Here is a 221,383-nt window from a genome sequence, read left to right on the forward strand (position 1 = left end):
GATCTCGCGCGCGCCAACGCCCGCCTGAACGGGATCACGACGATCGAGGTGCGCCTCGGGAGTCTCTTCGACCCCGTCGCCGGCGAACGGTTCGACCGCATCGTGACCAACCCGCCCTTCGTCATCACACCGCGCTCGGACGGCGTTCCGCTCTACGAGTACCGCGACGGCGGCCTGGTGGGAGACGCCCTCGTGGAGGCGGTCGTGCGCGGGTGCGCCGAGCACCTGCTCCCGGGTGGGACCGCCCAGATGCTCGGCAACTGGGAGTACACGCGCGCCTCCGACGGGCTGTCGCGCGTCGGTAGGTGGGTCGAGGGCCTCGGCCTCGACGCGTGGGTCGTGGAGCGCGAGCACCTCGACCCCGCGTTCTACGCCGAGACGTGGATCCGAGACGGCGGCACGCGCCCGGGCACACCGGACTTCGACCGGCTCTCGAACGCGTGGCTCGACGACTTCGCCGAGCGCGGTGTCACCGGGGTGGGCTTCGGGTTCGTGACCCTCCACCGCCCGGTCGACGATCGGATACCGGTCGTGCGTCTCGAGCGCGTCACCGGTTCGCTCGAGACCGCGGGGCTCGGAACCCACGTCGCGCGGGTGGTCGCGGCGGTCGATGGGGTGGCAGCGCTCACCGACGACGAGCTCGCCTCGCTCGCCCTCGTGGTCGCGTCCGACGTGACGATCGAGCACCACTTCGTGCCGGGACAGGACGAACCCACGGCCATCCTGCTCCGCCAGGGTCAGGGGTTCCGCCGGGCGATCTCGGCGGGCACGGCGCTCGCCGCCCTCGTCGGCGCGAGCGATGGGACCCTCTCCGTCGGCGCGATCGTCGCGGCGATCGCGCAGCTGCTCGAGGCCGACGAGGACGCGCTGCTGGCGGAGACGCTGCCCGACGCGCGCCGCCTCATCGCCGACGGACTCCTCCTCCCCGCCTGATCCTCGGCTATGCGCTCTTCCGCGCCTCATCGGCGGTGTCGGGGACTCCTCCTCCCCGCCTGATCCCTGGCAACGCGCTCTTCCCCGCCTCATCGGCGGAGTCGTGGGCGTACTCCTCCCCGCCTGATCTGCGGCACTGTCCCACGTCCGGGTGTGGAAACGGTGGTTCTTGAGAGTTGTCCAGAAGTTCAGCGGGATTTCTCCCCGCCCCCGGGGGGCGCAAGGGTAACGTGAACCACCGAACGGCATCCCCGACAGAACGGAATCCCTGTGGACTCCCGCGTGGCCGAGTATCCTCGACCGGATCATTTCATCCTCCACATCAGTGACACGCACCTGCTCGCCGGCTCGCGTGGCCTCTACGACTCGGTCGACAGCGCCGAGCACCTCCGGAACCTCTTCGCCGAGTTCGAGGCGTCGGGCGGACGACCGGAGGCCATCGTCTTCACGGGAGACCTCGCCGACAAGGGCGAGCCCGAGGCCTACGAGGCCCTCCGCGCGATCGTCGAGCCGGTGGCCGAGCGCCTCGGCTGCGAGGTCATCTGGGTGATGGGCAACCACGACGACCGCGCGTCCTTCCGGTCGCGCCTGTTCGGCGAGGTCCCCACGATGCGTCCCGTCGACCGCGTCTACGACGTGAACGGCCTGCGCATCATCACGCTCGACTCCACCGTCCCCGGCTTCCACCACGGCGAGGTCTCGTCCGAGCAGCTCGACTGGCTCGCAGAGGAGCTCTCCGAGGCCGCGCCGCACGGCACGATCCTCGCGATGCACCACCCGCCCGTACCGAGCGTGCTCGATCTCGCCGCGAGCGTGGAATTGCGCGACCAGTCCGGGCTCGCCGAGGTGCTCGAGGGGACCGATGTGCGATCGATCATCGCCGGCCACCTTCACTACTCCTCCACGGCGACGTTCGCGGGGATCCCCGTCTCGGTGGCCTCGGCCACGTGCTACACCCAAGACCTCAACGTGCCGGTCGGCGGGACGCGACCGCGCGACGGCGCCCGCGCCTTCAACCTCGTGCACGTGTACGAGAACACCGTGCTCCACTCGGTCGTGCCGCTCGGCTCGTTCGTGGCCCTCGACGACGTGGCCCCGGAGGAGAGCGCTCGCCGCCTCGCCGCGTCGAAGATCCGCATCCGCGAAGCGTCGCGCGCCGCGGTCGTGCCGATCGAGGAGCCGTTCACCGTCCCCACGCGCGAGCCGGAGCACGCCGGCGTCTCCTGACGCCCTCACCGCGTGGCGCTCCGTCTCGCCTCGTGTCGTCCCGCTCCATCTCGTCGCGTCTCGTCTCGCTCCGTCTCGTCTCGTCTGACCCGGCCGTGCCAGGTAGCCCTTTTGCGCGCTTTCATGCCACCCGGGTGGCATGAAAGCGCGCAAACGGGCTACCTCACGGTGGGTGGGGGCGCCGGCGCGCTCGAGTCGCGCTAACGTCGAGCGGTGTGCCCCGGAACGGCCGGTGGGCACGTGTTGCGAAGGAGCACCGATGGCGGCGAACGGCACCGAGGGCCACACGACCTCGAACCACACGACCTCGACCCACACGACCTCGGATCAGACGGTCTCGGATCGTCCGATCTCCGGCGAGCAGATCGTGATCGAGGCGCACGGCTACGTCGCGCACGTCGCGAGCATCGGGGCCACCCTCCGCGCGCTCACCCTCGACGACCGCGATCTCGTGGTGCCGTTCGGCGCGGACGAGGTGCGCCCGGCCTTCCGGGGCGCCACGCTCGCGCCGTGGCCGAACCGCGTGACGGACGGACGTTACCGCTTCGACGACGAGGACCTCCTCCTCTCGCTCACCGAGCCGGAGCGGGGACACGCACTGCATGGCCTCGCCGCCTGGTTGGACTTCTCCATCGAGCGCTCCGACGCGTCGAGCGTCGACCTCGCCGCCGTCGTCGAGGCGCAGTCGGGCTACCCGTTCCGCATCCGCGTCGACGTGAGCTACCGCCTCGGCTCCGACGGTCTCGAGACCGTGGTCACCGCGACGAACATCGGCCCGACGCGTGCTCCCGCCGGCCTCGGGCCCCACCCGTACCTCGTGGCGGGCGCGGGACTCGTGGACGACTGGGACCTCGAGCTTCCGGCGGCCCGCGTGCTCACCGTCGAGGGCGAGCGGATGATGCCGGGCCCCGTGGTGGGCGTCGACGAGCTCACCGAGTTCGACTTCCGCTCCGCTCGCCGCATCGGCTCGACGGAGATCGACCACGCCTTCGCCGATCTGACGCGTTCGGATGCCGACGGCGACGCCGTCGTGCGCGTCACGACGGCCGACGGTTCCGGAGTGGGCATGCGGTGGGGAACGGCGTGCCCGTGGGTGCAGGTGCACACCGCCGACAAGCCCGGCCTGCCCGTGCACCGCATCGGTCTGGCCGTGGAACCCATGACGTGCCCGCCCGACGCCTTCAACTCGGGCGTCGACCTCGACGTGCTCGAGCCAGGTGAGGCGCTGACCGCGTCCTGGAACATCTTCGGGATCGCCGCCCGCTGACCCACCCGCCAGCCTGATCGTCCGATCCGGGCGGGGGGCCTAGGGTTCACAGATCATGATCGATTTTCCCGACGAGCTCGACTTCCCCGTCATCGACGGCCACAACGACCTCCCGTGGGAGTGCCGGCGATCGCGAGGGTCGAGCATCGAGGGGATCGACGGCGAAGAGTCGACCCTGCACACGGATCTGCCGAAGCTCCGCACCGGCGGTGTCGTGGGCCAGTTCTGGTCCGTGTACGTCCACATCGACGAACCCGATCCGGTCCGGACGACGCTGCAGCAGATCGATCTCGTGCACCGTCTGGTGGCGCGGTATCCGGACGATCTCCTGCTCGCTCGCAGCGCGGCGGACGTCCGCTCGGCCATCGGCTCGGGCCGCATCGGGTCACTACTCGGGGCCGAGGGCGGACACTCGATCGGGAACGATCTCGCGATCCTGCGGACCTTCGCCCGCCTCGGCGTCCGCTACATGACGCTCACGCACAACGCCGACACCCCCTGGGCGGACTCGGCGCTCGGGCAGCACACGCACGGCGGCCTCAACGACCGCGGCCGGGAGGTGGTGGCGGAGATGGAGCGCATCGGCATGCTCGTCGATCTCTCCCACGTGAGCGCCGCGACGATGTCGGACGTGCTCGACGTCGCCACCGCTCCCGTGATCTTCAGCCACTCGTCCGTCGCGGCCCTCAACGACCACCCGCGGAATGTGCCCGATCACGTGTTGGAGCGTCTCGCCGGCAACGGCGGGGTCGTCATGAACACATTCGTGCCGATGTTCATCTCCGCGGAGTACGCCGAATGGCATGCAGCGGGAGAGACGGGCCCGGAGCCCGTGGTGACCGTCTCCCACATCGCGGACCACGTGGAGCACGCGCGCGACGTGGCCGGGGTGGACCACATCGGTCTCGGCGGCGACTACGACGGAACACCGACCTTTCCCGGTGACGTGCGTGACGTGTCCCAGTACCCCGTACTCGCGCGGGAGTTGCAGAGGCGGGGATGGTCGACGGCGGACCTCCGGGCGCTGGCCGGTGGCAACATCCTCCGCGTGCTCGAGGAGACGGACGACCGCTTCGCCGCGATCTGAGCGGGAAGCCTGCACGGACTCCCTCTCTTCTCTCCCTCTCTTCTCCTCCTCTCCTCTCCTCTCCTCTCCTCTCCTCTCCTCGTTTTTGCGTACGCAATGGCGTTCTGCGGGTGAAGTTTCACCCGCGGAATGGACTTGCGCACGCAAAAGCGTGGGAGGAGGGCGCGACGGGCGGCGGGCCGGGAGCGGTAGCGTCGAGGGTATGACACCGGAACCCTCAACGCGCGTGGCCGCCTACGACTGCGGCACCAACTCGCTCCGTCTGCTCATCGCCGATGTGGTCGACGGCCGGCTCGTCGACGTGGTGCGCGAACTCGACGTCGTGCGTCTCGGGCAGGGCGTTGACCGCACCGGGCGGTTCGACGACGAGGCGCTCGAGCGCACCTTCGCGTCGGCGGAGCGCTTCGCGGCCCTGTGCCGGGAGCACGGAGTGGAGCGTGAGCACGTGCGTTTCGCCGCGACGTCGGCGACCCGCGACGCCTCGAACCGCGACGAGTTCATCCGTCGCATCACCGAGATCGTCGGCGTCGCCCCCGAGGTCATCACGGGTGACGAGGAGGCCGGGCTGTCGTTCGTAGGAGCGGCGAGCACCGCGCCGGAGCGCGACGGTCTCACACTCGTCGTCGACCTCGGCGGCGGATCGACGGAGCTCGTGCTCGGTGCGGACGAGCTCGTCTCCGCGTTCTCGATGGACGTGGGGTCCGTGCGGATGACGGAGCGGCATGTACACTCCGACCCGCCGACGTCCGACGAGGTCGAGGCGGCACGGCGCGACGTGCGCGCGGCCCTCGACGAGGCGCTGCGCACGGTCGACGTGTCGCGCACGGCGACGATCGTGGGTGTCGCCGGCACGATCACGACGGTCACGGCGCACGCGCTCGGACTCGAGCGCTACGACTCCGCGGCCATCGACGGATCGGAGCTGAGTCTCGAGGCGGTGCTGACGGCGTGCGACGAGCTCTCCGTCATGCCGCGCGCCGAGCGCGCCGCCCGCGCGTACATCCACCCGGGTCGGGTCGACGTCGTGCCGGCGGGCGCGATGATCTGGGCCGAGGTGCTCCGCCGCGTCCGCACCGAGGGTGCCGCGATCGGCGGGGGCATCGGCTCGGTCGTCACGAGCGAGCACGACATCCTCGACGGCCTCGCGCTCTCCCTCGCCTGACGCGGGCGCCGAGGGCCGCTAGGCGAGGGTGGAGGCGGAGGCCGTCGCGGCCGCGTCGTCCGCGGCGGTGCCGGCGTAACCCTTCTCCCACGGCGCGACGACCGGGAAGTAGCGCTCGAGGAACTCGGTGACGGCCTTCGTGCGCTTCTCCACCGAGATCTCGGGCTTGCTGCCGTCGTTGAGGCAGAACATGTCCTGATCGCGACGCTTCAGGAGCTTCTTCATCTGACGCAGTGCGCTCTTCAGCGTCGTCTCGACGTACATGACCTTGGCGTTCGTCTGCACGACCGCCGATCCGCGCATGAGCGCGTAGTAGTGGTACAGCGAGTTCGTCACCGAGATGTCCGTCGCCGAGCGGAACTGGCTGTGCGAGGTGCGCTCGAAGTCCTCGGGGAAATCGGCCTCGAGCTCCTCCATCACGCTGCGGCGCAGGGGCGCGGCGCAGTGCTCGAGGTGGCGCGTCGTGACCTTGCCGAAGCGCTCACGCAGGAGGCGTCGGTTGACGCGAGCGGCGTTCTCGAAGCCGCTCCGGGCGGGGTTGGAGTCGCCCAGGCCGATGCGGGTCTTCGCCTCCACGAACTTCGTGATGCCACCGGGCGAGAAGAACAGGTTCGGCTGCACGGGGCGCCCGAAGAACATGTCGTCGTTGGAGTAGAGGAAGTGTTCGGCGATGCCCGGGATCTTGTGCAGCTGGCTCTCCACGGCGTGGGAGTTGTGGGTGGGCAGCGCGTCCATGTCCTCGAAGAACGCCTCGCTCGGCATGATCGTGACGCGCGGGTGATCGGCGAGCCACTCGGGCTTCGGGGAGTCCGTCGCGATGTAGATGTTCCGCACCCAGGGAGCGAACATGTAGACGCTGCGCAGCGCGTACTTGAGCTCGTCGATCTGACGGAATCGCGCCTCGGAGTCGTCGCCGTCGCCCACGACGTAGCTCTTCATGCGCTTCGCGCGCTGGCGCTGGAACTCGATGGACGAACCGTCGACCCACGAGAAGACGAGGTCGATGTCGAACGTGACGTCGCTCGCGAGCTCCGCGAACATGCTCTCGAGGGTCGGCCATGAGCGCCCGTAGACGATGACCTCCTCCTCGACGGCCTCGGAGCGCGGCAGGGTGCGCCGCATGAGCGCGTTCTCGGTGGGCGCGGTGATCGTGTCGTCGCCGAAGCGCCACAGCTCGAGCTGGAAGGCGGTGTCGGGACCGTAACGCAGCCGACCGATCGGTTCGATGCGTGGTCGGTACACCCGGAAGATGGCGTGCGACGAGTCGTCCGTGAGTCGGCCGTCGGCGATGAGGACGGGGCGGCCGTCGGTCTCGAGGGCGTCGTCGTGCTGAGCGGCGGGAACGTAGGGGGCCGAGTAGAACGGCTCCTCGGCGAACGCCTCCGAGAGGGCGCGTTCGATCGCCTTCCGCCTCTTGATGTCGACGGCGAGCACGGGTCGGTCGTTGTCCCCGCGTACGAGGAGGAAGTCGATGCCGGCGGCGTCGAGCACCTCCCGCACGGCGACGAGGTCCTCGACCATGGATTCGTGAGGCGTGAGGTGGCCGGCGACGAGTGCGTACTCGCCCTTGCGGCGCACGATGCCCTCGCGCTCGAAGCGGGGGCGTCGGGTGCCGGTGGACACGAGGACGAGCTCGGGGGTCTCGGCGAAGGACGGGCCGGGAGCGTCGGCGTCGATGCCGCGCAGCGCGTGGAAGCTCGTCGCCGGGGTGCCGTTCTCGTCGGTCGTGTCTCTCGTCATCCGTGTCGCTTCCTGTCGCGTGATCGACGTCCTGAGGGGGACATCGCGAGTCGATGGTGTTCCGCCCGTGGGCCATGGGCCGAGGCGAGGGACCGGTGCGCCGTGCGGTGCGGTCACGGGTCGCCATCGGCGACGTGCAGAGCCCTCCCTGTCAGTATGCGCCCAGACGGCCGGATGGGCCTATTCAGTCCCCGTCCGGGGCCATCCAGAGGACCTCCCAGAGGTGCCCGTCGAGATCGTGGAAGCTGCGCGCGTACATGAAGCCGTGGTCCTCCGGGTCGCGGGCGGATCGTCCTCCGGCCACGAGGGCCTGATCGATGACGCGGTCGACCTCCGCGCGGGACTCGACGCCCACGGCGAGGATCGTCTCGATCGTGTCGCGGGTGTCCGCGATCGTCTTGCCCGTGTAGGACGCGAAGCGCTCGTGCGTGTGCAGCATCACGAACACGGTGTCGGCGACCACGAGGCAGAGGGACGACGCGTCGGTGAACTGCTCGTTGACCCGCCAGCCGACGGCCTCGAAGAAGGCCCGCGAGCGGGACACATCGGCGACGGCCATGTTCACGAAGATGCTCGAAGCCACGGGTCCCCCTCCGATCGGTCGCGCCGCGATGGCGCTCCCCTCAACCTCCTCGACCCGCCGACGGCTGTCAAGACGCATTGCGCACGGAGGCCCACCCGTCCCACTAGAAGAGGGGTGGCGTCCTCTCCCCTATTGGGGTCACCGGAGGGCTCGTCGGGGGCCGGGCGGCGGCCATAGGCTCGGACGGTCCGAGCCCGGCCGAGGCCGTGGAGGGAGTCCCATGACCGAGGTGATCGTCGCCCCGGGCGCTGATGCGCCGGGGCTGGACGCCCTGCGTCGTGCGGAACGGCGACGTCCAGGCCAGGTGTGTATCGACCGCGCGGCCGTGGCTCGTGCGGGATCCGTCCCTCCGTCGCTCGTGCGGCGGGCGTTCGGCGGCTCCCCGGTGGGCGCGCCCGAGCGGGAGGCGTTCGAAGCCGCGATGGGCGAGCGGATCGTGGGCCGGGAGCTCGACTCGCTCCCCGACGGGTGGATCGTGTTGCACTCGATCCCGGCGCCCGGAGCGAGCGGCGACCTCGATCACGTGGTGATCGGTCCCCCCGGGCTCTTCGCCGTCACGACCTGCTTCGTCGGAGGCGACCGGGTGTTCGTCGCTGAGGACTACCTGCTCGCTCGCGGTGAACGCATCCCCTTCGCCCGTCCGGCCGTGTCGGCGGCGCGCCGGACCGCCCAGCTCGCGGGGCGCGCTCTTCCTCCGAGCGTCGCGGTGCGCGGCGTCGTGGCTGTGGCGGGCGCGCGCGGGGTGCGCATCGGTGCCCGCACGCGCTCCGTGGACGTGCGCGATGCGCGCGTGCTCCGCGAGTGGCTGGTGTCGCTTCCGCCCGCGCTCGATGCTGTGGTCGTCGAGGCCGTGGCCACACGGATCGCGGCCTCGATCGACGCGGGGAGCGGGTCCCCGGACCCCGCCGAGGACGGGAGGTCCGCCGCCGCCCTGCTCGTCGCTCGACTCGAACGCGAGTCCACCGCCGCCCGACGACTCCGCTTCCTCTGGCGCACCGCCGGTCTCGCCGCCGTCGCGGGTGGCGTCTGGGTGGCGTTCGCGCACCTGCCCGCGTGGCTCGCCCTCCACCTGGGCTGACGTGTTCGGCGGGCTGTCAGGCCGCCTCGGCTATCCTTTCCCAGACGAACCGCGCCATCGGCGCGGCCCACGAGAGAGGACGCACGCGGATGACCGATTCACCGGCCTCCGCCTCTCCCTACGACGTCCTCGGCGTGAGCCCGTCCGCCTCGGCCGACGAACTCCGCAAGGCCTACCGACGCCGACTCCGCGAGACGCACCCGGACACCGGCGGCGACGCGCTCGAGTTCACGGCCGTGCAGCGGGCGTGGGAGCGCGTGGGGGACGCCGGATCCCGCGCGGCGTACGACCGCGGAGAGAGCTCCCACACCGAGTCCACCGCGGAGGGCACCGGCTGGTCCGCTCCGTCCCACCGCTCCCGCGCCGACAACTCCCGCCCCCGCGCGCGCTCCTACGGACATCCGGGTGGTGCCGCGCGCGAGGCGTACCTGCGGCTCATCCGCGAGTGGGCCGGTCGGGGCGCGGAACCCGAGGATCCGTACGACCCGGCGCTCGTGCGCCGGGCGCCCGTGGAGATCCGTCGGGCGCTCGCCGAGGCCCTCGCCGAGGAGGCCACGGCACGTCAGGTCTCGGCCCTCGGTATGGCCTTCACCGTGTGGCATGACGTGCACGTGGGCGGCGGGGAGCGGAAGATCGACCACGTCGTGCTCGGTCCGACCGGCCTCTATGCGATCTGCTCGGAGGACTTCGGCGTGCCGGTGCGGATCCACCGCGGCGAGCTCGTCCCCATCGATGTCACGACCGACGAGCAGCCCGTGCGTTCGCTCGTCCGCGCGTCGCGCGAGCTCGGCCGATCCGCCCGGGTCAAGATCACCGGGGTCGTCGTCGTGGTCCCCGACGAGGCGCTCGACGAAGGACTCGTCGAGATCGACCGGATGCGCAAGCCCGCCGCGTTCATCGTGACGCGCTCGCGCCTCCCGCAGCTGCTGCGCACGGGCCCGTCGGGCGTCGACCCGATCGGCGGCAACGAGCTCTTCGACGTGCGCACGCGACTGCAGGCGGTCGTGCGCTACGAGGTCTGACCCACCCGGTGCCGCAGCCGCGGGTCGGGTAGTCGGCCGGCGAGGATCTCCCGGTGGAACACGGCCACGACGGCGAGCGGGACATCGAGCTGGCGCGCGATGCCGAGCGGTGAGAGTCCCGCGCGTTCGGCCGCGGCGTAGGCCTCGTCGTCGATGAGCATGCGGGCGCACTCGCGCTCGGCCCTCCGTTCGGCGGCGGCACCGGTTCCACGGTCGCGATACCTCGCGTGCACGTACTCGTGGTGCAGGGTCTCGCGCTCGAGGGGAGCGGAGAGGCCGGCGCGGACGAGGATGCGACGCGAGTCGTCGAGGTAGGCGCCGAGGCGACCGGGCGGCAGGTCCGTGCGGTACTCCACGCGCACCCCGAGCCGCCGGATCAGCTCGTGGATGGCGCGGTCCCGTGGATCGACCGGGACGTGTCCGCCGCCGACGTCCCTGCGGTCGTCATGCGGCTGGTGGTCGTGCTCCGTCGGCCCCGAGATGCCCGGCCGATCGGACCGATCGGACCGGTCGTCGTTCTGCCGTCGTGTGTCGACGCGTGCGCCCATGGTCCCCCGTCCGGTGGCCCGGACGTGCGCCCGGGCTCAGCTGTCGTGCTGCTCGGACTCCTGCTGCGCTTCGAAACCCGGACGATCGAGCGCGGCCATGGGGAGACCGTCCACATCAGTATCGAGGGCACCGCTGACATCGGTGAGGGCGCGGCCGGACTTCCGGATGGAGCGCTCCGCGCGGCCGAGCACGGCGCCCGGCGTGGTGCCGAGGGCGGCGGCGAGCTCGGCGACGTCGTTGAGATTGAGGGGGAGCTCCCCGCGCAGCCGCTTGTAGTAGTAGTTGCGCGAGATCGTGAGCTTCTCGAGGAGGGCCGCGTGGGTCAATCCCCGCTTGGTCCGGAGCACGTCGAATTCACGCGCCACTTCGTACGCGAATGCGGCGGCGACGCCGATTTCCACTCTCCCCATGGGTTCAGAGTACCCGTGCGGCGGCCTCCTCCACAGAAAAGGCCTCGACAACTGGGGATGCGTATCTTTATGGGTACGCTGATGGTATGGCGGACAGTCGAAGCACCTGGTCGGAGAACGTCGCAGCGACGGTGCGCGCGGAACTCGCGCGCCGTCGGATCCGTGCAGCCGCGCTCATGGACGTGCTCCAGCTCGGCCGCACCGCCACCTACGACCGCGTGAACGGCAAGATCCCGTTCGACACGGCAGAGCTCCTCCTCGTCGCATCGTTCCTCGGTCTCACCGCGGAGGAACTCGTCCGCGAGGCCGACCGCTCCTCCCACTGACCTCGCCCCCCGCCACACCCTCCCCCGCCCCGCCCCGCCACAGCCGCCGCCATCCCGCCCCACGAGGTGGAGCGTTTGCGCCGATATGTGGCGCCATACCGCCGCGTATCGGCACGAACGCCCTCCTTCATGGGACTCGACCGTTCTTGGTCGCGGATGGTCGTGACGCGTGACGCGTGACCAGCGGCGGGCGCTGCGGGTACCGCGGGTGGGCGGGGTGCGCAACGGGGAACGGCGTTCAGGCGGGAGACGTAGCGTCGGAGCATGGACACTCCCGATACCCGCAAACTCGTGCTCGTCACCGGCGCGACCGGTTACATCGGCGGGCGCCTTGCCCCGCGTCTGCTCGACGCCGGCTACCGTGTCCGTGTCCTCGCGCGTAACCCCGATCGCTTGCGCGACGTGCCGTGGGCCGGCGACGTGGAGATCGTGCGCGGCGACCTGCTCGACGAGGATTCGCTCGAGGCGGCGTTCGACGGTGTGGACATCGCCTACTACCTCGTTCACTCCATGACCGGGTCGCACGGGAAGAACGCCTTCGAGGACTCCGAGCGACGCTCGGCCGAGAACGTCGCGCGCGTGGCGAAGGCCGCTGGGGTGTCGCGGCTCGTCTACCTCGGCGGCCTCCACCCGGACGACGCGACGCTCTCCCGCCACCTGCAGTCGCGCACCGAGGTGGGCGAGATCCTCCTCGCCTCGGGTGTGCCGACGGCGGTGCTGCAGGCGGGCGTCGTGATCGGATCGGGATCCGCGTCGTTCGAGATGGTGCGCCACCTCACCGAGGTGCTGCCGTACATGCCGGCGCCGCGCTGGGTGCGCAACAAGATCCAGCCGATCGCCGTGCGCGACGTCATGCACTACCTGATCGGCTCGGCGGAACTTCCCGACGACGTGAACCGCACGTTCGACATCGGCGGCCCCGACGTGCTGCGCTACGGCCAGATGATGAACGGCTACGCCGTGGAAGCGGGCCTGCCGCAGCGGCCCATCGCGCCGCTCCCCGTGCTGACCCCCCGGCTCGCCTCGCACTGGGTGAACCTCGTGACGCCGATCCCGCGCAGCCTCGCGATGCCGCTCGTCGAGTCCCTCCAGCACGAATGCGTCGTGCGCGAGCACGACATCGACACGTACATCCCGGAACCCGATGGCGGACTCACAGGCTACCGGCGGGCCGTTCGACTCGCGCTCAACAAGGTGCGCGACGGATCCGTCGAGACGAGTTGGCAGGACGCCTCGGTCGCCGACGCCCCGAGCGACCCTCTGCCGAGCGACCCCGACTGGTCGGGCCACACCGTCTTCACCGACGACCGCACGCGGAAGACCGACGCGTCGCCCGACCGGGTGTGGGCCGTGATCGAGGGGATCGGCGGCGAGAACGGCTGGTACTCGTTCCCGCTGGCGTGGGCGGTGCGCGGCTGGATGGACAAAGCAGTCGGCGGCGTGGGGCTCCGCCGCGGACGCCGCCACCCCACCCGGCTCAACATCGGCGAGGCGCTCGACTGGTGGCGCGTGGAGAAGCTCGACCGCGGCCACTTCCTCCGCCTCCGCGCCGAGATGAAGGTTCCGGGACTCGCCTGGCTCGAGCTGAGCGTGGAGCCGGACGGTGCGGGCACGAGCTACCGCCAGCGTGCGGTGTTCTTCCCCGCTGGCCTCGCGGGCCGGCTCTACTGGTTCGCGATCCTGCCGTTCCACGGCGTCATCTTCGCGGGCATGGCCCGCCGCATCACGGCCGAGGCGGCCCGCACCGACGCCTGACGACCCCGCCGTTGCGCACGCAACGTCTCGTCGCGGGTGGAATTTCACCCGCAGAACCCAGTCGCGTGCGCAAAAACCCGACGATAGGAAAGGACGGGGCGGGCGCGGTCCGCTGGCACTGGGCTGAGCGTGCCTGCGAGCGTGAGCGTCACACGAGCGCGAAGCGGTGCCGTGAGCCGTAGGCTTCCGGCATGCCGGAGGACTGGATCGAGCACCGTCGCGGGATCGACGGCGAACTCCTCGGGTGGATGCGCCCGGATGGCGACGGCTTCGTCGTGATCGACCTCCTCGGCCGCGAGCGATCCGCCGCCCTCGACTGGCTCGACGCGGAGGAGCTGCTCGAGGAACTCGGCATCGGCTACCTCGCCGACCCTTACGAGCTGCGGCTCGAGAGCGGGGCGTGGTTGCGCGTGCGTCTCGCCGAGGTGTCGTCGCGCCGGATCCGGGTGAAGAAGGACGACTGGGGCGACATGTCGGCACCCCAGCTCTTCTACGACCTGCCCTTTCCGCCGCGCGACGCCCTCCGCCCGCTCCAGCGCTAATCGCTCCGCGACCGGCGGCCCACCGGCATCCGCGCACGGCGCCGGGGAGTGTCTGCGTACGCAAAAACCTTCCGCGGGTGAAACTTCACGCGCGCAACGCAGTTGCGTGCGCATCTGCATCTGCATCTGCGGGTGTGGGCTGTGGAGTGCGGCGGGTCGGGCAGGGACGGGGTCTTGAGCGCGACGGGGGATAGCGCCAGACTCGCGGGATGACGTGGACTCTCGGAATGAGGCGGACGGGTGTGATGGAGCGGACGGGCGGGATGAGGCGGATGCGACGAGTGGGGCTCACAGCCGGACTCGGTCTCGTGATGGCGGCGGCGCTCGCCGGGTGCGCAAGCCCCGGCGGGTACGCGGTGATCGACGCCGAGCCCGCGGCCGACAGCCCGGCACTCCCCGAGCTGCCCGACTACGCGCTCGACAACGTCGACGAGTCGACGCTTCGGTACGCGGGCGACGACGACGGAACGCCACTGTGGCTCGGAGTCGGCGCGGAGACGGCGACGATGTGCCTGTTTGCCTACCCGAACGAGACGGAGTGGATCGTCAGTTGCGGCGGTGATGCCGGCCCGCTCGAGATGTCGGGAGCCGGAAGCACCTACCGCCTCCAGCCCGACGGCATGCCGGTGCCCGACGGGTGGACCGCGGTGTCCGAGAACGTGCTCGTCCGCGGCGACTGACGGGACGGAACACGCGTCAGGCGGCCGCGACGGGCGGGATCGCCCTCCCGGAGCGGCCGAATCGGCCCTGGCGCACGTCTGCGAGAATGGACGCATGTCGACGAGTCGCGTGAGCCGGGTCCTCGCCGGGCTCGTCGCCGCGAGCTTCTCGACCTTCGTCGCACTGCTGTCCCACGTCTCCGGCGGCGGGGTCGTGCCCGGCGTGGTCGGCGTCGTGCTCCCGCTCGTGCTCTCGGTGCTCGTCTGCGTGGCGCTCGCCGGCCGGCGCCTCGGCCTCGTGCGACTGTCGCTGTCCGTCGTGATCAGCCAGGTCCTCTTCCACACGCTCTTCGTGCTCGGCGCATCGGGCGGCGTGTCGGCGACCGATCAGGCATCGCACCACGGGAGCGTCGCGCTCACCACCGCGGGGCCGCCCGATCACGCCGCCGGCCACACGAGCCCGGTCATGTGGGTCGCGCACGTCGTGGCCGCGAGCGCGACCATCGCCGCACTTCGTCACGCGGACGTGATCCTCTCGAGGCTCGGGGACATCGCCCGTTTCGTCGCCGACTTCGTCGCGCGGCTCACGCTCGTCCTGATCCCGGCCGCCTCCGGTCCGACGCGTGCCCCGCTCGCCCGCGTGGTCCGTCGGGTCCGGGCAGCGACTCGTTCCGTCGGCACCATCAGTCGGCGCGGGCCTCCCCCTCTGTCGATCGCCTGATCCCCGACGTCCCCGAGCCGGCTCCGCCGCTCGTCGGTGTGATCGCCGTGAGCTCGTGACGCGCTGACGAGGAGTCTTCTCCTTGTTCGTGCTGCAGTGCCGGCCGACCGTATCGATGCGCGCGCTCACGCGCCTCCTCGTCGACGTCTCCATCAGTCCCTCCGCCGCACGTCGTCGCCGGCGCGCGCGGAGGGGATTCCGCAGCGCGATCGGCGCTGCACGGGAGGAGCCACACCTCGTGGCCGACGCAACGAATCCATCCACCGACCCTTCGACCCTCTCCGGATCCACGGCGCCCGACCCGTCGGCGCTGGACCCATCGGCCCCGGACTCGTCACCCCCGGACCCGGCACGCCCCGACCCGTCACCCCCGGCCCCCTGGGTGCCGCGCGTCCGCGCCCCCGAGGCGATCATGCTGGCCTCGGTGCCGCTCGCGGTCGTCGTCATGCTCGTGGCCCTCACCGCCACGGGTGACCTCTTCCCCTCGAGCGGCCTCGGGGACCCGGGCCCCCTCGTCTCGATCGGCCTGCCCGTGGCACGCGTGCTGCACGACGCGTCCGCCGCGCTCACGATCGGCGCGCTCCTCGCGGCCACCTTCCTCCTGCCCGGGCAGGAGATCGTCCCGGGCGTCGCCTCGTTCTCGCAGTGGTGGGCGGTGCGGATCGCGCGCTGGGCCGGCACGGCCTGGCTCGCGTCGGGGCTCGTGGTGTTCGTCTTCACCGCCGCCAACACCATCGGTGCCCCGCTCGACTCGCCGACGTTCGCCCGCACGTTCCTCTTCGTGGCGACGGAGCTGGAGATCGGCCAGACGCTGCTCGTCTCGCTCGCCTGCGTGGTCGTGGTTCTCCACATCCTGTTCCTCACGCGGCGGGTGGCCTGGATCGCCGCCGCGACGGCCATCACCGTGGTCGCGCTGCTCCCACTCGCCCTCTCCGGCCACGCGGCCGGCTCCGACGAGCACGGCAACGCGGTGAACAGCCTCGCCGTGCACCTCGTGGGCGTGACCGCGTGGGCGGGCGGACTCGTGGCGGTGATCCTGCTGCGGCGGAGGGTCGGATCCGAGATCGGACGGGTGGTCGCGCGCTACTCCGTGCTCGCGGGCTGGGCCTTCGGAGCCGTCGCGTTCTCGGGCATCGTCAACGCGTCGTTGCGGCTCTCCGGCCCCGCGGACCTGCTCGCCCCGTACGGGATGCTCATCCTCGTGAAGGCGTCGGCGCTCGTCCTCCTCGGACTGGCGGGGGCGTGGCATCGGCGTCGCGTCATCCCCCGCCTGGACGCGGAACCGGGCCGGAGGGGGCCCTTCATCCGCTTGGCCGTGGCGGAGGTCGTCGTCATGGCGATCGCGATGGGCGCGTCCGTCGCCGTGTCGCGGAGCGAGCCCCCGGTGTCGCAGGAGCCCATCGTCGGCGACGCGCGACGCCGACTGCTCGGCTTCGAGTACCCGCCCGACGTGACGCCGCTGCGCATGTTCACCGAGTGGCACATCGACTGGGTGTGGGCGGCCGCCTCGGTCGTCGGGGCGGTCTTCTACGTGCGGTCCGTGCTCCGACTGCGCGCTCGCGGCGACGCGTGGCCGCTCGGCCGGACCGTGGCCTGGGTGGCCGGTTGCGCCGCGCTGCTGTGGGCGACCTCCGGTGGACCCGCCGTCTACGGCCAGGTGCACTTCAGCACCCACATGATCCAGCACATGACGCTCATGATGGTGGTGCCGCCCCTCCTCGTGCTCGGCGGACCGGTCCTCCTCGCCCTGCGGGTGCTCCCGGTGCGCAGTGACGGTGGGCGGGGCCTGCGCGAATGGATGCTCGCCGTGGTGCACTCCCGGTACCTGCGGGTGCTGTCGTACCCGGCCGTCGCCGGCGTGCTCTTCGCGGGCAGCCTCGTGGCCTTCTACTTCACGGGCTGGTTCGAATGGGCGATGTTCGCGCACGAGGGGCACGTGGTCATGACCGTGCACTTCCTCGCCACGGGCTACCTGTTCTTCTGGGTCCTCATCGGGGTCGACCCCGGGCCGCAGCGGCCCACGTACGTGCTGCGGCTGCTGCTCCTGCTCGCGACGCTCGCTTTCCATGCGTTCTTCGGTCTCGCGATCATGTCGAGCGCCACCGTGCTCGCGCATCCGTGGTGGACCGGCCTCGGCTACGCGGACACCGCCGCTCTGCTCGCCGACCAGAAGGTGGGCGGCGGGGTCGCCTGGAGCACCGGCGAGATCCCCGCGGTGCTCGTGGCGCTCGCGATCGTGGCGCAGTGGGTCCGGAGCGACGAGCGGGCGGCGAAGCGCTACGACCGCCGGGCCGATCGCGATGGCGAGGCCGAGCTCACCGCCTACAACGACCGGCTCTCGCGTCTCGGCGAACGCGATGCCGCCTCCGATGGACCCGGCCCACGCGGCCCCGAGCACTCCTGATCACCTCCCCCTCGATAGGAACCTCCCGATGGCCAGCACGAAGAAGAACGAATCCGCCCGCATGCGCGAGATCCGAGAGAAGGCGAACGAACAGCGCCGCGCCGAACTGAAGGCGGCCGCACGCCGTCGCGCGCTCATCCAGGCGGGCATCATCGCGGTGATCATCGCGGTCGTCGCCGGCGGCGCCTTCGCCGTCTACAACGCGAGCCGGGGATCGAGCGAGCTCACGATCCCCGACGCGACGGCGACCGTCTCGGTCGACGGAGCGGAGACGCCGTTCTCGATCGACGAGTCCCGGATCCGCATCGGTGCCGACGACGCACCTGTGACGGTGGGACTCGTCGAGGACTACTCCTGCCCCCACTTCCAGGAGTACGAAGCAGAGATCGGCTCGACGATCACGGACCTCGTCGCGGACGGCTCGATCGCGTTCGAGATGACCCCCGTGCAGATCGTGACGAACTACGGCGTGCGTGCGGGCAGCGCGGCTGCGTGCGTCGCGGTCGACGAGCCGTCGTCGTGGCTGACGGTGCACGAGGCGCTCTTCGAGCGACACGACGGGAGGTCGGACGGGTGGCGGAACACCGACCTGCGCGAGTTCGTCGAGGGTCTCGGCGTCTCGAACACCGATGCGCTCGACTGCATCGAGGACGGGACGTACGAGAACTGGATCCGACAGAATACGACGGCGGCGTCGGAGGCCGGGATCACGAGCACACCGACCCTCCTGATCGACGGTGAGGCCGTGAGCCGTCTCACCGCCGAGCAGCTCCGTGCCCGGGTGGCGTCGCTCTCCGAGTGATCGTCGGCCCCGCGCGGCCCGGTGTCTGAGGAGATCCTGAGATCTCTACACAGTTTCCGGAGAATCCCTCGCGGCACCCCCCGAATAGGGTACAGATGGGAGAAGGGGGATCGCTCCGCTACCCGATTCGGGCGCGCAGGGGCGTCACGAATCGCAAGGAGGCTCCGATTGATCGCGCTCATCGACGACGAGGCGACCTGGGTGTGCGTGATGAAGGCGGATCGCATTCTGGGTCTGCTCCCGGCGCACCAGATCGCGCACCTCGGGGACGCGTTCCCGTGGGCCGTCACGGACAGCGACGTCGCCGTCGCTCGAACACACCTCATCGGCCCTCGGGTGCGCGCGATCGAGGTGGGGCGGCGGCTCGCCCGCCTGGCCGAGGACGAGGATGCGCGCCTCGCCGTCGATCCTCTCAGCGATACGGCGTGAGACCACGGGCGGGTGAGCATTCGTCGGCGTCGTCGTCACCCCGATAGCGACTCGCGCGGATTGTCCCCTTTTCGAGGGTGACCCCAGTACGGGGGCTACTCGCGTCGTTTACTTTCCCGTTGTATTGGATTTACCCGAATAGAAAGTACTGAATTGATTACCCGAATCGATGAAGTAGAACCGTCGGCGTGCCCGCTCAGCGAGCGTCGATCCGTTTTCTCAATCCATGTGCGTCAGAGCGCCGAACCGTCCGTGGCGGTGGTAGCGCTCCGCTGAACCACCCTCTCGGAAGATCGAACCCGAATCTCGATCCGACCGTTGCACGATGCCCTCCCGACACCCCTGCAGGCCGACCCAGCCTGGCGTGTACCCGAATTCACCGGGGGTGTGGCGGCTTTGAGCCGCCATTACGACCGATGCTGCGATTTTCTCGACGTTCCCGCGTCATGAATCCCAGCGGTCGTGCTCTCTCGCAGTGAACCCGAAAGAAAGCCCGAACAAAATGATCACCCGAATCGACGAAGACACCATCTGGGAGACCGTCCAGAAGGCCGACCGCCTCCTCAACCGCCTCCCCGCCGAGCAGATCGCCTACCTCGGCGACGATTTCCCCTGGGACGTGACCGAGGACGATGTGGCCATCGCCCGTCGCAGCCTCAAGGGTGCGCGCGTGGGAGCCATCCAGCTCGGCTTCGAGATCGCGCAGCTCACTGTGCGTGAGAACACGGCTCGAGAGGACATCGCGCGCGGCGCGTGACCTCTTGCGTGTCGTCCGGCTCGGGGGAGCCGGTCGGCACTCGCGTCTGGCACGGGTGCGTCCGTGCCAGACGCCACCGGCCGAGCGGACCTGTGCAGTCCGCCGTAGCCGGTCTGACGACGACCGTTGTGCGACTCCCATACCCGGGGCGTCGCACGGCGGTCGTCGTCGTTTGCGCGGGCTCAGCCTTGGGGCGCACGTGCGGCTCGAGGGCGCCACCTCGTCGTGGCGCCCTCGCCGAGCTCGTCGGAGGGCCCCTCTACGGAACGCGACCTGTCGTCCACAATGCGGTCCCTCTGATCGGGGCGGCGCGTCGTCGCACCCCCTGGAGTGCACGTGACGGCTGTGCAAGCCTGGACGTATGACGGATGCACACGAGAAGGACGAGCCCACCCAGGCACCGGCCGCCACCCCGGCACCGATCGCGACCGAGGTCGGAGCGGACGTCGATCGCGCACCCATCGCGGACGTCGGCTCGGCGGTGTTCGAGGGCGTCGAGGCGTACCGTCCCGACGAGGTGTTCCACGGCGTCGCGACATACAGCGGCGACGATGCCTACACGGCCACCCCCGCGACCGGCGGCTCCGCCGCTTACGAGGGAGCGAGCGCCTACGGCGTCGCCGGCGCCTACGAGCCCGAGGGGGCCTACGTGCCCGCCGTCACTCCCGTGGCCGCCGAGGACATCGTGCCGGACGGGGCCGCCCCGTCGAAGAGCGGCGAACCCGCGCGCGTCGACCCGATCGGCGTCTATGTGCCCGAAGACGTGCCGGCTGCTGCGCTCCCGCAGAACGAGATCGCCGACGCGGAAGCCGCATCGACCGATGTGTCGGCCGACGCTGCCGACGCGCTCCCCGGATCCGCGGTGGCACCCGAGACGGGTGAGCCCGTCACCCCGGCCGATGCCACGTCGGGCCCGAGCGCCGTCCGCTTCGACGACTGACCGGCCGAGCGTTCACCTCCTCCGGTCCGCGAGCAACGCGGAGACCTGAGCGCCGATCGCTCCCGCTCGGCGGCCGGCCAGTATCACCGGCTCGTCGTCCGTGACGAGGACCACGGGTCCCGGAACCCACGGGTAGACCGAAGGCGACGAGCCGACGTGCCGGATGTCGCTGATGGGGATGGTCACCGAGGCGGCCTCGCCGCTCACGTCGTGGATCTCGATGGTGTCCCGTGTCGTGTCGACCCGCACGAACCGGGGACCAGACGACAGCACGTCTACTCCGCCCGAGCGCATCGGTTCGACGTGGAGGCGCTGCGCCCGGGCGACCGCCACGGCCACCGCGAGTGCCACGACCATGAGGACGGCGAGGGCGACCACGAGCACCACCGGATTGGCGGCGGCCGAGCGGGCGAGGACGAACACGACGGCCGCTACGATGACGGCCGCCGCGAGGGGGCGCGCCCAGCGGGGGAGTTCCGGCTCCGGGGCGCTCTCGGGTCCGCCGAGCGCCCGTCGCCGCAGCAGATACGCCTGACGATCGAGCGCTGTCCGGTTCCACGCGAGCTGTCGTCGCCAGTACTCATGCCCGGACGTGCAGGAGAGGGCGATCCCCGACACCGCCACGATCCCGGAGGCCACGATCGCCATGACACGGCCGGTCACCTCTCCCGGTTCACGGAGGGTGTCGAAGACGGAGATAGAGGCGAGGATCGCCGTCATCAGTCCGATGACCATCGAGACGATCGGACGCCACCCGGAGAGGGCACCGAGCCGACCGAGGCCGACATTCCGGGCCACGACCTCGAGATCGGCGCTGTCTCGGGCGTCCCAGATCGTCGCGAGGCGGGGGCCGAGGTCGCCCGGTGGGAGTGCGCGCGCGGCCTCGGTGCGGTCGCGCATCGACCAGTCGCGCCGTTCGGCCTCGAGGCGCCCCGAGGTCGTGACGTGACGTCGGAGGATCCAGACCCACACCGCCAGGATCGCGCCGAACACAGCGATCCGGACGGGATTCGGACCGCCGTCGTCCCCTGTGAGACCGGCCGCGAGAAGTGCGATACTCGCGATGATCGGCGGCCCGAGCCGTCGCACCGCCCACCGCCGGTTCGTCAGCCCGGCGAGCGTCGCACGCTGCATCGTCAGGAGTTCGGCGCGCGTCGTCGCACGCCGCTCACCGCCGGTGTGCGACTCGCTGCTCATGTTCTCCCCGGGGCCGATTCGGTGCTCGACAGGATAGGGGGCGGTCAGGCGCGTCAGCCAGTCGTCGAGCCCACGCGGCCGAGGAGCGACGCGAGGGTTCGGCGCTCCTCGGCGCTGAGGGAGGAGAGGAGATCCTCTTCGGTGGCGAGGTGGTCGGGGAGCACGCTGTCCACGAGTTCGGCGCCCGCGGACGTGAGCTCGACGAGCTTTCCCCGCCGGTCCTCCGGGTGGGGGAGTCGCCGGATGAGGCCGAGGGCTTCGAGTCGGTTGAGGCGCTGCGCGACGGCGCTCGACGTGACCATCGCGTCCTCCGCGAGCTGCGCCGGCGTGATCCGATAGGGAGCGCCTTGGCGTGTGAGCGTCGCGAGCACGTCGAAGGTGCCGGAGTCGATGCCGTGACGGGTGAAGGTCGCATCGAGCTGCGACTGCACGCGGGCGACGGCCCGGCTGAGTCGGCCGATGACGCCCATCGGCGCCACGTCCAGATCGGGTCGTTCGATCGCCCATTGCGCGAGGATGTGGTCGACGTGATCCATCACCCGATCATATCGCTAAGCACTGAGCTACTATAGCTAAGTGCTTAGCAACAGGACTCTCGTCATCCTCCTCACCGCCCTCGCGCCCGCGCTGTGGGGAACGACCTACATCACGGCGTCGACCGTCTTCGAGCCGGGTCACCCGTTGCTCACGGCCACACTGCGCGCCCTGCCCGCCGGGCTGATCCTGCTCGCGATCGCTCGCCGCCGTCCGCGCGGCGCCTGGTGGTGGAAGTCCGTGGTCCTCGGCACACTCAACATCGCGGTGTTCTTCGGGTGCCTCTTCGTGGCGGCCGATCGCCTCCCGGGTGGTGTGGCCGCCGTGATCGGCGGGGTCCAGCCCCTGCTCGTCGCCGTCCTCGGCGCGCGGTTCCTCGGAGAGCGCATCAACACCCTCATCCTGGGCGCCGGCGTGGCCGGGGTGGTGGGTGTGGGCCTCATCGTGCTGCAGGCGCACGCGGGGCTCGACGCGCTCGGGGTCGGGGCGGCACTCGGCGGCGCCGCATCGATGGGAGTCGGGACCATCCTCGCGAAGCGCTGGGCCGGGTCCCACGCTCCGATCGCGACGACGTCCTGGCAACTCCTCGCCGGTGGGCTCGTCCTCGCCGTGGCCACCGCCGTGATGGAGCCGCTGCCCACCGCGGTACCGGGCATCGCCGCGATCCTCGGCCACGTCTACCTCGCGGTCGTCGGCACCGCCCTCGCCTACGTGCTCTGGTTCCGCGGCATCGCGATCCTGCCCACCCGCATCCCGGCCTTCCTGGGTCTGCTCAGCCCGATCGTCGCCCTCGGTATCGGACTCACCGTGGCGGGTGAGACCCTCTCCCTCACTCAGATACTCGGGCTCGTCCTCGTGCTGGCGTCCGTGGCGGTCGCGGTCGTGACGTCCACACGCGGTTCGACACCGCCCGGGTCCCGCGGTGCGTCGAACACGACCGGGCGCAGACCGGCGGGTGCGGGTGTCGGGGCTCGCTCGTAGGATGAGCGCCATGGTGAGCTTCGCGGACAAGCCCATCCTCGACCTCACGATCGAGCAGTGGGAGAAGTATCTGGCCGCGTCGCCGGATGACGGCGGCGTCCGACTGAAGCTGCGCAAGAAGAACTCACAGGCTCCCGGGATCACCTGGTCGGAGGCGCTCGACGTCGCCCTCTGCTACGGCTGGATCGACGGACAGGCCGGACGCTTCGACGAGGACTACACGCTCCAGGCGTTCACGCCGCGGCGGAAGAACAGCCCGTGGTCGCAGATCAATCGCGAGCACGTCGCGCGCCTCGTCGAGGAGGGGCGGATGCGACCCGGCGGGCTCGCCGAGATCGAGCGGGCGAAGGCCGACGGCCGCTGGGACGCGGCATACCGGCAGAAGGACGCCGTCGCACCGCCCGACCTGCAGGCGGCGCTCGATGCGAACCCCGAGGCCGCCGCGTTCATCGCCGGGCTGTCGGCGGTCGCCCGGTTCCGCATCTACTTCCGGCTCGGCACCATCAAGACGCCAGCGGTGCGTGCGGCGCGGATCGCCGACGTCGTGGAGAAGGCGGCCCGCGGCGAGGACCACTACGGCTGAACGCGGCTGCGCCGCCGTCCGCTACAACGCGTCGGAGCGGAAGGTGAAGCGGCCCGCCAGCAGGGTCGCCGCCACGGGCATACGGCGGAACACGTCGTCGTCGACCTCGAGCGGATCGGCGTCGAGGAGCACGATGTCGGCGACGTCGCCCACCGCCACCTCGGTGCGCCCCCGGGACGAGGCGGTCAGGGCGTCGCGGCGCGAGACCGCCTGCTCGGGGTGCCACGGCTCGCGGCCGTCGTCGCGGGCCCGTGCGGTCGCGGCGGACATCGTGATCCACGGGTCGAGCGGGGCGACGGGGGCGTCCGATCCGAAGGCGAGCGTCGCACCCGCCTCGCGCAGGGAACGCAGGGGGAATGCGCGGTCCGTCTGGCCCGGCCAGTTGAGCTCGGCCGCATCGCGGTCGTCGAGGGCGTGCTCGGGCTGGACGCTCGCGGTCACCCCGAGGGCACCGAAGCGCGCGACCTCCTCGGGGCGCAGGAACTGCGCGTGCTCGACGCGGCCGGCCACCCCGACCCGCTCGTACGCATTCAGGGCGATCCGGTTCGCGGCGTCGCCGATCGCGTGCACGGCCGGGGTGAAGCCGGCGGCCGTCGCGCGCTCGAGCAGCGCGACGAGTTCCTCCTCCGTCACCGTGAGCATGCCGTGCCCGCCGTTCGGGTACGCGTCGACGCAATAGGCGGTGCGGGTGTTGAGCGAGCCGTCGATGAGGACCTTGAGCGGACCGGTGCGCAGGAGGTCGGCGGAGGCGTCCGAGATCGGCTCGCCCGTGCGGAGGCCCTCCGCGATCGCGAGGTCGAGGTGTTCCGCGTACACACCCACGTCCACGCGGAAGGTGCGGAAGCCACCGCCGAAGCGGCGCAGCCACCCGTCGCGGTTCCAGGCCATCTCGAGGTCAACGACGCCCACGACGCCGCGGGCCGCGGCGCCGGCCGCCGCCTCCGCGACCCACGCGTCGATCAGGGTGTCGGGGAGATCGGCGAGCGCTTGCGTGATCTCGAACGCGTCGTCCTCGCGCAGGAGACCGTCCTCCGCGAGGGAGACGCCGAATGTCGTGGCGGCGAGCGAGTTCATCCAGACGCAGTGCAGGTCGTGGCTCACGAGCACGGTTGGTCGGTCGCCCATCGCCTCGTCGATCGCCCGCAGGGAGGGCTCGTCCCCCCAGACGGCGTCGCGGAAACCGACGCCCACGAGGATGTTGCCCGGGGAGGCGGTGTCGGTGGGGAACCCGGCGATGAGGGCGAGTGTGGCCGCCGCCGAGTCCGCCGCGGACAGGTCGACGCGCTTCGCGGTGAGCGCCCAGGTCGTGATGTGGGCGTGCTCGTCCCAGAGCCCGGGGATGAGGAATCGCCCACCGGCGTCGATCTCCTCCACGGAGCCGGGCTCGGCCGGGACGCCGGAGGCGGAAACGGAGCCGGAGGCCGTGATGCTCTCGACGACGCCGTCCCGGATGCGGACATCGAGGAGATCGGTCTCACCGGGGCGACGGACGGAGCGTAGGACGAGGGAGGTCATCGAGGGAAACACTAGCGAAGCGGAAGGCCCGTTGGGCCCGCCGCGGGTCCGTGGCGCGCGCGGCGTGGTGGGGCGTCCGCCGGGGACCAGAGCTTGTCCCCCTTTTAGAGGACACCTGAAAGGGGAGGCGCGCTCAGGTTGTGCCCGATTGTACGGTGAAGGAGCATCCTTTCACCCGAGAGAGGTAACGCAATGGATTCACCCGTATCCACTCTTCTTCTTCCCGTCGGCATCGTGCTGGGCGCCATCGCCCTCGTGACGCTGGTGTCGGCCGTCCTCGAGCGTCGTTACGCCCGCTTGGTCGCCCGATCGCCGCGCGTCGAGCGCCTCGTCGAGCTGTTCGCCGAGCCCGCACCGGCGGAGGCAGCCCAGTCCGAGCTCCTCGTCGCCCTGGGCACGGCACTCGGCACCCCACCGGATGCGCCGTCCGTCGAATCGAGCGCCCGCACGGTGAGCGCCGACGCCGTCCGGCGCATCGTCGATCCGAGCATCCCGTCCGTCCACCAGTCGCACCCGTGGCGCCCGACGGTCGTCCCGGAGTTCTCCGCCCAGGTCCTCGGCTACGACGCCTCGAAGGCGTGGACTCGCGAGGAGAGCGACGGTCTCGTCGCCCTCGTCCACCTGGGGACCGACCTGCGTGCGCTCGCGGCCGAGATGCGTGTCGACGATCGCGTCCTCGTGGCCGAGCTCGCGCGGCGTCTTTACGGGGCGGTCGACCCGGTGGTCGACCCGACCTGCCCACGCACCGGTCGACCGTGGAGAGCATCCGAGTTGTCCGGCGCCGAGTCTGTCGTGCACGGAGCCTGCCTCTCCGAGACCGCCGCCCGCCTCGGCCGAGACCAACTCGACGTGGTCTCCCGTCTCATCCGCGACGGCCGTCGGACGGCCACCGCGACGACGGCATGGTGACGGGCGTGGACGCTTTCAGCGCACTGGGCTTCGACGCGAGCGCCGCCGAGGTGCTCTCCGTCCTCGTCATCCTGGGGGCCGCGTCCCTCGTCGTGGCCATTGCGCTCGTGATCGCCCAGCGGTTCGAACGGCGCTCCGTCGCGGCAGACCGATCCCTCGCGGGTGAGCGGCTCGCCGGACCGGACGAGCGGACCGCCGCCCGGACCGGGACGGACACGTTCGGGCGGGATGATGCCGCAGAGGAGAACGGCGCGCTCGCTCACGGGGCGTTCGTCGTCGCGCTGTCGGGCGCCGGCGTCGATCGGGGGACGACCGGGAGGACGCGACCGGTTCGCCACGGGTCGCTCATCGTGATCGACGACGACCTCATGCCCGCGACCGACGTCGTGCCGTGGCAGCTGTCGTCGTCCGACTGGGCGCAGGCCGACAGCGACGAGATGGTCGAGCTGCTGTCCACCGGTTTCCGCGTGGACGAGCTCGCGGCCGAGTTCGGAGTCGAGAGCTGCTCCGTCCTCGTGGAGCTCGCCCGTCGGGTCTTCGGCGCCCTCGAGCCCGTCCTGGATCCGAGCGCTCGCCGCTTCGGTCAGCCGTGGACCGAGACCGAGCAGCGCACGCTGCTATCGGCCGCATCGGCGGGCCTCGGGATACCCGACATCGCCAGACAGCTGGGGCGCGATCAGCTGTCGACGGTCTCGCGACTGCTCGAGCTCGCGGCCGACGAGCGGGAGAAGCGACGACTGGCCCGGCGCGGCCAGGGTGCCGTGGCGCTCGCCGGCGTGACCCAAGCCGGTCCGGCGCAGCCGCGCGAGGTGGCGATCCACCGCTAGGAGCGGCGTGGGGTGGGGTGTTCGTGCGGTCCGCGGGCGGAGGGGGACCGGCGGACCGCGCGGTCGCGCCGGGCCACCGGGACGGCCGGGGCCGTCCCGACCTCGCGCCTGCCGTCCGGCGATCCGGGTTACCCTGGACGTACGTGCCCGCGCACGCTCGACGCCCCACGGGCGCGCGTCGAGTCGCCGCACGTGCCACCCCACCCCGCTTTCTCGCCGAAGGATCGTCATGTCCAGTTCCACCCCCGGCATTTGTGCCATCTGCCGTCAGACCGTGGATGTCGCCGAGGGCCGTGTCCTCGACCACCGCCGTCAGGGCACGATGTGCCGCGGATCGGGACTCGCTCCGCGCGTGGCCGCTCCGGCGAAGCGCCAGGCGAAGCGGTCCACCTCCTCCACATCGACGCCGCGCGAACCCGCGACGCCTCGCGTGAAGAAGCCCGCGCAGGCGGCGCTCAACCTCAGCGACGCGTCGACGATGCGGTGCCCGGTGTGCCGCGAGCTCGTGGGCACCTCGTCGACCGGCGGTCTCACGCTCCTGGCCGGCCACACCGTGCGCGGAATGCAGTGCGCCGGTGGTGGCCGCCAGGTGGGTCGGCGCACCGTCGGGGCGATGTGTCCGTCGTGCGGCGAGCTGCACGACGCGCAGATCAACGAGTCCGGCGGCCGGATGACGCGTCACGCCGTGGGCGGTTCGGCGTGCGACGGCTCCGGCGCCGCGCTCGGCGAGGACGAGCTCGGTCGAGTGTTCGCAGCGGAGGCCGCCGCGCGCTGACCCGCGCGCGACGGGGTCGTCGGATGGTGGACACGAGCGGGGCGCAGGCGCACGACGCCGAGCCGGTCGCTGTGCCCGCGCGCGGCGACCGACGGCAGCTGCTGCGCTCCGATTGCGCGTCCTGTTTCGGCCTGTGCTGCGTCGCGCTGTCGTTCTCGCGGTCGTCGGACTTCGCGATCGACAAGGACGCGGGCGAGCCGTGCGTGAACCTGCAGGAGGACTTCGGGTGCGGCATCCACGCGCGCCTGCGGTCGAGCGGGTTCCGCGGCTGCACCGTGTTCGAGTGCTTCGGCGCCGGGCAGAAGGTGGCACAGGGCACCTTCGATGGCGTGAGCTGGCGTGACGACCCGGCCACGCGCGCGTCGATGTTCGCCGTGTTCCCGGTGATGCGGGAGGTGCACGAACTGCTCTGGTACCTGAACGAGGCCGTCGCGCTGTCGACGGGCCCGGCTCATGCGGCGCTGGGCGTTGAGGTGCTCGACGTGCTCGAACGGACGGAGCGCATCGCCGACGGAGCGCCCGAGGAGATCCTCGCGGCGGACGTGCACTCCCACCGCGACGCGGTCGTCGAGCTCCTCGGGCGGGTGAGCGCAGCGGTGCGCGCCTCCTCGCCGAGTGGGAAGCGGATCAAGAGGGTCGGCCCGCGGGCGGACCTCATGGGTGCGCGGCTGGCCGGCACCGACCTCCGGGGAGTGAACCTGCGCGGCAGCTACCTGATCGCGGCCGACCTCCACGGCGCGGATCTGCGGTCCGCGGATCTCATCGGGGCGGATCTGCGCGACACCGACGTGCGAGGTGCCGATCTCTCGACCGCCCTCTTCGTGACGCAGCCGCAGCTGACCGCGGCGATGGGTGACGCGGCGACGCTCATCCCCCCGATCCTCGAGCGACCGGCACACTGGGCGGCGTGAGGTTCGTCGCCGCGTCCGCCCCCGCGGACCCGGCCACCGGGGTGAGGCGGTCGAGCACGGCGGCGATCGGGCCCAGGTCGATGACGGCGCTTCCGGCCGCGCGCTCGCCGCGGGCGGGAGCGAGGGCCTGCACGCAGCGCCGGGCCGCCTCCGCATCGTCGAGGTCGATCGCGGCCTCGGCGAGCAGGCACCAGAGCACCTCGAGGAGGAGACCCTTCGGCGGGTCGGGCGCCTCCCGTAGTGCCGAGAGCGCCTCCTGGCGCCGACCCGAGTGCGCCAGCAGCAGGGGCTGCACCCACGGCGCGTAGGATCCGGGGTCGACCGGTGGGAGTGCACGTCCCGAGCGGAGCGCGCGGGTGACGTCGTCGAGGGCCTCGATCCCCTCCTCGAACCCGGGCATCCGCCCGGTGGGCGGGGGGCGCGTCGCGGCGCCCTCGAACGTCCACCGGAACCACCCCGTGAAGACGGATGCCAAGGTGCGCTCGTGCAGCCCCGCGAGCGCGTCGATCGCATCGGCATGGCGGCGAGCCTGCGCGATGTCGTCGAGCGCGCAGCTCGCCTGCAGCTGGATGAAGAGCCCGGTGATCTCCCACGTGATGCCGGCGGACTGCGCACCCGCGTGGGTGATGTCGGAGCCCAGGTCGCTGCGTTCCACCGCCAGTCCGGTGCGCCAGAAGGTCTGCATGGCGAGCGAACTCTGGGCGAGGCACTGAAGGAGGGGGTCCTCGACGATCAACGAGAGGGACTCCGCCTCCTGGGCTTCCTCCCGTCGGTCCGCCGTGCCGCGCGACTCCATCGCGATCGTGGCGAGCAGCCGTGCCCGCACCCGATCGGGTGCGTCGGGTGGCAACCGGTCGAGGGCCCGTTCCGCGGCGGCGACGATCCGGGCCGCGTGCTCCTCGTCGTCGGAGCGCGTCCAGATGCCCGGGGCCTCGAAGGAGCCCGTGACCTGTGCGACGAGCAGAGGGTCGCCGAGCTCCTCCGCCGCGTCGATGGCCGAGAGTCGCTGCACGCGCGCCACGGCGATGTCACCGGACACGGCGATGCTCGTGAGCACGGGGCCCGAGGACTCGAGCTGCGCGCGAGTGCTCGATCGCGCGAGGGCATCGGCCGTGGACCGCAGCGCCGGGTCGGCGTCGAGCGAGGGGTCCTGGATGCTCAAGCGATGGAAGAGCGTCTCGACGGCCGAGCTCGCGTCGATCCCGAATGCGCGCTCGAGCCGCTCCCGGGCCTCCGACAGCACGCGGAAGGCCTGGGTCGTTCGGCCGTCGCGGTGGAGGGCGAGAGCGAGGAGTCGCCAGGCCTCCTCGTTCCACGGCTGCTCGACGAGGAAACCGTCGAGCAGGGGGACCGCCGTGTCGGGACGGCCCCTGGCGATGCGCGCCTCCGCGAGCTGCTCGACCATGCGCGTGCGGAGGGACGCGATGTTCGCGCGAGCCGGGGCGGCCCACGCACGATCGGCGAACTCCTCGAACGCCGATCCGCGCCACTCGAGGAGGGCCTCGGTGAGGAGATCGTCGGCCCGGTCGGGCGGCTGCGCCGACGCCGCCGACGGTGCGTGGCCGACGCTCCACGCGTCGACGGCGCGCTCCGGGACGCGGAACGCGTAACCGTCGACCACGGTTACGAGCTCGGAGGGAGGCGCGCCTGCAGCCCGATCGGGCTCCAGAGCCCGTCGAAGCTCGCCCACGAACGTGCGGACGGCCCCCACCGCTCCGGGTGGCGGGTCGCCGTCCCACAGGTCGTCGATGAGGGCGTTCGTCGACACGACGCGGCCGTGCGCCGCGACGAGGATGCCGAGCAGCTCCCGTAGCCGCGGCTTCGTGATGGGCAGGGCGCGCCCGCCGCGTTCTGCCTCGATGGGGCCGAGGATGCGGATGCGGAGGTCGCTCATGCACACACGCTAACCCCTGCCACCGACGCGCTGATCGAGCGCTGATCGGACCCGTGGAGGGTGGACTCACCTGTGGACGAAAGGACAAGAGATGACCATCACCCTCCCCGGATTCGAGTACCACCGCATCGCCGTGCCGGCCAGTAGCGAGAGCAGCGGGAGCGGCGAGAGTGGCACAGATGCCGCGCCCGTCGAGCTCAATGTCGCCGTGGCGGGATCCGGCCCCGCCGTCGTGCTCCTCCACGGCTTCCCGCAGACGCACCTCATGTGGCGTCACGTCGCGGCCGACCTCGCCGCCGACCACACTGTGATCGTGCCGGATCTCCGCGGCTACGGTGCGAGCGCCAAGCCCGCCGAGGCCGACGAGCACACGTACTCCAAGCGCACGATGGCGGCGGACGTCGTCACGGTGGCTGCAGCCCTCGGCCACGACCGGTTCGCGCTCGCCGGCCACGACCGCGGTGCCCTCGTCGCGATGCGCGCCGCCCTCGATCACCCCACCACCGTCACCCACCTGCTGACGCTCGACGTGCTCCCGACGCTCGACATGTGGGAGATCCTCCGCGGCGTGGACGCGAAGGTGGCGTGGCACCTCTATCTCATGGCACAGCCCGTCGGCGTTCCGGAGCCCATGATCGAGGCGACGGCCGACGCGTTCTTCGCCTCCTTCCTCGACGGCTGGGTGTCGCGGCCGGACGCGATCCCGTCCGAGTACCGGGCGGAGTACCTGCGGGCGTCGCGCGAGGCGGTGTGGTCGATCGTCGCGGACTACCGCGCGTCAGCCGGCATCGACGTGCGACACGACCGGGAGGACCGCGACGCCGGGCGGACACTGACGATGCCGGTGGCCGTGATGCAGCAGGACTGGGGCGCGCAGCTCGGCTACGACGGCGCGGCCCTCTGGGGTGCGTGGGCCCCCGACCTCGACCACCGGATCCTCGACGCCGGCCACTTCATGGCGGAGGAATCGCCCGCGGTCGTCGCGGCCGCGATCCGCGAGTTGCTGGCCCGGTAGGGCGCCGCGACGGCTCGAAACCGTTTGCGAGAGCAGATGGATGGGGCGGAAGCAATGCCCCCGTCGATCCGGGCATCAGGACAGGGCCCGGTCGTAGGCTGCGAACATCAGGCCGTCGACGCCCCGATCGGGCGCCGCGGATCGACCGATCGAAAGGATCTACCGTGACTGACACCACTGACGGCACCGCGAAGGTCGCCGAACTCCTCAAGGACTTCCGCTTCGCCATGTTCACGACCATCGACGAGCAGGGCAAGCTCGTCGCCCACCCCCTCACCGTGCAGGAGCGCGAGTTCGACGGTGACCTCTGGTTCATCATCGGCCGGAACGCCTCCGCGGTGACGCATCTCGACATCAACCCGAGCGCGGGCGTCTCGCTCTCCTCGAACGATTCGTGGGTGTCGCTCTCCGGCACCGGAGCGGTCGTCGAGGACACCGCCAAGCTGAAGGACCTCTGGAACCCTGCCGTCGAGGCGTGGTTCCCGGACGGACCCACCGACCCGAACGTGACGCTGCTGAGGTTCTCCGCCGACAGCGCCGAGTACTGGGACAGCCCCGGCGGAAAGGTCGCCTCGGTCCTGAGCTTCGTGAAGTCGAAGGTCACGGGCGAGGCGCTCGAGGGCGACAACGCCAAGGTCGACCTCTAGGTCACGAGCGCGGTCTCCCGTATCACGCTTCGACAGGCTCAGCGACCGGTTCCCCCGGTTCCTGGGCCTGTCGCGCGAGTGCGATCGGTCCCTGAGCTTGTCGAAGGGTGGTGACCCGAGACTTCCGCGGCATGGTTCGACAGGCCCAACGACCGCTCGCGTCTCCCCCGCGCTCAGGCGCGGCGCTCGTGGCGGCGCGGTTTGAGGCGCGTGGGCGCGTCCGTGGCCGGCGGGAACTCGCACATGAACGTGCCCTCGTAGCCGAAGAGGAAACCGCACACACGATTCCGCACCTCGAGGCGGATGCGGAAGCACTCCGCGGCGTCGTCGTACGACTCCACGAGTTCCGCGTAGCCGCTCGCTATCATGGGAAAGCGGAACGAGGCCGGCCCCTCGTGGAACCGTTGCACGCCCGATCGGAGTCGGAGCGCACCGTCGGGATCGACGCTCAGGTCCAGGTCGACCGCGAGATGCTGGTGGGTGCCGAGGTAGTCCACGATCCGGCCGTCGTGGAGGATCATCGTCGCGTCGAATCGTGCGGGACGGCCCGACGGCCTCGCCCGGTATTCGCGGACGAAGGTGACCGTCTCCCGACCGAACGGATCGCGGTACGGGTAGTTCTCGACGGTGAACGGGACGTTCTCGCCGACCTCCGCGACGAGGATGTTGCGGAGACGGCCGAACTGCAGGAACGGCACCGTCCACCACGGCCCGCGGCGGATGCGCGTGATCGTGCCGGACCCCACACACGCGTAGCCCGCATCGAGTCCGACCCCGAATCGCTTCTGCAGCATCGGGTGCAGGCGTTCGAAGTCGGCACCCATCGCCTGGGCGAACAAGGACGTCGTCGCGGTCACGGTGCCTCCAGGCGCGAGAGTGTCTCGGGGCTGTCGCGCATCGCGTCGCCCCGGGTGGGGTGGGTTCGGATGCAGCGGGACGCACGCGGCCGGTCCGTCCGCCAGACGACGAGGGCCGAGAGAGGCGGCCAGCGTTCCGGTTCCACGCCGGTCTCGGCCCAGATCCGCAATCGGTCGAAGCTCCACGCCGTCATCCATCCGACGGCTTTCCGCAGGACGAGTCGATCGAGCGTGGATCCCCACCCGGGTTCGTAGTCGAAGCCCGTCACGAAGCGCGTCCCGCCGTCGACGGGCGTGTAGCGCCAGTATCCGCGCCCCTCGCCGAGCGGGGAGAGGCGGTCGTCCGTGTCGAAGCGGAGGGCGGAGGTGCGGGTGCCGTCCGCCGCTTCGCGCTCGCCGAGCGACGTCCCGGTGCCGACGATCGTGTGCAGAAGGAGACTCCGCTCGTACCGGAAGCGGTACCCGCCGGACTCCAGACGCTCGGGCAGCGGTTCGATGCGACTGAAGCGCAGGTCCCATCGCGCGTGAAGGATCGGGTCCTGCGTCAACTCCCACACGCGCTCGATCGGCGCGCGGATGGTCGTCTCCACGTACACCGGCGACCGACCCATGGCATCAGCATGCCGTACGCGCCGCGGTCGCACCTCGCCAAACGCCTCATGTGGTGTGTAGCGAACAGTGCGTCACCAGCCGAGGGCGGCGAGCGCACCCGTCGCGGCGACGGCGATGAGGGTCGTCCACAGGACGATCGCGACGACCTGCCAGAGGATGACCCACTCCTTGCGCACGCCCGAGCTCACGAAGAAGGCTGCGGTGAGCATGGTCGGCAGTGCGAGGGGCGCGAGGAGGCTCGCGCCCGGAACGCCGAACTTCACCATCCAGCGGCGGAGCTTCGCTCGCCCCTTCGCTCCACGGCTCGGCTTCTCACCGTGCTCCTCGGCGGGTCCATTGGGGGCGACCGCGGTCTCGGAACGGACGCCCTGGTTGGTGATGACGGGCATCGCGGTGGTCGAGGTCGTCGCGGCGGCGGCGGACGCGTCGAGCGGAGCGGCGACGACGGGTCGATCCGCCACGAGCGGGGTGTGCGTGCTCGCTGGCTGCTCCCCAATGGTCCGCGACCGCCCGGCCCGACGCGAGACGATCGCCCCGCGGATGCGCGAACCGAGGAGGACCACGGCGATGACGCAGAGGATGTTGCCGGCGGCCCCCGCGATCGCGGCGACGACCGGGTGGAGGCCCGCGAGGATGCCGAAGGCCGCCGCGCCCTCTCCCTCGATGTAGGGCACCATTCCCGCGAGGGCGACGATGACCGGCTGCAGGAACTCCGGCACCTGGTCGATCGCGCTCTGCAGCCATTCGTACGGGTTGTCCACGGTCTGTCTCTCCTTCTGATCCGGCGTCCTCGCTCGACGGGAAGCAGGCCCCATCGAGGGTCCGCGCGAGCATCTGAGGAGAAGTACAGCCCCTGTTCTCGCAACAGGGTCAAGGGCGGCTTGAGCATGACGCGACGGCATGGTCTTGGATCGACTCGCGCACGTCGCCTCGACGCCGATGCACACGCTTCCGCTCGCGAACACAGGAGACCCCGATGACAGACATCCGCCTACTGATCGAGGCGGAGCTGCCCGCCGGCGAGCTCGCGTGCGCCCTGTGACCCCGGCCATCGGCGGCTTCCGTGCTGCGTCGGCCTGACCGACTTGACCGTGTTCCTGGAACGCAGCGTGAGGTGGAAGACGTCGAACGCACGCGCGGCGGCCCACGACCTCGAAGCGGAGATCAAGAACGCGCGTCACCTTCCTGGTCCTCACCGACTCGATGGGGTGGCCGCTCCTCATCCCGGGCTGGCAATGACCCTGTCCCCCCTCCCCACATCTCACGAAAGAGGAACGACATGACCGACGACTCGCGCGTCACAACAGGCCCCCTGGCCACGCCTCCTGCGTCAGACCGTCAGGCGCCCGAGCGCGCCCCACGACCGACGCCGCTCTCCGAGCGCTCCGCCGCCCCCGACCTCGCGCGCGGCATGATGCTGCTGCTGATCGCGCTGGCCCATGTGCCCTACTTCCTCTACGTGGCGCCCGTGGGAGCCGTGGGTCTGCACCCCGTCGACGGCGGGCTCGCGGACCGGATCGCCCAAGCGGTCACGCTCATCGTGGTGGACGCCCGGGTGTACACGATGTTCGGATTCCTCTTCGCCTACGGCATCGGTCAGATGTACGCGCGACAGGTGCGCTCGGGCGCCGAGCCCGCCGACGCGCGTCGCCTGTTGCGTCGCCGTCACCTGTGGATGATCGTCTTCGGTGCGGTCCACGGGATCCTGCTCTGGCAGGGCGACATCATCGGCGCCTACGGGGTCATCGGACTCGTCCTGATGCCGCTGTTCTTCCGACGCAGCGACAAGACCCTCGTGGTCTGGATCGTGGTCCTGCTCGCGGTCGGCGCCGCCGTTGCGGCCCTCAATGCCGTCTCGTACGGCCTCGGCCTCGTGCCGGAGGCGATGGCCTCCGACCTCCAGCGGCTCAGCATCGCCGAACCGAACTACCTGCTGGCCGCCCTCGCCCGCATCCCCGCCTGGTTCGCCGTGGTCTTCGGCAGCTTCGTCGGTCTCGCGCTCCCGACCGCGTTCCTCGCGGGAAACCTCGCGTCGCGGCGCCGCATCCTCGACGAGCCCAGCCGCCACCTCCCGCTCCTGCGCAGGCTCGCGTTCTGGGGCATCCTGCTCGGCTGGGGCACCGGAGTGGTCCTCGCGCTGCAGCACACCGGCGTCGTGGAGATCGCGCCCGACGGGACCCTCGTGAACGTGCACCTGTTCGCGGGAACGTTCGCGGGGATCGGGTACGCGGCGCTCTTCGGGCTCATCGCGCACCGCCTGTCGGTGCGATCCGCGATCACGATCGCGCCCGTGCGATGGATCGGCGCGCTCGGTCGCCGCTCCATGAGCGGATACCTCTTCCAGTCGCTCGCCTGGGGGCCGGTGCTCGCCGCGTGGGGTCTCGGCCTCGGCGCCCACCTCTCGAGCTGGTCGGTCGCCCTCTACGCCGTGCTCGTCTGGGCGATCACCGTGGCGCTCGCCGCCGTGATGGAAAGCCGCGGCATCCGCGGACCCGCCGAGACGCTGCTGCGGCGGCTCATGTACGGGGCGCGGAAGCGGACCTGACCGTGGTGGCGTCGGGGGAACGGCGCGGCTGACTCACGGCCGCAGCCACTCGCGGGAGGCGGCGACGAGAGCGGCGACCCCGCGGTCGAGTGTCGGCTGGATCACGGGAGCGAAGTGGGGCGAGTGGTTCGACGGGATGTCGCGATCGATCGTCCCGGCCGCAGCGGCCGCAAGGTAGGTCTCCGCGTCCGCGCCGCCGAGGATCCAGTAGACGAGCGGGGCGTTCGCGGCGGTGGCGAGCAGGCCGACATCCTCGCTCCCGGAGACCGGGCCGGGGTCGATGACTGACGCGTCGCCGAAAACGGACCGGAAGGCGGCCATCGTGCGTTCCGTGGCGGTCGGCTCGTTGACGGTCACGGGGAACGATTCGGCGGGATCGATCGTCGGGTCCGGTGCCCCCGCCAGTCCGCTCGGGTCGCCATGAGTTCGCGGACGGCCCCGACCAGGCACGCGACGTGCACGTCGTGCCCGCACGCGTGCATGATGTCGGATGTGGTGCTCGCGTAGTGGAGACCGGTGTCCTCGACCACAGGCAACGCGTCCATGTCGGCGCGCAGCAGGATCGTCGGTCCATCGCCGTTGCGCAGCACCCCGACGACCCCGGTGATCCCGATGTGCTCGATGACGTCGAAGACCGCGGCACGGAGCTCCGCGGCCGCGATCGTCACGATGCGCTGCGAACGTCGTCCGCAGCGGGAGAGTCTCAGCGGTTCAGCCTGCCTGGTCGGGCCCCCGATCGCCGGTGCGGTCTCGACGGGTTCGGCCGATCGGGCGCACCAGGCGTTCCGATCGATTCGTCGAATTGAGCCATGACGAGGGCTGCGGTGCTCGAGAACCCGGCGGCGACGAGAAGCAGGAGCGAGGGCGTGAAGTCCTCGGGTGACGGCAGCCACCCTCCTCCCAGCCACGGAAGGACCATCGAGGCGACGACCGCTGTGGTCGTCGCCCATTCGTTGACGATGAGGATCGGCGACGACCCCGATCCTCCGGTCATCGAGATCCTCCGGCCGGTATCGACGGTCGCCGCGAGCAGGACCGCCCCGAAGAGGATGAACGCTACGGTGCCCCACACCGGCCCGGCTCCGGCGAGAGCGAGCGGCACGAGGACGGGGACGCCGTAGGCGGCGAACACCCACCGGATCGCCGACCGCCGGTAGCGGTCGGCGGCGACCGTCGCGGAGAGGGCGCGGTGCTGGTCGGAGTCGATGTAGAAGAACACCCCGACGATGAACGTGCCGAGGAGGGTCGACGCGACGCCGGCCACTCCCAGGTGGAACTCCGGAGTGGCGAGCGTCACGTTCCCACTCCCGAAGCGCGTCTCATCGGACGACGGCTCGACCGTGAGTCGGCCACGAGTCAGTCCGTCGTCGCCCGGACGGACTCGACCGCGCGGAGGATGAGGTCGGCCACAACGGCAGGCTGCGAGACGGGCAGTGCGTGCGAGGCGTCGGGGATCTCGATCGCCTCGACCGCCGCAGCGCGCTCGGCCATGAACCGGAGCGCCTCGACGGGGATGTTCCGGTCCCCCGAGGAGAACACGAAGAACGAGGGAATCGATCGCCACGCCGGCTCGGATGCGCGCCCGTTGAGCGCTTCGGTGTTGAGCGGACGTTGGGTGGCGGCGTCGAGGCGGGCCCGCTCCTCGGCGACGTCGGCTGCGAACTGTGCCCGGTAGCGCTCCGGCTGGATGAAGAAGTCGGTCGTTCCATCGCTGAGCTCGACGGCGTGAAGCGTCTCGCCGAGAGTGCTGCCGGGGAACTTCCCCGACAGGTCGCCGATCGTCTCACCCACCTCGGGCGCGAAGGCGGCGACGAAGACGAGCGCCCCGACGTTCTCGAGACCCGTCGCGGCGTTCGAGATGACGGCGCCTCCGTAGGAGTGACCGACGGCGACGACGGGCCCGTCGATGGAGCTGATCAGGCTGCGAACGGAGGATGCGTCGCCGTCGAGGCTGCGCAGCGGGTTGGCGGCGGCGATCACGGGCACGCCAGCGGCCTGCAGGCGTTCGATCACCTCGTTCCAACTGGACGACTCGGCGAACGCGCCGTGGACCAGGACGACGGTGGGAAGGGAGGTGGGCATCGTTTCTCCGAACGGTTGGTGGGTGTTCCGAAGCGCGTGGGCGGTGTCTCTAACGCCCGCGCTCCTCGCTGATGGAGTTGGCGCCGTCGACGGTGATGAGCTGCCCCGAGATGTACGAGGCGCCGTCGTCGGCGAGGAAGGCGATGGTGTGCGCGACCTCGTCCGGGGTGCCGGACCGGCCGACGGGTGTCGCCGCGCCCATCGCCCGCTCGCGATCGGAGGCCGAGGACGTGTCGATCCACCCCGGGGCGACGGCGTTCACCGTGATGCCCGCCGCCGCCATGTCGATCGCGGTCGCTCGGGTGAGCCCGACGACGCCGGCCTTCGCCGCGTGATAGGCGACGTCTCCGGGATAGGCGGCCACGGGACCCGACACCGACGACACGTTGACGATGCGCCCGTAACCGGCCGCTTGCATGAGAGGGGCGACCGCGCGGGTGACGAGGAACATCGTGGTGAGGTTCCGATCGAGGGAGGCGCGCCAATGGTCGAGGGACAACGCGTCGACGGGGCCGGACCCGAACCACTCGGAGACGGACGACATCCCGGCGTTGTTGACGAGGATGTCGACACCGCCGAACGCGTCCGTCGCGGTCGCGACGACGGCGTCGACGCCGGCCTGATGAGTGAGGTCGGCGATCACGCCCTCCGCTCGGATGCCGACGGCGCGCAGTTCCTCGACCCGCTCGACGATGCGGTCGGTCGTGGACGTGATGACCACACGACGTCCCTGGGCGCCGAGCAGACTTGCCGCCGCGAACCCGATGCCCTGCGCGCTTCCCGCGCCGGTGACGATGGCGACGCGCTGTCGTTGCGTGGTCATGGCGAACCCTCTCCTCGGTGATACGTCCGGCACGTCCTAGTGAAGACCCTGTGGTGGGCACAAGGTCAACAGCACGGTCGACGGCTTCCACGTCCCGCTCCGCCTCACGGAAGCAGTCTCGGTCTAGAAGGCTCTCGGCGCGTTCCGATTCACCGGTGCGAGGTAGAAGCGGGACTCCGAGATGAGACCTCCCTCGTCGGTACTCCAAATGGCGGTGCCGACCAGGGCGTCCGGGCCACCGTCGCTGACGGTCCCCCGCATATCCCATTCCGTCCAGATGTCCTCACCGTTCACTGACGATCGGAGGATCGCTGCAGTGATATCGGGCATCCGAGCGATGATCGCCGTCCAGTTGCGGAGCACCGTGTCGCGGCCTGTGAAGGACAGAGATGGGTTCTGCGGAGCGATCGTGACGTAATCCTCGGAAAAACACGCGGCGATAACGGCGGGGTCTCGCGTGGCGATCGCGTCTCGGAGGCGAATGGCGGATTCAGGATGGTTCATGTCGTTCAGATCTCCTCGTTCTGGACGAAGTCTGGCCGTTCGTATGGGGCTGCGACTGTGTCAACAGCTCCGCACCGCACATTCGGCTGGCGAGGGGAACCGAGTGTCGGAAGCACACCCCTTCAGGCTTAGGCGGTGCTGCTGCAACTCTTGTCGCAGAATGGCCGTCTCGTAGATGCACCGCATCCGCATGCACTCATGCGCGTCTCCTCACGGGACATCGCTCCAGATCCGTCAGTGAGTCGGAGGTCGCCCCGGATGATGATCTGTCCAATGGCGGTCTGAGTGATGGTCGTTGGGACGGTCGGAGCCTCCGCTTGCCCGGGGAGAACGTAGTGGAGGGCGCCGGACGGGCAGCGTTCAACCACTTCAGCGACTGTGCTCGCCGCCGCGTTTCCGGGCTGGATCCACGGCCTCTGCGAAACGTCGAATACCGACGGCAGGCCGCGAGTGCACTCGGCGAAGTGGACGCACCGAGCACTGTCGTACTCGACTGTGATGTCCGGGGCCCGGTACTCGCGGGCACCGGGCACAGGAGCAGACGGTTCAGTCACAGCGTCTTCTCCAACTTTCGACGGAAAGCCGGCTGGACGATGTCGAGCCACTCTCGGTGCTCGCGGATGTACGCGGCGAAGAACGGACAGAGCGGGACGACCTCGTATCCCCGAGCTCGAGCATCACCCAGTGCAGTTCGTGCGAGCAGGCCCCCCAGGCCGCGGTGTCCGAACTGCGGGAAGATGACAGTGTGCGTGAATCTGCGCACGTTGCCGCGCTGCTCGTAGACCGCTAACCCCGCCTCATCCTCATCGATGAACACCTCGAATCGCTCCGCGTCGTGGTTTTCCTCGACCGTTATGTTCTGCTCGTCACCCACGGTTAGGCCTCCTGGCGACGGCGCGACTCCATCTGCGTCCACTCGAGGACTGACGTAGCCCCTGCTCGTCGCTCCATGATCTGTCCACCACTCTGTGTTTCCGTTCCTGCGGTCAGCGCCGCGTGCGTTTCGAACTGGATTTCACCTCATCGAACACCGTGTGGCCACCACATGGTCAAGGGCGGTCGATCGTCTTCCGTGCACCTTGTCCGATTCGGCCGGCGCCTCGGGATCCATCTCGTGGGCTCGCTCGTGTCTCACGCATCGCGACGCTTCAGCAGCACTATCGCCGCGGTGAACACCACCACCACCCACATCACGAGCCCGAGTGCTCCCTGCCAGGGTTCGAGCACCCAGAGCCCCTCCGGCCGCTGCAATGGCACACCCGGCGAGGCGAAGTCGGCGTACCCCGGATGGGCGGTAAGGGCGCGGCCGAGGTTGAAGGGCAACAGCGCCACGAAGTTCTGCAACCAGATCTGCGGTGCCGAACTACCACCCACCAGGCCGAGCGCGAGCGGCGCGACGAACACGAGACCCAGTGCCACGGCAATGCCACCGGCGATACTGCGGAGGATCGCCCCGATTCCAAAAGCCATGAGCCCGATCAGCACGAGATAGCAGATGCTCCCGATCATCGCGCGCCAATAATGCGGGTCGTCGAGGCGGACATCTATGCCGTTACCGGCAAGCAGGCCGATAGAGATCGGGATCGTGATCGCCACAGCCAGCGCGACAACCAGGAAGGTGCCGATGGCGAGTACCAGGGACTTTGCGAGGAGGGCGGGAACGCGTTGCGGAACGGTCGTAAAAGTGGACCGAATCATCCCCGTGCTGTATTCGCTGGCAATCACGAGTACACCCAGCACGCTCACGACGAGCACATTGATATCGGTGCCGATGATCACGGCATTCACGCCGGCGGCCTGCATACCGGTCTGAGAGAGCCCGCCGTCGAGCCACGCGAAGCTCGTCGAGGAGGACATCTGGATGCCCACCCCGACGGTGATCACGAACAGGATGGCAAACGTCCACCAGGTCGAGCGGAGGCTGCGCAGTTTGATCCATTCGGATTGGATGATCCCCAGGTGACTGAGATCGTTTCGATTGGTCGTCGAGAGGGACGTTGCCGTGCTCATCGCTTCTCCGAACGGGTCTGAGAGGCCGGGTACTCGACCTCGTCACGGGTCAATTGCATGTAGGCCTCTTCGAGCGACTTCGAGACCGGGGTGAGTTCGTGGATGACGAGGCTCTCGGCGGCGGCGGCGAGCTCGGCGATCCGCGGCGCAGCTATGCCTCGGACCGACAGCTGGCCGGTTTCGACGTGTGCGACGACCCCGCCGTGGTCGACGAGAAGAGCGTTGAGCCGGTCTGCGTCGCTCGCTCGTACGAGCACCGAGTCATCGGAGGCCTTCGCGAGGATCTCGCTCACCGGCGCGTCGGCGAGTACCCGCCCTCGTCCGAGGACGATCAGGTGTTCGGCAGTCTGCGCCATCTCGCTCATCAGGTGTGAAGAGAGAAATACGGTGCGGCCCTCCGCAGCAAGCCCGCGAGCGAGCTGACGAACCCACATGACGCCCTCGGGGTCGAGTCCATTGACCGGCTCGTCGAGTATCAGCGTCGCTGGGTCGCCCAGCAGCGCCGCCGCGAGTCCGAGGCGCTGCCCCATACCGAGTGAAAAACCGTTCACTCGTTTGTCGGCGACGGAATCGAGGCCGGTGAGCCCGATGACCTCATCGACGCGAGCCGGTCGGATCCGGTGCGTCGCCGCCAGGGCCCTCAGATGGTTGCGGGCGCTCCGCCCGGGGTGCACGGCCTTCGCATCGAGGAGCACGCCGACCTCGTGCAGGGGCGCGCGGAACGTGGCGTACGACACCCCGTTGATCGTGACCGTTCCCGATGTCGGACGATCGAGCCCGACGATCATCCGCATGGTGGTCGACTTGCCTGCGCCGTTCGGGCCGAGAAAACCCGTCACCCGTCCGGCGGCTACTGAGAAGTCGATGCCGTCGACGGCCGTCTTCGATCCGTATCGCTTGGTCAGAGAGTGGGCTTCAATCACGGGGGTCCATTCTTCGGCGGTGTCGGGGGTCGTCGTGAAGCTGCCCGATGGGCGGGCTCTGCAAGTGGACACGATGTGGCAGGAACAGTGTCAAGGTGACGGCGACCCCGTCGCGTGATACCCGGGCTCGGCCTCAGGAGGCGCTCGTGGCCTCACGGAGCGACGGGATCAGCTCGTCGCTGCGGGCCGTCACGCGCTCGACGACGTCGCGTTGGGCCGGGTTGTAAACCTCGAGGAACGTGTCGGCGATGATCCGGCGCGTCTCTGTCGGGCTTCTCCTGGGTCGCCGCCCGGAGGCGAGGGACGCGAGGTCATCGATGGATCGCCAGCGACTGGACTCGGCGGCGAACCGCTCGGCGACGCGCTCGCGGCTCCGCTCACTCGCGTCGGCACGCAGCGCGGCGAACTCCTCGGCGGCAATGATCGACCCGCGCGAGATCGTGTCTCGCAGGCTCGCCACCGCCTCATCATCGTCGGCGAGCCGCGTGACGACGTGCAGCACCGCACGATCCGCCGGAGACAACCGCGCGGCGACGGACTCGAATCCCCGCGGCGTATCGATGGGCGCCTGGTCGTGCAGGATGGCCGCGATGTCCTCCCGCGACCGGCGGAGCTTCGCGAGGTCCGCCGCGAGGACGGCGTCGACCGCGCGGAGCTCCTCCTGCGCCTCGGGGCCGGACGACCCCACCTGCTCGATGCTCGCGAGCGGCACGCCGAGTTCCGTCAGCCGTCGGATCCGCACGAGGCACACGAGGTGCCGGGCCGTGTAGCGCTTGTAGCCGTTCGTGTCGCGCTCGGGCAGGTCGAGCAGGCCGACCGAATGATAGTACCGGACGGTGTTGACCGTCACGTTCGCCAGATCGGCGATCTCGCTCGTGCTCCAGGGCATCGTGTTCCTCCGGGTGTGGCCTGGATACCAGGGTCGGACAGGGGCGTGCGGCTCGCGTCGGTATGTTCCACCTATCTCCCCAGCACCGGGTCGGCGGGCACCGAAGTGGCGGTGGTCGGCGGGATGCGTGACAATCGCCTCGGAGCGGCATTCCTTCCGCTCCTCCCATGGGCAGGAGTGTCACTGACAGGGTTCCTTGGCCGACGCGATGAACGCGAGGTGGTCGCGCGCCTGTTGTCCGACGCACGTCGCGGACGCAGCGGGGTCCTCGTCGTGCGCGGCGAGGCGGGCATCGGGAAGACCGCCCTCCTCGAGCAGGCCCGTGACGAGGCGATCGCGGGAGGGTTCCAGGCGATCGAGTGTGCGGGGATCGAGGCGGAGACCCAGTTCGCCTTCGCCGGGCTCCAACGGCTGTGCGCCGATCGCCTCGGCGGCCTGCCGGAGCTGCCGGACGTGCAGCAGGTCGCACTCGGCGTCGCCTTCGGACTGCGCGCCGGTGCACCGCCCGACCGGTTCCTCGTGGGACTCGCCGTCCTCGGTCTGCTGGCGGAGGCCGCCGCGGGACAGCCGCTCATCACGCTCGTCGACGACGCGCAGTGGCTGGATCAGGCGTCCGCCGACGTCCTGGCCTTCGTCGCCCGACGGCTGGAGGCCGAGGGGGTGCTGATCGTCTTCGCGATCCGGAGCGAGGACGGCTCCGACCTCGCGCCGGACGATCCCTTCGTCGGGCTCGTTCCCGAGTTGCGGCTGACGGGCCTCGGCGAGACGGACGCGCGGACCTTGCTCGGCGCCTCCGTCCAGGCCCCGATGGACGGAGACGTCCGCGACCGCATCCTCGCCGAGGCCCGCGGCAATCCGCTGGCCCTCCTCGAACTGCCGTCGAGCGCGGCGCTCGCCGGCGGATTCGGGCTCCCCAACACGCAACTCGTCCCGCGGCGCGTCGAGGAGGGCTTCCGCCGCCGGTCGGGCGACCTGCCGCGGGAGACGCAGTCGATGCTTCTGCTCGCGGCGGCGGATCCGACGGGGGACGTCGCGCTGCTGCAGCGCGCCGCGGCGTTGTTCGGGGTGGCTCCCGAGGCGGTGGAACCGGCAGAGGCGTCGGGGCTGCTCGACGTCGGTTCGCGCGTACGTTTCCGGCATCCGCTCGTCCGATCGGCCGTGTACCGTGCCGCCACCCCGGGCGACCGGCGCCGAGCGCATGGGGTGCTCGCTGACGCGACCGATCCGATCGCGCACGCCGATCGACGCGCCTGGCACCGCGCGCAGGCCGTCCTGGGCACGGACGAAGCGGTCGCATCCGAACTCGAGCGTTCCGCCGGGCGGACGCGAGCGCGCGGCGGACTCGCGGCCGCGGCGGCGTTCCTCGAGCGATCGATGGAACTCACCCCGGACGCCGCGCGAAGGGCGGAGCGTGCCCTCGCCGCCGCCTATGCGAAGCACGACGCGGGAGCGTCCGAGGTGGCCCTGGAACTGCTGTCCGAGGCGTCGGTCGGACCGCTCGACACTCTGCAGCGCGCGCGGCGCGACCTGCTCCGCGCTCGGATCGGACTGCACCTGACCAATGACCCGGATGCCCCGAGGATGCTGCTGGAGGTCGCCGAGACTTTCACCGTGCTCGGGGCTCGGCAAGCCCGCGAGACCTACTTGAGCGCCCTCGATGCCGCGCTGGTCGTGGGCACCGGGGTGATGGAGGTCGCTCGGGCCGCTCGGGCCGCGCCCGCGCTGGTCGGTCCACCGAGCGCCGCCGATCTGCTCCTCGACGGACTGGTCACGGCCTTCACGACCGGCTTCGGCGAGGCCGTTCCGATCCTCCGCCGCGCACTCGCCGCGCTCCGGGAGGAAAGGCCACCGTCCCCCCTCGACGCCGGTGCGAGCGTTGAGGCCCCGACGGCACCGGCGTCGAACGAGGGTCGCCGCTGGCTCTGGCTCCCCAGTGGGGTGGCTGCAGGCGTATTCGACGAGGAGTCGATGTTCGACGTCGCCTCCCGCAACGTACGGATCGCACGTGACACCGGTTCGCTCTCGATCCTGCCCGCCGCCCTCGTGGGCCTCTCCGCCGTGACGGTCCTCCGCGGCGACCTCGCCCGAGCGGCGGAGTTGGCGGACGCGAGCGCCGCCATCACCCGCGCGACGGGCGCGGTGCCGCTCCGATACGGTCGGATCTTCGTCGCCGCGTGGCAGGGGGATGGGGAGGCGATCGACGAACTTCGCCTGGGTGAGGCCGGGGACGGCGCCGGTACGGTCGTCGGTGCCGAACTCTCCCTCGCGCACTACGCGAATGCGGTGCTGCGCAACGGGCTCGGCGAGTATGGGGCTGCGGCGGACGCGGCAGCGCGGGCATGTCTGTCCGACGAGCTGTCCAATACGAGTCTCGCGCTCCCCGAATTCATCGAGGGCGCGACGCGCTCGGATCAGTCGGCGCTCGCGATGTCGGCGCTCGCAGCGCTCCGAGAGCGCGCCGAGGCGAGCGGGACCGAGTGGGGCCTCGGTCTCGCCGCCGGGTCCGGCGCCCTCCTCGCTCACGGAGCGGAGGCCGACGCCCTGTACCGGGAAGCGATCGACCGGCTGAGCCGTGGCCGCATGGTCCTCCATCTGGCCCGCGCCCACCTCGTGTACGGCGAATGGCTGCGCCGGGAGGGGCGTCGCCTGGACGCTCGAAAACAGCTCCGCATCGCCCACGACACGTTGGCGGACAGCGGCGCGGTCGCCTTCGCAGCGCGCGCCGCGCGCGAGCTCCGTGCCACCGGAGAGCAGCCGCGAGCCCGATCGGCCCCGTCGTCCGGCGCTCTCACGGAGCACGAGCTCCAGATCGCCCGCCTCGTGGCGGCTGGAGCGACGTCGAGGGAGGTCGGCGCCCAGCTGTTCCTCAGCACTCGGACCATCGAGGCCCACTTGAGGAACATCTTCCCGAAGCTCGGGATCACGTCGAGGCGCCAACTCCGCGACCACCTGCCGCAGTAGAGCCCCTACTCCAGGCCGAAGCCCGGGGAGCACGGGAGGGGAGGAAACAGGGTCACCGGCCCGGTCACGCTACGTTCCAGTCGGTCAGGGTCGCGGCGGACGCTGGATCACCGAGGCGAGTGAGACGCCTCAGCTCATCGATGCCCTCATTCGCTCCGAAGGCGGGGGAGCCGGGTTCCAGGCGAGCACCGACGGACAGAGGGCCGATGGTCAATGGATCGAAACCCAGTCCGTCGACGAACCGCGACACGACGGCGATGTCCGCGCGCGCGTCGCCCGCAATCGCGATAGCCTTCCGCCCGGCCGCTCCGCGGGCGCGTGCCTCGTTCTCGAGGTCGTGGTAGCCCATGTGGTTGAGCGCCTTGACCACGCGGGCCCCGAGGAGGAACTGCTGGACGGCCTCGCTCGAGGTGATACCCGATTCGAGCACGGTGTCTCGGTCGCCGTCGACCTCATGCCAGTGGTTCATGGCGTCGACGACGAGCTTCCCGACCAGTCGGCTCGCCGGGAGCGACCAGTACTTGCTGAGAGGAATCGCGAGGACCACGAGATCCGCCTGTTCGGCGGCCTCTGTGGGGCGCACCGCCTCGGCGCCGGGCGTGAGCACGTCGGTGGACAGGGCGATCCGTCGAGGGTCGCCCGATCCCGCGATCAGCACGGGGTGCCCCGCGGCGAGTGCGAGCCGCGCGATGGCGGTTCCGGCCTTCCCTGCGCCGAGGATTCCGATGGTGCCGAACTCGATCTCCGCGGCGCCGATCATCGTGATCCACCTCTCCGTGCAGTTCTGGTCTCGCCATGCATCGGCCGCTGACGGGGCCGACGAGCGAAGGGTGTGTAATTGACATGTAAATCATGTCAGAAGTAATTCACGTGTCAACAACAGGAGGAACGGTGGCCGCATCCCGTCGTGACGCGCTCCCCACGAGCGAGCAGTTTGCCGTGTGGCGCGCCTACATTCAGACGGCCGAGATCCTTCGAGCGCGCGTGCAGGCGAGATTGCAGGCCGACTCGAACCTCTCCGACGGCGACTACAAGGTGCTGCTCGCCCTCAGTGAAGCGGACGGCTCGGCGCTCCGCTCCTCCGAACTCGCCGCCATCATCGAATGGGAGCGCAGCCGGATGTCGGGGCACCTCGGGCGGATGGAGAAGCGCGGACTCGTCCGGCGTGAGCGGCACGACGAGGACGCTCGCGGATCGCGTGTCGTCCTCACGGGCGAGGGCGCTCGCGCGTTCCGAGCGAGCATGATCCCCCACCTCGAGGCGGTCAAGGGCATCTTCGTCGATGCGTTCACGGACGTACAGCTCGACGAGATCGACGACACGACGACGGCACTCCGCACGCACCTCGGCCTTCCCCCGATGTCGGGACGATCTCGCGCCTGAGTCCGTTCCGGTCGGCGTGACTTGACCTCGTGGTGGGAACAGGGTCTTGAGTAGTTCCACGATGCGCACCGGCCTCTCCCCGGGCGTTGCGTTCGAGGAGGACGATCGAGATGCCGTGGAGTACGCGAGAGCTCGCCGAGCTCGCCGGCACGACGCTCAACGCCGTGCGTCACTACCACCGGGTCGGGCTCCTCGACGAGCCGGATCGGACGAGCAACGGCTACAAGCAGTACCAGGTCCGACACCTCGTGCGCCTCATCCGGATCAGACGCCTTCGCGACCTGGGTGTACCTCTCGACCGGATCGAGGAGGTGACCGCCCCCGGTAGTGCGGCGACGGAGGCGCTGAGCGCGATCGATGCCGACATCGCGGAGACGATGGAGCGGCTGGGGCGTGCCCGCTCGGAGATCGGCGCGATCGTCCGCGGGTCGAAGCCTCCGGACCCTGCCTCCCTGTTCGCGGACGCCGATCGCGATGCCGAGTGTTGACTCGGTCGCTACGACATGGTGTCCACTGCCGGTACCGACCCGGTCACCGATCCGGGGGCGACACGAGAGGAGCGGCCATGTCCACACCCACGGTTCAGTTCGGAGTCGACACGTTCGCAGACGCGATGACCGATCTGTCGGGTCGCGTGCTGAGCGATGCGGAGACCCTTCGACGTACGGTCGATCATGGTGTTCTCGCCGAGGCAGTGGGCCTCGACTTCTTCAGCGTCGGCGAGCACTACCGGTCGGACATGCTGGACTCCGCTCCGCCCGTGATCCTGGCGGCGATCGCCGGCCGGACCTCCCGGATACTCCTCGGGACGAGCGTGACGGTCTTGTCGACGCAGGACCCCGTTCGCGTCTTCCACCAGTACTCGACGCTCGATGCCATCTCCGACGGTCGGGCGGAGCTCGTCGTGGGCCGTGCGTCGACGATCGACTCCTTCCCCCTCTTCGGTTTCGACCTGACGGACTACGAGCGCCTGTTCGACGAGAACCTCGACCTCTGGGTACGACTGATGCGCGAACAGCCCGTGACGTGGTCCGGCAGCACCCGCGCGGCACTCGGTGCCCAGACCCTGTATCCGCGTGTCGAGGGAGGCTCGCTCCCGACGTGGGTCGGCGTCGGCGGCAGCCCGGACTCGGTCGTCCGTGCGGCACGCTACAACCTCCCGCTCATGATCGCGATCATCGGCGGGAGTCCCTCGCGATTCGCGGGCCATGTCGACTTGTTCTATCGGGCGCTCGCTCAGTTCGGTCATCCGCAACTGCCCGTCGGCCAGCACGCGATCGGACACGTGGCCGAGACCGATGCCGAGGCGGCGGAGGTGTTCTGGCCGGCGTGGAGGACGACGATGACGCGGGCCGCCGGGGAGCGCGGTTCCCGCGCACCGACGCCCGAGTCGTATCGCAACGAGATCGAGACGGGGGCGCTCATGATCGGCTCGCCCGAAACCGTCGCGACGAAGATCGCGGAGTGCGTGCGCACCCTCAATCTGAGCCGCTTCGACCTGAAGTACGCGCTCGCTCCTCTGCCGTGGGAGCACGGCGCGCGTTCGATCGAACTCTACGGGCGCGAGGTCGTCCCGCGGGTCCGTGAGCTGCTCGGCGAGTACTCGCCGATCGAGCGCGTCTCGGCGTTCGTGACGGGCGGCTGACGCGTCGACCTCATCGGATGGTTCTCAGCAATACACCGTACGAGCACGCTCTGAGAGTGTCTGTCTCCGTTACCCGAGCACCGTGTTGGTCGCTCACGAGAGGAGAGCACGTGTCCCGCATCCGGTTCCCGCGCCGCGTGAAACCCGGCGACGGACGTGCCCTCGGGCGCTTCCGGTGGTGGCAGCTGTTCACGGGACGCCACCTGTTCTACCTCGACGTCGATCGCCCGGGCGGCGGACGCAACCACTACGCGCTCGACGTGCGGAACGGCGAGGACGACAAGGTGGCCCACCTCTACCTCGAGTCGCGGCAGGTCGCCAGATCACGACTCCCCGCGAGGATCCCGGTCGAGGGCGGTGTGATCGAGGTGGCCGAGGGCGCCGCGGGACTCAAGCGGGTGCACTACGTGACCGCGACCGGGGAGTCCCTGCTCGTGCCCGACCCGAGGTCGCCCGTCGGTCGACGGATGGACTTCGCGCGGACTCACCCCGTCGCGAGCAGCAGGGTCGGACTCGTCTCCGTCGTGGTCCTCCTCGTGGGCGCCGTCCTCAACGTGCTCCAGCTCCTCGAGCCGATCCTGCAGATCCCGCCCATCCTCGAGGCCGTCGGGCGCTACGAATCCCCCGTCCACCTTCCGATCTGGCTCAACGTGACCCTCGGCCTGCTCGCTGCCGCGGGCGCGACGGAACGCGCCTTGCGGATCCGCTACAACTGGCTGCTCGACGGGCTCGGCATCTAGTGCCGCCCGCCAGCAGCCCTCATCTCCACGACCTCGCTTCGAGAAAGAAGACCGTCATGCAGAACCCGACCGATCGTCGTTCGCTCGTGAAAGCGGCCGGCAACCACCGCACGCCTCCGCCTGCCAACCGATTCATCCAGACGATCCTCACCCCACGAGAGGGCCACAGGAGACCCGTGAACGCTCTCAGGGGCGACCAGCACGACCCGTCGCCCCTGACCGACCCGCGCGGGGCCGGCACTGTCCGCCCCGGTCCCGTCCTCGCTCCTCTCGACGGGAGCCGACCCTTCGGCCGTCTCGCGGCGCTCGTCATGGTCTGGCTCCGGGAACGCCGCCGTCGCGCATCGGAGCGCGACTGACAGACGGGCGGCTCGGACGGGGCAGGATCTCAGACGGTGCGGCGTGCGTCGCCCCGGAACCGGGCGGGTGAGCGGCCGACCACACGGCGGAATGCCGTGCTGAAGGCGCTCTCCGATCGATAGCCGGTCGCCACGGCGAGGTCCGCGATGGACAGGGTGTCGCGAGCGAGGGCGTCGCGGGCGAGGCTCATCCGCCAGCCAGTGACGTACTCGAGCGGAGGAATGCCGACGTGGCGCCGGAACGACTCCGCGAACGCGGACCGCGACAGGTGACTGATGTCCGCCAGCTCCTGGAGCGTCCACGAGTGCGCGACGTCCGCGTGGATCGCACGCAGGGCTTCGCTGATGCCGCCGGCGCCGAGCGCGCCGAGCCAGCCGGAGGGCTGGTCGGTCCGAGCGGCGTGGACGCGCAGCAGGTGCACGAGGAGGATCTGCGCGAGGTGGTTCTCGACGAGTGGGCTCCCCGGCGCGTCGATGCCCACCTCGACGGCCAGAAGGTCGATCAGCTGCGCGAGCCGCGAACCGTCCGGATCCGATGCTCGCACCACCAGGAGGGGCGGTAGGAAGTCGGTGAGGAGAGCCGCATTCGCGTCGTCGAATTCGATATGTCCCACGCAGAGGTAGACATCGTCGTCTCCGGGATCGCGACCGATCCGCACGAGGCCGTCCTCCGCTGTCGCCCAGACCGTCGCGGCTTCGCGGGTCTCCACGTCGGGTGAGCTGGCGAGGGCGTAGGCCGGCGGGTTCCCGAGCATGAAGGTGTCACCCTCCTGCAGGAGCACGGGCTCATGCCCGTCGAGCATCAGCCAGCAGGAGCCGCGGACGAGGCCGCCGATCCTCACATGGGTGAACCTGCCGAATCGCAGCCCCCAGTCGCCCGTGGCGAGGAGGCTCGGGCCGACGATCGTACGAGGGCGCAGGAGGCCGATCGCGTCGGCGACGGGGTCCCGGTATCCGAGCATGTGCGGTCCTTTCTGGACGATCGGTAAACAATGGCGGTCTCCACGTGATGGATCGCAGGGTGAAGGCCGAGCACTATCGACTGTGGCCGGTGTGGCCACGGAAGAGAGGAGACCCACGATGGGTCGGTTGGATGGAAAGACGGCGGTCGTCACGGGCGGCAGCAGCGGGATCGGCCTGGCGTCCGCGAGGCGGCTGGCGGACGAGGGCGCGTTCGTCTTCATCACGGGACGACGAGAAGCCGAACTGATGGCGGCGGTTCGAACGATCGGCCCCGAGCGGGCCGCCACGGTCGTCGGCGACGTCGCCGCGCTCGCGGACCTCGATCGGCTCTACGCCGACGTGCGAGCCCGCGGACGGGGTGTCGACGTACTCGTGGCGAACGCGGCGACCGGGTCGTTCATGTCCCTCGAGCAGACCACCGAGGAACACCTCGACGAGACCTTCGCGGTCAACGTGCGAGGAACGTTCTTCACCGTGCAGAAGGCGCTGCCGCTGCTCAACGACGGTGCAGCGATCGTCCTGATCGGCTCGACCGCGGCCGACCGGGGGATGGACGCGTTCGGCGCCTATGCGGCATCGAAGGCCGCGGTCCGATCCTTCGCCCGGACCTGGTCCGTGGAACTCAAAGGCCGCGGCATCCGGGTGAACGTCGTGTCGCCGGCGTGGATCGAGACGCCGGGTGGCACCGCCGCCTTCGGCGACGAGGAGACCGCTCGAGCCATGGAGGAGCTGGTCGTCGCGACGGTGCCGAAGGGTCGCATGGGGCGTCCCGACGAGGCCGCGGCCGTCGTCGCCTTCCTCGCGTCGGAGGAGAGCAGTTACGTCGTGGGGGCCAACCTCTACGTCGACGGCGGCACGAATCAGATTTGAATCGCTCCCGGCCGACGGGCGCCTCACCGGGGCGCCGTCGGCCGAGTCGCCTCGAGCATGACGACGATCGCGATCATCACGACGGCGGCCACGACGAGGGTGTAGGGCGAGAGGGCCGCAAGCCCGATGGCGACCGCGAGAATCGGTACGGCGATGTTCGCCCATCGCGGAAGGCTGGACCGCAGGGCGAGAAGCCAGATCCCCAGGACGAACAGCGCGACGGGGACGGTCGTGGTCGCGGCGGCGGCGACACCGTCCAGGTCGGTCTGATGGGTGTCGCGGTCGATCGCGACCTCGATGCCCGCGGAGAAGGCGCCGGCCGCGGCGAAGATGATGTAGTGCACGTAGGCGAAGGCGAGCGAGCCGCCCCCTGTCGCGAGCCGTTCATGCTGAGGGCGGGAGAAGTACACCCACCACATGCCCCCCGCGAGTGCGAGGCCCGTCACGGCGATGGTCACGAGCGGGCCGATCTCCTCGCTGTGGTGGAGGGCGTCGATGAGTGCGTTGGCGGACGCGAGGATCGACTCACCCAGCAGGATGATCGTGAAGAGTCCGTAGCGCTCGGTGATGTGATGAGGATGCGAGGGGGTCGCGGTGGCGCGCTCCGCCCAGACGGGGACGGCGAGTTCGGCCGCCACGAGCACGATGAGACCCGGTACCCGGGCCCCGTCGGGAACGGTGAGCCACCAGACGACCCACAACACCTGCACGCTCGCGATGCCCCCGGCATAGCGGAGCGCCGCCCGCCGATGGGAGGGCGAACCGGCGGCGGCGCGGAACCACTGCCCCACCATCACGAGTCGCATCACGACGTAGCCGACGATCGTGAGACCGAACTCGCCATCGATCATCGCCGCTTCCGCGCCCGCCGCGACGAGGAGGGCCCCGCCCATCTGCAGGATCGTCGCCAGGCGATAGAGCCAGTCGTCGGTGTCGAACGACGTCGCGAACCAGGTGAAGTTCATCCAGGCCCACCAGATGGCGAAGAAGACCATGAGATACGGCCCGACGCCGTCGGCGATGTGCCCCTCGGATTCGAAGTGGTGCAGGTTCCGCGACGCGATCGCGATCGAGACGACGAAGACGAGATCGAAGAACAGCTCGAGGGGAGTCGCCGAGCGATGCGGCTCAGCCGGGTCGCGCGGTCGCATCCTCTTCAGTCCGACGCGCGTTCCAGCCGTTCCGGGATCCGATTCACCCGCTCGGCGCGACTCGTCCGCGATCGAGGTCATGCCGGCTCTCCTTCGTGACGCTCGCGGGCACGGGAAGGCCCTCGTGCAGGCGAGTCGTCACTCCGATCTCACACCCTGTGGTGAGGACAGGGTCAAGTGCGGCGAGGAACCACCACGATCAGGACCGGGCGAGCGATGCGAGATCGAGTGCCCGCGGCGGACCGGACAGGGAGGCCTTCGCCTCGGCGCCCAGGGGATCGACGATCTCCAGTTCGTCCGCTTCGAGCCCGTCGAGCGCCAGTGCCGCGAGCTCCGCGGGGTCCGTCATGACGTCGTCGGGAAGGACGAGGCCGGCGCTCCGCAGCGCGTCGGTGAGCGTGTCCGACCCGACGAGGGTCGGTAGGAACGCGGCGACGTGGGTGCCCTGAGGGGCGAGTTCGACGCGCACGCCGTTCGTCAGTCCCCACTCGGCCGACTTCGCGGCGGCGAGGGCGGAATTGCCGTGGACCGACGTCCATGCCGTCGACGACAGCACGTTGAGGATGGCCCCGCCGCCGTTCCGAGCGAGAACGGGGGCGAAGGCTCGGACCATGGCGAGGGTGCCGAAGAAGTGCGAGTCCATGAGCTTCCGGATCACGTCCAGGTCGCCATCGACGAGATTGGCGATCGCCGTCAGCGCCGCGTTGTTGACCAGGAGGTCGACGTCCGTCGCCACGGCGGCCGCCTCGGCGACCGACCGCTTGTCGGTGATGTCGAGCCGAAGGACGGTGGAGCCGGGGACGTCCACGTCGTCGGGCTGTCTGGCCGTCGCGTAGACCGTCGCTCCCCGTCGTACGAGTTCGAGGGCCAGACTGCGTCCCAACCCGCGACTGGTTCCGGTCACGAGTGCTGTCGCACCGTTGAGGTTCATCGATGACGTCCTTTCGGGAGTGTGGCGAGAGAGCCGCACCCACCGCACACCGTGTCGTCGCGACAGGGTCAAATCACTCGATACCTCGGGCGAGTCCCGCGCGCCAGGAGCGTCCCGACGATCGCGCCCACGTGCACGAGGGTCACGTGCCGCGGGGGCGCACCGGATGTCCGCTGAGGATCGAGATCCGGTTGAAGGCGTTGATCGTGGCGGCAATCCATTCGGCGGCGACGAACGTCTCATCGCCCAGAACGGTCCGCGCGCCGAAGAGATCGGCGGCCGACTCCTCTGAAAGAGGGAGCGCGGTCGCCGCTTCCGCGACGGCCAGCACCGCCTGTTCCCGGTCGTCGAACAGGTCGGTCTCCCGCCACGCCGGCAACAGATCGAGCTTCTGCTGGCTGACGCCGGCGTCCCGCGCCTTGCGGGAGTGCAGGTCGAGGCAGAACGCACACCCGTCCAACTGCGAGGCGCGGAGTTTGATCAGCTCGGACTCCTGCGCCGTGAGCCCGTGACGCTCGGCCTCCGCGGCGACGGCCGTCGCGAAGGCGACAGCGGCCTGCCAGGCCTCGGGCATGACCTTGTCCATGAACGGATGCATCGCGACTCCCCTTCTCAGGCGGTGCTCGCCAGCACGCGCTTCGTCAACGATCGCACCGACGCGGCGATTTCGGGCGTCAGGACGTGCAGCAGGTCGCGAGACGGCGTGCCGTCGGGCCCAAGGAGCAGTCCTGATCGGCCGTGGAACGAGGGGTCGACGGCGAGCACCGTGATCCCGGACGGTCCGAGCTCGCGTGCCAGGTCCTGGTTGTACGCCAGATGCGCGAGTTTGGCACGGCCCATCACTGCCATACCGGCGTACTCGCCGGCCTCATCGACGTCGTCGTACCTCGGCGCGCCGTCGATCGTCGCGGTCGTGATGGCGGAGGAGGTCACGTCGAAGCCATGTTCGTGCAGGCGGCGGGCCACGTGAAATCCGAGTCCTCCGGTCCCGCCCGTGACGACGGCGCGACGCGTGGTCGTGCCGTTCTCGGTTCGCTTCGATGTCATCGGTATTCGCTCCTGCCGCGTTGTCGCTCCGATCCCACACCCGGTTCCCGCCACAGGGTCAAGCGCGACGGCCCCGGCCGGTCCCGGAAAGGACGTCGGACTGGCCGGGCGCATCCTCGCGCGGCTGAGAGGGACTTGACCCTGTCCCCGGCACACGGTGTGGGATCGCCTGCGCACCCTGATCGTCGAGCACAGGAGGACGAGGATGACATCGAGCAGCGTCGGGACGGACGCGTTCCCCCTCACCGAGAGGGTCGTCGCGAACGGGGACGTCACGCTTCGCGTGATCGAACAGGGGAGCGGGCCCGCCGTGCTCTTCTGCCACGGGTTCCCGGAGACCGCGGACACGTGGAGGTCGCAGATGCTGGCCGTTGCGCGCGCGGGCTACCGTGCCGTCGCCCTCGACATGCGGGGGCACGGAGCGAGTTCCGCCCCGGTCGATCCCGCCCTTTACACCTCGCTCCACACGGTGGGTGATCTGATCGCGGTCCTCGACACGCTCGACATCGAGGCGGCGGTCATTGTCGGTCACGACTGGGGAGCCGATCACGCGCAGCGCGCCGCCGTGATGCGGCCCGACCGGGTTCGCGCCATCGTCAGTATGAGCATCCCCTTCGCTCCACGTGGTGAGATGAGCCACTGGGACGCGTTGCGCGCCGAGGGTCTCGGCGACCGGTACTACGCACTCGACATGCTCCGGGACGACGCCGATTCGGACTTCCCGCCGACGGCCGACACCGTCGCGAGCATCCTCTACTGGCTCTCGGCGAGCCCGGACCCCGGGGAGGGGTGGGACCCCATCGATGCGCGCCGGTCGATGCTGCGCCCCGCCCCCGATCCGGCGCCCGCCTGGATCGATCCCGAGTACCTCGATCGCCTGGTCGGCGCGATCGGGCGAAGCGGCTTTCGCGGCGGCCTCAACCACTATCGGGCGGTCCAGGCGAGCTTCGATCTCACCGCCGCGTTCCGAAACGTCGTCATCACCCAGCCGTCCCTCTACATCTGGGGTGCCGACGACGGCCTGAGCCGCTTCTTCCATCCCGAGACGCCGACGCTCTCCGAACTGCGTCACGCGCAACCGGGCCTCGTCGACCAGATCCGACTCGAGGGAGTGGGGCATTGGATCCATCAGGAAGCCCCGAGTCGACTGAATGAGGCGATCCTCGGGTTCCTCGAGCATCTCGACTGGTCCGAGGAGCGATGGTGGTGACGCTGCTCCGGGCGATCCGGGCCGGGGACACCCGCGGCGCCGTTCGAGCGATCCGTGAGAGAGCGGACGTGCACCATGCCGGCCCTGACGGTTTCACTCCACTCATGGTTGCGGCGGGCCTCGGCCAGCGCGAGAGCGTCGCGGCGCTCCTCGCCGCCGGCGCGAACGTCCTCGCCGTCGAGCCGAGTATGGGGGCGACAGCGCTCCACAAAGCCGCCCAGTCGGGCGACGGCGAGATCGTCGCGCAACTCCTCGATCACGGCGCCTTCATCGACCAGCAGTCTCCCGTGCTGGGACACACACCGCTCATGGACGCCGTGCAGCATAAGAGCGTCGCCGCCGTCATGGTCCTCATCGAGCGCGGAGCGCGGCTCACCCCGCTGAACCACTTCCAGCAGACGGCGCTCGACCTCGCCGACGGTGACGGGCTCTCGGACATCGCCGGACTCATCCGGTCGGCCGAGCGGCGCATCACCGATCGGCTCCGCGCTCGCGAACTCTCCGCGGCGGTCCTCGCCGGGGCGACGGAGGAGGTGAGGCGGCTCCTGTCGCGCGGCGCCGACCCCGACGAGCGTCTCCCGCTCGCCGGCAGTCCCGACGACGACTACACACCCCTCGGGCTCGCGGCGCGCGACGGCCACGAGCGCATCGTGCGGCTCCTCCTCGACGCGGGTGCCGACGTGCGCACGATCAACGGGCTCATGGGGGCTACCCCCGCGCACGAGGCGGCGTACGGCGGGCATGACGGAGTGATCCGTATCCTGACGGGATCGCCGTCGGCGGCGGCGCTCGAGATCGACGCGCAAGGTGCGTACAACGGGCTCACCGCGCTTCACGATGCGGTCTGGCACGGCCATCGCGATGCGGCGCGCGCGCTCGTCGAGGCCGGTGCTGCGCTTCACCTCCGGACGCACGCCGGTGTCACGCCGCGCGAGCTCGCAGCGCTCTACGGCTACGCCGACATCGCGAGGATGCTCGAGGGTGCCGAGCGCGCGCGCGGCGAGGTGGTCCTCTACCGCACGCTCGACGACGACTGAGTCCGTCGTCGCCCTTCGGGAAGGCGCACGGGCGCCCTCGGTGACCGGCCAGTGCGTGCATTTGACTATGTGCTAGCCACAGGGTGTGAGGTTATGGCATGACAACCGAAACTCGATCCCTGGACTCGGCGCTCCCCGGTACCCTTCCGGACCGCCCCTTCGGCGTCCACTTCCGGATGGCTCGCTGGAAGTCGCTCATCGTTCTCATCGCCATCCCGGTGACGCTTTTCCTCGCGCAGATCATCGTCTTCCAGATACCGATCGCGATCGAGGGTCCCGCCGATCCGAACAAACCCGCGCTCACCCCGCTCACGATCGCCGCATCGGGCATCAGCACCGCCATCACCGCCGTACTCATGACCATGCTGGTCGCCGCCATGGCGAAGGTGTCGTGGCGAGCGGTATTCAGCCACACCCGCAGGTTCGACTGGCGCCGTATCGGCACCTACCTGCTCGGCTCTGCCGTCCTCGTCGGTCTGAGCATCGTCGCGACCCTGCTGATCGCACCGGACTCGCTGGGATGGGGGTCATTCGCCGTCGGAGGGACGACGATTGCCATCATCCTCGTCAACCTCGTCGCCACTCCCCTGCAGTCCGCCGGCGAAGAGATCGCATTCCGCGGAGCGCTGATCCCCGCAGCCGGTTCCTGGTTCCGTAACACCCGCGTCGCTGTCGCGTTCGGCATCCTCCTTTCGGGCGTGCTCTTCGCGCTGATCCATGTGACGCTGGACCCGTGGCTGCTCGCCTACCTGTTCGTCTTCTCAGCGTGCACGGCCGCCATAGGTCTGATCAGCGGCGGGCTGGAAGCCGCGATGGCCTTCCACGTCGCGAACAACGTGCTCGTGGGCATCGTGAACCCCTTGTTCACGGGAGGCGAGTCGACATCACTCGACCGATCCGTGGGTGCCGGCCCCGGCCCCGGGCTCCTCATCCTCATGGTGATGAACGTCGCCGTCGTGGTCATGGTCTGGCTCGTGGAGCGGAGAAAGCGGTCGCGAACGCAGGAGAACGCCCCCGAAACGACGTCGTGAACGATCGCCGCCGTCACGCTGATACTCGGCCCCCTCGAGGACGACCCTCTCCCGAACGCATTCCCGGTGAACACCACGTTCACGTGAAACCGACTCGAAGCGTGTGAAGAGGCGGGCCGAGCCCACTGAGAGCACGACCGATAACACGCACCGGAGAAGGAAATAGATGACGGACGAGAAGGTCGCACGTCGTACGGTCGGTGGGGAGATCATCGAGTGGCTGGACGTTCCTCCACGTGCGGCCGCGTTGCAACTCGAGCCTCACCCGGAGGGCGGCTGGTATCGAGAGACCTGGAGGTCGGCGGACCCCGTGCACACCGAAGCCGGAGATCGCCCCGCCGCGACGCTGATCTACTTCCTCCTGCCGCCGGGCGAGGCTTCCGCCTGGCATGCCGTGACCAGTGACGAGATCTGGTTGTGGCACGGACCGGGCGAGGTAGCGCTGCAACTTGGTGGATCCGGGGCCGAACCCGTGAACACGGACGTGCTCCTCTTGGGCGCCGACGAAGCGGCCGGACAGCGAGCTCAGGGACTCGTGCCGGCCGGCGTCTGGCAACGTACCCTGCCCCGCGCGTCCGAGGCGTTGGTGAGCTGTCTCGTGTCGCCCGGTTTCAGCTTCGACGACTGGTCGCTGAACCACGCCGTGTAGACAGGCGTTCCTGTCGGGGACGGGCCACATGATCGATGTCAGTCATCGTCGAAACAATGAACGCTCGTCTCGATCCGGGTCAGCCGTAGGCGATGAGAATGGCCTTCCAGCCCCTCGGATGCCATATGGTGCGTCGTATCGGAGCTGCATTGCGCACGCTCCTGGCAACGAAGAGAGGAACGTTCATGCCGTGGAGTACGCGGGAGGTCGCCGAACTGGCGGGGACGACCTTGAACACGGTTCGTCACTACCACCAGATCGGACTTCTCGAAGAGCCCGATCGCCACGAGAACGGCTACAAGCAATACGACGAGCGGCACGTCGAAACTCTTCTGCGCATTCGGCGCTTAGCCGCCCTCGGGGTTCCTCTGACGGAGGTCAAGGAGGTTCTCTCGGGCACGAAATCCGCAGAGGCTTCGCTGCGCGCGCTCGACGTCGAACTCCACGTGGAGACGGAACGCCTGGAAAAAGCGCGGGAGGACATTGCAGCGATCCACCGGCACGGCGCACCGGCACACTCTCCTGTCGGCTTCGAGTCCCTGGCCTCCCGACTGTCGGACGCGGACCGGTCGGTGATCCACATCTACACGCAGGTCTACGACGAGGACGCGTTGTCCGACGTCAAGCAGATGGCCGAGGCGCACGACGAAGCGCTGGATGCGGAGATCGACGCTCTGCCCGCGGATGCTGATGTGGCGACGAAGGAGCGTCTCATCGAGCAGCTCGCTCGGACGCAGGCGCAGAATCTCGTCGATTTCCCCTGGCTGGAGGATTCTGCCCCCCGGCTCGCGAAGAGCGGCAGCGTCGATTCGCAGACGTGGGTGGACATGCTGGTGGAGCTGTACAACCCGGCTCAGCTGGAAGTGCTCGGCCGGGCAAGTCTGCTCGCCATCGAGTACGCACGCGACCTGCGGAGGAATGCCACAGCAAAGGACGCATGAGGCAGTATGCCGCTCTCAGTTGCTCGCGTCGGAGGAGGCGCTCAGCGCGATCGACGACGAACTCGAGAGAAGTATCGAACAGATCGAACTCTTCGTCTGCAGATCAGAGCACCCCTTCGCGGCGCGGCCGGTGGAGAGAACTCAGAACAGTGACCGTCCGAGAGCGGAGAAGGGTCACCGTTCGCCGCTCGCGAATCCGGCGGCGCGCAGCTCCGCAAGATAGGCGCTGTCTGCCGGAGCGAGGTAGTGCGCCTCTGAGCGCTCGTCGACGCCGACGACGCGGACCGGAACTCCTCCTGCCCCGATCACGGCGTCCATTGCGACCTGGGTGAGGGCCGAACCTGGATTGCGGAGCAGCCACTCCTGTGCGCTGCGTCCGCATCGTGTGAACCAGTGACCGTCATCGCTCGTTTTCATGGAACCATCCCACACCCTGTCCCCAGCACCGGGTCAAGGAACGCACGGCTCCTTCTCGTCTGTGGCGACCGACCGATCGCTCACCGGACCGTCCCGTTGTTGACCCGGTGGTAGGAACATGGTGTGCACTGAGCCATGCGCGCGGGTAACGACGCGTCCGACGCCCGATCGATCCGAGGAGACATCGTGCACTGTGGACGGGCAAGGCGCGTCGCCCCAGGAGACGAAAGTGTTCTCGAGCCGTTCCGCTGGTGGCATCTGCTCAACGGCCGTCAACTGTTCTACGTCACCGTCGAACTCACCGGCACCCGTCGGAGCGCCTACGCCCTCGATGTGAGGTCTTCCGGAAAGCAATCGGGAGACTTCGGGATGGCCTACGTCTACCTCGACGGGCGGCAGCTCTTGCGAGCTGAACTTCCCGCTGAATTCCCTGTGGAAGGCGGGGTCATCGACGTTGCGTACGGCGCCGCCGGCTTGAAGCGAGCTCACTACGTCACACCGAACGGCATCGCGACGCCCCTGACACCGGAGCCCCGGTCCGCCGTGGGGCGTCGTATGCGTTTCGCGCGCACCCATCCGAGCGCAAGTCGATGGATTGGAGCCGTCTCCATCGTTCTGCTCCTCGCGGGCGTCATCGTGAATGGGCTTCAGCTCATCGAGCCGGTTCTGCAGATCCCGCCCGTCGTCGAACGCATCGGGCGCTTCGAATCCCCGATTCACCTTCCCGTGTGGCTGAACGTGACACTTGGAGTCCTCGCCGGCATCGGAGCGTCCGAGCGAGCCCTCCGTCTTCGCTACAACTGGCTCCTCGACGGCCTCGGCTTCTGAACGTCGATCAAAGACCAGCCAACGGTCGGGATTGAATTCCTCGACCGGTGAAGCCGGCGAGCCGTCGGCGAGCCCGCCACCCCGTGTTTCGAGGTGGCAATCCGCCGTGTCGCACTCCTCTTGACTCGGTGGTAGGAACACGCTCTTGACTTCATGCGCGTCAGGTGTCGACTTGCGCGCATCCCGGCCGGCCGTCCAGCCGACGGGCCCCATCCGGAGGAAAAGAGCTGCAATGGATCATCCCGCCACCCCCGTTGAGTACCACCGGGTTCTCGTCAGCGATAAACGGCGGATCGGACGAGGCATCCTCGCGATCGCCCTCCTCCTGCTCGGCATGCAGGTGTTCATCTTCGCGTTCGCCATCGGCGCGACCCTGATCGACACGGCGATCGGCACGGAGCCCCGCGCCGGATACACCCCCCTTGTGAACGCCGCCGGCGCCTTCGCGGTGGCGCTCCTGATCCCGTGGAGCATGCTGATACAGCGCTGGCTCTACGGCGTCCGCGGCGGGTCGCTGTCGTCGGTGCTGGGGCATCTTCGCTTCGACCTGCTGGGTCGCGCCCTCGTGGTCCTTCTGCCGGTGATCGCCGTCGTCCAGATCGTCTACTACGTGACCCCGTTGCCGCAGACGACGTGGGGCTGGCACGACACACTGCTCCTCGTGTCCACCGCTCTATTCCTCACGCCCTTCCAAGCCGCAGGCGAGGAGTACGGCTTCCGCGGCCTGATCTTCCGAGTCGTTGGCAGTTGGACGCGGAATCCCCGGCTTGGTCTTCTGCTCGCCATCATCGTCTCCAGCGTGCTCTTTGCGAGCGTCCACGTCTCCACCAGCGGCCTGCTGAACCTGTGGTACATCGTCTTCGCGGTCGGCACCGCGTGGATCACCTGGCGTTCGGGCGGACTCGAGATCGCGATCGTGCTGCACGCCCTGTACAACGCCACTCAGTTCGCCATCGACGCTGCACTCCAGATCGACCCCACTGTCGCGACCGACCGCTCGGCCGCAGCGATCGATCTGACCGTACTCATCCCGATTCCCCTCGTCGTCGTCGCCGTCATCGTGGTGGCGATCCGCACACGGAGTACCGGGACGATACGCACGCCGGGCCACCGCTGAGAGTGCTCGGTCGAGTCGTCAGGCTTGCTTGTCGCCTCAGGGGCGCTCGATGACGGGCACCGGACCCATCGCCGTGACTTCGTCGCCTCTCAGGCCCGGGTGGCCCGAGGTCCTCGTGGGCCTCGCCCTCGGGGCGGCTGTCGTGCTCCTCCTCGTCGTCGCTCCGGATACGGTCTCGGCCGATCCCGTCGTCTGGGGGCTCATCCTCGCGGCGGCGGCCGGAGTGGCCGGGCTCATCGGTTTCGGCGGCGCCGTCCTCACCCGGCGCCGGCCCCTGCAGGCGTTCGCCATCCGGCGCACCTCGGGCCGCTGGATCCTCCTCGGAATCGTCTTCGGCATCGTCGCCTTCGTCCTGAAGGGGCTCGTCAACACCGTCGTGAGCGCCGTCGCCGGAGCGCTCGAGGACCCGCAGGGTTCGTACTACGACGCCGCTGGGGGTGGACTGCTGCCCCTCGTCCTGACGTTCCTCTTCCTCGCCGTACTGACGCCGATCGGCGAGGAGTTCCTGTTCCGGGGTGTCATCACGAACGCCCTTCTCCGGTACGGGCCGCTCGTCGGCGTCGTGGGGAGCTCGATCATCTTCGCGCTCTTCCACGGGATCAACCTCGCGCTACCGTCCGCCTTCGTCGTCGGCCTCGTCGCCGCCGAGGTCATGCGACGGAGTGGATCGATCTGGCCGGCCGTCATCGTGCACTCGGTCAACAACCTGGCCCTGCCGATCCTCGCAATCGTCCTGCGGGCCACGGGCGCCGAGTGACGGGCGTCGCCGCATCTCAGCGAGCGTCTTGACCATGTTCCTGGCACATGGTGTTCGCTGAAGAACATGACGCGACACGGGGGACCGAAGGTCCGCTCGGATCGCAGCCGCTCGCTCATCAGCTTCCTGGTGTCATCGCTCGTCGTGGTCGGAACGCTCCCGCTCCTCGCGCTCACGACGGGGGTCGCTCTCGACCCGAACGACGGTCGACAGATCGTCACCCTCCTCTACCTCGTCTACTGGCCGGCCTACACGGTCATCTACGTTGCTTGGAGTGCGCGCACCTATGTGCGGCTCGACTCGGAACCGCTCCGGCGGTCGGCGCTCATCGACGAGCGCGACCATCGCAACGTCTTCACCCGCACGCTGGGAGCCGCCGGCGTCGCAGACACCGCTATGTCTGGTGCCGTCGTGGCGGTGTTCGTGACGATCTTCATCGCGCAGCAACCGGTCATGCGCGAAGAGCCCATCTACGTCGCGTTGACCTTCCTCACCGTCGCCGCATCCTGGACCCAGATGATGTTCTCCTTCGCCCTCAGCTACATGCGGCTCGCGGCCAGGACGAGCGAGACGGAGCATTTCCGGTTCTCGCTCCCCGGCCCGGCGCGCTTCCCCGACTACCTCACGCTCGCCTCGCTGGTCTCGTCCATGGCCGCGACGACGCCGGCCGAGATGCTCTCACCGGCAGCGTGGCGACTCGTGCGCGCGAACGTGCTGGTCGCCTTCGGCTTCAACTCGGTCATCGTCGCGATGATGGTCTCGCTTCTCTTCGGCGGGTTCCTCAGCTAGCCGCCGGCGTCGGTGCCGTCGTTCTCGGCCGCCGTGTTCCAGGCGTAGAACGTGCCGTCGACCTCGACGATCGACCAATTCATGCACTGCCATTCCGAGCGTGGATGGCCCGATGTCGTCCGGTGGCATGGTCTTGCGATCGAGCGGATCTCAGCCCAACCGTCGTACCCGGAGGACGACGGCGGTCACGACGACGAGCACGAGGCCGACCGCGCCGAGCGGGATGCCGACGAGGGACAGTGCGCCCGCGCCGATGTTGGCGTCGAGCGCCGTGGGGTCGCGGATGAGGACGGCCACGGCGAGCATCGTGAAGCCGATCGCGAGGAGGACCGTGCCGAGGGTTCGGAGGGCGCGCATCAGCGGACCGCCTCCGCGTCTGGGCTCGATGACGCGGCGGATGCGGGAGCGCGCGTCTCGTCTGCGCCGATGCGCTCACCGCCGCCGCCCTCCCCGTGTCCCGCCGAGACGATCGACGTCGCACGAGCCAGACCCATCACGGGCGTCGTGACGTACAGGCTCTCGGCGCGGTCGACGAGGAAGGTCTCGTGCCAGACGCCGACGGCGCCGCCGGACCTCCGCGTCGTGCGGGAGAAGATGTTCCAGGCCGCGCGGTGCGACGCCGATGCGTCGGCCGCGTAGGCGTACAGCTCGTCGAGCGACGACCAGTACTGAGTCTGGGACGGCCCGTTCCGATCGACGTGTGTGGCGGCTCCGAGAAGCCCGGAGTCGGGGTCCGCTTGCAGCTCACGGAGCATGCGTGTCATCGCTCGATAGGGCGGGAGCCAGAGGTCGGGACGCCTCCAGCGGTTCACGCGCAGGCCCATGCGGAAGACGACGAGTTCGCCGTCGTACTCATGCGTCATCCGGCCCCGGATCACGTTGTGCATCGCGTGCCTTCCTCTCGGTGGGTGACGTCCTGCTCCATGGAACCCCGTGTCCTGGGAACAGGGTCAAGTGGCAGGTAGGGCCTCTTGACCGTGTGGCGGGAACACGGAGTGTGATCGACCAGGCGCTACCGGAGCGCATACAGCCCCGTCCGAGGAGGACCCATGACGATCCGCAGTGCTCTCATCGCCACGACCGGGGCAGCGGCGCTGCTCGCCGGGCTCGCACTCGCCCCGCCGGCCCCAGAGGCCGCGAGCGGGCACGACCCGGTCCGAGCCGCCCTTGCCGAGACGATGCGGCTCGACGATTGGCCGGCCGCATTCGCCGCCACCACCGACGAGCGCGGCAAGACCCGCACCTACGCCGCGGGGGTTGTCGAGCTCGGCACCTCCACGAAGGTCAGCCGCGACAGCAGCCTCCGGATCGGGAGCAACACGAAGACCTTCACCGCCGCCGTCGTGCTCCAGCTCGTCGCCGAGGGAGAGATCGATCTCGATGCCACGGTCGAGTCGTATCTGCCGGGTGTGCTCGACCACCCCGAGGTGACGGGCGCAGACGTCACCGTCCGTCAGCTGCTCCAGCACACCGCTGGGCTGCCGGATCTGGACGACGACGTCTTCGCGAACATCGTCGAGTGGCAGCACCGCTACATCTCGCCGCGCTCCGCCCTCGACATCGCACTGACGGAGCCGGTGACCGGCGCCCCGGGGGAGGCGTTCTCCTACAGCAACACCCACTACATCCTCGCGGGCCTCATCGTCGAGGCGGTCGCCGGGCGGCCCTTCAGCGAGGTGGTCCACGAGCGCATCCTCGCCCCGCTCGGGCTCGACGACACCTACATGCCCGACCAGGGCGAACAGGTGATCCGCGGAAAGCACCCGCACAGCTACATCCCGGTGGACGGTGAGTCCCTCGACTACACGGACTTCGACCCGTCGTGGGGCTTCACCGCCGGTGCGATGGTCTCGACCACCAGCGACCTCACGGCCTTCTACGCGGCGCTCGCGCAGGGCGACGTCGTTCCCGCAGACCTCCTCGCAGAGATGCAGACGACGATCCCGACCACCGGCCTGTGGGAGGGTGCTCGGTACGGTCTCGGGCTCATCTCCTTCGACCTCAGCTGCGGCGTGACCGCGTGGGGTCACGGCGGCGACGTGCCGGGCACCCAATCGCGGGTAGCGGCCACGGAGGACGGGCGGTCCGCCGCGATCGTCGTCACACGGAATGCGACGACCGCCGAGGGCGAAGCGCGCCTGCGGGCCTTCCTCGACACGGCGATCTGCTCGCAGTAGTCGTCGCCCCGTCCAAACACCGAGAAGAGAAGAACCCCCGACTGAATCCTCTATGAGACGACCGCGCAGATCGTGCCGACCGTCGTCGGGTGTCTCGAGTCACCCGAACAGGCTGTGCTGCTCGGCGAATCCCCAGGCGATCTCGGAGGCATCCGGCCCTGCCTGATCGGTGTATTCGCCTTCGCCCTCGGGGCCGGGCCACGCGTGTGCCATCGCCGGGACGAGGTAGTGCTCGATGAGGGTGCCGCCGTCGGCGGTGGTGTAGACGGTGCGCTCGAACGCGTGGCGGCCATCGTGTGCGGGCGTCGACGTCGTCTCGCTCGTGAGCTCGAGACTGCTGTTGAGGAGCCCATCGTCGATGAGGTCGGCGACCGCGCTCCACTGCTCGACGAGACGGCCGCCGACGAGCTCGGGGACCACCTCGTCCTGGCCGCCCTGGATGACGAGCAGTGGCACGAGACGCTGCCGATCGGCCATCTGAGCCCATGCCTGCCGGGCGGTCTCCACCGGCGGAGTGTCGTCGGGGTTCTCCGGGTCCACCCGGTTGAGTCCGTACTCGCCCCCCGCGACCGACGTCACCGTTGCAAAGACGTCAGGGTATGTGGCACCCAGGATGACGGCGGTGCCGGCCCCCGACGAAGCGCCCGACACGTGCACCCGCGACGCGTCGGCGCCGTAGGTCTCGACGACCTCGCCTGCGATACCGGCGAGGAGCGCCGGCTCGCCGCTACCGCGCTGCTGGTTCTCGGGATCGCCTGAGTTCCAGCAGTTGATGGCGCTCGCGAAGGGACGCTGGCTGGGATAGACGACGATGAACCCTTCGCGGTCGGCGAGAGCGTCGAACTGTGTCGTGCGCTCCATCGAGTTCCAGCCGAAGCCTGTCATGGCGCAGCCGTGCAGGGCCATCATCACGGGCAGCGGGGTGGAGCCGTCGTATTGCGGAGGGACGTGCACCTGGTAGGGAAGCCAGTCGCCGTCCGCGTCGTGGTAGACGTGGGTGCTGTCGTTGTCGCCGCTCGCCATCGGAAGGCCGAGCTGGAACAGTGCGGTGACGCCGGCAGCCGTCAGCAGGAGGAGCGCGAGGGTTCCTGCGGTGAGGAGAGACCAACGCCGCCGGCGATCCAGGGTCTTCACCGGCCGAGGAGCGCGAGTGCGCCCGACGCGGCGATGAGGAGCTGCGTGAGCACTGGCACCTGGTCGACTGCGCTCTGCAGCCCGTCGCAGGGGTCGTCCATGGTTGTCCGTCTCCTCAGATTCCGATGTGCGGAGCAGTCGCTCCACTCGACGAAACCGAGTCAAGGCCGTGTTCTTGGAACATGGTCAAGTGCACGTCGGAGCAGCACCGATCGCTCGGTAGGTGCCGCCCCCGCAGCCGACCGGACCGCCGGAGAATGAAGGAGCAGGCGGTCGGCTCTAGCGATGGGGACCCCGGGCTGCCTGCCGTGCCCTGTTCTCGATCGCTTCCGCGCCGCCCGTGTGAGCTCGCTCATCGTCGTGGCGAAGAACGGCGAGTGGCGACGACGCGTTGCCCCGAGAGTGCCCGTTCTTGACCCTGTTCCGGGAACACGGTCTTGAATTGCCTTGTCTGTAGCGACCGAGACGCGGCCGTAGTGCGAGCGGAAGAGGATGACCGATGCCCTGGAGCACGAGCGAGCTCGCGGAACTCGCGGGGACGACCGTCAACACGGTGCGTCATTATCACCGCTCGGGGTTGCTCGAGGAGCCCGACCGGATGTCGAACGGCTACAAGCAGTACGGAGCACGGCACCTCGTCCGGCTTCTGCAGATCAGGCGACTCCGCGACCTCGGCGTCCCGCTGTCGCAGATCGAGACGGTCGGCTTCGGCGGCGAATCACCGGCCGGAGCGCTCCTCGCGATCGACGCCGACCTCGCCGCGAGTATCGAGCGGCTGCAGCGTGCGCGGGCGGAGATCCGCGCGATCCTCGACGGCTCGACGGGGACGGACGTCCCGCCGGGATTCGAGGACGTCGCCAAGCGGCTTTCCGCTCGTGAGCGATCGCTCATGCTCGTCTACGAGCAGCTCTATGACGACGAGGCCATGGGGGATCTGCGCACGATGGTCGAGAACGAGTCCGATGATGGCAGTGCGGAGTTCGAGGCGCTCGAAGCGGACGCGGACGACGAGACCCGGCAGCGCATCGCCGAACTGTTCGCGCCGGTGATCGCTCAGCACATCACCGACTACCCCTGGCTCCTGGAACCGAACGGTCATATGTCGAAGCCTCAACGTGTGACGGGCGAGACATTCGTGGAAACCATGATCGAGCTGTACAACGAGGCTCAACTGGACGTCCTCGGGAGAGCGAGCGTGATGGCCCGCGAACAGGTGGATGCGACGAGCGCCGGGCAGACCGGTACGCCGAACCACGGTGCTCACGACGAAGGAGAGAACAGATGACGGATCAGCCCGCCCCCCGTGCCGAGGGAGCCGCCGCCCCGGCTCTCGGTGAGCACCTCCTCGTCGAGGACCTGATGCTTCTTCTCTTCCAGCCCGACTCGGGTTCGATCGCGGGGGAGAACATCCTCTTCTACGTGTTGGCCGGAGCGGCGCTCGGCGATCTGACGATCCAGGAGCGCATCGAGGTGCGCAAGGAGGGCGCGCTCACGAACCGTGTCTACGCCCTCGACGCCACGACCGCGCCCGACGAGCTGCTCGCACCCGGGCTCGCGTACATCTCGCCGAAGCCGCGCGACGTGCAGACGGTACTCGCGGCGATCGGTCCGGACCTCCGCGCTCCTGTACTCGACCGTCTCGTCGAGCGTGGCGACATCACGCGCGAGCAGGGCAAGACGCTCGGTATCTTCCCGTCGACGAAGCTCACCCTCGGCAGCGACCGTCGTGCCGGTCTGATCGAGCGCGTGCGCGCGGTCCTCACGGACGGTGAGACACCCGATGTCCGGACCGCCGCGAGCATCGCGCTCCTCTCCGCGAGCGGGACGCTTCCGCAGTTCCACAACGAGATCCCGTGGAGCGGTGACGTCTACACGCGTGCCAAGGCGATCGAGCGCGGCGACTGGGGTGCGGCCGCCGCATCGGAGGCCGTCACCCGCACGATGACGGCGATCCTCACCAACGCGCTCATCGCGGCCTTCGTCCTCCCCCGCGCGTAGCGGCAGCCCGCACCGTCAGAAAAGGAAAACGATCATCACTGACACCATGAAGGCCGTCGTCCTGAGCCGTTTCGGCGGCGCCGACGCGTTCGAACTGCGCGACGTCCCCGTGCCGACGGTCGGGCCCACGCAGGTGCGGGTGCGCGTCCACGCGACCGCCATCAACCCGCTCGACGTCCAGATCCGCCGCGGGGACTACTCGGACGACGTACCGCTCCCGGCGATCACCGGGCACGACATCTCCGGCGTGATCGAGGAGATCGGGAACGATGTGACCGAGTTCCGCGTCGGAGAAGAGGTCTACTACACGCCGAAGATCTTCGGCGGCGCCGGTTCGTATGCCGAGCAGCACGTCGCCGACGTCGAGCTCGTCGGCCGGAAGCCGGAGAACCTCACCCACCTCGAGGCGGCGAGCCTGACGCTCGTCGGCGGGACGGTCTGGGAGTCCCTCGTCACGCGGGCGCAGCTCACCGTGGGGGAGACGATTCTGATCCACGGCGGCGCCGGCGGTGTCGGCTCGATCGCCATCCAAGTGGCCAAGGCGATGGGCGCGCGGGTGATCACCACGGCGAAAGCGGCGGACCACGAGTTCGTGCGCACGCTCGGAGCGGATGAGGCGATCGACTTCGCGTCGGCCGACTACGTGGACGCCGTCTCCGAGCTGACGGGTGGTGAGGGAGTCGACGTCGTCCTCGACACCATCGGCGGCGACACGCTGACCCGGAGCCCTCTGACGCTCGCCGACGGCGGGCGCGTCGTCACCATCGTCGACATCTCGGAGCCTCAGAACCTCATCGAGGCATGGGGTAAGAACGCCGCCTACCATTTCGTCTTCACCCGACAGAACAGCGGCAAGCTCGACGCGCTCACCGCGCTGATCGAGCGAGGGCTCGTGAAGCCCGTGATCGGTGCGACGCTGCCGCTGGCACGCGTGGGCGAGGCTCACGAGATCCTCGAGAACCGGCGGGCGTACGGATTGCGCGGCAAGGTCGTGATCGACGTCGTCGGCGACACCGTCGACGTGCCCGGGCGCCACTCGTAGCCGGATTCCCTACGCTTCACGAACCGAACGACGGAGGACCGAGACATGACCGCGTACATCGTGTTCCAGCGCGAGAGCACCATCGATCAGCAGGCGCTCGACCGCTACATGGAACGCGCCGACGGAACGCTCGCGACTCACGATGTGCAGGCCCTCGTCGACTACGGCCGACACGAGGTCCTCGAGGGGCCGCCGGTCGAGGGCGTCGTCATCCTCGCCTTCCCCGACGCGGCAGCCGCGAAGGACTGGTATCTCGGCGAGGAGTACCAGGAGGTGGTCAAGAACCGCTTCCAGGGCGCGATCTACCGCGCTGTGCTCGTCGACGGTGTGGACGCCGGCACCCTTCACTGAGCGTCGCCCCTCGCACCCCGCTCCCCGCCCCCTCACCCCCCCCGCCCCCTCGAAGTAGTGCGTTTGCGCGGATTTGAGGCAGTATGCCGCCTCATATCCGCGCAAACGCTATACCTGGCGGGGGTCGGTGGTCAGCGGGAGGGGTCGGCGGCGGTCGGCGCGGCCGTCCAGGCGTCGCGGACGAGGCGTTCGAGCACGGAGAGATCGAGTGCAGCGAGGCGTTTCACGTAGACGCAGCCGACTCCCGTGGTGTGCGGGCCGAGGTCGGCAAGGATCGGATTCTCGGGGCCGTAGCCGTCGTGGATCCCGTAGATGGTGAGGGCCGCCTTGCGCGGGGAGAAGCCCACGACGAACCACTCGTTCGTGCCCGTCGTGTTCGTATACGGGCGCGAACCGAAACCCACCATCGAGGCGCCCCACATCACCGCGGGTTCGCCTGTGACGCGTTCCATCAGCTCGCGGACCACATGCCCCTCGGCGCGGCGCCGCTCGTCGGGCACGGCGTCGAGGAAAGCCACGACGTCCTCGCCGGTGGGCTGCGTCGCGATCGCCATGCCCGCCAGGCTAGTCCGGCCAGGTGCCCGCGGCCTAGGAGGCCGTGGAGACGAGGTTCGGCGTGAGGGCCTGGAGGCCCATCTCCGCGATCGCGAGCACCTCGGCGGTCGTGCCGCCGTCGCGGGCGCGGGCGGCCATGCCGGTGTGCACGGCCATCACGTAGGCCGCGAGCTGCTCCGCGTCGGTGCCGGGCAGGACGTCGCCCTCGGTGATGCCCTGGGTGATCCGCTCCGCGAACCGCTGGCGCAGCGCCTCGCGCTGAGGGGCCATCCGGGGTTCGAGCGTGAGGAAGCAGCCCGCAGGAGTGCCCGCATCGGTGTGCGCCTCGCCCGAGCTGTAGAGCATCTGCCGGATCGCTTCGAACGCGGTCGGCTCGGCGAGGGCGGCCTCTAGACCGACGGTCATCGCGTCGACGTAGCAGGCGGCGGCCGCGTGGAAGAGCTGATCCTTGTCGCCGAATGCGGCGTACAGGCTCGGCGGGGTGATGCCCATCGCCTCGGTGAGCTTCGCGACCGTCGTGGCCTCGTACCCGTCGCGCCAGAACTGTTCCATCGCGACGAGGATCGCGGTGTTCCGGTCGAAGGATCTGGGTCTGCCTGCCATGGTCCGTCCATTCTATAACGATCACTAGGAAATGTGTTACGGTCACATTTCATTACCTAGTGATCGCTACAGAAAGGCATCCATCATGCAGATCAAGGACTCGGTCGTTCTCGTCACCGGCGCGAATCGCGGCATCGGAGCGGAGTTCGTCCGCCAGCTCAAGGAGCGCGGCGCGGCGAAGATCTACGCGACCGCTCGCGACGCCGCCTCCATCACCGCGGACGGCGTCGAGGCCGTGGCGCTCGACGTGACGGACGAAGGCCAGGTGCGCGCGATCGCCGAGCGGGCGACCGACGTGACGATCCTCATCAACAACGCCGGAGTGTCGTTGGGTGCCGACCTCATCGGTGGTGACATGGACACCATCCGCCGCGAGCTCGAGACGAACGCCTTCGGACCGCTCAACACCACCCGTGCCTTCGCTCCCGTGCTCGCCGCGAACGGCGGCGGCGCGATCCTCAACGTGCTCTCCGCCATCGCGTGGTTCGCGGCTCCGGGTGCGACGTCGTACGGGATGTCGAAGGCTGCCGCATTCAGCCTCACCGAGGGAACGCGCGCGCTACTCGCCCGGCAGGGGACGCAGGTCGCCGGCCTCCTTATGGCGCTCATCGACACCGACATGGCGGCTGGCATGGACGCGCCGAAGACCGCACCGGAAACCCTCGTCGCCACAGCGCTCGACGGACTCGAGGCGGGCGCGATCGAGATCCTCGGAGACGCCATGACGGTGCAGCTAAAGGCGCACATGCACCTCGACCCTGCCGAGCGGTACGCGATGTTCGCCGGCTGAGCGGCGGGAGCCCTAGTGGCCGTCGGCCGCGAGGCAGCCTCCGTCCATGATGAGGCCGCCCGCCTGCACCGTGACCGCGCCGTCCAAAGAGACGGATCCCGTGACGCAGCCGCCGGAGGCGAGGGCGCCGAACGCGATGCCCGTGCCGTGGTCGGACGTCTGGATGGATGACTCGTCCAGCCCGACGCTCGCGAGGGCGGCGATCACATCCTCCACCGAGGCGGGCGGGGCGAGGGCCTCGAGGGCGGCGCGAGCGGGCTCGACGTAGGAATCGAGATCCGCTTGCGTCGCCGGGTCGACCGGCATCTGCTCGCGGTAGCGCTCGTTCTCCGCCATCGCGGCGTCCGGGTCGTAGACGGCGCAGTCGCGCTCTGCGTCGGGCACGTCGTCGAGACGCGGGCACGCGGCCGTCGGCGTGGGCGACGGGGTCGAGGCCGCTCCCGATTCCCCGCCGGCTGCACAGCCGCTCAGCGCGATCGTCGCGGCCACGGTGAGCGTGAGGACGAAACGACAGCGCCGGATCATCGTTCCGCCAGCGCCTCGCGCAGCATCCACTCCGCCTCGTCGGCATCGATCTGGTCGCGTTCGAAGAGCACGCAGATCGCGTCGACCACCGTGGCGCGGGAGCCGCGCGCGATGCCCGAATCGCGACCCATGAGGGCGGAGCGGAGGCGGTCGGGGGCGAGCTCGGCGACGGCCGCGTCGAGAGCGTCCATCCGATCCTCGACGTCGTCGGAGAAGTCGCCGCGCGGATCGGCGGGCGCACGCGGGTCGCTCGCACGCTGCTCGCGGCGCCGGGCCGCGTGCTCGGCCGCCCGTGGGGCCCGAAGTGCGAGGGCGACGACGAGCAGTCCGGCCACGGCCTGCACCACGAGCGACGCTGTCGTGACGGGTCCGTGCGTGAGGGAATCGCCCGCAACGGCGATACGGCCGAGCGTGACGGCGGGCGCGGCGAGCATCGCGAACGCGATCACGAGGAGCAGCCCGCGCCACTCGGGGAGCTTCCGGGTCCGCCCGGCCTGGACCGCTGCGACCCGGCCCGCGGCGAGCACCGCCCCGGCGGCACCGATCGCGACGAGGACGTCGAACGTGGTGCCGGGGTTCATCGGCTGGAGGGCGAAGGCGAGAGGGACGGCGGGAGTCGCGGTCCAGAGCCGGTCGATCACCTGCTCGAGCCACGGCCGGTCGTCGACCGGTGCCAGCTCGTCGAGCCGCTCCCGCTCCCTCCGCTGTTCGTCACGCCACGCCCGCATCGCGTCGAGCGCGGTCCGCGTGGCCGGCTCCGACACCTCGTACTCGATCGCCGCGAGGAGATCTGCGGGTGTCTCGTCGTCGCGTTTCGTCGTCCGCGCGAGGGCGGTGATCGCAGAGGCCGCCGGCTCCGGCGCGGCGGTGAGCCCGCCGAGCGGTGCAGCCTCGGGCACCGCCGCGAGAACGTGCGGCCAGGTGCGGGTGGGGGCGGCGGATCGGGGACTCACATCGTGAGCATAGGGGCGCGGCGAGGAACCGCGCGCGACCCCATTGGAGGGGATCGATCGCCGCCAACCGTCGCGCCACTGCACCCCCAACCCGAGGGGAGTGGGCACGTCTGCCCTGGCCCCGGTCCGGTAGCCGTGCTCGAATGGCCTCATGCGCCGTTCCCGTCCCGCCACCCGCCTGTCCGTGATCGCCGCCGCCGCGATGCTCATCCTCGCCGGCTGCGCGTCCGAGCCTTCCGGGTCCGAGTCGAACGCGGAGCCCGCCACCCTCAAGGAGTTGGCCGCCGCGGTGAAGGCCGAGGGCGGTCCGGCCGAGGTCTCCATCGCCGAGGAGTCCGGCGACTCGGGTATGGAGGTGAAGGTGGACCTCACCTACAGCGAGACCGCGGACGCGGACACCGTCGCGGCCCTCGTGGGCGACCTGGGTCCTCGGATCGATGCCGTGCTCGGCGACGAGCGCCCCGAGGTCACCCTCATCGGAATTTCGCTCCAGCGCGACGCCGACGACTACTCCGGATCCGTCACCGTGACCGATGCATTCCCGGCCACGGAGATCGCGCGGGCGGTCAACCTCGCCCAGAGCTCGCCGTGCGGGACCATCAGCACCGAGGTGTCGGTGGAGAAGGAGTCGGAGCTCACGGTCCTGTGCCAGGTGGCCGGTCCGGAGGGCGTCGACGAGGCTTACGGGCCGGCCACGTCGCTGGCGCCCGATGTCGTGGACGAAGCGCACCGGTACATCAGCACGGGGGGCGTGGAGTGGAGCGTGGAGGTGCTGACGGTGGTCGACGGCCGGGGCGCGCTGCTGCAGTCCCTCGTCACCGACGCGCTCGCCAACGGGGTCGGGCTCGTGGAGATCATCGACTCCGGGGACTCGATCGAGATCAACGGCGTGATCGACGAGGCCGCGCCGGCGCCGTGCGACGCGCTCGCCGCCCTGCTGACCGATGCGTCCGTATCGGGCACGATCGACCTCCGCTTGCCGAAGGGCAGCGGTGGCGGCGAGGGCTGCAGCGCCACCGTCTAGGGCGACCGCCGCTCGTTTCGCATGCGAAACGGGCGGATCCGACGGAGCGCATGATCGCGCTTGACCTGGAGCGCCTGTCGACGGATGCCGGGTCCCCGAGACGGAGACGCGCTTCGACAGGCTCAGCGACCGAGCGGTCAGTAACGCGACGGTCGGGGGTGGGATCATCAAGGCATGGCCGGAAAGCGGATCGAGCTCGTTCCGACGGATGCGGACTCGATGCCCGCGCTGCTGCGGTTGTTCGATGATCCGTCCTTCGACGGCTGGGGCGGACCGGCCCCGTTGACTCCCGACGTGATCGCCGCGAAGTACGCGGGCGGCCGCCTCCCCGAGGTTGAGTGCTTCATCGTGGAGGTCGACGCGTCACCCGCTGGTCTCGCGATCCTCCATGCCGACGACGATGGAGCCGGAGGGATGGACCTCATCCTGCTTCCAAGCGGGCGAGGCCACGGAGTCGGGCGCTCAGTGGTGTCGCTCCTCGCCGAGCGGGCCCGAGAGGTGCGCGGGTGGCAACGGCTGACGGTCGATCCCGATCTCGCGAACACGGAGGGCATCGGGTTCTGGAGGAGCGTGGGATTCACACCCGTCCGTGATGAGGCCGCGTCACTGGAACGGCAGCCCTTGGTCCTGATGGACATGGTGCTCGTCGGTCCCTGAGCCTGTCGAAGGATGTCGGGTCTCCGGGAGGGAGACGCGCTTCGACAGGCTCAGCGACCGGGTGGTTCGACCGCGGGGTCGTCAGCGGACGAGGGCGGCGGGGGCGATCCAGACGGTGGACTCGCCCGGGAGGGCGCCGTCCGAGACCGGGCCGAGTGCGACGTGGTCAGCATCCGCGCCCAGGTCGAACGGGGCCGTGCCGAAGTTCGTCACGACGCGCCAGCCGTTCGGGCGGGCGAAGCTCAGCACGTCGTCACGGCCGGTCTCGGTCCACTCGAGCTGTTCGCCCGCCTGCAGCAGGCGACGGAGGCGGAGCGCCTCGCGGTACAGGGACAGCGTGGAGTCGGGATCAGCCGCCTCCACGTCCGCGGCGTACTCCGCGAACCACGCCGGCTGCGGCAGGTGCGCGTCGCCGGTGCCGAAGCCGAACGACGGGCCGGACGCGGTCCACGGGATCGGCACGCGGCAACCGTCGCGGCCGAGGCCGTCGAAGTCCGCACCGCGGAAGAACGAGGGGTCCTGGCGCTGGTCCGCGGGGATCTGCGCGACCTCGTGCAGCCCGAGCTCCTCACCCTGGTAGAGGTAGGTGCTTCCCGGCAGTCCGAGCAGCAGCAGGGTGGCGGCGCGGGCACGGCGGAGGCCCCGCTCCCGGTCCACCCAGTCGGCGGGCCCGCCGGCCTTCACCCACGCGACGCCCTGCTTCTCGGGCGAGCCCTCGAGCGCGGGCAGGCCGTAGCGGGTGGCGTGGCGGGTGACGTCGTGGTTCGACAACACCCACGTGGTCGACGATCCGGACGACGCCGACTGCTCGAGGTTCTCCGTGATGATCGAGCGGAACTGCGTGGCGTCGAAGTCGGCGACGAGCAGGTCGAAGTTGAACGCTTGCCCGAGCCCTTCGGCGGAGGCGTAGCGCGCGCGACGCTCCGGGCTGCTCACCCAGGCCTCGGCCACGGCGGTGCGCGGCGGGTCGTACTCGTTGAAGACCTTCCGCCACTCGGCGTACACCTCGTGGACGTCGTCGCGGTCGCTGAGGGGGTGGGTGCCGTCCTGCGGCATGCCCTCGAGCTCGGCGCGGCTGGGGAGCGGCTCCGAGAGGTCCTTCGTGAGCATGTGCGCCACGTCGATGCGGAACCCGTCCACGCCCCGGTCGGACCAGAATCGCAGCGTGGTGAGGAAGTCCTCCCGCACCTCCGGGTGGTCCCAGTTGAAGTCGGGCTGCTCGGTGGCGAAGCTGTGGAGGTACCACTGGCCGTCCGCCACGCGCTCCCACGCGGGGCCGCCGAACGCGGCGCCCCAGTCGGTGGGCGGCAGCTCGCCGTTGTCGCCGGCACCCTCGCGGAAGATGTAGCGCTCGCGCGCCGCCGAACCGCGCCCGGCCTCGAGCGCCTCCTGGAACCAGACGTGCTGGTCGGAGCTGTGGTTCGGCACGATGTCGACGATCACCTTGATGCCGCGCTCGTGGAGGGCCGCGACCATGCGGTCGAAGTCCTCGAGGGTGCCGAGACGCGGGTCGACGTTGCGGTAGTCGGCCACGTCGTAGCCGCCGTCGGCGAGGGCCGAGGGGTAGAACGGGCTCAGCCACACCGCGTCCACGCCGAGCTCGGCGAGGTAGTCGGCGCGCGAGACGATGCCCGGGATGTCGCCGAGGCCGTCGCCGTTCGCGTCCGCGAAGCTGCGCGGGTAGATCTGGTAGACCGCGGCCTGGCGCCACCAGATGGCGGGGTCGGTGCGGGGGGTCTCCGTGGCAAGTGCGTCGGTCATGGAGGAGGGACCCTTTCTGTCGTGCGGGAGGTCTGGAGCGGGCGGTTGGAGCGGGGGAGAGAAGAGGGAAAGCCTGGCGGGAAGCCCGGCCCCGGTCGTGGCGACGGCCGCCGCGGGAGCCGCGGCGGCCGTCGAATCGCGGTGGTACGGGTCAGCCCTTGAGGGCGCCCTGGGTCACGCCCTCCATCACCCAACGCTGGGCGAAGAGGTAGGCGATGATCGCCGGGGCCATCGCCATCAGGTACGAGGCGAACGCGACGTTGTAGTCGCTCGAGAACTGCGACTGGAACAGGTTCTGCCGCACCGGGAGTGTCTGCATGTCCGCATCGGAGATGATCAGCGACGGCATCATGAAGTCGTTCCACGCGTAGAGGAAGGCGAAGATGCCCACCGTGGCGCTCATGGGGGCGAGCAGCGGGAAGATCAGCTTCCAGAACGTCTGCCACGTCGTCGCTCCGTCGATCCGCGCGCTCTCCTCGAGCTCGATCGGGATCGAGCGCAGGAACGCCGTGAACAGCAGCACGCTGAAGCTCAACTGGAACATCGTCGCGAGCAGGATGACGCCGAGCGGGTTGTCGAGCCCGAACCGTCCGGTGAGCTGGATCTGCGGCAACGCCACCACGGGGAATGGGATGAACATCGCACCGAGCAGGTAGAAGAAGGAGTACCGGAAGAGCCGGTGGTCCCAGTTCCGCACGATCGCATACGAGGCGAACGACGCGAGGATGATCGTGAAGATCACCGTTCCCGCCGTCACGATGAACGACATCGCGAAGCCCACGGGGAAGCGGGTGAGCTCCCACGCCTGCACGAAACCGTCAATGCTGAACGGCGCCGGCAGCGAGAACGCGTTGCCATCCACCGCCTGGCCGCTCGTCTTGAACGCCATCGAGATGGTGACGTAGAGCGGCAGCAGCACCGTGACGGCGCACAGGATGAGGATGACGGTGGTCGACCAGCGGCCCGACTTCCGCCCCTTCATCGGAGGCGTGCCCCCGCCCGTGGTGATGGAACGGGTGGAACCGGTGTCCGCGCCGGAGGTCGCCTTCTTGGCGGTGGTGTCCGGGTTGAGAGGAATCGTAGACATCAGATGTTGCTCCTTCCGCGCGTCACCGAGAGCTGCAAGACGGCGATGATGATCGTGATGATGAAGAACAGCGTCGCCGTCGCCATCTGGTAGGCGTAGTCGCCCGTCTGGAAGCCGCGGATGATGGTCATCGAGATGCTTCGCGTGGAGGTGCCGGGGCCACCGCCGGTGAGACCGACGATGATGTCGTAGGCGTTCAGGTAGTTCTTGAAGCCCAGGATCACGTTGATCACCACGTAGCCCGCGACGAGCGGCAGCGTGATGCCGAACAGTTGCTGCCGACTGTTGGCGCCGTCGATGGAGGCCGCCTCGTAGACGTCACCGGGGATCGAGAGGAGCCCCGCGATGTAGATGAGGAGCGTTCCGGGGATCGACTGCCAGGCCGTGACGATCACGATGCCGAGCCACGCGAGGTCCGGGTTCGCCAGGATGCTCGTCTCGAGGAACGGGATGCCGAGTGCCCCGCCCGCTGCGGGCAACGAGTTCTGGAAGAGGAACTGGAAGACGTACGCGATGATGATGCCCGAGACGACCATGGGGATCACGAAGATCGCCCGCAGGCCCATCTTGAAGCGGATCTTCGACGTGAGTCCCACCGCGAGCATGAACGCGATGACGTTGACCACGATCACCGTGACGAGCGCGAACCCGAAGGTGAAAAGGAAGCTCGAGAGGATCGCCGGGTCGCTGAACGCGGCGACGTAGTTCGTGAAGCCGGTGAACTCCCACTGCCCGATCCCGATGGAGTCGGTGAGGCTGAAGAAGATGCCGATGATGCCCGGGACGGTGATCGCGAGCGTGAACAGCAGCACGGCGGGGAAGAGGAAGAAGTAGTAGATCGGGTCGATCTTCCGTCGGCTGCGCGGCGCCTTGGCGCCCGTTCCGCTGCCGGTGACGATGCTCTTCGTGGCGGTCATCAGTTCCCCTCCTCGCTCGATACGGCCGGTTGGCGGAACGCGATGCGCGCCCAGTCGGCGTCCATGGTGCGCAGCATCGACTCGGCGTTGGTGCCGAGCACGAGGGCCTGCGCGTAGTTCTCCGTGGGGATCGCCCGCGGGTTGAGGATGCCGGGACCCTGGTAGAACGCGCCGGCGTCGTAGTAGGGGATCATTCCCTCGACGCGGGGATCGCTCGGAGCCTCGCCGTCCTTCGTCGGCACGAAGCCGAGCTGGGACTCGTTGTACGCCTGGATGATGTCGGGCTGGAACAGGTACTCCATGAAGTCGAAGGCGCCCTCCTTGTTGGAGGCCTCCTCGGGGATCATGGTGACGAGGTCCATGTTGACGCGCACCTTGAGGTCGGCGGGGTCCTCCGTCATCGGCAGCGGGAAGGTGCCGAGCTCGAGGTCGGGGTTCGTGATCTCGATCTGGCTGAGAGCCCAGGGGCCCTGCATGTACATGGCCGCCTCGCCGTTGGCGAAGGCGACGTTGCCGACGTCGTAGAGGCGGCTGCCCGCACCCGGCTGCGTGTACTCGCTCGCGAGCAGCTGCATCTTCTCGATGGGCTCGAGGAAGTCCTTCTCGAAGGACACCTCCGAGTCGGGGCCGACCTCGGTGCCCTGCTCCGCCATGGTGTCGTAGAAGGACTGCACGTCGATCGCGCCGCCGAGGGTGTAGTCGAACCAGCCCTGGTTGACGGTCCACGCGTCGGCGAAGGTGCCGTAGAACGGGTTGATGTCGTTGGCCTTGAGGGTGTCACCGACCTCGAGCAGCTCGCTCCACGTGGTGGGGACCTCGAGGCCGTTCTCCTCGAAGATCGTCTTGTTGTAGATGACGGAGGCGGCCATCACCGAGTAGGGGAGAGCCGTCGTGCGACCGGGGCAGGTGCCGAACTGGTCGAGGAGCGGCTGGAACTCGTCACGGATCGTCGCAGCCGCGTCCGTCTCGGAGAGATCCTCGAGCACGCAGCGCTGCACGAAGCGGGAGACCTCGTGGTTGTAGTTGGCGAGCATGAGGTCCGGCGGATTGCCGCGGACGAAGCTCGCAGAGATCGGGTCGACTCCCGAGGTGTCCATGACCACGTTGTACTCGTCCTGCGAGGCGTTGTAGTCGGCGACCGTCTGCTCCATGAACGTGATCGCTTCACGCTTGTTGAACGTGAAGTGCACGTCTTGCGTGCCGCTCGCGGAGCATCCGGTGAGGATGGCGGCGGTCAGGGTGAGTCCTACCGCTCCCGCCGCCACGCGCAGAGCCCCCGTCAATCGTCTAGACATCGTTGTCCTTCCGTCGGTGTCCGTCGTTGGAGCACCAATAAATAGTGTGAGTGAATCAACTCTCACGGAACACTCTATATCGGACCCGGTCCGGGTCAAGAGGGTTGTGAGCCGGTCGTGATCGATCGGTTACGCAGGGGGTTCGTTGCGGTGGGTTGTCAGGGTGGGTGGAGGTGGGTGCGGGGTGGGTGCGGGGTGCGTGTCGGGCGGGTGCGGCATGGGTGTTTCGGGTGCGGACCGGTGTCGCACGGGAGCCGCAGGGTGGACACGGCGGGTGCGGCGCGGGGATACTCTTGGCGATCATGAGTGCGACGACGACGTTGACGACGGGCCGAGCGGTGGGCGTGGGCCCGCGCTCCGCGAACGTCGCCGCCGTGCTCGACACCGCGTGGTCCGTCCCCGCCTTCACCGCGACCGACGTGATCGGGGCCACGGGCCTCGCCCGGTCCACGGCGATCGCGCTGTGCGACGAGCTCATCGAGCTGGGGTGGCTCGCGGAGCTCGACGACTCCCGGCTGTCCGGGGCCGAATACCGCAAGGGCAGGCCCGCCCGCCGGTATGCGCTCCGAGAGGACGCCGGCCTGCTCGTGGGCGTCGACGCCGGCGCGCACTCGATCACCGCGGTCGTCACCGACCTGCGGGGGCGGGAGGTCGCGCGGTCGCAGCGCGTGGTGGACCCGGAAGCGGCCGGTGACGAACGGATCGCGGCGATCGACGCGGGGATCAACGAGGCGCTTGCTGGCGCTGGATCAGCGACCGTGCTGTGCCTCGCGATCGGCATCCCGGCGCCCGTGGATACGCAGGGGCTGTCGCCCGAGCGCGACCCGTTCTGGCAGCGCGTGAACCCCCGGATCGCCGAGCGGATCGCCGACCGCGGCTGCCCGGTGATCGTGGACAACGACGCGAACCTCGCGGCACTCGCCGAGGGCAGGATCGGCGCGGGCGTCGGCCTCGAGTCGTACATCACGATCGTGAGCGGGGAGCGCTTCGGCGCCGGTTACGTGATCGACGGTCGCCTCGTTCGCGGTCGCGGCCAGGCGGGCGAGCTCCACCTGCTCGACCTCGTCGACGGCGTCGGTTCTACGCTCGGAGTCGGCGCGGTCCTGCGCGACTGGGCGCGGGAGCATCACGCGGCCGGCACGATCCCCGCCGCCAGCCCGCTCGCGCAGCTGCCCGTCGACAAGCTCGGAGCCCGTGCCGTTTTCGAGGCGGCCGCCGCGGGCGACCCGGTCGCGCTCGACATGCTCGACCGGATGGCGGACCGCCTCGCCCGCATCGGCGCCGTGCTCGGCGGACTGCTCGACGTGGAACGCATCGTCTTCGCCGGCGCCCTCGCCCCGTCGATGCCGCCGCTCCTCGACCTCACGACCGCGGCGCTCGCCGGCTACATGAACGCGGATCCGCCGGAGCTCGTGGCCTCGACCCTCGGCGCCGACATCGTCGCCCAGGGCGCGATCGCGAGCGCGATGGAATATGTGCGCCGCAACGCGCTGTCGATCGATATGTCGACGGGGCCCGCGGCTCCCTGAGCTCGCCCTCGGAGACGCCCGCGCCGTCCCTGAGCTTGTCGAAGGGTCGCAACACCCGTACCCCCGACTCCCGCAAACGAACGCAACCACCCGCGCCCTGAGCCTATCGAAGGGCTCGTTCCCATCCTCCCGCTGAGGCCCTACCGCGCGAGAAGCCCGCCGATCAAACTCGCAATCATCACAAACGCCAACATCGCCGTGAAGATCGCGCCGATCCAGATCCCCCACCACGCGACGGTGCCGGGGCCGCCGGATCGTTTTGCAGTGCGATAGCTCGACACGCTCACGATCAGACCGAGCGGCGGGATCACCACCGACAGCACCAGACCGATGAGCGCGAGACCGATCCCCGGTTCGTCGAGCTTGGCGATATCGTTCTGCAGGTTGCTCTGCCCAATACTCATTTGGGTACCTTTCAGTCTGTTTGAAACCTAGCACGCGGGGTTTTGAGATGGTTGTCCCCTCTTTGACCTACTCCGCATCTACATAGGGACTGCTAGCGTCTCGGGTGGTGGAGCTCTCCGTCGTATTCCGACGCGACGCTCGGAGTATCCGACAGCTCGAAAGGACCCGTCATGATCGCTGATATCGCGGGCCGACCTGAGGGTGCGTATGTGCTCGCGCTCCTCCTTGCCGTTGCGGTCGGTCTCGTGATGTCGCATCGGACGGCGCGAGCGACGGTGTCCGTGGTGCTGGTATCGGCCGTGTTCGTCGTGGGCGCATCCACCCGCGTGTAGGACGCTCCGTTCGCTGCTCCCCTGTACGTCGTCGTTGCAGCCGTAACCAGCATCGTCGTCGCTGCTGTGCAGCTCGCAGACAGTCCATTGCTTGTGGGCGAGCCGTGGTGGCGGAAGTTCCTGCTCGTGATGGTGCACGAAGGTTCGGTCCGACGGGCAGCTCAGGTGCAGTCGAGGGCAGTGCCCGACGTCCCGCGGGGCTGAGCGCGGAGCACCGCCTCATCCTGGGTGCAACGGCTCGTCATCGGAGGTCAGGCACGGGCCCAATGGCGACGTAGCCGCTCACATCACTCGTGGTCGGTGACACCCGGGAGATCGGGCGATGTCGACCGCTCGGTTGCGCCGGCCCGGCTGCGGAGTCGCGCGAGGCTCGGGTGCTCCTCGAGCGCCTCAACCCCATGGGTCATGAGCGTCGTGATGAGAGATGCCGATGGCACGTACTCGCCTCGCAGCATGAGGGGCGATGTGGAGTCGAACTGGCAGACCAGCGTCCACTGCTCCGTCTCCGGGTAGAGGGCCGTGATCGCCGAGTAGTAGAAGCTCAACCACTGGCCACCGACCTGGCATAGCAGCCGCTGGTTCGAGACCACGAGCCGGACGCCCTGGTGCTCGCGCCACTGCTCGCGCGCCATGGCCTCGGCCTGAGATCGCCGAGAGACGTTGCCGATGGCCGACGCACCCACGGCCGCAAGGACGAAAGCGGGGTGACCGAAGGCGAAACCGCTCGACTGCGAGTAGGTGACGTCTCGGCCGTAGTAGCGGGCATACGACGAGGGGACGTCGTAGAAGAAGACCTCGCCCTGGTTCGGCACGAGATCCCAGACGCGGATCGTCGCCGGCGCCTCTCGTCGGGACAGAGCGGCGAGGAGGTGCTCGGCGTCGCTCCACGCCTGACGTTGCAACGATTCGGCCGGAGTGAACTTCCCTTTCGCGTGCCGACGCCGGAGCGCCCATGCGCGGAGCACCTTGATGCCCGCGCGCAGGGAGATGATGAACGCGATGACGGGGCCGATGAAGGTGACGGCGATCATGACGAGGCCGAGGAGAGCCAGGCCCATGTGATCCGTCCCGCTCAGCAGGGTCACGATGTAGGCCCCGCCGAAGTAGATGGCGGGAGCCGCGAGCAGGCTCACCACCCACCGGGCGTGACGTCGGATGAGCGTGCGCGCGGACGAATCGGTCATTACGTCAGTCTGGCGGAGTGTCGGGACTCGGACCTATGGGTGTATGGATGAGCCGGTGAGCCCGTCGACCCTCGGAGCTGGCTCATCGTGCCAGGGGACGGGAGTCGTCTCGCCGGACTCCCAATCGCGGCGCAGGATCGCATAGGCGACGGACGCCACGGGATCCGCGCCGGCGACGGGCCATCCGTCGCGATAGTGCGCCTCTTTCACCCACCCGGCGCGGAGGAAGGTTCGCCGCATCGGGATGTTGTCCTCGCGCGTCTGCCCCTCGAACCGATTCACAACGGGGAAGCGTTCGAACACCTCATGCGTCAGGGACCGCAGGACCAGCTCCCCAAACCCTCGACCCCGGGCGTCGGTCGCAAGCCGGAGGTCGAACAGGGGAGCGTCGTCCTCGAGATCCTGGAGCGTCGCGACCCCGATCTGTTGCCCGTCCACATGCACCCAATAGGACGCGTTGTCGGGACCGTCGAAGGATCCAGCCGCGATTCGCGAACGAACGTCGTCCGCTGTGGGCCGTGCCGACATGTGAAACGGGTACTCGTGCGAGCTGATGAACGTGACCAGGGCGTCGTCGTCGGCCGGGCGCTGGAGGGGGAGGAGGGTGACCTCTTGGGGCATGGGGTTAAGTCTCTCAAGAGCGGAAAGCGGTCGGGGTCGATTGCGGGACTCCGAGACCTAAGAGGACTCGTCCTCCGAAAGCAGCTTTCGATGCTCCGTCTGGATTGCGGGGGTCGGCACCCGGTCCTCTGGTGGCGGTTGGCGCCGCCACCAGAACGGGGGGAAGATTCAATGCTCACGCATAGGAAATACTGAGGATTGCACACGTTTTGTGCACGACCCGAAAATTACATACCTGGAGTAACTCGTGACGTACGCCCCGCCGGCTGGACAGCCTTTTTCCTACCCGACTCAGCCCGCAACGCCTACACCGAAGGCAAAGAACACCATCGGGCTCATTGCTCTCATCGTTGCAATCGTGGCCTTCGTGTTTGCTGTCATCCCGCCCACCTCTTTCATCGCTTGGCTCCCCGCGGTCGTCGCTATCGTGCTGGCGATCATCGGCCTCACGCGTAAAGACCAGAAGAAGGGGACGTCGATTGCGGCGATCGTCATTGCTCCGGTCGCATGGATCATCGCCATCATCGTCGCGTTGACGGCGACCCTCTTCGCGGTCGGAGACGCGATCGATGAGGCCGGCTCTGCCCCTAGCGTGGGGTCATCGGTGGAGGAGCCGACGCAGGGAAGTGACAGTGAGCCCGAGGCGCCATCCGAGGCCGTCATCGGCGACGCGGTTGTGAACGATGATGGCGTGTCATTCACTGTCACGGGCATGACGTGCGGCCTGGCTTCGGCCGGTGAGGCTCCATTCGACGCAGACGCATCGGGCGAGTTCTGTGAAGTGAAGCTGTCTGTTTCGAACGGCTCCTCCGAGCCCATCTCAATCTCAGGCGGTGATGTGAAGGGTTTCATCGGTGAGTCCTCGTACGAGGCTGACACGTTGACGAGCTCGTTCGGTGACGACATCTACCTCGCCGACGTCAACCCAGGACTCTCCACCGAGGGTGTCCTCTACTTCGACGTCCCCGCAGGACAGCAGCTCGAGCTCGTCGAACTCTCGACGCTCTTCGGATTCGGCGACGGTGTCATCGTGCGCGTCAGCTAGGTCTTCAATAAGGAGCGCCCGCAGTCGGATCATCGATCTGACTGCGGGCGCTTCTTGCATCAGGCAACGCTCGTTCTGTTCCCGTGTCTGCGGTCTGCCTATTCGGAATGGATCGAGCCGGGGAACCCGGGGATGAATCGACCCCGCAAGTGCTCCCGCAGTCCCGGATCGCAGACATAGACGAACGTGCCCCGTCAGTAGCACCGAGTAGATGTTGCGGACGTACTGCAGGACAACATTGTCGCTGTAGACAACCCCGAGTCGCTTTTTGTTCTCCTTCTCGTCGACGGCGTCGGTTCCACGTTCGGCGTCGGTGCGGTGCTGCGAAACTGGGTACGCCAGCAGCTCGCGGCCGGCACGATACCGAAAACCAGCCCGCGCAGCACCCCGTCGACCAGCTCGGGGCCCCCGCGGCGTCTTCAAAACGGCCGGACCCGGTCGCGCTCGACGTGCTCGACCGGATGGCGGACCGCCTCGCCGCATCGGCGCCGTGCTCGGCGGACCTCGATGCCGCCGCTCCTCGACCTCACGACCGCGGCGCTCACCACCTACATGAACGCGAACCCGCCGGATCTCGTCGCTCAACTCTCGGTGCCGACGTCGGTGCCCAAGGCGCAATCGCCAGCGCGATGGAATACGTGCGCCGCAACCGGGGCGTGCAGCAACCGACCCAAAGTCAGGAATGATGTCGACATCAAGACCTGGAAACCCTGAGCCATCAGATGGCAACCGATACGGGAGAGCGCCGAGAGTCTGAACGGCGCGATGCTCTCTCTTATTAGTAGTGCTTGAGGATAAATCGCCAGGCAGAGTTCATAGGCTCGCCGGTGCGCGGCAGCTGATATCTCTTGAACAGCGCATTCAACTCGCGCTTCACAGCTTTCATCGAAGACTCTTTGGTCGTCCACCTTTCGTGCACAGCGTGGCGCACGAGCGTGTCGACTTCGGTCGCGATCTGACTGACCATCACGGTCATACCGGCCGGGGTATGTTCCTCGAATATGCGGGTGAGCATCCCGACCTGCGGATTCGGTAGATCGTCGAGCACTCCGTCATCGTCGGCCGCTTCGGCAGCCTTCAGATCGGTTGCGACCTCGAAGAGTTTCGTCAACCAGGCGATTGAGTCATCTGCGTCCGAGATAACCCGCTGCCGGAGCTGGTCTAGGCGTTCGGCGATCGAACTGTAGGTCTCTCTGTTCGCTCCGCCGCCTTCGAGCTTTCTTCGAATCCGCGCGGTGAGGCCGTCAACGATCTCTTGCGCCGAGCGGCCCACGTACTCAGTCGGAACCGGCGGCAACTGACCGGTGTCGGTCATCTTCCGGATCGTCTCCGCGTCGGTAATCACCACGGCCATGTTGCCGTCATCAACGCGCACGTTGCGCATGTGCTCGTGCACCAGCTGTCGGGTCTTCGGGCCCAACCGCTCCCACAAGATGTCGTCCTCGTCACCCTCGCTAGGGATGGCCGCGTAGACCTGCGCGTACCATCGGTAGTCCGGCTCCCAGTCCGAAAGTTGCGCGTCTGGCGCGATTGTCTCCCACAGCCCTTGCGCGTACAAGTATTCAGCGCGGAACTCAGCACGGTCCTCGCTGTTCCGTGGCAGGCGCTCCAGCGCCGATTGCAGCGAGTCCATCGAACCGTCTCGGTGAATTCCTACGAAACGGCGGCGCATCTCGCGCAGCGCCGTGTCCAGGCTCACCAATAGGCCGTGCGTCTCGATCTGCCGCTGCGCGTGCTCGGGATTGGTGGGAGCAATCGCGCGCGCGAACGCTCCGCCGAGACCGACATAGTCCACGATTGTGCCGAAGCGTTTGACGAACCCGCTCCGAGGATTGCGCCAGGGCCTGTTAGTCCGGGTGATCGCCTGGAACAACGTATGCAGCCTCATGGGCTTATCCAGGTACAGCACACCCTCGATGGGCGCGTTAAATCCAGTCCCGAGCTTTGCAGTTACGACGAGGAACTTCAGCCGGTCGGTCCCATCGCGGAATCGATCCAGTAGAGCCTCCTCCTCGCCCTCGGATAGCTTGAAGGGCTCGAAATTGGCCTTGCCTGTCGCGGAGATCACCACAGCGACCTGGTCGTCACGGCCGCTCCCGGCCAGCGCATTCCGCAAGGCTTGGTCGTAGAGGATACACAGTTCCTGGTCGGCGACAATGACCTGCGCTTTCATGCCGTGCGGGTCTATCGAAGCGTAGAAGTGGGCGACTATGTCAGCGGCGATCTTCCGGATCCGCTCGGGATTGTGGAAGATTGCACGAGCGTTGGCGACTCTGCGCGAAAAGACCTCCTTCTGCTGATCGCTGAGCTCTTCCTCCTCCGCAAGAGTGTCGAAAGCGGCGTCTAACTCTTCTTTCGCCACCTCGAACCGCACAGGCCGGGGTACTACCCTCATCGGCACTGTCGTTCCGTCTGCGATGGACCTATCCGAATCGTAGGTGTCCAATGCCCACCCGGGATCGCGCTCGTCGCCGAACAGCCGATAAGAGTTGCGATCCAAGTCAGCGATCGGTGTGCCGGTGAATCCGAACCGATGCGCGTTAGGCAGTGCTGCTCTCATGTCTCTGCCGAGAGACCCCTCCTGCGTCCGATGAGCCTCGTCGACCAGCAAGATCACGTTCGCCCGCTCGGTGAGAATGCCAGCACCGGCGAACTTGTGCACCGTGGTGGCGATGATTCCTCGCTCGCCTGTGCGCAGGGCCGTCTGCAGTGCTGCCGTAGTCTGTGCCTTAACTGGCTCTGGAACCCCCGCCGAGGTGAACTGGGAGAAAGTCTGCGTGACCAACTGTGTCCGGTCGGCGACGGCAACGATTGTCGGGTTGTGCATCCGCTGATCAAAGTAAAGCCGGGTGGCCACCCACGACATCGTGAGCGTCTTCCCTGATCCCTGGGTGTGATAGAGGAGACCCCGAGCTCCCGTTTCACTTGTGGCACGGGAGATGATCTTTTCTACCGATTCGTACTGGAAATACCGCGGCAGCAGCTTGATTGTGCGCACAACGCCGTCATCGGACTGCCGATCGTAAATCGCATAATGCTCGATAAGGTTTAGCGCCACCCGTGGAGCGAGAAGACCCGCGACGCTCATCTCGACGCGCTCCCATCCCTCGATCGTCGCGGATACCGCGCTTGAACCCCACCGCTGCCAGTGATCCAGAGGGGTCCGGACCCCGGCGTAGCGGAAGTCTTTGCCCTCGGTCGCGAACGACAGCAGATTCGACGCGAAGAACGCCGGCTGACTCTCCTCGTAGGCCGCGTAGATATCCTTTGCGCCGTCCTTCCAGCCCTTGATCATGGACACCGGGGTCTTTGTCTCGCCGACCACGATCGGAATGCCGTTGACCCACAGCACCACGTCAAACCGAGCACCCAGGTAGGTGACCTCGTCCGAGACCAGCAGCGTGTTGTTTGCCGGATCTTCAAAGTCGATCAATCGGAAGGGCTCGTCATGGTTGGTGTCAGGCATAAGCACCGTTCCACCACCTCGCAGGAGCTGCGTGAACTCCTCGTTGGCCGCCATGAGACCTTCGGATGAAGCTGACAGAGCCACCTGGCGCACCTTCGCTAGAACAGCATCAGTCCTGCCCACCAGCCCCGGGTTCAAACGTTCGATCGCGCCGCGGAGGTCAGACTCGACGAAGACCTCTTGCGAGGTGCGGGGAAGCTCCTTCCCAGCCACGTATGTCCAGCCGGCACCGCTGAGCAGGTCAAGTAGCGCGGCCTGGACGGTCCCTTTCTCGGTATAGCCGGTCATGTGGCCGCCTCCTCGTTGAGGTTCCGGAACTTGTCATAACTCGCCGGGATCTCGTGCTCCCCGGACAACAGCACTGTAAGTAGGTTGGAGCGCAGAGTTCGGAGCGCGCTGGCCGCGGCGCTGGTAGCGACTCTGTCGAGGTCGATCGCGTCAAGCGTCCGAGCGATCGAGTCTTGCTCTTGGCTCGCGATGTCAGGTACCTGGATTGACATGAGCTCGGCTCGATTGACCTTGGGCATCTTCGTTCGCCCTGACCGAGCTACCGCTTGGTCAGTAAAGTGCCGCGTCAAAAGCAGGTGACGTAGGAAGCTGACGTTGCCGTCCCCGATCGGGAGCATCGGGTAGGCATCCGCGCTGCACAGCCCTCGCCAGTCCGGCACCGCGACCTTCCTCAAGTTCGGCCGAATCTTCGAGTAAACAACAGTTCCTGCTTCGTGGAGGAACTTCCCACTGGTAACGGCGTCTTCCTTGGCTGTCACCACGCCCACGAGATCGCCAGTCCCGGATCGGATGCGCTCGGTTCCGATATGGGGAAGCTCACAGTATTCACCGTCGGTCGGGTTTACTAGCTTTCCAGCGATACTTGCCTTGGTACTCAGCGAGGATAGCGATGGATGGTGACCCCATATCAATAGATCTCGCGCCGATTCGAGGAGGGCGAATGCCGCATCCGCCTCGACCTCTGCCGCTTTGACCGCGTCGTCGATAGCTGTGATCAGGTCAACCATCCGGTGTTGGTCAGAGAGACACGGGAGTGTGAGCGGGATGGATTCGAACGCCGACTTGCTCAGTGTCTTGCGTCGAAGCACCGTGCCGACGCACCGCGACGCCATCTCCTCGTGGAATACAGGCGAGGTTGTCAGAAGGCCCATGTAGAGGGGCAACAACCTTGATCGGTCGAGGGTATATACGGGGAATGTTTGGGGAGTGACGAAGGCGCCCTCGAAGTCGGACATGACTACGGTGCTGGGAGCCTCGAACGCAGTGATCGTGCGGTAGACCAGGTCATCGCGACGAAGTTCCATGAGCTTGTCAAACTTCATTGAGTCTCCGCGCACAGGGTGGCGATCCATCAGCCCCCAGCCGCTCCGCTGCACCCCGACTACGCGATAGAGCTCGTTGGCAAGCACCGGCGTGAAATCAGATCGGCGAATCGCAACGTCGCCCAGCCTGACTTTCTGCCACCCGTCACGCATCGAAGCCGGCCGCCCGAAGTCGCAGGTCCAATGCAGTACGTGCGGCATCCGTAGCCTCCTGCGCCTCACGCAAGGAAGCCAAAGCGGCGTCGACGTCTGCTTCAGCTAGAGTCTCCGTCTGGATATAGCGTCCGATATTCAGGTTGTATCCGTGCCCACGGATCGTGTCACGATGCACAAGTTCGAGGGAGATCTTCCCCTCACCATCGACGTCTTCGCCTCGCTTGTAGGCCGCGTCTATCGCGTTGACATCATCGGCGCCAAGGGTGTTTTGATTCTTCGCGGACCTGAATCGCGCACGAGCATCGACGAATAGGACGTGATCCTTGCGTTTGGTGCTTTTCTTGGCGCGGAAGATCAGCAGGCTGACTGGGATGGTGGTCGAATAGAACAGGTTGTTCGGTAGGCCGATGACGGCTTCCAGCTTGTCTTGTTCGATGACCCACTCTCGGAGTTCGGCCTCGCGGCCGCTGCGGAAGAGAACGCCATGGGGCATAACTACTCCTACACGTCCCGTGCCGGGGTCCATGACCGAGAGCATGTGCTGGATCCAGGCCCAATCACCGTTCTTCGTCGGCGGAACGATGCCGCCGAGGGCGCGCTTATGTGGGTCTTTCGCCCACGTTTCCGCCGGCCAGCTGTCCAACGAAAACGGTGGATTGGCGATCACGACGTCAAATTTCCGGAGTTTGCCCGACTCATCCAGCAGCTTGGGCTCGCGGAACGTGTCGCCACGCTTAATCTCGAAGTCCTCCACGCCGTGCAGATATAGGTTCATCCGCGCGATCCCCGCGGTGGTGAGGTTTTGCTCCTGGCCGTAGAGGTTGAGCGACCGCGGATTACCATCATTCAGTTTCACCGCTTCGACGGTTTCTACGAGCATGCCGGCGGAGCCGCAGGCGGGGTCGCAAACTGAATCGCCGGGTTGCGGGTCGAGAATCTTGACCAACAGGTGCACGACGTGGCGAGGTGTGAAGAACTCGCCGGCCTTCTTCCCTGAAGCCTCGGCAAATTCTCGTAATAGGTACTCATACGCGGACCCGAGCATGTCGCCGGAAACATGGGCGGGGTCGAGAGTGAGCTTGTCAAACACCTGCATGAGCGAGCGCAACGCCTGTTGCGGAATCCGCTCTTGATTCGACCAGTTCACATCCCCGAAGACGCCAGCAAGCTTGCCCGGGTTCGCTTCTTGAACGGCGACAAGAGCCTTGTTCAGCTTCGTGCCTGAATTCTTGGTGACGTCATACGTGTCCTCCCAGTGTGCGCCGGCAGGTATGACGAACGTCTGATACTCCTCATCTTCCTGAGCCTGAGACCAGCCATCGCCAAGATCATCGAGCGCTTCGGCGTGGTAGTAGTCGTGGACGTCGCTGATCCACTTGTAGAACAGCACGGGGAAAACGAACGCCTTGAAATCACCAGGATCTACCGGTCCGCGGAGCGCGTTGGCCGCGCTCCAAAGTGACTGCTCCAACTGACGCTGCGTGAGGTGGTCGGGGTTGACGGACGCGAGCGCCACTTAGTATCTCCTTGCTGCATCGGCGGGGTCGTCCCGACGCACATCCCACCGTAGTAGTCGCTGCCGTCCCCGAGCCTGGTCAGACCCTATTGGCGCGATAATTCTGGGCACGGTGCGCAGCGATCCACATCCCAGCGGTGTCGCCCGAACATGTCCGACTTGACTCCGACCAGCAGCTCGCGAGATGTGACTGAAGTACCCGCCACCTCATCGTGTGGATCACGAATCCTTCGTTCGTAAGCCTTAGGACCGACCCCCTCGGCCCCTCGGCGGCCCGCAGCTGAGAAGCGCGACCTCGCCAGAGGGGCCTCCGGCATTTCGTCCCGCTATCTCCGAGTCTGGACCAACTCCCGCCCGCCCGCCCGCCCGCCTCCTCCGCGCCCGTGCCCCGAACGCATCCAGCGCCCCCAGTACCTCCCCGGCTTGCCAATGACGATTGCGGCGGCCAGCGGTCGCCTGCGTCAGGACGCCCGCGTCGACCAGCTTCCTCACGGAACTGTCCGCGGCAGGTTCGCTCACTCCCAGTTCTCGAGCGACGAGCTTCACCGTGACGACGGGTTGGCGCAGCAGCAGGTTCTTGAGACCGTGCACGGAGGAGTGGCTGCGCGCCCGCACCGCGGAATCCCAGCGTGCCGCGATCTCGGTGATGTCCTTCTCGAGGAGGCGGCCGTTGCGGATCGCCGCGAAGGCCGCCTCTGACATCGCTTCGATGATCGGGCGTACGTCGCCCTGACGGTAGGCGGTCAGCGCCCGGAAGTACCCCTCGGTGTCGCCGAGCAGTCCCGCCGATACGGGTACGGTCACGTTCCTCGTCACGCCGCTGGCGCGCAGCATCGCCTGCACGAGCGCGCGCCCTGTTCTGCCATTGCCATCGGGGAAGGGGTGGATCGTCTCGAATTGCGCGTGCGCGATGGCGAGCTGCGCCATGACGGGCAGATCAGCGCGACGGGCGAAGCTCATCACGTCGTCCATCAACGCGGAGACCCGATCCTGATGAGGAGGGATGAAGGTCACGTTATGAGAGGAGACGGAGCCCCCGCCGATCCACACCTGCTCGTCCCGCCACCGGCCAACAATGTCCGGGTTCGACTTCTCGAGCAGCGCTCGATGCATCGTGAGGATCGCGTTCGCGTCGAGGTGGTCGGCGAGCGAGATGGCAGCCTCCATCGCGGCGACATTGCCCACGACCAAGCGCGCATTCTCGGACGTCTCGTCGCCGATCTGAGCGAGAGCGACCTGCTTCGCACTCGAGGTGAGGTTCTCCACCTCGGAGCTCGATGCGCTCTCTGTGCGGAGCAGGATCGAGGCGAACGGTGCCGCCAGCGTCCCGGCCTCGGTGTCGAACCGCGTGAGTTCTCGGCTGGCATCTTCCGAAGCGGCGATCAGCTCGGCTGGCAGGGAGACGTCCTGCTCGGCGATGAACGGCGGTACGGCCGCCTCGTAGGGCCCGGAGGCCGCCCGGAGACGTCGTCGCGATCCGACCTCGTGTCCCGAGCGCGACCACGAGTGCGCTTCGACGCGTGTGACAGGCCAGGCCGCTGGAGCGACGGTGTCGTCCCTTTCGCTGGTCATGAAGTCATCTTACTCAAGCTTTAGCCTAAAAGCTTGGGTAAGGACATGAATGGAGAGAAAACGACGTGCCCACGTCCGGTCTGCCACCGCCCCCGCCTGCCCCTCGAACTGGGACCTGAGCGCTCCTCACAACATCTGTCACGCTGGGGTTCCCTGCAGCCGACACCGATGTCGGCACCCCGTTCGAAAGCCCCCCCATGAACCCGAACCTCGTTCTTTCGTCGTACCCGAAATCCTCCCGCTCGCCGCGTTTGACCCGCTTGCGGATCGCCCTTCCGCTCGCCGCCCTCGCGATGTCCGTGGGGCTCCTCGCGAGCGGTTGCTCGTCGTCCGCCGACGACGCAGGGAACACGAACGCCAGTGTCCGCACGCTCGTCGACGCCGAGGCCCAGACGCCCACACCCACTCCGACCCCCGAGGTGATGGTCGAACGGGTCGAGGTGACCGAGCCGATCCCGTACACGTCGTCGACGATTGACGACCCGAGCATGGATGCGGGAGTCCAACGGGTGTCCACGGCCGGTGCGAACGGCACCAAGACAATCGTGTTCGAGGTGACCTCTGAGGACGGCGTCGAGATCTCACGCACCGCCGTCGCGGAGAGCGTCACGGTCGCACCGGTCAACGAGGTCATCTCAGTGGGATCCAAGGCAAAGGTCGCCGCACCCCCGCCTGCGCCGGCCGGTGACTGCGACTCCAACTACTCCGGAGCATGTGTGCCGATCGCCTCTGACGTCGACTGCGCCGGAGGCTCGGGCAACGGCCCGGCGTACGTCGATGGCCCCGTCCGCATTGTCGGCTCGGACATCTACGACCTCGACCGCGACGGCGACGGGATCGCCTGCGACTGACGTCGGGATCGGTGCGTGGGCACTGTGTGCGACGGCGGACATTCTCATCGTCGAGGCGTACATCCCGTTTTCGGCGCTTGATTGGCGGAAGCGCTGAGCAGGCTCTGGTTCGCTCGCCATGGTCACGAGAGGGAGGCGGTCCGTTGACTGAGACGACGACGCCTCCCTATCGTCGACATATGGAACACGCCGACACCGCGATGCGACGCGCGGGAACTCGGGGACCGGGGCCGGCAGTTGCCCTGTTCACCCTCGGCATCCTCGTCACCTGCATCCGCTTCCCGCCGGCGGACCTGACGGGCTGGATAGCGCAGACCCTCGGCATCCCGCTCGGCGTCCCATTCCTCTTCACAGCCCTGCTGTTCGGCGGCGCCGCGTGGATCCTGCACACCCCGAACTCACGTCACCGCGTCCTCCGCGTCGTCTCCCTGATCGCCGCCATCGCGTCGGCCATCACCGGCGTCTTCACGATCAGCACGTCCGTCTGACGATCGGGCACAACGCCCGACGGCCGCGACCCCTACCGCTCCGCGTGCGCCCCGCACGACTCCCGAACCACGAGCTCGAACCCCACGGTCTCGTGACGCGACCCCGCGGATTCCCCGCCCCGCACCATGTCGAGGGCGCGGCGGGCGATGTCGTGGATCGGCTGGCGCACGGTGGTGAGGGGAGGGAGGGAGTAGGCGGAGTGCTCGGTGCCGTCGAACCCTGTGACGGCGACCTGCTCGGGTACGGAGAGGCCGAGCCGGTGGCAGGCGAACAGCACGCCGTAGGCCTGCTCGTCCGTGGCGCAGTAGACGGCCCGGGGGTGATCGGGGCGGGCGAGGAGATCGAGCATGACCTGGGCGGCTTGGGCGCGGGCGATTCCGCTGCTCACCTCCGTGATCGCCACCCCGGCCGCGTCCGTTGCGCGGTGCACGCCGTTGCGGTGCTGGCGTGAACCGGCGGCGTCCGCCGGGCCGTTGAGGAGCGCGATCGAGGTGTAGCCGTGTTCCACGAGGTGCGTTGCGGCTGCATAGGCCGCCTCCTCGTAGTCGATCGAGATCGACGACGCAGGCACGGAATCCGGGACGGGGTGCAGGAGGACCACAGGGATGCCGGCCTGCTGCAGCGGCTCGAGGTCGGGGGTGTCGTGGACGGAGACGAGCACGACCGCGTCGACGCGACGGTCGACGAAGGCCGTAATGGTCGAGCGCTCCCGCTCGGGGTCGAGACCGGAGTCGCCGATGAGGAGCAGGTCGCCGTGAGCGGCTGCCGCCTCCTCGAGCGCGCGCGCGAGTTCGCCGAAGAAGCGGTTCGCGATGTCGGGCACCACGAGACCCACGGACGACGTCCGGCCGTGGCTGAGGGCGCGGGCGAGAGCGTTGGGGCGGTAGTCGAGCTCGCGCGCGGCCTGGAGAACGCGTTCGCGGGTGGCCGGCGACACGTTGCGCGGCCCGTTGTTCACCACGTAGCTGACGACCGCGGTCGACGTGCCGGCACGCTGAGCCACATCCCGCGCTGTCGTCATCGACTCTCTCCCTCTATCCGCTTAGATCAACTGACTGTAGCGGACGATTAAACCCCAAGAATAGTTGTTTTCCCGGCGTTCACCGCACTAAAGTGCCGTCTAAGCGGTTCATCTAACCGCGTAGATGACGCCGCTCGGCGGGGGTTCGAAGGAGACGCACCATGAGACGACCGACCACCATCACCGCCGGCGTGATCGCCGCAGCACTCGCCCTCACGGGTTGCGCGGGTTCCGCGGATTCGTCGGGCTCGTCGGGCGACGGCTCCGGCGCCGTGTCCTTCGTGGGCCCCGAAGACCCGGCGGTGTTCGCCCCGGTGATCGACGCGTTCGAGGCGGCGTACCCGGACATCACCGTTGACTACACCCAGGTGCCCTTCGACACCTACGCGACGACGCTGCAGCAGCGGCTCTCGGCGAAGGACGACACCATCGACGTGTTCGCTGTCGACCAGCCGAACCTGGCGCAGATCGCGGCGCAGGGCTTCCTCGAAGACCTGAGCGACCTCGAGGACGAGGCGAAGGCGGCCACGTCCGCTGCGCAGTTCGACATCAACATCTACGACGGCACGATGTACGCGCTGCCGGTGTGGAACTCCACCCAGATGCTCTTCTACAACAAGGACATCCTCGACGCCGCGGGCATCGAGGCCCCCTCCCTGAACCCGGACGAGCGGTGGACGTGGGAGCAGGTCGCCGAGGCGGGCGCCCAGGCGCAGGCCGCGGGAATCGAATCCGGCCTCCTGCTCGAGCAGGCCGAGGCCTACTACCAGCTGCAGCCCCTCATCGAGTCGCTCGGCGGCGGCTCGGGCATCACCGGTGACGACATGCTCACCGCGGACGTGACCACCGACGGCTGGGTCGAGGCCATGGAGTGGTACGGGGGGACCTTCGAGTCCGGACTGTCGCCGCGGGGCGTCGGCGGGTTCCAGACGAGTGCCGTGTTCACCGACCAGAAGACGGCGTTCTTCGTCGGCGGCCCGTGGGACATCGGCGGCTTCGCCGACGCCGACTTCGCGTGGGGGATCGCCCCGCACCCGTCCTTCGACGGTGGCGAAGCCGTCACCCCCACCGGCTCCTGGTCGTGGGGCGTGAACACCGCGTCGACGAACAAGGATGCGGCGCGCACCTTCCTCGAGTTCGTCGCGCTCGACGCCGCGGGAAACCTCGCCTCCACCGAGACGCAGACCATCATCCCCGCCAACACGGAGGCCGCAGCCGAGTACCTGCCGAAGCTCGAAGCGCTCGGCGGCGACAACAGCGCCGGTGCAGCGGACCTCATCACCTACGAGATCGAGAACACCGCCGTCGCCCGTCCCGTCTCGATCGGCTACGTCCAGTTCGAGTCGATCATCAACGCGGCGATCGCGGACATCCGGAACGGTTCGGACGCCATGGAGCGGCTCACGCAGGCTCAGCAGCAGATCGAGGACGCCTGGAGCCAGCTGCGATGACCTCCCTCGCGCGCGGAGCGGGCACGGCGAATCGCCGCGCCCGCTCCCGGGGCGCCCGCTCGTGGATGAGGGGGCCGGCCCCGGTCGCGCTCCTCTTCCTCCTGCCGGCCCTCATCGCGCTCATCGTGCTGCGGCTCGCGCCCGCCGGTGTGGCCCTCGTCGACAGCCTCTACCGCGAGAGCCTGCTCAGCGGCACCACCTTCGTCGGTCTCGGCAACTACCTCGAGCTGTTCGCCAACCCCGACTTCCAGAACTCGATCACCGTGACACTGCTGTTCACCGTGATCGTCAACCCGCTGCAGGTGGCCGCGGCGTTCCTGCTCGCGGTGCTGTTCACGCGGAAGGCGGCGGGCTCGCGGTTCTGGCGCTCGCTCGTCATCCTGCCGATCGCCGTTCCGCCCGCGGTCTCCGCGGTGATCTGGAGCGTCATCTACCGGCCCGACGGCCTGGGCAACGGGATCCTCGCCGTGTTCGGGATCCCGCCGCAGTCGTTCCTCACATCGCCGGAACAGTCGCTCATGTCGATCATCGTGCTGCTGTCGTGGATCGGCGTCGGCTACTGGATGATGTTCCTCATCGCGGGCATCAACGACGTGCCGGGCGAGTACTACGAGGCCGCATCCCTCGATGGCGCGTCCGCGTGGCGGCAGCTCTGGACGATCACGTTCCCGCTGGTGCGGAGGCCGCTGGCCTTCGTGCTCGTCGCGGACACCGTGTCGAACTTCCTCATCTTCGCCCCCGTCCAGATCCTCACCAAGGGCGGACCGAACGGATCGACGAACCTCCTGATGTACGACATCTTCACGCGCGCCTACACGTTCGCGGACGTGAACAAGGCTCAGGCCGAGGTCGTCATCCTCGTGCTGATCACCATCGTCATCGTCGCGCTCCAGTTCCGCCTGCTCCGGACGGAGGACTGATATGACCGTTTCCGCTCCCCGCCGAAGCTCAGTCCAGCGCCGCTCGAGCCAGCGACACTCGGGCCGACGTCGCCCGAGCACCCGCCGCTCCGTGCTCTTCATCGGCACGACCCTGCTCGCGGCCGTCGCGGGGATCGCGTTCTTCGCTCCGCTGTGGTGGTCGTTCGTCAACTCGCTGCGGCCGGGCTCCGAGACGTTCCGCTACCTCAACCCGCTGCAGTGGCAGACGTTCTTCACGCTCACGCCGACGCTCGACAACTACACCGCGCTGCTCGACACTGACCTGTCGCGGGCGATCCTCAACTCGCTCATCGTCAGTGTCGTGACCGTCCTCGCGGGGCTCGCGGTCTGCGCGACGGCGGCGTTCGGGCTCTCCGCGTTCCGGTTCCGCGGCCAGGGCCTGCTCTTCTCCGTGGTCATCCTCACGTTCCTCATCCCGTTCGACGCCATTGCGATCCCGCTCTCCGACATGTTCCGGGACTGGAACCTGCAGAACACCTTCGTCGGGCTGATCCTCCCGGGTATCGGAAACGGGATGGCGATCTTCCTGCTGCGCACCTTCTTCCTCGCCATCCCCGAGGAGCTCGTGGAGGCCGCGCGACTCGACGGGCTCGGCTGGTGGGGCGTGTTCACGCGCATCTACCTGCCGCTCTCGCGTCCAGCCCTCATCGGGGCCGGCCTCATGCTCTTCCTCTTCCAATGGCAGGCGTACGTGTGGCCGCTGCTCATGGGCACCGACCGGGAGCACATCCTCGGACCCGTCGCCCTGTCGAATCTGCAGGGTCAGTTCCAGGTGGACTACGGAGTGCTCTTCGCGGCGTCGATGGTCCTCGTCCTCATCCCCCTCATCATCATCCTCAGCTTCCAGCGCTACTTCATCCAGTCCGTGACCACGTCGGGGATGAAATGATCTCGACCGAAAGAGACACCATGAACACCCCGCACCGCGTCATCCTCGACACCGACATCGGCAGCGACGTCGACGACCTCATGGCCCTGGTGCTCCTCCTCGGCACGCCGTCGGTGGAGCTCGTCGGTGTCACGACGGTCTACGGGGACACCGCTTTGCGGGCCCGACTCGCCCACCGCGTCCTGGGGATGGCGGGGGCTGGAGTGCCCGTGCACGCGGGTGTCCGCGAGCCGTTGTCCGGACGGGAGGTGTGGTGGGCCGGCCATGAGGGCGCCCTCTACCCCGACCTCGAGGCCGAGACCTACGACTCGGACGAGGCCGTGCGCTACCTCGTCGACACCGTGCTCGCCGCCCCCGGCGAGATCGACGTGATCGCGATCGGACCCCTCACGAACATCGCGGCCGCGCTCACCGCGGAACCCCGCTTCGCCGAGTCCGTCCGTCATCTCTGGGTCATGGGCGGAGACTTCGCCGACGGCACGCCGGAACACAACCTCCGGTCGGACGCCGTCGCGGCGCGGATCGTCTTCGACTCCGGCATGCCCATCACGATCACGGGCCTGGAGGTGACCCGCCGCATCGACATCCGGGCGGAGCAGCTCGAGCGGATCGCGCAGGCCGGCGAGCTCGGCGAGCTCATCCGTGCCGAGATCGAGCAGTGGTGGGCGTTCTGGGACGAGACCTGGAACGTGCCTCACGACCCCGTCACGGTGCTCACCCTCGTGGCTCCCGACCTGTTCGAGGTGACGGCCCCCGGTCACGTCGAGATCGGCGACGGGGAACGCGAGGGATGCAGCACCCACTCGCCGGGCGAGGGGCGCACACGCGTCGTCACGACGCTCGACGTCGACGCGGTGGGGGAGCGGATCGTCGCCGGGATCGTCGACGCCACCGATGCCCGGCCCTCCGAGGGCGAGTAGCGTCGGACCTGAGCAACAACGACGAGAAAGAGGACGACACGATGACATCGGATCGACAGATGCAGCCCGGCGAGACCTACACCGCGATCTTCGAGGGCGGGCCGTTCGACGGCCAGACCGAGGATCGCCCGAGCATCGATGGCGGGTATGAGGATGTCGTGGAGCAGATCGCCGCCGTCGACACGAAGGAGATGATCGACGTTTATCGTGCGACGAAGAGCCACGTCGTAGGAGAGAACGTCCAGGTCACCTACAGCTGGGACCAGCAGGCCAGTCAGAACGCGCCGGCCGCCGAGGACCGCGACGGCGGCGTCTGAGGACGACCCGCCCTGCTGACGCAGAGACGACGAGCGACCGGGTGCCACGCGCTCGGTCGCTCGTCGTTGTCCACCGAGAAGCCGCGTGGCGAGCCGGCTACCGCCGCCGCAACCGCACCAACAGCCACCCCATCGCGACGATGCTCAGCAGCGACACCCCGATCACGCTCGTCCACGCGAAGTCGAAGAACACGGGGATCCGGAGGACCTCGGTTTCCGAGCTCGAGTCGGCGACCCCGATCCAGTGTGTGATGAACGCCGCCAGTACCGTGATCACGAACGGCCCGATCGTCGCGATCGCCTTCTCGCCCCGTGTCCAGAGCGTCGATGTCCACACGAGCGCGACGCCGACCAAGTAGCCGAGGAACGGGATCACGAACCCGCCGATGCCGAGCGTGATCGCGGCCGCGACGGCGAACTTCGGCGACTCGGAGAGCGGGATCCTTTCTACGACGGTCACGTAACTGGGCTGGCCGGTGTCGGGATCGGGTCGACCGTCACCGGCTTCCACGGCCGCACGGGCGATGAACGCGGGGTCGCCGAGAGTGGCGATGCGACCGCGGGCGTCCGCGTCGGTAAGGCCGTCGAGCTCCTCGGCGATGCCCGCCCAGATGTCGTTGCGGAGGGGCTCGCGCACGTCGCGGAGCTCCGAGGACAGGCGCGCCAGGTAGGTGTCGGCGGCGGGGGAGAAGTCAGGCATCGGGAGTGGTCCCTTCGAGCGGAGGGTCTAGTGGTGAGTCGGAAGCGGGGTCGGTGGGGAGGTCGGGGTCCTCGCCGCGGATCATCGATCCGACGGTGAGGGAGAACGTGGGCCACTGATCGCGGAAGTTGGCGAGTAGTTCCTCGCCCGAACCGGTGAGGCGGTAGTACTTCCGCACGGGGCCGGTGCCGGTCGCGTCCTCGAACGTCGTGACGAGCCCCCGCTCACGAAGCCGTGCGAGCACCGGGTAGAGCGTGCCGATGCTCGCGATGAGCCCCGACCGCACGAGCGTCTCCGACAGCTGCCACCCGTACATCGGCTCCCGCGACAGCAACCCGAGAATGCAGTACTCCACCACGCCCTTGCGCAGCTGCGAGCTGACGTCGGGAGCGGGAGGTGTCATGTATTGCAATATAGCCGAAAGCGAACAGGGCCGGAAGCGATTCGCGCGCTGGGCCGCTATCGTCCTAGCCATGCGCCGCTCGCTCTTCGCCCCTCTCGCCATCGCGGCCGCCGTCGCGCTCGCCGGCTGCTCCTATGGCTCGCCCGTGCCGGACGCAGACGTGTTCGCGTGCTCCGAGGGGGCGACGAACACGGCGTGCCCCGAGATCGGGACGGTCGACTTCGACGGGATGCTCGCGGAGTGGGAGGCGCACGTCGCGACGCTCGAGCTGCCCGCGGGTGCGGAACTGCAGCCGCCCCGGGAGAGCGATCTCGGCGACGAGGAGCAGGGGTACGAGGAGGGCTTCGGCGAATCCGTCGCCCACCACCAGGTGATGTGTGCGTGGAAGGGCGAGTGGCTGGTGCTCGAGGACAAGCAGTCGCCCGAGGCGGTCGACGCGATCGAGTACCTCCGCGGCCTCGTCGAGACGGACGAGTCCACGAGCGATAGCCTCGCGCCGATGCGCGATCTCGACGCGGCTGCGGGCGGCGATCCGGATGGACTGCAGTCGGACTACGACCTCAACTGCGCGGTGCCCGCGTAGCGATTGGTCCTGCGCTACTCCGTCTCGCCGGTGCGCGTCAGCACCAGCCAGCCCTCGTCGATGTCGTCGGTCGCCACGAACGACAGCTGCACGGGTCCGTCCACCATCAGGCTGAGCTCCGTGTAGAGGGCCTCGTTGCAGCGGAGGATCCCCGTACGGAGAACCTCTCCGGCCTCCGCGTCGTCGGCGCCCTCGGCGGCGTCGGAACCCTCGGCCGTATCGTCGCCCGCACCCGAGTCGTCCGCACCTGAATCGTCGGTGCCCGCATCATCCGGCACCGCGGACCGGATCTGGTACCGCGCACTCTCACCGATGCAGGCACCCTCGAGAAGCAGGGGCTCCCCGGAAACCACGGCATCCTCGATCGTGTTCGGCGACGTCGGAGTGTCATCGGGGATCGAGAAGAGCGCTCGCGCGATCTCGTTGTCTGTCACCTCGGGCACCTGCAGGATCGAGGGGCCGTCGTCGTCGTCCGGGCCGGCGGTCGCCGACGGGGTGGGTGTTCCGGACGACGTCGCGGGCGGGTCGGTCTCCGTCGATGGTCCCGGCTCCGGTGCGCAACCGGTGAGCACCGCGCCCAGCAGGAACACGCCCAGGACGGACGCGGCGGATACGCGGGATGCTCGGTGGAACCTCATGCTCCAACGGTAAGCCGCCGCGCGCCCCGGCGCCACGCGGCACCCCGAATCGTGACCGTCGTCGACGACGTCAGGACCGTGGTCCACGCGCCCGTGCGGCCGCTCGACTCGCCCCATCCACCTCGACCCACACGACCTCGCCGTTCTCGATGCGTGGGTGCGGGGTTCCCGTGAGCGCGACGACACCCGCCCGCAGGAACGCCCCGTGGCTCACGACGATCGAGTCGCCCGGCAGAGCCGCGATCCGGCGGAGCGCGTCCCGTGCCCGCTCGCCGAGGCGGTCGAGCGGCTCGGCGCCCGGGTAGCCACCCTCGGGCCAGCGCTCGTGCGCCTCGGCGACGGGCAGGCCCTCCGCGACGCCGTAGTCGCGCTCGATCAGTTCCGGGTCGGCGGGGGCGAGCGGCAGCCCGGTCATCTCGGCGACGATCTGCGCGCTCTCGACCGCGCGCCGCAGCGGCGAGGTCACGATGCGCTCGAACGACGCAGACGACAGCGACCGAGCGGCGGCGCGGAGCTGCTCCGCGCCCTCCTCATCGATCGGGTTGTCGGTGCGGCCCTGGATGAGGCGCGCCGAGTTCCACGCGGTGCGGCCGTGTCGCACGAGGGCGAGCCGCGTCATACGCGGGCGCCGGCTGCAGGCGCGGCGGACGGGACCGCGGCGCCGGCGGACGGGAACACGAGCGCCCGACGGATCGACACGCCGACCCGCTCGCCGACGACGGGCCGGTGGTCCGCAGTGCGACTGCGGAGAGTGAGTCCGCCCCAGTCGAGGATCACGTCGTTGCCGGACCGCCCGTAGAGAGAGGACACCACCACCGCGGACTCGGCGCCCGGTCCGGCCGAAGCAGCAACACCATCAGCCGCCGGCCCCGGCGCCACGAGATCCACGTCCTCCGGCAGGATCGCCACCTCGACGTCCCCGGTCGCGGCCCCGCTCAGGAGCGCCGCGGGAACGTCGACGGGGAACCCGTCCGCCCGGAATCCGGTCGCCGTGCGGGTGCCGGCGACGACGGTCGCGTCGGAGAGGAACCGCGCCACGGCGGCCGACGCCGGTTCGCTGACGAGCTCTGGCGGCGTCCCGATCTGCTGGATCCGGCCGCCGTCGAGCACGACGACGCGGTCGGCGAGGGCGAGCGCCTCGTCGCGATCGTGCGTCACGTGCAGCACGGTGAGGCCGAGCGATCGCGTGAGCGACTGCAGCTCGAGGCGCAGCCGATCACGGAGCGGCTCGTCGAGCGCCGAGAGCGCCTCGTCGAGAAGGAGCACCGAGGGCTCCGCGACGAGGGCGCGCGCGAGTGCCACGCGCTGCCGCTGCCCGCCCGAGAGCGTCGCCGGATCCCGCTTCGCGTAGCCGCCGAGTCCCACGAGCTCGAGCATGCGCTCGACCCGCTCGGTGCGCTCGGCGCGGCCGACGCGCGCTCGCCGCAGCGGGTACTCCACGTTCCGCGCCACGTTCATGTGCGGCCACACGGCGTGCTGCTGGAAGACCATGCCGAGGTGGCGGCTCTCGGCGGGCACGAAGACGCCGTCGCCCGCCACGACCCGATCGCCCAGCCGCACGGTGCCGGACGTGGGCGAGAGGAACCCCGCGACGGTGCGCAGCAGCGTCGTCTTCCCCGAACCTGACGCGCCCACGAGGGCGACGAACTCACCGTGGCCGACGGTCAGGTCGATGTCCTCGAGCCCCACGGCACCCGACGGGTACTGCAGGTGGAGGGAGGAGAGGGTGACGGAGGCCATGACGATCCTTTCGGCGGAACGGGCGGCGGAACAGGGAGTGGGCGGGTCAGCGCGTCGAGCGGCCGGCGAGACCGAGTCCGACGAGCCCCACGACCGTGACGAGGAGGGAGAGAGTGGAGGCCGCGTTGTACGCGCCGGCCTGCTGCAGGTTGAAGATCGCGACCCCGAGGGTCTGCGATCCGGGCGAGAGCAGGAGCACCGAGAGCGTCAGCTCCCGCACGGCGGTGAGCGCCACGAGCACGGCGCCCGAGAGCGCGGCCGGCAGCGCGAGCCGCCACGAGATGTCGAAGAGCGCGCGCAACCGCGTCGCCCCCGAGATGCGCGCCGCCTCCTCCGCGACGAGCGGGATGGAGCGCAGCGGTGCGGCGACGGACTGCACGACGAGCGCGAGGAACGACGTCACGTAGGCGCACAGGATCAGCCACGGTGTGTTGAAGAGGCCGATGTGCGGCGCGATCACGAGCCATGCCACCGCGATGACGAGGCCGGGGATCGCCTGCGGGAAGAGCGCCACGGCGGAGAGCGCGGCGTTGTCGCGTGCTCGTGTCCGTGTGGTGACGGTGCCGATCGCGAGACCGACGATCCCGCAGATGAGGCCAGCGAGCACCGCGAGCATGAGGGAGTTCGCCGCGCCCTCGGTGACGATCGGGGAGGACAGCACGCGCGAGAAGTTGTCGAGCGAGACGTTCTCCGCGGTCAACGGCACCCCGGGCGCCGGCAGCAGCGACTGGCTCACGAGGGCGAGCAGCGGCAGCACCGTGAGCGCCGACACGACCAGCCAGGTGAGGGTGCCGACGAGGGGCCGAGCGCGACCGAGGCGCAGTCGCGCGGGCGGCGTCGTCGAGGCGTCGAGCTCCCACCGTCGCCGCCCGAGAACGGTGTCGGCGACGAGGCCGAGGATCGCCAGAACGAGGAGCACGACCCCCACGGTCGCCACGACGGAGAGCGGATCGTCGACCGTTCCCGACTGGATGTAGCGGTAGACGAGCGTCGAGAGCGTCACGTACTGCTCGGGGGTGCCGACGATCGACGGGATACCGAAGTCGGCGAGGTTGCCGACGCTCACGAGCACGAACGACGAGAGCATCGCGGGCCGGAGGAGTGGCAGGGTCACCGTGGCGAGCGCGCCCGTGGCGGAGGCTCCGGAGATCCGGGCGGCCTGCTCGAGGTCCGTGGGGATGCGGCGGAGCGCCGCCGTCACGATCAGCATGGCGATCGGATAGCTGTGCACGATGAGCAGGAAGATCACACCGTCCCCGCCGTAGATCGACCAGAGCGGCGAACCGAACGCGTCGCTCCAGGCGCGGTTGACCGGACTCACCGGACCGGCGACACCGATCCAGGCGATCGCGCCCACGAACGGCGGGACGAGCAGCGGGCTGAGCGCGATGAGGCGCAGCGCCCGCCGCCCGCGGAGGTCGGTGCGCTCGAGCAGCAGCGCGAACGCGGTGCCGAGCAGCACGGCACCGAGGCCCGACGCGAGCGCGGAGACGATGCTGTTGATACCCGCCTCGAGCACGTCGCCCTCGAGGAGCAGCCCGAAGCGGTTGTCGCCCGCCGCGAGCACGACGATCGCGACGAGCGGTACGAGCACGAGCGCGGCGATGATGAGCCACAGCACGAGCCGCACCGCGTCGGCGCCGTCCCGTCGCATGCGCGGCGCGCGGGAGTGGGCCCGGTCCGATCGGACCGGGCCCACGGGGAGCGTCTTAGTTGAAGAGCTCATTGAACTTCGCGACAGCCTCGTCCTGGGTGGAGCGGATGGTCTCGAGGTCGGGGGACAGCATCTCGATGTCGTCGAGCTCGGGAGCACCCTCGGGCGAGCCGACGTCGTTGCGTACGGGCAGGTAGGACTGCTCCACCGCGAGGGTCTGTCCCTCGGAGCTCACGAGGAAGTCGACGAACGCCTCGGCGGCGTCCGGCACGTCCGTTGCGGAGAAGATGCCGACGGGCTGCGACACGTACGGCACGCCCTCGCTCGGGTAGGCCACCTCGACGGGGGAGCCGGCCGCGGCGAGTTCGCGGACAAGGTAGTCGACGACGATGCCGACGGGTTGCGTGCCGCTCGCGACGGCCTGCGACACCGGTCCGTTGCTCTCGGCGATGACCGGGTTGTTGGCGGCGAGGTCCGTCATCCACGACTCACCGAGCGCGGGCTCGTCGAGCCACACGGCGGCGTTGTACGCGGCGGCACCGGAGACGTCCGGGTTGGGCATGACGATCTGGTCCGCGTACTGCGCGTCCGTCAGGTCGGCCCACGAGGTGGGCGGGGTGTCCACGAGGCCGGTGTTGTAGGCGATGACGGTGGGGATGATGCGGGTGCCGGTGTAGAAGCCCTCGGGATCGACGACGTCGGGGTTGAGCGCGTCGACGTCGGCCGGGCTGTACTCGAGGAGGAGGTCCTCGGCGGCGTAGTCCTCGAAGGTTCCGGAGTCCGCGGCGAGCAGCACGTCGGCCTGCACGTCTCCGCTCGCGCGCTCGGACTCGATGCGGGCGGTGAGGTCACCGGTGCCGGCGCGGAAGACCTCCACCGTCACCTCCGGGTGCGACTCGTTGAAGAGCTCGACCATCGCGTCGATCTTCTCCTGCGGCTCCGACGTGTAGACGGTGAGCGTGGAGGCCTCGGCCGAGCTCTCGGTCTCGGGCGCGGCGCTCGTGCAGCCGGCGAGGAGCAGGGCGCTGAGGGCGAGCGCCGGGATGGCGGTGTACGTGGCGGTGCGGGACATGGGTTCCTTCTGTTCTGGGGGGGAGGGTGAGGCTAGGAGGAGAGAATCGTGGAGGAGCGCGCCCGGGCGCGTGCGGACGGCGCGGTGAAGAGCGGTTCCGGCGTGGACATGCTCACGGAGGTCGTGCTGACGCCGCCGTCCGTGAGGTGCACGAGCGAGAACATCGCCGAGTCGTGGCCGCTCACGGCGTCGGGTCCCGCGTTCATCACCTGGTGGTAGGCGAGCGACGGGCCGACGGACACCTGCAGGCCGTCGACGACCGCCGCCATGGGGTGGTGAAAGTGGCCGGCGAGAACGATGCGGGTGTCGCTCCCGGCGAGGGCCGCGGTGAGCTCCCGCGGGTTGCGCAGCCCCGACTTCGCGAGCGTGGGCAGGGGAGAGCCGAGGGGTGCGTGGTGGAGAGCGACCACGGTGCCCTGCCCGTATGGCCGGCTGACGGTGTCGCGCAGCCAGTCGAGCTGCTCGGCGTCGATCGATCCGGCGCTCGAGTCGAGCAGCACGATGCGCAGGGGACCGAGCTCGACCACGCGGTAGTGGCTCTCAGCGTGACCCGAGAGCACGCGAGCGGCGTCGCGGTCGTCGTGGTTGCCGAGCACCGTCAGCACCGGAGCGTTCACCGCGTCTTCGAGCCGGTGCAGGGCGCGTTCGAGATCGCGGTAGACGGAGGTGTGCCCGCGCTGGGCGAGGTCGCCCGTGACGATCACGGCCTCCGGCGTGATGCCGGCGGAGCGCGCGTAGGAGCCCACGAGTTCGAGACGGCCGATGCCGTCGATCGTGTCGTAGAGGAGCCCGTCGTCCGTGGCGTGGACGTCGCTCACGTGCAGGATCGTGAGGCGCCCGTTGTCGATGCTCATGCGAGGGCCGCCACTCTGTCTGCGAGGACGCGGAACTGCCCGTCGGTGAGTCCGTGTTCGGAGAGGAAGCGCCGGGGTCCCCCGAGCTCGTCGAGCACGGCGAGGGCGTGTTCGAGCGCCTCGCGCGGGCTGTCGAGGTGCAGGCGGAGGGCGTCGGCGCGTTGGGCGTCGTCGAGCGTGAGCTCCGCGAGCAGCGCCGTGACGGCCTCCATGCGGGCGGGCGCCACACTCGGGCCGGACGCGGCGTAATCGGAGAGCACCATGTCGCGGGGCGCTCCGCCGGCGAGGAGGGCGAGCGCCACGACGAGTCCGGTGCGGTCCTTCCCCGCGGTGCAGTGAACGAGGATCGCGCCCTCGGCGCCGGCGATGACGGCGACGGCCGCGGCGAGTTCCGCGCCGCGCGTACGCAGGAGCAGCTCGTAGACGCCCTCGAGTGTTCCCGTGAGGGGCACGCCGTCGGTGGCGCGGTATAGCGGGATGCTGCGCACCTCGAGGCCGTGCGCGACTTCGGGTCGCTCGCCGTCCTCACGCAGGTCGACCACGAGCGTGACGCCGAGGTCGCGGAGCGCGGCCTCGCCGTCGGTGCTCAACCGGTCGAGGCTGCCCGAGCGCACGAGCCACGGTGAGCGGAGCGCGCCGAACGCCCGTGCATTGAACGTCCCGTCCACCTGGAGTGCGCGCATGAGTCCTCGTCTGATCCGGAACGGAGTTTCGTCTCGCATGAAACGCCGTTCCAGATCAGCGTGCGGTCTCTCGGTGAACGGAGCGTTACATCGCGACGTACGCGACGAGAACGCTCGCGAGGGGATCGACCTGCTGGCAGTGTGGTTGGCTAGCGCCATGGGAGCAGGAGACTACAACGTGGCGTTCGTCGACCAGGTCAACAGGTTGATCTACGAGACCATCACCTCGGGAGTGCCCCGCGTCGGGGACCACATCGACCTGCCGCTCCAACAGATCGCCGGCGAGGTGGACCTGGTGACGTGGCAGATCAACGGCTCGGACGCATCCTCGCGCGCCTTCGTGCGCATCAAGCCTCACGCCTGAGCGCGCCTCCCGCGTCGAGCGACAGCGACACACCGGCGATCTTCCCCCGAACAATCGATTCTGACCAGCAGGACGCTCGCCGCGTGGGAGCAGCCCAAAACGCTCGACAACTGCTGTCCACAGAATGGTCGGGAATCAAGATCCCGGAAGAGCTGCGCTGACAACCCGCACCGATCGTCGGGCGGGCGTCCTCGCTCTCGGGGCTCAGGCCTCGTCGGCCAGAGCGTCCGCGACCACTCCGCGCAGGGCCGCGACGGTGCTGTCGGAGGCCTCGTCGCGCGCGAGTTCGGTGATCAGCTGGTGCAGCACCACGAGATGACTCAACCGGCTGAGGAACGGATCCACGCCGTGGGCGCGGTTCGACGGTCCCGTCGCGATCACCACGTCCGCGGCCCGCGCGATCGGGGAGCGGGCGAAGCTCGTGATGAGCACGACCGTCGCGCCCCGATCGGCCGCCGCGCGCGCCGCCGCGAGCGTGCTGCTGTTCGCTCCCGAATAGCTGAGCGCGAGGCACACGTCGCCGGGGGACATCGAGTGCACCGCGAACTGCTGCGCCAGCACGTCGACGGGCGCCTCCACCGACCGGCCGAGCGCGCTCAACCGCATGGCCGTGTCCTGCAGGGGTGGGGACGAGAATCCGTTCCCCACGAGCACGATGCGCCGAGCCGCCGCGAGTCCGCGGACCGCGTCCATCACCGCCGACGGCTCCACGCTCGCGCTCCCGAGCTGGAGGGCGTCGATCGCCTCCGCGAAGACGCCGTCACCTCGTGCGCTACGGGCGCCGGGCGCGCCGGGCACCGCACGGGCGATCTCGAGGCGGAGGTGCTGGAACCCGCGGAAGCCCAGGTTCTGGCACGCCCGGACGACGGTGGCGGGCGAGGTCTCCGCGGCGGCCGCGAGCTCGAGGGTGGACCAGTCGACGACGTCGGCCGGTCGACTGATGACCACCTCGGCGACGCGGCGCTCACTCGGTCCGAGCAGAGGGACGGAGGCCCGCAGCCGGGCCATGACGGCCCGTTCGGCGTGGACGTCGTCGTGGATCATGTGCCCCCTCGTGGTTGAGCGGCAGTGTAATGGAGCCGATTGAACCGTCGGTTCTCCCACGCGTGTCGGCCCTCGCCCTCGCTACTCTGTGGCCATGACAGCCGATCGTGTCCTCGCCCCCGAACCGCGCCCCGACGGCTCCAAGCCGAAGGGACCCGCCTCGTACTTCGCGAGCATCGAGAAGACCTACGGGAAGCCGATCCAGGAGTGGCTCGACCTCGTGTCCACACGCCTCGACGAGGGCGGCACCCACATGGAGGCGGTCGCCTGGCTGAAGACCGAGCACGCGCTGGGTCACGGCCACGCCAATGCGCTCGTCGCCTATGTGAAGGCGAAGCGCGCGGGCTGACCCGCCGTTCGCGGTGCACGACCCGCCGCCCAGGGGGGCCGGTTCAGGCCGCGAGGTTGAACGTCTCCGCGAACCGGTCGAGCAGCGTCCGCGGCCCCTCGAGCAGCTCGACGGCACCCGTCGCGATCGCCCGGTCGGCTCGCAGCTCGCCCGAGAGGAGCCGGTGCAGTCCGGCGCCCGCGGCGAAGGACAGGTCGACGGTCCCGCTCTCCCGGGTCACGTCCAGCTCGGACCCGCGCACCCGGATGAGCAACTCGGTGGGTCCCGCGCCCGCCTCGGACGCGGAGACGAGCCGCGCCGCGTACGCGGTGGGCGGCAGCGCAGCGGCGACCTGGGGCCGGAACGCGGTGCGGAGGTCCATCGTGAGCGAGTCCGGTGTGATGATCTGCTCGTCGCGCGGTTCGCCCATCGCCTTGAAGCCCCATGCGCCGAGCGCGAGCACGACGGGCTCGAGCTCGCGCCCGTAGTCCGTGAGCTCGTAGACGATCACACGCGACCGCGGCGCTCGCCGGATCACGCCGGCCGCCTGCAGCTCCTTGAGTCGCGCCGCGAGCACGTTCGTGGGGATGCGGGGGAGCCCCGCCGCGAGTTCGCCGTAGCGACGCGGCCCCACGAGCAGGTCGCGGATGATGAGCAGCGCCCAGCGCTCGCCGACGAACTCGAGGGCCTGCGTGATGCCCCCGTACTGCCCGTAGTCGCGCGCTGCCACGGGCGCCTCAGCCCTGCTCGGCCGCGAACGCCTCGGGACCGATCTCGACGGCACGCGGGTCCATCCAGCCGAACTCGACGATGTTGCCGTCGGGGTCCGTCAGCTGACGCTGCATCATGAAGCCGTAGTCGGCGACCGGGTGGTTCTCGCTGCCACCCGCGGCGAGTCCCTTCTCGGCGACGGCGTCGACGGCCTCGCGGGAGTCGAGGAAGATCGCGGTGAGCGCGGAGACCGTCTCGGACGGATCCCCGATGGGGCGCTCCGTGAACGACTGGAAGAAGTCGCGCGTGAGGAGCATGAAGTAGTTCTGGCCCTCCTCCACCACCACGCACGCGGCGTTGTGGTCGCTGAAGACCGGGTTCACGGGGAATCCGACGGCCGTGTAGAACGCCTTCGCGCGTTCCAGGTCGGTCACCGGCAGGTTGACGAACATCTGGGCCATCGTGGTCTCCCATTCATGAGTGGAGCGGATGACCACACACTTGCAAAAAACAAGTGACTCGTCAAGACCCCCGCAGAATCGAGGTCATCTTCTTGCCGCGCGCCACCTCGTCGACGAGCAGGTCCATGTAGCGGATCTTCTGCATGAGCGGGTCCTCCACCTCCTGCACGCGGATGCCGCAGATCGTGCCCGTGATGAGGGACGCGTTCGGGTTCAGAGCTGGGGCGTCGTCGAAGAACTGCTCGAGGGTGACCTCGTCGTCGAGGGTGCGCTTGAGGCCTGCCTCGTCGTAACCCGTGAGCCACGAGATGACGTGGTCGATCTCGTCGGCCGTGTGGCCCTTCCGCTCCGCCTTCGCGATGTAGTGCGGATAGATGGCGGCGAACGGGGTGCCGAAGATGCGATGACCGGCCACGATGCGTCTCCCTCCCGGGGCGGAGGCGGCGATGACGCGCGCTCCGACGCGCAACACGGTACTCGCATCGACGAGCCGAGGCCACCACGCGGAGGCATGCACCGAGCCCGCCGGCCTCCGCCTGCACGGATGCCGCACAGGGTCCAGCCCTTGTTCGGGGCGGCGAGCGCGACCTACGGTGGAGATACTTCCCCCGGACCTTGGGAAGCGCGCACCTGCGCGCGTCAATGCTCAAGGGGGTACCACTATGCACGTCATCCACTACGGACTCGCACATCTACGGACGGCCGACGCCGTTGCGATCGCGCTCGTCGACTACGCGGAGGCGCTCTCGATCGGCGGTCGATTCGCCGTCGCCGAGATCCCGACCGCCTCGGAGAACGGGGCCGGGACCGCCCGGCTCCTCATCGGTCCGGGGATCCCGCTCGTGTCCACCGCGCTCGACCGGGTGTCGTCCATGGACGTCGTCTTCGACCGTGTTGCGGAGCCCGAGAACATCGGGTCCTCCTCCGGGACCGATGATGACCTCGACCCGTTCACTGTGCGCAGCGCAGCCCGCCGTCTCGCGGACGAGAGCGCCCGGATGCGCACGCCGGTCACCGCCCACGCGTTCGATTCGGAGATGCTCGACGACTTCTGGGAGCTGATGCACGACGACCCCGACCTCTCCGGGTGGCGTGGAGCGGATCAGGTGAACTGAGCCCGAACGGGTCGCAGAATGAACCTGACGCGCACCGGGCTTGTCAAGGCCGAACGCGAGGATTCCTCGCCCTCGGTAGCGTGGGTTCGGTCAGGGAGTACGGGCCGTCTCCCTCGGCTTCTCTGCCGGACCCGAACCGGCGGCGGGGCGGTCCGCGAGCGAGACCCGAACTCACTCCGGACCGCCTCACACATGCTCGAACGGCATGCCGGCGTCCGCGATCACACCCTGTGCGGCCGGCGCGGCACCCAGCAGGCCACGCGATCCCGGTAGGCGCCGTACTCGGCGCCGAAGCGGGCCTCGAGGTCGGCCTCCTCGATGGGGCGCACGAGTTCGTTCCACACGAACGACCCGGCCACGGCGTAGATCACGACGAGCCACGAACCCGCCACGAGACCGACCGCTGCGCCCTGCGCGATGCCCGCGACGGCCATCGGGTTCCGCACGAACCGGTAGGGACCGGCGATCACGAGGTTCCGCGCCGTCGCACTCGGGAGGGGCGTTCCCTCGCCGATCGTGGACATGGTGATCGCCGACCAGATCCCGAGTGCGCTCGCCGCGGCGAGCAGTACGCCCCCGAGGATCGGCACCGCGACGGGCACGTCGACGTCGAGCTGCCACCGCCGCTCGAGGAACACGATCACGAGGGGGAACACCACGAGGAACAGCCCCCAGAACAGGACGATTTGCGCACCCGTCCGCCGCACGTGGTCGCCCGTCGAACCGGGGCGCGCGACGCGGAACGCGAACGGCCCCGCGATGATCCACTCCGCCGGCAACCGACCGAGGAGGACGAGCATCGCGGCGGCGACGCTGCCCGCGGCGGCCGCGATCATGAGCACGGCGCCCCAGCCGGCGAGGCCCGTCGCGGTCGCGTAGGCGACCATGCCGACGGTCACGAGCACCGTCCACGGCCCCGCGACCCACACCGCCCACCGCAGGCCGAACGCGGCGAGGGCGGAGGCTACGACGAAGAGCGGGATATCGAGCGCGGCCATCACCACGGGGTCGATCCGGCCGAGGGTCGCGTCGCGCACCGCGGGCACGGTGAACACGGCGATCCACCACGCGAGCCCGGCGAGTGCCTGCAGTGCGAAGTAGAGGCGGCCGTGGCGCGCGCCGAGCCGGTCGGTCACGCGGCAGCGCTCGTCGATCCGCGCCGGGTGGGGCGCGCGACCGGTGGCGGACGGGGGCATGAGGCGAGTCTAGGAGCGTCGGACACCGACCTGCTCGGAGGAACGGCAGCCCTCGGTTCACTCGCGCGCGACGCGACGGGGTCGCGTACCCGGTATGGTCGCTCGCCCGCGCCTCGGGCACGGTGTCCCGCTCGCGACTTGTGGGGAACCGACGAGAATCAGGGTGGGAGCCGTGGGGTCAGTACGCTCGGGCGAATGAGCGCCTCGACACGGGTCCACCACGTCGCGTCCGAATCTCCCGGCCTCCTCGTCGTCCACGAGTACGGCGAGCCCGCGCGAGGGCGGGCGCCCATCGTGTTCCTGCCGGCGCTGGGCGTTCCTCTGGCGTACTACCTCCCCCTCTTCACGGAGTGGGCGGCTCGCAGGCGCCACGTGTTCGGCGTGGAGCTTCGTGGCATGCCCGCAACACCCGTGGACGACCTCCGACGGCAGCCGTTCGGATACGGCGAGCTGGTGCGCCATGACCTGCCAGCGGTGTTCTCCCTTCCGGCGCTCGAGGAGGGCGCGGTCGCTGTCGGGCACAGTCTCGGCGGACAGCTGGCCGTGCTCGCGACGGCGTCGGGCGCGATCAGCCCCCGCGCCGTGGTCACGATCGCCACGGGGTCGAGCGCCCTGCACCGCTCCGCTCCGCTCGTCGCTCGATGGCGCAGGGCCGCCGAGATCGCGACGGTACGGATGTCCTCAGCGGCTCTCGGGTACTGGCCGGGCCACCGGCTCGGGTTCGGTGGGCGGCAGCCGCGACTGCTCATGCGCGACTGGGCCTTCGAGGCTCGCACGGGACGCTACAGGCTCGTCGGCGACCCGACCGACTACGAGAGCCTGCTCTCCACGATCACCCCTCCGATCCTTCTCGTGACGATCGACGGCGACCCGCTCATCACTCCGGAATCGGTGGACACCCTGGCTCGCCGCCTGCCCGGCACCGCTGAGCGGATGACCGTGGCCGCGGGCGCTCGCGACCATTTCCTGTGGGCCCGTCGTGCCCCGCATCTCGTGATCGATCCGGTCGACACCTGGCTTGCCGCTCGGGACGGCGTGCGCTGCGGTTGACGTCGCCCGGGGTCGTGCGTCCGCCCTCGGTCACGTCGAGGCCGGAGCCGGAGTCGGAGCCGGACGTCGTGGCGACCCGGGGACGGGAGCCGCGCCGCGCGCCGCGCGCCGCGCGCCACGCGCCACACGCCACGAGAGCCTGGGCAAGACGTGCGAGTCCGTGCGAGGAGTGGCCAGGCGTCGCGCGCCTCTCGTACGGTGAGAGGGATGAAATCGATGTGGCGAGCCGTGAGCGCGACGGTCGTGGTGGCCTCGCTCGGCGTCCTCGGCCTCAGTGCGTGCGCGTCCGCGGAGAAATCGGCCGAGCCGACCGCGCTCGACGACCTCGCCTCGCAACTCGACACCCTCGAGAGTCGCATGGACCGCATCATGTGGTCGCGCCCCGCGCCGTCGTCGCTGTGGTTCCAGCTGGATCCCGCGAACGAGGTCGGAGCCGTCGTGCTCGCGAGCGACACCGCCGGCGGTGTGACGACCGCCCCGTTCCCGTATGCGCACGAGGTCGGCGACGACCTCCTCACCGTGGACGTCTTCGTGTCGGCACTTACCCGGGCCGGCGGCCCGGTCTCGGCCGATGCGGCGAACGCGTACGTCTGCGCCTCCTACGCCATCGACTCGACCAGTCAGGTCTTCACGCGGAGCGCCGTCGAGTGCCCGGCCGACCTCGTGCCCGTGGGCGGCGCGGCCGTGACGCTCGACGACCTCGAGCTCGACCCCGTCGCCTAGGCCCTTCCCACGGGGCGCACGGACTCCCGGATGTGCAGGGTCGGGTCGACCGCCACGATCGAAGGGGTCGGGCTCTCCGCGGCGAGCATCGCCACAGCGCGTTCACCCAGCGCAGTGAAGTCGAGCCGCACCGTCGAGAGCGAGGGCGTCAGCATCCGGCCGAGCGGGTGGTCGTCGAAGCCGATCACGCTCACGTCGTCCGGCACTCGGATGCCCCGCTCGCCCATGCCGCGCATGAGGCCGATCGCGATCTGGTCGTTGCCGCACAGCACCGCGGTGACCGACCCATCCGTCGGCATCGCGAGACCCACGTCGCGCGCGTCGGCCGGATCCCAGGACACGTGCCACGGGTCGGGAATCGTCGACAGCCCCGCGTCGGCGAGCGCGGCGCGCCAACCCCCGGACCGCCCGGTCTTCTGTTGCGATCCGGGCACGGCCACGTGGTGCACCGTCTCGTGCCCGAGTTCGAGCAGTCGTGTGGTCGCCTCGTAGGCGCCGGCATAGTCGTCGAGGTGCACCTGATCGATCCCCGCCACGTCCACGAGCGAGCCGGCCGCGATCACGACGCGGTGGCGTCGCCGGAGGATCTCGATCGTGTCGAACGCGATGGGATCGAAACCGATCACGATCGCTCCGACGAGGCGCTGGGTGAGGATCGGGTCGAGCGCGCGCTGCACGTCGGTGATCTCGCCGTCGGGACCTGCGTCCAAGAGGCCGACCGCCACAGTCCACCCGTTCCGTCGCGCCTCGTCGTGGATCCCCTCGATCGTCGCTGCGTAGCCGTAGGCGCTCGCCTGCGCGGCGAACACCCCGACGATCGTCGACGTGCCATGTGCGAGCGCCCGGGCCGTGGCGCTCGGGCGATAGTCCAGCTCCTCGATCGCGGCGAGCACGCGCTTCCGCTTCTCCTCGCTGACCGGAACGGTCCCTTGCACCACACGGGAGACGGTGGGGACCGACACGTTCGCGAGCGCGGCGACGTCGGCCATGGCCGGCATTCCCGAAGCGGTGCGACGTTTCATGTGGTCGATCCTAGGCACGGGCGGTCGCGACCGTCCTCGAATGCGGCCGGTCGTGTCTGCACGGCGCGGATGCGTTCCATGTCGAACTTCTCGTCCCGATCGAACGTGTAGATGCCGTTCTGCTCCTGGAACACGTCGGTCAGCTGGGTGTAGCAGTAGCCGAACATCTCGGGGTCGTCGAGGAGGACGGAGACGAGGCCGTCGAAGCGCTCGTGGAATTCCTCGACCGAACGGGGGCGACCGCCATAGCCCCAGGATCCCGCCTCGTCGCGGGCCGCGTCCGGTGATGCGTTCCACCAGATGCCACCGAATTCGCTGCAGAAGTACGGCTGGCCGCGGTACTCCACGGACCACGGCGGGGTGTCGCGCGGCGGCGTCTCGCGATCGCCCTCCCTGTTCGTGTACGGCTCACCGTGCGCGATCGGCGCCATCATGCGGGCGAACTCCGCGGGGTCCTGCTCGTAGCTGTGCGAGTCCCAGATCTCCGTCTCCACGACCCGGTGCGAGTAACCCGAGGCGTCGAGGGTCGGGCGGGACCGGTCGAACCCCTTCGTCGCGAGGAACATCGCGCGAGTGACGTCGTCGAGCACGCTGATGCGATCGTCGATGAACTGGAACGTCTCGTTGAGCGGGCACCAGCCGATGATGCTCGGGTGCGAGTAGTCCCGTTCGAGCACCTCGACCCACTGCGTGATGAAGGACGAGGTGGGCTGCTGCCACTCCTCCGGAGCCCCGGGAACGCGGGCGCCCCAGTCGGCGAACTCGCCCCACACGAGGTACCCGAGTCGGTCCGCGTGATAGAGGAACCGTTCCTCGAACACCTTCTGGTGGAGGCGCGCTCCGTTGAATCCCGCGGCCTGCGACAGGAGGATGTCCCGCACGAGGGCGTCGTCGTCGGGCGCGGTGAGGATGCCGTCGCGGTAGAGGCCCTGGTCGAGGACGAGGCGCTGGAACACGCGCTCGCCGTTGATGAGGAACCCGCGGCCGTCGATGCTCACGCTCCGGAGACCGGCGTAGCTCGCGACGGTGTCGAGCGCGCGGCCGTCGGCGTCCTCCAGCACGATCTCGACGTCGTAGAGGTGCGGATCGGTGACGCTCCACAGGCGCACGCGATCGCTCGGGAGGGCGATCTGCACGGACGGTGCGAGGTCGAGGTCTGCGCGCACGCTGCCGCGGGCGACCTCGCCGTCGGCGTCGGACACGGCCACGCGGATCCGCGTACCCGGGCGGTTGGCGGAGAGCGGCAGCTCGAACAGGAAGGACGAGGCGGCGACGTTCGGCGTGATCCGCGGACGTCCGAGCGCGACGGGGGGCACCGGCTCCAGCCAGACGGTCTGCCAGATGCCGGTGGTCCGGGTGTACTCGGTCACCGCGTTGGCGTAGACCGTCGACTGCTTCCCCCGCGCCTGCGGGCCGGAACGCGGGTCCCGCGCGCGCACCACGATCTCGGCGGACTCCCCGGCCGTCACGCGGGAGGTGATGTCGAAGGTGAAGCTCGAGAAGCCGCCGCGGTGCCGGCCGACCTCGGTCCCGTCCACCCACACGGTCGTGTCGTGATCCACGGCGCCGAAGTGGAGGAGGACACGCTCACCCGCCCATTCGTCGGGAATGTCGACCGCGCGGCGGTACCAGACGGCCGTCATGAAGTCGATGTCGTGGATCCCCGAGAGCTCGGATTCGGGCGCGAACGGCACGGTGATCCGCTCGGAGAGGGGCCGGTCGAGGAGCCCGCGTTCGCGCCCCGAATCGCTGCGATCGATCTCGAACTCCCACTCGCCGTTGAGCGTCATCCAGCGTTCGCGGCGGAATTGGGGGCGCGGATACTCCGGGCGCGGAACGGCCGGGCGAGCTTCGTCGATCATGCTTGAAACCGTAATCATTTTGATCTACTCTCGCAATGTCTTAACAAACCGGCGCATCCAATTCATCACAGCGGGCGAGGAAGCCCACGGGAGCGGAGCGCAGAGAGGTACCGCAATGAAGCGCAACCGAGCGATCGCCGTGGGACTGACCACGCTGGTCGCCGCGGCCGGGCTCACCGCCTGCTCCGCCGGCGACGAGGGCAGCGACGGTCCCGTCACGATCACGATCATGGAGTACCAGCAGACCCGCATCGACATCGTCGAGAGCCTGATCCCCGGCTTCGAGGCCGAGATGAAGGAGCAGGGGCGGGACATCAACGTCGAGCTCATCGCCGACCAGCTGAACGACGAGCAGTTCAAGACCAAGATCACCCAGCAGTTCATCGCGGGCGAGGCGCCCGACGTGATCGACATGGGCGACAGCCTCGTCCCCGGCTTCGCCGGTGCCGGCTACCTCGCGCCGCTCGACGAGTACCTTGACGACTGGGACGGCTGGGACCACTGGTACCCGCAGTTCAAGGACGCGTCGGTCCGCCAGGACGGCCAGATCTACTCGCTCCTCAACACCTCCGGCGTGCTCAACCTCTTCTACCGCGAGGACGTCCTCACGGACCTCGGCGTCGAGACAAGCCAGCCGCAGACGTGGGACGAGCTCATCGACCGACTCGTCGAGGTGCGCGACGCGACGGGTGACACCCCGATCGTCCTCCCCGCCGGATCGGCGTGGGGTGGCGGCACGTGGAACGAGGGCTTCCAGCCCCTCCTCGGCGGCACGGACCAGGACTACTACGACCCCGAGACCGGTCGTTGGGACCTCGAGAGCCCCGGATGGGAGGCGGTCTTCGACCTCTACGCCGACCTCGCCGAGGAGGACCTCCTCCCCGTCCAGGACCTGCTGAACCCCAACCCGTGGCAGCCAACGAAGTACGAGAAGTTCCCCGCCGGCGAGATCCAGGTGGCCGCACAGGGCACCTGGGGCTGGAAGTTCGACTGGGGCCCCGAGGGCGCGACGCCCATCCCGGACCTCACCGAGAAGGTCTCCACGTGGCAGTTCCCCGGCCTGCGCGACGGCGACGACCCGTTCGGCTGGCTGAACCTCGGTGGCGTGTACACGATCCCCGAGTCCTCCGAGCACAAGGAGGAGGCGATGCTCCTCATGCAGTACCTCACGACCGGCACGCCGCTCGCGGAGCAGCTCGTCGCCTCGGGTGCCGCATCGCCGCGCGACGATATCACCGACGTGGCACCGTACGCCGACGAGCCCGAGCTGCTCCAGGCGGGTGTCGACCAGGAGACGAGCGTCTTCGTCCCCACGGGTGACGGCTCCGACCAGATCGCCCAGGCGGTCGCCTCGGCGACGGAGCTCATCCTCACCGGAGATGCGGACGGCCAGGAGGCCTACGAGGCCTTCGTGGCCGACGCGACCGAGCTCCTCGGACCGAACCTGGTGAAAGAGTGACGTCGACCCTCGACGCACCCGTTTCGGCAGCGGCCACCCGGCCGCTGCCGAAGCGGCGTCGCCAGCGCAACGGCCCGCTGATCGCGCTCCTGCTCGGTCCGAGCGTGGTCCTCATCACGCTCTTCATCGTCCTGCCGGCGGTGTACAGCATCTACCTGTCCCTCACGAACACACAGCTCACGGGCTTCGCCGCCCGTGACCCGCAGTTCGTCGGACTCGACAACTTCGCGTACCTGCTGACCAACGGCGACTTCCTCAACTCGCTCGGTCAGACGGCCACGTTCACGTTCTTCTCGGCGATCATCGGGCAGACCGTGCTCGGCATGGTCGCCGCCATCCTCCTGAGCCGCCCCTGGTTGCGCGGCAAGGGCCTCTTCGGCGCGGCCGTGCTCATGCCGATGATCGTGCCAGAGGTCGTGGCGTCGCTCGCCTGGGCGAGCGTCCTGTCGAACAACTCCGAGGGCACGCTCAACCGGCTCACCGGGCTGTTCGGCGCCGACCCGACCGACTGGCTGCAGGTCGTACCGCTCACATCGATCATCATCGTGAACATCTGGCGCGGTGTGGCCTTCGCCATGATCATGTTCCAGGCGGCCCTCGAGGACGTGCCGGCCGAGCTCATCGAGGCCGCGCGGATCGACGGAGCCAGTGCCCTCCAGGTGTTCCGGCACGTCACGCTCCCGCTCATCCGCGGACCGGTGTTCCTCTACCTCCTGCTCACCACGATCAGCACCGTCGGTGTCTTCGGCCTCGTCTACTTCCTCACCCAGGGCGGACCCGGCGGGCAGACCCGCATCGCCGCGATCTACATCTACGAGCGCGCGCTCCAGTTCTCGCAGATCGGCATCGGAAGCGCGGCATCCATCATCCTGCTCGTCATCGTCCTGATCCTCGGGATCGTCTACGTGCGACTCGCGAAAGTGGAGGTGTGACATGGCGACCGTCACAGCACCGACCGTCCCGACCGGGGCCTCCCGGAAACCGCCGAAGCCCCGGCGCCGTCCGCTGTCCACGCTCGACAAGGTGCAGCGCACGCTCGGCTACGTGCTGATCGGCCTGCTGGCCATCTTCTGCCTCGTGCCGTTCGCCTGGGTCGTGCTCAGCGCGGTCGACGCGAACGCCGGGCCGAACGTGCAGCTCCCCGCGCCGTCGTTCGAGAACTTCATCCAGTTCTTCACCAACCGCGGCACCCCCCTGCTGCTCGTGAACAGCCTGATCATCTCGGTGACGGCGACCGCGATCAACCTCGCCCTCGGGCTCGCGGGCGGCTACGCCCTCGCCCGGTTCCGGTTCCGTGGCCGACGTGCCTTCATGTTCGGCATCCTGCTGATCCGCGTGGTCCCGGCGCCGGCGACGATCGTCGCGCTGTACCTGATCATGGTCAACATCGGGCTGTCCAACTCCCTCATCGGTCTGATCATCGTGGAGGCCGCCTTCCAGCTCCCCGTCACCCTCTGGCTGCTCGCCGGCACGATCTCGGCCGTGCCGATCGAGCTCGAGGAGGCCGCGTGGATGGACGGCAACTCGCGGTTGCAGGCGATCTGGCGGATCGTGCTGCCCCTCGTCGGCCCCGGCCTCGGTGCCGCCGCGATGCTCAGCTTCATGAACGTGTGGGGCGACTTCCTCACACCGCTCGTGCTGCTGCAGAGCACGGAGCTCTACCCGCTGTCGATCGGACTCTTCCGCGCCTTCAGCGAGTACAACCAGGTGGACTGGGGTCTGCTCGCCGCGAGCGCGATCGTCTACCTGGTGCCGCCGGCCGTGCTCTACATCTTCGTCCGCAAGCACCTGCTGCGGTCGAGCCTCGGCGGGGCGGTCAAGGGATGACGGCCGGAACGGCGTCGGTGTCTCCCGCGTCCGCCGGCCGACTGCCGGTCGTCGTCGTGGGCGCCGGGGCCATGGGCGGGGAGTGGCTGCGGATGCTCGCGACCTCGGAGATCGCCGTGCCCGTTGGCATCGTCGATCTCGACCTCGAGCTCGCGCGGACCACGGCTGCGTCCATCGGTCTCGACGACGTCGTCATCGGGGCGTCCGTCGCCGACGTGGCCCGGCTCTCGGGCGCGGAGGCGGTCATCAACGTGACCGTGCCGCAGGCCCACGGCGTCGTGAACGAGGAGGCCATGCGGGCCGGACTCCCCGTGCTGTGCGAGAAGCCGCTCGCCCCGACCGTCGCCGAGGCGCTCCGCCAGGTGGCGCTCGCCGACATCACCGGCGAGCTGCTCATGGTGAGCCAGTCCCGGCGCTACTTCCCGCACCTCGCGGTGTTCCGCGAGGTCGTGGGACGGCTCGGCGCGCTCGCCGCTGTGAGCGCGGACTTCTTCCACGAGGACCACGAGCCCGGGTTCCGGGAGCGCATGGCGCACCCCCTGCTCGTCGACATGTCGGTGCATCACTTCGACCAGCTGCGCTACGTCACGGGCGACGAACCCGTCGCCGTCCGCTGCACGTCGTGGAACCCGCCGTGGAGCTGGTTCGACGGCGATGCCGCGGCGACCGCCGACTTCGAGCTCGCCTCCGGTGCACGCTTCGCGTATGCGGGAAGCCGCTGCACGCCCGGACTGCAGACGTCGTTCAACGCGGACTGGCGTGTGTACGGCGAGAACGGGGCCGCGTCGTGGGACGGCGAGGACGTCGTGCGCCTCGAGGCGGCCGGGTCCGTTTCTGAGGAGAGGGGTTCCGTCCCGGAGGCGCAGGACACCCCGGAGGGGATCGCGGGCTCGCTCGCCGAGTTCGTCGCGGCCCTCCGCAGCGGCGCGACCCCGCAGAACGAGGTGCGCGCCAACGTGCTCAGTCTCGCGATGGTCGAGGGTGCCATCCGCAGCACGGAGCTCGGCGGCGACCGCGTCGTGCTCGCAGGACTCCTCGAAGAGTCGCTCGCTCAGGCCATCGTGGCCGAGCGAAGCGCCGACATCGCCGACGTGTTGCGCTCCTGGACGAGCGCCGCCGCCGGCATCACCACCCCGGCCTGGGGATCGACCCCGGCCCTGATCGCGTCGGGAGGCGCCCGATGACCGATTCCACCACCGCGACCGCTCCGAGCGGCACACCCGCCCCCATCCGCGTGACCGTCTGGGGGGAGAACCGCCACGAGCAGATCAACCCCGTGGTGCGCGGCATCTACCCGGACGGGATGCACGCGACGATCGCTGGCGGCCTCCGCGACCTCCTCGGCGACGAGGTCGTCGTGGACACCCGCGTGCTCGACGACCCCGAGCACGGGATGACCGAGGAGACCCTCGCCGCGACCGACGTGCTGCTCTGGTGGGGGCACACGGCACACGAGGAGGTGTCGGACGAGGTCGTCGAGCGCATCCAGCGCCACGTTCTCGAGGGGATGGGCATCATCGTGCTGCACTCCGGCCATCACTCGAAGATCTTCCGCCGCCTCATGGGCACCACGTGCAGCCTGCGGTGGCGCAACGACGGCTCCGACCGCGAGCTCGTGTGGACGGTCTCGCCGCGCCACCCCATCGCGGAAGGCGTGCCCCAGCCGCTCGTCATCCCCGGTCAGGAGATGTACGGCGAGTTCTTCGACATCCCCGACCCCGACGAGCTCATCTTCCTGAGTACGTTCACCGGCGGTGAGGTGTTCCGTAGCGGCATCACCTACCGTCGCGGCTACGGGCGGGTGTTCTACTTCAGCCCCGGCGACGAGGTCTACCCGGTCTACCACCACCCCGGCGTGCAGCGCGTGCTCGCCAACGGCGTGCGCTGGGCGCGGCCCACACGCGAGCGCGAGTCGTACCTCGTCACGCCGATGTACCTGCCCGGCAACTTCGACCAGCCGATGCTGACCGACGACGACGGCGGACTCATCGACTACTACACGCGCGAGCCCGTGACGCAGCGGGCAGACGGCGCCGACGCGTCTCACTGAGCCCGGCCACCGCTCGCTGAGCCCGGCCGCCCCTCGGGGGAGGCCGGGCTCTTGCGTGTGATCGCTCCGGCACCCATCATTCAGATATGGGAACGCCGCCTCGAAAGCCGTGGGTCGGTCGCTCGGTCCGCCTCGTCGGACGTATCGCGGGCCGCAGCGTCACCGCGGTGCTCGCCGTGTTGGCCGGTCTCGGCGGCAAGAACACCGGCCCGATGCTCTCCTCGCACAAGCGTCCAGCCGCCCCGCGCGAGCAGTACCGCCCGTAGGAGCACCGGCCTTCGGTCGCTGAGCTTGTCGAAGCGTGTCGCGGCCGTCTCGGATCGTGTCCCTTCGACGGGCAGCGGCGCATCGCCGTCAGCGCTTGGTGACGGTGACGTCGACCGGGTCGCCGATGTCCTTGCCGAGCTTCGCGCGTACCTTCGCGCTGAGGGACACCATGTGGCCGCCCGTTCCGGTCGGCATCGCGCCCACGTTCTCGAGCGTCACGCCATCGATCGTCGCGTCCACGCGGGCACTCTTCCCCGAGCCGAAGAAGGCCGCGGAGTCGGGGATCTCGACGCAGCTCCACGTCTCCCCCTTCACGTCGACGCCGATCGTGGTCGAGAAGCTCAGCTCGTTCGCGCTCATGCCGCCAGGCTAAGGGACTACGCGTCGGGTGTCACCGGTCCGCGAAACGGTCCGTCGCCTCGATGAGGGCGTCGAGGATGCCGGGCTCGTCGAAGGCGTGGCCCGCGTCGGGGATCATGCGCATCTCCGCCTCGGGCCATGCGCGGTGCAGGTCCCACGCCGTGAACGGCGGGGTGCAGAGGTCGTAGCGGCCCTGCACGATCACGGCGGGGATGTCGCGGAGGCGCGACGCGTCGCGGATGAGCTGCCCGTCCTCCATCCACCCCTTGTTCACGAAGTAGTGGTTCTCGATGCGCGCAAAGGCGAGGGCGTAGGACGGCTCCGAGAAGGTCGCGATGAGGTCCTCGCGGGGGAGGAGCGTGATCGCGGAGGCCTCCCACGTGGACCACGCCACGGCGGCCGGTCCGTGCACGGCGGGGTCCGGGTCGTTGAGCAGCCGGTGGTACGCGGCGATGAGGGAGTGACGCTCGTCCTCGGGAACGGGGGCGACGAAGCCCTCCCAATTGTCGGGCAGCATCGCGCCGGCGCCGCCCTCGTAGAACCAGTCGAGCTCCGTCTTCCGCAGCGTGAAGATGCCGCGGAGCACGAGCTCGGTCACACGCTCGGGGTGCGTCTCCGCGTAGGCGAGGGCGAGGGTGCTGCCCCAGGAGCCGCCGAAGACCTGCCACACATCGACGCCGAGCATCTCGCGCAACCGCTCGATGTCGGCGACCGAGTGCCAGGTGGTGTTCGCGCTGAGGTCGCCGTTCTCGCTCGCGTGCGGGAGGCTCTTCCCGCAACCGCGCTGATCGAAGAGCACGATGCGGTACGTCGCCGGGTCGAAGACGCGACGCTGATTCGGATTCGTCCCGCCGCCGGGGCCGCCGTGCAGGAACACGACGGGCTTGCCGTCCGGGTTGCCCGACACCTCCCAGTACAGCTGCTGTCCGTCGCCCACGTCGAGCAGGCCGGAGTCGTACGGTTCGATCGCGGGGTAGAAGGTGCGCATGCGCTTCAGCCTAGGGAGTGGTGGGCCGCGTCACGTCGACCTCGACGCCGGATTCCGGGGAGGGGTGGTGACCACCTCAGCGGGCGGGGGACTCCATCGCCTGCACGCCCGTAACGCGGAGGAGGTCGAGGCTCGCCTCGGCGGGCGAGCCGGGGACCGCCGTGTAGACGACGATGCGGAGGTCCGCGCCGGGCGCCGTGAGCACGTCGCAATCGAGTTCGATCGGGCCGATCACCGGGGAGTGCACCGTCTTCCGGCTCGACACGTGGGCCGAAACGGTCGCCGTCCGCCAGGCTTCCTCGAAGGCGGGGGAGTCGCGGCGCAAGCACCGGACGAGGTCCGCGATGCGGGTGTCCTCCGGGTACAGGCCCGCCGCGCGGCGGAGGTCCGAGGCGAGGTCGGAGGTGAATGCTTCGTGGTGGGCGTCGTCGAACTCGGTGATGCCCGGGCCCTGCATGAAGTACCGCCACGCCACGTTGGCCTCGTCGGCTGCGAGTAGGGTCGGGTCGCCGAAGAGGGCCGCCCACAGCGGGTTCCACGACACGATGTCCCACGCCGCGGTCAGCACGGCGACGGGGGAATCGCCGAGCCGATCGACGATGCGCTGTACTCCCGGCGGCACGTGCCGGGACGCGACGCGGGCGGAGGGGACGGGAGCGCCGGCCGCGCGGAAGAGATGGTCGCGTTCCTCGTCGCTCAGCCGCAGCGCCCGCGCCAGGGCGGTGAGAGTCTGCGCGGACGGGTTCGTCGCGCGGCCCTGCTCGAGACGCACGATGTAGTCGACGCTCACCCCCGCGAGTGCGGAGAGCTCCTCGCGGCGCAGCCCGGGCGTTCGCCGCCCGATGCCGGCCGGCATGCCCACCTGCTGCGGGGTCACGCGGTCGCGCGACGTGCGCAGCACCGTTGCGAACTCGCTCTGCCGATCCATTCGTTCAGTATGCGCTCGCCGCCGAGGCACAGGGTGGTATCGGCAGTCCCACCGTTAGGCGATACCTGGGGCGCTCGCCGGATCGGGCGCACGCTCAGGACATGACAACGAACACCGCACGAACCATCCTCATCACCGGAGCCAACAAGGGCCTCGGCCTCGAAGCCACCCGTCGTCTCATCGCCGACGGCCACACCGTCTACGCGGGTATGCGCGATCTCGCCGCGGGCGACGCCGCTCGTGAACTCGGCGCCCACGCCGTGCAGCTCGACGTGACCGACGACGCCTCCGTCGCCGCCGCGATCGCTCAGCTCCCCGCCCTCGACGTGCTCATCAACAATGCGGGCATCTCGGGCACGGCCCAGTCGCTCGACGACCTCACGACGGCGGCGACCGACGACGTCTTCGCGACCAACGTCACGGGCGTCGTGCGCGTCTCGCAAGCGGCGCTGCCGCTCCTCCGCGATTCCGCGAACCCGGTGATCGTGAACGTCGCGAGCGGGCTCGGGTTCCCGCGCTTCCTCCTCGACGACGCGCGGATCGAGAGCCACGTCATGACCGTCCCGTACGTCGCGTCGAAGGCGGCGGTCGTCGCACTCACCGTGCAGTACGCGAAGAACCTGCCCGGCATGCGCGTGAACGCGGTCGACCCCGGCTACACCGCAACGGACCTGAACGGGCACTCGGGGCCGCAGACGGTCACCGAGGGGACCGATGCGATGGTCTCGATGGCGCTCGTCGAGGCGGACGGGCCCACGGGCCAGTTCTTCGACCGCGAGGGACACATCGCCTACTGAGTCCCGGTCCCCGCCCCCGGCCCTTTAATCCGCTCGGCCGCCTCCGCCCCTCGGCCAGTAGCTCGAGTGGACGCGAATCGTCGCCTCCGACTCCGGGAGGCGACCATTCGCGTCCACCCGGTTGGGTAGCTCGGATCGGGTGGACGCGATGTGTCGTCTGGAGAGCACGGAGACGACGATTCGCGTCCACTCGGTGGGTCCGAATGACCGTGTCAGGTGCTGACCCCGGCCTCTCCCGGTCTCCCGCGGCACGCTTCGACCCTTCGACAGGCGGAGGGCGGGCGCTGCTCAGCGACCGGGTGGTGAGGTGCCCTGCGGACGTCACCATCGCGGTCCCCGAGCTTGCCGAAGGGTGGTGACCGCCTCGAGGTCGTCGCCTCCGTTCGCCCGGATCCGCGCGGCCGTCTAGCGTGGAGGGATGTCAGCAGCGGACGTCGGTGTCTTCCTCAACGGGTCGTACGGGGTGGGGAAGTCCTCGGTGCTCGATCATCTGGCGGACGCCTTCGCGGCGGAGGGGATGCCGTTCAGCCTGTTCGACGTGGACTGGTTCCACCGGTCGTGGCCGCCCGCCGAGGACGACCCACGAAACGTGGTCACCGAAGCGCAGAACATGCGGGCGGTTTGGGAGAACTACGAGCGCGTCGGACCGCGGACCCCGATCGTCGCCGGCGTGATCGCCTCTGACGAGGACAGGGAACGGTACGAGGGGGTGTTCGGACGTCGCTTGCGCATCATTCACCTCGCCGCCTCGGCTCCTGTCGCCGAGCAGCGGCTCCGCGAGCGCTACACGCCGGAGCGCGCCGCGGCGCTCGACTGGCACCTCGCCCGGCACGAGCAGCTCGCGTTGACGATCGGCGAGGGACCGTGGAACGAGGTGACGGTGGACACCGACGACCGATCGCCCGCGGAAGTCGCGGCCATCGTCTTCGGGCTCGTCGCGCCGGGGCTCGGCGGCCTGCCGGTCCGTCCATAGACCGGACCCGCCGGAAGGCGGCGTCAGTCCTGCGCGGCCGCCGGGTCCACGGCGAGCGGCTGCACGCTCGCGCGCCAGCCGGAGCGCACGTTGCCCTGGAAGGCCCCGTGGCGGAGGCCGGCCTCGTCGAGGCGTCGCTCCACGTCGGCCCGCGCAGCGGCGTCGAAGTCACGCGCGTAGACGACCCACTCGTCGAGCTCGCGGCCCGTGTTCGTCGCGATCGTGAGGCGGAATTCGTCCCCCACCTCGCCTCGGCGGACGAACGCGTAGACGGCGGTGGGGTAGCGGGTGGGCATGGCTTCGACGATACCGGGACCCGCTGTGGCCGCCGCGACCTGATCTCTGCTCAGACGCCGAGCGCGAGCACGACGACGACCACGGCGCACGCGATCCCGGCGGCGAGGGTCGTGGCGGCCACCAGCGCCGGGAGCGCTCCGTCCGGGAGCGCGATCCGGTCGGACGTGGACGTGGTCAGCCTCACGTGGTGCTCCCGGTAACGACGGTGCGACGCGAGCAGGACGATCACGGCGAGGACGAGTCCGGCGCCGGCGGGGATCATCGCCCAATCCCCGAGCAGCGTGGGGAGCACCCGGATCCCCACGACGGCCGCGACGACGAGGGCGAGCGCGGTGCGTCGCCACGCGAGCGCGGTGCGCTCGGGCTGGAGACCGGGATCGAAGGGACGAGCGCCCCGATCGTCGAATTCCTCTCCGGGCGCTGTCCCGTCCAGCCCGCCGCTCACGCGAGGACGATGCCCAAAAGTACGAGGACACCCACGACGATGACGACGATGCCGAGCGGGAGAGCGAGATGCGCAGCCGGGAGCGGCCGGTTCATCCGCAGCGCCCGCTCGGATCTCGTCCATCCGAGCCAGGCTTGGATCGGAGTGAGGATCCCCGTCACGATGAGGAGGACGGACGCCGCCAATCGGAGGTCCGGCTGCAACCCGAGCCCGAGCGTCTCGAGGGCCACCCCACCCGCGAGCAGGGCGAGGGATGTGCGGATCCATGCGAGGAACGTGCGCTCGTTCGCGAGGGAGAACCGGGCGTCGGGTTCATCTCCGTGGCGATAGACGCTGCGGGGGAACCGGCGGTCGCTGTCGGTCATACCGGTGCTCCGATCGGGCTGTCGTCGCGGCGGTCGACAGTACGGAAGCCGCCGTTGCCCATCGAGGAGTCGGGGGTGTTCGAGGAGCGGGCCGCGTTACGGTACCGGTTGCAGTACGAATCGTGGCAGAGGTACGAGCCTCCCCGCATCACCCGCACCTGTCCCCGCTCCGGACCGCGTGGGTCGATGAGGGGCGAGACGCCGTAGTAACCCGGGTGCCACCAATCGGCGCACCACTCCCACACGTTGCCGATCGTCTGCCAGAGCCCGTACGCGTTCGGCTCGAAGGAGCGGACGGGGGCCGTCGTGAGGAAGCCGTCCTCGAGGGTGTTCTCGGTAGGGAAGACGCCCTGCCAGATGTTCATCCGCCACGGGGTGCCGTCCCGCGGCTTCGGGGTGGGATCGGGGACGGAGTCGTCGCCGTGCGGGTCGTCGCCCCACGGGAATCGCGCTCCGTCGAGACCGCCGCGCGAGGCGGCCTCCCACTGCGCCTCGGTCGGCAACGAACGGCCGGCCCAGGCGCAATACGCCTCGGCGTCGTTCCAGCTGATGTGCACCACGGGGTGGTCGCCCAGGCCGACGATGTCGGAGTCGCGCCCGCCGGGGTGCCGCCAGTCGGCACCCTTCACCCCGCGCCACCACGGTGTTCCGGCGGGGGCGCCCATGACGTCCTCGGCCGGGGCCGCGATCGCCAGGTGGAAGACCGCGGAGAACCCCCACGTCTCCGCCTCCGTGCGGTAGCCGGTGGCGTCGACGAATCGAGCGAAGTCGTCGTTCGTCACGCTCGTCGCGTCGATCCCGAAGGACTCGAGGGTCACCTCGTGGACGGGTGTCTCGCCGTCGCCGCGGTTCTCGTCGCCCCGACCGTCGCCCATGCGGAAGGTCTGCGCCGGCACCCGGACCTGCTCCACGAGGTGACGGGCGTCACCCGAGACGTCCCGGGCGGGCAGGCCCAGCGCGACGGGAGTGGGAGCCGAGAGGAAGGCGTCGCGACCGGTCGGGGCGCAGCAACTCGCGCCGTGCCCGCCATCACCGGTCGGCTCCGCCGCGGTGTGCGCATTGTGCGCGGCCCCGCGCTCGGGCGCATCCGCGATCGCTCCGTCCGCTGCCGGCCGTGCGTCGTCCCCGTGGTCGTCGTGCGTCGAATCCATGCCGTCACTCTCCACGCGGATCGGTGCTCCGTCGTCGTTCAGTCGATTGTCTACCGGGCGCCTGTCGCTCGTCGAGGCGATCGAGGATCGCCTCGGCGAGCGGCGCGTCGATGATGAGGGTCGTGATGTAGCCGGCCCGTGCCGCCGCGATGGTGGCATCGGCTCGGTGCGGGCCGTAGCTCGTCGCCACGATGTGCGGCACAGCACGCAGCTGCGCCGCGCTGATACCGATCACCCGCTCGTCGAACGCCGAGCTCACGAGGCGCCCGTCGGCCCCGAATACGCGTCCGGTGATCTCCCCGACCGCCCCGGCTCGCGCGATGTCTCCGGCGAGCGCCGCCGGTACGAGACCGTACAGGGCCGAACCGTCCGACGACCAGGTTCCGACGGACACGACGGCGAGATCGAGGCGCGATGCGCGGTCGAGGCACGAGGCGATCTCCGGCTGCTCCTCGAGGGACCGGCGCGTCGCTGCGGAGTCGACCACGATCGGCGCGTAGATCGGATAGGCGGTCCCGCGCGATAGTCGGGCCACCTGGCGGATGATCTCGACCGAGCCGAGCCGGTCCCCGGTGAGGGTGACGGCGCCGGCGAGTTGCACGACGTCACACGGCTCGAGCTCCGCGAGGTGGGTCACCATGGCCTCGATGGCCCGGCTCCAGGTGAGGCCGATGGCGTCTCCTTCGCGCACGGTCCGCGCGAGGAATTGCGCGAGGGCCGAGCCGATGGAGTCCAGTGAAGGCTCGAGCCCGAGGCGCCGAGAGCGGCCGACGACGATCGTCTCGGAGACGCCGAGAGCCGCACTCACGGCATCCGACAGGGTGCGGTCGGTGTCGGATGGGTCGCCGACGGTGATTCGGACGAGGCCGACGCGACGGGCGTCGTCGAGGATGCGCGCGACCTGCCACCGGCTGAGGCCCTCGCGTTGTGCGATGGTCACCTTGGAGACGTCGTCGAGGAAGTACGACCGTGCAACCCGGAGCATCTGGTCCGGGTCAGCGGACGGACGGCGGGCGTCTGTCGGCGAACGGGAAATGGAGACCTCCAGGGCAGCGGGACTCCCATTATCGCTCAGATGTGCGAATTGGAGAATTCCATTTGTGATCGACTCGCTCGCCGCGCTACGTTCACTCCACGAACGAGCAAAGACGCATTCACATATGAGCGTCCTTGCCACGACCTCCTATGAAAGGGCCCCGCACAATGGCGTCATCCAGCCCCGCCGCATCGCGCTCAGAGACGAGTCCGACGGCACCCTCACCGCGCAAGGCGGTGAGCGCCGCCTTCGCCGGCGCCTTCATCGAGTGGTACGACTTCTACCTCTACGGCACGGCCGCAGCGCTCGTCTTCCCTCAGATCTTCTTCCCGGAGGCGGACCCGACGGTCTCGCTCCTCCAGTCCTTCGGCTCCTTCGCCGCCGGATTCCTGATGCGCCCGCTCGGAGCCGTCGTCTTCGGCCACTTCGGCGACCGCATCGGCCGCAAGAACATGCTGATCCTCACCGTGCTCCTGATCGGTATCTGCACCTTCGGCATCGGGCTCCTCCCGGGATACGAGCAGATCGGGGTCTGGGCGGTCGTCCTCCTGCTCCTTGCTCGACTCGTCCAGGGGTTCGGCATCGGCGGAGAGTTCGGAGGGGGGTCCCTCGTGGCCCTCGAGAACGCGCCGACGGGTCGACGCGGGCTCATGGGCAGCTTCCACCAGATGGGCACCCCGGCCGGTCTCCTCGTCTCCACCGGCATCTTCAGTCTCATGCAGTTGCTCCCCGAGGAGCAGTTCATGTCCTGGGGCTGGCGCGTCCCGTTCCTCATCAGCGGCATCTTCGTCATCGCGGCCTTCCTCATCCGCCGCTCGCTGCCGGAGACACCCGCCTTCACGGCCGACGCCGACGAGGTGCGCAGTATCCCGTTCTTCTCCCTCATTCGTGAGAGCTGGCGGAACCTCCTCCTCGGGATCGGCGCGCGCATGGCCGACGCCGTGACCTACAACATCATCAACGTCTTCGCGATCTCGTTCGTGACGACCTACCTCGGCCTCCCGAGCGCCCTCATCCTGGTGGGCTTCACGATCTCGGCCGCCGTGCAGATCTTCCTCCTCCCTCTCTTCGGCGCCTGGTCCGATCGGGTCGGACGTCGACCCGTCTACCTCACGGGTATCGCGATCTGCGCCGTCGGTGGACTGGCCTACTTCCCGATCCTGCAGCTGAACCAGCCGCTCACGACCTGGCTCATCATCGTCGCGGTGCACGCCATCGGCACCGGCATGATGTTCTCCATCCAGGGTGCGTTCTTCGCCGAGATGTTCGGAACCCGGATGCGTTACACCGGTCTCGGCGTGGTCTACCAGAGCTCGTCCCTCATCGGCGGCGCGCCCACGCCGGTGATCGCCGTGGCACTCACGTCCGCTTTCTTGGGGTCCTTCTGGCCCGCCGTCATCTACCTCGTGGCGATGTGTGTGATCAGCGGGATCTGCGTGCTCCTGGTGTCGGACAACTCGAAGGTCGACCTGAGCGACACCGCCTCGATCACCACGCGACGCGCGAAGCAGGTCCGGTCGTGAGCCCGCAGCGGAAGCGCCCGAACATCGTCCTGATCATGACGGACCAGCAGCGGTTCGATTCGATCGCGGCGCTCGGCCACGACCACGTGGACACGCCCCACCTCGATCGGCTGGTGAGGGAGGGCACGGCGTTCACGAACACGTACGTCGCCTCGCCGTCGTGCGCGCCGTCACGAGCGAGCCTCTTCACGGGCCTCTACCCGCACAGCTCCGGCGTCTTGCGGAACGACGACAAATGGTCGCACTCGTGGGTCGAGCTCCTCGCGGAGTCCGGGTATCGGTGCACGAGCATCGGCAAGATGCACACCTACCCCTACGAGGCGCCGGTCGGTTTCCACGAGCGGCACGTGATCGAGAACAAGGACAGGGCGCACCCCAACCTGCCCTACTTCCTCGACCAATGGGACAAGGCGATCTGGATCCGCGGACACGAGAAGCCCAGCAGGGTCACGTACCGGACGCTCCCCGATTACGCCGAGCGTCTCGGAGCGTTCGAGTGGCAGCTTCCGGACGACCTGCACGCCGACAACTTCGTCGGCAACCTCGCCCGCCACTGGCTCGACACGTATCCGGGTCACGACGATCCGTTCTTCCTGCAGATCGGTTTCCCCGGCCCGCACCCCCCGTACGACCCGACGTCCGCGCACCTCGACGCGTACCGCGACCGGGCGATGCCGGAGGCGAAGCGCACCCAGGCGGATCTCGACTCCCAGCCGACGCCGTTGAAGAAGCTGCGCGAACACCACCAGGCGAACGACCACGACGCGATCGTGCAGCTCGCGGACCCCACGAGGGAGCAGCTCGACCGTCAGCGTCGCCACTACTTCGCGAACGTCTCTCTGATCGACGAGCAGGTCGGCGGACTCATCGACGCCCTCGACGAGCGCGGTGTGCTCGACGACACGATCATCGTCTTCACCTCCGACCACGGCGACGCCCTCAACGACCACGGGCACTCGCAGAAGTGGACGATGTACGAGCCGAGCGTGCACGTCCCCGGCATCATCTGGGGTCCCGGCAGGGTGGCGGCGGACCAGCAGCTCGACGGGCTCATCTCCCTCATGGACTTCGCCCCGACGCTCCTCGAGCTCGCCGGCCTCACGGCCCCCGAATGGATGGAGGCGGAATCGCTCGTCCCCGCACTCGACGGCGAAGAATGGACGGGCCGACGGTACGTGTTCTCGGAGCATGCGCGCGACTTCATCCTCACCGAGACGGCGCTCATGACGATGGTGCGCGACGAGCGATTCAAGCTCGTCGAGTTCATCGACTACGACGAGGGCCAGCTGTTCGACCTCGACGCCGACCCGTTCGAGGAGCACAACCTCTGGGCGCACGAGGAGTACCGGGACACGCGGCACCGCCTCGAGAAGGCCATCGCCTCGTGGCGCGCTTCGAGTTCCATGACAACGGCCACCTGGGGAAAGGACTGGCGATGACGAACACCACCATGACCGAGACGAGCGGGCGGGGCCTGCCCGCCACCATGCGGGTCTCCACCCTCGACGCCGCCCACAGCCTGTCCCTCACGGAGCGGTCCGTGCCGACGCCTGGGCCCCGGGAGGTCCTCGTCCGCATCGCCTCCGTTGGCGTGTGCGGAAGCGACACACACTACTTCGAGCACGGCCGCATCGGCCCGTTCGTCGTGGACGGGCCGCTCGTACTCGGGCACGAGGCCTCCGGCACGATCGTCGCCGTCGGGTCCGAGGTCGATCCGGATCGAATCGGCCGTCGCGTGTCGATCGAACCGCAGAAGCCGTGCCGCCAGTGTGCGGAGTGCAAGGCCGGGCGGTACAACCTCTGCCCCGACATGGAGTTCTACGCGACCCCTCCGATCGATGGCGCCTTCGCGGAGTTCGCCCTCATCGATCACGACTTCGCGCACGACGTGCCCGACACGATCTCCGATGACGCCGCGGCGCTAATCGAGCCGTTGTCCGTCGGTATCTGGGCGTCGCAGAAGGCGGCGATCGCGCCCGGTCATCGCGTACTCATCGCGGGCGCCGGCCCGATCGGCGTCATCGCCGCGCAGGTCGCCAGGGCCTTCGGGGCGAGTGAGGTCCACGTGTCCGATATCGCGGAGGAGCGACTCGCTTTCGCCGCAGAGCACGGCGCGACCCACACCCACGTCGCCGGGGAGGACCTCTCCGGACTCGGCGTCGACGCGTTCATCGACGCGTCGGGAGCCGGTCCCGCCATCCGATCCGGGATCGCGGCCGTGCGCCCCGCCGGACGGGTCGTGCTCGTCGGGCTCGGCGCCGACGACCTCGAGATCCCCGTCAACCTCCTGCAGAACCGCGAACTGACGATCACGGGTGTGTTCCGCTACGCCAATACGTGGCCCACCGCGATCGCGATGCTCGCCGACGGTCGCGTCGACCTCGACGCTCTCGTGACGGGTCGCTTCGGCCTCGACGACGTCGAAGCCGCCCTCACCGCCGGCCGGGAGCCGGGGAGTATGAAGAGCGTCGTGACGCCCGGACGCTGATCGTCGGCCTGACGGTGGGGAGCTCGCCGCGCGGCGAGCTCCCCACAGCCGGCTAGCTGCTCGCGCGGATCGCCTTCACATACTCCTCGACGCGAGCGAACAACTCCTTGTCGTAGGGTCCCCATTCCGGTCGGGGTGTGTCCTCGCCACGGTACGGCTCGTCCGAATAGCGCTCCTGGTACTCCGCGAGCTTCGTCTCCATGTCGGCCTTGATCGCGGCGTACGCCGGGTCGTCGGCCACATTGCGCACCTCGGTGGGGTCGGCACGGAGGTCGTACAGCTCCCACTCCGGCTCGAAGACGCGCTCGGAGGCACCGGGTACACCGAGCCCGGCGCCGTAGTAGTAGATGAGCTTGTAGTCACGCGTGCGGATGCCGTAATGCGCGGGGGCCCCGTGGATGGGGTCGTCGTGCTCCCAGTAGCGGTAGTACGCCGCGTCCGGCCAGTCCTCGACCGACTCGCCGCGGAGCAGGGGGAGGAAGCTGCGCCCCTGGGACGTGGGCAGGGCGTCGTCCGCCTCGATGCCGCACGCGTCGAGGAAGGTCGCCGCGAAGTCGACGTTCGTGATGATGGCCTCGCTGCGCGACCCCGCCTCGATCTGCGCGGGCCAGCGCATGAGCATCGGCATCTGCAGCGACTGGTCGAACATGAGCCGCTTGTCGAACCAGCCGTGGTCGCCCAGGAAGAATCCCTGGTCGGAGGTGTAGACGATGAGCGTGTTCTCGGCGAGACCCTTCTCCTCGAGGTGATCGAGCATGCGTCCGACGTTGTCGTCGATCGACTGGATGCACTGCAGGTAGTCGCGCATGTAGATCTGGTACTTCCAGCGCATGCGCGCCTCGCGGTTCTCCTCGCCGCGGAGGTGCTCGGGAACCTCCATCTTGAGGTCGTCCGCGCCCATGTCGTCGGCGATCGTCATGTGCACGCCGCGCACCGCCTTGCTGCGGGTCTCGTAGTCGTCGAAGAACGTCTCGGGCTCCGGGATCGAGCCGTCGGCGTAGAGGTGCTTGTGCTTCTCGTCCGGCACCCACGGGCGGTGCGGTGCCTTGTGGTGCACGAGGAGGCAGAACGGGTCGTCGGCGTCGAGCCCGTCGATCCAGTCGAGGGAGAGATCCGTCACGATGTCGGTCGCGTACCCCTTCTCGATCGCGCGGCCCTCGGGAGCGATCATCTCGGGGTCGACGTAGTCGCCCTGGCCGGGGAAGACCTTCCAGTCGTCGAAGCCGCGCGGTTCCGACACCTCCTGCTCGCCGAGGTGCCACTTGCCGAAGAGGGCCGTGCGGTAGCCGCTGTTCCGCAGCACGTCGATGAAGGTCGGCACGCGGTAGTCCATCTCGGTCCAGATCGATGAGACGCCGTTCACGTGCGAGTACGTTCCGGTCAGGATCGACGCCCGCGAAGGCGAGCAGATGGAGTTGGTGCAGAACACGGCGTCCATGCGCATCCCGCCCGCGGCGATGCGGTCGAGGTGCGGGGTGCTGTTGACCCGGCTGCCGTACGCGGAGATCGCGTGGGCCGCGTGGTCGTCTGACATGACGAAGATGATGTTCGGGCGAGTCATGGTGCCTACTTTCAGGTGGTCCGACGGCGCGAGAGGAGCGACCTCGGGTGGGATCGGGACGGACGCGTCAGGAGGCGGCGTCGAGGGCGGGTGGGAGGAGCAGATGCTCGTGGGCGTCGGGACTCTCCGTCTCGGCCACGATGAGACGCGCGCACTCGCGGCCCGCCTCGTCGAGGGGGAGACGCGAATAGACGAGGTTCGGCCACAGAGCGGGTGACAGGATGCCGGCGGCGAGCGAACCGATCGTGAAGCGGTCGTCGCGACGCCGGGCGGTGCTGAAGACCGGTTCCACGTCGGCGCCCCACGAACAGACGAGGGCCGTCACCGACGGGTCCGCACCGTCCTCGCGGAGAGTGCGCTCGACGCGCTGGGCGAGCTCCACGGGGTAGGAGGCCATGTCTTCCTTGTGGGTGTCGAAGTCGCGCAGCCTCTCCGTCGTGATCCCGGTGTTGACGACCCGCAACGCCATGTGGGGTCGCCGACTGAGCCCGTCGATCACGGCCCGCTCCCGGATCCGCTCGGATCGCGAGACCAGCTCCGGCCGCACGTAGTACACGATGCGGATGCCGCGTCGCTCGAGCTCGGCGAGCACGATCTCCACGCCGGTGCCGTAGTCGAAGTCCACCGTGGAGTACGGTCGCTCCTCCTCGTACGCCCCGCAGTCGAGCGCGACGAACGGGATGCCGTGTTCCGCGACCGGTTCGGCGAGCTCGGTCGGCACCTCGTGGTCGTCATGGCCGATGAAGACGAGGCCGTCGAGCCGGTAACCGCGCACCGCATCGACCCACTGCGATGCCGGCGCCTTGTTCAGGAGCGAGAGGCTGAACCCGCGCTCGGCGAGTCCCGAGATCATGCCCTGCACGATCGCGGCGTAGCGGGGAGTCGAGACGGGCTTGTCGAGGAGGAACCCGATGGTCTGGCTCGACCGGGCCTGAAGAGACCGTGCGAGCCCGTTCGGCACGTAGCCGATCTCGCGCGCGATGCGCCGGATGGTCGCCTTCGTCGCGTCGCTCAGCGGCATGGTGCTCTGCTCGTTGAGCGCGTACGAGACGGTGGACACCGACACCCCCGCCCGCGCGGCGATGTCCTTCAGCGTCGGTCGAGCCATCGTCCTCATACCTCCTCGCCGCGCCGTGCCTTCAGCTCGGCGACGTTCGCGGCGACGCGGCTCCGGTTCAGAGGGTAGACGACGAGGATGATGAGTCCTGCGAGACCGTAGAGGATTCCGGGAACGAGCGTGGACAGCAGGTAGATCCCGTCGATGGTCTCCTGCGTCTGGGTCGGAACGCCCGACTGGAAGCCGATCGCCGTGAGGGCGAACCCGGCGACACCGCCCGCGAGCGCGAGGCCGAGCTTGCGGGCCCACGTGTTGAGCGCGTAGACGGTACCGTCGTCGCGCTCGCCGCTGCGGACCTCTTCGTGATCGATCACGTCGCCGATGACCGCCCACACGAGCAGCGTGTAGAGCCCCATTCCGAACCCGCCGAGCGACGTGACGACGATGAACACCCATGGCGACGTCACTTGGATGACGGCGAGGACGAGGAGGACGGCCGATGCGAAGAACATCCCGGCGACGATGATCTCCTTCTTCCCGAAGCGCCGAGCGAGCCGGGTCGCGAAGGGGGCGAGGAGGAGCGCCGGGAGGAAGCCGGCCAGTTGAGCCGGGCCCGACAGCGCTCCGTTGTTGAAGTAGCTGAGCCACAGGTAGGCAGCTGTCGACGCCACGAGGAGCGACGCGAGCATGAGCACGATGTTCCCCGCCATGAGCCCGAGGAGCGCGCGGTTGCCGACGAGCGAGCGGAGCAGCCGCAGGAAGCTGCGCTTCTCCTGCGTGGGCACGGCCTGGACGCGTTCCCGCACGTTCGTGTAGCAGACGAGGTAGAAGACGAGGGCGGCGAGGGAGAACACCACGCCCGTGATGAAGAACGCCGAGGGCACGACCTGGGAGACGCCGTCGACCGTCGCGTAGAGGAACAGCGGCGGCACGAGGGCGACGAACAGGCCGGCGACGTTGGCGCCGAACGCGCGGAACACGGAGAGTGACGCGCGCTCGACCGGGTTCTGGCTCATCACCGAGGCGAGCGAGCCGTAGGAGATGTTCACCATCGTGTAGAAGACCGAACCCCAGAGGAGGTAGGTGACGGCGGCGTAGCCGAGCTTCATGCCGTAGTCCCAGTCGCCGATGAACGGCACGTAGAGCAGGGCGCTCACGACGGCGAGGGGAATGGCGGCGCGAGCGATCCACACGCGGAACCGGCCGGCCTTCGAGGGCGTGTGCTTGTCGAGGAAGCGACCCCAGAACACGTCGGTGAAGGCGTCGAGCAGTCGGGCGCCGAGGAAGATCAGTCCGACGTGCGCGGCCTCGAGTCCGGCGACGTTCGTGTAGAAGACCAGGAGATAGGCGGAGGCGAGGAGGAACGTGAAGTCGTTCCCGAGGTCGCCGAACAGGTAACCGATCTTGTCCCGCAGGCCGAAGGGGCGGGGGTTCGTGATGGACGGGGCGGGGGCGGCGGCTGTGCCGACGGTTTCGCTCATAGGGACTCCTCATCGAGTGCGATGACCCGACGCTAAGTTATTCAAACGTTTGAATCCAGACTTCAATCGTTTGAAGTCAGCGTATCCGCGATCGGCGAGCTTGCGACCGCGCCTCAGTCCTCTGGTGTCCGACGTGCCGGAGAGCGTCGCGACCGCCGTCGGCTCGGGGGTACCGCATCAGGAGGGTCGCGCGCGATGCGGCCCGGATCCGCCGCGATCGCGGCGAGGAACCGGCGACGCATCCGCCACGGGAGGACGACGGCTGTGACGACGATGACGAGCGACGTGAGCACGGTGTGAACGACGAGCTCGGCTGCGAAACCGCTTGTAATGACCAGGACGAACCAGATGGCTGTCAGCAGGACGGGTGGCACGACGGTCGCGATGCTCGCGCGCCGCGGGATGTCGACGTCGAAGAGCCCCAGGAGTCCCCAGATCGCCGAGCCGATGAGGAGGCCCGCGAGTGCGCTACCGAGACCGATCAACCCGCCGACGAACGCGCTGACGGCCAGCGCGCTCAGGAAGTTGAAACCGAGGATGGCGATGCCGAGCGCTCCGGCGATGTTCCCGGCCGCGAAACCCCATGCGAGAGATCGGACGACGATCGCGTCCCACGGGTACCGGGAGCGCTTCACGCCGCCCACGAAGTCGATCTCCGTCATCCCGACACCGCCTTCGTGCCGAGGAACCGGCGGCACAGAAGCGTCGCGATCACGATCGACGCAGCCGCAACCGCGGCCACGAGTACCGCCGAGGCTCCGTCGGGATTGGTGGGTGACAGGAAGGCCAGGAGAGCCCAGGCCCACAGGAGCGGCACGGCGATCGCGGCGACGGCCGCCGCCCCGATAGCGCGGACTCGCACGCCGCACCTGGTGGCTCGCAGGGCGGACCATGCGCCGAGCGCCACGAGGATCCCGGCGAACGATCCGAGGAGACCGACCACGGCGCCCGCGACGAGGTAGACGGGGAAGAGGACGGCGGCGAGCGGGGTGGAGGCGATGCTCACGGCCACGGCGAGGACGGCCCCGCAGGCCGCGCCCCAGAGGAGAGCTCGGCGGATCACCGACCAGAAGGGGGCGTGCGTCGAGCTGACAGCAGTGGGCGCGGTGCTCGGTGGTCGATCCGACATGGTCCCTCCTGTCCCGAGCGTACTGCTGCGGTGGTGAGCGCGCCCGTCACCCTTCCGGGGCGGTCGGAGGGATGTCGAGGGGTGGGATCGAGGGGATGTCGAAGTCCGGGATGTCGATCGTCGGAGGTGGCGAGTTCAGGTCGTCGAAGTAGTCCGGCGGGATGGTGGCGGGGGCCGGGTCCGAGTCGTCACCGATGGTCGGGGCGGGTTGGCCGGAGGCCCACGACGCCGTCGCGACGGTGAGGAAGGCGACGCCGCACAGCAGCATGATCGTGAGCAGGATGCCCGGGACGACGAGGCGGAACGCGCGCCAGGCGGTGGCGGCCTGGTTGCCGGGGACTCGCGTCCAGAAGGACGCCTCGACGAGGCATACGAGCCCGACGATGCCGGCGATCACGCCGAGGGCCGCGCGCGCCGTGCTCGACTCGTCCGGTGCATCGGGCGGGATGAGGCCGACGATGCAGAAGGGGATGAGCAGGAGCGGCGTCGTCGTGGCGCGGGCCCAGCGGTTGCGCGACAGGGCGAGCGTGTACCGGCCGAGCGGCTTCGGCGCGCCCTGATCGAGGCCCGGTGCCGCCGGTCCACCCTCGCTCAGGAGATCGTGTTCCGCGTCCGCCGAGGTCGCCACCGCGCGTTCTCGGGAGAACGTGGCGATGCGCGTCACGACCCAACCGAACGTCGCGACCACGAGGGCCCAGGCCGCCGGGGCGAGACCTGTGGCGAGGAGGACGCCCCCGAACACGCCGAAGATCGCGGCGGTGCGTCCGCCCCAGCGCGTCGCCACCCGCCAGGGCGCCTTCGAGTCGAGTTCGGCGCGATACCCGGGCGGAAGCGCCTGATAGCTCTTGTACTGGGTGGCCCACACCGAGAACGACGCGGCGGCCACGCCGACCATCCATCCGATGCGGTAGTCCGTCACGAGCGCCGTGCCGAGGGCTGCGAGGGCCGGGCCGAGCCACAGCATCACGAGCATCGCGCGGCGGCGGGTCGTCACGAGGGATTCGAAACGCATGCGCAGCGCGAGGTCGGCCGGCGAGGTCGCGAGGAGTCCGCTCACGATGTCGATCGACTCGTCGGGATCCCGGGCCAGCTCGGACTTCAGGGTGAGTAGCTGCGTGTTCGTCGGATCCTGGGCGAGACCGTCGTCGACGAGGCGCCGCGCCTCGGCCGGTCGCCCGGTGAACACCTCGATCTTCGCGGCGAGGACCGTGTACCAGGGGTCACCGCCGCCGAGCGCGAGCGACTGCCGCACGATCGCACGCGTGCGCTCCTTGCCGGCCGTGGACTTGTCGACCGACGCGTGGAGCGCGAGGTACATGAGCGCCGTCGGCTGTTCCGGCTGGTAGTGGAGCACCACGTCGAGGTGTTGTTTCATGAGGGGCCGGTCGCCCACCTGGTAGGCGGCCCACGCGATCATGAGGCGGGCCTGGAGCGAGTTGGGGTTCGCCTCGAGGGCCGCGGTCGCGGTCGTGACGACCTCCGGCCACCGTCGGCGGGCCTCCGAGACCTTCGCCAACGAGAGCAGGAGCGCGCCATCGTCCGGGCGCTGGGCGAGTTCGGTGCGCAAGAGCGTCTCGGCGCGATCGACCTGCCCGACGGAGAGGAAGGATTCGGCGCGATAGACGACGCCCTGGACGTGCTCGGACACGTCCTAGCGGATGCCGCGCGACTCGAGGAACTCGGCCAGGTCGTCGTAGCGGCCGTCGGTGTTCGCGAATGCGACGACGTTCTTCGCCCCCGACAGCCACGGCCCGGTGGACGGCCGGATCTCGCTCAGCACGTGGCGCAGCTCGTCCATGCCGATGGGCTGCACCTCACCCGACTGGATCGAACGGAGCATGGCCTGCTCAGCGGCGGAGGAAACGAGATGCTCGAGGTCGGCGCCCGAGAAGCCGTCCGTGCTGCGGATGAGCTCCCCGAGGTCGATGCCGGCGACGGGCCGACGGTCGAGGTGCATACGCAGGATGGCCTCGCGCGCGGGCGCGTCGGGCGGGAGAACGAGGAGCATGCGGTCGAAGCGGCCGGGGCGCATGAGCGCCGGGTCCACCTCCCACGGGCTGTTCGTCGCGGCGAGCACGAAGAGGCCGTCATTGTCCCCGACCATCGAATCGAGCTCCATGAGCAGCTGGTCGACCATCGCGCGCATGCCCGACCAGCCGGTGCCGATGCTCGAGCGCTTCGCTCCGATCGCGTCGATCTCGTCGAGGAAGAGCACGGCGGGGGTCAGGCTGCGGGCGTGCTCGAAGAGCGCGCGCAGGTTCTTCTCCGTCTCGCCGAAGTGGGTGCCGAGGATGTCGGCGAGGCTCGCGGTGAGGAACCGGGCACCGAGCTCGCCGGCGATCGCGCGCGCCATGTACGTCTTGCCGCAGCCGGGAGGGCCGTAGAGGATGAGGCCGCCACGGAGGTTCTTGCCGAACGCCTTCGCGAGCTCGGGGTGCTTCATGGGTTCGAGGAAGCTCTCGCGCAGGCGCCGCTTCACGTCCTCGAGACCGCCGACGTCGGCGAGCGTCACGGTGCTCTGGTACTCGTCGACGACAGGAGCTGCGGTGTCGCCGCCGGGGGTGATGGGCATCTCGTCGGTCGATTCGGGGTCGGGCGTGGACGCGACGTAGGGCGGCGGGACGGCGGATGCTCCGAGCTCGCTCTCCGCGCGGGTCCAGTCGAAGGAATCGTGATCGCGGGCCTCAGGGGCCTCGGCCGCCCTGCTGAACTCGTCGCGCGGTTCCTGGAGATTCGATGAGATGGCGTCGCTCGTGTCTGCGGAGGCGTCGCGGCGGTCGTCCTGGTCCTGCGCGGTGTCGTTCGCGTCGCGCGCACTGCCAGCCGGCGGGGTGCGCATCGCGCCCGTGGCCTGCGTGAGGACGGACATCGCCTCGCCGTTCCCGGGCTCGCGGGCGAGGGCCGTCGCGGCCTGGGTGACGGCCTCGTCGAGTCGTCCTCGGTCGAGCAGGAGTCGGGCGACCTGCACGCGGAGCTCGACGTTCTCGGGGCTCGCCTCGAGAGCTGCGAACAGGCTGTCGAACAGGGCGTCGCTCATGCGTTCAGCCTACCGACGCCCCGTGTCTCTTTTCCTTCCGGGAGGTGACGCGATTCGTCGCCGAGCGGGCCGCCGACGACCGCGTGGCTCCGCCGCGCGCGCGTCACCCGACCATCGGCCGAGGCAGCATCGGTGAGCTCGCGGAGGTGGGCGGCGAGCCGGCCGGAGTCGAACTGACGCTCGACGAGCGCACGGGCGCCGAGCGCGAGGGCCGCCGTGTCGACGGAGCCGTCGGTGAGGCGCATGATGGTGTCGGCGAGCGCCGCGATGTCGCCCGGTTCGCACAGGAGGCCCGTCTCGCCGTCGATGACGACCTCGGGAATCCCTGTGACGGAGGTCGAGACGCACGGGACGCCGACCGCCATCGCTTCGAGCAGCACCGTCGGCAGCCCATCGACGTTGCCGTCCTCGCCCACGACGCACGGAACGACGAATGCGTCGGCGGAGCGGAGGAGGCGTGCCACCTCGTCCTGCGGAATGGGGCCGAGGAGGTCGACGACGTCCTCGAGTCCCCGGGCGCGGACGCGTTCGGCGAGGGACTCGGCGCGTTCGCCGCCCCCGGCGAGCTCGAGGGTGACGCGGACCCCGCGGTGCCGGAGCAGCGCTACGGCGTCGATGAGCACCTCGAAGCCCTTCTTCTCGACGAGCCGACCCACTGCGACGAGGCGCAGGGTCTCACCGGGCGTCGTCGGCCGACGGAACGGGAAGCGATCGAGCTCGAGGCCGTTGTGCACGAGGTGAATGCGCTCGACCAGCTCGGGAAGGAGGCCCTCGAGGTACCGCACGTTATAGGCGCTCACCGTCGCGACGTAGGAGGCACCCGCCACTTTGCCTCGCAGGTGCTCGGTCTGCACCGACTCGTGGAAGAGGTCCTTCGCGTGGGCGGTGAAGGAGTACGGGACACCGGTCAGGCGGCTCGCGAGGCGCGCGACCGTAGTCGCCGAGGTCGCGAAGTGGGCGTGCAGGTGGGTGATGCCATCGACGATCACGCGCTGCGCCAACCACACGGCCTGCACGGCGTCGTCGACCTCGACCGCGAGGAGCTCGTCGAGCTCGCGTCCGATCGCCGAGGACAGCGACGGGAGCCGAGCCGCCTCCCTGAGCACGTCCCAGAGTGCGGACGGCCGGGTCGTCTGCGGCGCGTAGTTCACCTCGGCGGCCACGCGGGCGAGCTCCGGGTGGAACCGCGGGTCGTCGGAGCGCTGCAGGGCGAAGATCGTGATGTCCTCGCCGGCGGCCTCCCGCGCGAGCAGTTCCGTGACGATGAACGTCTCCGAGAACCGCGGGTAGACCTTCACGACGTAGCCGATGCGCGCTTGCGTCGAGCGCTCGATGCTGTCAGACCGCACTGGGACGTCCTTCTTCTTCGCCTGAATCCCGTTCGAGCTTCTCCCGAGTTGGCTTCGCTCCACTCATCGTGGACCCTCTCCCGTCGAAGTGCGGACTTTTGCCCCCGAATCGGGCGTTCGGGGGGCGGAAGTCCGCACTTTCGCGACGGGAAGGGGGGAGGGAGGAGGGAGGAGCGGGCCGGGCGTCAGGAGGAGGCGCGGGCGGCGGCGACCTCGCGGCCGCGCGGGGTGTCCGCGAAGCGGGCCATCATCGTGGCGATCGTCGCGGCGTCCTCGTTGGCCCCGAAGGCCTCGGCGTGCGGTTCGAGGCGGATGCTGTCTCGGAGTGAGCCGGCCGCGACGGGGTCGAAGCCGAGTCGATCGACGATGTCGTTCACGATCGCGACCGCCTCCGCGTCGTCCCCGGCCACGGCGATCGCCTTGCGACCGTCGGCTCCCGTGGGCTTCGGACCCTCATCGAGGTCGTGGTAGCCCATGTGGTTGAAGGCCTTCACGATGCGCGAGCCGGGCAGGAACGCCTGCACGCGCTCGCTCGTGGAGACCCGAGGGTCGGTGAGGTCGTCGCGGATGCCGTCGACCTCCCACCAGTAGTTCATGGCGTCGATGACGACCTTCCCGTCGAGCTCGGCGACAGGAACGCTCGGCAGCTTGCCGAGGGGCAGCGCGAGCACGACCACGTCGGCGTCGCGCGCGGCTTCCGCGCTCCAGACGGCCTCGGATCCCGGCGCGAGCACGCCCACGATGAGGCGGATCTTGTCCGGCGTGCCGGACCCGGAGATGAGCACGCGATACCCGGCCTCGACCGCGAGGCGCGCGAGGATCGTGCCCACCTTGCCGGCGCCGAGGATGCCGATCGTGCGGGGCTCGTCGGGTCGTTCCATGCTCATGCGTGCTCCTCCTCCGGGACCATCGGTCCATTTCCATGCGTACGAATGGAAATAACACCGACGCGTGTCGAGTTCTTCCCAGTGTCGCCGACGTTCGTTCCCCTGGCGCAATCGCCCGCACGGGAGGCACCATGGACCGCATCGCGACCGTCGTCGTGATCGGCGCGGGACAGGCCGGGCTCTCCGCGGCGTTCCATCTCCGGCGCCGCGGATTCACCTCCGCACTGGAACCCGCGACACCCGATGCGCGCACGTTCGTGGTGCTCGACGCGAACCCCGCGCCCGGCGGCGCCTGGCAGCACCGCTGGGAGTCGCTGCGCATGGCCACGGTCAACGGGATCTTCGACCTGCCGGGCCTCCCGAAGCCACCCATCGATGACACGGATGCGTCGCGCGACGCCGTGCCGGCCTACTTCGCCGCCTACGAGAGGGAGTTCGGCTTCCCGATCCTGCGCCCCGTGAGTGTGGACGCGGTGCGCCGCGCGGATGACGATCCGGCCGGCGACCTGCTCGTGGAGACGGATCGCGAGGGGACGTGGCGCACGCGCGCCGTGATCAATGCGACCGGCACGTGGACGAGTCCACGGCTGCCCGCGTACCCCGGCGCGGACACGTTCCGTGGCCGCCAGCTCCACACCCGCGACTACGTCTCGGCCGACGAGTTTGACGGGCAGCGCGTCGCGATCGTGGGCGGCGGGATCTCCGCGGTGCAGCAGCTCGAGGAGATCTCGCGCGTCGCGCAGACCTTCTGGTTCACGCGGCGCGAGCCGGTGTTCCTGGAGGGCGACTTCCTGCCGGAGACGTCGGGTCGCGACACGATCGCGAAGGTCACGGCCGACGTCGAGGCGGGGCGCCTCGCGGGCAGCGTCGTCTCCTACACGGGGCTCATCTGGACGGACTACGCCCTCGCCGCCCGGGACCGCGGGGCACTCGCGCGGCGCCCGATGTTCACGGCCATCGAACCCACGGGCGTGCGCGAGGCCGACGGCTCCTTCACCGAGGTGGACGCGATCCTCTGGGCCACCGGCTTCACCGCCGCGCTCGAGCACCTCGATCCGCTCGACCTGCGCGGACCCCTCGGCGGCATCCAGTTGGAGGGCACGCGCGTGGTCGCCGAACCGCGCGTGCACCTCATCGGCTTCGGGCCGTCCCAGTCCACGATCGGCGCCAACCGCGCCGGCCGCGAGGCGGTCGCGACGCTCGTGAAGACGGTGCTCGCAGCCGACACGGCGTGACCCGGGGGACGATCGATCGACTTCCGCGTCACTCCCGCCCGTTCAGGATGTCCAGCCAGTTCGTGGGGAGCCGCTCCGCGGGACCGGGCACCGTCTGATCGACGGGATGGCTCTGCGGATCGGCGAGTCGCGGACCGGCCGCCATCGACTCGGTGCCGTAGTCCCAGAACCAGTCCTCGCCGGGCTCGAAGCTCTGCATGACCCGATGCGCGGTGGATCGGTAGTGCGCCGTCGCGTGGCGATTCAGCGAGTCGTCGCAGCAGCCGACGTGGCCGCACGCGGCGCACCGGCGAAGGTGGAACCACCACGAACCGGTCTCGTCGCACTCGACGCAGCCCGGTCCGCTCGGCGGCACGGCGGGGTCGATCCTGTTCGTATCGATCGTCATGAGACGACTGTGCCGCCTCGGGTACCGTCGCGTCCAGACCCCCGCGCCCGGTCGGGTGCGTTCTCGGCGTTCGTCGTCCACAGGGCGGTGTCGCGTGTGTCGTCCCCTGCGGCGCATCCCGGCCCGTGACCGTCGGTGGTCGCGGCTAGCCTCATCAGCATGTACCTCCTCGATGGCGTCACCCCGATCACGAGCGCGAGCGACCTCACGGCCGCCTCGAAGTGCGAGTTCGCGTTCCTCCGGTCGATCGACGCCAAGCTCGGCCGGGTCGAGGCCACGGTGGACGACGACCCGATGTACGCGCGCTCCTCGGCCCTCGGCGACGAGCACGAGCTGCGCGTGCTCGAGCAGTACCGTGCGGAGTTCGGCGATGCGGTCCGTGAATTCGAGCGGCCCGACGTGCGCGATCGCGCGGCCATGGAGCAGGCGCATCGCGAAACGATGCAGGCGTTCCGCGACGGGGCTCCCCTCGTGTTCCAGGCCGTCTTCTTCGACGGCTCGTTCGTGGGCTTCGCCGACTTCATCGTGCGCGTGCCCGCGACGGAGGACAAACCGGCCCGATACCGCGTGCAGGACACGAAGCTCGCGCGGTCGGCCAAGGTGCCGGCGCTGCTGCAGCTCGCCGCGTACGTCGAACAGCTCTCGAACGAAGGCATCCCGGTCGATGACGAGGTCGACGTGATCCTCGGCGACGGCACCGTGAGCACCCACCTCGTGGCCGACATCCTCCCCGTGTACCGTCGCCGCCGCAACCGGCTCGTGCGCATCGTGCAGGAGCGTCTCGACGACACCGAGCCCGTGCGCTGGGACGACCCGCGCTACACGATCGACGGACGCTGCGCCGATTGCGAGCGCGAGATCCAGGAACGCCGCGACGTGCTCCTCGTCGCGCGCGTACGCCTGACGCAGCGCGAGCGACTGCGCGCGGCCCGCGTCACGACGATCGACGAACTGGCCGCGCGCACGGAGCCGGTCGAGGGCATCGCCACGGCCACTCTCGAGGGCCTGCGCGAGCAGGCGGAGCTGCAGCTGCAGGCACCGTCCGACGGCGGTGCACCTCCCGTGCGGCTCATCAGTACCGACCCGATCGCGCACCTGCCGGTGCCCGATCCGGGAGACGTCTTCTTCGATTTCGAGGGGGACCCGCTCTACACCGAGGGCAGCCCCGGCCACCCCGTCGGCACCCGCTGGGGCCTCGACTACCTCTTCGGACTCGTCGACGTCGACGAGAAGTTCACGGCCTGGTGGGCCCACGACTTCGCCGCGGAACGCGAGGCACTGCGCGGCTTCCTCGACTGGATCGCCGAGCGCCGCGCACGCTTCCCCGGGCTGCACATCTACCACTACGCCGCGTACGAGCGCACGCACCTCCTCGCACTCGCCGCCCGCCACGGCACGGGGGAAGAGGAAGTGGACCAGCTGCTCCGCGAGGGCGTACTCGTCGACCTCTACCCCGTGGTGCGCGCCGCCGTGCGGGTGGGCTCCCGCTCGTATTCGATCAAGAAGCTCGAGCCGCTCTACATGGGGGAGGAGCACCGCGAGAGCGACGTGAAGGACGGCGCCGCCTCCATCGAGGCCTACGCGCACGCTCGGGAGCTCGCGGCATCGCCCGATCCGGCCGTCCGCGAGCGCGGCGCCGCCGAGCTCGCGGAGATCGGTGATTACAACCGCTACGACTGCGTGTCCACCGTGCGATTGCGCGACTACCTCCTCTCGCTCGCACGAGCGGTCGGTGTCGAGCCGGGTGCCCCCGTGGTCGAGGTCGGCGAGCTCGCCGTCGCCGAGCCGTCGCCGCTCCACGCCGAGCTCACGCGGCTCGCGGGCGATCCGCTCGACCCGGAACGCGATGCGGACCACGCGGCGCTCGCGCTCGCGGCCGCGGCCATCGACTACCACCGGCGCGAGCAGAAGGTCTTCTGGCAGGAGCACTTCACTCGCCTGTCCGCTCCCGTCGACGAGTGGGCCGACGTGCGCGACGTGTTCGTCGTGGACTCCGTCGAGGTCGTGCGCGACTGGTACCGCGAGGGAAAGCAGCGTACGGACCGCCGTGTGCTCCGCCTCCACGGCACGCCCGCCCCCGGCAGCTCCCTCAAGGCGGGGAGTGAGCTCAACGCGCTCTACGACGTGCCGGCGCCGTTCTCGAACCCGGGCGGCACGCCGGGTGCGCGGTCGTGGACGGGAATCCGCGTGCTCGAGAACGACGACGAGGGCACTCTCCTCATCGAGGAAGGGCTCCGCGGCGGTCGCGATCCATACGACGACGCCCCTGTGGCCCTCACGCCGGGGGCTCCGCCCCGCGCCGGTGCGCAGGCCACCGCGATCGAGCACTGGGGCAACGCCATCCTCGATGCGTTCGCGGCAACCGCGAACGTGCTGCACCCGGGCATGGACCTCGCCTCCGCCTCCTGGCCAGCGGACCCCGTGGTCGACATCCTCCGCCGCCGTGCCCCGCGCACGGTCAGCGGATCGCCGCTGCGCCACTCGCTCGGCGACGACGGTGCGGCCCGCACGGTGCCCGACATCGTCGCGAGCCTGCTCGATCTCGACCAGTCGTACGTCGCCGTCCAGGGTCCCCCCGGCACGGGGAAGACCTACGTGGCCACCCACGTCATCGCCGATCTCGTGCGCGAACACGGGTGGGCCGTCGGCGTCGTCGCGCAGTCGCACGCCGCCGTGGAGCACCTCCTCACCGGACTCGTGAACAACGGGCTCAGCCCGCAGCTCGTGGCGAAGTCGCTCAGTGCTTCTTCAACCAGTGCGAGCGTCGGCCCCGACGAGGCCGAGCGCGCGTTCACCGTGCTCCCGAAGAGCGGCCACCTCGCCTACGCGGCGGAGCGCACCGCGGCGGGCACGGGGTACGTCATCGGCGGCACCGCGTGGGACTTCAGCAACACCGACCGCTTCGGCCGCCGCCAGCTCGACCTGCTCGTGGTGGAGGAGGCCGGGCAGTTCTCCCTCGCCCCCACGATCGCCGCGAGCGTCGCCGCCCGCAACCTCCTGCTCCTCGGCGATCCCCAGCAGCTGCCGCAGGTCACGCAGGGCATCCACCCGGAACCCATCGACACCTCGGCCCTCGGCTTCGTGGCCGACGGTGCCGACGTGCTCCCCGCCGAGATCGGGTACTTCCTCGCGCAGAGCTGGCGCATGGACCCCGCCGTCACCGCCGCCATCTCCGACCTCTCCTATGCCGGGCAGCTGCGATCTGCCCCGTCGACGGCCCACCGCCACCTCGACGGTCTCGCCCCCGGCGTGCACGTGGTGCCCGTGGCGCACGAGGGCAACGCGACGCATTCGTCGGAGGAGGCCGCGGCCGTCGTCGACATCGTGCGCGGTGTCCTCGGACTCGGATGGACCGACCCCGGCGCCCTCCACGATGGGAAACCGCTCGACCGTCACCCGCTCGAGCAGTCCGACGTCATCGTGGTGTGCCCGTTCAACGCCCACGTGGCCGCGGTCCATGAGGCGCTCGACACCGCGGGACTCACCGGGGTGCGCGTGGGCACCGTCGACAAATTCCAGGGTCAGGAGGCGGTGATCGCGATCCTGTCGCTCGCCGCGTCCTCGCCCACCGAGGTGCCGCGCGGCATGTCGTTCCTGCTCATGAAGAACCGGCTCAACGTGGCCGTCTCACGCGCCAAGTGGGCCGCGTACGTGGTGCACAGCCCCGCGCTCACCGACTACCTGCCGCACACGCCGGCGGCGCTCGCCGAACTCAGCGCGTTCCTCCGCCTCACCGACGCCGCGGTGGCGCCCGCGAGCTGAACTCCGCCCTGAGGGGCTCCGCTCTGAGGCGAGGATTCACTTCGCGCCCGACGTCGGCGCGCTGCAGGTTCTGCTGAGCGCTGCAGCAATTGCTGCCGCGCTCGCCAAACACTGCCGCGCGAGACGCAGAAGCTGCAGCGTCTCGGAGGCGACGGCGCGACCGAGTGACCGAGGCGAGACGCGGGAACGTAGCCTGACCGCAGCCCGGTCAAGGGTTCGGCGCTGTCACCCGCTGCGCCTACGCTGAACATCATGGACAAGCGCATTCTCGGTCGCACCGGAGCGACCGTCTCCGTCATCGGACTCGGCACATGGCAGCTCGGAGCGGACTGGGGTGACGTCTCCGAGGCGGACGCCCTCGCGGTACTCGACGCCTCCGTACAGTCGGGTGTCACCTTCTTCGACACGGCCGACGTCTACGGCGACGGTCGCAGCGAAACCCTCATCGGCCGTTACCTCGCTCAGAACCCGGGCCACGGCATCACCGTCGCCACGAAGATGGGGCGCCGCGTGGACCAGGTCCCCGAGAACTACACCCTCGACAACTTCCGCGCGTGGACGGACCGGTCGCGTCGCAACCTCGGGGTCGACACCCTCGACCTCGTGCAGCTGCACTGCCCGCCCACCCCCGTCTTCAGCTCCGACGCCGTGTACGACGCGCTCGACACCCTCGTGGAAGAGGGCGCCATCCGCCACTACGGCGTGAGCGTCGAGACCACCGACGAGGCGCTCGCCGCCATCGCCCGCCCGGGCACGGCCACCGTGCAGATCATCCTCAACGCGTTCCGTCTCAAGCCTCTCGACCGCGTGCTCCCTGCCGCCGCCGAGGCCGGCGTCGGCATCATCGCGCGCGTCCCGCTCGCCTCGGGCCTGCTCAGCGGCAAGTACACGACGGAGACGACCTTCGCCGAGAACGACCACCGGAACTACAACCGCTCGGGTGACGCGTTCGACGTGGGCGAGACCTTCGCGGGTGTCGACTTCGAGCGCGGTGTGGCCGCCGCCCAGGACTTCGCCGCCCTCGTCGCGGGCGAGCCCCTCGCGGGCCCCGACGGCGAGCCCGGCTCGGGCGAGTACAGCACGGCGCAGGTCGCGCTCGCCTGGGTCGCGCAGCAGCCCGGGGTCAGCTCCGTCATTCCGGGCGCCCGCTCGGTGGAGCAGGCCGAGGCGAACGCCGCCGCCGGCAGCATCGCACCGCTCAGCGAGGGCTTCCTCTCCTCTGTGAGCGACCTGTACGACGAGTACTTCCGTGCCGCCGTGCACGAACGCTGGTAGTGCGACATTGAGGGGTGCCGCGCACAGTGGCCGCGGGATTGCTCCCGAGGGCGCCAGCATCGCTCGAGGGCGCCACGTCGGAGTGGCGCCCTCGCTCGGGAGTATCCCCTTCGCCGGGTCGAGGTGGTGAGGGGGCGCAAGCCCGGGCTCGGTCCTGCGTTCGGCAACCTCTTCACGTCGAACCTGGCGTCGAGCCTCGGCGACGGTATCGCGCGCACGGCCGCTCCGCTCCTCGCCGTCCGTCTCACCGACGACCCGCTCCTCATCTCGGGCATCGCCGCTCTCGCGATGCTGCCGTGGCTGCTGTTCGCGGTGCCGGCCGGCATCATCATCGACCGGATCGACCGGCGCACCGCTCTCGCCCTCGCGAACGGTGGCCGAGCGGTCCTCGCCGGCGGGCTCGTGGCCCTCGCGGCGACGGACTCCCTCACCATCTGGTGGTTGTACGTAGCGATCTTCCTCTACGGCATCGGCGAGACCGTCTACGACGGTGCCATCCGCGCGGTCGTGCCGTCGATCGTCGACCGGCGGAGCCTGCCGCGCGCCAACTCGCGCATCGAGGCGGGCGAGCTCGTGGTGCAGAACTTCCTGTCCGGCCCGTTCACGTCCGCCCTCTTCGCGGTCTCCGTCCTCATCCCGCTCGGCGCGAACGCCCTCGTCTACGCGGGGGCCGTCGTGCTCGCGGTCCTCCTGCCGCGCGCCGCCGCGGGCACGCACCTGCAGGCGGCGGCCTCGCAACCGCGAGCGGCGTGGCACCACCAGTTCGCGGACGGATTCCGCTTCATCCTCGCGAGCCGCATGCTCACGACCTTGCTCGCGCTCAGCACCTTCATCGGGCTCTGCTACAGCGCCGCCACGGCGAGCTTCGTGCTGTACCTGCTCGACCGGCTCGCCCTGCCCGAGGCGTTCTTCGGGCTCTTCATGCTCACGGGCGCGATCGGCGGCATCCTCGGTTCGCTCGTCGCTCAGCGGCTCAAGGACCTGTGGGGAGCGGGAACGGCGATGGCCGTGGCGAACGTGATCTCCACCGCGTCGTTCCTCTTCATCGGGCTCGTCCCCACGCTGTGGGCAGCCGGCGTTGGCTACTTCGTGTCGTCCGCCGCGGTGCTCGTGTGGAACGTGCACGTGATGTCGCTGCGGCAGAGCGTGATCCCGAGTCGCTTACTGGGACGCGTGCACGGCTCGTGGCGCACGGTGCTGTGGGGCTCGATGCCGCTCGGTTCGGTCATCGGAGGCGCGCTCGGCCGCATCGATCTCACGGTGCCGTTCATCGTGGGAGGGGGGCTGGCGACGATCGCGGCGCTCGTGTTCTTCCGCTTCCTCCGCACCCTGCCGAACCCGGAGGACATCGACAACGGCGACCCCCGCCACGACCCCCCTCCCGCCTGACCGCCTCCTGTCGAATCCCGAAAGGGCTACTCCCGAGCGGGGGCGCCACTTCTACCTACCGCCCTCGGCAGCGAACAGGCGCCCTCGGGTCGAGCATCCGAGGACACGAACCAAGGACACCCCCTACGGCGCCACCTCACGCACCGCGTAACGTGCGTAGACGACGCCGCTCGCGAACGTGCGTGATTCGAGTAGCTGCAGATTCGCGCGCACGCCGGCGGGGTAGTGCGGGGTGCCGCCTCCCACGATGACGGGGAACGTGAACACGTGGTACTCGTCGACGAGTCCCGCCCGCATCGCCTCGGCGGCGAGCATCGCTCCGCCGAGCCCCACATCGGTGTCCGACGCGGCGACGAGCGCGCGCACCGCGTCGGGGTCGAAGGTGCGCTCGAGCCGGGTGCGGGCCGTCGACACCTCCTCGAGCGATGTGGAGTAGACGACCTTCTCCGCCGCTCGCCACAGCTCCGCGTAGTCGAGCGCGACGGCCGCACGCTCCGCGTCCGGACCCTCCGGCTCGGAAGCGGGGTCGAGCGCCGCCGTCTCCCAGTACGCCATCACCTCGTAGGTACGCCGCCCGTAGAGGTAGGTGCCGACGGGGCGCTCGAGGTCGTTGATGAAGGCGTGCACCTCGGGGTCCGGTTCGGCCCAGTCGAATTCCCCGTCGGCATCGGTGATGTACCCGTCGAGCGAGGCGATCGTGGAGTAGAGGAGTCGTCCCATGGCGGCAACTGTAGACCCGGCGCGCCGCCACGCCCAGGACTGGTGGCGTGCCGCGTGATGGCGGCGGGACGAAGCGTCCGCGCGCTGCTACCGTGAACCGGTGCAGTCTCCCGCTTCCGACCCCTCGCCCGCGCCGATCACCGACGGTTCTCGTCGCTCGATCGGGGGCGACCCGGCGGCGCGGCTCGCGCGCACCGGCGTGCGGGTGCTGGCCATCGGTGCGTCCGCGGCGCTCGTGGGAGCGATCATCGTGGCTGTCCTCGCGATCTCCGACGACGACGATGCCGTGACCGCGGCCTCCGCGATCCTCGTCGTGGTGGCCGTGCTGCTCGGAGCGCTCGCGGGGTATCTCTTCGCGGCCCTTCGCGCGCACGGCGGGACCGGATCCACCTCGCCGGCGGTGCGGCCCGCGGAGACGGGCCTGCGGGCTCACGGCGCCGACGGCGGTGAGGTCGTCTCCGACGACGAGATCGCGTCGGCTCGAGCGCTCTTCGGCGAGGGCGCAGGCCCTGCCCGCATCGATCCGTCCTGGCCGCGCTGACTCGACCCTGCGCGTCGGGCCCCGACGCGGGGTCGCCACCGTCGGCTCCATCGAGCCGGCCTCACTGAGCTGCTCCCGCGGGACCGAGTACGCGGAGCCGTCTCCGTGAGCACCGCGGATCGGCTCAGCTCCGCGCGTCCCGCGCCTCCCGCTTCGACGGCAGGCCCACGACGAACGCCACCGCGAGAGCGATGAGGGCGACGACGGCGGTGTACCCGAGGGTCGCGACGAACGGGGCCACCGAGGTGCCGTCGTCGAGGACGAACTGGCCGGGGAACGTCCCGACGCTGATGACCGGTCCCACCGGCGAGGCCGCCGTCATGAGGGTGAACACCAGGCCGGAGAGGGCGAGGGAGACGCTCGCGCCCACGGCCTCCGACAGCGATAACGCCGACGTGTTCCGTCCCTCCTCGCCGCGGTCCGAGGAAGCGAGGACGATCGTCGTGATGCGCGGGAACATGAGTCCCATGCCGGCGCCGGCGAGGAACCAGCCGATCACGGCGACGACCGGGTGCAGCATGAACGCCGCCGTGACGACCTGCACGACGGTGCCGGCGAACAGGAGCGATCCGCCCACTCGCATGAAGACCCGGTGGGGCACGGAATCGCCCGCGCGACCCTGGATCGCCGAACCGCTCGCCCAGGCGATGGCCCCGGCCGTGAGGGTGACACCGGACAACCACGGCGGGAGTCCGTAGCGGTCGTGGAGGAGGAGGGGGAGGTAGACCTCGGTTGTGAAGAACGTCGCGGCGATGAGGCCGCGGAGGAGTACGGCCGACGGGAGGCCGCGTCGTGCGGTGAACGTCCCCGGCGGGAGCAGCGGGCGCACGAGCACCGCGATGGCGACGAGTGCTGCCGCTCCCGCGAACCACCGCGTGGCGTCCGGCAGCTCCGCGCTCAGGCTCAGGGTCACGACCGCGACCGCGACGGCCGCGCTCAGGCCGAGCCGAGTGGTGGCGCCGAGTGGTCGGCGCGTCCCGGGCGCGGCGACCGCGCCGTCGTCGTTCGGCAGCTCCGGTTCCCCGGCATTGCGCCCGAGCGACCGGAGCGCGGGCGCCACGAGGACACCCGCGGCGGCGACGAGCGCGACGACCCCGAGGAACACCCAGCGCCAGCCCGCGGTGTCCGCGACGATCCCCGCGACGAGCGGGCCGACGAGCGACGGCACGACCCACGCGGCCGCGAAGGCCGCGAAGATCTTCGGGTGCAGCGGCGGCGGGTAGAGCTTCGCGACGAGCACGTAGATCGACACCGTCATCGCGCCCGACCCGAATCCCTGCACGAAGCGACCGGCGACGAGCGCGGGCATCGCGAGCGCCAGTCCGGCCACGATGAGGCCGATCGTGAACACCACGATCGCGGCGACCAGCGGTCGCGCCGGGCCGCGTCGATCGGCCCAGATGCCGGCGCCCACCATCCCGACGACGCTCGACGCGATGGGCGCGGCAAAAGCGAGGGAGTAGAGGGAGGCGCCGCCGAGCTCGTCGCTGACGACGGGCATGATCGTGGTGACGGCGAGGGATTCGAAGGCCGCGAGGGTGATGAGTGCGCACGTGCCGACGGTCGTGAGGGCGAGTCCTCCGGCGAGGATGCCGGTGCGGGCGTCGGGCGGTGTCGATGCTCGTGTCGGCTCGGGGTTCGGGGGAGTGGTGCTCACAGTGATTCGAGCCTAGGACCACCCGCTGCCAGCGACCACCCGCTGTCAGCGACCACCCGCTGTCATCGAGCACCCGCTGCCGTCGACCACCCGCTGTCATCGAGCGGGTAGCGTCGGATCGTGCCTTCCTTCCGCGTGACGATGACCGTGGGTGCGTTGATGCCGGGTGTCGCGCCCGAGCAGGTGCAACCGCGGGCGGAGGAGGCGGCGCGCGAGGTCGCCGTGCTGGAATCGTCGAACGTCGATGTCGTCCGGGGCGAGGCGCGGTTGACAGTGCGCTTCACGGTGGAGGACGCCGAGCTTGCGTTGCAGGTGGCGCGTTTCGTCGTGTCGAGCACGGCCGAGGTGGTGCGTGTGGGCCACTCGACCGTCACGGAGCGCGACGGCGGAACGTGGCGCCGCCTCGGCTGAGGCGCTAGTGCGGCTCGAGGGCTACACCTCTACCTGGCGCCCTCGAACCGCATGTGGTGCCGTGGGATGACGAGCCCGGAGGAGGGGGAACGCGACGGTGGTAGCGTGCGGGACGTGAACGACGACGAGCGTTGCCCCTGCGGGAGCGGCGACACCTACGGCACCTGCTGCGGCCCCCTCCATCGCGGGGAGGCGGTCGCACCCACGGCGGAGCGCCTCATGCGCTCGCGCTTCACCGCGTTCGTCCTGCACGACGCCCGCTACCTGCTCGCCACGTGGCATCCGACCACGCGCCCGCCACGGCTCCACCTCGACGCCGACGTGCGGTGGTTGCGGCTGCTCATCCTCGGGCACTCGGCGGGCGGGCCGTTCGACGACGAGGGCACCGTGGAGTTCGAGGCGATCTTCCGCACGGCGGACGGCCGCGGGGTCCAGCACGAGAACAGCCGATTCGTGCGCGAGGACGGGCGCTGGGTCTACGTCAGCGGGGTGGTCGCGGACTGAGGCGGTTCCCTCAGGGGCGTGTGGGCCGGCGGGGCGCCTGGGCCGGACAGGGCTGCCCGGGCGAGGAGCTGATCGGGCGAGAAGAAGACCGAGGCCCGGAGACCACTCCCCGCTGGAGCGTTTCGCCTCCGGGCGCGAGCCGTTCTTTCGCACCCCCGAACCCGCGACGTCCGAGTGGCCGAACGAGGTCCGTCTGCGGGTTCTCTTCCATTGGACCCCGGCGGAGGCCGACTGTCACGACCCCTCTTGACGGGGTTGCCGCTACCGTCGGGAAGGAACACACCGCGAAGTATCTCGGGAGGGAGCACTCATGAGCCAGGGTGACGTGACGGTGCCCAGGGGCGCGGGGCAGTCGATCCTCCAGGGGGTCGAGGCGCTCGCCGCAGACATCCGGTCCCGTCTCGCGGCTCGATCCGGCCGGCTGATGGTCGGCCTCGCCGGGTCGCCGGGATCAGGGAAGTCCACCGTGGCCGCGCTCCTGATGGACGCATTCGGCACCGACGCCGCGCTCGTGCCCATGGACGGATTCCATCTCGCGAACGAGAAGCTCGAGATCCTCGGGCGTCGAAACCGCAAGGGCGCACCCGACACCTTCGACGCCCACGGGTACGTCGCGCTGCTAGAGCGCTGCCGCGCGGCGGGCGATGTGACCGTCTACGCGCCGCGCTTCGTGCGGGAGATCGAGGAGTCCTATGGGTCCGCCATCGCGGTGCCTCCGCGCGCGCGGATCGTGATCACGGAGGGCAACTACCTGCTGTTCGATGAGGAGCCGTGGGGTGAACTCGGTGACGTGCTCGACGTGCGGTACCACCTCGCGGTGGATGAGGACCTGCGCCGCGAACGCCTGATCGCGCGCCACATCGCCTTCGGAAAGAGCGCGGAGGACGCCCGGGAGTGGGCGCTCGGCCCCGACGAGGCGAACGCCGTGCGCATCGAGGCCGCCTCCGCGCGCGCCGACGCGGTCGTGCGGCTCTCGGTCATGCGGACGCCGTCCCCGCTCCGCGCGGGCTGACGACGCCGAGGGCGCCATGTATGCAGCGAGGGCGCCACCTCTAGGTGGCGCCCTCGCTCGGGACTAGCCCTCTGGGGGAGGGGGAGGGAGAGGGAGAGGGCGGGTCAGGCGGCGTCGTCGGGGACGCGGACCGAGAGGCCGCCCGGGCGGACGCGGGCGTTGAACGCCGCGGCCTTGCCGAAGTCGTCTCCGTCGAGCTCGATCAGCTCGGGCCGGCGGAACCGCACCACGAGCTTGCGGCCCTTCACGTAGTTGAGGGCGTCGACCTCCTTGCTCATCATGAGTCGGCCGACCTTGCTGCGCCGCAGCACGCCGTTCTCCCAGATGATCTTCACGAAGATCTGGATCCAGCCGAGCACGCCCTCGGGGCGCAGCAGCACGATCTCGAAGTAGCCGTCGTCGATCACAGCGTCGGGGAGGAGCAGGACGTTGGCCTGCAGCGTGCCCGTGTTGCCGACGATGATCGTGTGCGCCCGCAGGGACCGCGTCTCGTTGCCGTCGACGGAGTAGCGCAGCCGTAGCTGGTTCTTGTCGCGGAGGGCCGTGAAGATCGCCTTCACGTAGGCGAGCCAGCCGACCTTCTTCTTGAGCTCGTCGTCGGTGTTCGCGAGCATCTTCGCGTCGAGTCCCACGCCGGCCATGATGAGGAACGCGGCCCTGTCGACGTCCCCGTTCTCGCGCTCGATATCGATGAGCGCGATGTCCATGGGACGGTCGGTGCCGTTGAACGCCACGTTGAGCGCCCACGACATGTCGTCGAGCGTGAGGTTCAGGTTGCGCGCGAGCAGGTTCCCGGTGCCCGAGGGGAGGAGCGCGAGTCGCGCCTCACTGTCGTGCATCGCCTCGGCGACAGCGCGGACCGTGCCGTCGCCGCCCGCGGCGATGAGCATGGTCGCCCCGGCCTCGAGGGCCTGCTTCGTGACGTCGCCGCCCGGGTCCTCCACGGAGGTCTCGAACCAGAGGGTCTCCTCCCAGCCCGCGCCCTGCTCCTCGCGCTCGACGGCGTTCTGCAGCGCCTCGAGATCGACCTTGATCGGGTTGTAGATCACGGCGGCGAGCAGGCGCTGCTGCTCGGGGGCCGGCGGGGTCGTGATCTCCTCATCGTCCGCGTCGGCGTCCTCGATCGGACCTCTGATGTCGGCGGTCGCCTCGTTGGAGGGCGCGTCGTCGCCCGTCGCGTCGTCACCCGCAGCGTCGTCGGCCGCAGCCTCGTCGCTCGCCGTGTCGTCGTTCGCGGTTCCGTCGGGCGACTGCGTGTCCGTGCTCGCCGCCTGGGAATCACTCGACTCCTCGTCCGCTGCCGCGGCGTCGGAGAACACGACGTCTCCTGCCCCCGGAGCGTCGGGATCGACCCGGTCGTCGTCGTCGGCCGCGTCGTCCGGCAGCTGGCCGTCGGCGATCGCGTCCTGCTTGATCCGCTCCTCGGCCTCGGCGTGGCTCTCGGGGATCTGGTCGGGGTCGTCGATGTGGTTATCAGGGGCCATGAGGGCGGCCTTCCGTGTCGGTGGGTCGCGGTAGGAAGTGAGCGAGCGCACGCCGATGGGCGGCTCGTTCCTCAGAGTACGGGGAGGAGACGGATCCCACGGTGAGCTTGACGCGACCGTTGTCCGGCGTCGTGTGGAGACGATTCCGCTTCCCAACCTCCCGCCGTTGTGCCGCCCACACAGATCGCTCGATATCCCGTGGTCGTCGCCACATGGTGGCCGGGCGCATCCCTGTCTACGCTGGAACGGACGATCGGTGTGCTCCGCGCATCCGACGGAACCCCGGGAGGACGATGCTCGTGAAGAACGACTTCCGACGGCTCGACGAAGCCGGCCTGCGCGAGCGGCTGGGCCATCCCGACCAGGCCACGACGGACAAGATCCTCGATCATCTCGACCGCAATTGCCTCGCGTTCCTCGCCCACTCGCCGTTCCTCTGCCTCGCCACGTCCGACGGCGACGGCAACGCCGACTGCTCTCCCCGGGGCGACTACCCGGGCTTCGTGCGCGCGCTCGACGAGAAGACCATCGTCCTGCCCGACCGGCTCGGCAACAAGCTCGCCGATTCGTTCCGGAACATCCTCGACAACGGGCACGTCGGTCTCGTGTGCTTCGTGCCGGGGATGACCGAGACGCTGCGCATCAACGGCACCGCCTACGTCACGGACGATCCGGGGCTTCTGGCCATGCTCGAGCAGGATCACGTGACCCCGTCCCTCGCCACCGTGATCACGATCGACGAGGTGTACCTGCACTGCGGGCGAGCGCTCGTGCGGTCGGGTCTCTGGGACCCCGAGATGCAGGATCTCGCCGCTGAGGTGCCGAGCTCCGGGACGATCTGGGCCGAGGCCTCCGGGTACGCGCCGGGCGTCGCCCAGGTGATCGACGACGCCATGACCGGCGCGTACAAGACGCTCTACTGAGGTGCCGAGCAGAACAGGGCTGCGTCCGCTCGTCGTGACGCGGATGGTCCGCGAATCGACGGACATCGTGAGCATCGAGCTCGCCGGTCCGCGTGGAGAGCCGCTCCCGCCGTGGGAGCCCGGCGCGCATATCGACGTGCAGCTCGTGACACGGCAACAGCGTCAGTACTCCCTGTGCGGTGACCCCGCCGACCGCAGCACCTACCGGATCGCGGTCCTCCGCGAGGAGTTCTCGCGTGGAGCGTCGATGTACGTGCACGACTACCTCCGTGTCGGCCGTACGGTCCACGCGGGCACCCCGCGGAACCTCTTCCCTCTCCTCTCGTCCGAGCGCTACCTCCTTCTCGCCGCCGGAATCGGTATCACGCCGATCCTCCCGATGGCCAGGGCGCTCGCGGAGCGCGGTGCGCACTGGTCGCTGAATTACGCCGTGCGTGACGGCGCACAGTTCCCGTTCCAGGCGGAGCTCGACGCCCTCGGCGATCGCGTGACCGTCAACGCACCCGATCGAGCCGGTCGTCTCGATCTAGCGCAGTTCCTCGCCGAGCCGCGGCCGGGAACCGCCGTGTACTGCTGTGGTCCCGCCCGCTTCACGGACGCCGTCGAGGAGGCGATGGCCGCATGGCCGCGCGGCGGGCTGCACCTCGAACGATTCGAGCCGAAGATCGGAGTGACCCGGCCGAACGAACCGTTCACCGTGCGATGCGTCCGCTCCGAGGTCACGGTCGACGTGCCGGCCGAGCTCTCGATGCTGAAGGCGCTCGAGATCGCGGGAGTGGCCGTGCCCGGGTCGTGTCTGCGCGGCGTCTGCGGCTCGTGCGCGGTCACCGTGCTGGGCGGCGAACCCGAGCACCGCGACTCCCTCACGAGCGACGAGCACTCGGCGACGATGTACCCGTGCGTCTCGCGGTCCCTCACGCCGAGCCTCGAGATCGACGTCTGACCCGCCGCGTACGGCTCGTCTGAGCGCCGGTGAGGGTCAGATGGGCTCGCTCACCGGTTGAGGCTCGCCTCGATCATCGCGACACCGATGCCCCACGCGCTCCCGGCCACGGCGGCCCCGGCGAGGGGCACCCACCACGCCAGCTTCCGGCGCGCGATGCGGATGAGTGTCCAGACGATCGCCGCGACGAAGACGGCCGGGGGCACGAGCATCGCGATGAGCCACCCCACCGACATGAGGTCGGTGTTGCATCGGTCGTCGTAGCAACCGTCCGACGCCATCACGAGGAACACGCTCATGAACGCGAGCAACCCGAAGACGAACACGCCCGCGATGACGAGGAGGATCGACGCGGTCACATCGGCGATGCGTGCGCCCGATGCGCGGGGGCGCGCGGGAGGAGGCGGGACCGGCCAGTTCGCCGGCGCATCGGTGGATCGCTCGCTCGCGGGAGACCGGTCTTCCGGCGGCAGCGGCGGTGTCGTCGTCATGGTGCGACTGTAGCGGGGGACCCGGTCGGGGCTCCGTCCGCGCCTACGCGATTCCGGCGTAGAGGAGACCGAAGGCGATACCCGATGCGATCGCGGCGACGACACCTCCGGCGGCGACGACCCACCAGGCCGTCTTGCGTCGAGCGAGACGGATGAGCCCCCAGATCACGGCGGCGAGGAAGAGGAGCGGCGGTGCGATCAGTCCCACGTACGCGCCCGTCATCATGAGGTCCGCGTCGCAGCTCTCGGCCGTGCAGCTGTCCGCGAAGGCGGCGATGAACAGGGGCAGGAAGGCGAGCGACCCGAAGACGATGACGCCGCCGACCATGAGGAGTACGGAGACGATCACGTCGGCGGTCCGGCCACCCGAGGCGCGTGGAGGATGCGGCTCGCGTGGGGCGGGCGGCCCGGCGGGAGTCGGCCACGGCGCGGGTGGGCCGGTGTTCGGCTGGGTCATGCGGCAACGCTATCGGCGGGGCGCGCCCGGGGCGAGGGGAGCCTCCCCCCGCCTCGGGGATGGTGGTCGTGCGTCCGGACGGCATGCGTCCGGACGCGGACGCCGTGCCTCAGGGGTGGACGAGGATCTTCACCGCGGTCTCGTTGTGGTGGATGAGGGTGTCGAAGCCTTCGCTGATCAGGTCGTCGAGGGCGATGCGCCCCGTGATGAACGGCGCGAGGTCGACCTTGCCGTCCTGAACCAGCTTGATGGTCGCGGGGTGGTCGCGCACGTAGGCGATGGTCCCTCGCAGGTCGATCTCCTTGAGGACGAGCTTCTGCATGTCGATCTGTGCCGGCTTGCTCCAGATGGACACGTTGACGATCACGCCGGCCGGCTTGACCGCGTCGAAGAGCGCGTCGAGCACGACGTTCACGCTCGTGCACTCGAACGCGACGTCGACGCCGACGCCGTTCGTGATCTCCATCACGCGGGCCTGCAGGTCCTCGGAGCTCGGGTCGACGACGTGGTCGGCGACCCCGGTGTCGAGCGCCTTCGCCTTCCGCGCTCCGCTCAGCTCCGACATGATGACGGTGACGCCCTCGGCCTTCAGCACCGCGGCGGTGAGCAGGCCGATCGGTCCGGCACCGCCGACGAGCGCGACGTCGCCCGCCTTCGCTCCGGACCGCACGACGGCATGGTGCCCCACAGAGAGCGGCTCGATGAGCGCGGCCTGGTCGAGGGGGATGTCGCCTACCGGGTGCACCCAGCGGCGGTCCACGACGACCTTCTCCGACAGGCCGCCGCCCCCGCCGGCGAGGCCGATGAAGCCCATACGGGTGCAGAGGTGGTAGTTGCCGGCGAGGCACGGAGCGCACTCTCCGCAGACGAAGTACGGCTCGACGACGACGGACTCGCCCACCGTGAGGTCGTCGACGCCCGCGCCCAGCGCGGTGACGGTTCCGGAGAACTCGTGCCCCATGGTGACGGGAGCCTCTTCGTGGGACAGCGGGTGCGGGTGGTCGGGGGCCGGGATGAAGATGGGGCCCTCGAGGTATTCGTGCAGGTCCGTGCCGCAGATGCCGCACCAGGCGACGTCGATCGCGACGGCCCCCTCGCGCAGCTCGGGCTCGGGGATGTCCTCGATGCGGATGTCGTCACGGGCGTGGAAACGTGCTGCCTTCATGGGATGCCCCTTCGGTTCGAAAGCGGGTATCCGCCCGGTCGAAGCCGAGGCGGTGACTGCTCCGAACGCTACGCCGGCGCGTGCGGCTGCACCCGGGTCGAAGGTCCCGTCGGATCGCGGTGGCGCCCGTCTCCTCGGTCGGCAGCGGCGCTGCGGATCGTGGTGGCGGCGATCGCTATCGGAGTCGGGCCTCGGGGGGCCACACTGATCATGTCGATTCCCCACCGGACGAGAGGGTGCCCCATGAGAGCGACCGATCCCCCTGCTGACACGGCGTCGCCGCGAGGGTCTGAAGCTCCCCTCGAGCTCGGTCCCGTCGGCAACGTCTTCTATTTCGTCGACGACGTGCCGGTGGCCGTCGCGTGGTACGCCGCGCGACTCCGGCGCTCACCGGCCGTGATGACGGAGCGGCTCGCCGCCTTCGACGTGAACGGGGTGCGACTCACGATCCACGGCGTCGACGAGTTCGACGATCGTGGGCCGGCCGGTGTCGCGGCGTACTGGGATGTCCCGGACGTCGACGGTGTCGCGGCGGAATGGATCGCGCACGGCGCCGTTGCGCACCGTGGGCCGAAGACGGTGTCCACGGGAGAGCGGCTCTGCCAGCTCATCGATCCCTTCGGGAACCTCTTCTGCGTGCGCCAGGAGCTCCCGAACACCGCGGAGGGCGGCGAGTGACGAGCCCGGCCGCTCCGAACGGCTCGACGACCTCCGAGCCGGGCCCCGCGCTCACACCGGCTCAGGCCCCCTCCCATCCCGGTGGGGCGTTCGCGCCGCTCAGCGTGACGATCTTCCGGTGGCTGTGGCTCGCGGGCCTCGTGAGCAACATCGGCAGCTGGATGCAGACCGTCGGGGCGCAGTGGTTCCTCGTGGAGGTGAACGCCTCTCCCGCGATCATCGCCCTCGTCTCGACGGCCGCAGCGGCGCCCGTCCTGCTGTTCGGCATCCCCGCCGGCGTGCTCGGCGAGTTCGCGAACCGGCGCGTGCTGCTCATCGTCGTCCAGAGCGGACAGGCGCTCGTGGCGCTCAGCCTCGTCGTCCTCACCGCGTCAGGGCTGATGACGCCCGTCCTCCTCCTCGCTCTCACGTTCGTACTCGGCACGGCGTCGGCGCTGCAACTGCCGGCGTACCAGGCGATCGTCCCCGAGATCGTGCCACGGGCTCTCATCGCCGACGCCGCGTCGTTGTCGTCGATCGCCGTGAACATCGCGCGCGCGATCGGACCGGCGCTCGCCGGGGTCCTCATCGCGTCGCTCGGGATTCCCTTCGTCTTCGCGCTCAACGCAGTGAGCTTCGCCGGGTTCCTCCTCGTCCTCATCCTGTGGCGCGGCTACAAGCGGCCAGTTGTCGATCGCGAGCCGTTCTTCTCGGCGACGCGGGCCGGACTCCGCTACGTGCTGCACGCGCGGGTCGTGCGACGCATCTACCTGCAGCTCCTCCTCTTCATCCTCCCGGCGAACGCCCTGTGGGCACTCCTCCCGGTGTTCGCGAGCGGGAGCCTCGGCCTCGACTCGAATGGTTACGGCATCCTCCTCACCGCGCTGGGGATCGGGTCCGTCGGCGGTGCCGTGATCATCCCCCGGGCGCGCGCACGGCTCGGCGTGAACCGGCTCGTCATGATCTCGAGCGCCGTGTACGGGATCGGCATCACCGCGACGGCGCTGTCCTCATCGCTGTGGATCTCGCTGCCGATCCTCGTCGTCGTGGGTGTCGCGTGGATCGGCGTCATCGCCACCCTGAACGGCACCGTCCAGTCGTTCCTGCCGGTATGGGTCCGCACGCGCGGCCTGTCGGTGTACCAGATGGTGCTCTTCGGCGGCACGGCGGTCGGTTCCGCCGTGCTCGGTGCGCTCGGCGGGGCCGTCGGCACCGTGCCGACGATGGCGTGGGCCGGTGGCCTCGTCGTGGTGACCGCGTTCGTCCTCCTGGTCCGCCCCCTCCTGTCGTCGGCGGACAAGGCGCGGGCCGTCGTGCCCGTCCCCCTCACCGATGTCCCGCCCGTCGTGGCTCCCGGAACGGACGACGACACGGAGGGCGGCGGAACCCAAGCGCCCGCCGCGGCGTCTCGAGAGCCCGACGCCGACAGTGCCACGCTCGTGTTCGTGCGGTACGAGATCGATGACGCGGACCGTGAGCGGTTCATCGAGCTGATGCAGCGTGTCGAGGGGAGCCGGCGGCGCACGGGCGCGCGCAGCTGGGACCTCTACGACGATCGTGAGCGTCCAGGGTTCCTCGTCGAGGTGTTCCGTGTCGGTTCCTGGCAGGAGCACCTCAGCCAGCACCACTCCCGGACCACCGGCTACGACACCGAGATCGTCGATGCGGCCCGCACTCTCTCGCGGTCGGCACCCACCGTGGAACATCTCGTGTCGGCCCGTCGCGACTGAGGGCGCGGTACCGGCGGCACTGCACCGGGGCCGGTCACCCTCGGGGCGTCGGAACACCCGTCACTGCTGTGACCACCTGGTCGCCGAGGCCCGTGGTCTTGCTCACGCCGAGCCGGCCGACGCGAGGACGCTCCCGAGGATCCAGATGGCTATGGCCGCGATGCTGCCGACGAGCGCGATCCACCACGCCGTCCGCCGCCGGCGCAGCCGGACGGTCGTCACGGCGATCGTGGCGACGAAGATCGCGACCGAGCCGATGACGGCGACCGCCCACCCGGCACTGGTGCCGCAGCCGCCGTCGAAGGTGGTGCACGAACTCGAGGACATCAGTCCGAAGAACAGGGCGATGCCCACGGGCACAACGAGCACGAGGGCCGCGCACACCAGGATGACGATCGACATCGTGACGTCGACGACGCGTCCCGGGGGCATGGGTGCCGTCTGCTGCGGGTGCGCCTGCGGGTACTGCCCCTGCGGGTACCGTCCCTGTGGGCCCTGCCCCTGCGAGTACTGGCCGGCGGGCGGCTGCGGTGGCTCCACGAACGTCATCCTGCGACTGTAGCGGCGGCCCAGGGCGTCCCCGAGATTCGTGCGTGCCGCTACAGGTTAGGCGTCCAGCCGATCGCGGGGGCCACGTGCTTCGCGACCGTCTCGAGCAGGTGCGTGTTGTACGCGACGCCGAGCTGGTTCGGCACGGTGAGGAGCACGGTGTCCGCCGCCTGCACGGCGGCGTCCTTCGCGAGTTCCTCGGCGATCTTGTCGGGTTCGCCGATGAAGCTGCGGCCGAAGCGCGCGAGCGTGTTCGCGTCGAGATAGCCGACCTGGTCCTTCGAGTCGGCCTGCGCGCGGAGGCCGAAGTAGGCGCGGTCCTCGTCGTTGACGATCGGGAGGATGCTGCGGCTCACGGAGACGCGCGGTTCGCGCTTCCAGCCGGCCTCGGCCCACGCCGCGCGGAACAGAGCGATCTGCTCGGCCTGGAGCTCGTCGAACGGCACGCCCGTGTCCTCCGTGAGGAGAGTTGAGGACATGAGGTTCATGCCCTGCTTCGCCGTCCACACCGCGGTGGCGCGCGAACCGGCGCCCCACCAGATGCGGTCGGAGAGCCCCGGCGATTGCGGCTGGATCGCGAGCGGCTGCTCGACTCCGGTCATCTGCGCGTTCGAGCGCGCCATCCCGGCACCGGCGATCGCCTCGCGGAAGATCGACGTGTGCTGGTGGGCGAGGTCGGTGTCGGTCTCGCCGTCCGCCGGCACGTAGCCGAAGGACTCGTAGCCGTTCACCGCGGTCTCGGGTGATCCCCGGCTCACGCCGAGCTGCAGCCTGCCGCCGGCGATGAGGTCGGCGACGGCCGCATCCTCCGCCATGTAGAGCGGGTTCTCGTAGCGCATGTCGATGACGCCGGTGCCGATCTCGATGCGGCTCGTCTTCGCGCCGACCGCCGAGAGCAGCGGGAACGGCGCGGCGAGCTGCCGTGCGAAGTGGTGCACACGGAAGTAGGCGCCGTCGATGCCGAGCTCCTCCGCCGCGACCGCGAGGTCGATCGACTGGAGGAGGGCGTCGCCGCCCGTGCGGGTCCGCGAGCCGGGTCCCGGGTGCCAGTGCCCGAACGAGAGGAAGCCGATGCGTGTCATGCCTGATGCAGCGTCGGAAGGCCCGCGATTATTCCATTCGTGCGTATGCACCGGCGACGGCGCTCCGAGTCCCGCCCAGGTGCGGTCAGCGCGTGCGGGGGCGGCGGAACTCGTGGTCCTCGCCGATCTCGCAGTCGCACCACACGCGGATGGACCGGTGCGACTCGATCGTCGTGATCACCTCGACGTGTCCGCGGATCATCGGGCCGCCCGAGAAGATCCGCTCATCGATGTCGACCCCGTCGAGAAGTCCTGCAGTCACCATGTCGTCCTCTGCTTCCGTGTCTCCCATTGCTGGGCCCCCATCCGATCGCGCCGATCGTGAGTGGCGCTCACCATGGAAGATGCAGAAGCGAGGGAATCATGACGCCAAACCCCGGTTATCCCGACCCTCCTCTCGCGGAAGTGCGGACTTCGCCCCCTTTTCGCGTGATCAGGGGGCGAAAGTGCGCACTTCCGCGAGAGGAGGGTCGGGGGGGACCTGCGGGACGGTGACTCTCGGGGGCAGCTAGCGGTTCCGGCGGCGGAAGGCGGCGTCGATCGCGAAGCGGCCGGGGCCCGTGAGCGCGAGCGCGAGGGAGGCGACCGCGAGGGTGAGGACGAACTCGTAGCCGCCGTCGGTGGCGAAGAAGCCGGCGGGGAGGTGCACGAGCACCATCGCGACGACCATGTTCACGGCGAGCAGCACGCCGACGATGCGGGTGCCGAGGCCCAGGACGAGGAGCGCGCCTCCGCCGATATCGAGCGCCGCGACGACGATCGCCATCACCTCGGGGGCCGGAACGCCCATGCCGGCGAAGCCCTCCTGGGTAGCGGGGATGCCGTTGATCCACACCTTCTGCACGCCGTGCGCGATGAAGACCGCGCCGAGCACGAGGCGGAGCAGGAGCAGGCCGAGGGAGGTGCTGGGGCCCGGGCCGGAGGGGACGGCCGGGGAGCGGTCGGCCGTGAGAGGGCCGAGCTCGTCACGGTTCGCGCGGGATTCGGTGGTGGGGGTCGTCATGTCGTGACCTCTTTCGAAGGGACTGGCAATGGCGGCCCGCGTCATCGAGGGACCTCTACCGTTTCAGTCCAGCGGGACGGGGCGGAGTTGTCCCTCCGCTTGGTTGCGTTGCCAGGCGACTGTCAGCGCATCCATAGCGACGGCTCGCGCGCCCACAACCCGAACCTCCTCTGACCGCCGATGCGACAGGATGAGGGGATGTCCCATCGTGTCCTGTGCCGCCCGTCCGCCCTGCTCTTCGACTGCGACGGCGTGCTCGTCGACTCTCTCGCCTCGGCGGAGGCCGCATGGAAGACGTGGGCGACGACCTACAAGCCGGACTTCGACATGGAGCGCGACATGCAACACGGGCGTCGTGCGATGGATACGATCGCCGAGCTCGTCGCGCCCGATGTGGTCGAGCGGGCTTTCGAGGATCTCCTGCGGAGCGAGATGGAGACGGTGGACGGAACCGGCGCGATCCCCGGGGCCGTCGCGCTCACGGATTCGCTGCCCGTGGGGCGGTGGGTGGCGGTGACGTCCGGGCCGCGGGAGCTGGCGCTCGCGCGGCTGAACTCGGCCGGCATCACGTTGCCCGAGCGCCTCGTCACGGCCGAGGACGTGGACCGCGGCAAGCCCGACCCGCAGCCGTATCTGCGCGGCGCCGAGCACGCGGGTGTTCCGGTGGCCGAGTGCGTCGTGTTCGAGGACGCCCCGGCGGGAATCGCCGCGGGCCGCGCCGCCGGTGTCGGCTGGGTCGTCGGAATCGGCGCGGGGGCGCTCGAACCCTGGAGCGACGGCAGCCGTCCCGACGTCGTCGTGCCCGACCTCGACGCCGTCCGCTTCGTCGACGGCGACCTCGTCATCCTCAGCACCCTCTCCTGACCGGCCCGTCCCGACCGCGCTCCTTCGCCTCCCAACCCTTCCGCGAAGTGCGGACTTTCGTCCCTCGATCCGTGAGTGAGGGGACGAAAGTCCGCACTTCGGCGGACAAGGGGACAAGAGTCCGCACTTCGCGGCGGAGGAGGAGACGGTGGCGAGGGGGGCTGCCGGCGGAGGGAGGGGCGAGGCGGACGGGAGTGAGAGGCGGACGGGAGTGAGAGGCGGACGGGAGAGAGAGGCGGAGGGAGCGGTCAGAGGAGGGCGGCGAAGCGTTCCGTGCGCTCGACCGGGCCGATGACGATGAGGGTGTCGCCCTCTGCGACCACCGACGTGGCCCCCGCGGAGTGCCAGCGACCGTCGGCGCCCTTGATCTTCACGATCGTGATGCCGTGCTTGCGACGCACGGCCGATTCCTCGAGCGACTTCCCCACGATCTCGCGGGGTGCCACGGTCTTCGCCACCACGAGGTCCTCGTCGAACTCCACGTAGTCGAGCATCGAGCCGCGCACGAGGTGGGCGACCCGCCGCCCCATGTCGGCCTCGGGGTAGATCACGTGGTCGATGCCGAGCTGCTCGAGGATGAGCCCGTGCTGCTCGCTGATCGCCTTCGCCCAGATCGACCGCACGCCCATGCGCTTGAGCAGCGAGCACGTGAGGATGCTCGCCTGGATGTCCGAGCCGATACCCACGACGACGCGATCGAAGTCCGCGACGCCGAGCTGGTCGAGGGCGGCCTGGCGCGTCGAGTCGGCTCGAACCACGTGGGTGAGCACGCCGTTGAGGCCCTGGACGGTGTCCTCGTCGGCATCGACGCCGAGCACCTCGGTGCCGGAGCGGGCGAGCTCCGATGCGAGGGACCCGCCGAAGCGGCCGAGGCCGATCACGGCGACGGAGGTGGCGCTGCCGTCCTGCTTGCGACGGCCTCTGAGCAGGGAGAAATTATCCAATGATCGGACGCTCCTTCGGGAGTTCGTACTGACGTTTCTGGGTGGACAGGGCGAGAGCGGAACCGAGGGCGACGGGCCCGAGGCGACCGATGAACATGAGCGCGATGAGGATCCCCTGCGCCGCCGGCGGCAGGCTCGCGGTGATGCCCGTGGAGAGGCCCACCGTCGCGAACGCCGAGATCACCTCGAAGAGCACGCGGTCGAGGTCGAGGCCCGTCATGAGCATGATCGCGAGCGTCGACGCGACGACGAGGGCGACGGACAGCAGCGCGACGGTGAGGGCCTCGCGGTGAGTCGAGCGGGGCAGGCGCTTGCCGAACATGTTGACGGCCACGTCGCCCCGCAGCTCCGCGACGATGATGAAGAACAGCACGGCGAAGGTCGTGATCTTGAGCCCACCGGCGGTGCCCGCCGGCCCGCCGCCGATGAACATGAGGATGTCGGTGACGACCCAGCTCGCCGGATGCATCTGCGAGATGTCGATGGAGTTGAACCCGGCCGTCCGGGGCATGACCGCCGACGTGAATCCGGCCAACAACCGGCCCGGCGGGTCGAGGGCGCCGAGCGTCGCCGGGTTCGACCACTCGAGGATCGTGAGCACGACGGAGCCGACGATCAGCAGCACGAGCGAACCGACGATCACCGTGACGGTGTTGAGCGTCCACGACCGCGGGATGCGGATCCGCTTCCTCAGCTCCATGATGACGGGGAAGCCGAGACCGCCGAGGATGATGGCGGCGCAGATGGGCAGGCAGATCCAGGGATCGGCGACGAAGCCCATGAGGTTGTCGCTGAAGAGGGCGAAGCCCGCGTTGTTGAAGGAGGACACGGCGTGGAAGACGCCGAGCCAGAGCGCCTCGCCGAGCCCCTTGTCGTAGCCGATCATCCACCGCCCGGCGAGGATGAGGGCGACGATTCCCTGCGTCGTGAGCGTGATGAGGGCGACGCCCTTGAGCACCCGACGCACGTCGCCGACGGCGACGGTGTGGGTCTCGCTCACCGCGGTCAAACGTGTGCGCAGCCCCAGCCGCCGCGCGACGAGCAGGCCGAGCAGCGTCGCGAGCGACATGACGCCGAACCCGCCGATCTGGATGAGCACGAGGATGACGACCTGACCGAAGGGCGACCAGAAGTTCGGCGTGTCGACGATGATGTGGCCGGTCACGCACAGGGCGCTCGTGGCGGTGAAGAGGGCCTCGATGAACGTCGCCGAGCGGCCATGCACGGCGATCGGGAGCGACAGGAGCGCGGTGCCGATCGCGAGCACGACGGCGAATGCGAGCGCGATGAGTTGAGCGGGACGGACGGGGCGGAAGATCGCCGGTCGGCGACGGGTCGTGGGCACGGGCGCTAGCCGACCGTCGCCGCGTCGTCGCGGCGGGATGCGAGATCGAGCTCATCGCGGATCGCGTCGATCCCGAGACGCACCTCGGCGAACGACGTCGACAGGGGCGAGAGCCCGATGCGCAGGCCGTCGGGGGAGCGGAAGTCGGGGATCACGCCACGCTTCCAGAGCGCGGCGGTGACCTCGCGGAACCGCGGGTGCGTGACGGTGACGTGGCTGCCGCGTTCGTCGGAGTCGCGTGGGGAGGCGACGGCGACGCCGAGGGGCGCGAGCACCTCGTCGACGAGTCGGATCGTGTACTCCGTGAGGGCGACGGACTTCGCACGGATCGCGTCGATGCCCGCCTCGGCGACGAGCTCCACCATGTCGACGATCGGCTGCATGCCGAGCACGGGAGGGGTGCCGCTGAGGAAACGGCGCATCCCGTCCGCCGGCCGGTACGTCTCCGCCATCGCGAACACGTCGGCCGCCCCCATCCAGCCCTGGATCGGCTGCTCGATCGTGCCCTGCAGCTCGTGGCGAACGTAGGCGAAGGCCGGGGCGCCCGGTCCGCCGTTGAGGTACTTGTACGAGCAGCCCACCGCGAGGTCGACGCCCCACGCGTCGAGCTCCGTGGGCACGACGCCGGCGGAGTGGCAGAGGTCCCAGAGCACGAGGGCGCCGGATTCCTGGGCGAGTCGCGTGAGCTCGCGCATGTCGGCGAGGTGGCCGCTGCGGTAGGCGACGTGGCTGAGCACGACGAGCGCGGTGTCGTCGGACAGCACGGCCGCGAGCTGCTCCGCCGAGACACCGCGCGTGCGGTCCACGGTGATGACGTCGAGCTCGAGCCCGTCCTCGCGTGCGATGCCCTCGAGCAGGAAGCGGTCGGTGGGGAAGTTGTCGTCGTCGAGCACGATGCGCCGGCGATCGGGTCGCGCGGTGAGGGCGGCGCGCATGAGCTTGTAGAGGAGCACGGTGGTGGAGTCCGCCACGATCGTCTGCCCGGGGGCCGCGCCCAGGGCCGCCGCTCCTAGCGCATCGCCGAGCGTGAACGGCAGCTCCATCCACTCCTCGTCCCACGAGCGGATGAGCCCCTCGCCCCACTGCTCGCGCACGAACGACGGTAGGCGTTCGGCGGTGCGGGTGAGCGGACGCCCGAGCGAGTTGCCGTCGAGGTACGCCACCACGTCGCCGCCCTGCACGAAGCGGTCGCGGAGGGGCGCGAGGGGGTCGGATGCGTCGAGGGCTGCGGCGTCCGGATCGGCGGCGGGGCCGATTGCGGCGCTCGCGCGATCGGCGTCGGCGGGTGTGGGGGCGTGACTCACTCCGTCACGCTACCGCGCGGCGGCGGATGCGCCTCACTCGGATCGCCAACCGTTCTCCGGACGCCAGTCGATGGTCGCGGCCGCGCGCGAGCAGTCGAACAGTCCGGCCGTGCCGGCGACCTCGCGGCGGCGCTCCGCAGCGGGAAGGTGGCGGTCGAGCAGCTCGGCGGTCGTGGTGTGCGAGGCGGTGTCGGCGGCGGCGATGACGAGCGCCTCGTAGCCGCGATGCTCGGGGGTCGGAGCGAGGGAGAGGATGCTCGCGCGAGCGGCGTCGCGCAGGTCCACGTACCCCCACAGATCGTTCGTACGGGCGTCGCCGCCCTCGCCGTCGGCCATGGCGCGGGCCTGCTCCGCCGTGGCGATCCAGTGGAAGCGGAGCGCCGTCACCGTCATGCCGCGCCGGTGGAACATGCGGCCGGCGGCCTCGGTGACGTCCTTCGTGAGCGCGTACGGGTCCACGTAGACGAGCGGTGTGTTCTCGTCCACGGGCACGGCGTCGTACCGCACCGGTTCCGGGGCCCACTCGCCCGCCCACGCGGTGCCGTAGATGGATCCGCTCGACGCGAGCACGGCCATACCGACGCCCGCGAGCCACGCCTGTTCGAGCGCGTTGAAGCACGTGAGCGAATTGATGTGCACGAGCTCGGCCGGGTCGATCCCGCCGGGGCTCGGGATGGCGGCGCAGTGGATGATCGCGTCGGCGCCCACCATCGAGGCCGCGACCGCCGCGGGTTCGAGCAGGTCGACGGCGTTCTCGCCGACGATGTCGGCCTCTAGCACGGAGAACCCGCCGTCGCGGAGCTGGCGGACGACCTCGCGACCGAGCCGCCCGGAGGAGCCGCTCACCCACACGGTGCGGATCGTGTCGGTGGGGGAGGGGGTCGGGGAAGCGTCGTCGCGTCGTTCCATGGATCGAGCGTAGCGACGCGTGCGCCGTCGAGCACCTGGTCTGATTCTCGGAGTGTGCTAGACACGACGCATGTTCGCGGAGAGTGCCGTCGTAGGGAGTGTCGGCGACATCGGCCGCGTGAATGCGGCGACGGTCGTGCGCTCGCTCCTGCGCGACGGCCCGATCGCGCGGACCGAGGTCGCTGAGCGCACGGGCCTGACGCGCGCCACGGTCACGCGTGCCACGGCCAAGCTCATCGACATGGGCATCGTCGTCGAAGGGGAGCCGATCCGGTCCTTCGGTCGACCGATGATTCCGATCGACGTGCGCGCGGAAGATCGCGTCGTCGTGTCGATCCATGTGGGCGTGACGCTCACGCGTATCGGCCTAGTGGACGTGCGCGGGCGCATCCTGCAGGAGCGGAAGCGGTTGCATGTCACCACGGAGCCGGCCGGCCTCGTCGACGACGTGTGCCAGGTCGCCCGCGAGATGCTCGCGGAGCATGCTCCGGACGCCGAGGTGATCGGGGTGGGGGCGAGTATCGGAGGCTGGGTCGACACGGAGTCCGGAGTCGTGGTGCGGTACACGCCCCTCGGATGGTCGGACGTGCCGCTCGTCACGATGATCGCGGAGCGGCTCCACCTGCCGGTGCTGTTCGACCACATGGTGCGCGGGATGGCCCTGAGCGAGATGATGTTCGGTTCCGCGCGCGACGTCGGGGACTTCCTCCAGATCTACGTCGGCGACGTCCTCGGCGCGGCGTCCGTCGACGCCGGCATCATCCGCCGCGGTCCGCGCGGGGCCGCCGGGTCGATCGACCACCTTCCGGTCTCCGGCGAGTCGACGCGCACCTGCTCGTGCGGACGACGGCACTGTGCCCAATGGCTCGTAACCGACCGTGCGGTCCGCGACGACGCGGTCGCCCTCGGCCTCGCGGGCGCGGGCGTGACGATGGACGACCTGGTCGCGAGTGATGACGACGGGGTGCTCGGGCTCCTCGACGAGCGGGCGCGCCTCCTCGGCGAGGCCGTCGGCCTGCTCATCGACTTCGAGAATCCCTCACTCCTGCTGCTCGCGGGACCACAGACGCGGCGTCCGGGGTTCCTCGAGGCGTTCCGCTCGGGACTCTCTGTTCGCAGCGACCACGGGGGCGATCTGGACCTCCCGGTGCGCATCGCCGGGTTCGGCGACAGCACGCCCACCCCGGCGTCCGCGGCGCTCTGCCTCGATGCGTACTACCGCGACCCCATCGGCTATCTCACCGCCCTGCGCGCACCGACCGTCCCGCCACAGGAGGCCTCCACCGGGTGACGGACCGCCGGCGATATCCGGCCGGTGCGTCGTCTCCGATCCCTTGACGCCACTTATTTGCATAGTGTAAACAAGGCCGTGGGCGATCGAAGAACGCCCGGGCACGTCCAGACGTCAAAGGAGAAGTTCGGATGAAGAAATCTGTCATCGCCACCGCGGTAGCGGTCGGGATCGTCGTGTCACTCGGCGGGTGCTCGGCCTCGTCCGGTGGCTCGGAGGGTGGAACGGTCGAGCTCGTGTTCCGACAGTTCGACCCGGCCAACCAGGTCGAAGGGCTCCAGACGGCCATCGACACGTGGAATGCCGACAACCCCGACATCCAGGTGACGCTCGAGACGCTCAGCCCGGACAACCCCCAGCAATTCGCACGCGAGGCGAACTCGGGCTCCGGCCCCGACATCCAGCAGATGGGATACGCGAACGTCGCCCTGCTGGCCAACCCGAACATCCTCCTCCCCCTCGACGATCTGATGGCCTCCGACCCCCTCGACCAGGCGTACGACGATTTCCTCGCCACCGACATGACGACGATCGACGACACCACGTGGGGTATCCCGTGGACGGCGGACACGATGGCTCTCGTGTACAACCCGGCGGTGCTCGACGAGTACGGGATCGACGAGACCCCGAGCACGTGGGAGGACTTGGCCGACGCGGCCCAGACGATCTCCGACGACAGCGACGGCGTGGTGCAGGGCTTCTGCTTCGCGGCCTCGAGCGCGCCGACGTCGGCGCAGTGGTTCCCCATCAACTACTACCTGTGGGATCACGGCTGGAACCTCGTCGAGCAGGACGGCGACGAGTGGACCACCGGCGTCTCGAGCTCCGACCTCGCGTCGACGATCGACTACTTCTCCGAGATGTTCTCCTCCGGTGCGTCGTCGACCTCCAACATCGCCATCGCCGACTACGCCGACCCGCAGATCGCCGGGGCCCTCTCCGACGGGTCCTGCGCCATGTCCTACGAACCCCCGCAGTCGTTCCGCGCCATCGAATCCGCGAGCGACGCCGAGCTCATGACGGCTCCGATGCCCGGCGGCCTCACCGACGGATCGACGCACCTCGGCGGTCGGGCGTTGGGCATCAACCGCAACACGGAGCACCCCGAGGAGGCGTGGGAGGTCGTGAAGTACCTGACGAGCGCGACCACGTTCGAGACGTACCAGCAGTACCCCGCGTCGAAGGCGACCCTCACCGATATCGATGTCCCCGAGTCGGAGGTCGGCTACACCGAGCAGCTCCCGCACTCCGTCGCCTTCGGCAAGTACATCGGGTCGGACATGCCGCTCGCCACCATCCAGCAACTCGTCGTCCAGCAGTTCTCGGCCGTCTACTCCGGCCAGTCGGACAGCCAGACGGCGGCCGAGGCGATCCTCGCGGGCATCGAGTCCGGCATCGGAGGATGAGCCGATGACGGTCGAACTCGACATGGTGACGGACAGCGCCCCGGCTCGGTCGGTCGATCCGCGACGGGGGAGGCGGTCGGAGCGCAACGGCGGCCGGCGTGCCGCTCGACGCGAGCCATACCTGCTCATGTTCCCCGCGCTCCTCGTGATGGCGGCGCTCTTCCTCTTCCCCGCCGTGTACAACACGGTGCTCGCGTTCCAAGAGCTCACGCCGTACCAATCACCGGGAGACGCGACCTGGGCGGGAGGGGACAACTTCGTCGCCCTCTTCACGAATCCGGCGACGGGGTCGGCCGCCTTCAATACGGCGTTCTGGCTCACGGGCGTGACGGTCGTCGTGCGGCTCGTGTTCGGGCTCGCGCTCGCCGTCGTCCTCCAGAGCGCCATCCTGGAACGTTGGCGAGTGCGCGGACTCGCCCGCACGCTCGTCCTCGTGCCGTGGATGGTGCCGCCGGTCGTCGCCGTCGCCGCCTGGCGCTGGATGCTCGACGGCAACACCGGGGTCATCAATCAGACCCTCGTGTCGCTCGGGCTCCTCGACCAGGGCGTGCCGTTCCTCGCGCAGACGAGCACCGTCTGGTTCGCGGTCGACGCCATCATCGTGTGGCGAGAGCTGCCCTTCGTGGTGATCGTCCTCATGGCCGGTCTCCAGTCCATCCCGAAGGAGCAGTACGAGGCCGCCCAGCTCGATTCGGCGGGACGCTGGCAGCAGTTCCTCAACGTGACCCTCCCGAATCTCCGCCCGGTCATCACGGTCGTCATCCTCATGACCGTGATCGCGACCTTCAACAACTTCGTCTACGTCTGGCTCGCCACGGGCGGGGGGCCGGGGACGTACACGCAGGTGCTCGCGACACAGCTCTACTCGACCGCCTTCATCGGTAACGACCTGGGCGGCGGCGCGGCGATCGGCATCGTCATGACGGCGGTCATGGCCGTCTTCGCCGTGGTCTATCTGCGAGCGTCGAACACCGTCGGGAAGGACGAACGATGACCGCGCAGACTGTCGACGCGCTTCCCGGTGCCCCTCGAACCCGCGCGGCGTCCACCGGCAGGATGAGGAAGAGAAGGGACGCGGGAACGAGACGGCCGTCCGATCTGCTCCTGCTCGTGCCGCTCTTCATCGTGCTCGCCCTTATCGTGTTCCCGGTGTTCTGGATGATCTTCACGTCGCTGCGGCCGGAGCGGGCCCTGACGGGGGCGCTCGAGTGGGGCACCGTCTTCGACGGGCTCGGCTTCGACTCCTACCGCCGACTCTTCGCGGGTTCGAACTTCGGGCTCTACATCGTGAACAGCCTCGTCGTGGCGCTCGTCAGCACGGCCATCACGGTCGTCATCGCGAGCGTGGCGGCCTACGCCCTCTCGCGGTTCCGGTTCCGATTCCGCGGGCCCGTGCTGCTTGCTGTCGTCGCCACCCAGCTCCTCCCCTTCGTCGTCCTCATCACGCCGATCTATCTCGTGTTCTCGCAGCTCGGCCTGCTCAACTCCTATGTCGGTCTGACGGTCGTGTATGTCGCGATGACCCTGCCGCTCGCGATCTACCTGATGATGGGCTACTTCAACACCATCCCTCACGGGCTCGACGAGGCTGCCCGGATCGACGGCTGCTCCACTGTCTCCGTCATCTTCCGGGTCATCATGCCCATCGCCTGGCCGGGGATCGTCACGGTCACGGTCACGTCGTTCATCGCCAGCTGGGAGGAGTTCCTCTTCGCCGGTGTACTCATGACGGACGAGACGAAGAAGACAGTACAGGTGGGACTGTCGGGCTTCTTCGGCGAGTACGCGACCGACTGGGGGGTCGTCATGGCCGCATCCGTCGTGGCCGCCGTGCCGACGATCGTCCTCTTCACCACCATCCAGAAGAGACTCGTCGCCGGCATGGCTGCGGGCAGCGTGAAGGAGTGACCTCGATGCAGGAACCGACGGACGGCGACCGCGCCCGACCGAACATCGTGATCATCTACGCCGACGACCTCGGCTGGGGCGACCTCGGAAGCTTCGGAGCCGACGACCTCGACACCCCCGCGATCGACGAGCTGGCTCGAACAGGAGTGCGCCTCGACAACTGGTACTCGAATTCCCCGGTCTGCTCGCCGTCACGCGCGTCGCTCCTCACCGGTCGCTATCCGGCGCACGCCGGCGTGGAATCCATCCTCGGCGGTGCCCGGCGGACGGTGGGACTGCCTCCGCAGCGTTCGCTCGCGGACGAGCTGCGCGATCGCGGATACGCGACGGGCGTGTTCGGGAAATGGCACCTCGGCGTCGACCCCTCGTCGAGCCCGCAGAGGTTCGGCTTCGACGAGCACTTCGGGTTCCTCGCTGGGTGCGTGGACTACTACTCGCACATCTTCTACTGGGGCGAGAACGATCCCGTGCACGATCTCTGGGAGGGCGAGGAGGAGGTGTGGCGCAACGGCGAGTACCTTACGACTCTGATCGCGCGCGAGGCGGCCGCGTTCGTCGAGAGGAATGCCGGTGCGCCCTTCCTCTGCTTCGTCCCGTTCAATGCCCCTCACTACCCGCTGCACGCGCCGGAGGAGTACATGCTCCAGTTCGCGCATCTGCCGCGAGACCGGCAGATGATGGCGGCGATGATCAAGGCCATGGACGACGGGGTCGCGCACATCGTCGCCACGCTGGAACGGTTGGGCCTCCGGGAGAACACCGTGGTGTTCGTGTCGTCGGACAACGGGCCGTCGATCGAGGACCGCAACTGGCTCGGCGGAGAGGAGATCGCCTACGCGGGAGGATCGGCCGGCGGGCTGCGGGGGTACAAGGGGTCGCTCTTCGAGGGAGGGGTGCGCGTGCCGGGGATCATGTCGTGGCCGGCCGGTCTGCCGTCCGGATCGGTGAACAGCTCCGTCGGCGTGATGATGGACCTCGTCCCTACCCTGCTCGACATCGTCGACGGTGCCGGCGCGGGTCCGGCGCGGGGCCCCGGCTCCTCGCCGCCCGACCACGACGGGGTCTCGCTCCTCGACGCGCTCGCTGCCGGTTCCGCCGCCGAGGACCGTTGGGTGTTCTGGGAGTACGAGGGTCAGCTGTCCGGGCGATGCGGCGACTGGAAGATCGTCCGCGACGCGTGCGAGAGCATGGGGGTGCCCGTCGCCGAGCCGCTCGCCCTGTACAACCTCAGGGACGACCCCACGGAGCGCGACAACCGAGCCGATTCCGAGCCCGAGCGTCTGCGCGAGATGCTCGCCGAACTGGAGCGGTGGGCGGAGCGCGTCGAGGGTTGGAGGGACCCGGCGACACGTCGCTGACCGTGCCGGGCGGTGCGTGGACGGACGTGGCCGGCACGTGTCTTGCGGTGCCGGTCTCGAGTTGACAGCCTGGAGTGATGGATCCGCTCTCGAGTCTCGCTCTGACTGTCGTCTTCGCCGCCGTCGGGTTCTACACCCTCTACTGCGTCGTCCGAGCGGCGGTCGCGGGAGGAATCCGCGACGCCCGCGAGAAGGAGCAGCGATCTGCTGATGCGCGCGAGGCGGCCGCACCGAGCGAGCATCCACCCGCGCACTGATCGGACCGCACTCGCCGCCGCGAGAGAATGGACGGATGAGCGCTTCTCTCGTGGCCAAGGGCCTCGCCGGCGGGTACGGCCACCGCACGCTGTTCGACGGACTCGACCTCACCGTCGCCCCGGGCGATGTCGTCGGCGTCGTGGGAGCGAACGGTGCGGGCAAGTCCACGTTGCTGCGCCTGCTCGCCGGGGTCGACGAGCCGCAGGCCGGTTCGATCACCCTCAACCCGGGTGACGCGTTCGTCGGCTGGCTGCCGCAGGAGCACGAACGCGTGCCCGGCGAGACCGTCGTGCAGTACGTCGGTCGCCGGACCGGCTGCACGCAAGCGACGGCCGACATGGACGCGACGGCGGCGTACCTCGCCGATCCGGACGCGGCGCCCGCCGGAGTGGACCCGAACGACGCGTACTCCGCGGCGCTCGACCGCTGGCTCGCGAGCGGCGCGGCGGACCTCGACGAGCGTCTGCCCGTCGTGCTCGACGACCTCGGCCTGGCTAGTGGCGGCGCCGTCGGTCCCGACAGCGCGATGACGTCCCTGAGCGGCGGCCAGGCGGCGCGGGTCGGTCTCGCGGCGCTGCTCCTCAGCCGCTTCGACGTGGTCCTCCTCGACGAGCCGACGAACGACCTCGACCTCGACGGCTTGGACCGCCTCGAGCGCTTCGTGCGCGAGCAGCGCGGCGGCGTCGTGCTCGTGAGCCACGACCGCGAGTTCCTCACGCGCTGCGTCACGACGGTGCTCGAGCTCGACCTCGCGCAGTCGTCCAACCGCGTCTTCGGGGGCGGCTACGACGCGTACCTCGAGGAGCGCGAGACCGCCCGCCGGCACGCGCGCGAGGCGTACGACGAGTTCGCGGACAAGAAGGCAGACCTCGTGGGCCGCGCCCGCACGCAGCGCGAGTGGTCGAGCCAGGGCGTGCGCAACGCGATGAAGAAGGCCCCGGACAACGACAAGATCCGGCGCAAGGCGTCGGTCGAGTCGAGCGAGAAGCAGGCGCAGAAGGTGCGCCAGATGGAGAGTCGGATCGCGCGCCTCGACGAGGTGGACGAGCCACGCAAGGAGTGGAAGCTCGAGTTCACGATCGGTGAGGCGCCGCGTTCCAGTGCCGTCGTCTCCACCCTGAGCGGCGCCGTGTTCCGGCAGGGTGACCCGGGGACGAGCGAGTTCGTGCTCGGCCCCGTGTCTGTGCAGGTGAACGGCGGCGACCGCATCGGCATCACCGGTCCGAACGGGGCGGGCAAGTCGACGCTCCTGCGCGGACTGCTCGGGCGTCAGGCGCCGGACGACGGCGCGGCCTCGCTCGGATCGAGCGTCGCGATCGGCGAGATCGATCAGGCGCGCGCCCAGCTCACCGGCGAACGCCCGCTCGCCGACGCCGTCGAGGCGATCCTGCCGGACTGGCCGCAGGCCGAGGTGCGCACGCTGCTCGCGAAGTTCGGACTCAAGGCCGACCACGTCTCCCGCCCGGTCGACGAGCTGTCGCCGGGGGAGCGCACGCGTGCGGGACTCGCGCTCCTGCAGGCGCGCGGCGTCAACGTGCTCGTGCTCGACGAGCCCACGAACCACCTCGACCTCGCGGCGATCGAACAGCTCGAGCAGGCGCTGGACTCCTACGACGGCACCCTCCTCCTCGTGACGCACGACCGCCGCATGCTCGACACCGTGCGTCTCGACCGTCACTGGCGCGTCGAGGACGGGACGGTGACGGAGCTGTGAGCACGGACACGGTAGCGCCGCACGTCGTTGGGCGTCACTGGCGCGTCGAGGACGGGACGGTGACGGAGCTGTGAGCGAGGATCGGCCCCGCGGCCGGGTCGTTGCGACATTCTTCGCGCTCGACCTCGTGCTCGTCGTCGCCTTCGCGGCGATCGGCCGGCGCACGCACGACGACGGAGACATCCTCGGCCCGGGCGGCCTCGGTCTCGCCCAGACGGCGTGGCCGTTCCTCGTCGCGCTCGCCGTGGGCTGGGGGATCGCCCGGGCCTGGCGGCGACCCGTCGCTCCGCTCCGCAGCGGAGTGGTGATCTGGATCACGACGGTAGTCGGAGGCCTGCTCCTCCGCCTCGCGAGCGGCCAGGGGACCGCGACGGCGTTCATCGTCGTCACGACGCTGACGCTCGGTCTCCTCCTCGTGGGGTGGCGGCTCGTCGCGGCCGCGATCGCCCGCCGCCGCGGTCCTCGGTCGACGAACCACCCCTCGGCGACAGGGAACCACCCCGTCTGAGCTGTGCCGACGGGCCTGCGCCCGGACAGAATCGGAGAGGGCCGGTGCGTCGGCCGTGCGTGAGCGATCCTGAAGCGTTCACGGGGCGGGCCGGCCGCGAAACCGGCCCGCCCTTTCCGCACTCCTGACTCGAGCTTCCGCTCCGAATCGGAACACGCCGGGCTTCAGCGAAGGCCCGCCCGCCGTGCGTAGTCCGCCGCCTGATGACGCGTTCGCACCCCGAGCATCGTATAGATGTTGGTCAGGGCGCTCTTGAGGGTGTTGACGCTGATGTACAGGCTCGCGGCGACCTCGGTGAGGGGCCGGTCGGTCATGAGGGCGCGGAGGATCTCGGTCTGACGGGGCGTGAGCGCTGCGAGCTCAGGGGATCGCTCACCGTGCGCCAGGCTGAGGATGCGCTCGCCGACGTCGCTCGGCATCCTGCTCGCGAGACGGTCGAGCGCGCCGGTCGGGAGCAATCGGTACGGCGAGTACAGGCGGGCCGAGTCGATCACCGCTTGCGCCTGCAGTGCGGTGTCGACCGCGTAGGCGGTCTTCTTCAGGCTGTCGAGAGCGGAGGCTCGCACGAGGAGGCCGCCCGCGAGGCCGCGGGGCGTCCGCGTGTGCTCGAGCGCTTTCGCGCTGTGCGACGCGGCCTGCTTGAAGGCGCCGGCGTGCAGCGCCTCGGTGGCGACGGTGAGGTGCTCGATGCTCGTCGCGGGATCGGTCAGGCGCACGGCGTGGGCCGAGCCCGGTCGGAGGATGGACAGACGGAGTCGAGCGGCCTGTAGGTAGCGGGCATCCGCCGGAGCGGTCCGTTCGCCCTCGGAGTGGCGATCGACCTCGTGCTCCAGATGCGCGTGCAGCGGGGCCGCCTCCGCCGGGGTCCGAGCGGCGAGCAGGGCGACCCACAGTGCCGCGGCCCAATACTCTCCCACGGGCACGACGGTCAGTCGAGTCTGCTCGGCGGCCGCTCCCTGGAAGTCGTTGCGATCCAGCTTGACGAGCGCGCGAGCGAGGTAGAGAGGGGCGTCGTAGCGCGCGTTCGGCTCGAGGCGGTCGGCGCGTTCGATCCAGGACTCGGCCGGGGTCAGCTGCCCCTGGGCTGCGTAGAGCCAGGCGAGGTGCGATGCCGCCCGTCGCGCGAGGAAGCGCTGCCCCGTGAGCTGGGCGAGCTCGTACGCGCTCTCGTACTCGGCGGCGGCGCCCGGTTCGTCGTTCGCCTCCATGGCGCGGGCCCACTGCAGTCGGAGGTGGGGGAGCGTCAGGGCGATCTCCGCCCGTTCCTCCGGGGTGCTGCTCGCGAGTATCTTACGAGCCGACGCGACGATGGCCATCACACCGGACGTCGCGCCCGCGCTGCGGGCGGTGGATACCTGGCCCGTCAGGAGGATCAGACGTTGCGTGAGCGAGGCGTCGGCGGCCGACGCGAGGTGGTCCAGGCGCGCATCGTGGGAGAAGCGGCTCGTGTCGCCGTCGCTGAGAACACGCTGCAGGTAGTTGGCCGCGACGACGAGTCCCGGCTTCTCGAGGATGGCGTCGCCCGGAAGGGAACGGATCGCCGAGAGGAGCTCCTGAGGTGCGACGACCATGAGCTCGTCCCAATGCCGCCCGATCAGGTCCGTGGCCTCCGGCCAGCCGACGGTCGACGCCCGGTCCTGCATCCGTCGGACGAGCTCGTCCGGCCCGGCGATGTTCGCGTCGACAGTGTTCGCGTCCTCGTCGTCTCCGATTCGCACGGTGGTGCGCACTCCCTCGGTTCGGTCCTCGATGTCTCGGTCGGCGAGATACTCGGCCGCCGGGCCCTCGGACATGCTAGGTACTCGATGAGGGAGTTCCCGACCGCCGTCACCCGTCTCCGTCATCCCCTCTGCCCGTGCGGCGCGAGTGCCCCGTGCCCCCTGGCCGGCATCACCCCCCACGCCGTGCGGGGTTGAAGCGTGCCCCTCTCGGGGGACTCGGCGGGTGGAGTACGCCGCAGACGGGGTGGCCGGTGCCCGTTCCGCCTCATCGGGCTCGCTGCGGACTGTTAGCTGAGGGCGCTCCGCACTCCCTGCAGGGTTCCATCGCCCCGAGGGGCAGTCGTCTCACCGTGAAAGGATCGTCCGTGCGATCGTCAGAAAATCCCCGTCCGCCGAGCCGCGCGCTCCCGAGGCTCGCAGCGGTGGGTGTCGCCACGGCCCTGACGTGCGGCACCGTCGTCGGCCTCCCGCAGGTCGCCTTCGCTGCCGACCCGTTCTCGCCCTCGGACATGATCGCCACGCAGTCGAACTCGTCGGAGATCGTCGCGCTGGACCGCGTGACCGGCGAGACCACCGCCGTGCTCACCGCACCGAACGGTGCGACGGGGCTCAACCAGATCGGTCTCTCGGGCGATGGCGGCACGCTCATGCTGACGAACACCAGCACGATCTTCGAGTACACGGCGTCCACCGAGGCGTGGGAGACCACGTCTCGTGACGGCGTGACCGTCGCCAACACGATGGGTGGTGTCGACCCCGTCTCCGGGCTGTTCTACTTCGGCGGACAGTCCGACGGGTCGACGTTCACCTTCGCCACCTACGACCCGGCTACGAACTCCGCGTCGACGGACCTCCTCACCGTTACCGCACCGAACGCACCCGGCGGCAACGGAGACGTCGCCTTCGACAGCCGGGGAAACCTCTACGTCGTCTCGAGCAGCGCGACCGCCGCCCAGGTGTACCGCGTCGACGCGGAACAGCTCGCAGCGGGTGGGGAGGTGACGGCCACGACGGTCGGACCCGTCATCGACGACGCGGGCACAGCCCTCAACTCAATGGCCTTCGCGGACGACGGCTACATGTACATCGCGGGCAGCGGCGCCAACGGCTTCCTTCAGGTCAACCCGATCACCGGCGCGATCCTCGAACGACGAAACCTCACCATCGGCATCACGGACCTCGCAACGAACGCGGTTCCGTTCACCGCGTCCGTGACCACGGAGCTGCCCGACGGTCGCTTCAACCCGGACGACCAGTTCACGGTGTCGATCGGCGGCGGAGGCATCAGCACCGGCAACACCGGCACGACGACGGGAACGGAGACGTCCGAGACCGTCGGCCCGCTCCTCATCCTCCCCGGTGAGACCTACACGGTCGAGCAGACCCCGGCCGGCAGCACCGACCTGGACAACTACGAGACGGTGTGGACGTGCATCGACCCCGCGACCGGGACCGTCATCACATCCGGGACCGGCAGTAGCGGCTCCTTCACGGTTCCCGACGGCGTCAACGATGTCTCGTGCACCTTCACCTCGACGCCTCTGGCGGCCCCCGTCGCGAACGACGACGAGGATCTCGACAATGTGCTGGGCGCCCCCGTCACGGTCGGCGTGATCGGCAACGACACCGGCGACCTCGACCCGACCACTGTGCGCATCGTCGACGGCGACAGCACCGTCACCGAGCTCGAGGTTCCGGGCGAGGGCACGTGGACGGTGGACCCGGAGACGGGCGCGATCACGTTCACTCCGGAGGACGGCTTCTCCGGAAACCCGACGCCGATCACCTACGAGGTGTCCGACGACCGCGGCAACACCGCGACCGCCGAGGTCACGGTGGCGTACGCTCCCGAGGCCGCCGACGACGAGAGCCTGAACAACGCGCTGGGCACCCCGGTCACGGTCGACGTCGTCGCCAACGACCTCGGTGAGATCGACCCGACCACCGTCGGCATCCGGAACGACGCGGGTGACCCCGTCGCCGAACTCGTCGTCACGGGGGAGGGAACCTGGACGGTCGACCCGACCACGGGTGCGATCACCTTCACCCCGGAGGACGGCTTCTCGGGCAACCCGACGCCGGTCACGTACGAGATCTCCGACACGCTCGGCAACGTGGCGACCGCGGATGTCGTCGTCACCTATGTGCCCGAAGCCGCGGATGACGAGTCGCTGAACAACCCGCAGGGCGCTCCCGTGACGGTCGGTGTGACCGGCAACGACCTCGGCGAGATCGACCCGACCACGGTCGGCATCATCGACGCGGACGGCAACACCGCGACGGAGCTCGTCGTCGAGGGTGAGGGTACCTGGACGGTCGACCCGGAGACGGGTGACATCACGTTCACCCCGGAGGGCGGCTTCTCGGGCAACCCGATGCCGATCTCCTACGAGGTCAGCGACGTCGCGGGCAACATCACAATCGCCGACGTGATGGTGACATTCATCCCGAAGGCCGCCGACGACGCGTCGCTCGACAACCCGCTGGGCACGTCCGTGACGGTCGGTGTGACCGGCAACGACCTCGGCGAGATCGACCCGACCACGGTCGTCATCATCGACGCCGGCGGCAACCCGGTGACGGAGCTCGTCGTCGAAGGCGAGGGCACGTGGACGGTCGACCCGATCACGGGTGCGATCACGTTCACCCCGGAGGACGGCTTCGCGGGCGACCCCACGCCCATCACCTACGAGGTCAGCGACGTCGCGGGGAACATCACCACCGCGACCGTCACGATCACCTACGCGGCCGCTCCCGTCGCGCCGCCGGTTCCCGGTGACGACGACGAGGCGCCGGCCCCGGCCCCCGCACCGGCTCCCGGCCCGGACCTCGCCGTGACGGGTGGCGATGTGTTGACGGTCGCGGTCGCCGGTCTCGGCCTCGTCCTCCTCGGACTGGCGCTCGGGCTGCTGCGCCGCCGCCCGCACCAGCAGGGCTGATCGGCGAACCGCGCGGAACGACAGGGCGGGCCCCGCAGTGAGAACTGCGGGGCCCGTCCTGTCGTCTGCTTGCGCCCCGTAGCGAGCACACTCCGCCCGCACAACCCGGATGCGCGTACATGTTGCGGGTCTAGCGTTGAACCCATGGAATTCCGATACCTCGGCAACAGCGGACTCAAGATCTCAGAGATCATCTACGGCAACTGGCTCACCCACGGCTCCCAGGTGGAGAACGACATCGCCACGAAGTCGGTGCGGGCGGCCCTCGACGTGGGCATCACCACGTTCGACACGGCGGACGGCTACGCCAACGGCGCGGCGGAGACCGTGCTCGGCGAGGCCCTCAAGGACGAACGGCGCGCCGGCATCGAGATCTTCACGAAGGTCTACTTCCCGACCGGACCGATGAAGCACAACGACACCGGCCTCTCCCGCAAGCACATCCGGCACTCGATCGACGAGTCGCTCAGCCGCCTGCAGACCGACTACGTCGACCTGTACCAGGCGCACCGTTACGACTACGAGACCCCGCTCGAGGAGACGATGGCCGCGTTCGCGGAGGTCGTCCGTCAGGGCAAGGCCCTCTACATCGGTGTGTCCGAGTGGACCGCCGAGCAGCTCACCGAGGCGCACAAGCTTGCCGACGACCTCGGCATCCAGCTGGTGTCGAACCAGCCGCAGTACTCGATGCTGTGGCGGGTCATCGAGGAGAAGGTCGTTCCGACCTCCCGCGATCTCGGCATCTCGCAGATCGTCTGGTCGCCCATCGCTCAGGGCGTGCTCACCGGCAAGTACAAGCCGGGCGCCGAGCTTCCCGAGGGAAGCCGTGCGACGGATGAGAAGGGTGGTGCGGACATGATCAAGCGGTTCATGAACGACGACACCCTCTCGCGCGTGCAGAAGCTGCAGCCGATCGCCGACGACCTGAACATCACGATGGCACAGCTCGCCGTGGCGTGGACCCTCGCAAACGACAACGTCGCGGGTGCGATCGTCGGTGCGTCGAAGCCGGAGCAGATCGAGTCGAACGCGGCCGCGGCCGGTGTGAAGCTCGACTCGTCCGTCCTCAGCGCGATCGACGAGGCGCTCGGCGACCTGCCCGAGACGGACGCCTCGGAGACGAAGTCGCCGGAGGGCCGCCTGGCCTGACGGGTCCTCCCTCCCCGCACTGCCTGTCCCTTGGGCTTTGCGCACGCAACTGACAACCGCGGGTGAAATTTCACCCGCGGTTGTTCGTTGCGTGCGCAACTGCACGCCCTCGGCCCCCCGGTGGCGCCGATCACGGGCTGCCGCCACCCGCTTCGACAGGCTCAGGGGGCGCGTATTGGGCGGCTCAGCGGCGGAGGTAGGCCGGGATCGTGCCGTAGTCGCGGATCGCGAGACCCCGGGCGTCCGCCCACCAGGAGCGTCGGCGCCGGTACCGCCAGAGGCCGAAACCGCCGAGGCCCACGCCGAGGACGATGATGAGGAGCGACGGCCACAGGTCGTCGACGCCGAGCTCGAACCCGTACCCCGCGGTGGCCAATCCCGCGGTGACGAGGGCCAGGCCCGACCCGCAGACGAGGAAGACGAGCCCGATGATCGCGACCACGAGGTCGGCGACCGGAGTGCGCGGTGTCCACGGGAAGTACGCCATGAAGCCGGAAGAACCGCCCACACCGGGGTCGACGCGACCGAGTCGTCCCGTGATGCTGTGGAGACGCATCTGATCCCGGGTCTCCGCGAGTTCGGACGGTGTGAACCCCTCGAGGACGATCCACCCGGACCCGCTCGAGTGACCGGCGAAGTGGTACACATCGAGTCTGTCCGTCTCGGAGGGGGAGTACTCGCGGGTGTAGAAGACGGCGAGGTTCGAGAACCGCTGCACGCCGTTGAGCCACACCCGGTCGAGCGGCATGGTGTGCTCGGACTGGATAAGTGCGCCCGAGGCGTCGGCCTCCAGGACGAAGCGGATGACGGCTGGCGGTTTCTTCGGCACGGCCTCATCCTGGCGGATTCAGAGCGGCCGCCGCGACCGCGCCGCGACTCACTGCGCCGGGGAGGCGGCCTTCTCGTCGGGGTGATTCGGGGTCCAGCCGTACCAGCCGTCGTCGGTCGGTGCGACGGCCCAGTCGCCGCACGCGAAGACCGTGTCGATCTTGTAGGCGTCCGGGGCCCCGTCGATGGCGAAGGTCGGGGCGGACTGACGGTCGACCTCGGCGCACTTCGACAGGTCGAGGTCGGTGTCGCTCGTCGCGAGGAGGCTGGCCGGATCGCCCTCGGTCGACTCGTGCACGGAGATGTCGGTCGCGTCGGCAGGGAGCCACGGCGCGGTCTTGTCCCACTCCGCGGAGAGGGCCGCGCTGTCGGCGTACGTGCCGGACGACTCCTTCTGCAGCGTCTGCTGGAGTGAGCACCCGCTGAGGGCGAGAGCGGCGACGGCGGTGGTTGCGAGGGTGAGGGAGAGCGTGGTGCGGCGGGTGCGTGTGCTGTTCATGATCCGATCGTCGCTCGTGGGGTACCCGCGCCGCGTCCGCCCATGGTCGTCGCCGTCTCGTCCCCGAGGATGATCCGCCGGGTGGACGCGAAACGTCACGTCCGCGCGCACCCGACGACAGCTTGCGTCCACCCGGCGGAAGCGTCCCCCTCGGGTGGACGCGAACGGTCGTCCGAACACGCCGCGAGCGACGATTCGCGTCCACTCGAGGCCCTCGCTCCCTGAGCTTGTCGAGGGGGGGCAACCGGGGTGTGTCGCGACCCGCCTCGGCGGGTTCAGCGGGCGGGTGGCACCCGGCGCCAGTCGCCGTCCACGTTCTCGACGGCGCCGGCCTCGGCGAAGGCCTCGATCCAGCCGAGCATCGGCCAGCGCCCCCAGGTAGAGGCGAAGAGGCGTCCGTTACGGAGGATGTCGTCGAGGTGCTGCCACGGCGGCTTTGACGTGGCGTGGTACTGGTGGAGCGCATGTGCGCCACCCACCCAGTGCAGGGTGGCACCTGCCGCTCGGGCGCGGTGGGCGAAGTCGGTGTCCTCGCCGCCATAGCCCTCGTAGCGTTCGTCGAAGCCGCCGATCGCGTCCCACGTTGCCGCGGTGCACGCGAACGACAGCGACCAGAAGAGGTCCCACTCGGCGTCGGTCGCCGCTTGGACGGCCCCCGCCGTCGGCGCGGGGCGAGCGGCGTGCGGAGCGAGCGAGCGGTCGGCCTCCGCGGGCGATGCCGGGATGACCCCCGCCGGCAGGTACGTCACCGGTCCGCAGAGCAGCGTACGATCCTGGCCCGCGGACCGCTCGTACGCCCCGATCATGTCCGGGTGCGGGAGGCAGTCCACATCGAGGAACACGAGCAGGTCCGCTCCGCGCGCGATCGCCTCGGCGGCCCCACGGTTCCGTCCCGCGGCGAGGCGCAGGCCGTCGGCGCCGGGAGGCACGTGCAGGGCGTCGCCACCGAATGCGTGGTCGGGCTCGGGATCCAATTGCACGACGACACGGATGCAGTCCGGTGCGACGATCCGGATCCACTCCTCCTGGCGGCGCAGGTGATCGAGGCGCGCCGCGGATGCGAGCGTGATGATCGCGGTCGTCACGCCTCGACCCCGACGGGACGTGCGAGCCCGCGGATGAGCTCGGCGGCCGACACCGCGGCCGAATCCACCCGCCAGGACTCCCAGCGCGGAGCCGTCGAGCGTGCACGATCGAGCGCCTCGCCGATCGCATCCGGGTCGGGCCAGGAGCCGAGCGATACGGCGAGGCCGTCGCCCTCGAGCGCGCGCGCCGTCGTGACCTGCTCCTCGAAGGGCCGCTCCTGCGGCACGACGATCGCGGGCCGTCCGGCGGCGGCGATGTCGGCGACGCTGTTCTGGCCGGCCGCTGAGATCACGACCTCCGCCCGACAGATCGCGTCCCACGGATCGTCGGCGAAGGTGTCGGGGAGGAACCCGGCGCTCCGCCAGGACACGTCCGGGAAGCGCGCCGTGAGCGTGTGCCACACGGCGGGCCGCTCGGCTGCCTCTCCGATACCGCCGAGGAGCAGGACGGACCCGCGCTCCACCTCCGCGCGCTCCCGCCCTGCGTGCCGCGAGATACCACCGACGGTGTGGAGCCGTGCCTGCGCGTCTCCGAAGGCGGACAGGTCGTGCGCGCCCTCCGGCCACGGGCAGATGATGACGTTCGCCACGTCGAAGGCGAGCCGGTGGGGCGCGTCGGTGCGCGGTCCGGGCTGCGAGAACAGCGCGAGCGGCAGGCCGAGCAGGCGCACGAACACGGCGACCTCGGCCGAGACGTCCACCACGAACGCGTCGAGCGACGCGGCGTTGGCGGCGATAAGCGACAGCCGTTCGCGGTGACCCCGGTGCCCGAGGGGCGCCCAGTGGAGGCGACCGCCTGCCGTCGGTTCGGCGGCGTAGGGATCGAGCACGCGGCCGTCGTGGTCCTCCACCGCATTGTCGATCGGCAGGCGCACCCAGTCCGTCCGCTCGGGCAGAGGCGACGGTGGGGTCATGCTGCTGAACACGGTGACGTGCGCGTCGACGTGCGGACGCACGGCCAGGAACCGGGCCACGTGCCCGTGGCCGTGGTGGTGCACGTACCAGCCGATCCGCGGCGTCGAGGTCGCGGCGGTGTCCTCGGGCACGGTCGTCACGCGAGCAGGTCCTGTCGCTCGGCCGGAACGGGGCTCTGGATGGTCTCGCGCATGAGATCCTCGAGCTCGAACGCGTGCCGCCGGAACGAGAAGCGGCGGGCCGCGTCGGCACGGGCCGCACGGCGCAGGGCGGGGGAGGACGCGTGCACCAGGGAGGCCACGCCGGCCGCGAGGGCGTCCACGTCGCCGCCGGGTACGAGGCGCACGGCGGGATTCGACCCCGCCACTTCCGGGACACCACCGCGGGAGAACACCGCGACGGGCGTTCCCGTGGCGAGCGCCTCCGCGACGACGAGACCGAACGGCTCGTCCCACACCGGGGTCACGAGGGCGGCGGCACTGTGGCCCACGAGCCGGGCGAGTTCGCGCGCCCGCAGCTCGCCCCGGTAGACGATGCCGTCACCGAGCATCGGGGCGATGACGTCGTCGAAGTACGCGGCGTCGCCGACCCGGCCCACGAGGTTGAGCCCCATCCCGAGCCGCCTCGCCGCGTGGATCGCGAGGTGAGGTGCCTTCTCGGGCACGACCCGGCCGAACCATGCGAGCGACGGACCCCCCGGGCCGAGCCGCCACGTGGCCGTGTCGACCATGTTGTGCTGCACCGTGATGTTCCGCACGCCCGCCTGCTCCCAATGCCTCGCGGTGTACTCGCTCACGGCGATGAGGCGCGTACTGCTGACCTCGATCCCCTCGAGCAGTGGCACGAGCGGAGGCGTGTGCAGCGTCGTCATCATCGGGACGCCGATGTCGTTCGCGCGCATGACGGGCAGCGGGTGCAGGCTGTGGTTGTCGACCACGTCGATCTCGCTCGCGTTGAACGCGATCCAGTCCATCGCCTCGTCGAGCGCGCGCTCAGCCCGTCGGAGATAACCGGGCGGGTAGGTGGAGTCGGAGGCGCCGCGGTCGACTCCCCACCGTACGGCGGGCAGGGTGAGCGCGGGGGCGGACGGTGCGGGGTGCGACCCCTCCACTCCGCAGACGAGCACGCGGTGGCCGCGGCTGCGGAGGAGGCGGATGCGGTTGTACACAGCGGCCTCGAGCCCGCCGGCGTGCGGTTCGCCGAGGGGGTGCCGCAAGGGGGCGATGACCGCGATCGTGAGGGGAGCCCCCGTGGCGAGGCGCGTCATCGGAGCACCTCCCGGTAGAGGCTCTCGTGCTCCCGGGTGATCGCGGTGCGCTGCACGCGGCGCTCCTGCTCGCGGGCCTCGACGAGCTCATGGCGCTCGGGGGAGCCCGGCGCGGTCGCGGTCGCGAGGGCGGTCTCGAGCGCCGCGGCGACGCTGCCACCGTCGGCCGGGTCGACGACGAACGAGTCCGCGGGGTGCTGCTCGGCGATGAAGCCGACGGGCGCGGTCACGACCGGGACGCCGAGGTCCCAGCAGAGCTCGGCCCACCCGGAGTGCGTGCCGAACCGGTAGGGCAGCACGGCGACCGTCGCCGCCGACAGGGAGGCCGCGAGGGCCGCGTCGTCGTAGCGGGCGTGGCGCTGGAGGGTCAGGCGGGACGCCGCGTCGACGATCGAGGCGATCTCGGCGAGCTGGGCCTCGTCGCGCACGTTCTCGTTCACGTCGACGATCACGCGGAACGGCGAGGTCTGCTCCGCCCGGTCCGCGGCGGCCGCGAGGGCGCGCACCGTGCCGAGGCCGTCGATGTTGGGGCGCAGGTCGCGCAGGTGCACGATCACGATCGCTTCCGTGGTGCCGTCCGCGGCTCGCGTGCCGACCGACCCGGAGGCCGCCGCGTCGAGGGCGTCCGTCGATGCGACGCGGGGGTGTCCGATCACGCGGGCCGAGCGTGCCCAGCGGCGGTCGATCTCGCCCCGGGCGCCGGACGTGAGGGTCACGAGCGCGTCCGCCGCGGGCACGAGCAGGTCGAGGTGCTCCCGGTGGATCGCCTGGTCCGTCAGCTGCGGGTTCTCGAGATCGTGCACGGTGTAGACGAGTGGCTTGCCGGCCGCGGCCAGCGCCGCGAGCACGGCGGCGAGCTCGTCAGTCGTCGAGGACTCCATGCCGAAGTGCACGTGCATCACGTCGAAGTCGTCGGCGTGGGTCGTGACCCAGGCGGCCGAGAGCATGGCGGGCGGCCACCAGCGGTCGGTCGCCCCGTCGCGCGCCGGCGGATCGTCGAGCATCCGAACGGTCGTCGACCCCGGTTCCACGAGGCTCCGGACGTACGGGTGCTCCCCGGGCACCGCGGCCACCCGGATGGGGCGATCGGGGCGCAGGCGTGCGGGCATTCAGAATCCTTCGGATCCAGTGGATCCTGTTGCGGCCGGGGCAGCCTGTTCGACGGGCGGGGTACCCGTGCCGCACCGGAGGGGGTGCCGCTCTGCGAACATATACCGACGACAGGAGAACCCGTGACCGAGAGCACATCCCTTTCCCTGGGGAGGCGGAACCACTACTCTTCGTTCTACGGTGCGCCCGTCCCGGAGGGCCTCGCACTGGTTCTCGGCAACTGCCAGGCGGAGTCGCTGCGCATCGTCATCGACGGCCCCGACCTCCCCACCGTGCGGATCCCGCCGGTGCACGAGCTCGAGGCGTCCGACCTCCCGCATCTCGACCGTCTGCTGAGTCGAGCGTCGCTCGTGATCACCCAGCCGATCCGCGACGACTATCGCGACCTTCCGGTGGGTACACGGCAGGTCCGCGAGCGAATCGCGTCCACCGCTCGACTCGTGATCGTGCCCGCCGTGCGGCACCGGTCGCTCTATCCGGCGCAGGTGGTCGTGCGGCACCCCGACCGTCCGATCGAGGATCCGCCGATCGCGCCGTACCACGACCTCCGCACGATCGCGGAGGCGCTCGGGAACGCGCGTCCGCGGCTGCGGCCGGACATGGTGGCTGCGATCGCGGAGGAGTCCACTGCTGCGCTGCGCCTGCGCGAGGACCGCAGCGGAGCCGTGCGCATCTCCGATGTCTTCGACCGCCCGCGCTTCGATCTGCTCCGCACCCTGAACCACCCGGGCAACCCGGTGTGGGAGACGCTCGCGCGGCGCGTGAGGGCCGAGGTGGGTCTCGCGGACACCGTGACGGATCCCGGCCGAGCGCTGCTGGCGTCCGTGATCGCGCCGCGCGAAGAGGTCGTGATCGAGACCTGGGGTCTCGACGACGCTCCCGACCCGCACTGGTACCTCGGCGGTCGGGCCGAGCCCGCGGACGAGGTCCGCGACGCGCACCTACGGTGGTACGCGGACAACCCGGACCTGCTGCGGCTCGCCGCGGATCGGCACGCAGCCGCACTCGAGCAGGTGATGTCGGCGTGAGCGGGGCCGGGCCGGTGGGTGCTCCGGCGACGTCGGACGTGCCCGCGGGGCGGCTACCCGCCCTGCTCCTGCACGACGAGCCGCGCCACGGGGTCGCGCGGTACGCCCGCGAGGTCGCGGAGGAGATCGCCCGCCTCGTGGGCCGTGATCTCGGCGTTGCGGAGTCGGAGTGGGGTGCCGGCTCGGCTCCCGAGCGTATCCACGCTCAGTTCACGGATCGGCTGTGGGCGCGCTCGCCCGAGGACGCCGCCGCGCGATTCGTCGCGCTCGCCGCCGGTCGTCAAGTGAGCGTCACCCTCCACGACGTGCCGCAGCCCTCCGACGGTCACGCCTTCGAGCGCCGCATCGCGGCGTACAGCGTCGTGATCGGAGCGGCGGAGCTCGTGATCGTCAACAGCCGCCACGAGCTCGCGCTCCTCGACGAGGTCGGTCTGCGTCCGGCCGCCCCCGTGGTGGTCGCCCCTCTTCCCGCATCCCCAGCGCTCCACCTCCCGCCGAGCGCTACACGACCTTCTGTAGCGCTCGGCGAAGGGTGTAGCGCTCGAGACGAGGCGAGCGGAGCGGCGGAGTCCGGCGCACCCGGCGAGCCCGGGGCGGCAACCGATCCGACCGTCGCGGTGCTCGGCTACATCTACCCGGGCAAGGGGCACCGCGAGACGATCGAGGCCACGGCCGAAGCCGGTGTGCCGCTCGCGGTCCGTGCCCTCGGAGCGCCGTCCCCCGGCCACGAGGCCGACGCGGCGGAGCTCGTGTCCCTCGGCGCGACGCTCGGGGTGGACGTCACCGTCTCGGGGTTCCTCTCCGACGACGAGCTCATCACCGAAGCCGCGCGGGTCGCCGTCCCGGTCGTCGCCCATCAGCACTTCTCCGCATCCGGCTCGATCAATTCGTGGGTGTCGGCCGGTCGGCGTCCCCTCGTGTTGCGCACTCGGTACACCGAGGAGATGGACGCGCTGCGCCCGGGCACGCTCACCCTCGTGGACCCCTCGGGGCTCGCGGACGCGATCGCGCGCGCCCACGCGGATCCGGCGTCGACCGTGCTCGCCACAGGCACGAGCACGCGGCCGCACCTCGACGACACGGCCGCGGCCTACCTCGCCGCGTGGCGGGGGGAGGCGTTGTGAGCGTGAGCGGCCGGCCCCTCGTCGGCAACGACTGGAGCGTGCTGAACGGAACATGGCCGGATGACCCGCCGCGCGTGTCGGTGGTCGTCGCGCACTACGAACAGGCGGACGATCTGCGCCGCACGCTCACCGCACTGCGTTCCCAGACGTATCCGCGCGAGCTCGTCGAGATCGTCGTCGTGGACGACGGCTCCGCCACGGCCCCCGAGGTCCCGGACGATGTCGTGCTCGTGCGCCAGGCGGACGAGGGCTTCCGCCTGGCCGCCGCGCGCAACCGCGGGGCCGAGGCGGCGAGCGGCGACATCCTGTGCTTCCTCGACGCGGATTGCGCGCCCGAGCCCGGCTACCTCGCGGAGCTCACCCGCCTGCCCGCGCTCTCCTCCGACGTCGTGACCGTCGGTCGCCGCCGGCACGCCGACCTGTCCGCGTTGCCACCGGACGCGCCGCTCGACCGCCTTCCCGACGAGGTGCTCTTCGACGACCCGTCGTGGCTCGCGAACGCCTACGAGCGATCCGGGAACCTCTTCCACGCGGACGCCCGCTCCTACCGGTACCTGATCGGCGCGACGCTCTGCTGCAGCGCGGATTTCTTCCGCGAGACCGGCGGCTTCGACGAGAGCTTCACCGAGTACGGCGGTGAGGACTGGGACTGGGCCTGGCGCTGCTGGATGCACGGCGCGCTTTTCGCGCACGTCCCGACGGCGATCGCGTGGCACAACGGTCCGGACGCCGGGGGACGCGAGCGCGATCCGGCCGCCGTGAACGCCGAGACCCGGCGGATGGAGCGGTATATCCCGATCGCCGGCTCGCGTCCCCACGCGCTGCTCATCGGGGCCGATGGCGACGTCGGTGCCGGTGCCACCGACGGGGCGGGGGCTGGGACAGGGGCCGTCGGTGACGTCGCGGTTCGGCTGTCCGTCGCGCTGACGTCGACGCAGGCGATCATCACGGCGGACAGCATCCTTCGGCATCTGCCGACCGCTCGCGTGTTCGTCGGCGACTCCCGTGCGTTCGACGGGATGGCGGACCCGCGCATCGTCGCCGGCGAACCCCCGGCCGACGTGCCCTACCGGATCGACGTTCTCGCGCCGGTCCGCATCGAGACGGATGCGCCCGTCCGCTCCCTGCTCGAGGGTGTCGGGGTCGGCGCCGACGGTTCGGTGCGCATCGCGGACGTCGACGGTCCGCTCCTCGACCTGACGAGCGCGAGGGTGCTGGCCCGCACACGCCGCTGGGGCGACACCTCGTTCACTGCGCGCACTCTCGCGGCGACCGGTGTGGCCCGCCGCCTCCGCTCCCCGGAGCCGAGCCTCGCCGCCTACTACGGCGACTGGGACTGACCGGCGCCACCCCCTCTCCCGCCAGTTGAGGCGTTCGAGCGTCTTTCCTGCGGTGTACCGGCGCGATCGCGCTCGAACGCACTACCTGGCGGGGGAGCCGGGGGAGGGTGATGCGGGTGCGGCCGACGCGCGGCGGGCGGCGCGGCGGGAGCGCCACCACAGGCCGCCTCCGATCGTGAGTCCGAGGCCCAGGAAGCCCGTGATGAGGGCGGCGAAGACGCCACCGATCGAGCCGAGGACACCGCCGACGAACGGGAGGGTCTCGCCGTCCTCCACGATGAGCACCGACGTGGGCTCGTCGTCCGTCGCCGCAGGCACGGTGATCGTGTAGGCGCCCTCGTCCGTCGTGCGGAAGGCCGTGAACGATGCGGCCGTGAGCTGCCCGCCGTTCACGCGCGTGCTCACGGCGGGGGCGCGGTCCGCGACGGAGGTCGTGCCGTCGGGTGCGATGAGAGCGATATCACCGGTCAGGGCGCCGGAGGACTCGTCACTCGGACGCACGAGTAGGAGGGAGTACGACGTGTCGCCGTCGAGATCCACCGACGTGCTCGAGCCGGCGTCGACCGACGCGACGACGTCGTCGCCCACGGATCCGTCGCGACTCAGGATGCCCGTCGGGAGGAGCGAGGCGAAGAGGCTCACGGTCCCGATCGCGATGGCCACCGTGGCGACGAGGAGCACGATCCCGATCCACGTCAGCCAGGCGGGTCCGGTGGTGGAGATGCGGCGGGGCGCGGTCGAGGTCATGGCGTCACCCTACCGAGAGGTGATCGGTCGAGGAATGCTCAGCGACCGCGGCCGGCGGCCCGCCGGCGGCGTCGCGCGAAGCCGGCGGAATTGATCGCGACGATCGCGGGCATCATCACGAAGAGACCGAGGAGGCCGCCGATCGTCGTGATCGCGACGCCCACCACGAGGGAGACAGCGACGCACACGAGCATGACGATGAGGAAGCCGCGTCGCCCCGTGGCGGCGAAGGCGACGGCGGCCGCGATGAGGATCGCCCACCGCGTGATGGGTTCGGCGATCGTCCACGTGTAGGGCACGTCGTAGATCGAGAGGAACGCGGAGATGAGGAGCAGCCCCGTGCCGACGGCGATGAGCGCGGGGCTCGGGGCCAGGGGCACGACCACCCAGGGCGGGAACTCGTCGGAGCGGACGCCGCTGCCGCCGCCCGCGGCACCGGAGGGATCCTCGTCGAAGACGATGTAGCCGTCGGGTGCGCCGGCGCTCGCCTCCTGGCGGGCGCGGAAGCCGTCGCGCGTCCGGTCGCGACCGAGCAGCACGTTGCGCGCCTCGACGGCCTCGCGAAACGCGTCTGCGCTGCCGCCGTCCACGTCGGGATGCGTGCGGCGCGCCCGGGCGGCGAACGCCCCCGTCACGATGTGCGGCTCGGCACCGACGTCGACGCCGAGCACCTCCGCTGCGCGCTCCGGGCTCATCTGCTCAGGCTACGTCTGTTCGCGACGCGGCCCCACCCCCGATCGGGTCGCTCATCCTGCCCCGAGCCCGACGCGAAAGTGCGGACATCCGCCCTCTCTCGGGGTGAAGAGGGGCCGATGTCCGCACTTTCGCGAACCAACCTGTGGGGTGGACGCGAGATGTCGCGTCAGCGTTCCCCGGGCGACTATTCGCGTCGACGCCCGGGAACGACCGGGATCAGTACCAGTTGACGGACTGCGAGTGCGACCAGGCGGCGCACGGCGTGCCGTAGGCGCGGTCGATGTACGACAGGCCCCACGCGATCTGGGTGGACGCGTTGGTCCTCCAGTCGGAGGCCACGGTCGCCATCTTGCTGCCGGGGAGAGCCTGGGGGATCCCGTAGGCGCCGCTCGAGGCGTTCTCGGCGGTGTACGACCAGCCGGACTCCTTCTGCCAGAGGCTGCTGAGGCACGAGAACTGGCTGTCGCCCCAGCCGTAGTCGGAAGCCGCCATCTCGCGAGCCACCGCCTTCGCGCCCTCCGGCGTGTTGGCCCGAGCGAGTTCCTCGGCTGCCTTCGCGGCGGCCTCGGCGGCAGCGGCCTCGGCCGCGACCTTCTCGTCGTACGCCTTCGCGGCGGCCTGCGTGTCGTTCATGACCGTGATGACCTGGCGTGTGAGGTCGACGACCGTGTCGGTGTCGAGAGTCTCGTAATCGTCGAGCTTGTCGATCGTGGTGGTGAGGGTGGTCGCGTCGACCTTGCCCTCGGCCTCCTTCGCGACGGCGCTCGCCGTGACGATGACGGCTTCCGCCTTCTTCTCCACGTGTGCGGTGGCGACGCCTGCGTAGACGCCGAGCTGCTCGGAGCGGAGGCCGCTCGTCTCGTCGATCTGGGCCGTGACGACGGCGGCCTGCTCGGCGCTCACGCGATCGGTGATCGCGAAGCCGGAGCCGGCGGTGAGTCCCACGAGGGCGACGGTCGCGGCGACGGCGAGGCGCTTGCGGCGGGAGGAGCCGCGGGCCTTGCGGAGGGCGGAGCGTGATGCCTGGGGGAGGGGGGTCAGGGTGGTGCGGGGAGTTTCGTGGCGCATGCGTTACGTGTGGTTCTTCTCGGTCGGGGGAACGGGCACGGCGGACGGAACCAGCGAATCTGACGACTCGCGTGGTCGGCGCCGAACGCGCTCCGGACTTCTCGGTTCGGATGTCTGCGTATCGGTAATGGGTGCTGCTCGGGTGAGCGCCCGACCATCGAGGGAGTCGTTCGGGTAACGACCTCGGATCCGTCGCCGCGATCCCGGGGAATCGCGCGGTGGAAACGGCCCTCGGCGGGCACAAGTCAGCCAGTTTGGGGTGTGTTCCTGGCAGAACGCAGGTCAAAAGCTGGCAAGAACCTGGCAGTGAGGGCGCGGCGTCTGGCGTCGACGCCTCCCGATCCGATAACGGCGGAGGCCCGCGCGGACAGCTTCCGCGGTCGTGACAGGCTGGACGGTCGGACGAGGCAAGGGGTCATGATGGCGGGACGGAAGCGCTCGACGGCGCGCGGCGGCGCGATCGCGACGACGGTCGTCGCACTCATTCTCCTCGCCGCATATGCGTTCTCGGGGCCCCTCATCGGTACGGGTGGAGATGGCGCGACACGGCACGAACGGTCGCCGACTGGCACGGCCACCCCGACGTCGGCTCCCCCGATCGCCCATGATCTCGCACCGAGCGCGGCTTCGCAGGTGCTCGTCGACGCGGGTCTCATCGATCCGGTCGCGAGCGGTCTCGGTGCGGGCGACACCGCGTGGCGCGTCGACGTGCCAGCGGTCGAGGCGCTCCTCGCGAGCCGACCGGTGGATGACCGCGGCACCCCGCTGCGCTACGACCGTGACGCGTTCGGGCAGCGCTGGGCGGACGTGGACCGGAACGGCTGCGACCAGCGCAACGACGTTCTCGCCCGCGACCTCGTCCAGCTCACCCTCCGCGAAGGCAACTCGTGCGTCGTCGTCGCCGGCGTGCTGCAGGACGTCTACACGGACACGAACATCATCTTCGAACGCGGCCAGGACACGAGCGCGGAGGTGCAGATCGACCACGTCGTGCCGCTCGCCTGGGCCTGGCAGCACGGGGCGAGCGGCTGGTCGGAGATCGAGCGCCAGCAGTTCGCGAACGACCTCGCGAATCTCCTGGCCGTGGACGGCCGCACCAACTCCTCGAAGTCCTCGAGCGGTCCGGGGGAGTGGCTCCCGCCGGCCGCGGACCACTCCTGCGAGTACGTCACGCGCTGGGTGTTCGTCCTCGACCGCTACGGCCTCGCCGTCGGCACGGACGATCGCGCCGTCATCGAGGACACGCTCGACCGCTGCTGAAACGTGCACGGATCGCACCGGGACTCGGTGCCCATTGCGCGCGTCCCGCGTCCCCGCCATCCTCGTCGTGGGTCGACATCGCGGCCCGCCGACGAAACGCGGGGACCTCCATGACCACCAACGGGCAGAGCGACGAGCCGTCGGCCGTCCTGGATCGTCTGAACGCCGAGTGCCTGGCCGCACCGGGCGAGATCGAACCGCAGATCCGGCTGTGGACGGCCGTCGCGGCGCTCGATCAGTGGATCCTCATCAATCGGGGCAGCACAGACAGCCCGCGCCCCTACGCTCTTGCGGCGGAGGCGGGGAACATGGTGTGCATCTTCAGCAGCCCGGAGCGTGCACAAGCGGCGGCGGTGACCGCCGGTCTCGTGGCGGCCGACGCCTCTGTGGAACTCATCGCCGTGTCCCTGCCCGGCGCCCTCGACTGGCTGATGTCGTTGGGCGAGCACGGCGTGGCCGGGGTGACCGTCGACCACCCGGTGATCGGAGCCTGGACGCCGCTGGCGAACCTGTCGATGCTGCGGCAGGACCCGACCTCGTCCTCGTAGCGGGGCCTCGGATGGAGGTCGGCGCCGACATCGGGGCGGTCAGGAGGTCGGCGTCGTCCGTCCGGGCCGCGGGTCCCCGCCACCGAAGGCCACGACGCGATCCCAGAGCCAGTCGGTGAGGCTCGGAGCGATCTCGACGTCGTCCTGATCCGGACGGCGGCGGTAGAGACGGCCGGCCGTGCCCTCGATGAAGTAGCCCCCGGCGTCGTCCGTGAAGAGCTGCGTGTAGTACTCGCCGTCGGCGTCCCACTGCGTCCAGGCCTCGGGGTCGGCCTCGATCGCCTCGTCCATCGTGCGGACCTCGTCGCCGGTCAGGAGGCGGAAGGGCTCGCCCGTGCCCCAGAGGTGACCGGTGCCGGGCTGCTGGCCGTCGTGCCATGCGAGGAGTCTTCCGTCGCCGCCGCTCGCCCGTGCTTCCTCTCTGTCGAGGGCCGGGCGGAGAGACCGGGAGAGGTCGTCGGGCAGGACGGCGTCGAGAGCGAGCAGCGCCTCGTCCATCCCCGTCTCGAAGAGGCTGTCGCGCAGGAGCCGCCAGGCGACCTCCCCCATGCCCATCCCGCGGATGTCGTCGAGCGTGTACTCCGTGCCTTCGAGGGGGTCGATGAACGCTCTGGCCATGATCATCCCGCCCTGGGCGACCTCGTCCGTCGGGTCCTCGCGGAGGACGCGACCGAGGATGTCGGCCGCCTCGTACGGGCGATAGTCGAACAGGTAGGCGTAGGCCAGGGCCGTGGCGATGATCGGCTCGGTCGGGTCGGCTCGGACCGCCTCCTCCGCGGCGGTGAGGAAACGCTGCGGTGGTGCCCCGGTGATGAGAAACCGCGTGGCGCGCTGGCCGAGGGCGCCGGCATACCGATCGGGATCCGTTCGTGCGCAGAATTCGACGGCCTCGTCGAGCAGTCGCCAGCTGGTCTCCGGGTCGACGACATAGGCCGACGCACTCGCGACCTCCATCCGGTCCATCCAGTCGGCCTCCGGGTCCTCACCCAGGACGATCCGACCGAGACGGAGGCTTTCCGCGTACTTCGACTGGGAGGATTCGAGGTCGCGCAGCTTGCGTATGGCGCCGGGGTACTGGCGGTCACGGCGACCGACGAGTTCATGCAGGAGGCGGCGGGCTTCGTCGATCTCGCCGCACGCCTGGCGGTGCAGGGCGAGCAGGATGATCATGCCCGTGAACCTCGGCTCCCGAGCGAGCACGCTCTGCGTCAGCCGGGGGATCTGCGGGTGCTGCGGTTGCGCGTCGTAGAGACCCCAGGCGAGGTCGCGATCGTGTTCGATCGCTGTGCGCTCGAGGTCCTCAGGATCGATCCTTTCGCGCCCGATCCCCCTGCGCTCGAACCCCTCCGGCTGGCTCATCGCATGCCGTTCGTCACGCGGTAGGCGCGGAGCTGCGCGAACGTGCCGTCATCCACGCCGTACTCGAGCACGGGTGCGATCTGGTCGAACCACGACGCCGTGGACGGGGTGAGGCCGGCCGCCGCCTCGAGGAGCGCCGCCGTGGTCACGGGGACGATCGCGCCGGCGGCCATGGACGCCGACAGCGACTGTTGCAGGGCGATCGTCGCCACCTGGGCGATGTCGGCACCGGAGAATCCCTCGGTCGCGGCGGCGACCGCGATGACGTCGACGTCGGCTGCGGCGGGTTTCCCTTCCAGGTCGCCCTGCAGGATGGCGGCGCGAGCCACGGCGTCGGGCGGCAGGACGAGGACCGTCTTGTCGATGCGGCCGGGGCGGCGCAGGGCGGGATCGATGTCCCACGGACGGTTCGTCGCGGCGAGGAAGTAGACGCCGTCGTTCTCGCTCGTGACGCCGTCGAGCTCCTCGAGCAGCTGCGTCACGATCGAGCGCATCGACTGCGATCCCCCCGACGTGCGCCGGCCGCCGAGGGCGTCGAACTCGTCCAAGAAGATCACACACGGGGACGAGGCGCGCGCGTCCCGGAACACGCTCTGGATCGCCCTCTCGCTGTCGCCGAGCCACTTGCTGAGCAGGTCGGCGACCGTCACGTGGATGAAGGAGGCCCCGAGGTCGCCGGCGATCGCCTTCGCAATGAAGGTCTTGCCGCAGCCCGGAGGGCCGTACATCAGGAGTGAACCGCCGGGCTTCTGGCCGAAGGCGGCGGCAAGCTCCGGATTGCGGAGCGGCGCGAGGAACGTGGAGTCGAGGTGGGCCTTGACATCGGCGAGGCCGGCGACGTCCGAGAGAGTGATGGCCGGTCGTTCGGCGTCCCACAGCCCAGGCTGTTCGATCTCCGGGGCGGTCTGCTCGGACTCGTGCACGACAGGCACGGGTTGGGGGGTGACGGTCCGATCGGGCTCCGTCCGAGCGGGTGAGGGCGCACCGCCTCCGCGCAAGCGGGCGGCCATGACGCGGGCGCGCAGCACGCGTACGCGCGCCGGATCGCCGCCGTGGGCCTCGAGCGCAGCCACCTCCTGCGCCGCGCGGTCCGGATCCTTCTCGAGGAGGAGCGTGATGAAGTCCTCCCGCAGCGCGGGATTCTGCGGATCCTGCGCCACCTCCGCCGCGATCACGTCGAGGAAGTCGTCGTCTTCGGCCATCGTGTCCCCCTGGTTCAGCGCTCGGTGCCGATCAGTCTGTCAGGGAGGCGCGCATCGACGACAGAGCGAATCGGCTTGTCGAGGCCGATCGCGACGGGCAGAAGTCCCCTGGTCCGACGGCCGGATACGACGATCGCGTCCGACCAGGTGGTCGGGCGCGATCGTCGTCGAGCGAGGGTGAACCCGTCAGTCGGTGCCGGAGTCGAACGCGGCGCTCTCGGAGGCCGCGTCGGTCGCCCGGTCGAGCGCATCGGAGGCCGAGTCGGGGCGCGACTCGGGGTCGAGGATCTCGTGCGCCTCGCCGGCCTCGAGGGAGCCGACGAGCTCCGCCGTGGCGCCGCCGATGATGCCGGCCGCCGCGTACTGCTCGAGGCGCGAACGCGAGTCCGCGATGTCGAGGTTGCGCATCGTGAGCTGACCGATCCGGTCGCCGGGGCCGAACGCCGAGTCGCCGACGCGCTCCATCGACAGCTTGTCGGGGTGGTAGCTGAGCGCGGGACCGGTCGTGTCGAGGATCGTGTAGTCGTCTCCGCGGCGCAGGCGCAGCGTGACCTCGCCGGTCACGGCCGAGCCGACCCAGCGTTGGATGGACTCGCGCAGCATGAGCGACTGGGGGTCGAGCCAGCGGCCCTCGTACATGAGGCGACCGAGGCGACGCCCCTCCGCGTGGTACTGCGCAACGGTGTCCTCGTTGTGGATCGCGTTGAGCAGGCGCTCGTAGGCGATGTGCAGGAGGGCCATGCCGGGGGCCTCGTAGATGCCGCGGCTCTTCGCCTCGATGATGCGGTTCTCGATCTGGTCGGAGACTCCGAGACCGTGGCGTCCGCCGATCGTGTTCGCCTCGAGCACGAGAGCGACGGCGTCCTCGAACTCGACACCGTTGATCGCGACGGGGCGTCCGGCCTCGAAGCGCACGGAGACGACCTCGGTCGCCACCTCCACGTCGTCGCGCCAGGCGGCGACGCCCATGATCGGCTGGACGAGGTCGAGTCCCGAGCTGAGCTCCTCGAGGCTCTTCGCCTCGTGGGTGGCGCCCCAGATGTTGGCGTCCGTGCTGTACGCCTTCTCGGCGGAGTCGCGGTACGGGAAGCCGCGCGCGACGAGCCACTCGCTCATCTCCGTGCGTCCGCCGAGCTCGGTCACGAAGTCGGCGTCGAGCCACGGCTTGTAGATGCGCAGGCGGGGGTTTGCGAGCAGGCCGTAGCGGTAGAACCGCTCGATGTCGTTGCCCTTGTATGTGGAGCCGTCGCCCCAGATGTCGACGCCGTCCTCCTTCATGGCACGCACGAGCATCGTGCCGGTGACGGCGCGGCCGAGGGGCGTGGTGTTGAAGTACGTCTTTCCGCCGGAACGGATGTGGAACGCCCCGCACTGGAGGGCGTTGAGGCCCTCTTCCACGAGGGCGCTCTTCGCGTCGACGAGGCGCGCGACCTCGGCGCCGTACTCCGTGGCGCGACCGGGCACCGAGTCGATGTCGGGCTCGTCGTACTGGCCGATGTCGGCGGTGTACGTGCAGGGGATGGCCCCCTTCTCACGCATCCACGCCACGGCGCAGGAGGTGTCGAGACCACCGGAGAAGGCGATGCCGACGCGTTCGCCGACGGGGAGACTGTTCAAGACTTTGGACACCCGAGAAATCCTAGGGGACGCGGGCCTCACGCGCCTGCCCGGAGGACTCCGTCCCGACCCGAATGTCTGGGATCAGAAGCGGATCTGGTCGGCTCGGTCAGCCGTCGTTGCGGTCGAGCGAACCGATCTCGTCTCCGGAGGCGTTGCGCACGATGATGGCGTCGCCGTCGAGCTGCACGGTGGAGACGGCGCGGAGCCAGGTGTCGACGCCGATGCATGCGCGCTGGGTGCTCATGAAGGTCGCGAGGGTGATCGTGTCGCCGTCGACGGTGTAGGTCGAGCCGACGCCGTTGCAGCCGTCGGTTCCCGAGACCTTGCCGTCGTCACCGAAAACGAGGTGCGGCTGTCCCTGCGCGGTCGATCCCCAGGTGCCCACGATGGCCTCCGCGGGGTCGGGTTCACCGCCAGCGGTCGAACCGGCCGCGCAAGCGGTCAGGACGGAAACGGAGGCGATCCCGATCAGAAAAGCGGTGATCAATCGTCCGTTTCGACGGAAAGTGGAGGTGCTGAGTCCGGACATGCCGAAACTTTATCGGAACCCCCTCAAAAGGAGGTGTGCATTGTCTGTGGATCCCGGTACGGTCGATGTGAGGGTTGCTTTACCCGAGCGATCTCGCCGGCCTGGGCTTCGTGTCCGCCGTCGCAGAACACCAGTAATGCAAGACAAGTCATAGGAGATCCGTGTCCGTTCAATCCCCCACGCCCCGTCTGAGGCGAGCGCTCGCGCTCGGCACGGCCGCGGCCTTCGGTCTGGGTGGCTTCTTCGCCACGCCGGCCTTCGCTGAGACCACCTCGGCCGATGCACCCATCTCGGGCGAGACGTTCGAATCGAACGCGTTCGAGCTGCTCGAGACGGAGGGCGTGGAAGCCGTCGGTCATGACGCGGAGGGCAACATCGTCATCCGCACGTCGGAAACCAGCGACGCGGTCGCCGAGTTCGACGCGACCTACGACAACGTGGTCGTGCAGACCATCGTCGGCGGCTACAGCAGCATGGCGACGACCGACGTGGTCGGCGGAGCCGGCTACCTCGTCGAGGCCGGCGAACTTCTGGGCGCCTGCTCCACCGGATTCTCCGGTTGGACCCCTGAGGGAGAGCCCGCCGTGATCACGGCAGGACACTGTGCCGTCGGTGCGACCAGCCCCGCGGCTCTGTCGACTCCGTCGGGCGACCCCGCCGGTGGCGGACCCTCCGACAGCGCCGGAGCCCCCTACGCGGTTATCGGTGACTTCGGCTTCAGCCAGTACGGCGGCCCCGGAAACACCCCCGGAGACACGAACGACACCTCCGTCGACATCGCCGTGATCGACGTCGACAACGTCGCTCTCGACCTGCTTCCGGCCGTGACCGACTGGACGACCACGGGCGACCTGTCGCAGAGCACCACCGCGATCACGTCGGTCGGCACGGTCGACCTGACGCAGCCCGTCTCGAAGAGCGGGCGCACGACGGGCAAGTCCACCTCGACCGGCACCCTCACCGCCGGCTGGGCCAACGTGGAAGGTGACGACGGGGACGACCACATCGTCAAGGGCTTCGGCGGTCCCATGGCGGTCCTCGGAGGCGACTCCGGTGGAGCCGTCTACCAGGGTGAGAAGGCTGTCGGACTCGTCAGCGGTGGCAACCAGCCCGGCACCGAGATCTGGGTCGCCGACCTGGTGTCGGGTCTCGCGCAGACCGACGGCTACACCGTCATGCTCGAGATCGACGCCCCCGTCCTCGTGACCCCGGCGAACGGTTCCGAGGTCGAGCGCGGCGCGCAGATCAGCGGCACGGGCGTCATCGGTTCCACGGTCACCGTCACGCCGACCGGTGGCGAGTCCTTCTCCATTCCGACCAACGCCGAAGGCAACTGGTCGTTCCCCGCTCCCACGGCGCTGGGTAACTACGGCTTCTCGGTGCAGTCCGTCAGCGGTTTCAACACCTCTGAGGTCAACACCTACGCCCTCGAGGTCGTCCCGGCTCCGCTCGTCGCTCCGGTGATCGAGACCCCGGCCGACGGCACCACGGTCGAGACCGAGCTCACGAGCGTCTCCGGCACCGCCCTTCCGGGCGCGACGGTCACCCTCGACGGTGACGTCACCGGCACCGCCCTGGTCGGCTCCGACGGAACCTGGTCGGTCGCGACCAGCCTCTCCTACGGCGCCTACACGGTCACCGCCACGCAGGCGTCCGAAGGGGAGACCTCGCCGGTCGCCTCGTCCGGCTTCGCCGTCGTGCCGGTCGCTCCGTCCATCTCCACCCCGGGCGAGGGCGACTCCTTCCCCGCCAGCGATGCTCCGGAGACCACCTCCGGTGTCGGCATCGAGGGCGCGACCGTGACCGTCTCGGTCAACGGTGAGGTCGTCGGAACCGCCGACATCGAGGGCGAACTGCCCGTCGACGAGGTGCCCCTCGCCAACGCTGCCGGCGACTTCAACGCCGCCGCTCTCCCGGGTGACAACTGGGAGGTCGCTCTGGCCGACTCGGTCGTCACGGGCGCCAACGTGATCTCGGTCACGCAGGAGATCAACGGCGTCTCGTCCGCCGCCGCCACGGCGACGTTCGAGGTCCGCGCCGCCGCTGTCGAGCCCCCCACCGAGGGTGACGACGACGGCGACAACGGCGACGGCCTGGCCGTCACCGGTGGCCCGGACATGATGCCGATCGGCATCGCGGCCTGGCTGCTCATCGCCGGTGGTATCGCCACCACGGTGATCGTGCGCAAGCGTCGCCTCTCCGCCGAGGTCTGATTCAGCAGCACACCGCGTGAGTGATCACGCAGCATGAGAAGGGGCGTCACGTTCGCGTGGCGCCCCTTCCGCATGCCCGGCGTGGGCGCGTTCCGCCCCGGCCTGTCGGGTCGCAGCTTCGTGGGGGATGATGGAGGCCGACTCCCGGGAGGACCCAGATGAGCGACACACGGAACGGCGACACCGGCTCGGCCACGAACGGCGGAGCCTACGACAGGGCGGATCTGCGAGGACCGGCCGTCATCGTCGGCGCGATCGGCCTCGCGGCCGGCGTGCTCGGCACGGCCGTCGTCGTCACCCACGGACCCGTCGTGAAGAAGTGGTGGAGCGCCCACGTGGCCCCCGCGGTGAGCAGCGTCACGCGTCGCGTGCTGCGCCGCAACGGGCTGCCCGATCAGGCCGCGTCCGACTCCTCCGTCATCCTGACGAAGTCGACGCTGCGGAGCTTCTCGCGCCGCGTCTCCGTCGCCGCGGAGAACGCCCGCGTCGGCGCGACGGCGGGTCGGCTCGCCCTGGACCTCGTCGAGCTCCTCCTCGCCGCCTCGATCATCGCCGACCGGATGCGCACGCGTTCCGACGACGATCATGAGGCCGACGCCCTCGTCCCCGAGCTGTCCACCGCGATGGCGGCCCTGTCGAGCCCGCCCGTGGTCGACGCGGTCAACCGCGTGCTCTCGGTGGAGGATCCCGCGCTCGACGCCGAGACGCGATCGATCGTCGCGCGCGTCTTCGATGGCGGCTTCGTGGCCTCGGGCGGCTACGTGCCGGTGCGGAGCGAGCGCGTCGAGAGTGCCCTGCGCATCACGCGATCGGCGATCCCCGTGCCGCGTTCCGCCCCGGGCTCCACGGAGGACGTGCGGCACCGGCCGTAGTCGGCTGATCCGGGTCGCCGCCTCGTCGGCCCGGTCTGCTCAGGCGGTGAGAACGTGGCGGGAGGCGTTGAGCGTCGCGGCTTCCGCGCTCCAGAGTCCGACGAAGCGGCTGGCGAGCTCCTGCTCGAGTCCCGAGAGGGACGACACCGCGAAGATCACGGCGGCCGCCGTCTCCGGCGCATCGGCATCGAATCCCGAGGCGATGGCCCCGGTCCACGTCTCGCTCGCCGCCTTCACCGTGGAATAGTTCGCCGTATTGCGGTGCGGCTTCTGCGCGGAAGTCGACGAGACGATCGCGAGCCGGCCGGCGGGGGAGGCGACGAGGTCCGGGTAGAACGCGCGGCTCACGTGGCGGAGCGCGGTGAGGGAGGTCTCGAGGGCGGCCCAATCGGCGTCCGACTGCCCCGGGATGCCGTCGCCCCGGCGGAAGCCGCCGACGAGGTGCAGGACGCCGTCCACGGGGCCGACGCTGTCGTGCACGCGCGCGACGAGGGCGTCGACCGCGGCCTCGTCCGTGAGGTCCACCGTCTCGGTGACGACGCCCGGTAGCGCGTCGGCGAGGGCGGCGAGCTTCTCCTCGTCCCGACCGGTCGCGACGACCGTGCCGCCCGCGGCCTGCGCCGCCCGGGTGACCTCACGTCCCGCATCGCTCGTCGCCCCGGCGAGGAGCACCACCCTGCCGGCCAGTGCGGCCGTGTCCAACTCCGTCGCGTCCGTCAACTCCGTCGTCATGCCGTCACCCTATCGCCGGGTCGTGCGCATCGTGGCCGCCCGAGGGTGCCGCCTCTACGTGGCGCCCTCGAGCCGCACGAGCGCCGTGGGGAGGGAGGGGAGAAGGGGGGAGGGGGTTGGGTTCGTGGGGGAGCGGACGTAGCGTCGTAGGTATGAGCAACGAAACGAAGACCCAGTCCGCCGTCGTCTACACCGAGACGGGGGACACCTCCGTCCTCCACCTCGTCGAGCGCGAGATCGCGGAACCCGGGGCCGGCGAGGTGCGCGTGCGCATCGTCGTGTCGGGCGTGAACCCCACCGACTGGAAGTCGCGCGCGGGCGGCGGGCCCGGCGAGAAGCTCCCCTTCGGCGAGGTCGTGCCCAACCAGGACGGTGCCGGAGTGGTCGACGCGATCGGGGACGGGGTCGAGGGCCTCGCCGTCGGCGACCGGGTCTGGACCTACCTCTCGGCCCACCAGCGCCCCACGGGCACGGCCCAGGAGTACACGGTCCTCCCCGCCGAGCGGGTCGTGCCGCTGCCCGACGGCGTCTCCTTCGACATCGGCGCGAGCCTCGGGGTGCCGGCCGTCACTGCGCACCGCGCCCTCACCGTGGCCGAAGACGGACCGACGCGGCTCGCGCCCGGGGCGCTCGACGGTCGTGTCGTGCTCGTCTCCGGCGGTGCCGGAGCCGTCGGCCACGCGGCGATCCAGCTCGCGCGCTGGGCCAGCGCCACGGTCGTCACCACGGTGAGCTCCCCCGAGAAGGCCGCACTCGCGCGTGCAGCAGGGGCGCTGCATGTCGTGAACTACCGCGACGACGACGCAGCAGACCAGATCCGCGCGATCGCCCCCGACGGGGTGCACCTCGTGGTCGAGGTCTCGATCGCCGCCAACCTCGCGCTCGACCTCTCCGTCATCGCGCCCCGCGCCACCATCGCGAGCTACGCGGACAACGGTGGAGACACCGTCGAGGTGCCGATCCGCCCGAGCATGATCCAGAACGTGCGCTACCAATTCATCCTGCTCTACACCGTGGGGTCCGAGGCGCTCTCCGCCGGGGCCGAGGACGTGACGGAGGCCGCTTCGCAGGGCGTGCTCGAGGTCGGCGAGGAGCACGGGCTGCGGCTCCACCGCTTCCCGCTCGCGGACACGGCCGCAGCTCACGGCGCGGTCCAGGACGACACGGTCGGGAAGGTCCTCATCGACGTCTCCGAGTGACGCGGCGGCTCGTGCGCGACGAGCCGCGCCCCTACGATGGGGCCACGACGGAACGATGAGGATCCGGTCGACGTGGTGACTCCTGAGGGGAGCCAGATGCCACTTCACGCTCGAGGACGGACGCGCCAGGCGCGTTGGGAGCTCTTCCTGCGCGGGCAGGCTCCGTTCATCGTGATGCTCGTGCTCATCGCGCCTCTCGTGGTGGTGTCGCGTCCCGAGGGCTATTGGGCTCCGGTGTTCGTCGCGGGGATCGCCGTCGCCGCGGTCTCGACGGTGCTCGCTCTGGTGGTGCCGTGGGAACGGCAGGAACGCCAGACGATCGTCATCGTTCCGCTCCTCGACCTCGTGAGTGCCGCTCTCATCCACGAGACGGCTTACGACTCGCTCCCCCCATCGTTCCTGCTCGCCGCGTTCCCCGTGCTCTGGCTCGGGTACGGCTTCCGCCGGTGGGGGCTCCCCCTCGCGGTCGCCGGCGCTTTCCTCGTCTCTCTCTTTCCCCTCGCCTGGCGCGGAGAGGTTCCGGGGAGCGCGGTCGAATGGGGACGCGCGATGGTCATCCCCCTGTGCGCGGCGCTCGCCGCGGTGTGGCTCCATTACGTGTCCCACACGGTCCGTCGACACGCGATCCAGGCGGAACGGGCCGCGGGCATCCTCGGTTCCGTCGAACTCGAGCTCGAGGACCGGAAGGTGCTCACGTCCGCGATCACGGCCACGATCGACGTCGGCGTCGTGTTCTACGGAGCCGACGGCGACATCCGCCACATCAACCCGGCGGGGGAGGAGATCTTCCGGATCGCCTCCAAGCCGTTCGGGCCGGGGACGGAGAGCGCGACGTTCGTGTTCGGCCCCGATCGGCTCACGCCGATCGAGCCCGACCGGCAGATCATTCCGCGGGCGCTGCGGGGCGAGCACGTCGTGAACGAGCTCGAGTGGATCGGTCCGTCGGGGTCGCAGCGCGCCGTGCTGCTCTCCAGCCGCGCGGTCATCCGCGGCGATGGTTCGCGGCTCGGCACGGTCGTGACGGCCCACGACGTGACGCAACTCGCCCAGGCCGTGCAGGTGCGGGAGGACTTCCTCCTCTCCGTCTCGCACGAGCTGCGGACCCCGCTCACCTCGATCGTCGGTTACGTCGATCTCCTCTCCGACTCGCTCGACGTGTCGTCGCTCGGCATCGAGCGGGAGTTCGAGGTGATCCGCCGGAACGCCGACCTCCTCCTCGTCCGCATCGCCGACCTCCTCGCCCTCCCCGATTCGGAGGTGGAGATCGAATCGGCTCGAACGGATGTGTCCGGTCTCGTGGAGCGCAGCGTGGAGGACATCCGGCCCCGGGCCGAGGCGAACGCGGTGACCGTCTCGACGTTCGTCGCGCCGCCGGTCGTCGCGGACGTGGACGAGTCGCGATTCCGCCAGGTGATCGACAACCTGCTCTCGAACGCCGTGAAGTACACCCCGCCTGGTGGGACCGCGACGCTCACCGTGCGCGAGGTCGACGGGCAGGTGGAGCTCGCGGTCGCGGACACGGGTGTGGGAATGGCCGCCGACGAGGTGGCGCAGATCTTCGATCCGCTCTACCGGGCGCGGCAGGCTCGAGACGGGGCGACCGGCGGCTTCGGCATCGGGCTCTCCATCGTCCAGCGGATCGTCACCGCCCACGGCGGCACGATCGACGTGGCGAGCGAGCCGGGCACGGGCACCACGGTGACCGTCCGCGTCCCGTCGCGTATCGCGCGGTCGGCGGAGTAGTGATCCCCGTCGCCGCCTGAGCCATGCTCCCGGCGTTTTGCGTACGCAACTGCGCAACGCGTGTGAAATTTCACCCGCAGAATGCCCGAGCGTGCGCAAAACCCAGGGTGGAGGTGGCATGCCATCATTGCAAGGACGTCGGTGTTGCAGGAACGTTCTCAGGGGGTCGATGTGACGGACGAGGATCGGGGCGCGGAGCAGCGCGAGCGTGCGGTGACCCTTCGTGAGGTTGCCGCCGCGGCGGGCGTGAGCGTGTCGACGGCGTCGCGTCTGCTCGACAAGCGCTACGAGGGGTCATCCCCGGCGAATGCCCGCCGCGTCCGCGAAGCGGCCGACCGGCTCGGCTACACCCGCGACTATGCGGCATCGAGCCTCCGCCGCCAGGGCACGAGCACGATCGGGGTACTCGTCCCGAGGCTGTCCGATGCCGTGATGGGGATCCTCTACGAGGAGATCGCGCGTGAATGCGGTCGTCGTGACGTGCAGGCCCTGGTGGCCACGACCCAGGACGACCCCGAGCAGGGGCGGAAGGCGGCAGCGTCGCTGCTGTCGCGCAAAGTCGACGGGCTCATCATGACCACAGCGCGCACGGACGACGGATTCGCTGAGGAGCTTCGAGCTGCGGGAGTGCCGCACGTGCTCGCGCTGCGCACGGCCGGCGAGAGCCCATCCGTCGTGACGGACGATCATCTCGGCGGCTACCTCGCCGTGAGGCACCTCGCGGACCTCGGGCACCGCCGGATCGGGATCATCGCCGGACCGCGATATGCGTCGAGCGCGCTCGCCCGTCTCGACGGTGCGCTCGACGGGCTGCGCGAGTCCGGATGCGATCTCGGCGGCGACCTCGTGCGCGGAGACGGCTTCTCCGTGGAGGCGGGCGAGGATGCGGCGGGCGATCTCCTCGACGCAGGTGCAGCGCCGACGGCGATCTTCGCAGTGACCGATCATGCCGCGATCGGAGCGATGGCCGCCGCTGCGCGCCGGGGGCTCACAGTCCCGGGCGACCTCTCCGTGGTCGGCTTCAACGACATCCCGCTCGCACGTCATCTGCCGACACCGCTCAGCAGCGTTCGCGCCTCGCTCGACCTCATCGCTCAGGCGGCGGTGCGGATGCTCGTCGAGGGGCAGTCTCAGCACCTCGTATTCCCGCCGACGATGATCCCGCGCGCCTCGTCCGGCCCGCTCGCCGTCTGATCGATCCCGTACCTGTTCCGCTCCGTCTCGGTCTCGTCCCGCCGGGGTCTTGACGTTCGATGCGTCACCGTGCAAAATACTGAAAACGTTCCTAATAACGTTCGCAACCAGTTTCGACGCAGACATCTCAACGGAGAGAGGACATCATGACGATCGACCTTCGCGGTCTCAGCCCCGCACCCGTCACCCCCTTCACGGAGGAGGGCGACATCGACTTCGCCGCCATCGAGCGGCTAGGCTCCTGGCTCGGATCCATCGACGGCGTCAAGAGCCTCGTCGTGCTGGGCCACGCCGGTGAGGGCACCTTCCTCACCGTCGACGAGCAGCTCGACGTGATCCGAGCCTTCCGCGACTCCGTCGAAGGACGCATCCCGATCGTCGCTGGCATCACGGGTGAGGGGAACAAGGTCGCAGCCCTCGAGGCGAAGCGCGCCGTCGACGCCGGCGCCTCGGCCGGTCTCGTCTACCCGTCGCACGGCTGGCTCCGCTTCGGTTTCCAGCAGGGCGCCCCGCAGACCCGCTACCAGGACATCTACGACGAGAGCGGCCTGCCGCTCATCCTGTTCCAGTACCCGGACAACACGAAGGCGAGCTACGACCTCGACACCCAGCTCGAGATCGCCGGCCAGGAGGGCGTCTTCGCCGCGAAGAACGGCGTGCGCAACATGCGCCGTTGGTACACGGAGATCCCCGCGCTGCGCGCCGCGTACCCGGAGCTCCAGATCCTCTCGTGCCATGACGAGTACCTGCTGCCGACGATGTTCGACGTCGACGGGCTCCTCGTGGGCTACGGCAACATCGCGCCCGAGCTGCTCGTCGACCTCATCGCCGCCGGTCAGGCCAAGGACTACGCGGCGGCGCACGAGATCCACGAGCGCCTGCTGCCGGTGACGAAGAACGTGTACCACCGCGGCTCCCACATGGAGGGCACCGTCGCCCTCAAGTGGGGCCTCGTGCACCGCGGTATCCTCGAGCACGCCACCGTCCGCACCCCGCTCCTGCCCCTCGCGGATGGAGCGGACAAGGAGATCGCGGCGGCCTTCGTGTCGGCCGGGATCGAGAAGGTCACGGTCGACGCCTGAGCATCCGACCAGGCGGGGCCGGAGCGATCCGGTCCCGCATCCGGTCCGACCGAGGGGTCCCTCTCGGACGCACCGACGCCGCGTGAGCGGCACCCCATGTCAATGACGACTGGAGCGGCCCGGTTGCCGCACTCCGACGAAGGAGGCTCGCCATGAGTGAGCGCACGAAGACCCGTCACACCTCGACCACCCCCGGCACCGGCTACGGCCGCATCTCGACCGGCAACATGGAGGCCATCGTCGGCGCGAGCCGACGCCGGCGCTCGTTCTGGCAGCGGCTGCTGCTCATCGGTCCCGCATTCGTCGCGGGCGCCTGGCAATTCGGCCCCGGAAATCTCACGACGGCCGTCCAAGCCGGAAGCGGATTCCAATACGCACTCGTCTGGGTGATCGTCGTCTCGACCATCCTCATGATCGTGCTCACCGACATGAGCGTCCGTCTCGGCATCAAGTCGCCCGTCTCGCTCATCTCGTCCATCAAGGATCATCTCGGGCGGGGATGGGGCGTCGTCGCCGGCGTCGGCGTCTTCCTCATCACGCTGATGTTCTCGGTCGGCAACGCCGTCGGCTCGGGACTCGGCCTGTCGATGCTCTTCGGGGGCTCACCCGTCATGTGGACCGTGATCTGCACGGTCGCCGTCGCGAGTCTCCTCCTGTTGCGGCACGTGTACCGGGTGATCGAGAAGGTCCTCGTCACCGTCGTGGCCCTGATGGCGATCGCGTTCGTCGTGAGCGCCTTCATCGCGAGCCCCGATTGGATCGACACCGCGGCCGGGCTCATCCCCTCCGCCCCCGAGGGGTCCTGGCTGCTCATCGTCGCGCTCGTCGGCACGAACTTCAGCATCAACGCCGCCTTCTACACGTCCTACGGCACCAGGGAACGCGGGCGCACGGAAGAGGAGTACCGCGACGTGACGATGGTGGACACGATCCCCGGGATCGTCGCCCCTGGCATCATGACGGCCCTCGTCATGATGGTCGCGGCGGCTGTGCTCGGATCGACCGGACAGGCCGCCGGAACGATCGTCGAACTCGCGTCGATCTTCGAACCCCTCGCCGGTCAGGTCGGCTCGACCGTCTTCGCCCTCGGTTTCTTCGGAGCGGCCTTCTCCTCGATGACCGCGAACGCCACGGCCGGGGGCACGATGCTCTCGGATGCCCTCGGGCGCGGGCCGTCGGCCGGCTCTCTCGCGGCGAAGATCATCAGCGCCTCGATCCTCGCGTTCGGAGTGGCGGTGACCCTGACCTTCCAGTCGTCACCGGTGCAGCTCATCGTGATCGCGCAAGCGCTCACGGTGCTCATCGCGCCGGTCCTCGCGACGCTCATCATCGTCATGGCCAACCGCCGCTCGCTCATGGGCGAGATGCGCAACCGCTGGTGGCAGAACGCACTCGGCATCGTCGGACTCGTCTCCGTGCTCGCGCTCTCGATCCGCCTCGTCATCACCCTCACGGGCTGACGCACCCCACTTCACCCCGCCTCAGCTCCACCCCGCCTCAGCTCCACCGTTTTGCGCACGCAACTGCGTTCCGCGGCCGAAATTTCAACCGCGGAACGTAATTGCGTGCGCAAAACCCGGGAGGGGGAGGTCGGGGTGCGGGGACGCATACCGAGCGAGCGCCACCCCCTCCGGGCGTTCAGGCTCTCGACTTACGATCGTCGGATGCCGGAGGGAACGAGGAACACCGAGAAGAGGGGCTCGACGCGACTGCGCTCCCTCGACGGTGTGCGCGGGATCGCGGCGCTCGTCGTGGTCGTGTACCACGTGAGTCTCATCGCGCGACCGTTCGCCGACGGAGGGGGCCGGGCCGAGGCGGTCTGGAACGGGGTCACCGAGTCGCCGCTCAAGCTGCTCTTCGCCGGCACGGAGGCCGTTCTGGTCTTCTTCGTCCTGAGCGGTCTCGTCGTTGCGCTGCCCCTCCTGCGAGGAACCGTCTCGTGGCCGGCGTTCCTCGCCTCCCGCCTCGTGCGGCTCTACGTGCCGGTGTGGGGAGCGCTCCTCTTCGCCGTCGCGCTCATCGCGCTCATCCCGCGGCCGGAGTCCCGCGTGTCGAGCGGCGAGTGGATCAGCGACGCGAACGCGACGAGCGTGACCCTCTCGTCCCTATTGCGGGAGGCGAGCCTCACGCCGGCGAGCTACGACATCGTCAACACGCTGTGGTCACTGCGGTGGGAGCTCATCTTCACGGCGCTCCTGCCCCTGGCGATCGGCATCGCCGTGCTGCTCCGCCGCCGCACTGCGGCGCTCGTGGCCGTCGGGGCCGTGTCCGTCGTCGCCACGATGCTCGGCCGGGTCCTCTCCCTCGACGCCCTCGTCTATCTCCCGGTCTTCCTCCTCGGCACCCTCGTCGCCGTGCGCCTCGAGGACATCGTCGAGTGGGCGCACCGCCGTCCGCGCCCCGTGCTCTGGACCGTCGGCGGCACGGTATCCGCGCTGCTCCTCGTCGCGAGTTGGATCGGCCGGCCGCTGTGGCCGTCCGGTGACGTCGTCTCCGAGGTGCTGTGGGGCCTCGCCGGGCTCGGGGCGCTCGGGCTCGTGTTGCTCAGTATCTGCTCGCCCGGGGTCGAGCGGATCCTGTCGACCCGGTTCCCGCAATGGGCAGGGAAGGTGTCCTTCAGCCTCTACCTCGTGCACGTCCCCGTGCTCGCGACCATCGCGTTCGTGGTGGGGGACCAGCTGTGGTGGGTGGTCGGTCTCGTGGGGGCGCCGCTGAGCCTGCTGATCTCCGCCGGCTTCTTCGCGGTCGTCGAACGACCCTCCCACCGCCTGGCGCGTGCGACGGGTCGGGGAGTGGGTCTGCTCGTCGATCGCCTCCGGGGGCGGCGCCGCGTGGACGAGACCGTCAGCGCCGTCGATGCCCCCGCCGCCGCGCCGCTCGGAGGTCGCGCGCCCAGGCTCGAGTCACCGCACCCGGTTCGAACGGACCGGCGGAGCGGATCGCGTTCCGACGCATCCGATCGAGCTCCTCGCTCGGAAGCGTGACGAGGCGGTCGATCGCCCCCGCGAGTGCGTCGACGTCGCCGGCGGGCACGACGAAGCCGTTCCAGCCCGAGCGGATGATGTCGGCCGGGCCGTACGGTACGTCGTAGACGATGGGCAGGCATCCGACGGCGAGCGCCTCGGGCAACACGAGGGGGAAGCCCTCGGACGTCGACGTGAGCAGGAGGAACGAGGCCGTGGCGAGGCGGTCCCTCGCGGCCGCGTCGAAACCGTGCAGGCGCACCGAATCCCCGACGCCGGTCTCATCGACGACCGCCTCGAGCAGTGGGCGGCGCGGCCCCTCGCCGAACACGTCGAGTGTCGCGAGCGGTCCGGCTCCCGGTCGGGCGGCGGCGAGGGTGTGCTGGCCGGCGATACCGCGGATGGCGTGGCTCACCCGCTTCCGCTTCTCGAGCGAGGCGAGCATGACACCGGCGGCCGCGTCGGGCCGGGCGGGCGCCTCGTCGAGGAGCACACCCTCCCGCACGTTCCGCGCGACGATGAGACCGGGGTGCCGGCCGAGCAGAGCCTCGACGTCGGAACGCTGACGCTCGCTCAGCACGGCGACGGCATCGAACGCGTCGAGGTTCCCGAACACCTTTTTCCGCGACTCGCGCAGCCGACCGAGCGGCCGCTCCGAACCGATGAGATGCGAGGCGTGCACGAGGTGCACGGTCGTGACATGCGGGCGCCGGTACTCGGCGACGAACGGCGCGACCGTCTTGCTGTCCACGATGAGGTACGTCCGTCGACGCCGCGTGAGGCGGTCGAGCCACGCGGCGTAGAGGTGCCAGATGCGCCCCCATGAACGCGCCGGCGATCCCGACGCGTCGCACAGGACGAGGGACCGGGCACCCGTCTCGGGGTCGCGACGATCGCTCAGGAGCAGGGTCCCGTCGAGTCGGTAGTGGTCCGTCTGAACGACGCGCTCGCCCTCGGGCGACACCAGGCTCCGGCTCAGGACGGTCTCGCCCCGCCGGACCTCGGTCGTCCTGCCCGGTTCCGACCCGCCGGGTGGGACGGGCAGCGGAGCGAACGGATGGCGATCGAGTCGCAAGGACCCACCAGGGAGGGGATGGGTCCGCAACCAGTCCCACAGGTTGAGCAGGCGCATCCCGTCGATGAACTCGCCGCGTTCCCGCAGACGGGCCTCGCGAGCCGCGTAGTCGGACTGCTCGTCGAGGGTGAGAACGTCCACCGAGACGCCGCCGTGGCGCACGAATGCACGCGTGCGCGCGAGCATCGCCGCGGTCATCCCTCCGTAGTCGTCGGTGATCGACCACGTCAGGGCCAGATGACGCCCGCCCGGCAAGAGCCCCTTCGATGCGCGT

224 protein-coding genes and 1 pseudogene (2 of these 225 running past the window's edge) are annotated in these 221,383 nt (G+C 69.6%); 113 read left to right on the top strand and 112 right to left on the bottom strand.

Features of this window, described 5'->3' with window-relative positions; translation table 11 throughout:
- The 5 genes from ELQ94_RS13840 to ELQ94_RS13860 all read left to right on the top strand — a co-directional run.
- Positions 1–933 carry the 3' portion of a DUF7059 domain-containing protein gene (locus ELQ94_RS13840; protein ID WP_243697038.1) on the top strand. 630 nt of this gene lie to the left of the window's left edge, so the window shows 933 of its 1,563 coding nt (coding positions 631–1,563); the start codon falls outside the window, past its left edge; it ends in the stop codon at positions 931–933.
- 270 nt (positions 934–1,203) lie between these two features.
- Positions 1,204–2,160, top strand: coding sequence for a phosphodiesterase (locus tag ELQ94_RS13845; protein WP_127050956.1), 957 nt, complete (start codon positions 1,204–1,206; stop codon positions 2,158–2,160).
- A gap of 259 nt (positions 2,161–2,419) precedes the next feature.
- Complete coding sequence (locus ELQ94_RS13850; protein WP_127050957.1) at positions 2,420–3,427, top strand: aldose 1-epimerase family protein; 1,008 nt, start codon at positions 2,420–2,422, stop codon at positions 3,425–3,427.
- A 55-nt stretch (positions 3,428–3,482) separates the two neighbouring features.
- On the top strand, positions 3,483–4,514 hold the full coding sequence (locus ELQ94_RS13855; protein WP_127050958.1) for a dipeptidase: 1,032 nt from the start codon (positions 3,483–3,485) through the stop codon (positions 4,512–4,514).
- A 202-nt stretch (positions 4,515–4,716) separates the two neighbouring features.
- Positions 4,717–5,676, top strand: a complete 960-nt coding sequence (locus tag ELQ94_RS13860; RefSeq protein ID WP_127050959.1) for a Ppx/GppA phosphatase family protein — start codon at positions 4,717–4,719, stop codon at positions 5,674–5,676.
- Between the two features lie 18 nt (positions 5,677–5,694).
- Here the strand turns inward: ELQ94_RS13860 and ELQ94_RS13865 are convergent, their stop codons facing one another.
- Both ELQ94_RS13865 and ELQ94_RS13870 read right to left on the bottom strand, forming a co-directional pair.
- Positions 5,695–7,416, bottom strand: a complete 1,722-nt coding sequence (locus ELQ94_RS13865; protein WP_127050960.1) for a stealth family protein — start codon at positions 7,414–7,416, stop codon at positions 5,695–5,697.
- Between the two features lie 184 nt (positions 7,417–7,600).
- Complete coding sequence (locus ELQ94_RS13870; RefSeq protein ID WP_127050961.1) at positions 7,601–7,999, bottom strand: VOC family protein; 399 nt, start codon at positions 7,997–7,999, stop codon at positions 7,601–7,603.
- A 220-nt stretch (positions 8,000–8,219) separates the two neighbouring features.
- Between ELQ94_RS13870 and ELQ94_RS13875 the strand changes: the two genes are divergently transcribed.
- A complete protein-coding gene (locus ELQ94_RS13875; RefSeq protein ID WP_166404806.1) occupies positions 8,220–9,077 on the top strand; it encodes a nuclease-related domain-containing protein in 858 nt (285 codons plus the stop codon).
- 89 nt (positions 9,078–9,166) lie between these two features.
- Positions 9,167–10,099, top strand: a complete 933-nt coding sequence (locus ELQ94_RS13880; RefSeq protein ID WP_127050963.1) for a J domain-containing protein — start codon at positions 9,167–9,169, stop codon at positions 10,097–10,099.
- Here the strand turns inward: ELQ94_RS13880 and ELQ94_RS13885 are convergent.
- Positions 10,087–10,647, bottom strand: coding sequence for an ImmA/IrrE family metallo-endopeptidase (locus ELQ94_RS13885; RefSeq protein ID WP_127050964.1), 561 nt, complete (start codon positions 10,645–10,647; stop codon positions 10,087–10,089). The genes ELQ94_RS13880 and ELQ94_RS13885 overlap by 13 nt on opposite strands.
- Before the next feature lie 36 nt (positions 10,648–10,683).
- Complete coding sequence (locus ELQ94_RS13890; RefSeq protein ID WP_127050965.1) at positions 10,684–11,058, bottom strand: helix-turn-helix domain-containing protein; 375 nt, start codon at positions 11,056–11,058, stop codon at positions 10,684–10,686.
- Between the two features lie 86 nt (positions 11,059–11,144).
- Here ELQ94_RS13890 and ELQ94_RS13895 point away from each other — a divergent pair, with 86 nt between their 5' ends.
- From ELQ94_RS13895 to ELQ94_RS13940, 10 genes are all read left to right on the top strand, one after another.
- Positions 11,145–11,384, top strand: a complete 240-nt coding sequence (locus ELQ94_RS13895; protein ID WP_166404808.1) for a helix-turn-helix domain-containing protein — start codon at positions 11,145–11,147, stop codon at positions 11,382–11,384.
- A gap of 264 nt (positions 11,385–11,648) precedes the next feature.
- The gene (locus ELQ94_RS13900; protein ID WP_127050967.1) at positions 11,649–13,139 is read left to right on the top strand and encodes an SDR family oxidoreductase; all 1,491 of its coding nucleotides are present in this window, start codon (positions 11,649–11,651) and stop codon (positions 13,137–13,139) included.
- A 191-nt stretch (positions 13,140–13,330) separates the two neighbouring features.
- Entirely contained in the window at positions 13,331–13,681 is a 351-nt protein-coding gene (locus ELQ94_RS13905) for a hypothetical protein (protein WP_127050968.1), read from the top strand.
- A 209-nt stretch (positions 13,682–13,890) separates the two neighbouring features.
- Positions 13,891–14,361, top strand: a complete 471-nt coding sequence (locus ELQ94_RS13910; RefSeq protein WP_127050969.1) for a hypothetical protein — start codon at positions 13,891–13,893, stop codon at positions 14,359–14,361.
- A gap of 94 nt (positions 14,362–14,455) precedes the next feature.
- Positions 14,456–15,061 (top strand): hypothetical protein, encoded by a 606-nt coding sequence (locus ELQ94_RS13915; protein WP_127050970.1) that lies wholly within the window; start codon positions 14,456–14,458, stop codon positions 15,059–15,061.
- A gap of 238 nt (positions 15,062–15,299) precedes the next feature.
- Positions 15,300–17,465 (top strand): bifunctional copper resistance protein CopD/cytochrome c oxidase assembly protein, encoded by a 2,166-nt coding sequence (locus ELQ94_RS13920; protein ID WP_243697039.1) that lies wholly within the window; start codon positions 15,300–15,302, stop codon positions 17,463–17,465.
- A 28-nt stretch (positions 17,466–17,493) separates the two neighbouring features.
- Positions 17,494–18,267: a DsbA family protein gene (locus ELQ94_RS13925; protein ID WP_166404810.1), complete on the top strand. Its 774-nt coding sequence runs from the start codon at positions 17,494–17,496 to the stop codon at positions 18,265–18,267.
- Positions 18,268–18,435: 168 nt separating this feature from the next.
- The gene (locus ELQ94_RS13930) at positions 18,436–18,696 is read left to right on the top strand and encodes a hypothetical protein (protein ID WP_127050972.1); all 261 of its coding nucleotides are present in this window, start codon (positions 18,436–18,438) and stop codon (positions 18,694–18,696) included.
- Between the two features lie 502 nt (positions 18,697–19,198).
- Complete coding sequence (locus ELQ94_RS13935) at positions 19,199–19,453, top strand: hypothetical protein (RefSeq protein ID WP_127050973.1); 255 nt, start codon at positions 19,199–19,201, stop codon at positions 19,451–19,453.
- A gap of 361 nt (positions 19,454–19,814) precedes the next feature.
- Entirely contained in the window at positions 19,815–20,393 is a 579-nt protein-coding gene (locus ELQ94_RS13940) for a hypothetical protein (protein ID WP_127050974.1), read from the top strand.
- A gap of 12 nt (positions 20,394–20,405) precedes the next feature.
- Here ELQ94_RS13940 and ELQ94_RS13945 read toward each other — a convergent pair whose 3' ends face one another.
- Together ELQ94_RS13945 and ELQ94_RS13950 are read right to left on the bottom strand one after the other, a co-directional pair.
- A complete protein-coding gene (locus ELQ94_RS13945) occupies positions 20,406–21,590 on the bottom strand; it encodes a hypothetical protein (protein WP_127050975.1) in 1,185 nt (394 codons plus the stop codon).
- A gap of 53 nt (positions 21,591–21,643) precedes the next feature.
- Positions 21,644–22,126 carry a MarR family winged helix-turn-helix transcriptional regulator gene (locus ELQ94_RS13950; protein ID WP_127050976.1) on the bottom strand — a complete coding sequence of 161 codons (483 nt, stop codon included), beginning with the start codon at positions 22,124–22,126 and terminating at the stop codon, positions 21,644–21,646.
- A 40-nt stretch (positions 22,127–22,166) separates the two neighbouring features.
- On the opposite strand from ELQ94_RS13950, the gene ELQ94_RS13955 reads away from it, so the two are divergent.
- Entirely contained in the window at positions 22,167–23,105 is a 939-nt protein-coding gene (locus ELQ94_RS13955) for an EamA family transporter (protein WP_127050977.1), read from the top strand.
- A gap of 10 nt (positions 23,106–23,115) precedes the next feature.
- Positions 23,116–23,688: a YdeI/OmpD-associated family protein gene (locus tag ELQ94_RS13960; protein WP_127050978.1), complete on the top strand. Its 573-nt coding sequence runs from the start codon at positions 23,116–23,118 to the stop codon at positions 23,686–23,688.
- A 21-nt stretch (positions 23,689–23,709) separates the two neighbouring features.
- Here the strand turns inward: ELQ94_RS13960 and ELQ94_RS13965 are convergent, their stop codons facing one another.
- Positions 23,710–25,203 (bottom strand): amidohydrolase, encoded by a 1,494-nt coding sequence (locus ELQ94_RS13965; RefSeq protein ID WP_127050979.1) that lies wholly within the window; start codon positions 25,201–25,203, stop codon positions 23,710–23,712.
- A gap of 192 nt (positions 25,204–25,395) precedes the next feature.
- On the opposite strand from ELQ94_RS13965, the gene ELQ94_RS13970 reads away from it, so the two are divergent.
- From ELQ94_RS13970 to ELQ94_RS13985, 4 genes are all read left to right on the top strand, one after another.
- A complete protein-coding gene (locus ELQ94_RS13970) occupies positions 25,396–26,112 on the top strand; it encodes a hypothetical protein (protein ID WP_127050980.1) in 717 nt (238 codons plus the stop codon).
- A gap of 5 nt (positions 26,113–26,117) precedes the next feature.
- Positions 26,118–26,939 (top strand): helix-turn-helix domain-containing protein, encoded by an 822-nt coding sequence (locus ELQ94_RS13975; protein ID WP_127050981.1) that lies wholly within the window; start codon positions 26,118–26,120, stop codon positions 26,937–26,939.
- 229 nt (positions 26,940–27,168) lie between these two features.
- Entirely contained in the window at positions 27,169–27,714 is a 546-nt protein-coding gene (locus ELQ94_RS13980; RefSeq protein WP_127050982.1) for a hypothetical protein, read from the top strand.
- Between the two features lie 23 nt (positions 27,715–27,737).
- A complete protein-coding gene (locus tag ELQ94_RS13985; RefSeq protein WP_127050983.1) occupies positions 27,738–28,625 on the top strand; it encodes a pentapeptide repeat-containing protein in 888 nt (295 codons plus the stop codon).
- Here ELQ94_RS13985 and ELQ94_RS13990 read toward each other — a convergent pair.
- Positions 28,582–30,519: an AfsR/SARP family transcriptional regulator gene (locus ELQ94_RS13990; RefSeq protein WP_127050984.1), complete on the bottom strand. Its 1,938-nt coding sequence runs from the start codon at positions 30,517–30,519 to the stop codon at positions 28,582–28,584. The genes ELQ94_RS13985 and ELQ94_RS13990 overlap by 44 nt on opposite strands.
- Before the next feature lie 91 nt (positions 30,520–30,610).
- Here ELQ94_RS13990 and ELQ94_RS13995 point away from each other — a divergent pair, with 91 nt between their 5' ends.
- Both ELQ94_RS13995 and ELQ94_RS14000 read left to right on the top strand, forming a co-directional pair.
- Positions 30,611–31,534, top strand: a complete 924-nt coding sequence (locus ELQ94_RS13995; RefSeq protein WP_127050985.1) for an alpha/beta fold hydrolase — start codon at positions 30,611–30,613, stop codon at positions 31,532–31,534.
- A 164-nt stretch (positions 31,535–31,698) separates the two neighbouring features.
- Complete coding sequence (locus ELQ94_RS14000) at positions 31,699–32,181, top strand: pyridoxamine 5'-phosphate oxidase family protein (protein WP_127050986.1); 483 nt, start codon at positions 31,699–31,701, stop codon at positions 32,179–32,181.
- A 173-nt stretch (positions 32,182–32,354) separates the two neighbouring features.
- Here the strand turns inward: ELQ94_RS14000 and ELQ94_RS14005 are convergent, their stop codons facing one another.
- The 3 genes from ELQ94_RS14005 to ELQ94_RS14015 all read right to left on the bottom strand — a co-directional run bounded on the left by ELQ94_RS14005 (position 32,355) and on the right by ELQ94_RS14015 (position 34,411).
- A complete protein-coding gene (locus ELQ94_RS14005) occupies positions 32,355–33,038 on the bottom strand; it encodes a DUF4166 domain-containing protein (RefSeq protein WP_243697040.1) in 684 nt (227 codons plus the stop codon).
- Positions 33,035–33,649, bottom strand: coding sequence for an SRPBCC family protein (locus ELQ94_RS14010; RefSeq protein WP_127050987.1), 615 nt, complete (start codon positions 33,647–33,649; stop codon positions 33,035–33,037). The genes ELQ94_RS14005 and ELQ94_RS14010 overlap by 4 nt, the downstream gene beginning before the upstream one ends.
- 72 nt (positions 33,650–33,721) lie before the next feature.
- The gene (locus ELQ94_RS14015) at positions 33,722–34,411 is read right to left on the bottom strand and encodes a small multidrug efflux protein (RefSeq protein WP_127050988.1); all 690 of its coding nucleotides are present in this window, start codon (positions 34,409–34,411) and stop codon (positions 33,722–33,724) included.
- 518 nt (positions 34,412–34,929) lie between these two features.
- Here ELQ94_RS14015 and ELQ94_RS14020 point away from each other — a divergent pair.
- The gene (locus ELQ94_RS14020; RefSeq protein ID WP_208007716.1) at positions 34,930–36,195 is read left to right on the top strand and encodes a DUF418 domain-containing protein; all 1,266 of its coding nucleotides are present in this window, start codon (positions 34,930–34,932) and stop codon (positions 36,193–36,195) included.
- A 33-nt stretch (positions 36,196–36,228) separates the two neighbouring features.
- Here ELQ94_RS14020 and ELQ94_RS17755 read toward each other — a convergent pair whose 3' ends face one another.
- The 11 genes from ELQ94_RS17755 to ELQ94_RS14065 form a co-directional block, all read right to left on the bottom strand.
- On the bottom strand, positions 36,229–36,552 hold the full coding sequence (locus tag ELQ94_RS17755) for a zinc-binding metallopeptidase family protein (RefSeq protein WP_208007719.1): 324 nt from the start codon (positions 36,550–36,552) through the stop codon (positions 36,229–36,231).
- Positions 36,549–36,863, bottom strand: a complete 315-nt coding sequence (locus ELQ94_RS17760) for a M20/M25/M40 family metallo-hydrolase (RefSeq protein WP_424977383.1) — start codon at positions 36,861–36,863, stop codon at positions 36,549–36,551. The genes ELQ94_RS17755 and ELQ94_RS17760 overlap by 4 nt, the downstream gene beginning before the upstream one ends.
- 35 nt (positions 36,864–36,898) lie before the next feature.
- The gene (locus ELQ94_RS17620; RefSeq protein ID WP_166404812.1) at positions 36,899–37,492 is read right to left on the bottom strand and encodes a hypothetical protein; all 594 of its coding nucleotides are present in this window, start codon (positions 37,490–37,492) and stop codon (positions 36,899–36,901) included.
- Between the two features lie 59 nt (positions 37,493–37,551).
- Positions 37,552–38,277: an alpha/beta fold hydrolase gene (locus ELQ94_RS14030; RefSeq protein WP_127050989.1), complete on the bottom strand. Its 726-nt coding sequence runs from the start codon at positions 38,275–38,277 to the stop codon at positions 37,552–37,554.
- A gap of 49 nt (positions 38,278–38,326) precedes the next feature.
- Positions 38,327–39,100: an SDR family NAD(P)-dependent oxidoreductase gene (locus tag ELQ94_RS14035; RefSeq protein WP_127050990.1), complete on the bottom strand. Its 774-nt coding sequence runs from the start codon at positions 39,098–39,100 to the stop codon at positions 38,327–38,329.
- A 123-nt stretch (positions 39,101–39,223) separates the two neighbouring features.
- The gene (locus ELQ94_RS14040) at positions 39,224–39,604 is read right to left on the bottom strand and encodes a nuclear transport factor 2 family protein (protein WP_127050991.1); all 381 of its coding nucleotides are present in this window, start codon (positions 39,602–39,604) and stop codon (positions 39,224–39,226) included.
- Positions 39,605–39,732: 128 nt separating this feature from the next.
- On the bottom strand, positions 39,733–40,209 hold the full coding sequence (locus tag ELQ94_RS17765) for a (4Fe-4S)-binding protein (RefSeq protein ID WP_424977387.1): 477 nt from the start codon (positions 40,207–40,209) through the stop codon (positions 39,733–39,735).
- Positions 40,155–40,478, bottom strand: coding sequence for a GNAT family N-acetyltransferase (locus ELQ94_RS14050; protein WP_127050992.1), 324 nt, complete (start codon positions 40,476–40,478; stop codon positions 40,155–40,157). Before ELQ94_RS14050 ends, ELQ94_RS17765 begins: the two co-directional genes overlap by 55 nt.
- 257 nt (positions 40,479–40,735) lie before the next feature.
- A complete protein-coding gene (locus ELQ94_RS14055) occupies positions 40,736–41,614 on the bottom strand; it encodes an ABC transporter permease subunit (protein WP_127050993.1) in 879 nt (292 codons plus the stop codon).
- Positions 41,611–42,537 (bottom strand): ABC transporter ATP-binding protein, encoded by a 927-nt coding sequence (locus ELQ94_RS14060; protein ID WP_127050994.1) that lies wholly within the window; start codon positions 42,535–42,537, stop codon positions 41,611–41,613. Before ELQ94_RS14060 ends, ELQ94_RS14055 begins: the two co-directional genes overlap by 4 nt.
- Positions 42,538–42,670: 133 nt before the next feature.
- Positions 42,671–43,426, bottom strand: a complete 756-nt coding sequence (locus ELQ94_RS14065) for a MerR family transcriptional regulator (RefSeq protein WP_127050995.1) — start codon at positions 43,424–43,426, stop codon at positions 42,671–42,673.
- A gap of 123 nt (positions 43,427–43,549) precedes the next feature.
- Between ELQ94_RS14065 and ELQ94_RS14070 the strand changes: the two genes are divergently transcribed.
- A complete protein-coding gene (locus ELQ94_RS14070) occupies positions 43,550–46,387 on the top strand; it encodes a helix-turn-helix transcriptional regulator (RefSeq protein ID WP_127050996.1) in 2,838 nt (945 codons plus the stop codon).
- 64 nt (positions 46,388–46,451) lie between these two features.
- Here ELQ94_RS14070 and ELQ94_RS14075 read toward each other — a convergent pair whose 3' ends face one another.
- Positions 46,452–47,153 (bottom strand): NADPH-dependent F420 reductase, encoded by a 702-nt coding sequence (locus ELQ94_RS14075; protein WP_279432499.1) that lies wholly within the window; start codon positions 47,151–47,153, stop codon positions 46,452–46,454.
- Positions 47,154–47,257: 104 nt separating this feature from the next.
- Here ELQ94_RS14075 and ELQ94_RS14080 point away from each other — a divergent pair, with 104 nt between their 5' ends.
- From ELQ94_RS14080 to ELQ94_RS14100, 5 genes are all read left to right on the top strand, one after another.
- Positions 47,258–47,770: a MarR family winged helix-turn-helix transcriptional regulator gene (locus ELQ94_RS14080; protein WP_243697042.1), complete on the top strand. Its 513-nt coding sequence runs from the start codon at positions 47,258–47,260 to the stop codon at positions 47,768–47,770.
- 110 nt (positions 47,771–47,880) lie between these two features.
- Positions 47,881–48,258 carry a helix-turn-helix domain-containing protein gene (locus ELQ94_RS14085; protein WP_127050999.1) on the top strand — a complete coding sequence of 126 codons (378 nt, stop codon included), beginning with the start codon at positions 47,881–47,883 and terminating at the stop codon, positions 48,256–48,258.
- Between the two features lie 77 nt (positions 48,259–48,335).
- Positions 48,336–49,415: an LLM class flavin-dependent oxidoreductase gene (locus tag ELQ94_RS14090; RefSeq protein ID WP_127051000.1), complete on the top strand. Its 1,080-nt coding sequence runs from the start codon at positions 48,336–48,338 to the stop codon at positions 49,413–49,415.
- 110 nt (positions 49,416–49,525) lie between these two features.
- Positions 49,526–50,155 (top strand): hypothetical protein, encoded by a 630-nt coding sequence (locus tag ELQ94_RS14095; RefSeq protein WP_127051001.1) that lies wholly within the window; start codon positions 49,526–49,528, stop codon positions 50,153–50,155.
- Positions 50,156–50,211: 56 nt separating this feature from the next.
- The gene (locus ELQ94_RS14100) at positions 50,212–50,514 is read left to right on the top strand and encodes a hypothetical protein (RefSeq protein WP_127051002.1); all 303 of its coding nucleotides are present in this window, start codon (positions 50,212–50,214) and stop codon (positions 50,512–50,514) included.
- 29 nt (positions 50,515–50,543) lie between these two features.
- Here the strand turns inward: ELQ94_RS14100 and ELQ94_RS14105 are convergent, their stop codons facing one another.
- Entirely contained in the window at positions 50,544–51,476 is a 933-nt protein-coding gene (locus ELQ94_RS14105; RefSeq protein WP_127051003.1) for an AraC family transcriptional regulator, read from the bottom strand.
- A gap of 118 nt (positions 51,477–51,594) precedes the next feature.
- Between ELQ94_RS14105 and ELQ94_RS14110 the strand changes: the two genes are divergently transcribed.
- Positions 51,595–52,347, top strand: a complete 753-nt coding sequence (locus ELQ94_RS14110; protein WP_127051004.1) for an SDR family NAD(P)-dependent oxidoreductase — start codon at positions 51,595–51,597, stop codon at positions 52,345–52,347.
- A 23-nt stretch (positions 52,348–52,370) separates the two neighbouring features.
- Here the strand turns inward: ELQ94_RS14110 and ELQ94_RS14115 are convergent, their stop codons facing one another.
- From ELQ94_RS14115 to ELQ94_RS14130, 4 genes are all read right to left on the bottom strand, one after another.
- Positions 52,371–53,579, bottom strand: a complete 1,209-nt coding sequence (locus ELQ94_RS14115; RefSeq protein WP_127051005.1) for a low temperature requirement protein A — start codon at positions 53,577–53,579, stop codon at positions 52,371–52,373.
- Positions 53,580–53,697: 118 nt separating this feature from the next.
- Entirely contained in the window at positions 53,698–54,429 is a 732-nt protein-coding gene (locus ELQ94_RS14120; RefSeq protein ID WP_127051006.1) for an SDR family NAD(P)-dependent oxidoreductase, read from the bottom strand.
- 142 nt (positions 54,430–54,571) lie between these two features.
- Positions 54,572–55,003 (bottom strand): carboxymuconolactone decarboxylase family protein, encoded by a 432-nt coding sequence (locus ELQ94_RS14125; protein ID WP_243697043.1) that lies wholly within the window; start codon positions 55,001–55,003, stop codon positions 54,572–54,574.
- A 38-nt stretch (positions 55,004–55,041) separates the two neighbouring features.
- Positions 55,042–55,476, bottom strand: a complete 435-nt coding sequence (locus ELQ94_RS14130) for a Rossmann-fold NAD(P)-binding domain-containing protein (protein WP_127051008.1) — start codon at positions 55,474–55,476, stop codon at positions 55,042–55,044.
- A gap of 205 nt (positions 55,477–55,681) precedes the next feature.
- Between ELQ94_RS14130 and ELQ94_RS14135 the strand changes: the two genes are divergently transcribed.
- The 5 genes from ELQ94_RS14135 (at position 55,682) to ELQ94_RS14155 (ending at position 60,344) form a co-directional block, all read left to right on the top strand.
- A complete protein-coding gene (locus ELQ94_RS14135) occupies positions 55,682–56,686 on the top strand; it encodes an alpha/beta fold hydrolase (RefSeq protein ID WP_127051009.1) in 1,005 nt (334 codons plus the stop codon).
- Complete coding sequence (locus tag ELQ94_RS14140; RefSeq protein WP_127051010.1) at positions 56,677–57,723, top strand: ankyrin repeat domain-containing protein; 1,047 nt, start codon at positions 56,677–56,679, stop codon at positions 57,721–57,723. Before ELQ94_RS14135 ends, ELQ94_RS14140 begins: the two co-directional genes overlap by 10 nt.
- Positions 57,724–57,821: 98 nt before the next feature.
- Positions 57,822–58,754 carry a CPBP family intramembrane glutamic endopeptidase gene (locus ELQ94_RS14145; RefSeq protein WP_127051011.1) on the top strand — a complete coding sequence of 311 codons (933 nt, stop codon included), beginning with the start codon at positions 57,822–57,824 and terminating at the stop codon, positions 58,752–58,754.
- A 166-nt stretch (positions 58,755–58,920) separates the two neighbouring features.
- Positions 58,921–59,403, top strand: a complete 483-nt coding sequence (locus ELQ94_RS14150; protein ID WP_127051012.1) for a cupin domain-containing protein — start codon at positions 58,921–58,923, stop codon at positions 59,401–59,403.
- Positions 59,404–59,501: 98 nt separating this feature from the next.
- Positions 59,502–60,344: a MerR family transcriptional regulator gene (locus tag ELQ94_RS14155; RefSeq protein ID WP_243697044.1), complete on the top strand. Its 843-nt coding sequence runs from the start codon at positions 59,502–59,504 to the stop codon at positions 60,342–60,344.
- 174 nt (positions 60,345–60,518) lie between these two features.
- On the opposite strand, the gene ELQ94_RS14160 is transcribed toward ELQ94_RS14155, so the two are convergent.
- The gene (locus ELQ94_RS14160; RefSeq protein WP_127051013.1) at positions 60,519–60,761 is read right to left on the bottom strand and encodes a hypothetical protein; all 243 of its coding nucleotides are present in this window, start codon (positions 60,759–60,761) and stop codon (positions 60,519–60,521) included.
- 186 nt (positions 60,762–60,947) lie between these two features.
- On the opposite strand from ELQ94_RS14160, the gene ELQ94_RS14165 reads away from it, so the two are divergent.
- The 4 genes from ELQ94_RS14165 to ELQ94_RS14180 all read left to right on the top strand — a co-directional run bounded on the left by ELQ94_RS14165 (position 60,948) and on the right by ELQ94_RS14180 (position 64,252).
- Positions 60,948–61,589, top strand: coding sequence for a hypothetical protein (locus ELQ94_RS14165; protein WP_208007730.1), 642 nt, complete (start codon positions 60,948–60,950; stop codon positions 61,587–61,589).
- Between the two features lie 232 nt (positions 61,590–61,821).
- Complete coding sequence (locus ELQ94_RS14170; protein WP_127051014.1) at positions 61,822–62,706, top strand: CPBP family intramembrane glutamic endopeptidase; 885 nt, start codon at positions 61,822–61,824, stop codon at positions 62,704–62,706.
- A gap of 73 nt (positions 62,707–62,779) precedes the next feature.
- The gene (locus ELQ94_RS14175; protein WP_208007731.1) at positions 62,780–63,463 is read left to right on the top strand and encodes a CPBP family intramembrane glutamic endopeptidase; all 684 of its coding nucleotides are present in this window, start codon (positions 62,780–62,782) and stop codon (positions 63,461–63,463) included.
- A gap of 66 nt (positions 63,464–63,529) precedes the next feature.
- Positions 63,530–64,252, top strand: coding sequence for a DUF1345 domain-containing protein (locus tag ELQ94_RS14180; protein WP_127051016.1), 723 nt, complete (start codon positions 63,530–63,532; stop codon positions 64,250–64,252).
- 150 nt (positions 64,253–64,402) lie between these two features.
- Here the strand turns inward: ELQ94_RS14180 and ELQ94_RS14185 are convergent, their stop codons facing one another.
- Both ELQ94_RS14185 and ELQ94_RS14190 read right to left on the bottom strand, forming a co-directional pair.
- Entirely contained in the window at positions 64,403–64,609 is a 207-nt protein-coding gene (locus ELQ94_RS14185; RefSeq protein ID WP_127051017.1) for a hypothetical protein, read from the bottom strand.
- Positions 64,609–65,139, bottom strand: coding sequence for a monooxygenase family protein (locus ELQ94_RS14190; RefSeq protein ID WP_127051018.1), 531 nt, complete (start codon positions 65,137–65,139; stop codon positions 64,609–64,611). The genes ELQ94_RS14185 and ELQ94_RS14190 overlap by 1 nt, the downstream gene beginning before the upstream one ends.
- Before the next feature lie 162 nt (positions 65,140–65,301).
- Here ELQ94_RS14190 and ELQ94_RS14195 point away from each other — a divergent pair, with 162 nt between their 5' ends.
- A complete protein-coding gene (locus ELQ94_RS14195) occupies positions 65,302–66,429 on the top strand; it encodes a serine hydrolase domain-containing protein (protein ID WP_127051019.1) in 1,128 nt (375 codons plus the stop codon).
- A 99-nt stretch (positions 66,430–66,528) separates the two neighbouring features.
- On the opposite strand, the gene ELQ94_RS14200 is transcribed toward ELQ94_RS14195, so the two are convergent.
- Entirely contained in the window at positions 66,529–67,563 is a 1,035-nt protein-coding gene (locus ELQ94_RS14200) for an extracellular catalytic domain type 1 short-chain-length polyhydroxyalkanoate depolymerase (RefSeq protein ID WP_127051020.1), read from the bottom strand.
- Positions 67,564–68,062: 499 nt separating this feature from the next.
- On the opposite strand from ELQ94_RS14200, the gene ELQ94_RS14205 reads away from it, so the two are divergent.
- The 4 genes from ELQ94_RS14205 to ELQ94_RS14220 are packed head-to-tail and all read left to right on the top strand — an operon-like array spanning position 68,063 to position 70,954.
- Positions 68,063–68,848 (top strand): MerR family transcriptional regulator, encoded by a 786-nt coding sequence (locus ELQ94_RS14205; RefSeq protein WP_127051021.1) that lies wholly within the window; start codon positions 68,063–68,065, stop codon positions 68,846–68,848.
- Complete coding sequence (locus tag ELQ94_RS14210) at positions 68,845–69,561, top strand: GOLPH3/VPS74 family protein (RefSeq protein WP_127051022.1); 717 nt, start codon at positions 68,845–68,847, stop codon at positions 69,559–69,561. Before ELQ94_RS14205 ends, ELQ94_RS14210 begins: the two co-directional genes overlap by 4 nt.
- A gap of 46 nt (positions 69,562–69,607) precedes the next feature.
- A complete protein-coding gene (locus ELQ94_RS14215) occupies positions 69,608–70,603 on the top strand; it encodes a zinc-dependent alcohol dehydrogenase family protein (RefSeq protein WP_208007733.1) in 996 nt (331 codons plus the stop codon).
- Positions 70,604–70,648: 45 nt separating this feature from the next.
- Positions 70,649–70,954: a DUF1330 domain-containing protein gene (locus tag ELQ94_RS14220; protein ID WP_127051024.1), complete on the top strand. Its 306-nt coding sequence runs from the start codon at positions 70,649–70,651 to the stop codon at positions 70,952–70,954.
- A gap of 131 nt (positions 70,955–71,085) precedes the next feature.
- Here ELQ94_RS14220 and ELQ94_RS14225 read toward each other — a convergent pair whose 3' ends face one another.
- The gene (locus ELQ94_RS14225) at positions 71,086–71,508 is read right to left on the bottom strand and encodes a DUF1801 domain-containing protein (RefSeq protein ID WP_127051025.1); all 423 of its coding nucleotides are present in this window, start codon (positions 71,506–71,508) and stop codon (positions 71,086–71,088) included.
- Positions 71,509–71,542: 34 nt separating this feature from the next.
- Entirely contained in the window at positions 71,543–72,112 is a 570-nt protein-coding gene (locus tag ELQ94_RS14230; protein ID WP_127051026.1) for a TetR/AcrR family transcriptional regulator, read from the bottom strand.
- A gap of 85 nt (positions 72,113–72,197) precedes the next feature.
- On the opposite strand from ELQ94_RS14230, the gene ELQ94_RS14235 reads away from it, so the two are divergent.
- A complete protein-coding gene (locus tag ELQ94_RS14235; RefSeq protein ID WP_127051027.1) occupies positions 72,198–72,902 on the top strand; it encodes an SDR family oxidoreductase in 705 nt (234 codons plus the stop codon).
- Between the two features lie 12 nt (positions 72,903–72,914).
- Here the strand turns inward: ELQ94_RS14235 and ELQ94_RS14240 are convergent, their stop codons facing one another.
- Both ELQ94_RS14240 and ELQ94_RS14245 read right to left on the bottom strand, forming a co-directional pair.
- Positions 72,915–73,427 carry a hypothetical protein gene (locus ELQ94_RS14240; RefSeq protein WP_127051028.1) on the bottom strand — a complete coding sequence of 171 codons (513 nt, stop codon included), beginning with the start codon at positions 73,425–73,427 and terminating at the stop codon, positions 72,915–72,917.
- Positions 73,424–74,380, bottom strand: coding sequence for a hypothetical protein (locus tag ELQ94_RS14245; RefSeq protein ID WP_127051029.1), 957 nt, complete (start codon positions 74,378–74,380; stop codon positions 73,424–73,426). Before ELQ94_RS14245 ends, ELQ94_RS14240 begins: the two co-directional genes overlap by 4 nt.
- Positions 74,381–74,531: 151 nt before the next feature.
- Here ELQ94_RS14245 and ELQ94_RS14250 point away from each other — a divergent pair, with 151 nt between their 5' ends.
- On the top strand, positions 74,532–75,404 hold the full coding sequence (locus tag ELQ94_RS14250; protein ID WP_127051030.1) for a hypothetical protein: 873 nt from the start codon (positions 74,532–74,534) through the stop codon (positions 75,402–75,404).
- Between the two features lie 174 nt (positions 75,405–75,578).
- Complete coding sequence (locus ELQ94_RS14255) at positions 75,579–76,061, top strand: GNAT family N-acetyltransferase (RefSeq protein WP_127051031.1); 483 nt, start codon at positions 75,579–75,581, stop codon at positions 76,059–76,061.
- 81 nt (positions 76,062–76,142) lie between these two features.
- Here ELQ94_RS14255 and ELQ94_RS14260 read toward each other — a convergent pair whose 3' ends face one another.
- The 4 genes from ELQ94_RS14260 to ELQ94_RS14275 all read right to left on the bottom strand — a co-directional run bounded on the left by ELQ94_RS14260 (position 76,143) and on the right by ELQ94_RS14275 (position 81,121).
- Entirely contained in the window at positions 76,143–77,822 is a 1,680-nt protein-coding gene (locus tag ELQ94_RS14260) for a glycoside hydrolase family 13 protein (protein WP_127051032.1), read from the bottom strand.
- A gap of 151 nt (positions 77,823–77,973) precedes the next feature.
- A complete protein-coding gene (locus ELQ94_RS14265) occupies positions 77,974–78,804 on the bottom strand; it encodes a carbohydrate ABC transporter permease (protein WP_127051193.1) in 831 nt (276 codons plus the stop codon).
- Positions 78,805–78,908: 104 nt separating this feature from the next.
- A complete protein-coding gene (locus ELQ94_RS17710; protein ID WP_127051033.1) occupies positions 78,909–79,826 on the bottom strand; it encodes a carbohydrate ABC transporter permease in 918 nt (305 codons plus the stop codon).
- Positions 79,826–81,121: an ABC transporter substrate-binding protein gene (locus ELQ94_RS14275; protein ID WP_127051034.1), complete on the bottom strand. Its 1,296-nt coding sequence runs from the start codon at positions 81,119–81,121 to the stop codon at positions 79,826–79,828. The genes ELQ94_RS17710 and ELQ94_RS14275 overlap by 1 nt, the downstream gene beginning before the upstream one ends.
- Positions 81,122–81,423: 302 nt before the next feature.
- Between ELQ94_RS14275 and ELQ94_RS14280 the strand changes: the two genes are divergently transcribed.
- Complete coding sequence (locus ELQ94_RS14280; RefSeq protein ID WP_127051035.1) at positions 81,424–82,650, top strand: ROK family protein; 1,227 nt, start codon at positions 81,424–81,426, stop codon at positions 82,648–82,650.
- Between the two features lie 140 nt (positions 82,651–82,790).
- Here the strand turns inward: ELQ94_RS14280 and ELQ94_RS14285 are convergent, their stop codons facing one another.
- Positions 82,791–83,054 (bottom strand): hypothetical protein, encoded by a 264-nt coding sequence (locus ELQ94_RS14285; protein ID WP_127051036.1) that lies wholly within the window; start codon positions 83,052–83,054, stop codon positions 82,791–82,793.
- Between the two features lie 171 nt (positions 83,055–83,225).
- On the opposite strand from ELQ94_RS14285, the gene ELQ94_RS17350 reads away from it, so the two are divergent.
- A complete protein-coding gene (locus ELQ94_RS17350; protein ID WP_166404816.1) occupies positions 83,226–83,387 on the top strand; it encodes a hypothetical protein in 162 nt (53 codons plus the stop codon).
- A 287-nt stretch (positions 83,388–83,674) separates the two neighbouring features.
- Here ELQ94_RS17350 and ELQ94_RS14290 read toward each other — a convergent pair whose 3' ends face one another.
- Positions 83,675–84,571, bottom strand: coding sequence for a hypothetical protein (locus ELQ94_RS14290; RefSeq protein ID WP_127051037.1), 897 nt, complete (start codon positions 84,569–84,571; stop codon positions 83,675–83,677).
- 33 nt (positions 84,572–84,604) lie between these two features.
- Positions 84,605–85,192: a GNAT family N-acetyltransferase gene (locus ELQ94_RS14295; RefSeq protein WP_127051038.1), complete on the bottom strand. Its 588-nt coding sequence runs from the start codon at positions 85,190–85,192 to the stop codon at positions 84,605–84,607.
- A gap of 247 nt (positions 85,193–85,439) precedes the next feature.
- Here ELQ94_RS14295 and ELQ94_RS14300 point away from each other — a divergent pair, with 247 nt between their 5' ends.
- Entirely contained in the window at positions 85,440–86,237 is a 798-nt protein-coding gene (locus ELQ94_RS14300) for a DUF4352 domain-containing protein (RefSeq protein ID WP_127051039.1), read from the top strand.
- Between the two features lie 778 nt (positions 86,238–87,015).
- Here the strand turns inward: ELQ94_RS14300 and ELQ94_RS14305 are convergent.
- From ELQ94_RS14305 to ELQ94_RS14320, 4 genes are all read right to left on the bottom strand, one after another.
- Entirely contained in the window at positions 87,016–89,991 is a 2,976-nt protein-coding gene (locus ELQ94_RS14305; RefSeq protein WP_127051040.1) for a type I restriction endonuclease subunit R, read from the bottom strand.
- Complete coding sequence (locus ELQ94_RS14310) at positions 89,988–91,034, bottom strand: restriction endonuclease subunit S domain-containing protein (RefSeq protein ID WP_127051041.1); 1,047 nt, start codon at positions 91,032–91,034, stop codon at positions 89,988–89,990. Before ELQ94_RS14310 ends, ELQ94_RS14305 begins: the two co-directional genes overlap by 4 nt.
- A gap of 145 nt (positions 91,035–91,179) precedes the next feature.
- Complete coding sequence (locus ELQ94_RS14315; RefSeq protein ID WP_127051042.1) at positions 91,180–92,706, bottom strand: type I restriction-modification system subunit M; 1,527 nt, start codon at positions 92,704–92,706, stop codon at positions 91,180–91,182.
- Positions 92,707–92,949: 243 nt separating this feature from the next.
- Positions 92,950–94,278 carry a Fic family protein gene (locus tag ELQ94_RS14320; protein ID WP_127051043.1) on the bottom strand — a complete coding sequence of 443 codons (1,329 nt, stop codon included), beginning with the start codon at positions 94,276–94,278 and terminating at the stop codon, positions 92,950–92,952.
- A 251-nt stretch (positions 94,279–94,529) separates the two neighbouring features.
- Here ELQ94_RS14320 and ELQ94_RS14325 point away from each other — a divergent pair, with 251 nt between their 5' ends.
- Both ELQ94_RS14325 and ELQ94_RS14330 read left to right on the top strand, forming a co-directional pair.
- Entirely contained in the window at positions 94,530–95,129 is a 600-nt protein-coding gene (locus tag ELQ94_RS14325) for a G5 domain-containing protein (RefSeq protein WP_243697045.1), read from the top strand.
- Positions 95,130–95,308: 179 nt separating this feature from the next.
- Positions 95,309–95,617 carry a hypothetical protein gene (locus ELQ94_RS14330; protein WP_127051044.1) on the top strand — a complete coding sequence of 103 codons (309 nt, stop codon included), beginning with the start codon at positions 95,309–95,311 and terminating at the stop codon, positions 95,615–95,617.
- 32 nt (positions 95,618–95,649) lie between these two features.
- On the opposite strand, the gene ELQ94_RS14335 is transcribed toward ELQ94_RS14330, so the two are convergent.
- The gene (locus ELQ94_RS14335; protein ID WP_127051045.1) at positions 95,650–96,639 is read right to left on the bottom strand and encodes a LacI family DNA-binding transcriptional regulator; all 990 of its coding nucleotides are present in this window, start codon (positions 96,637–96,639) and stop codon (positions 95,650–95,652) included.
- 161 nt (positions 96,640–96,800) lie between these two features.
- Between ELQ94_RS14335 and ELQ94_RS14340 the strand changes: the two genes are divergently transcribed.
- Genes ELQ94_RS14340 through ELQ94_RS14360 form a run of 5 tightly spaced genes read left to right on the top strand, consistent with a single transcriptional unit; the run spans position 96,801 to position 101,157 of the window.
- Positions 96,801–98,090, top strand: a complete 1,290-nt coding sequence (locus ELQ94_RS14340) for an ABC transporter substrate-binding protein (RefSeq protein ID WP_127051046.1) — start codon at positions 96,801–96,803, stop codon at positions 98,088–98,090.
- Positions 98,087–99,010: a carbohydrate ABC transporter permease gene (locus ELQ94_RS14345; protein WP_127051047.1), complete on the top strand. Its 924-nt coding sequence runs from the start codon at positions 98,087–98,089 to the stop codon at positions 99,008–99,010. Before ELQ94_RS14340 ends, ELQ94_RS14345 begins: the two co-directional genes overlap by 4 nt.
- A 1-nt stretch (position 99,011) precedes the next feature.
- Positions 99,012–99,920, top strand: coding sequence for a carbohydrate ABC transporter permease (locus ELQ94_RS14350; protein WP_127051048.1), 909 nt, complete (start codon positions 99,012–99,014; stop codon positions 99,918–99,920).
- Positions 99,921–99,940: 20 nt separating this feature from the next.
- Positions 99,941–100,840, top strand: a complete 900-nt coding sequence (locus tag ELQ94_RS14355) for a nucleoside hydrolase (protein ID WP_166404818.1) — start codon at positions 99,941–99,943, stop codon at positions 100,838–100,840.
- A gap of 41 nt (positions 100,841–100,881) precedes the next feature.
- The gene (locus ELQ94_RS14360; RefSeq protein ID WP_127051050.1) at positions 100,882–101,157 is read left to right on the top strand and encodes a hypothetical protein; all 276 of its coding nucleotides are present in this window, start codon (positions 100,882–100,884) and stop codon (positions 101,155–101,157) included.
- Positions 101,158–101,254: 97 nt separating this feature from the next.
- Here the strand turns inward: ELQ94_RS14360 and ELQ94_RS14365 are convergent, their stop codons facing one another.
- Positions 101,255–101,857 carry a DUF1700 domain-containing protein gene (locus tag ELQ94_RS14365; RefSeq protein WP_127051051.1) on the bottom strand — a complete coding sequence of 201 codons (603 nt, stop codon included), beginning with the start codon at positions 101,855–101,857 and terminating at the stop codon, positions 101,255–101,257.
- Positions 101,850–102,260: a PadR family transcriptional regulator gene (locus ELQ94_RS14370; protein ID WP_127051052.1), complete on the bottom strand. Its 411-nt coding sequence runs from the start codon at positions 102,258–102,260 to the stop codon at positions 101,850–101,852. Before ELQ94_RS14370 ends, ELQ94_RS14365 begins: the two co-directional genes overlap by 8 nt.
- Before the next feature lie 70 nt (positions 102,261–102,330).
- Between ELQ94_RS14370 and ELQ94_RS14375 the strand changes: the two genes are divergently transcribed.
- On the top strand, positions 102,331–102,843 hold the full coding sequence (locus tag ELQ94_RS14375; RefSeq protein ID WP_127051053.1) for a hypothetical protein: 513 nt from the start codon (positions 102,331–102,333) through the stop codon (positions 102,841–102,843).
- Positions 102,844–102,857: 14 nt separating this feature from the next.
- On the opposite strand, the gene ELQ94_RS17355 is transcribed toward ELQ94_RS14375, so the two are convergent.
- The 7 genes from ELQ94_RS17355 to ELQ94_RS14410 form a co-directional block, all read right to left on the bottom strand.
- Positions 102,858–103,481, bottom strand: coding sequence for a hypothetical protein (locus ELQ94_RS17355; protein WP_166404820.1), 624 nt, complete (start codon positions 103,479–103,481; stop codon positions 102,858–102,860).
- A gap of 70 nt (positions 103,482–103,551) precedes the next feature.
- Complete coding sequence (locus tag ELQ94_RS14385; RefSeq protein WP_127051055.1) at positions 103,552–104,100, bottom strand: histidine phosphatase family protein; 549 nt, start codon at positions 104,098–104,100, stop codon at positions 103,552–103,554.
- A complete protein-coding gene (locus tag ELQ94_RS14390; RefSeq protein ID WP_127051056.1) occupies positions 104,097–105,221 on the bottom strand; it encodes an ABC transporter ATP-binding protein in 1,125 nt (374 codons plus the stop codon). Before ELQ94_RS14390 ends, ELQ94_RS14385 begins: the two co-directional genes overlap by 4 nt.
- A 46-nt stretch (positions 105,222–105,267) precedes the next feature.
- Entirely contained in the window at positions 105,268–106,947 is a 1,680-nt protein-coding gene (locus tag ELQ94_RS14395; protein WP_243697046.1) for an ABC transporter permease, read from the bottom strand.
- Positions 106,931–107,947 carry an extracellular solute-binding protein gene (locus ELQ94_RS14400; RefSeq protein WP_127051057.1) on the bottom strand — a complete coding sequence of 339 codons (1,017 nt, stop codon included), beginning with the start codon at positions 107,945–107,947 and terminating at the stop codon, positions 106,931–106,933. The genes ELQ94_RS14395 and ELQ94_RS14400 overlap by 17 nt, the downstream gene beginning before the upstream one ends.
- Positions 107,948–107,979: 32 nt before the next feature.
- Positions 107,980–108,801, bottom strand: coding sequence for a metallophosphoesterase family protein (locus ELQ94_RS14405; RefSeq protein WP_127051058.1), 822 nt, complete (start codon positions 108,799–108,801; stop codon positions 107,980–107,982).
- A complete protein-coding gene (locus tag ELQ94_RS14410) occupies positions 108,798–109,484 on the bottom strand; it encodes a tyrosine-protein phosphatase (protein WP_166404822.1) in 687 nt (228 codons plus the stop codon). The genes ELQ94_RS14405 and ELQ94_RS14410 overlap by 4 nt, the downstream gene beginning before the upstream one ends.
- A 157-nt stretch (positions 109,485–109,641) precedes the next feature.
- Here ELQ94_RS14410 and ELQ94_RS14415 point away from each other — a divergent pair, with 157 nt between their 5' ends.
- On the top strand, positions 109,642–109,848 hold the full coding sequence (locus ELQ94_RS14415; protein WP_127051060.1) for a hypothetical protein: 207 nt from the start codon (positions 109,642–109,644) through the stop codon (positions 109,846–109,848).
- A 204-nt stretch (positions 109,849–110,052) separates the two neighbouring features.
- Here ELQ94_RS14415 and ELQ94_RS14420 read toward each other — a convergent pair whose 3' ends face one another.
- Positions 110,053–110,892, bottom strand: coding sequence for a MurR/RpiR family transcriptional regulator (locus tag ELQ94_RS14420; protein ID WP_127051061.1), 840 nt, complete (start codon positions 110,890–110,892; stop codon positions 110,053–110,055).
- A 94-nt stretch (positions 110,893–110,986) separates the two neighbouring features.
- Here ELQ94_RS14420 and ELQ94_RS14425 point away from each other — a divergent pair, with 94 nt between their 5' ends.
- Entirely contained in the window at positions 110,987–111,241 is a 255-nt protein-coding gene (locus ELQ94_RS14425) for a DUF4287 domain-containing protein (protein WP_127051062.1), read from the top strand.
- Positions 111,242–111,284: 43 nt separating this feature from the next.
- Here ELQ94_RS14425 and ELQ94_RS14430 read toward each other — a convergent pair whose 3' ends face one another.
- The 3 genes from ELQ94_RS14430 to ELQ94_RS14440 all read right to left on the bottom strand — a co-directional run bounded on the left by ELQ94_RS14430 (position 111,285) and on the right by ELQ94_RS14440 (position 112,807).
- The gene (locus ELQ94_RS14430; protein ID WP_127051063.1) at positions 111,285–111,950 is read right to left on the bottom strand and encodes a winged helix-turn-helix transcriptional regulator; all 666 of its coding nucleotides are present in this window, start codon (positions 111,948–111,950) and stop codon (positions 111,285–111,287) included.
- 7 nt (positions 111,951–111,957) lie between these two features.
- Positions 111,958–112,392: a VOC family protein gene (locus ELQ94_RS14435; protein ID WP_127051064.1), complete on the bottom strand. Its 435-nt coding sequence runs from the start codon at positions 112,390–112,392 to the stop codon at positions 111,958–111,960.
- A 61-nt stretch (positions 112,393–112,453) separates the two neighbouring features.
- Complete coding sequence (locus ELQ94_RS14440; RefSeq protein ID WP_127051196.1) at positions 112,454–112,807, bottom strand: DUF2200 domain-containing protein; 354 nt, start codon at positions 112,805–112,807, stop codon at positions 112,454–112,456.
- A gap of 247 nt (positions 112,808–113,054) precedes the next feature.
- Between ELQ94_RS14440 and ELQ94_RS14445 the strand changes: the two genes are divergently transcribed.
- Positions 113,055–113,507: a hypothetical protein gene (locus tag ELQ94_RS14445; protein WP_127051065.1), complete on the top strand. Its 453-nt coding sequence runs from the start codon at positions 113,055–113,057 to the stop codon at positions 113,505–113,507.
- 221 nt (positions 113,508–113,728) lie between these two features.
- Here the strand turns inward: ELQ94_RS14445 and ELQ94_RS14450 are convergent, their stop codons facing one another.
- A complete protein-coding gene (locus tag ELQ94_RS14450; protein ID WP_127051066.1) occupies positions 113,729–114,703 on the bottom strand; it encodes a methyltransferase family protein in 975 nt (324 codons plus the stop codon).
- 195 nt (positions 114,704–114,898) lie between these two features.
- On the opposite strand from ELQ94_RS14450, the gene ELQ94_RS14455 reads away from it, so the two are divergent.
- Complete coding sequence (locus ELQ94_RS14455) at positions 114,899–115,753, top strand: alpha/beta fold hydrolase (RefSeq protein WP_127051067.1); 855 nt, start codon at positions 114,899–114,901, stop codon at positions 115,751–115,753.
- A gap of 207 nt (positions 115,754–115,960) precedes the next feature.
- Positions 115,961–116,476: a hypothetical protein gene (locus ELQ94_RS14460; RefSeq protein WP_127051068.1), complete on the top strand. Its 516-nt coding sequence runs from the start codon at positions 115,961–115,963 to the stop codon at positions 116,474–116,476.
- Here the strand turns inward: ELQ94_RS14460 and ELQ94_RS14465 are convergent.
- A complete protein-coding gene (locus tag ELQ94_RS14465; RefSeq protein ID WP_243697047.1) occupies positions 116,473–117,498 on the bottom strand; it encodes a LacI family DNA-binding transcriptional regulator in 1,026 nt (341 codons plus the stop codon). The genes ELQ94_RS14460 and ELQ94_RS14465 overlap by 4 nt on opposite strands.
- Complete coding sequence (locus tag ELQ94_RS14470; protein ID WP_127051069.1) at positions 117,495–119,360, bottom strand: glycoside hydrolase family 2 protein; 1,866 nt, start codon at positions 119,358–119,360, stop codon at positions 117,495–117,497. Before ELQ94_RS14470 ends, ELQ94_RS14465 begins: the two co-directional genes overlap by 4 nt.
- Before the next feature lie 115 nt (positions 119,361–119,475).
- Between ELQ94_RS14470 and ELQ94_RS14475 the strand changes: the two genes are divergently transcribed.
- From ELQ94_RS14475 to ELQ94_RS14500, 6 genes are all read left to right on the top strand, one after another.
- On the top strand, positions 119,476–120,819 hold the full coding sequence (locus ELQ94_RS14475; protein ID WP_127051070.1) for an ABC transporter substrate-binding protein: 1,344 nt from the start codon (positions 119,476–119,478) through the stop codon (positions 120,817–120,819).
- A complete protein-coding gene (locus tag ELQ94_RS14480; protein WP_208007735.1) occupies positions 120,816–121,751 on the top strand; it encodes a carbohydrate ABC transporter permease in 936 nt (311 codons plus the stop codon). Before ELQ94_RS14475 ends, ELQ94_RS14480 begins: the two co-directional genes overlap by 4 nt.
- Position 121,752: 1 nt before the next feature.
- Positions 121,753–122,646, top strand: coding sequence for a carbohydrate ABC transporter permease (locus tag ELQ94_RS14485; RefSeq protein WP_127051071.1), 894 nt, complete (start codon positions 121,753–121,755; stop codon positions 122,644–122,646).
- A complete protein-coding gene (locus ELQ94_RS14490; RefSeq protein ID WP_127051072.1) occupies positions 122,643–123,830 on the top strand; it encodes a Gfo/Idh/MocA family protein in 1,188 nt (395 codons plus the stop codon). The genes ELQ94_RS14485 and ELQ94_RS14490 overlap by 4 nt, the downstream gene beginning before the upstream one ends.
- Entirely contained in the window at positions 123,827–124,696 is an 870-nt protein-coding gene (locus ELQ94_RS14495) for a ThuA domain-containing protein (RefSeq protein ID WP_127051073.1), read from the top strand. The genes ELQ94_RS14490 and ELQ94_RS14495 overlap by 4 nt, the downstream gene beginning before the upstream one ends.
- An 86-nt stretch (positions 124,697–124,782) precedes the next feature.
- Positions 124,783–124,962 (top strand): hypothetical protein, encoded by a 180-nt coding sequence (locus ELQ94_RS14500; protein WP_127051074.1) that lies wholly within the window; start codon positions 124,783–124,785, stop codon positions 124,960–124,962.
- An 88-nt stretch (positions 124,963–125,050) separates the two neighbouring features.
- Here the strand turns inward: ELQ94_RS14500 and ELQ94_RS14505 are convergent, their stop codons facing one another.
- The 3 genes from ELQ94_RS14505 to ELQ94_RS14515 all read right to left on the bottom strand — a co-directional run bounded on the left by ELQ94_RS14505 (position 125,051) and on the right by ELQ94_RS14515 (position 127,239).
- Positions 125,051–125,323, bottom strand: a complete 273-nt coding sequence (locus tag ELQ94_RS14505; protein WP_127051075.1) for a DUF1905 domain-containing protein — start codon at positions 125,321–125,323, stop codon at positions 125,051–125,053.
- 31 nt (positions 125,324–125,354) lie between these two features.
- A complete protein-coding gene (pip, locus tag ELQ94_RS14510; RefSeq protein WP_127051076.1) occupies positions 125,355–126,311 on the bottom strand; it encodes a prolyl aminopeptidase in 957 nt (318 codons plus the stop codon).
- Positions 126,312–126,387: 76 nt separating this feature from the next.
- A complete protein-coding gene (locus tag ELQ94_RS14515; RefSeq protein WP_127051077.1) occupies positions 126,388–127,239 on the bottom strand; it encodes a helix-turn-helix domain-containing protein in 852 nt (283 codons plus the stop codon).
- A gap of 101 nt (positions 127,240–127,340) precedes the next feature.
- Here ELQ94_RS14515 and ELQ94_RS14520 point away from each other — a divergent pair, with 101 nt between their 5' ends.
- Together ELQ94_RS14520 and ELQ94_RS14525 are read left to right on the top strand one after the other, a co-directional pair.
- Positions 127,341–128,036, top strand: coding sequence for an SDR family NAD(P)-dependent oxidoreductase (locus ELQ94_RS14520; RefSeq protein ID WP_127051078.1), 696 nt, complete (start codon positions 127,341–127,343; stop codon positions 128,034–128,036).
- 418 nt (positions 128,037–128,454) lie between these two features.
- Positions 128,455–129,009 (top strand): P-loop nucleotide/nucleoside kinase family protein, encoded by a 555-nt coding sequence (locus ELQ94_RS14525; protein WP_127051079.1) that lies wholly within the window; start codon positions 128,455–128,457, stop codon positions 129,007–129,009.
- A gap of 23 nt (positions 129,010–129,032) precedes the next feature.
- Here the strand turns inward: ELQ94_RS14525 and ELQ94_RS14530 are convergent, their stop codons facing one another.
- Genes ELQ94_RS14530 through ELQ94_RS14550 form a run of 5 tightly spaced genes read right to left on the bottom strand, consistent with a single transcriptional unit; the run spans position 129,033 to position 132,252 of the window.
- Positions 129,033–129,305 carry a hypothetical protein gene (locus ELQ94_RS14530; RefSeq protein ID WP_127051080.1) on the bottom strand — a complete coding sequence of 91 codons (273 nt, stop codon included), beginning with the start codon at positions 129,303–129,305 and terminating at the stop codon, positions 129,033–129,035.
- 50 nt (positions 129,306–129,355) lie between these two features.
- Positions 129,356–129,751, bottom strand: coding sequence for a DUF202 domain-containing protein (locus ELQ94_RS14535; protein ID WP_243697048.1), 396 nt, complete (start codon positions 129,749–129,751; stop codon positions 129,356–129,358).
- A complete protein-coding gene (locus tag ELQ94_RS14540; RefSeq protein ID WP_127051081.1) occupies positions 129,748–130,116 on the bottom strand; it encodes a YidH family protein in 369 nt (122 codons plus the stop codon). The genes ELQ94_RS14535 and ELQ94_RS14540 overlap by 4 nt, the downstream gene beginning before the upstream one ends.
- A complete protein-coding gene (locus tag ELQ94_RS14545) occupies positions 130,113–131,267 on the bottom strand; it encodes a formylglycine-generating enzyme family protein (protein WP_208007736.1) in 1,155 nt (384 codons plus the stop codon). Before ELQ94_RS14545 ends, ELQ94_RS14540 begins: the two co-directional genes overlap by 4 nt.
- Before the next feature lie 4 nt (positions 131,268–131,271).
- Positions 131,272–132,252, bottom strand: coding sequence for a sugar-binding transcriptional regulator (locus ELQ94_RS14550; RefSeq protein ID WP_127051082.1), 981 nt, complete (start codon positions 132,250–132,252; stop codon positions 131,272–131,274).
- Between the two features lie 218 nt (positions 132,253–132,470).
- On the opposite strand from ELQ94_RS14550, the gene ELQ94_RS14555 reads away from it, so the two are divergent.
- Genes ELQ94_RS14555 through ELQ94_RS14565 form a run of 3 tightly spaced genes read left to right on the top strand, consistent with a single transcriptional unit; the run spans position 132,471 to position 136,314 of the window.
- Positions 132,471–133,826: an MFS transporter gene (locus ELQ94_RS14555; RefSeq protein ID WP_166404824.1), complete on the top strand. Its 1,356-nt coding sequence runs from the start codon at positions 132,471–132,473 to the stop codon at positions 133,824–133,826.
- Positions 133,823–135,265, top strand: coding sequence for a sulfatase family protein (locus ELQ94_RS14560; RefSeq protein WP_127051084.1), 1,443 nt, complete (start codon positions 133,823–133,825; stop codon positions 135,263–135,265). Before ELQ94_RS14555 ends, ELQ94_RS14560 begins: the two co-directional genes overlap by 4 nt.
- The gene (locus tag ELQ94_RS14565; RefSeq protein ID WP_127051085.1) at positions 135,262–136,314 is read left to right on the top strand and encodes an NAD(P)-dependent alcohol dehydrogenase; all 1,053 of its coding nucleotides are present in this window, start codon (positions 135,262–135,264) and stop codon (positions 136,312–136,314) included. Before ELQ94_RS14560 ends, ELQ94_RS14565 begins: the two co-directional genes overlap by 4 nt.
- A 52-nt stretch (positions 136,315–136,366) precedes the next feature.
- Here the strand turns inward: ELQ94_RS14565 and ELQ94_RS14570 are convergent, their stop codons facing one another.
- The 9 genes from ELQ94_RS14570 to ELQ94_RS14610 all read right to left on the bottom strand — a co-directional run bounded on the left by ELQ94_RS14570 (position 136,367) and on the right by ELQ94_RS14610 (position 146,815).
- Complete coding sequence (locus tag ELQ94_RS14570) at positions 136,367–137,875, bottom strand: sulfatase family protein (protein WP_127051086.1); 1,509 nt, start codon at positions 137,873–137,875, stop codon at positions 136,367–136,369.
- A gap of 67 nt (positions 137,876–137,942) precedes the next feature.
- Positions 137,943–138,983 (bottom strand): LacI family DNA-binding transcriptional regulator, encoded by a 1,041-nt coding sequence (locus ELQ94_RS14575; RefSeq protein WP_166404826.1) that lies wholly within the window; start codon positions 138,981–138,983, stop codon positions 137,943–137,945.
- Positions 138,984–138,988: 5 nt separating this feature from the next.
- The gene (locus ELQ94_RS14580) at positions 138,989–140,413 is read right to left on the bottom strand and encodes an MFS transporter (RefSeq protein WP_127051088.1); all 1,425 of its coding nucleotides are present in this window, start codon (positions 140,411–140,413) and stop codon (positions 138,989–138,991) included.
- Positions 140,414–140,526: 113 nt separating this feature from the next.
- The gene (locus ELQ94_RS14585; RefSeq protein ID WP_127051089.1) at positions 140,527–141,075 is read right to left on the bottom strand and encodes a hypothetical protein; all 549 of its coding nucleotides are present in this window, start codon (positions 141,073–141,075) and stop codon (positions 140,527–140,529) included.
- On the bottom strand, positions 141,072–141,542 hold the full coding sequence (locus tag ELQ94_RS17360; RefSeq protein ID WP_166404828.1) for a hypothetical protein: 471 nt from the start codon (positions 141,540–141,542) through the stop codon (positions 141,072–141,074). Before ELQ94_RS17360 ends, ELQ94_RS14585 begins: the two co-directional genes overlap by 4 nt.
- A 46-nt stretch (positions 141,543–141,588) precedes the next feature.
- Positions 141,589–143,190, bottom strand: a complete 1,602-nt coding sequence (locus tag ELQ94_RS14595; RefSeq protein ID WP_127051090.1) for a tetratricopeptide repeat protein — start codon at positions 143,188–143,190, stop codon at positions 141,589–141,591.
- Positions 143,191–143,193: 3 nt separating this feature from the next.
- Entirely contained in the window at positions 143,194–144,579 is a 1,386-nt protein-coding gene (locus tag ELQ94_RS14600) for an AAA family ATPase (protein ID WP_127051091.1), read from the bottom strand.
- Entirely contained in the window at positions 144,576–145,928 is a 1,353-nt protein-coding gene (locus ELQ94_RS14605; RefSeq protein ID WP_243697049.1) for a glycosyltransferase, read from the bottom strand. Before ELQ94_RS14605 ends, ELQ94_RS14600 begins: the two co-directional genes overlap by 4 nt.
- A gap of 185 nt (positions 145,929–146,113) precedes the next feature.
- A complete protein-coding gene (locus ELQ94_RS14610; protein ID WP_243697050.1) occupies positions 146,114–146,815 on the bottom strand; it encodes an NADPH-dependent F420 reductase in 702 nt (233 codons plus the stop codon).
- Between the two features lie 131 nt (positions 146,816–146,946).
- Between ELQ94_RS14610 and ELQ94_RS14615 the strand changes: the two genes are divergently transcribed.
- Positions 146,947–148,050, top strand: a complete 1,104-nt coding sequence (locus ELQ94_RS14615; RefSeq protein ID WP_127051092.1) for an NAD(P)-binding domain-containing protein — start codon at positions 146,947–146,949, stop codon at positions 148,048–148,050.
- Positions 148,051–148,078: 28 nt separating this feature from the next.
- Here the strand turns inward: ELQ94_RS14615 and ELQ94_RS14620 are convergent, their stop codons facing one another.
- Positions 148,079–148,438: a UBP-type zinc finger domain-containing protein gene (locus ELQ94_RS14620; protein ID WP_127051093.1), complete on the bottom strand. Its 360-nt coding sequence runs from the start codon at positions 148,436–148,438 to the stop codon at positions 148,079–148,081.
- Between the two features lie 159 nt (positions 148,439–148,597).
- Here ELQ94_RS14620 and ELQ94_RS14625 point away from each other — a divergent pair, with 159 nt between their 5' ends.
- The 3 genes from ELQ94_RS14625 to ELQ94_RS14635 all read left to right on the top strand — a co-directional run bounded on the left by ELQ94_RS14625 (position 148,598) and on the right by ELQ94_RS14635 (position 154,864).
- Entirely contained in the window at positions 148,598–152,200 is a 3,603-nt protein-coding gene (locus tag ELQ94_RS14625; RefSeq protein WP_127051094.1) for a TM0106 family RecB-like putative nuclease, read from the top strand.
- A 252-nt stretch (positions 152,201–152,452) separates the two neighbouring features.
- Complete coding sequence (locus ELQ94_RS14630; protein ID WP_127051095.1) at positions 152,453–153,475, top strand: aldo/keto reductase; 1,023 nt, start codon at positions 152,453–152,455, stop codon at positions 153,473–153,475.
- 126 nt (positions 153,476–153,601) lie between these two features.
- Positions 153,602–154,864 (top strand): MFS transporter, encoded by a 1,263-nt coding sequence (locus ELQ94_RS14635; protein ID WP_166404830.1) that lies wholly within the window; start codon positions 153,602–153,604, stop codon positions 154,862–154,864.
- Between the two features lie 123 nt (positions 154,865–154,987).
- Here the strand turns inward: ELQ94_RS14635 and ELQ94_RS14640 are convergent, their stop codons facing one another.
- The gene (locus ELQ94_RS14640; protein ID WP_127051097.1) at positions 154,988–155,584 is read right to left on the bottom strand and encodes a dihydrofolate reductase family protein; all 597 of its coding nucleotides are present in this window, start codon (positions 155,582–155,584) and stop codon (positions 154,988–154,990) included.
- Between the two features lie 100 nt (positions 155,585–155,684).
- Between ELQ94_RS14640 and ELQ94_RS14645 the strand changes: the two genes are divergently transcribed.
- Positions 155,685–156,125: a hypothetical protein gene (locus tag ELQ94_RS14645; RefSeq protein WP_127051098.1), complete on the top strand. Its 441-nt coding sequence runs from the start codon at positions 155,685–155,687 to the stop codon at positions 156,123–156,125.
- 124 nt (positions 156,126–156,249) lie between these two features.
- Here ELQ94_RS14645 and ELQ94_RS14650 read toward each other — a convergent pair whose 3' ends face one another.
- Positions 156,250–157,782, bottom strand: coding sequence for an MFS transporter (locus ELQ94_RS14650; RefSeq protein ID WP_127051099.1), 1,533 nt, complete (start codon positions 157,780–157,782; stop codon positions 156,250–156,252).
- 120 nt (positions 157,783–157,902) lie between these two features.
- On the opposite strand from ELQ94_RS14650, the gene ELQ94_RS14655 reads away from it, so the two are divergent.
- The 3 genes from ELQ94_RS14655 (at position 157,903) to ELQ94_RS14665 (ending at position 159,709) form a co-directional block, all read left to right on the top strand.
- Positions 157,903–158,193, top strand: coding sequence for a hypothetical protein (locus ELQ94_RS14655; RefSeq protein WP_127051100.1), 291 nt, complete (start codon positions 157,903–157,905; stop codon positions 158,191–158,193).
- Between the two features lie 66 nt (positions 158,194–158,259).
- Positions 158,260–158,697: a YchJ family protein gene (locus ELQ94_RS14660; RefSeq protein ID WP_127051101.1), complete on the top strand. Its 438-nt coding sequence runs from the start codon at positions 158,260–158,262 to the stop codon at positions 158,695–158,697.
- Between the two features lie 310 nt (positions 158,698–159,007).
- A complete protein-coding gene (locus tag ELQ94_RS14665; protein ID WP_127051102.1) occupies positions 159,008–159,709 on the top strand; it encodes a nucleoside/nucleotide kinase family protein in 702 nt (233 codons plus the stop codon).
- Between the two features lie 104 nt (positions 159,710–159,813).
- Here ELQ94_RS14665 and ELQ94_RS14670 read toward each other — a convergent pair whose 3' ends face one another.
- Positions 159,814–161,193, bottom strand: coding sequence for a diacylglycerol/lipid kinase family protein (locus tag ELQ94_RS14670; protein ID WP_208007738.1), 1,380 nt, complete (start codon positions 161,191–161,193; stop codon positions 159,814–159,816).
- A 299-nt stretch (positions 161,194–161,492) separates the two neighbouring features.
- On the opposite strand from ELQ94_RS14670, the gene ELQ94_RS14675 reads away from it, so the two are divergent.
- Together ELQ94_RS14675 and ELQ94_RS14680 are read left to right on the top strand one after the other, a co-directional pair.
- A complete protein-coding gene (locus tag ELQ94_RS14675) occupies positions 161,493–162,116 on the top strand; it encodes an MSMEG_1061 family FMN-dependent PPOX-type flavoprotein (protein ID WP_208007744.1) in 624 nt (207 codons plus the stop codon).
- Between the two features lies 1 nt (position 162,117).
- The gene (locus ELQ94_RS14680) at positions 162,118–163,059 is read left to right on the top strand and encodes a PDR/VanB family oxidoreductase (RefSeq protein ID WP_208007745.1); all 942 of its coding nucleotides are present in this window, start codon (positions 162,118–162,120) and stop codon (positions 163,057–163,059) included.
- Between the two features lie 50 nt (positions 163,060–163,109).
- Here the strand turns inward: ELQ94_RS14680 and ELQ94_RS14685 are convergent, their stop codons facing one another.
- The 3 genes from ELQ94_RS14685 to ELQ94_RS14695 all read right to left on the bottom strand — a co-directional run bounded on the left by ELQ94_RS14685 (position 163,110) and on the right by ELQ94_RS14695 (position 165,172).
- The gene (locus ELQ94_RS14685) at positions 163,110–163,550 is read right to left on the bottom strand and encodes a DUF6264 family protein (protein WP_127051103.1); all 441 of its coding nucleotides are present in this window, start codon (positions 163,548–163,550) and stop codon (positions 163,110–163,112) included.
- Between the two features lie 43 nt (positions 163,551–163,593).
- Positions 163,594–164,007, bottom strand: coding sequence for a DUF6264 family protein (locus ELQ94_RS14690; RefSeq protein ID WP_127051104.1), 414 nt, complete (start codon positions 164,005–164,007; stop codon positions 163,594–163,596).
- A 109-nt stretch (positions 164,008–164,116) separates the two neighbouring features.
- Complete coding sequence (locus tag ELQ94_RS14695) at positions 164,117–165,172, bottom strand: 2,3-butanediol dehydrogenase (RefSeq protein WP_127051105.1); 1,056 nt, start codon at positions 165,170–165,172, stop codon at positions 164,117–164,119.
- Between the two features lie 243 nt (positions 165,173–165,415).
- Here ELQ94_RS14695 and ELQ94_RS17365 point away from each other — a divergent pair, with 243 nt between their 5' ends.
- On the top strand, positions 165,416–165,850 hold the full coding sequence (locus tag ELQ94_RS17365; RefSeq protein ID WP_166404832.1) for a VOC family protein: 435 nt from the start codon (positions 165,416–165,418) through the stop codon (positions 165,848–165,850).
- A complete protein-coding gene (locus tag ELQ94_RS14700; RefSeq protein ID WP_166404834.1) occupies positions 165,847–167,559 on the top strand; it encodes an MFS transporter in 1,713 nt (570 codons plus the stop codon). Before ELQ94_RS17365 ends, ELQ94_RS14700 begins: the two co-directional genes overlap by 4 nt.
- A gap of 102 nt (positions 167,560–167,661) precedes the next feature.
- On the opposite strand, the gene ELQ94_RS14705 is transcribed toward ELQ94_RS14700, so the two are convergent.
- The 4 genes from ELQ94_RS14705 to ELQ94_RS14720 all read right to left on the bottom strand — a co-directional run bounded on the left by ELQ94_RS14705 (position 167,662) and on the right by ELQ94_RS14720 (position 170,193).
- Positions 167,662–168,108, bottom strand: a complete 447-nt coding sequence (locus ELQ94_RS14705) for a DUF6264 family protein (protein WP_127051107.1) — start codon at positions 168,106–168,108, stop codon at positions 167,662–167,664.
- A gap of 50 nt (positions 168,109–168,158) precedes the next feature.
- Complete coding sequence (locus tag ELQ94_RS14710) at positions 168,159–169,190, bottom strand: LLM class flavin-dependent oxidoreductase (protein ID WP_127051108.1); 1,032 nt, start codon at positions 169,188–169,190, stop codon at positions 168,159–168,161.
- A gap of 85 nt (positions 169,191–169,275) precedes the next feature.
- Positions 169,276–169,455, bottom strand: a complete 180-nt coding sequence (locus ELQ94_RS14715; protein WP_127051109.1) for a hypothetical protein — start codon at positions 169,453–169,455, stop codon at positions 169,276–169,278.
- Between the two features lie 243 nt (positions 169,456–169,698).
- Positions 169,699–170,193: a DoxX family protein gene (locus tag ELQ94_RS14720; protein ID WP_127051110.1), complete on the bottom strand. Its 495-nt coding sequence runs from the start codon at positions 170,191–170,193 to the stop codon at positions 169,699–169,701.
- Between the two features lie 198 nt (positions 170,194–170,391).
- Between ELQ94_RS14720 and ELQ94_RS14725 the strand changes: the two genes are divergently transcribed.
- Positions 170,392–171,057 (top strand): HAD-IA family hydrolase, encoded by a 666-nt coding sequence (locus tag ELQ94_RS14725; protein WP_127051111.1) that lies wholly within the window; start codon positions 170,392–170,394, stop codon positions 171,055–171,057.
- 248 nt (positions 171,058–171,305) lie between these two features.
- Here the strand turns inward: ELQ94_RS14725 and ELQ94_RS14730 are convergent, their stop codons facing one another.
- The 4 genes from ELQ94_RS14730 to ELQ94_RS14745 form a co-directional block, all read right to left on the bottom strand.
- The gene (locus ELQ94_RS14730; protein WP_243697051.1) at positions 171,306–172,001 is read right to left on the bottom strand and encodes a potassium channel family protein; all 696 of its coding nucleotides are present in this window, start codon (positions 171,999–172,001) and stop codon (positions 171,306–171,308) included.
- Entirely contained in the window at positions 171,994–173,346 is a 1,353-nt protein-coding gene (locus ELQ94_RS14735; protein WP_127051112.1) for a TrkH family potassium uptake protein, read from the bottom strand. The genes ELQ94_RS14730 and ELQ94_RS14735 overlap by 8 nt, the downstream gene beginning before the upstream one ends.
- A gap of 5 nt (positions 173,347–173,351) precedes the next feature.
- Positions 173,352–174,602, bottom strand: coding sequence for a kynureninase (gene kynU / locus ELQ94_RS14740; protein ID WP_127051207.1), 1,251 nt, complete (start codon positions 174,600–174,602; stop codon positions 173,352–173,354).
- A gap of 81 nt (positions 174,603–174,683) precedes the next feature.
- On the bottom strand, positions 174,684–175,559 hold the full coding sequence (locus tag ELQ94_RS14745; RefSeq protein ID WP_127051113.1) for an NAD-dependent epimerase/dehydratase family protein: 876 nt from the start codon (positions 175,557–175,559) through the stop codon (positions 174,684–174,686).
- A gap of 70 nt (positions 175,560–175,629) precedes the next feature.
- On the opposite strand from ELQ94_RS14745, the gene ELQ94_RS14750 reads away from it, so the two are divergent.
- The 8 genes from ELQ94_RS14750 to ELQ94_RS14785 all read left to right on the top strand — a co-directional run bounded on the left by ELQ94_RS14750 (position 175,630) and on the right by ELQ94_RS14785 (position 184,002).
- The gene (locus ELQ94_RS14750) at positions 175,630–176,850 is read left to right on the top strand and encodes an ROK family transcriptional regulator (protein ID WP_127051114.1); all 1,221 of its coding nucleotides are present in this window, start codon (positions 175,630–175,632) and stop codon (positions 176,848–176,850) included.
- A 131-nt stretch (positions 176,851–176,981) separates the two neighbouring features.
- On the top strand, positions 176,982–178,256 hold the full coding sequence (locus ELQ94_RS14755; protein ID WP_127051115.1) for an ABC transporter substrate-binding protein: 1,275 nt from the start codon (positions 176,982–176,984) through the stop codon (positions 178,254–178,256).
- Positions 178,257–178,260: 4 nt separating this feature from the next.
- Positions 178,261–179,250: a carbohydrate ABC transporter permease gene (locus tag ELQ94_RS14760; RefSeq protein WP_208007746.1), complete on the top strand. Its 990-nt coding sequence runs from the start codon at positions 178,261–178,263 to the stop codon at positions 179,248–179,250.
- Entirely contained in the window at positions 179,247–180,164 is a 918-nt protein-coding gene (locus tag ELQ94_RS14765) for a carbohydrate ABC transporter permease (protein WP_127051116.1), read from the top strand. The genes ELQ94_RS14760 and ELQ94_RS14765 overlap by 4 nt, the downstream gene beginning before the upstream one ends.
- Positions 180,165–180,169: 5 nt before the next feature.
- Complete coding sequence (locus tag ELQ94_RS14770) at positions 180,170–181,522, top strand: sulfatase family protein (RefSeq protein WP_127051209.1); 1,353 nt, start codon at positions 180,170–180,172, stop codon at positions 181,520–181,522.
- A gap of 77 nt (positions 181,523–181,599) precedes the next feature.
- Entirely contained in the window at positions 181,600–181,779 is a 180-nt protein-coding gene (locus ELQ94_RS14775; RefSeq protein WP_127051117.1) for a hypothetical protein, read from the top strand.
- Between the two features lie 35 nt (positions 181,780–181,814).
- Positions 181,815–183,494, top strand: a complete 1,680-nt coding sequence (locus tag ELQ94_RS14780) for an ABC-F family ATP-binding cassette domain-containing protein (RefSeq protein ID WP_127051118.1) — start codon at positions 181,815–181,817, stop codon at positions 183,492–183,494.
- Between the two features lie 70 nt (positions 183,495–183,564).
- Complete coding sequence (locus tag ELQ94_RS14785; RefSeq protein WP_127051119.1) at positions 183,565–184,002, top strand: DUF3054 domain-containing protein; 438 nt, start codon at positions 183,565–183,567, stop codon at positions 184,000–184,002.
- A gap of 164 nt (positions 184,003–184,166) precedes the next feature.
- On the opposite strand, the gene ELQ94_RS14790 is transcribed toward ELQ94_RS14785, so the two are convergent.
- Positions 184,167–185,795 carry a helix-turn-helix transcriptional regulator gene (locus tag ELQ94_RS14790; protein ID WP_127051120.1) on the bottom strand — a complete coding sequence of 543 codons (1,629 nt, stop codon included), beginning with the start codon at positions 185,793–185,795 and terminating at the stop codon, positions 184,167–184,169.
- A 293-nt stretch (positions 185,796–186,088) separates the two neighbouring features.
- Here ELQ94_RS14790 and ELQ94_RS14795 point away from each other — a divergent pair, with 293 nt between their 5' ends.
- Both ELQ94_RS14795 and ELQ94_RS14800 read left to right on the top strand, forming a co-directional pair.
- Positions 186,089–188,662 carry an Ig-like domain-containing protein gene (locus ELQ94_RS14795; RefSeq protein WP_127051121.1) on the top strand — a complete coding sequence of 858 codons (2,574 nt, stop codon included), beginning with the start codon at positions 186,089–186,091 and terminating at the stop codon, positions 188,660–188,662.
- 144 nt (positions 188,663–188,806) lie between these two features.
- The gene (locus ELQ94_RS14800) at positions 188,807–189,811 is read left to right on the top strand and encodes an aldo/keto reductase family protein (protein ID WP_127051122.1); all 1,005 of its coding nucleotides are present in this window, start codon (positions 188,807–188,809) and stop codon (positions 189,809–189,811) included.
- 184 nt (positions 189,812–189,995) lie between these two features.
- Here the strand turns inward: ELQ94_RS14800 and ELQ94_RS14805 are convergent, their stop codons facing one another.
- The 6 genes from ELQ94_RS14805 to ELQ94_RS14830 all read right to left on the bottom strand — a co-directional run bounded on the left by ELQ94_RS14805 (position 189,996) and on the right by ELQ94_RS14830 (position 195,514).
- Positions 189,996–190,640 (bottom strand): hypothetical protein, encoded by a 645-nt coding sequence (locus ELQ94_RS14805; RefSeq protein ID WP_127051123.1) that lies wholly within the window; start codon positions 190,638–190,640, stop codon positions 189,996–189,998.
- Positions 190,641–190,688: 48 nt separating this feature from the next.
- Positions 190,689–191,138 carry a hypothetical protein gene (locus ELQ94_RS14810; RefSeq protein WP_127051124.1) on the bottom strand — a complete coding sequence of 150 codons (450 nt, stop codon included), beginning with the start codon at positions 191,136–191,138 and terminating at the stop codon, positions 190,689–190,691.
- 275 nt (positions 191,139–191,413) lie between these two features.
- Complete coding sequence (locus tag ELQ94_RS14815) at positions 191,414–192,223, bottom strand: glycosyltransferase family 2 protein (protein WP_127051125.1); 810 nt, start codon at positions 192,221–192,223, stop codon at positions 191,414–191,416.
- Positions 192,220–193,278, bottom strand: a complete 1,059-nt coding sequence (locus ELQ94_RS14820) for a glycosyltransferase (RefSeq protein WP_127051126.1) — start codon at positions 193,276–193,278, stop codon at positions 192,220–192,222. Before ELQ94_RS14820 ends, ELQ94_RS14815 begins: the two co-directional genes overlap by 4 nt.
- Positions 193,275–194,405, bottom strand: coding sequence for a glycosyltransferase (locus tag ELQ94_RS14825; protein WP_127051127.1), 1,131 nt, complete (start codon positions 194,403–194,405; stop codon positions 193,275–193,277). Before ELQ94_RS14825 ends, ELQ94_RS14820 begins: the two co-directional genes overlap by 4 nt.
- Complete coding sequence (locus ELQ94_RS14830) at positions 194,402–195,514, bottom strand: glycosyltransferase (protein WP_127051128.1); 1,113 nt, start codon at positions 195,512–195,514, stop codon at positions 194,402–194,404. The genes ELQ94_RS14825 and ELQ94_RS14830 overlap by 4 nt, the downstream gene beginning before the upstream one ends.
- Before the next feature lie 123 nt (positions 195,515–195,637).
- On the opposite strand from ELQ94_RS14830, the gene ELQ94_RS14835 reads away from it, so the two are divergent.
- Genes ELQ94_RS14835 through ELQ94_RS14840 form a run of 3 tightly spaced genes read left to right on the top strand, consistent with a single transcriptional unit; the run spans position 195,638 to position 199,007 of the window.
- Entirely contained in the window at positions 195,638–196,543 is a 906-nt protein-coding gene (locus ELQ94_RS14835) for a WcbI family polysaccharide biosynthesis putative acetyltransferase (RefSeq protein WP_127051129.1), read from the top strand.
- Positions 196,540–197,667 (top strand): glycosyltransferase family 4 protein, encoded by a 1,128-nt coding sequence (locus ELQ94_RS17370; protein WP_166404836.1) that lies wholly within the window; start codon positions 196,540–196,542, stop codon positions 197,665–197,667. The genes ELQ94_RS14835 and ELQ94_RS17370 overlap by 4 nt, the downstream gene beginning before the upstream one ends.
- A 2-nt stretch (positions 197,668–197,669) precedes the next feature.
- On the top strand, positions 197,670–199,007 hold the full coding sequence (locus ELQ94_RS14840) for a glycosyltransferase family 2 protein (RefSeq protein ID WP_166404838.1): 1,338 nt from the start codon (positions 197,670–197,672) through the stop codon (positions 199,005–199,007).
- Between the two features lie 81 nt (positions 199,008–199,088).
- Here ELQ94_RS14840 and ELQ94_RS14845 read toward each other — a convergent pair whose 3' ends face one another.
- The 3 genes from ELQ94_RS14845 to ELQ94_RS14855 all read right to left on the bottom strand — a co-directional run bounded on the left by ELQ94_RS14845 (position 199,089) and on the right by ELQ94_RS14855 (position 201,518).
- The gene (locus ELQ94_RS14845; RefSeq protein WP_127051131.1) at positions 199,089–199,754 is read right to left on the bottom strand and encodes a hypothetical protein; all 666 of its coding nucleotides are present in this window, start codon (positions 199,752–199,754) and stop codon (positions 199,089–199,091) included.
- Positions 199,755–199,792: 38 nt separating this feature from the next.
- On the bottom strand, positions 199,793–200,449 hold the full coding sequence (locus ELQ94_RS14850; protein ID WP_127051132.1) for a J domain-containing protein: 657 nt from the start codon (positions 200,447–200,449) through the stop codon (positions 199,793–199,795).
- Between the two features lie 217 nt (positions 200,450–200,666).
- On the bottom strand, positions 200,667–201,518 hold the full coding sequence (locus ELQ94_RS14855) for an aggregation-promoting factor C-terminal-like domain-containing protein (protein WP_127051133.1): 852 nt from the start codon (positions 201,516–201,518) through the stop codon (positions 200,667–200,669).
- Between the two features lie 417 nt (positions 201,519–201,935).
- Here ELQ94_RS14855 and ELQ94_RS14860 point away from each other — a divergent pair, with 417 nt between their 5' ends.
- Positions 201,936–202,778 (top strand): HNH endonuclease family protein, encoded by an 843-nt coding sequence (locus ELQ94_RS14860; RefSeq protein ID WP_243697052.1) that lies wholly within the window; start codon positions 201,936–201,938, stop codon positions 202,776–202,778.
- Positions 202,779–202,888: 110 nt separating this feature from the next.
- Positions 202,889–203,326 (top strand): hypothetical protein, encoded by a 438-nt coding sequence (locus ELQ94_RS14865; RefSeq protein ID WP_127051134.1) that lies wholly within the window; start codon positions 202,889–202,891, stop codon positions 203,324–203,326.
- A 39-nt stretch (positions 203,327–203,365) separates the two neighbouring features.
- Here ELQ94_RS14865 and ELQ94_RS14870 read toward each other — a convergent pair whose 3' ends face one another.
- The 4 genes from ELQ94_RS14870 to ELQ94_RS14885 all read right to left on the bottom strand — a co-directional run bounded on the left by ELQ94_RS14870 (position 203,366) and on the right by ELQ94_RS14885 (position 208,036).
- Positions 203,366–204,685 carry a tetratricopeptide repeat protein gene (locus tag ELQ94_RS14870; protein WP_127051135.1) on the bottom strand — a complete coding sequence of 440 codons (1,320 nt, stop codon included), beginning with the start codon at positions 204,683–204,685 and terminating at the stop codon, positions 203,366–203,368.
- Entirely contained in the window at positions 204,682–205,887 is a 1,206-nt protein-coding gene (locus ELQ94_RS14875) for an ATP-binding protein (RefSeq protein ID WP_127051136.1), read from the bottom strand. The genes ELQ94_RS14870 and ELQ94_RS14875 overlap by 4 nt, the downstream gene beginning before the upstream one ends.
- Positions 205,888–206,073: 186 nt before the next feature.
- Positions 206,074–207,516, bottom strand: coding sequence for an argininosuccinate synthase (argG, locus tag ELQ94_RS14880; RefSeq protein ID WP_127051137.1), 1,443 nt, complete (start codon positions 207,514–207,516; stop codon positions 206,074–206,076).
- A gap of 97 nt (positions 207,517–207,613) precedes the next feature.
- On the bottom strand, positions 207,614–208,036 hold the full coding sequence (locus ELQ94_RS14885; protein WP_127051138.1) for an META domain-containing protein: 423 nt from the start codon (positions 208,034–208,036) through the stop codon (positions 207,614–207,616).
- Between the two features lie 161 nt (positions 208,037–208,197).
- Between ELQ94_RS14885 and ELQ94_RS14890 the strand changes: the two genes are divergently transcribed.
- The gene (locus ELQ94_RS14890; RefSeq protein ID WP_127051139.1) at positions 208,198–210,249 is read left to right on the top strand and encodes a chymotrypsin family serine protease; all 2,052 of its coding nucleotides are present in this window, start codon (positions 208,198–208,200) and stop codon (positions 210,247–210,249) included.
- A 158-nt stretch (positions 210,250–210,407) separates the two neighbouring features.
- On the top strand, positions 210,408–211,121 hold the full coding sequence (locus tag ELQ94_RS14895) for a hypothetical protein (RefSeq protein ID WP_127051140.1): 714 nt from the start codon (positions 210,408–210,410) through the stop codon (positions 211,119–211,121).
- 39 nt (positions 211,122–211,160) lie between these two features.
- On the opposite strand, the gene ELQ94_RS14900 is transcribed toward ELQ94_RS14895, so the two are convergent.
- Entirely contained in the window at positions 211,161–211,853 is a 693-nt protein-coding gene (locus ELQ94_RS14900) for an SDR family oxidoreductase (RefSeq protein ID WP_127051141.1), read from the bottom strand.
- A 152-nt stretch (positions 211,854–212,005) separates the two neighbouring features.
- Here ELQ94_RS14900 and ELQ94_RS14905 point away from each other — a divergent pair, with 152 nt between their 5' ends.
- The 6 genes from ELQ94_RS14905 (at position 212,006) to ELQ94_RS17630 (ending at position 220,055) form a co-directional block, all read left to right on the top strand.
- A complete protein-coding gene (locus ELQ94_RS14905) occupies positions 212,006–213,052 on the top strand; it encodes an NADPH:quinone reductase (protein ID WP_127051142.1) in 1,047 nt (348 codons plus the stop codon).
- 96 nt (positions 213,053–213,148) lie between these two features.
- A complete protein-coding gene (locus ELQ94_RS14910; protein ID WP_166404840.1) occupies positions 213,149–214,795 on the top strand; it encodes a PAS domain-containing sensor histidine kinase in 1,647 nt (548 codons plus the stop codon).
- Between the two features lie 141 nt (positions 214,796–214,936).
- The gene (locus ELQ94_RS14915) at positions 214,937–215,989 is read left to right on the top strand and encodes a LacI family DNA-binding transcriptional regulator (RefSeq protein ID WP_243697053.1); all 1,053 of its coding nucleotides are present in this window, start codon (positions 214,937–214,939) and stop codon (positions 215,987–215,989) included.
- Between the two features lie 146 nt (positions 215,990–216,135).
- On the top strand, positions 216,136–217,071 hold the full coding sequence (locus tag ELQ94_RS14920) for a dihydrodipicolinate synthase family protein (RefSeq protein ID WP_208007748.1): 936 nt from the start codon (positions 216,136–216,138) through the stop codon (positions 217,069–217,071).
- Between the two features lie 152 nt (positions 217,072–217,223).
- Positions 217,224–218,531: an Nramp family divalent metal transporter gene (locus tag ELQ94_RS14925; protein WP_127051146.1), complete on the top strand. Its 1,308-nt coding sequence runs from the start codon at positions 217,224–217,226 to the stop codon at positions 218,529–218,531.
- 204 nt (positions 218,532–218,735) lie between these two features.
- Positions 218,736–220,055, top strand: coding sequence for an acyltransferase family protein (locus ELQ94_RS17630; RefSeq protein ID WP_127051147.1), 1,320 nt, complete (start codon positions 218,736–218,738; stop codon positions 220,053–220,055).
- Between the two features lie 10 nt (positions 220,056–220,065).
- Here ELQ94_RS17630 and ELQ94_RS14935 read toward each other — a convergent pair.
- Positions 220,066–221,383: pseudogene (locus tag ELQ94_RS14935) on the bottom strand (glycosyltransferase) (its annotated part continues 221 nt past the right edge of the window); the annotation flags it as partial.

The organism is Labedella endophytica, assembly GCF_003990045.1.
GTDB classification, from domain to species: domain Bacteria; phylum Actinomycetota; class Actinomycetes; order Actinomycetales; family Microbacteriaceae; genus Labedella; species Labedella endophytica.

What these genes read in the sequence shown, in the direction of transcription:
- ELQ94_RS17355 (WP_166404820.1), bottom strand. Translation starts at nt 103,481, where the DNA reads ATGAGGTTCCACCGAGCATCCCGCGTATCCGCCGCGTCCGTCCTGGGC.
- ELQ94_RS14575 (WP_166404826.1), bottom strand. Translation starts at nt 138,983, where the DNA reads ATGGCTCGACCGACGCTGAAGGACATCGCCGCGCGGGCGGGGGTGTCG.
- ELQ94_RS14505 (WP_127051075.1), bottom strand. Translation starts at nt 125,323, where the DNA reads ATGAGCGCGAACGAGCTGAGCTTCTCGACCACGATCGGCGTCGACGTG.
- ELQ94_RS14170 (WP_127051014.1), top strand. Translation starts at nt 61,822, where the DNA reads ATGGATCATCCCGCCACCCCCGTTGAGTACCACCGGGTTCTCGTCAGC.
- ELQ94_RS14030 (WP_127050989.1), bottom strand. Translation starts at nt 38,277, where the DNA reads ATGCCCACCTCCCTTCCCACCGTCGTCCTGGTCCACGGCGCGTTCGCC.
- ELQ94_RS14540 (WP_127051081.1), bottom strand. Translation starts at nt 130,116, where the DNA reads ATGACCGACAGCGACCGCCGGTTCCCCCGCAGCGTCTATCGCCACGGA.
- ELQ94_RS14780 (WP_127051118.1), top strand. Translation starts at nt 181,815, where the DNA reads ATGAGCGCTTCTCTCGTGGCCAAGGGCCTCGCCGGCGGGTACGGCCAC.
- ELQ94_RS14925 (WP_127051146.1), top strand. Translation starts at nt 217,224, where the DNA reads ATGAGTGAGCGCACGAAGACCCGTCACACCTCGACCACCCCCGGCACC.
- ELQ94_RS14035 (WP_127050990.1), bottom strand. Translation starts at nt 39,100, where the DNA reads ATGACCACGCAACGACAGCGCGTCGCCATCGTCACCGGCGCGGGAAGC.
- ELQ94_RS13860 (WP_127050959.1), top strand. Translation starts at nt 4,717, where the DNA reads ATGACACCGGAACCCTCAACGCGCGTGGCCGCCTACGACTGCGGCACC.
- ELQ94_RS14565 (WP_127051085.1), top strand. Translation starts at nt 135,262, where the DNA reads ATGACGAACACCACCATGACCGAGACGAGCGGGCGGGGCCTGCCCGCC.
- ELQ94_RS14530 (WP_127051080.1), bottom strand. Translation starts at nt 129,305, where the DNA reads ATGCCCACCCGCTACCCCACCGCCGTCTACGCGTTCGTCCGCCGAGGC.
- ELQ94_RS14190 (WP_127051018.1), bottom strand. Translation starts at nt 65,139, where the DNA reads ATGCACAACGTGATCCGGGGCCGGATGACGCATGAGTACGACGGCGAA.
- ELQ94_RS13995 (WP_127050985.1), top strand. Translation starts at nt 30,611, where the DNA reads ATGACCATCACCCTCCCCGGATTCGAGTACCACCGCATCGCCGTGCCG.
- ELQ94_RS14130 (WP_127051008.1), bottom strand. Translation starts at nt 55,476, where the DNA reads ATGACATCGAAGCGAACCGAGAACGGCACGACCACGCGTCGCGCCGTC.
- ELQ94_RS14470 (WP_127051069.1), bottom strand. Translation starts at nt 119,360, where the DNA reads ATGATCGACGAAGCTCGCCCGGCCGTTCCGCGCCCGGAGTATCCGCGC.
- ELQ94_RS14860 (WP_243697052.1), top strand. Translation starts at nt 201,936, where the DNA reads ATGATGGCGGGACGGAAGCGCTCGACGGCGCGCGGCGGCGCGATCGCG.
- ELQ94_RS14855 (WP_127051133.1), bottom strand. Translation starts at nt 201,518, where the DNA reads ATGCGCCACGAAACTCCCCGCACCACCCTGACCCCCCTCCCCCAGGCA.
- ELQ94_RS14220 (WP_127051024.1), top strand. Translation starts at nt 70,649, where the DNA reads ATGACCGCGTACATCGTGTTCCAGCGCGAGAGCACCATCGATCAGCAG.
- ELQ94_RS14895 (WP_127051140.1), top strand. Translation starts at nt 210,408, where the DNA reads ATGAGCGACACACGGAACGGCGACACCGGCTCGGCCACGAACGGCGGA.
- ELQ94_RS13925 (WP_166404810.1), top strand. Translation starts at nt 17,494, where the DNA reads ATGGCCAGCACGAAGAAGAACGAATCCGCCCGCATGCGCGAGATCCGA.
- ELQ94_RS14290 (WP_127051037.1), bottom strand. Translation starts at nt 84,571, where the DNA reads ATGACCGATTCGTCCGCGCGCACGCTCATCCGACGTCACGCCCGGTGG.
- ELQ94_RS14555 (WP_166404824.1), top strand. Translation starts at nt 132,471, where the DNA reads ATGGCGTCATCCAGCCCCGCCGCATCGCGCTCAGAGACGAGTCCGACG.
- ELQ94_RS14330 (WP_127051044.1), top strand. Translation starts at nt 95,309, where the DNA reads ATGGAACACGCCGACACCGCGATGCGACGCGCGGGAACTCGGGGACCG.
- ELQ94_RS13950 (WP_127050976.1), bottom strand. Translation starts at nt 22,126, where the DNA reads ATGGATCACGTCGACCACATCCTCGCGCAATGGGCGATCGAACGACCC.
- ELQ94_RS14395 (WP_243697046.1), bottom strand. Translation starts at nt 106,947, where the DNA reads ATGAGCTCTTCAACTAAGACGCTCCCCGTGGGCCCGGTCCGATCGGAC.
- ELQ94_RS13895 (WP_166404808.1), top strand. Translation starts at nt 11,145, where the DNA reads ATGGCGGACAGTCGAAGCACCTGGTCGGAGAACGTCGCAGCGACGGTG.
- ELQ94_RS14620 (WP_127051093.1), bottom strand. Translation starts at nt 148,438, where the DNA reads ATGACGATCGATACGAACAGGATCGACCCCGCCGTGCCGCCGAGCGGA.
- ELQ94_RS14020 (WP_208007716.1), top strand. Translation starts at nt 34,930, where the DNA reads ATGACCGACGACTCGCGCGTCACAACAGGCCCCCTGGCCACGCCTCCT.
- ELQ94_RS14665 (WP_127051102.1), top strand. Translation starts at nt 159,008, where the DNA reads ATGAGCCAGGGTGACGTGACGGTGCCCAGGGGCGCGGGGCAGTCGATC.
- ELQ94_RS17630 (WP_127051147.1), top strand. Translation starts at nt 218,736, where the DNA reads ATGCCGGAGGGAACGAGGAACACCGAGAAGAGGGGCTCGACGCGACTG.
- ELQ94_RS14685 (WP_127051103.1), bottom strand. Translation starts at nt 163,550, where the DNA reads ATGACGACGACACCGCCGCTGCCGCCGGAAGACCGGTCTCCCGCGAGC.
- ELQ94_RS14750 (WP_127051114.1), top strand. Translation starts at nt 175,630, where the DNA reads ATGTTCGCGGAGAGTGCCGTCGTAGGGAGTGTCGGCGACATCGGCCGC.
- ELQ94_RS14775 (WP_127051117.1), top strand. Translation starts at nt 181,600, where the DNA reads ATGGATCCGCTCTCGAGTCTCGCTCTGACTGTCGTCTTCGCCGCCGTC.
- ELQ94_RS14610 (WP_243697050.1), bottom strand. Translation starts at nt 146,815, where the DNA reads ATGAGCATGGAACGACCCGACGAGCCCCGCACGATCGGCATCCTCGGC.
- ELQ94_RS14385 (WP_127051055.1), bottom strand. Translation starts at nt 104,100, where the DNA reads ATGACGCGGCTCGCCCTCGTGCGACACGGCCGCACCGCGTGGAACTCG.
- ELQ94_RS14800 (WP_127051122.1), top strand. Translation starts at nt 188,807, where the DNA reads ATGGAATTCCGATACCTCGGCAACAGCGGACTCAAGATCTCAGAGATC.
- ELQ94_RS14460 (WP_127051068.1), top strand. Translation starts at nt 115,961, where the DNA reads ATGAAATCGATGTGGCGAGCCGTGAGCGCGACGGTCGTGGTGGCCTCG.
- ELQ94_RS14335 (WP_127051045.1), bottom strand. Translation starts at nt 96,639, where the DNA reads ATGACGACAGCGCGGGATGTGGCTCAGCGTGCCGGCACGTCGACCGCG.
- ELQ94_RS13940 (WP_127050974.1), top strand. Translation starts at nt 19,815, where the DNA reads ATGACGGATGCACACGAGAAGGACGAGCCCACCCAGGCACCGGCCGCC.
- ELQ94_RS14455 (WP_127051067.1), top strand. Translation starts at nt 114,899, where the DNA reads ATGAGCGCCTCGACACGGGTCCACCACGTCGCGTCCGAATCTCCCGGC.
- ELQ94_RS14625 (WP_127051094.1), top strand. Translation starts at nt 148,598, where the DNA reads ATGTACCTCCTCGATGGCGTCACCCCGATCACGAGCGCGAGCGACCTC.
- ELQ94_RS14310 (WP_127051041.1), bottom strand. Translation starts at nt 91,034, where the DNA reads ATGAAGTTTGACAAGCTCATGGAACTTCGTCGCGATGACCTGGTCTAC.
- ELQ94_RS13910 (WP_127050969.1), top strand. Translation starts at nt 13,891, where the DNA reads ATGACGTGGACTCTCGGAATGAGGCGGACGGGTGTGATGGAGCGGACG.
- ELQ94_RS14720 (WP_127051110.1), bottom strand. Translation starts at nt 170,193, where the DNA reads ATGACGACCCCCACCACCGAATCCCGCGCGAACCGTGACGAGCTCGGC.
- ELQ94_RS14235 (WP_127051027.1), top strand. Translation starts at nt 72,198, where the DNA reads ATGCAGATCAAGGACTCGGTCGTTCTCGTCACCGGCGCGAATCGCGGC.
- ELQ94_RS14090 (WP_127051000.1), top strand. Translation starts at nt 48,336, where the DNA reads ATGTCCACACCCACGGTTCAGTTCGGAGTCGACACGTTCGCAGACGCG.
- ELQ94_RS14825 (WP_127051127.1), bottom strand. Translation starts at nt 194,405, where the DNA reads ATGACGCGCCTCGCCACGGGGGCTCCCCTCACGATCGCGGTCATCGCC.
- ELQ94_RS14295 (WP_127051038.1), bottom strand. Translation starts at nt 85,192, where the DNA reads ATGCCCCAAGAGGTCACCCTCCTCCCCCTCCAGCGCCCGGCCGACGAC.
- ELQ94_RS14205 (WP_127051021.1), top strand. Translation starts at nt 68,063, where the DNA reads ATGCCCTGGAGCACGAGCGAGCTCGCGGAACTCGCGGGGACGACCGTC.
- ELQ94_RS14250 (WP_127051030.1), top strand. Translation starts at nt 74,532, where the DNA reads ATGCGCCGTTCCCGTCCCGCCACCCGCCTGTCCGTGATCGCCGCCGCC.
- ELQ94_RS14230 (WP_127051026.1), bottom strand. Translation starts at nt 72,112, where the DNA reads ATGGCAGGCAGACCCAGATCCTTCGACCGGAACACCGCGATCCTCGTC.
- ELQ94_RS17365 (WP_166404832.1), top strand. Translation starts at nt 165,416, where the DNA reads ATGAGAGCGACCGATCCCCCTGCTGACACGGCGTCGCCGCGAGGGTCT.
- ELQ94_RS14195 (WP_127051019.1), top strand. Translation starts at nt 65,302, where the DNA reads ATGACGATCCGCAGTGCTCTCATCGCCACGACCGGGGCAGCGGCGCTG.
- ELQ94_RS13915 (WP_127050970.1), top strand. Translation starts at nt 14,456, where the DNA reads ATGTCGACGAGTCGCGTGAGCCGGGTCCTCGCCGGGCTCGTCGCCGCG.
- ELQ94_RS14475 (WP_127051070.1), top strand. Translation starts at nt 119,476, where the DNA reads ATGAAGCGCAACCGAGCGATCGCCGTGGGACTGACCACGCTGGTCGCC.
- ELQ94_RS14500 (WP_127051074.1), top strand. Translation starts at nt 124,783, where the DNA reads ATGGGAACGCCGCCTCGAAAGCCGTGGGTCGGTCGCTCGGTCCGCCTC.
- ELQ94_RS14690 (WP_127051104.1), bottom strand. Translation starts at nt 164,007, where the DNA reads ATGACCCAGCCGAACACCGGCCCACCCGCGCCGTGGCCGACTCCCGCC.
- ELQ94_RS13900 (WP_127050967.1), top strand. Translation starts at nt 11,649, where the DNA reads ATGGACACTCCCGATACCCGCAAACTCGTGCTCGTCACCGGCGCGACC.
- ELQ94_RS14770 (WP_127051209.1), top strand. Translation starts at nt 180,170, where the DNA reads ATGCAGGAACCGACGGACGGCGACCGCGCCCGACCGAACATCGTGATC.
- ELQ94_RS14485 (WP_127051071.1), top strand. Translation starts at nt 121,753, where the DNA reads ATGGCGACCGTCACAGCACCGACCGTCCCGACCGGGGCCTCCCGGAAA.
- ELQ94_RS13980 (WP_127050982.1), top strand. Translation starts at nt 27,169, where the DNA reads ATGTCCAGTTCCACCCCCGGCATTTGTGCCATCTGCCGTCAGACCGTG.
- ELQ94_RS14600 (WP_127051091.1), bottom strand. Translation starts at nt 144,579, where the DNA reads ATGAGCGACGCCCTGTTCGACAGCCTGTTCGCAGCTCTCGAGGCGAGC.
- ELQ94_RS14120 (WP_127051006.1), bottom strand. Translation starts at nt 54,429, where the DNA reads ATGAACCTCAACGGTGCGACAGCACTCGTGACCGGAACCAGTCGCGGG.
- ELQ94_RS14715 (WP_127051109.1), bottom strand. Translation starts at nt 169,455, where the DNA reads ATGGTGACTGCAGGACTTCTCGACGGGGTCGACATCGATGAGCGGATC.
- ELQ94_RS13850 (WP_127050957.1), top strand. Translation starts at nt 2,420, where the DNA reads ATGGCGGCGAACGGCACCGAGGGCCACACGACCTCGAACCACACGACC.
- ELQ94_RS13960 (WP_127050978.1), top strand. Translation starts at nt 23,116, where the DNA reads ATGGTGAGCTTCGCGGACAAGCCCATCCTCGACCTCACGATCGAGCAG.
- ELQ94_RS14725 (WP_127051111.1), top strand. Translation starts at nt 170,392, where the DNA reads ATGTCCCATCGTGTCCTGTGCCGCCCGTCCGCCCTGCTCTTCGACTGC.
- ELQ94_RS14390 (WP_127051056.1), bottom strand. Translation starts at nt 105,221, where the DNA reads ATGGCCTCCGTCACCCTCTCCTCCCTCCACCTGCAGTACCCGTCGGGT.
- ELQ94_RS14920 (WP_208007748.1), top strand. Translation starts at nt 216,136, where the DNA reads ATGACGATCGACCTTCGCGGTCTCAGCCCCGCACCCGTCACCCCCTTC.
- ELQ94_RS14875 (WP_127051136.1), bottom strand. Translation starts at nt 205,887, where the DNA reads ATGGCCGAAGACGACGACTTCCTCGACGTGATCGCGGCGGAGGTGGCG.
- ELQ94_RS13985 (WP_127050983.1), top strand. Translation starts at nt 27,738, where the DNA reads ATGGTGGACACGAGCGGGGCGCAGGCGCACGACGCCGAGCCGGTCGCT.
- ELQ94_RS14450 (WP_127051066.1), bottom strand. Translation starts at nt 114,703, where the DNA reads ATGCCCCCGTCCGCCACCGGTCGCGCGCCCCACCCGGCGCGGATCGAC.
- ELQ94_RS14830 (WP_127051128.1), bottom strand. Translation starts at nt 195,514, where the DNA reads ATGCCCGCACGCCTGCGCCCCGATCGCCCCATCCGGGTGGCCGCGGTG.
- ELQ94_RS14445 (WP_127051065.1), top strand. Translation starts at nt 113,055, where the DNA reads ATGCACGTCATCCACTACGGACTCGCACATCTACGGACGGCCGACGCC.
- ELQ94_RS14660 (WP_127051101.1), top strand. Translation starts at nt 158,260, where the DNA reads ATGACGAGCCCGGAGGAGGGGGAACGCGACGGTGGTAGCGTGCGGGAC.
- ELQ94_RS14910 (WP_166404840.1), top strand. Translation starts at nt 213,149, where the DNA reads ATGCCACTTCACGCTCGAGGACGGACGCGCCAGGCGCGTTGGGAGCTC.
- ELQ94_RS14115 (WP_127051005.1), bottom strand. Translation starts at nt 53,579, where the DNA reads ATGACCTCGATCGCGGACGAGTCGCGCCGAGCGGGTGAATCGGATCCC.
- pip (WP_127051076.1), bottom strand. Translation starts at nt 126,311, where the DNA reads ATGCGCACCTTCTACCCCGCGATCGAACCGTACGACTCCGGCCTGCTC.
- ELQ94_RS14345 (WP_127051047.1), top strand. Translation starts at nt 98,087, where the DNA reads ATGACCTCCCTCGCGCGCGGAGCGGGCACGGCGAATCGCCGCGCCCGC.
- ELQ94_RS13935 (WP_127050973.1), top strand. Translation starts at nt 19,199, where the DNA reads ATGATCACCCGAATCGACGAAGACACCATCTGGGAGACCGTCCAGAAG.
- ELQ94_RS14760 (WP_208007746.1), top strand. Translation starts at nt 178,261, where the DNA reads ATGACGGTCGAACTCGACATGGTGACGGACAGCGCCCCGGCTCGGTCG.
- ELQ94_RS13965 (WP_127050979.1), bottom strand. Translation starts at nt 25,203, where the DNA reads ATGACCTCCCTCGTCCTACGCTCCGTCCGTCGCCCCGGTGAGACCGAT.
- ELQ94_RS14570 (WP_127051086.1), bottom strand. Translation starts at nt 137,875, where the DNA reads ATGACTCGCCCGAACATCATCTTCGTCATGTCAGACGACCACGCGGCC.
- ELQ94_RS14580 (WP_127051088.1), bottom strand. Translation starts at nt 140,413, where the DNA reads ATGAGCGAAACCGTCGGCACAGCCGCCGCCCCCGCCCCGTCCATCACG.
- ELQ94_RS14755 (WP_127051115.1), top strand. Translation starts at nt 176,982, where the DNA reads ATGAAGAAATCTGTCATCGCCACCGCGGTAGCGGTCGGGATCGTCGTG.
- ELQ94_RS14260 (WP_127051032.1), bottom strand. Translation starts at nt 77,822, where the DNA reads ATGACCGACGCACTTGCCACGGAGACCCCCCGCACCGACCCCGCCATC.
- ELQ94_RS14520 (WP_127051078.1), top strand. Translation starts at nt 127,341, where the DNA reads ATGACAACGAACACCGCACGAACCATCCTCATCACCGGAGCCAACAAG.
- ELQ94_RS14425 (WP_127051062.1), top strand. Translation starts at nt 110,987, where the DNA reads ATGACAGCCGATCGTGTCCTCGCCCCCGAACCGCGCCCCGACGGCTCC.
- ELQ94_RS14340 (WP_127051046.1), top strand. Translation starts at nt 96,801, where the DNA reads ATGAGACGACCGACCACCATCACCGCCGGCGTGATCGCCGCAGCACTC.
- ELQ94_RS13875 (WP_166404806.1), top strand. Translation starts at nt 8,220, where the DNA reads ATGACCGAGGTGATCGTCGCCCCGGGCGCTGATGCGCCGGGGCTGGAC.
- ELQ94_RS13865 (WP_127050960.1), bottom strand. Translation starts at nt 7,416, where the DNA reads ATGACGAGAGACACGACCGACGAGAACGGCACCCCGGCGACGAGCTTC.
- ELQ94_RS14465 (WP_243697047.1), bottom strand. Translation starts at nt 117,498, where the DNA reads ATGAAACGTCGCACCGCTTCGGGAATGCCGGCCATGGCCGACGTCGCC.
- ELQ94_RS14070 (WP_127050996.1), top strand. Translation starts at nt 43,550, where the DNA reads ATGCGTGACAATCGCCTCGGAGCGGCATTCCTTCCGCTCCTCCCATGG.
- ELQ94_RS14845 (WP_127051131.1), bottom strand. Translation starts at nt 199,754, where the DNA reads ATGACCTCGACCGCGCCCCGCCGCATCTCCACCACCGGACCCGCCTGG.
- ELQ94_RS14900 (WP_127051141.1), bottom strand. Translation starts at nt 211,853, where the DNA reads ATGACGACGGAGTTGACGGACGCGACGGAGTTGGACACGGCCGCACTG.
- ELQ94_RS14065 (WP_127050995.1), bottom strand. Translation starts at nt 43,426, where the DNA reads ATGCCCTGGAGCACGAGCGAGATCGCCGATCTGGCGAACGTGACGGTC.
- ELQ94_RS14640 (WP_127051097.1), bottom strand. Translation starts at nt 155,584, where the DNA reads ATGGGACGACTCCTCTACTCCACGATCGCCTCGCTCGACGGGTACATC.
- ELQ94_RS13880 (WP_127050963.1), top strand. Translation starts at nt 9,167, where the DNA reads ATGACCGATTCACCGGCCTCCGCCTCTCCCTACGACGTCCTCGGCGTG.
- ELQ94_RS14265 (WP_127051193.1), bottom strand. Translation starts at nt 78,804, where the DNA reads ATGAAGGGGCGGAAGTCGGGCCGCTGGTCGACCACCGTCATCCTCATC.
- ELQ94_RS17350 (WP_166404816.1), top strand. Translation starts at nt 83,226, where the DNA reads ATGATCGCTGATATCGCGGGCCGACCTGAGGGTGCGTATGTGCTCGCG.
- ELQ94_RS14320 (WP_127051043.1), bottom strand. Translation starts at nt 94,278, where the DNA reads ATGACCAGCGAAAGGGACGACACCGTCGCTCCAGCGGCCTGGCCTGTC.
- ELQ94_RS14180 (WP_127051016.1), top strand. Translation starts at nt 63,530, where the DNA reads ATGACGCGACACGGGGGACCGAAGGTCCGCTCGGATCGCAGCCGCTCG.
- ELQ94_RS17360 (WP_166404828.1), bottom strand. Translation starts at nt 141,542, where the DNA reads ATGTCGGATCGACCACCGAGCACCGCGCCCACTGCTGTCAGCTCGACG.
- ELQ94_RS14100 (WP_127051002.1), top strand. Translation starts at nt 50,212, where the DNA reads ATGCAGAACCCGACCGATCGTCGTTCGCTCGTGAAAGCGGCCGGCAAC.
- ELQ94_RS14885 (WP_127051138.1), bottom strand. Translation starts at nt 208,036, where the DNA reads ATGTCCGGACTCAGCACCTCCACTTTCCGTCGAAACGGACGATTGATC.
- ELQ94_RS13905 (WP_127050968.1), top strand. Translation starts at nt 13,331, where the DNA reads ATGCCGGAGGACTGGATCGAGCACCGTCGCGGGATCGACGGCGAACTC.
- ELQ94_RS14105 (WP_127051003.1), bottom strand. Translation starts at nt 51,476, where the DNA reads ATGCTCGGATACCGGGACCCCGTCGCCGACGCGATCGGCCTCCTGCGC.
- ELQ94_RS14150 (WP_127051012.1), top strand. Translation starts at nt 58,921, where the DNA reads ATGACGGACGAGAAGGTCGCACGTCGTACGGTCGGTGGGGAGATCATC.
- ELQ94_RS14055 (WP_127050993.1), bottom strand. Translation starts at nt 41,614, where the DNA reads ATGAGCACGGCAACGTCCCTCTCGACGACCAATCGAAACGATCTCAGT.
- ELQ94_RS13885 (WP_127050964.1), bottom strand. Translation starts at nt 10,647, where the DNA reads ATGGGCGCACGCGTCGACACACGACGGCAGAACGACGACCGGTCCGAT.
- ELQ94_RS14710 (WP_127051108.1), bottom strand. Translation starts at nt 169,190, where the DNA reads ATGACACGCATCGGCTTCCTCTCGTTCGGGCACTGGCACCCGGGACCC.
- ELQ94_RS14415 (WP_127051060.1), top strand. Translation starts at nt 109,642, where the DNA reads ATGGGAGCAGGAGACTACAACGTGGCGTTCGTCGACCAGGTCAACAGG.
- ELQ94_RS14110 (WP_127051004.1), top strand. Translation starts at nt 51,595, where the DNA reads ATGGGTCGGTTGGATGGAAAGACGGCGGTCGTCACGGGCGGCAGCAGC.
- ELQ94_RS14765 (WP_127051116.1), top strand. Translation starts at nt 179,247, where the DNA reads ATGACCGCGCAGACTGTCGACGCGCTTCCCGGTGCCCCTCGAACCCGC.
- ELQ94_RS14125 (WP_243697043.1), bottom strand. Translation starts at nt 55,003, where the DNA reads ATGCCCGAGGCCTGGCAGGCCGCTGTCGCCTTCGCGACGGCCGTCGCC.
- ELQ94_RS14185 (WP_127051017.1), bottom strand. Translation starts at nt 64,609, where the DNA reads ATGCGCGCCCTCCGAACCCTCGGCACGGTCCTCCTCGCGATCGGCTTC.
- ELQ94_RS14850 (WP_127051132.1), bottom strand. Translation starts at nt 200,449, where the DNA reads ATGAGCCCGGAGCGCGCAGCGGAGGTGCTCGGCGTCGACGTCGGTGCC.
- ELQ94_RS13890 (WP_127050965.1), bottom strand. Translation starts at nt 11,058, where the DNA reads ATGGGGAGAGTGGAAATCGGCGTCGCCGCCGCATTCGCGTACGAAGTG.
- ELQ94_RS14375 (WP_127051053.1), top strand. Translation starts at nt 102,331, where the DNA reads ATGCGCCGCTCGCTCTTCGCCCCTCTCGCCATCGCGGCCGCCGTCGCG.
- ELQ94_RS14225 (WP_127051025.1), bottom strand. Translation starts at nt 71,508, where the DNA reads ATGGCGATCGCGACGCAGCCCACCGGCGAGGACGTCGTGGCTTTCCTC.
- ELQ94_RS14305 (WP_127051040.1), bottom strand. Translation starts at nt 89,991, where the DNA reads ATGACCGGCTATACCGAGAAAGGGACCGTCCAGGCCGCGCTACTTGAC.
- ELQ94_RS14360 (WP_127051050.1), top strand. Translation starts at nt 100,882, where the DNA reads ATGACATCGGATCGACAGATGCAGCCCGGCGAGACCTACACCGCGATC.
- ELQ94_RS14810 (WP_127051124.1), bottom strand. Translation starts at nt 191,138, where the DNA reads ATGAACAGCACACGCACCCGCCGCACCACGCTCTCCCTCACCCTCGCA.
- ELQ94_RS14695 (WP_127051105.1), bottom strand. Translation starts at nt 165,172, where the DNA reads ATGAAGGCAGCACGTTTCCACGCCCGTGACGACATCCGCATCGAGGAC.
- ELQ94_RS13855 (WP_127050958.1), top strand. Translation starts at nt 3,483, where the DNA reads ATGATCGATTTTCCCGACGAGCTCGACTTCCCCGTCATCGACGGCCAC.
- ELQ94_RS14210 (WP_127051022.1), top strand. Translation starts at nt 68,845, where the DNA reads ATGACGGATCAGCCCGCCCCCCGTGCCGAGGGAGCCGCCGCCCCGGCT.
- ELQ94_RS14405 (WP_127051058.1), bottom strand. Translation starts at nt 108,801, where the DNA reads ATGAGCATCGACAACGGGCGCCTCACGATCCTGCACGTGAGCGACGTC.
- ELQ94_RS14745 (WP_127051113.1), bottom strand. Translation starts at nt 175,559, where the DNA reads ATGGAACGACGCGACGACGCTTCCCCGACCCCCTCCCCCACCGACACG.
- ELQ94_RS14135 (WP_127051009.1), top strand. Translation starts at nt 55,682, where the DNA reads ATGACATCGAGCAGCGTCGGGACGGACGCGTTCCCCCTCACCGAGAGG.
- ELQ94_RS14515 (WP_127051077.1), bottom strand. Translation starts at nt 127,239, where the DNA reads ATGGATCGGCAGAGCGAGTTCGCAACGGTGCTGCGCACGTCGCGCGAC.
- ELQ94_RS14140 (WP_127051010.1), top strand. Translation starts at nt 56,677, where the DNA reads ATGGTGGTGACGCTGCTCCGGGCGATCCGGGCCGGGGACACCCGCGGC.
- ELQ94_RS14585 (WP_127051089.1), bottom strand. Translation starts at nt 141,075, where the DNA reads ATGACGGAGATCGACTTCGTGGGCGGCGTGAAGCGCTCCCGGTACCCG.
- ELQ94_RS14400 (WP_127051057.1), bottom strand. Translation starts at nt 107,947, where the DNA reads ATGTCCCGCACCGCCACGTACACCGCCATCCCGGCGCTCGCCCTCAGC.
- ELQ94_RS14545 (WP_208007736.1), bottom strand. Translation starts at nt 131,267, where the DNA reads ATGGATTCGACGCACGACGACCACGGGGACGACGCACGGCCGGCAGCG.
- ELQ94_RS14275 (WP_127051034.1), bottom strand. Translation starts at nt 81,121, where the DNA reads ATGTCTAGACGATTGACGGGGGCTCTGCGCGTGGCGGCGGGAGCGGTA.
- ELQ94_RS14790 (WP_127051120.1), bottom strand. Translation starts at nt 185,795, where the DNA reads ATGTCCGAGGGCCCGGCGGCCGAGTATCTCGCCGACCGAGACATCGAG.
- ELQ94_RS14370 (WP_127051052.1), bottom strand. Translation starts at nt 102,260, where the DNA reads ATGACACCTCCCGCTCCCGACGTCAGCTCGCAGCTGCGCAAGGGCGTG.
- ELQ94_RS14160 (WP_127051013.1), bottom strand. Translation starts at nt 60,761, where the DNA reads ATGAAAACGAGCGATGACGGTCACTGGTTCACACGATGCGGACGCAGC.
- ELQ94_RS13945 (WP_127050975.1), bottom strand. Translation starts at nt 21,590, where the DNA reads ATGAGCAGCGAGTCGCACACCGGCGGTGAGCGGCGTGCGACGACGCGC.
- ELQ94_RS14355 (WP_166404818.1), top strand. Translation starts at nt 99,941, where the DNA reads ATGAACACCCCGCACCGCGTCATCCTCGACACCGACATCGGCAGCGAC.
- ELQ94_RS14495 (WP_127051073.1), top strand. Translation starts at nt 123,827, where the DNA reads ATGACCGATTCCACCACCGCGACCGCTCCGAGCGGCACACCCGCCCCC.
- ELQ94_RS13970 (WP_127050980.1), top strand. Translation starts at nt 25,396, where the DNA reads ATGGATTCACCCGTATCCACTCTTCTTCTTCCCGTCGGCATCGTGCTG.
- ELQ94_RS14085 (WP_127050999.1), top strand. Translation starts at nt 47,881, where the DNA reads ATGCCGTGGAGTACGCGAGAGCTCGCCGAGCTCGCCGGCACGACGCTC.
- ELQ94_RS14865 (WP_127051134.1), top strand. Translation starts at nt 202,889, where the DNA reads ATGACCACCAACGGGCAGAGCGACGAGCCGTCGGCCGTCCTGGATCGT.
- ELQ94_RS14490 (WP_127051072.1), top strand. Translation starts at nt 122,643, where the DNA reads ATGACGGCCGGAACGGCGTCGGTGTCTCCCGCGTCCGCCGGCCGACTG.
- ELQ94_RS14285 (WP_127051036.1), bottom strand. Translation starts at nt 83,054, where the DNA reads ATGAGTATTGGGCAGAGCAACCTGCAGAACGATATCGCCAAGCTCGAC.
- ELQ94_RS14630 (WP_127051095.1), top strand. Translation starts at nt 152,453, where the DNA reads ATGGACAAGCGCATTCTCGGTCGCACCGGAGCGACCGTCTCCGTCATC.
- ELQ94_RS14420 (WP_127051061.1), bottom strand. Translation starts at nt 110,892, where the DNA reads ATGATCCACGACGACGTCCACGCCGAACGGGCCGTCATGGCCCGGCTG.
- ELQ94_RS14240 (WP_127051028.1), bottom strand. Translation starts at nt 73,427, where the DNA reads ATGATCCGGCGCTGTCGTTTCGTCCTCACGCTCACCGTGGCCGCGACG.
- ELQ94_RS14040 (WP_127050991.1), bottom strand. Translation starts at nt 39,604, where the DNA reads ATGAACCATCCTGAATCCGCCATTCGCCTCCGAGACGCGATCGCCACG.
- ELQ94_RS14365 (WP_127051051.1), bottom strand. Translation starts at nt 101,857, where the DNA reads ATGCCTGACTTCTCCCCCGCCGCCGACACCTACCTGGCGCGCCTGTCC.
- ELQ94_RS14615 (WP_127051092.1), top strand. Translation starts at nt 146,947, where the DNA reads ATGGACCGCATCGCGACCGTCGTCGTGATCGGCGCGGGACAGGCCGGG.
- ELQ94_RS14350 (WP_127051048.1), top strand. Translation starts at nt 99,012, where the DNA reads ATGACCGTTTCCGCTCCCCGCCGAAGCTCAGTCCAGCGCCGCTCGAGC.
- ELQ94_RS14905 (WP_127051142.1), top strand. Translation starts at nt 212,006, where the DNA reads ATGAGCAACGAAACGAAGACCCAGTCCGCCGTCGTCTACACCGAGACG.
- ELQ94_RS14010 (WP_127050987.1), bottom strand. Translation starts at nt 33,649, where the DNA reads ATGGGTCGGTCGCCGGTGTACGTGGAGACGACCATCCGCGCGCCGATC.
- ELQ94_RS14155 (WP_243697044.1), top strand. Translation starts at nt 59,502, where the DNA reads ATGGCCTTCCAGCCCCTCGGATGCCATATGGTGCGTCGTATCGGAGCT.
- ELQ94_RS14145 (WP_127051011.1), top strand. Translation starts at nt 57,822, where the DNA reads ATGACAACCGAAACTCGATCCCTGGACTCGGCGCTCCCCGGTACCCTT.
- ELQ94_RS14705 (WP_127051107.1), bottom strand. Translation starts at nt 168,108, where the DNA reads ATGACGTTCGTGGAGCCACCGCAGCCGCCCGCCGGCCAGTACTCGCAG.
- ELQ94_RS14670 (WP_208007738.1), bottom strand. Translation starts at nt 161,193, where the DNA reads ATGGCCCCTGATAACCACATCGACGACCCCGACCAGATCCCCGAGAGC.
- ELQ94_RS14550 (WP_127051082.1), bottom strand. Translation starts at nt 132,252, where the DNA reads ATGCTCCGGGTTGCACGGTCGTACTTCCTCGACGACGTCTCCAAGGTG.
- ELQ94_RS14280 (WP_127051035.1), top strand. Translation starts at nt 81,424, where the DNA reads ATGAGTGCGACGACGACGTTGACGACGGGCCGAGCGGTGGGCGTGGGC.
- ELQ94_RS14255 (WP_127051031.1), top strand. Translation starts at nt 75,579, where the DNA reads ATGGCCGGAAAGCGGATCGAGCTCGTTCCGACGGATGCGGACTCGATG.
- ELQ94_RS13990 (WP_127050984.1), bottom strand. Translation starts at nt 30,519, where the DNA reads ATGAGCGACCTCCGCATCCGCATCCTCGGCCCCATCGAGGCAGAACGC.
- ELQ94_RS14870 (WP_127051135.1), bottom strand. Translation starts at nt 204,685, where the DNA reads ATGAGCCAGCCGGAGGGGTTCGAGCGCAGGGGGATCGGGCGCGAAAGG.
- ELQ94_RS14215 (WP_208007733.1), top strand. Translation starts at nt 69,608, where the DNA reads ATGAAGGCCGTCGTCCTGAGCCGTTTCGGCGGCGCCGACGCGTTCGAA.
- ELQ94_RS17710 (WP_127051033.1), bottom strand. Translation starts at nt 79,826, where the DNA reads ATGACCGCCACGAAGAGCATCGTCACCGGCAGCGGAACGGGCGCCAAG.
- ELQ94_RS14435 (WP_127051064.1), bottom strand. Translation starts at nt 112,392, where the DNA reads ATGGCCCAGATGTTCGTCAACCTGCCGGTGACCGACCTGGAACGCGCG.
- ELQ94_RS14410 (WP_166404822.1), bottom strand. Translation starts at nt 109,484, where the DNA reads ATGCGCGCACTCCAGGTGGACGGGACGTTCAATGCACGGGCGTTCGGC.
- ELQ94_RS14525 (WP_127051079.1), top strand. Translation starts at nt 128,455, where the DNA reads ATGTCAGCAGCGGACGTCGGTGTCTTCCTCAACGGGTCGTACGGGGTG.